This is a genomic window from Bacillus sp. Medicinal_06, from assembly GCF_056711665.1.
The window spans coordinates 346028-576713 of sequence record NZ_JBWYHD010000003.1 but is presented as its reverse complement, the minus strand read 5'-3'; the positions used below and the strand labels follow the sequence as shown (position 1 = coordinate 576713).

Sequence of the window (230686 nt, the reverse complement as noted above, 5' to 3'; positions counted from 1 at the left end):
TTCATTAGTTTACTATTTAGTCTCCCTTTGCAAGCAAGGATAAATGCTGATGTTTCGTGGGAAGATGCATTTCAACCTGCATTATTAAAAGAAACGTTACAGTTACCTGTTTTTGGATATGTATGGATAATTCAAATGACGCTCACAATTGTGTTAATCGCTGCTACATATGTTGCCTTAAAACGAGGAAAGCTCTCATCGTTTAAAACATGGACAGTTCCAATTCTTCTTTTTGTTGGATTGCTTATTATGAAGGCGATGAATAGTCATGCATATGGTCTAAAATATAAAAATGTTGCAGTCGTTATGGATTTTCTACATCTATTTGCAGCTTCGCTATGGATTGGAGGTTTAGCATCGATTCTTCTTCTTTTATCTAAAGACGATGAGAAAGAGAAATGGACAAAGTATTGGGATGCTATTAAAAAATTTTCACCATGGGCAATGGGGACAGTTATTGTTATTTTTGTGACGGGTCTTTTTAATAGTACTTTCTTTATTCCAACGATCCATTCATTATTTGATACAAATTATGGGTTAGCATTGTTAACAAAATTTCTCTTATTTATTGGTATGGGGATATTGGGACTTATTCATTACGTAAGGGGAAGGATGAGAAAAGAGAAAAAATTGGGGGCTACGCTGAAAGGTGAGTTTGGTATAGGGATAGTAATTTTCATCATAGTAGCTTTTTTAACGAATGTACAAACACCACCAATGCCGCCAACTGGACCATTTACAGGAAGTCAAAAACTCGATAATGGATATGAACTTACTTTACATGTAAGTCCCAATAAGATGGGAATGAATACATTCCGCATTGACTTAAAGGATACAAATGGACAGCCTGTTACTGATATGGAACAAATTGTACTGACAACGAGATCTTTAGAAATGGATATGGGAAAAGGTACATTTAAGGTTTCGCCGGTTTCACCAGGATTGTATCAAGCGGAAGGGATGTATATTAATATGACTGGTGAGTGGAATATACATGTTCATGGATTAACGAAAGCTCTTGATAGTTTTGATACGGATTTTAAATTCATGGTGGGCGGTCGATAAGGTAAAGTTTGTAGAGAAAGACAAAGGAGTAATAGAAAAATGAAGCGTATAAAAAAATTAGGAACAACAATGATAGCAACAATAATTGCTATGGGACTTTTCGCAGTACCTGCTAGTGCACATGTAACGGTGAAACCAGCTACTTCTGGAGTAGAATCTTGGGAAACGTATACAATAAAGGTTCCTGTTGAAAAGGAGATAGCAACTACAAAAGTTATCCTTAAAATACCAGAGGGAGTCGAGTTTCAACAGTATGAGCCAGTACCGGGATGGAAGATTGATGCACAAAAAGATGCATCTGGGAAAATTAAATCTGTGACGTGGGAAGCGACTGGAGAAGGGATTTTACCCGGTCAATTTCAGCGATTTACTTTTGTTGCGAAAAACCCAGATAAAGAGCAAAAAGTGGCTTGGGATGCCTATCAACAGTACAAAGATGGAGATATCGTAGAATGGACAGGGGACGAAAAAGCAGATAAACCACATTCACTTACTACAATTACAAAAGGTACAGTATTGACAGGGGAACATGGAGAGTCAAAACTACCCGATATGAAAGAGAAAGAAAGTATAAGCATGCAAACAATAGCTATTATCTTATCCATTCTTTCTATTATTGTTTCACTTGGTACATGTATCTTTGTATCCCGTCGTAAAAAGCAATAAAAAAGAAAGAGTCTATTTGATGATAGACTCTTTCTTTTTTATATTTTATTAACATTTTTTGGGTTCAATAGATTGTTTTATGATGAGTGATTTTGGTTTTATATTTACAAAGCAGATGCTTATGACAATAAATAAAAGCCCGATGAATAAGCTAATTGTAATCGCCTCGTGTAGGAAGATAGAACTTGCAATAATTGCGATTAGCGGAATAAGAAATGTATAGGCTCCGACTTTGCTTGCTTCTCCAGCTCCGACAAGTGTAAAGTAGGCAAGCCAACCCATTGCAATAACAAAGATTGAAATGAATAATAGTACGATTACAAATGGTATGCTCCATGTGATACTAGACCAGCTTTCGAATTCAGAACCAAATCCAATTAAGCAAAATCCTCCAATGATAAGCTGAAGTGTAACCATCCAAATTGCATTTACGCGGTTTCCAGTCTTTTTGATAAATACTGTACCAAGCGCCCACCCAACTGCACATCCTAAAGCAAGTAAGGTGCCGATAATAGAAATGTGCCCGGTCAAACCACTAGAGCTAATAACAGCAACACCCGTAAATCCAAGAATAAGACCAAAAATCTTTAAGCCGTACATTGCTTCTTCAAGCCAAATCCAAGAGAAAATCCCAAGTAAGACAGGTTGAAGAAATACAATAGCGGAAAAGAGTCCGGCAGGCATATACTGAAGTCCTACAGTTTGTAGTCCGTAAAATAAAATAATGTTGAGTAAAGCGGAAATAAAGTATAAATGCCAAGTTTCTTTTAGATGTAACTGTTTGTATTTCGGTAATGCAAATATAAGTAGAATAAATCCTCCTATTACTGTTCTAATCCCTGCAAATAATACGGGTGGTGTATAATGGAGAGCAAATTTAGATAAGGGCCAATTAATCCCCCACATCAGAACGAGAAATGAAAGAATCATGGCTGCTTTTGTTCGAGAAAGCTGAGACACGATAATACCTCCTTGTTGTATTTCATTTCACTATGATATGATATTGAACACGATAAATAAAATGAATCTTTTTTATAAGGAGTATAAGTAATTAGTTATGACCATTACACAACTTCAAGTTTTTGTAAAAGTAGTCGAATTAGGAAGTTTTACGAAGGCAGCTCGAGCATTGAATATGACGCAACCAGCTGTCAGTCATGCTATTTCTAGTGTTGAATCGGAACTTGGTGTAACACTTATGATACGTGATAAAAGGAAAGGTCTCATTCTGACTGATATAGGAAATCGGATTCTTGTGCATTTTCGGGAAATTTTAAATGGGGTTGAAAAAGTGGAACAAGAAGTTGCGATGGAGAAAGGCCATGAAGTTGGTACAATTCGAATTGGAAGTTTTCCTAGTGCATCGGCGTGTTTTCTGCCTAAAATGATTAATATCTTTCGTGAGAAATATCCGAACTTAGAATTAATACTTTATGAAGGAACACTGAAAGAAGTAGAAGAGTGGTTATTGTCACGGGTAATTGATGTAGGAATTGTGATTTTACCAAATAAAGAAATGGAAATTGTACCGCTAACGAAGGGGAAAATGGTTGTTGTTTTAAGGGGAGATCATCCTTTATGCAAGAAAACAAAGATTACAATTCAAGATTTAGAGAATGAGCCAATCATTATTTGTAAAGGTGGGTATGAGCCACCAATTATAGAAATGTTTAAGCAAGCTTCCGCACCGCTTCGCATTGAATACGTTGTGTCGACTGTCACGACATCCTTGAATATGATACAAGAGGGACTGGGGTTAGCTATATTAGCTGAATTATCCTTATCAGATTTACCGCCGAATGTGCAGACAAGAGAATTAGAACCACAAGTGTGGAGAGAAATTGCGTTAGCTGTTCCTTCCTTAAAAGAATCTTCATTAGCTGTACAATTGTTAATTGAAGAATTTCAAGAGCTATTTGTAGAATAATGAAAGGGTACCTCATATGGTGAAGAATGAGGTACCCTTTATGTACGTGTTCAAAAAAATGATAGAAAAGGTTGACTTATATTTAAGTTGTAACTATAATGATTACAACAAGGTGGTGATTACGATGAAAATTAGTAGCCGCTTTTCTATAGCTGTTCATATTTTATCCATTTTGAAAATCAATCCATCTTCTGTTTGTACTTCTGAATTTATGGCTGAGAGTGTAAATACAAATCCGGTTGTAATTCGAAAAATAATGTCTTACTTAAAGCAGGCTAAGTTTGTTTATGTAAATCGTGGGCCAGGTGGGTCTGGATTACGAAAGGATTTAAATGAAATTACATTATTAGATGTGTATCATGCAGTAAATGTAGTTGAGGAAGATAAGTTATTTCATATTCATGAACAACCCAATCCAGATTGTCCAATTGGAGCAAATATTCAAGCTGTATTAGAAGTGATTTTAGTTCAAGCGCAATCTGCGATGGAAGAAGTTTTAAAAAATATCACGATGGAGCATTTGTTTGAATCGTTACAAGAGAAAATGAATGCTTGAAACATGCAAAGCTCGATAAAAAGAGAATGTATATTTTTTTCTTATAGCTGTAACTAGAGTTGTTACGTCTGATGAAATCAAAAGAAGGCAAGGTGCAATCATATGACTGTAAAAATGAAAGTGTACTCTGATTTTATTTGTCCGTTTTGCTTTTTAGCAAAAGGGCCATTAGATGAGGTAGCGAAGGAGAAAGATGTAGAAATCGAATGGATGCCATTTGAATTACGTCCAAGTCCATATTCTAAAATAGATCCTTGGAATGAGCCGGAAAAGTTAGGGTCATGGGATTCTTTCATTCTTCCTACTGCAAAGAAATTAGGAGTTGAAATGCGATTACCACGTGTTTCACCGCATCCATATACACATTTAGCTTTTGAAGGGTGCCAATTTGCGAAGGAGCGTGGACTTGGAAATGAGTACCATCACCGAGTGTTTACTGCGTTTTTCCAGGAAGAACAAAACATTGAAGATATAGAGGTATTAACAAAATTAGCTGTAGAAGTAGGGCTTCCTGAAGCCGAATTTAAAGATGCTTTAGTAACTCGTAAATATAAAGAAAAACATCAGCAAGCGATTCAACATGCATACGATGAAGCGAATATTATGGCTGTTCCAACTGTAATGATTGGAGATGAAGTTATTCAAGGGCTTGCTAGTAAAGAAACGTTAGAAAGAGTAATTGATAAAGAAATCGAAAAGGATAAAACAAATTCATTTGAAGGTATGCAATGTAACACGAATGGATATTGCTAATCCACTTTTCATTGAAGAGTCAAATCGATTTGTTTAAATAAATTATAAAGCGTATAAATTTGGAGGAATTATCATGTCAGTAACTGCAACAAGCTTAAAAGAGGCAATCGTGAACCGTCGTTCCATTCGTAAAGTAAAAAAGAATGCTACGATTACAAAAGAAAGAATCAATGAAGTTTTAAAAACAGCTTTACATGCACCAACATCTTTCAATATGCAAAGTGGCCGTATGGTTGTATTAATGGATGCAGAGCATGAAAAGTTCTGGGATATTGTAAAAGAAACACTTAGAGCTCGCGTACCAGCAGAAAATTTTGAAGCAACTGTAGAAAGACTAAAAGGTTTCCGTGAAGGAGTAGGAACAGTATTATTCTTTGAAAATCAAGCGACAGTAAAACAAATGCAAGAAAATGCACCATTATATAAAGAACAATTCCCATTTTGGTCTCATCAAGGAAATGCGATGTTACAGCATACTGTCTGGATGCTATTATCTGCAGAGGGAATCGGGGCATCATTACAACACTATAATCCAATTGTAGATGCTGAAGTGAAAGAAACATGGAATATTCCAGCAGAATGGAGCTTAGTAGGACAAATGCCATTTGGTGAGCCAAATGAACAACCGAGTGAAAGAACATTCTTACCTACTGAAGATGTAGTGAAATTTTACTAAAATATCTTTGGAAGTATAGGGAGTAATATATGACGGAAAGTACAAATTTGCAAATCATTCGTAGTACGTATAAAGGTCCAGAGTACTTAATAAAGGCCCTTTCAAAAGAAGTAGAGTGGACAGAAGCGGCAGGGTTCCCATATGGTGGCACGTATGTTGGGGTAGAAGCTGTCATAGAGAATGTTTTTAGTCATCTGGCATCAGAATGGAATGATTTTAAAGCGAGCGTGCATACGTATCATGAGGTGAATGGCAAAGAAATCATTATTGCTGAAGGAATATACTCTGGAGTATATAAAAGAACAGGCAAAGCATTTCAAGCTGATTTTGTACATGTTTGGGAATTGCGTAATAGAAAAGCTGTAAGGTTTAAACAATATGTTGATAGCCATACTGTTCAACAAGTATTACTACCTTCTTAATAGTAAATAGAGAGTGAAAAGGGAAGCTGTTTCAGAAATAGCTTCCCTTTTTTGTGTGCTTTTAAACAAAGATTTGTTATTGGGTGGAGTATAACGTCTTCGTTGAGGAAAGAGCGGTTGCGTTAGAAAATTCAGGGTTAACGTATATAAAAAATGAAATCGACAAAGTATTGCAATGGGTGAGGGAAGCATAGGGTGGTTCTTATGCTTCTTTTCAGTCTTCGACAACCCTCTTCTATCAATATTAACCTTCTCAAAATGTTCATCTGGTAGTGGACAAACCCACAATCCTTTCTAAAAAAGATTCATATATTAAAAGTAGAGTAAGTGGAGGTTCTTATGCCTCTTTTTTCCTGATGTCTAACATCAGATGTGTTAAATTTAGAAAGTTTAAATACATCCTACATTGGCTGGGGCGAGGTAGCAGTTACTTGCACGCTGCGGCTTTTCTTGTTTCACACTGATGTTCCATAAGGGCGAAGAAAGGGATTTATCCTTTTTCACTTACTCTATTTATTTCCTGAAAATAGGTAACGGAAAAATCTTCAATCTATTTCATTGGGATTAAAAATAGGTATTGGATTTGAGGTAAAAGAACTGTCGCCTGTTTCAATCTAATTGGAGTGTGAATTATATTGGATACTATTGTCTTAATTATTGTGCTTGTGGTTTCACTTTATTTATCAACATACTATTCAGCGGCAGAAACGGCTTACTCAAGTGTTAATAAAATCAGGTTAAGATATTATGCTAGTAAAAACAAACCAGGCAGTAAAAAAGCCTTATATATAACCGAACACTTTGACGAAGCCTTATCTACCATTTTAATAGGGAACAATATTACGAATGTGGCCGCTACTAGTATTGGGACAACTGTGGCAGCGAAGCTTTTCGGAGAGGGAGCGGGACTACTTATTAGTACAATTGTCATGACGATTATCATCTTAATATTTGCCGAAATTTTACCAAAAACCATCGCGAATGAAAATGCTGAAAAATATTCTTTGAAATATTCTGGAAGTTTACTTTTGCAAATGAGGTTATTAACGCCGGTTAATTTTCTGAACCATAAGCTGAAAGAATTTACTTCTAGAAAATTCGGGAAAAACGAAAAACTACCATCTATTACAGAGGAAGAAATTAAGTTATTGGTAGACATCAGTGAAAAAGAGGGGATTATTAATAAGGATGAGAAGGAGCTCGTTCACCGGACCCTGAAGTTAAAAGAAATAATGGTTGAGGAAATTTTTACCCCACGTATGGATATTATTGCCGTAGAAGTAAACCAATCAATTGAAGAAATTAAACAAGTTTTTTTGAAGGAGAGATATTCGAAAATTCCAGTCTACAAAGAAAACATCGATAATATTATGGGATTCTTGACAGAACGTGAATTCATGTCTGAGCTTATCCAGCATAATGAGGTCAATATTGCAGACCTTTTACGATACCCTCTGTTTGTTGAGAAGTCAATGAGTAGTGATTCCCTATTGCATAAATTACAAAGGACGAAAAGTCAAATGGCTATTGTAGTCGATGAATTTGGAGGAACCTTTGGATTAATTACCCTTGAGGATATTCTCGAAGTATTGGTAGGAGACATCTGGGACGAGCACGATGAGAAAATCATGGTGAAAAAGCTGGATGAGTCTTTGTATAAAGTCGATACCCGGTTTAAGTTAAAAGAATTCGTGAAATTGTTTAGTGTCCCAATGCCTGAAACGCAAGCTCATACCCTTGGCGGTTGGATTTTTGAAAAGCTTGAGCGAATTCCGAAAGAAGGCAAAACGTTTCAATTTGAAAACCTTCAAATTACTGTACATGAGGTTAATCATTACCGAATTCGAAAAGTTATGATAGAAATTCTCCCTATAGAGAGTGAGGAATAAAGCAAGAGGAATGGAAGACGGTTCTCTTGCTTTTTTCATTTCAAAATGTCTAAGCATACTGAAAAAGGGAAAGTAAATAGCAAAGGTCTAAGCAAACCACGGTTAGAGTTTTTGATTAGACAAGATCTTTAACGATTCAACTGGATTATTTAAAAAATCTACAACCTGAAAATCTAGAAAAAGAGTGGTAGTATTGTATATTTGTAAAAATATAAAGAGGGATTATACGATTTAGCAAGAACACAACGTATATAAAGAAAAGTGTACATTGTACTCTCTCATTATGGATTATATGAAAAGAGAGTGTTTACATATGAATGATAGAGCTCATAAGATTGTGAATGGAGAACTTTTGAAACTCATAATGATATACGAAGCAGGAGTTGTTCGAGAATATTACAATATAGATGGAAAATGGGACTTTTCGAAGTTAAAAGAAAGATTCAAGAGTTTCAGTCATAAGATGTTGTAAAGAGCAACTTTATTATGGGAATTGATAGAACGAGTCATGATAAAACAGATAAAGAAACTGAGAGGGGGAGGTTTGAAATAAATGATACAAATGAAAAGTTTCTTTCAGAGTAGAGGGTTTCAAAGGCTCCTTATATTGGTAATTTTAGCTCTTATATTATACGGGCTAAAAAGTATGATTAATTTAATATTGATTACTTTTATTGTTACGTTTTTAATGGACCGGTTTCAAAGGTTTATTTCTAAAAAGATTAATCGTTTTGTACAGATAAACAGAAAATTGATTATCGCTTTTTTATACATTGTTTTAGTGACGTTTATTGTTACTACGTTATATAAATATTTACCTGTATTAACGATACAAATTTCACAATTGATTTATCAGTTTAAACTTTTTTTTCAGAATCCACCAGATAATGAAATGATACGCTATGCGTTTTCGACGATTAATCAGATGGAAGTTTCAAAGTATATTGAACAAGGTGTAGATGTCATTTATCAATCTTTAGCGAATATTGGGAAATTAAGTTTGCAAATTTTACTATCTCTTATTTTGAGTTTATTTTTCTTGTTAGAAAAGGAGCGTATTATTCGCTTTACCTCTAAGTTTAAGGAGAGTAAATTAAGAATCTTTTATGAGGAACTCACATATTTCGGTCAAAGGTTTGCGAGATCGTTTGGAAAAGTGATTGAAGCGCAGTTTTTGATAGCTGTTGTAAATTGTATTCTCACTGTGATTGCACTTGTGTTTCTCGGTTTTCCACAACTTCTTGTATTAGCTGTCATGGTATTCTTACTAGGTCTTATTCCTGTTGCAGGTGTGATTATTTCACTATTTCCACTTTGTATTATTGCGTATAACATCGGTGGAATTGCATATGTCGTATACATATTAATTTTTATTACAGTCATTCATGCAATTGAAAGCTATTTCTTAAATCCAAAATTGATGTCCGCAAAGACGAATTTACCAATCTTTTATACATTTATGGTTCTTATCTTTTCAGAACACTTTTTAGGAATATGGGGTCTTATTATTGGGATTCCGATCTTTATCTTTTTACTAGATGTACTTGAAGTAAATAATGATGAAGAAACGCGTAAAGATATTGGAACAGAATAAGTGATTCCGTTTAACAGGTGTTTTCTTTTAGAGGAAAACATCTGTTATTTTTTAGGACGAGGGAGTTTAATAAATAGATTTATAATCAAAGCTAATATAACAGTACCTAAAATAAAAATAGCGATTAATTCAACTCCCACCCCGGCCATTCACCTATTAGAAAGATGTTTATCGGTATAGTAAGCAGACTTAAAATAATTAGAGTTAGTTCGAGTTTCTGTTTATAATTTTTATTTGGAGATAGGGTCTTTATGATTAAAAAGAAGAAAAGTATTCAAAATGCTACTGCTAGTAAGAGGAATACAATCGTCCAAGAGTCATTCATGAAATCATTTCTTTCTATTATGGATAATATTACCGTTTGGTGGTGTATGTTAACGACATAAAAATTTTTATATAAAAGAAAAAGCAATCCAATAGCAGTTGGATTGCTTTTTTGATTGAAATATATGATTAAATAACAGGAGCCATTGTCTCTTTCAATACTTGAACAGAGTGATCGAACTTTAATTCTTCATCTTCACTTAACTCAACTTCTAAAATTTCACGAACACCTTGACGGTTTAAGACGGCAGGAATACCGATATAAACATCATTTTGTCCATATTGTCCATCAAGATAAGCAGATACAGTTAATACGCTATTTTCATCATTTAAAATTGCTTTTGTTACGCGTAAAAGTGACATACCGATGCCGTAGTATGTTGCACCTTTTCGTTCAATGATGTGATAGGCTGCATCACGGACGTTTATAAAGATTTCATCTAAATCTTTTTGGTTATGTTCATTATCTTTTTCAAGAATCGTTTGTAGTTTTTGAATTCCAATTGATACGTGACTCCAAACAGGAAGCTCTGTATCACCATGCTCGCCGATGATGTAGGCATGAATATTGTGAGGTCCAATATTGAAATATTCTCCTAGCATATATCGGAAACGAGCAGAATCTAGAGTTGTACCAGAACCAATTACCCGTTCTTTTGGTAGTCCGGATTCTTTCCACGTTACGTAAGTTAAAATATCTACAGGATTTGTAGCAATTAAGAAGATGCCATCAAATCCGCTATCCATAATACTACGAACGATTTGTTTAAAGATTTTAGCGTTTTTCTCAACTAAGTCTAAACGTGTTTCACCTGGTTTTTGTGGCAAACCAGCAGTGATTACAACAAGATCTGCATCTTTACAATCTTCATAGCTACCTTTCCAAACTCTTGTTGGTGCGGGAGCGAAGGGAACCGCATGACTTAAATCCATAGCTTCTCCTTCTGCTTTCGCTTCGTTTACATCAACGAGAACAAATTCTTCTGCAACACCTTGGTTAATCATGCAGTAAGCATAGCTACATCCTACTGCTCCAGTTCCTACTAATACAACTCGGTTAATACCTTTTTTCATATGACAATTCCTCGCTATTTCAGTAATTTTGATATGTAAGAAAAATAGGTCTTACTTCTATAGAATCAAATCTAGTTTATTACATTTTATGAAAGATATTCAAGTATTTCAAAATATATCTGCTCACATAGGTATTAATTATAAGGAATGAAACATAGGTATTTTTTAGCTGAAGTCAAAATCTATACTTTTGCGGAGGATTAACAGCTTTTGAACAAGGGCGAGAACTCGAATTATTTCCTCATATTATATTGTCAGCGGGGGGGCATACATTTTGCAAGAGAATATACAACGTTTAGGAACAGTTAAATCTGGAATTCGGGTTGCTGATAAAGTAAATCACTGAACATATAGAGGGAATCAACATAGTTGGCTTGTATTGTTTACAAATAGCAGTTATTTTAATAAAATAATAAGTGCAAATCGTAATAGTTACGCTTTAAAATATATTAGAAACACAGAAATGGATGGTCGGTAATATGAATAAAGTAGAAATTCATATATTAGGTGGTTTTTTGGGAAGTGGAAAATCAACACTGCTACAAAATCTATTATTAGCGGAAAAGAAGAAAAATCGAAAAGTAGCTGTTTTAATGAACGAAATAGGTGAGTACTCGGTAGATACAGATATTATAGGAAAAGAGAATGTTTTAAGGGAACTTTTAAAATGTTGTATTTGTTGTACGTTGAAAGATGAACTTGAGATTCAATTACATTCTTTATATCAACAAGAAAGACCAGATGTCATTTATATAGAAACAACAGGAGTGGCTCACCCGATTGAAGTATTAGATGCATGTTTGTCACCTATTTTAGCTCCTTACCTTGACGTGAAGTCCATCGTTGTTATAGTAGATGCAATAAGATGGTTAAATCGCGATACATTAAGTAAAAATATTCAGCAACTTTTACATGAACAAATCAAATATGGAAGTCATATCCTCATTAATAAATCAGACTTATTAAAAGATGGGGAGAAGAAAAAAGTTTTAGAAGAAGTAGCAGCAATGAATAAATATGCTAAATTGTATGAAACACAGTATTGTAATATATCTTTAGGGGATATAGAAGGTGTGGAATTTAAAGGGAATGAAGAGCATGAAACATTACATGTGAAGCAGCATTTACATATACAAACGATGACATATCAATTTACAAAATCAATTGACCAAGATCAACTATATGAATGGCTTTCCAATTTACCCCAGGAGATTTATCGAGTTAAGGGATTTGTAAAATTTCATGGGGATAAATATCCGCACTTGTTACAATACTCATTTGGGGTACCAATTTTATTAGAACAGGATTTTGGATTTCCGACAAACCTTGTAATTATCGGTGAAGATTTAGATAAGAAACAATTAAAGGAAGGGTTAGAAATTCTAGAACATACATCAAATTGAAAATAACAAATACGAAGTGAATAGTATATTTCAAGCAAACATCTTGTAGGTAAGGGCGTGCTCTTTACTTCCAAGATGTTTTTTATTAGCAATAAATTGTATTTTTTATAGTGTCGAATTTTATCTAAATAAAATAGTTGTAAAATTCAGTTAAATACTTATAATCAAATTTAAGAGGTGATTCAGGTGTCAGAAAAAATAATAGTGGATGTAAAAAACTTAACACCCAAAGGATTAGAAACAAGGGAAAAACTATTATGTGCTGCGGAAGAAGTGTTTGGTAGTAAGGGGTATTATGAGGCGTCTATTGTGAATATTACACAAGAAGCGAAGGTGGCACACGGAACATTTTATAATTACTTTCCAGCAAAAAAAGATATATTTGATGAACTCATTCGTAGATTTAACCGTGAATTACGCTTGACAATTAGAGAGGAAATGAAGGGAGTAATCGGTTATGAAGAAGCGCAGCGGAAAGGATTTCAAGCTTTTTTTCGTTGGGTAAAAAAGCGTCGGAATTTATATAGCATTGTGCAACAAGCAGTTGTTGTTGATGAGGAGATGTACAGATGGTATTATTCGAGACTTGCAACTGGATTTTTAAAAAGTTTGTCTGCTGGTATGAAAGCAGGAGAATTTAAAGAACTTGATCAAGAAACAATTGCATACTGTCTCATGTCGATCGGTCAATTCCTTGGTATGCGCTGGGGATATTGGGAAGAACAAGATGTTCCTGAAGAGGTTTTTGAGACAGCAATGTCATTAATATTTGAAGGGTTGCGAAAAAGATAGGAGGGAGAAATATATGAAAGGCATTGCCTATTGGGTTGAAAAGCGTGCATATTTACATCCAGAGCGCATTGCTGTTATTGCTGAAGATGAAAAACTAACTTATAAAAAACTGCATCAGTATGTGAGTAAAGTAGCTTCATATTTGACTTTGAAGTTAGGGAGAAAAAGAGGGGATCGAATTGCTATTTTGTCACAAAATCGATGGGAGTACATTGTTCTTTTATTTGCGATAGCGAAGATAGGATGTATTGCTGTTCCTCTTAATACACGATTAACGAAAAGTGAACTTGTTTTTCAGTTACAAGATAGTGGATCTACCGTTTTATTTGCAGAAGAAACATTTCAAGAAATTGCACAATCTATAGCAGAGGAATCTAGTATAGAAAGAGTTATTCCGATTGCGTGCTTAAAAGATTTAGAAGAGAACATTCTGAACTCTTTTGATGTAATGAATGAAAGCGCTCCTTTTATTATCTGTTATACATCGGGAACAACTGGGAAGCCGAAGGGAGCGGTATTAACACAAAAAAATATGTTTTGGAACGCACTTCATAATATGTTAGCGATTGATTTAACGTCTAAGGATCGGGTTATTGTATTACTTCCCTTATTCCATATTGGGGGGATTGGCTTATTTGCTTTTCCTACTTTATTTGTAGGTGGAACAATTATTATTCCAAGAAAATTTGAACCCGTTAAAGTTCTTTCTATGATAGAAGAACATCAAGTCACTGTGGTGATGGGAGTCCCGACAATTCATCAAGCTTTGCTCCATTGTTCAACTTTTGAAACGACAAATTTACAATCTGTTCGGTGGTTTTATAATGGGGGAGCACCATGTCCACAAGAATTGATTAAAGGATTTATGGATAGAGGATTTTTATTTGGGCAAGGATTTGGCATGACAGAAACCTCACCTACTGTGTTTATGCTTTCTGAAGAGAATGCAAAACGTAAGGCAGGTTCAATTGGAAAGCCTGTGCTGTATTGTGATTATATGCTTATTGATGAAAATAGAAATAAAGTGGATATAGGTGAAATTGGAGAGTTAATTATAAAAGGGCCAAATGTAATGAAAGAATACTGGAATAGACCGGAAGCAACTATGGAAACAATTCAAGATGACTGGTTATATACAGGTGATTTAGCAAGGGAAGATGAGGAAGGTTTTCTATACATTGTTGGCAGAAAAAAAGAGATGATGATTTCAGGTGGAGAAAATATTTATCCTCTTGAAGTAGAGCAAGTTATTAGTAAACTTTTAGAAGTAGATGAAGTAGCTGTTGTTGGAGCGCCACATTCAAAATGGGGTGAGGTTCCAATTGCTTTTATAGTAAAGGTGGTTGGAAGCAGGTTAACTGAAAAGGAAATAGTCGATCATTGTTGTTTATTTCTAGCAAAATATAAAATTCCAAAAGAAATTATATTTCTAGAGAAATTACCTAAAAATGCAACGGGGAAAATTCAAAAGATGGAGTTATTGAATCAATTGAAAAGTAGGTGAAAAGATGACAATGTATACGATTGGGCAACAGGCATCATGTAGCAAAACGATAACAGAAACAGATTTTGTACTATTTGCTGGTTTGAGTGGTGATTTTAATCCAATCCATATCGATCATGAGTATGCGAAGCAAACTAGATTTAATCAGCGAATTGCGCATGGGTTATTAACTTCAAGTTTGTTATCGCAACTGTTAGGGGTCCATTTGCCAGGGAAGGGCTCTGTTTATATGGAGCAAACGATTCGTTTTACAGCTCCTGTTTTTATAGGAGATACGATTACAGCGACAGCTACTGTCCAAGAATTTTTTAAGGAGAAGAGAATTATAAAATTGGTAACAGATTGCCATAATCAAAGAGGGGATTTAGTGTTAACTGGTTTAGCTACAATGATGGTCCCAAACGAAGGGGGATTGATATGATGAATATTGGGATTGAAGCAACTGGTGTGTTCTTCCCAAAAGATGTTGAAACAGCGGCTGATTTAGCTGGTAAAACAGGTATTCCTGAAAACGTTATAATAGAAAAGTTTGGTTTATATGAAAAACATGTAGCCGATGACACGATGCATGCTTCAGATTTAGCAATTGCAGCAGCCAAACCCATTTTATCAAAGGTTGATCCTCTAGCCATCGATGTAGTTATCTATTTTGGCAGTCCACATAAAGATTACCACGTATGGTCAAGTGCCCCGAAGATTCAGTATGAGCTTGGAACAAAAAATGCTTATGCTTTTGAAATCATGAATGTCAGTTCGTGTTTTCCAATTGCTTTAAAAGTTGCGAAAGATATGTTGAATTCTGATAAATCCATTGAAAATATTTTATTAGTAGGCGGGTGTAAAGAATCTCAAATTATAGATTACGATAACCCGCGCTCTCGTTTTATGTTTAATTTTGCCGATGGTGGGAGTGCGGCATTAGTAAAACGAGGAGCCAGAAAAGGTAGAATTTTAGAAAGTGCGATTATAACAAACGGATCTTTTCATGAGGATGTTCGCATTCCCGCCGGTGGATCAAAGCAATTTGCTAGCTATGAGACTGTTGAAAAACGTCAACATTATATTGATGTTATCGATCCAATGAGTATGAAGGAGCGTCTTGACCTTGTTTCAATTCCAAATTTTGAAAACGTTATTCGACAAGCTTTGAACAAAAGTGGATTAACTACTAAGGATATTAAAGTATTACTACCACTACATACAAAACGTTCCATGCTAAAGGAGTTATTACATTCACTACATTTAGTGGAAGAACAAGTTGTATATTTAGATCATTATGGACATATGTCAGCACTAGATCCTTGTATTGGCCTTCATTTTGCGAATGAGCAAGGTAAATTACAACCTGGTGATATTGCAGTAGCAGTTAGCGCTGGTACTGGATATACTTGGGCAGCAACTGTCATTAGATGGTAGGAGAATGGCTATTATTTATTCAAGGAATGAAATGTATAATTCAAATAATTGTATGAATATTTACAAATGTATTGGGAGGTATTTGGAAATGTCTGGCGAATGTAGAGGTACTTCGAGAAATTTCTATTGATCATCTAGTTCATATTGTTAAAAGCGAAAAGTCATGATTACGGCTGATTTACTGCTATGGCGTATTTGATTCTATTAGAAAGTAAAGTATGGGGAGGATCACAATGTCAGCAAAAAAACGTAAGTGGCTAAAAATGGTGTTTACGGGATGTATTCTTGGTTCATTGTTAATAACAGCCGGCTGTTCAGGAAAAAAAGCAAGTACAGACAACGAGAAAATGATTAAGGTAGGTGTTCTTGCTTCGTTAACAGGTCCACTTGAATCATATGGGAAACAGACAGTAAACGGATTTGAATTGGGGCTTGATTATGCAACTGGCGGAACAGGAAAAGTTGAAGGGAAGAAAATTAAGTTTGTTGTAGAAGATACGGAAACGAAAGCGGATGTAGCGGTTAAAAAAGCTACGAAATTATTAGAAGAAGATAAAGTGGACTTTCTCGTTGGATCTTCAAGTTCAAGTGATACATTAGCGGTGTTACCAATAGCTGAGGAATATGAAAAAATAATGGTTGTTGAACCGGCAGTTGCAGATAGTATAACAGGTAAAAACTGGAATAAATATATTTTTAGAACGGGAAGAAACTCCTCTCAAGATGCAGTTGCTGGTGCTGCAGCCATTGCTAAAAAAGGTGTAAAAATTGCAACGTTAGCTCAGGATAACGCCTATGGTCGTGAAGGAATTGCTGCATTTAAAACAGGTGCGAAGAAATTAGGTGCGAATATTGTAAACGAACAATATGCTGATACGAATTCTACGGATTTTACTGCGAATATTCAAAATATTATTAGTTCAAACCCAGATTATTTATTTATTGTTTGGGCCGGTGCGAACTCACCATGGAAGCAATTAAAGGATATGAATGTGGAAGCACAAGGGATTAAGATTTCAACGGGAGCACCGGATATACCAGCATTAAAAACGATGGATGCATTAGTAGGTATGCAAGGATTTTCAGTATATTATCATACACTTCCGAAAAATAAAGTAAACGATTGGTTAGTAGAAGAACATAAGAAACGTTTCAATGGAGCAGTTCCAGATTTGTTTACAGCTGGAGGAATGTCAGCGGCAATTTCTATCGTTGAAGGGTTAAAGAAAACAAAAGGTGATACAGATGTGGATACGCTTATTAAGAAGATGGAAGGAATGGAGTTTGAGACTCCAAAGGGAAAAATGAAATTTAGAGAAAAAGACCACCAAGCATTGCAAACGCTTTATTCTATAACGCTGCAAAAACAAGATGGTGTCGATTATCCAGTACCTGTTTTAGAGCGTGAACTGACAATGAAAGAAACAGAGCCACCGATTCAAAGTAAATAACCAGAATTTTTAGTTAAAAATTATATAAAGAGAGGGTTGTTCCCTCTCTTTATAGTTAGTTTTTGAAATGAATAATAAAAATTCCTTATGAGGAGGGATAGAGTGAAGAACCTATTAGAGACTCGGAATCTTTGTGTCTCATTTGGTGACCACCATGTTATTAAAAATATAAATTTGACAATACCAAAAGGAAAACTTATTTCTATTATTGGACCGAACGGAGCAGGGAAAACAACTCTATTTAACTTGTTAAGTGGGCAAATTTCTCCAACAAAAGGTGAGATTTATTTTAAAGAACGTGACATTACAAAGTTATCGGTTCCAGAGCGAACTCGTCTTGGGATGGGACGCTCTTTCCAACTTACAAATATTTTTCCAGAGTTGACAGTGATTGAAAATATACGTTTAAGTGTACAGGCGTTTGCTCAAGATTATTATAGTTTTCTTCCCAACTTCTCTCGATTTAAGCAACAGATGGGAGAGGCGAGACGTCTTTTGAAGACAGTATTACTTCACGAAAAAGAAGAAGTGCTAGCGAAAGATTTAGCGCATGGGGAAAAGAGAAAATTAGAACTGGCTATGCTGCTAGCACTCAAAACAGATGTGTTGCTACTTGATGAACCGACAGCGGGTATTTCTGTTGAGGAAGTTCCAGCTATTCTACAAGTAATCGAGAATATAAAGAAAAATCGGGAGAATACGATTGTACTCATCGAGCACAAAATGGATATGGTTCTACATTTATCAGATCACCTTATTGTGTTATTTCATGGTGAATTATTAGCGGAAGGGTTGCCGAAGGATATTATGAAGGATGAGCGGGTACAAACGGCATATTTAGGGGGATTGCAGGGTGACACTATTAAAAGTGGATAATATAGAAACATATTTGGATCAGTTTCATATTTTGCAAGGTGTTTCTTTTAAGGTTGAAACAGGAACGATCACCGTATTATTTGGGAGAAATGGGGCTGGAAAAACAACAACTTTACGTTCAATTATGGGATTTCATCGGATTTCTAATGGCGAGATTTATTATTGTGATGAAAAAGTAAATGGTTTATCTACTCATCTAATTTCGCGAAAAGGAATAGGCTATGTGCCAGAAAATCAAGGGATTTTTCATGATTTAACGGTAGAAGAAACATTTGCTCTTGCGGGAGCGAAGAAAGGGATAGAGGTCGCGGGAAAAGTAGAATGGATGCTCGATTTATTTCCAGATTTAAAACAATATTGGCATAAAAAAAGCGGGTTGTTGAGCGGAGGACAAAAGCAAATGCTGGCGATTTCAAGGGCGTTCATTAATAGTGATGGGTTGCTATTAATTGATGAGCCAAGTAAAGGATTAGCGCCAATTATGATTGAGAAGTTAATGTCAGCCATTTTGCAAATGAAAGAGAAAACAACAGTTTTGCTTGTGGAACAAAATTTTATGATGGCAAGCCAGATAGGTGATTATTTTTACATTATGGATAATGGCACAATCGTGCACAACGGCCCAATGAATGAACTGAAAGAAGATAAGGAAACTTGTCATAAGTATTTAGGGATTTCTTAACATTGATACGGAAGGAGGTATAGAACGTGGATGTGTTAGTGAATTTGTTTGTAAACGGTGTTTCGACAGGTATGCTTATTTTTTTATTAGCATCTGGACTTTCACTAATTTTCGGTTTAATGAGTGTGCTCAATTTTGCTCATGGTGGATTGTTTGCATGGGGGGCTTTTACGGGGGTATGGCTATTCAACATGACGGGTAGTTATGTACTTGCATTAATAGGTGCGATTTTGATGGGAATGTTTCTTGGTTTCGTTTTAGAAAGATTTCTCATTCGTCCGGTCTATGGAAATCATGTTCGGCAGCTTCTCGTTACACTCGGTGGAATGCTCGTACTTAGTGAATGTATAAAAGTATTTTGGGGACCGAATCCCATTGGAGCTAAATTACCATCATGGCTGCAAGGAAGCTTTACATTTGATGGAATTATATTAATTAAGTATCGCTTATTTGTTATTGTCGTTGGGGTCGTGATTTATATTGGTTTGATGTTGTTATTACGTAAAACAAAAATAGGACTTATGATTCGTGCGGGTGTAATGGATAAGGAGATGGTGCAAGCTCTTGGCATTAACGTAAAGGCTATATTTTCATTTGTCTTTTTATTAGGGGCAGGAATGGCAGCGTTAGGAGGTTTTCTTCTTGCGCCATATTCAGGAGTTATTTTTGCTGAAATGGGTATGCAGTATGCGATTTTAGCTTTTATTGTTGTCATTATCGGAGGATTGGGTAGCGTGCAAGGTTCGGCGATTGCATCTTTAATTGTTGGATTGGCTGGAGCGTTTACGGCGTATTATATACCTGATTTATCACTCGCAATCAATATGTTAATGTTATTGTTTTTCTTAATAGTCAAACCGACGGGACTTGTTGGTGAGAAGGGGTGAAATGGTGAACAGTACATTTAATCGAGGTGGGATATATTTTGGAATAGCTGCATTGATTTGTTTAAGTGTATTTCCTTTTGTAAATGATTCACGAAGCTTACTTATTTTGTTCACACAAATTTTCATCTTCGCTATATTTGCAATGAGTTTTGATCTTCTTCTTGGGTATACAGGAATTGTTTCATTTGGTCATTGTATGTTTTTTGGAATCGGTGCTTATTGTGTCGCGCTTTTATTAGATCGACAAGAAGTTTCGATCTCCAGTTTTTTTATGGGCATTGGGATAGCGGTTCTATTATCAGCGATAGTGAGTTATATAATAGGATTGCTCTCTTTACGACTAAAAAGTCATTTTTATGCAATGTTAACACTGGCTATTTCCCAATTATTCTTTGTACTGGCTGAAAAATGGCGAGCTGTGACACATGGAGGAGATGGCTTTACATTCGGGGTACCTGATATGTTTCGTGACCGCCTCACATTTTACTATATTACACTCGTATGTCTACTTGTGATTTTTTTATTGCTTCGCTTATTTACTCAATCTTCTATCGGAAAAGTTTTGAAGGCAATTTCGCAAAATGAGCAACGGGTAGAAGCACTTGGATATGAGGTTCTTCACTATAAAATTATTGCGAGTATAGTTGCGGGAATAGTAGCAGCGATTAGCGGTGGTTTATTTGTTATTACATTACGTTTTGTAAATACAACTGTTTTTTCAATTGAAATGACTTTGAATGCTCTATTGATGGCAATGATTGGGGGAGTTGGAACATTAATTGGGGCAATTGCAGGAGCAGGAATTATTGAATCTCTAAAGTATTATTTATCAGAACTGGCGACGCAGTATCCAATCTTTGAAAGATGGACCATTTTCCTTGGGCTACTTTATATTATTGTGTTATTAGGTTTCCCGACAGGGTTGGTTGGAACAATGAAAAAAATAAGAAAGGTAGTACAAAATAAAAAGACAGAGAAAGGCAAGGAAGTTGAACATAGCGCATGAAACTTTATCTCAAGGTTTAGAAAGGGATGCGGAAGTTAGGTAAGAGTTAGCCATCAGCGGGAGAATCTTCTGCTGATGGAGGTTTCAATTGATAAATTTTTTTGCTTGCAATTTTATCAATTGAGTAGTAAAGTGATGGTGAGATCAGTGATGAGGAGGTATTCGAAATGCGTGAAAATACGATAGGATCGTTAATTTGGTTACGCTTAATTCGTTTCACAAACCAAAGTAATCAGTTGTCAAATGATTTTTTAAAACGCTTTGATTTAACGACTGCTCAATTCGATGTACTCATGCAAATTCGAATTTATCAGCCACTTACGCAAATGGAGTTAGCTGAAAAAGTTACGGTTACGCAAGGTGGCATTTCGCGTATGCTAACGCGCCTTGAAAAAGAAGGGTACATTGTCCGTAAGCAAGATTGGAAAACAAAAATGATTAGTCTTACAGGCAAAGCTGAATCTATTTTAGAAAAAGCATTACCTGAACAAGTTGCATTTCAATCATCATTTTTTAATGATGTATTGAACGAAGAAGAACAAGAAACACTATATAAGTTGATAACACGTGTCCATAAAAATAGTGTAAAAAAAGAATTACCGTCTGAGTAATTTTTTTACACTATCACTTGATTAATCAAATGATAAAAGGAGGAACAAAAATGTATAAAATTCTTGGACATCATCATATCTCAATGATAACTAAAGATGCTCAACTGAATAATCAATTTTATCAAAACGTATTAGGTCTACGCCGCGTAAAAAAGACTGTGAATCAAGATAATCCTAAAATGTATCATTTATTTTATGGAGATTTAACAGGTAGTGCGGGAACAGAACTTTCATTTTTTGAAATGCCTATGGCAGGAAGAACAACTGGTGGTACAAATGCAATCACACAAATTGGTTTACTTGTTCCATCGCTTGAAAGTCTTACGTTTTGGAAAAAACGATTTGAACAATTGGATGTAAAGCATAGTGAAATTACAACATATGGTGGTCGAGATGCTTTACATTTTGAAGATCCAGATGGATTACGATTGGTATTGTTAAATAATAAAGATGAAGAGGTACCAGCGTATTGGTCTGCGTGGGATGATTCTGTTGTAAATCAAGAGCATCGTATTTTAGGAATGGGAAGTGTTGAAATCACAGTACGAGACTTAGAAAGTTTAGGGAAAACATTAAAGGATATGTTTGGTTATGTAGAAGCATCTCGTTCTGATGGAGAGGCAATTTACCAGGCTGTTCGTGGACAGTCATTTGGAGAAATTGTTGTGAAACAAAAAGAAGGACCAAAGGAAAAGCCTGGGAGAGGAAGTATTCATCATTTAGCAATCCGAGTGAAAAAGGAAGAAGAGTTGCGTTATTGGGAAGAGGTTGTTAAAGAAAATGGATTTCATTCAACAGGGATTGTAGACCGTTTTTATTTTCAAAGTTTATATTTCCGGGAATCCAATGGTATTTTATTTGAAATTGCAACAGATGGACCTGGGTTTACTATAGATTCAAAAGTGGAGGAACTTGGTAAAGCGTTAGATTTACCACCATTTTTAGAAGAACGACGTGCAGAAATTGAAGGGAAGTTAACACCACTTGATTAAAAAGGAGAGAGAAATGATGAAACAATATCGTATAGATACAAGTAAAGGGATTGAGTTTGGTTTATATTCGATTGGGGATCACATACCAAATCCACATACAGGTTCAAAAATTAGTGCAGAGCAGCGCATTCGAGAATTAATTGAGGCAAGTAAGTTAGCCGATGAAGCAGGACTTGATGTATTTGCTGTTGGGGAAAGCCATCAAACTTACTTTACAACTCAGGCCCATACGGTCATTTTAGGGGCAATTGCACAGGCAACAAAAAATATTAAAATTGCTAGTTCGGCAACAGTGTTAAGTACATCGGATCCTGTTCGTGTATACGAAGATTTTGCTACACTTGATTTAATTTCAAACGGCAGAGCTGAAATTGTTGCTGGACGTGGTTCACGTGTAGGTGCATATGAGTTGCTTGGTTATGATGTGCGTGATTATGAAGAGTTATTTGAAGAAAAAATGGAGCTATTGCTGAAGTTAAATAATGAGGAAAAAGTAACGTGGGAAGGTCAATTTCGTGCTCCACTGAAAAATTCAACCATTTTGCCGCAACCAGAAGGTGGATATATGCCGATTTGGCGTGCAGTAGGTGGCCCACCTGCTAGCGCAATTAAGGCTGCATATGCGGGTGTACCGATGATGCTGACAACACTTGGTGGTCCTGCTATCAACTTTAAGGGATCGGTAGATGCGTACCGTGAAGCAGCAGAGCAAAGTGGTTTTGATCCAGCAACTTTACCAATTGCAACTACAAGTTTATTGTATACAGCAGAAAATTCACAAGATGCACTTCGTGAGTATTATCCACATATTAATGCTGGAATGCTCGCATTACGTGGCGGAGGCTATCCAAAGCAACAATTCGCACAAGCTACAGATTATCGAGATGCACTAATGATTGGTAGCCCAGAGCAAATTATTGAAAAAGTACTATATCAACATGAATTATATGGTCAGCAGCGTTTTATGGCACAAATTGACTTTGGCGGCGTACCATTTGAAAAGGTAGCGAAAAACATTGAGTTGATTGCCACAAAAGTAATACCAACTATTAAGAAACATACAGCGAAACAATAAGGAGTGAACAGAATGAAAATCGTAGGAATTGCGGGTTCTAATGTAGGATCTAAAACAAGAACAGCGATAGATTATACGTTGAAATTAGCGGGTGAAAAATATCCTAATGCAGAAATCACATTACTAGACCTTGCAGAATATGAAATGGTCTTTAGTGATGGGCGAAATTATTGGGAATATGAAGGGGATACAAAGTATGTAACGGAAACAATCATGGCAGCAGATGCGATTATTATTGGTACACCAACATTTCAAGCATCTATTCCAGCGACATTAAAAAATATTTTTGATTTATTACCAGTTAACGCTTTTCGAGATAAAGTGGTGAGCATGCTTGTTACAGCTGGAACAGCGAAGCATTATTTAATGGTGGAGCAGCAGTTAAAACCAATTTTATCCTATATGAAGGCGCATATTGTCCCAACGTATGTATTTATTGAAGAAAAAGATTTCCACCGAAAAGAAATCATCAATGATGATATTCTTTTCCGGATGGAGCGTTTAGTGGAAGATACAGTACTACTTGTTGACGCATATGCAGGCATTCGCCAAATAAAAGATGCGGAATATGATTTTTAATTTTATACTCTGAAAAAACGCTGATGAAGCAGGAGAATACTGCATAATCGGCGTTTTTTATGTTTTGCTTTTCCATACTGATCATGTCCTTTTTAAGAGTAATAGTATCAGTATGTCTAAGCTTCAGAGATTAATTACAATTGTTTTAAGGTTTTTGCACCAAAACCATATAACTAGTAAAACACATGAATGGGACAGAGTAGAAATAACGTATCACTATTTGCTACTTTGCCCCTGGGCCTTATAACGAAGGGTTCTTTTTACGATCGTGTATTTTTAAAATAAATTTTGCAAATTGATTTGTAAATGGCAGGAATAGAAGTGAAACTAATACATTAAAGATAACGCTAACATGTGCTAGCTGAACATCTGGATGGGAGGACAGTAGTTGACCAAGGTCAGTAAGCCATCCTATGAAAGGGAAAAATACAGCAACTCCTAATATATTAATCCATACATGAGCCCAGGCAGTAAGTAGCGATTCCTTTGCACGTGAGATATAACCAGCAAATAATACATCTACACATGTACCAATATTAGCCCCCAGCATAATCGCAACTGCTGTATCTAACTCCATAACACCTGACGTAAGGAATCCCATTGTAATTCCTACAGTAGCACTGCTTGATTGAATCATTCCTGCAATTACTATTCCGGCTAAAACAGCATAAAAGGAATTATTACCTAGAGTTAGAAGTAATCGGTTAATAAATTCCATTTCTAACAATGAAGATGCCAAATATTCAAATCCCCACATAGCTCCAAAAACGGCAGCTAAACCAAGTAAAATAAACCCTGAACTGCGGAGGATTTTTCCTTTTATCAATGCAAATACTCCACCGATAACTGCCATAGGAATGATGAGCGAATCAATGTCTAGCGTAATAATTTCTGCATCTACAGTTGTACCAATATTAGTACCGAGTATAATTCCAATGGCTTGTGGAAATGTCAGTTTTCTGGCGGAAATAAGCCCAATTGTAATGATCATTACTGCAGAACTGCTATTTAGAACAGCTGTGACTAGAGCACCTATTATTAGACCTTTCCATGGCGCACCCGTTATAGTAAATAGCCATTTATTAAGGGATTGTCCTGAAAAATTAAATAGTCCCTTGCTAAATAAGAACATTCCATAAATGAATAATCCTATAAATAGCAGAAAGAGAAATAATTCTAGCACCTTTAACCTCCTTTCTAATTAATTGATATTTTTTACCATGAACATGCAATGCAAAGGTTTAACCTTTTACGGAATTACTAGTATTTTTTCGGGTTAAATGCTCGAATTAAAACAGAGTTTGGATTCATATATTTCTCTGAATAGATATTATCTGGAACAAATCCTTGGCCTTCAGATAATATGTTAAAGATCTTATTAGTTTGATTTGCAAAAAGTATTCTTAAAAGTGTCAGCTCAAGAATGAAAAAGACTGCCAGGGAAATAAATAGCATTAATTGGTACATTTTTTCACCCCCTTTAGATATCAATATATGATTAAAATCTCTGCAATGCTTGGACAATTGATAAATTAAAAGAAAGAGTCTGTAAAAAATGAGAGATTAATAGGGGATGGAAAAAGTATTTTCCCAACATTCCGATTAAACTAACGCATATTTTATTATTCTGTAATAAACGCACAGGCAAAAGCTGCTGGTATGGAATATAGTAGAGTAATTGAAAGTAAGGAGGAAATCAAATTGACTAATCCAATCTGTCTGCTATTGGAACAAACCCCTCCAGGTACTCTTATACAAGAACTAATGATCAATGGAGAAGATGTATCAAGAGTTGAGGAATTTGTAAAGTATGATAGAGTAACGGGTTTGGCTTTTTTTACTAATAAATCTAATAGTGTTTTTGTGGCAATCGCTGAAAAAATTGACATGATTGAGTTTATACCCGAAATCGAGAACTAAAAAATAGGACTGTCATATGAATGAAATAAAGTAAAATAATTAAAAGCAAAGGAGGAAATCAAATTGTCTAATTCTATCCGTCTTCTATTGAAACAAGCCTCACCATATACACTTGTAAAAGAACTAATAATCAATGGAAAAGAAGTATCAGGAGTTGGAAAATTTGTAAAGTTTGATAGATTATCAGGCCTTGCTTATTTCAGTAAAGAGTCTAATGGTATTTTTGTGGTAATATGTGAGAAAATTGACAAAATTGAGTTTGTATCCGCAGCTGAAACCAAACCGAAAGCGAAACCGAAAGCGAAACCGGAACCGAAACCGAAACCGAAACCGAAACCGAAAGTGATACTGAAACCGCTACGGAAACCGATACCGAAACCGATACCGAAACCGAAACTCAACTTTAAAACAAAAACTGAGTTATAATAGGCCTGGCTATATGAATGAAATAAAGTAAAGTAATTGAAAGTAAAGGAGGAAACTAAATTGTCTCACCCAATCTGTCGGCTGTTGGAAGAAACCCCTCCAGGTACACTTGTAAAACAGATATTGATGAGTGGAGAAGATATCTCTGGATTTGACACATTTGTAAAGTACGATAAACTAGAAGGCCTTGCCCATTTTACCAATAAATTAAATAGTAGTTCTTTTGTGGCGGCCGGTGAAAGAATTGACATGATTGAGTTTATAATTGAAACCAAATCCAAGCAAAAATGAGTTTGGATTTATATCAAATTTCTGGATATAAAAATGTAGGTTTTAAATCTTATGTATGCTCCAGGCGTCTGTGGGCATGATTTCACAAAAAGGGTATATTCCCTTTTTTTGTGATTTTATTTAAATTTTTGAAACTGTTATAATAAAAAATTTATTTTTGGGAGGTGATATTGATGTTTTCAATCATTCTTTTAATTTTTCTCTTTTTATTTTCCTCATTCTTTGCCTCAGCAGAAAACGCTTTATCAAGTGTGAATCAAGTAAGGTTAAAAAAATTTGTTAATGAAGGAAGAAGAGAAAGTGATAAAGCTCTTTATCTTACTAAACCCGAAAATTTCGATAAATCACTTTCTTCAATTGTTAACCTTACATGATTATTAGTTTTAGAAAGGAGAGAAGTGGATGGAGTCATTATGGCTAGAGTATGCTTGGGCATTGTTAATTCTAATCGGACTAGAAGGATTGCTATCAGCAGACAATGCTCTTGTACTAGCAGTGATAGCCAAGCATTTACCCGAAGATCAGAAAAAAAGAGCTATAAATTACGGAATCATTACGGCCTTTGTTTTTCGATTTGCTGTACTTTTTGCTATTTCGTTTATTGCAAATGTCTGGGAGATACAGGCAATAGGAGCGGCTTATCTTCTTTACCTAGGATTAAAGCACGTCATTCAGGCACGGTTCGGAAAAGAAAATAAGAATATTCATAAGGACGATGAAAAGGAATCTGCAGGTAAAGGTTTCTGGTCCACAGTTGGGAAGATTGCACTAGCTGACCTTGCTTTTGCAATTGATTCAATTCTAGCGGCGGTTGCTCTTGCCCTAGGCCTTCCAGATTCACCGCTAGAAGATTTCGGCGGTATGGATGGAGGACAGTTCTTGGTTATTCTTCTTGGAGGTATTGCTGGCCTTGTTTTGATTAAATTTGTAGCAACCTGGTTTGTAAAGCTTCTTGAAAAACGTCCAGCATTGGAAACAACAGCATATGCAATTGTTGCATGGGTGGGTGTCAAACTTGCTGTAATTACCCTTGCCCATAGGGATATTGGTATCTTAGATCATCATTTTCCGCACAGTACAGCTTGGACTCTGATTTTCTATGGAGTTTTAGTCGGTATCGCCCTAATCGGTTGGTTTACACCAATAAATAAGTCTTTCAGATAAATCCTAAAAGGTAAGGTAAGTGTAGAATAACTTGTATGCAAATCACTTGAGTACATGTTGAAATCGAAATATTATGAATTATATAAAAATAAAGGTGATGAATAAAGCTGCCTCATTAATGGTGATCAGATTGCTGAGAAAGGGAGTATACACTCTTTCTCTAAATTTATTACAGTTATAAAATGAATGAATTGTCACTCGTTTTATAATTGATATTAATTATTTCAGCCATTCGATGAATAACAAGTCTGCTCTCACTTTGTAAAGCCGATAATATTAAAAGCGAATAAATAGGTAATGATCTTCCTGTTCTGTTGTCTTCATTTGAAATTATTTTAGTAAAAGCTAAACCTAGTTTTGCCCGTTGAATAAATAACTTTACATATCTATTTGTAGACTCTGAACAATCCGGCCATGTCTCCCGTACATAATAAATCCTTCGAAAATCCTATCAATTCCATGCTCAGTTCTCTTCGCCAAACCAATTTTTTTTAGAGCATCTGCTAAAGCTTGATTCCGTCCGTGCAGCTCAACGGTTAACAGATTATTAAGATTAATCCCTTCTATAAATCCACCAGGGCTACTAATGGTCATCCCTTCATCTTCAATAACCAATGACAAATACAGTAAAAGAAAAAATAGCAAATGTATTTAAAAGTTATATGGATTTTTGGGGAAGGGTATTTAAACCGGAATTTTGTGAATTAAAAACCCTTTCTCGGAAATCCGAGAAAGGACCGTAAATGTTGATATACCAATAATATTAACGATTTGAGAACTGAGGTGCACGACGAGCGCCTTTAAGGACGTATTTTTTACGCTCTTTTATTAATTTGCGGGATATATATCTTCACGAGAGAAATTAGATTAGCGTTTACCGGTTCACCTCTTTTCACCAGGGTTCGAGAATTTGATGTTATCTTTTACCGTTTGATCTAATTCAACCTGTGCTTGACCTATACTTAAAATCAAACACCCTCTTCAAAATGAGATGTATCACCTACTATTTCGAATAGGAATCTTTTACCATCCCAACGAAAGACAGTAAGACTTGTCCCATAAATGAATGGAGGATCCCACATTTTTTCAGTAGGGATATTCATGGTGTAGAGTAATATAGCTTTAATCGTTGCTGCATGTGAGACAATTAGAACATTACCACTGAGATTTTCAGCAAGGATTTTATTTAAAACATTCTCGACTCTTTTTTTTAAATCGTTGATCGCTTCCCCTTTATGTGGTCTATGATCGTATAGGTGAGGAGCGTTCCAATAATGGAAATACTCTTTTTTAAAATTTTTCTCAATCTCTGCCTTTGTCTGCCCCTCCCATTCTCCGTAACTTATTTCTTTTAAATTTTCGTTCGCTATAATGGGAATGTTTCTTCCTGAACAAATATATTTTGCCGTTTGAATGGTACGATCGCTAGGACTTGAATAAACGGCACGAAATTCAATGTTCGATAATCTTTTCCCCAACAATTTAGCATTTCTTATTCCTTTTTCCGTAAGCGGAGAGTTTTTCCATCCTTGTAAGCGATTCTCCGTATTCCATTGCGTCTCACCATGACGTACTAAATAAATCGTTAACATAAATTCCTCCCCCGATTTTAAATTTTTTTCATCATATACAAAAAATGAAAGGATTTTACGCCGATCCTTCCTTTGACATCGAATATAACATTTTTACAACATTAACATATCCTTTTGAAAGGCACCTTTGTAATAAGAGTCTTTCTAAACCCAAATAACCCTGGATTTGTGGAGGTAATTCCCCGGTCTAGCACCTTAGACATCATCGTTATACTATATATTATGTAATAACCTCCTATTAGGAAGTGTATAAGCCTACTTCACGTGAAAGTGTGCTGTTTCAAAAGGCCTTTTAAGGAAAAAAAGACCCCCAACCAAATTGGTTGAGGGTCTTTGAAATGTTGATAATTAACGCTTTGAGATCTGAAGTGACGCCGAGCGCCTTTAAGGCCGTATTTCTTACGTTCATTTTTTTGTACACCTTCAAGGTATTTCATCAAATGTTAAAACCCCTTAGGGATTTGTTTTTAGGTGCAGTGGTGTTTACTGCTATATTTCTTATTGTGATGGATACGTGTTTTTTGCACCAGAACCACATTTTTTAAATAGAAAGTCAAGTGTATAAAGTGATTTTCTGATTTTTATCGTTTGAAAAGTAGGTTGTATGTTTAAAAAACATATTTTTATAATATAAAATTTCTATTTCAAAAAAATTACAAAAGACATATTTCAGACAAAATCCTGTCAATAATACGTCAAAAATCATTTGAATTTATTATGTAAGTATATTATATAATTCGATTAACGAACAAAACACTGTGGAAATAGTGAAAAGGGTAAATCTCATGAAAAAAGCGTTTTTCTTTCATGTATAAAAAGACAGAAAATTTCTATTTTCCGACAATACATAGGTGATACTATCTTTTCGTATTTCCGATTAATTGAGCCGTAATGTCTATCAGTTCTAACATTACGACTCAATCTATATAAAAATTTAAGAAGGAAGTGATTTTGACATGGATACGCTCGAATTAGCACGAATTCAATTTGCATCCACGACGATTTTTCATTATTTTTTCGTTCCGTTGTCTATTGGTTTAGCTTTTATCATCGCGTTAATGCAAACGTTGTATGTAGTAAAGGGACAAGAGATTTATAAGAAGATGACGAAGTTTTGGGCGCAGTTATTCCTTGTTAACTTTGCAGTAGGTGTTGTAACAGGGATTTTACAAGAATTTCAGTTTGGTATGAACTGGTCAACTTATTCACGTTTTGTTGGTGATGTTTTTGGACCATCACTTGCAATTGAAGGGCTATTAGCCTTTTTTATAGAATCAACATTTCTTGGGTTATGGGTATTTGGTGCGGATAAACTTCCGAAGCGAATCCATCTTTTATGTATTTGGCTTTTGTCACTAGGAACAATGTTATCAGCATTTTGGATTTTAACTGCAAGTGCCTTTATGCATGCTCCAGTAGGATATGAAATGGCAGCAGATGGACGTGCGCAGATGAACGATTTCTGGGCAATTATTCAAAATCCGCAACTATGGGTGCAGTTCCCACATACGATTACAGCAGCATTGGCAACAGGAGCATTCTTTATCGCTGGTGTTAGCGCATGGAAAATTTCAAGAAGACAAAAAACTGAGATGTTTAAAAAGTCTTTCCGAGTTTCAATTATTGTTGGAACAATTGCAACAGCTCTTGTATTATTCTTTGGTCATGCACAAGCGCAGCATTTAATTAAATCGCAACCGATGAAAATGGCAGCAGCAGAAGCATTGTGGAATACAAGTGAAGATCCAGCACCATTTACTGTTGTGGCAAATATTAACTCAGAAACAAAATCAAACTCGTTTGAAATCCAAATTCCTTATATGTTAAGTCTACTGTCGTACGATAAATTTAGTGGACAAGTAGAAGGAATGAATCAAATTCAAAAGCAATATGAAGAAAAATATGGACCTGGAGATTATATTCCGCCAGTAAAAACGATGTTTTGGAGCTTTAGAGCGATGGTAATGAGTGGGACATTTATGTTACTTCTAGGAGCATACGGATGGTTCTTATCAAGAAAAGATCGTTTAACTGAAAAGCCGTGGTATTTAAAATTAATGGTGTGTGCGATTGCTCTTCCATTCATCGGTAATACAGTTGGATGGATTATGACTGAAATGGGTCGTCAACCGTGGGTTGTCTTTGGTGTTATGAAAACAGAAGATGCTGTATCACCAAATGTAACATTTGGCGAAGTATTATTCTCACTTATTTCATTTACATCACTGTATTTAATTATGGGTGGAATTTGCGTTTACTTATTCGTTCGTATTATTAAAGGACATGCGAATAAGAAAACGAAAAAGGATTATCAAAGCCATGATCCGTTTGATAAGGAGGAAGAGTATGTTATCTCTTAATGAGTTGTGGTTTTTAATTATCTCAATCTTATTTGTTGGATTTTTTGTACTTGAAGGTTTCGATTTTGGTGTAGGAACAGTTTCAAGGTTTTTAGGGAAAAACGATTTTGAAAAACGAGTGTACTTAAATACAATTGGACCGTTTTGGCATGCGAATGAAGTATGGCTTGTTTGTGCTGGTGGTGCTATGTTTGCGGCATTTCCACATTGGTATGCAACATTATTTAGCGGCTTCTATATTCCATTTGTATTTATGTTACTTGCCTTAATTACGAGAGGAGCTGCTTTTAAATTTCGTGCGAAAGTAGACAATCATAAATGGAAGAGCGTATGGGATTGGGGCATATTTATTGGAAGTTTGCTACCACCTATCCTTTGGGGGATTGCAATCGCAAACTTTATGGTAGGTATACCAATTGATGAAACTAAAAATGTTGTAGGTGGATTCCTGCAATTACTGCATCCATTTGCGTTACTTGGAGGAGCGATGTTCCTACTATTATGTATCGTCCATGGATTACAATTTCTCACAATACGTACAACTGGTAAATTAAGGGAACGAGCACGTATTGCTGCAATAAAAATTGCACCTTTTTCCTTAATCGCACTCCTTATTTTTGCCGGTGTAGGATTATGGAAAACCGATATTTTCACTGCTCATGGCACAGAGTGGATTATGGTTCCAATTGGAGCTTTTGTAGCATTATTTGCGTCAACATTATTAAATAAAAGAAGAAGAGACGGCTTAGCTTTCTTTATGACGAGTTTAACAATCATTTTGCTAAGTGCAAGTGTGTTTATTGGCATGTTCCCGCGTGTCATGATTAGTACGTTAGGAGCGATGAATGATTTAACAATTTATAATGCAGCATCAGGAGCTTACGCATTAAAACTTATGACTTATTTTTCGATTGCTATATTGCCATTTGTAATCGGAAGTCAAATATGGAGTTTTTATGTGTTTAGACAACCTGTAAAGTCAGACAATGATTTGGAGTACTAATGAAAAGAAAAAGAGGACTTCCGTTTTATCCAGGTAGCCGTATTTTATATGTAGCATTAAGTATTATTAGTATTTTAGAAGCTTGTAGCATTATTGTACAGACCGTATTTTTAGCACGTGCTATTACATTTTTATTTCAGGGAGAACAAGTACAGGGGGTGCTGAATGAAATTTTATTTTTGGGAATTTCATTTGCTGTCCGTCAAATATTGATTCGAATATCACAGCTACTTGTTGAACGTTTTGCTGAAAAAGTGGGATTGTTGCTGAGAAAACGATTAATAGAGGCATATTTTACGTTAGGTCCACGGTATGTTCAAACAGTCGGAACTGGTCATCTGGTGACCTTATCGATAGAAGGGGTTGATAAGTTTAAAACATATATTGAACTTACAATTCCTAAAATGATTCGAAGTAGTATTGTTCCGGCGTTAATTGCTATATATGTTTTTACATTAGATATAGAGTCTGCTGTTATTTTAGTTGTAACAATTCCAATTGTCATTGTTTTTATGATTCTTTTAGGATTAGCAGCACAAAAAATGGCTGATAGTCAATATGATACGTATCGCGTCTTATCAAATCATTTTGTTGATACGTTAAAAGGGTTAGAAACATTGAAGTATTTAGGGAAAAGCAAGCAACATGAAGGGAAAATTGAAAAGGTAAGTAAGAGATATAGAAAAGCAACGATTCGTACTTTGCGAGTTGCTTTTCTTTCTTCTTTTGCACTCGATTTCTTTACAAGTTTATCAATTGCTTTTGTAGCAGTAGGTCTTGGAATTCGTCTAATAGATGGAACGATTCTGTTGTTGCCAGCTCTTACAATTTTAATTTTAGCTCCAGAATATTTTTTACCAATTCGCCAAGTTGGGGCCAATTATCATGCGACATTAGATGGGCAAATTGCGATGGAGCAAATGGAAGAGATTTTAGAGCAACAAAAAGATGTGTCAGCTCATATAAATAGTGTAAAAATGATGTGGGATGCATCTAGTAGTATGGAATTAAAAGATATAAATATTTGTAATGATGAAACAGGAAAAGCGATACTAGAAGATATTTGCTTTTCATGGAAAGGTAATGGAATGATTGGCATGATTGGAGAAAGTGGAGCAGGGAAATCGACATTCATCGATGTGTTAGCAGGGTTTCTTCAGCCGTCACATGGAAGTGTAATTATGGATGGAAATATAATAAATACAAGTACGCGTGAAGCGTGGATCCAAAATATTGCTTACATTCCGCAACAACCATATATTTTTCCAATCTCATTAAGAGATAACTTATGTTTTTATGAGCCAAATACAATGAACGAAGAAGTAGAAAGAGTAATAGATGAGGTTGGTCTTCGTTCACTTGTTGATTCGCTTCCAAATGGAATGCATGAAAAGATTGGAGAAGGCGGTCGTATGCTAAGTGGAGGACAAGAACAGCGTATTGCAATGGCTCGTGCTCTTTTAAGCAAAAAGCCGATCATTTTATTAGATGAACCGACAGCTCACCTTGATATTGAAACTGAATTTGAGATAAAGCAAGCGATGTTACGTGTATTTAAGGGGAAGCTTGTCTTTCTTGCAACTCATCGTCTTCATTGGATGAAACAAATGGATCATATTCTTGTTTTAGAAAAAGGTAAGATTATAGAAAAAGGAACATATGAAGAGCTTTTTGCGAAAAAATCATTCCAATTTCATACTGAAGGGAGAGGAACGAAATGAATAACTGGATTGGGCCTTATATAAAGCACAATAAAGGGAGAATGACTCTGACTCTTATCCTCGGCCTTCTTGGGGTGAGTTCAGGAGCAATGCTACTTTTCATTTCAGGCTATTTAATTTCTAAATCTTCTCTTCGACCAGAAAATATAATGGCTGTATATGTTCCGATTGTGGCAACGCGAGCGTTTAGTATCGGGCAAGCGGTCTTTCATTACGTAGAGCGCTTAGTTGGACATGATGTGGTTCTCCGTATATTAGAAAAAATGCGCACAAAGTTGTATAGAATAGTAGAACCGCAAGCTTTATTTTTAAGGTCTCGCTTTCAAACGGGTGATGTATTAGGTGTATTATCTGAAGATATCGAGCATCTACAAAATCTATATTTGCGTACAATATTTCCTAGTATATTAGCGTTAGCTATATATAGTATATTTGTTGCTGTCCTTGGTACATTTGATTGGATGTTTGCACTTATAGCAGGAAGCATGTTAGCTGTTATTGTCTTTCTCCTTCCATTCGTATCGCTATTTATGATGAAACAACATCATGTTATATTGAAGCGAGGTAGGAATCGTTTATATCAACAATTGACAGATGCTATATTTGGATTAGCTGATTGGCAAGCAAGCGGCAGAACAGCTGAGTTTGTAAGAGAATATACAAAGCAAAATGCCCAGTTAGTAAAGATTGAAAAGAAGATAAAATGTTGGCATCATATTCGAGATGGGATCATTCATTTAATAGTAGGAATTGTTGTCATTTCCATGATCATTTGGACTGGAAATCAAGCGGAAAGTGGGCAAATTGCACCAACAGTAATTGCGGCATTTATATTAATGACACTATCAATAACAAATGCGCTTATCCCTGTCTCAGATGCAATTGATCGAATTCCATCTTATATAGAGTCTGCACATCGGCTTAATGGTGTGGAAAATGATATGGCTCCACAAGATGAACAAGAGAAGGGTCAAGATAAAAACGAGGTTGTGCCAAAAGATGTTGAGATTGAATTGCACAATGTGTCATATAGTTATTTAGAAAGTAACGAGTTAGTATTAAAAGATATATCGCTAAAAATAAAGACAGGAAAAAAGATTGCTATTTTAGGGAGAAGCGGGACAGGGAAATCTACTTTATTAAAATTGTTAACTGGCGCTCTGAGTCCGATAAATGGCCAAGTTTTACTAAATGGAAAATCAGCACATACGAACCTGTTATCAAAATATATTTCTGTGTTAAATCAAAAACCACATTTGTTTGACACGACAATTGGGAATAACGTGCGTATCGGAAGACCTGAAGCTGTTGATCAAGATATTTGGAAAGCTTTAGAACAAGCACAAATCGCTTCTCATGTTCAGTCTCTTCCGGATGGATTACAAACGAAAATGCATGAGATGGGGAAGAGATTTTCTGGAGGAGAAAGGCAAAGAATTGCTTTTGCAAGAACTCTTATACAAGAAGCACCCATTATTATACTGGATGAACCAACTATTGGCTTGGATCCTAAAACGGAATCAGCTTTATTAGAAACGATGTTTACAGCAACGAAAGATAAAACTGTAATTTGGGTAACACATCATCTTGTAGGGATTGAGCATGTGGATGAAATTATTTTTCTTGAAGATGGTCACATCACGATACAAGGTAGTCATGAACAACTTCTTGTAGAGAATGAGAAATATCGTAGACTCTATGAGATGGATAAAGGAATATAAGAACATCATTATGAAAAGCACGAATTCTTGATAGTTTAAGGTTTGTGCTTTTTTATCCCGCTGCTACTTTAGGGCAGTAATACTCCCACCTCAAAATTCGGGGGGAGCAAAGAAGTTAGGTGGGAGATAAACTGCCCGTAAAGGCCCGATTGGTGAGGGCTGATAATCAGTGGGGGATGAGGAAAACCCCACTGATTAAAGTTTCACTTTATTTTGGAGATTTTAAAAGAGCGGTTCGTATGACTATGGGATATGAATGTTTTATCGAATGGAGAGTATCGAACGATTTATAAGTGGGTTTAGAATCTAGCAGATAAAGGCAATACTGAGCCGTAGTAGGAATGTAAGTGAAAGGATGATTGTATGTTTGAGGAAGATGGGATAATTTTACTTATGGAACCTGTAGATGAAAGAAATCTTAGGAAATTTATTTTGACTATACCTCAGTCAGTTTATAAGAGAAAAGAAATTTCTTTACAATATGGAGCGGCTATAGGGGAAGGATACACAAATGTTATTGAGGAAATTATCAGTGTTCATATAGAATCAGAACTTGTCACTGTTATAGGATATGTAAGAAAGTAAGCGGCAGGATAAAGAACTTGACATACTTAAGTGATGCTTGAGTATGTCTTTTTTTCATGAAAAATCCGTATGCTTTTCAAAATTGATTATGAAAAGGAAAATGAAAAGTTTTGCTAGAATATATAAGTTGAGGTATTAAATAGCTAGTATTTTGAATGAAAGTATAACGAAAGGAATAAGTGTTTATAAATGTATAGAAGAAACAATGGATTCGTATTCATTTAGGAGGTAAAATATGAAATTAAAAAAGACAATCTTACTTGTGTTTTTAATTACAATTGGTTTAATGGGATGTACTGTAATTGAAGAAGGTAAGAATTCAATTGATTATGCTCAAAAGGCTACAGACTATGTGAATGAAGTAAGTGCGTTTGCAAATGAAGCGCCGGGATTAGTAGAAAAGGCAATCAATGATAGTGCAGCCCGAAAAGAGTTAGAAACTAAACTCGGAGAAATTCAAAAGGATATTCCAGCTTTTAATGAATTGACACCTCCAGATGTAGCAAAGGACATTCATCAGCAAATTGTTGGATATAATGAAAAGTTAAATGCGTTAATTGATACAACGATGAAAAAGATAGAAGAAGGGAAAATGGATGTAGAACAATTCAAAAACTCAGAGCTTATGCAGACAGTGCAACAAGTTCAAGATTTAAAAGATAAAGTGCAAAATTTAGGGCAGTAGGGAGGATATGAAAAAAGTCCGTTATAAATAACGGACTTTTTTCTATATAATAAGGATGTATTTTCTTATTGTATGGAAAACAACAACTCTAATTTCAATGATAATGTTACCGATTACTTTTTCCTTTATAATGATTTCATCTAGGAAATACCAACCGAACATTGAAATGATGAGGTAACTTAGTGACGCTAATATAGATGCTTGTTTTAATGCAAAAAATATTTAGCCCAGCATTAATTCCTAATAAAGAGTTGTTTTTTTGTTAAATTTGTAAGTAATTTAAAATAAAGATATTCAAAGAATCGTTAAACTTCATATTTATTTTTTCCATTGTTCAATGATACTTACTCTTTTATTTGTTGCATCCATCTCAACTTGAGCACCAATTGGCATAGTAATCATCGGATGTGTATGGCAACAATCAAAGTCTGCAAGAAATGGCAATTTATGATCCTTTAGCACTTCTAGTAATATTTCATGTGGTTTTCGATTTGTACTGCAATCGTTGAATTGCTCATGTTTGCCAAGAATGATTCCTGAAATTTTATCAAATACGCCGTTAATTTTAAGCAATGAGAAACTTCTTTCAATGGTAGCGGCGTCTTTGGAGCTATCTTCAATAAAGAGAATATCTCCTTCTTTAATATCAGGCATAAATGGGCTACCCCATATACCTTGTAGTGTATTTAAGTTTCCGCCCATTAGTCTTCCCGTTGTTTTTCCACTATTTACACAAATCCACTCGTTTTTTCTTAGTTCTTTCTCCTTTGTTTTTTCTTCCCAGTTTATAAATTCATCTGTCCAAAATAAAGGTATATCTAGCTTATAAGGGACGTCTTGATTATCCATTAAAGCTTCTTTAAAGTATGTATAAGTAAAGTCTACAAAAGGTTCAAATTCACCAAAAGAGGGAACAAGTGCTGGTCCATAAAATGTAGTAATGCCTGTTTTTGCATAGATTCCAAGTAGCAAAGCTGTAGTGTCTGAGTACCCAACCATAATTTTCGGGTTTTCTTTAAATGCTTCATAATCAATATAAGGTAAAAGAGAGTTTGAATTCATCCCGCCAATTGTTGACATGATGCATGTAACATCAGGATGTTTAATTAGTGCGTTTAATTCTTCAGCACGTTCTTGAATGCTTCCTGAACGATAAAAATCCTGCTTGCCTGTAAGATGGCCTTCTAATATGCGGAATCCTTTATCTTGTAAATATTTTTTAGCCCGACTAAATCTTTTGGGCGATGTATATGTTACGGGTGAAGAAGGAGAGTAAATACCAATAGTATCTCCTTTTTTTAAGGGATTAAGTAGTATCATTGTATTGATCCTTTCTTGTAAAGATGGGGAGCTTTTAAGTAACTTCAAAATATAATATTAGAAAATTTTTATTATTCAATATTGCATTTTAGTATAACATATACTTAACAAATAATCTTGAGAAAATAGTTATCTTGGATTCTTTCCTGTTTGACCTTGACGATTTAAAGTCATTGTTGTTATGGTTAAATTTGAAATTATAAATAGGTAGAGTAAAAGGAGATTTAGTGATGAAAAGGTTAGGGTGGGGAAGCATAACAATACTCTGTGCTATTATTTTGGGTACATGTTGGTTCTTTTTCCAGGGGAGTATCTTAGAAAAGAATGAGCCAAATGTTTCCAAAGCAAAAGAAAAAATGACAATAGGTGGTCCGCCTCTACAAGTAGCAGAGTTACCAAAAACAGGATTATCTGAAAAAGTAATCCCGCAAAAGTATATACCAGTGATTGAAGCAAAAGCCGCGATGATTATGGATGCGAGTGATGGACAAGTATTGTATAAAAATCATGAAGAAGATGTGCTTGCCCCAGCGAGTATGTCAAAAATGATGACAGCATATATTCTTTTAGAAAATATACATAAAGGAAAGATTCATTGGGAAGATCAAGTGAAAATAAGTGCTAAATCGGCACAAGCGGAAGGCGCTAGAATTCCGGTGCAAATAGGAGATGTATTAACAGTTAAAGATTTATTCCATGCGTTAATGATTCAATCTGCTAATAATTCTGCGGTTGCTTTAGCGGAGCATATAGCAAAGACAGAGCCAGATTTTGCAGGGCTTATGAATCAAACAGCGAAACAACTGGAGTTGTCAGAAGCGACTAAGTTTGCGAATGCCTCTGGGTTGCAAGAAGTTGATGGAAGTGAAACAAAGATGACTGTAGCTGATGTAGCAAAATTAGCATATCATCTTGTCAAAGATTACCCAGAGATATTAGATGTTACACACTTACGTCAAAGTCAGTTAGCATTTAAAGGCACGACTGTTACAAGTACAAATGAAATGTTAAATCCCGCTAACCAAGGATTATTCATAGAAGGAATGGATGGACTGAAAACAGGCTTTACTGATAGTGCGGGTTATTGTTTTACAGGGACTGCAAAACAAGGTGATAAACGAATCGTAACAGTTGTTATGGGTACAAAGAGTAAAATGAAACGTTTTACAGAAACACATAAATTGATGTCCTATGGCTTTGAAATTACTAAGTAGGTGAAGGAAGACAGCTTATTTAAAACTCGAATTGAGTGGAAGATAAGCTGTTTTTTTATTTTAAGGGAATATAAAAAGTATCAAAAACAAAAACTGGAAAGTATGAGTGTTATTGGTTGAAATTGTTTTTCTGTGTAAATATAATAAAGTTATAAACTTATTATTAATAAGTTAGAGGCGAGATATAGCATAATACATATTAGTAAGCCTCAAATAAAAAATTGGAGGGAATTAGTATGGCAAAAGATTTTTATTCAGCGATTGAAGACAGAAGATCCATTTATGCAATTAGTAAAGAGCAAGTTGTTTCTGATGAGAAAATTCAAGAAGTAGTAAATCATGCTGTAAAGTATACACCTTCATCTTTTAATTCTCAGAGTGCAAGGGTTATTGTTTTATTAGGTGAACAACATGACAAACTGTGGGATATTACAAAAGAAACATTACGAAAAATTGTCCCGGAAAATCATTTTGCACCAACTGAAGAAAAAATGAACGCATTTAGAAGTGGCTATGGAACAGTTTTATACTTTGAAGATAGTAAAGTAGTAGAAGATCTTCAAGAAAAGTTTGCGTTATATAAAGACAATTTCCCGACTTGGTCTCAGCAATCATCAGGAATGCTACAATTCGCGATTTGGACAGCGTTAGAAATTGAAGGATTTGGGGCAACGCTGCAACATTATAATCCTTTAATTGATGATAAGGTAAGAAAAGAATGGGATATTCCAGAAACTTGGAAATTGATTGCTCAAATGCCGTTTGGTAAACCAGTTGCACCGGCAGGGGAAAAAGAGTTCCAGCCGTTAGAAACTCGAGTGAAAGTTTATAAATAAAGTATAAAAAAGGATTATCAAAAATTGATAATCCTTTTTTATGCCTGTTATAGAATATTTTTATAATTTATAAGGGTCTTCTTTTGCTAATTCATCTCTTTGTTGTTTTATAGCCATTTGTAATTCATTCTTTTTTATTTCAATGGTTGCTACTCTTTTGAATGTCAATAAGGAAAGTAAGTATACGAGTGCATAATGAAATTCATTATAATGTTTTGGACTACTATTGATAATTTGCTCCATTAGTAATAATAAGCCTCCTGATATTCCGGTGTATAAAGATTATTTTATCAATTAAATGCTACAAATACCATATTACCTAGTCTTTGTTTAGACAATCCCTAAATAATCTGCAATATTTTTCCCAATAAGAAATAACGTTACAATGATAAATAATACCCGTACATAAGATACCCCTTTTCTGATTGCGAAATTGGATCCAACAAAAGCCCCAAGAATCATCGCAAGTCCCATTGGAAGACCGTATGCAAAGTTAACGACATCTAAATAAAGAAAAATCATAAGTGCAGCGATGTTACTAGCAAAATTTAAAACTTTTGCATTACCTGCGGATTGAAGGAAATCAAAGCCGATGATTAAGAATGTAAATAATAAAAATGATCCTGTCCCAGCACCAAAAAAACCATCATAAAATCCAATGATAAAAATAACAGAAGAGAAGAAAATTCCTTTTTTAATAGTCATTCCGCTATAACTTGCATCTTTTCCCCAATCTTTTTTCATAATCGTGTAAATAGCAACAGCTATTAATAGTATAAGTACTAACGGTTTTAATATTTCGGATGAAATATGTTTGATGACAAAGGCACCGAGTATAGATCCAATAAAAGTAAAAGGGAATAACTTAGAGACTAATTTGAAGTTCACATTTCCAGAACGAATAAAGGAAATAGTACTCATAAGTGCTCCCATTGAACTTGCCAGTTTATTTGTTGCAATGGCCGTTGATGGTGGGAGCCCGGTGAATAGCAAAGCAGGTATAGAAATTAAACCACCGCCCCCTACTACAGAATCGATAAATGCAGCTAAAAAACCTGCAACAATTAAAAAAAGCATGGTATAAAGATTGATGTCCTCCATATGTATTTCCCCCATTATAATGAATTTTTAGTCACTACTAAAATAGTACCTATTAAAATACTATATGTAAATGAATATTTAAATAATTTATTCGTAATGTTTACTAAGATTATTTTTATGGTTACTATTAAAGTAATAACTACTGTAAATGTGTAGAAAAAATTGAACACATAGGAGGCATACAATGGATGATTTACTACAAAAAATTCAAATGCTTGGTTTAAACCAATATGAAACAAAGGCATATGTTTCATTAGTGCAACAAGGAACTTCTAGTGCTTATCAAGTTAGTAAAAATTCTGGAGTGCCTCGTGCACGTATATATGAAATATTAAATGCCCTTGAACAAAAAGGCATTGTAATGAAGGAAGAAATAAATGAAGCTGTGCAATATTCTCCTTTACCTGTAGATGTGTTTTTAGAAACTGTAAAAGAAAAATGGGAAGAGACTTATACATATGTGGAGAAAGAATTAAAACAATTTGAAAAGAAAGATCCTGAGGTGGATCCGAGAGTGACTACTTTGAAAGGTGAAGAAAATATACTAGCTTTTTGTAGAATATTAATTCGAAGAGCGCAAAAAAAGGTTGTTTTGTCAATTTGGGATACTATGTATGAAAAGTTGTTAGGAGATTTAAAAGAAAAAGAAAGAGAATGTAGCTTAAAAGGTATTGTTTTTCATGTTGAAGATCCGTTGCAAGGATTAGAAATTCATAGGAAAACAAGTTACGTTGATAATATTGGGAGCCATAAATGGTTTATTTTATCAATTGATGGGAAAGAAATGGTATATGGTCATTCAATAGAACAAAAAGGAAATGCTTTTTATACAGATGATCCAGTCCATGTATATTTGCTAGAAAATTATATATGGCATGATATACTAGTGAATCGTTTAGTAAGGAATAGTGATCAAAATATGGACTCTTGGATTGCTCCAGAACGGGATAAATTCTTTTCTATATAAGATAAGATTTTAATTAGTGTGGAATCATCTTATAGATGATTCCTTTTTACTTAACATTTTTAGTGCTACTTCATTTGAGAAAAAGTGTTACTTTTAGTCAATAGTGAGTAAGATATAATTTTTTAGAATACTATATAGTTGATAAATGTCTAAATTTTTGTCATGATAGAAAGGTGACTCATGAAAAGAACGATTATGTAAAACCAGTAGTAAGATTCAGTGTTTACTAAGGTACTACGTTTTTATTTGTGTCATAGGTGAAGAATGGATTATACTGGGGACTTCGATTCGTTTTTTAATAGAGGAAGTATAGCTTCTATTAAAAATAGGCTATATTTGAAGTTGAAGTTCACATGAAGTTCACACAGAAGTCACATTGATAATTTAAAATAAACGACGTGTGAAAAAGAAAGCCCTTGTATAAAAATGGAATTTAATATGGATGTTATTTCTAATATTTATATGAAATATTAATCTCATTTTTTAAGAGGGTAGTAGGGAAAGGGAGTTTATACAACTTATGAAAAAAGTACTAGCAGGTTTAGCAGCAGCATCTGTAGCTGGCGTAGCAGTTCCTGGAATGGATTCTGCACATGCACAAGTTTCATCTGATGCACTAAAAGAAATTAATGGACAAACACAAACACAAACAACTGAAACAAAAGCAGTAGAAACAAATTCTGAACTGAAATACACAGTAACAGCTGATGTACTGAATGTTCGTTCAGGTGCTGGCACAGACCATAACATTATTTCTAAAGTAAAAGAAGGTCAAGTGCTACAAGTAACTGGCCAAGAAAACGGTTGGTTTAAAGTAAATGTAAATGGTCAAACAGGTTATGTAAGTGGAGACTTCGTAACTACTGGTGGAAAGAAAGAAACTTCTGTTCAACAAGGAACAGGTAATTATACAGTTAACGTTTCTTCACTTAACGTACGTACAGGTCCTAGCGCGTCTCATACTGTTTTAGGTTCTGTAAACAAAGGTCAAACAGTACAAGTTGTAGGTGAAGTACAAGATTGGTTTAAAATTAACCATAATGGTGGAACTGGATACATAAGCAAAGACTTCGTAACAAAAGGCGGAACAGCTGTATCTAACCAAACAGAGAAACCAGCTACAAACAATAATGTTACACTTCAAACTGGTGGATCATATGTGGTTAACACAGGTGCTTTAAAAGTGCGTACAGGTCCAGCTACATATAACGCTGTAATTGGTGGCGTAACAAATGGTCAAACACTACAAGTTTCTGGTGTGGAAAATAACTGGTATAAAATTAACCATAACGGTAGAACAGGTTATGTAAGTGCAGACTATGTGAAATTTGTAAAAGGCGGAACAAATAACGTAACTACGCCTTCTCGTCCAACTACTGGCGGTGAACAAGGAAATACACAAACAGAAAAACCAACAACACCATCTGCTAATGGATCATCAATTGTGTCTATTGCACAATCACTAAATGGTTCACCATATAAATGGGCAGGTACAACACCTGCTGGCTTTGACTGTAGTGGTTTCGTTTACTACGTATTAAAACAAGCAGGTCATTCTGGTGGACGTCAAACTGTTGCTGGCTACTGGAGCTCTAAGACAAAAACAAGCAATCCACAACCAGGCGATTTAGTATACTTTAGCAATACTACTGGTTCTGGCGGTATGACTCATATGGGAATTTATTTAGGAAATGGTCAGTTCATCAGTGCAGAAACTGAAAAAACTGGTGTAAGAATTCAATCAGTAAATAGTTCTTACTGGAGTAAACACCTAGCTGGTTATACAAAAGCATAATAAGAGAATTTAATTCTTCAATATTATAAGGAAAAGCTTTCTAGGAAACTAGAAAGCTTTTCTTATCTTTAGTTTTGTTTTTTTTACATAAATAAATGATAGAAATGAAAAGGAGGGAAACACTTTTATAAATACATGTTTCTCTTTTTTTCATTTTGTACGAATATATATTTTTCTATTTTAAATCTCCGTGTAAAAAGCGAGAATATAAATCATGGAAATAACTAGGGCGAAATAAATTTGCGGCATGCCCAGCTAGCGGGATTTCCCTGTATAACACGTTCGGTAGAATAGATTTTAAGTCGAATAGACAAGATTTGTAGAGGTGATCATGTTCTCCCATTACCCATAGAATAGGCTGCGACAGCTCTTTTAAACGAGATTTTAAATCGAATTCTAAACGGTGCTTGAGCGATTCAACAATAATGGACGAGTGTAGTTGTAACCCAAAGCGATAATAAATGTTTTTTGAGATGACTGCAAATGGATTTGCTTTTAATATTCCACTTGGGAAAATTGTATTTGCATATTGATATAGCCAAGTAGAATAGTCATGTTCTCTTTTATCCCAAAATTTTCGAAAGACATTATATAAAAGGGATGGATTATTATAATGCCCACCAATATGGCAAAGGCTTAATACTTTTTCAGGGTATTTGTGTGCAAATATAGTAGCAATATAGCAACCATAACTTAAGGCGCAAAGATGAGCTTGTTCAATTCCTTCTTTTTCATAAAGGTCAGATAGCTGTTGTACTAATCGGTCTAAAGAAAATTCGATTGCTTGTCCTTTGTCTTCACCATGTCCTAGCAAGTCATACGTTATTATATTGTAGGAAGAAGAAAAACGTTTATATTCCTTTTTAAAGGCACGACGATTTCCAACTAATCCATGAATGAATATAATGGTTTTTTTTTCGGGATTCTTGTTTGTTTGCAAAGGGATACTCCTCTCAATCAATGAAGATTAGTAAGGTTTATGTGATATTCCTACAATAGTAGGTTGTAAAAATACAGTTTATATATATTTGAATCATTATTGTATGATTCCTTTTTTTGAAACGTAAGAATGCTCATTTGTATAAGTACCAGGTAATAATATCAGATAATTATGCCTGTTGTAAAGATGAGATTTGATGTGTTTTATTACCAAATAAGTGGACCGTTTACATTCAGTTTACATTCATACCGTATTCTAGTTTTAGAAATAACCGCTTGGTTTGAAATAAGGAGATGACCAGAAATGGAACAAAATACAGAGAAGAAAAAGGGAAGTTGGAGGAAGTTTTTACGGCTTATTCAAGATACAAATCCTCCGAACAGTATTCTTATATTTGCATTAGTAATGAGTTTGTTGTCAACAGGGGCAAGTTTGTTTATTCCAATACTTACAAAAGGATTAGTTGATAATTTTTCGATTTCCTCAATCAGTACAATGCAAATTGTTGGCTTAGTTACATTTTTTGTTGTTCAAACAATCGCGTCAGGATTATCCATTTATTTACTCAATTATATTGGGCAAAAAATTGTAGCAGGAATTAGAGAACGACTATGGAAAAAAGTTTTGATTTTACCGGTTTCTTACTATGATCAAAACAAAACGGGTGACACAATTAGTCGCATGACAAACGATACAGGTGTTGTAAGAACGTTAATATCAGAGCACCTGTCTAGCTTATTAACGGGTGGTATTTCTATTGTTGGATCGTTAATTGTATTATTTGTTTTAGATTGGAAAATGACAGTTCTACTATTAACTGTTATTCCGTTATCTGTATTGATTTTAGTGCCCCTTGGAAGAATGATGTATAAAATTTCTAAAACGTTGCAAGATGAGACAGCTTCTTTTACGAGTGTGTTAAACCAAGTGTTATCAGAAATACGCTTGGTGAAATCTTCAAATACAGAATCTAGAGAATATGAAAATGGTAACAAAGGAATTCAGAAGTTATTACAATTTGGTTTGAAAGAAGGAAAAGTTCAGGCTCTCATTACGCCAGTTATGTCATTTGTTTTAATGGCGCTACTTGTTATTATTGTAGGATACGGCGGAATGCGTGTTTCTAGTGGTGCATTAACAACTGGGGAACTTGTGGCATTTATTCTATATTTAGTGCAAATTGTTATGCCAATGAGTCAACTTTCTATGTTTTTTACACAATTCCAAAAGGCAATTGGTGCAACAGAACGTATTCATACTATTTTAGAATATGAAGTTGAAAATCATATAGATGGTATTCAGGTAACGAATGCAAAGCAATCTATTTTGATTGAAAATGTAGATTTTGAGTATAACGAAGAAGAAAAGGTACTACAAAATATTCATTTTACAATTGAATCAGGAAAAGTAACTGCCATAGTAGGACCTAGTGGTAGTGGGAAAACAACCTTATTTTCTTTATTAGAACGCTTTTATGAACCAAAGAGTGGTGTAATAAAGTTAGGAAAAGACCCTATTTCAACATACTCATTACAATCATGGCGACGTCAAATTGGATATGTATCACAAGATAGCCCGTTAATTGATGGAACAATCCGAGATAATATTTGTTATGGGGTAGAAGGGGAAGTAAGTGAAGAAGAAATAAAACGAGTGGCAGCGATGGCTTATGTTGATGCATTTATTGATGATTTACCGAAAGGATACGATACAGAAGTTGGCGAACGTGGTGTGAAATTATCTGGGGGCCAAAGACAACGCATTGCAATTGCTCGTGCGTTGCTCCGAAATCCTCAAATTTTAATGTTAGATGAAGCGACGTCCAGTCTTGATAGTAAATCGGAATCTGTTGTTCAAAAAGCGTTAAATAACCTAATGAAAGGCAGAACAACTTTAGTGATTGCACACCGACTTTCTACTGTTGTAGATGCAGACAAAATTATCTTTATTGAAAAAGGAAAAATTACAGGAAGTGGCTCTCACGATGAATTGTTACGTTCTCATGATATGTACCGAGAATTTGCAACGCAGCAATTGAAAATTAAAGAGGGAGCGCTATAAAGTGAAACTTTAATCAGTGGGGGTTTTCTTCATACCCAACTGATTATCAGACCTCACCAATCAGGCTTTTACGGGCAGTGGATCCCCCACCTATCTCCCTCGTTTCTCTCTGAATCTTGAGGTGGAGTTCTTACTGCCCGCAAATAGCGGGATAAAACGATTGTAGTATTGGATTTTGAAGCAGTGGAGATTTTTTTTAACTTCACTGCTTATTCATCATTATAACTGGCATGATGAAAGAGGAGAGGTGATGATTTGATGCCGAGAATTTTAGTAGTAGATGATGATCCACACATTAGAGAGTTAGTTTCTGTGTTTTTGGAGCGAGAAGGTTTTCAAACATACGAGGCGATTGATGGGATGGATGCTCTCCGGAAAATAGAAGAAGTGAAAATGGATATGGTTATACTCGATATCATGATGCCAAATATGGATGGCTGGGAACTATGCTATGAATTAAGAAAATATTACGACATCCCTCTTCTAATGCTTACAGCAAAAGGAGAAACTTCGCAAAAGGTGAAAGGGTTCCAGTTGGGGACGGATGATTATCTCGTAAAACCTTTTGATCCATTAGAATTAGTTGTACGAGTAAAAGCGTTACTGAAGCGATATCAGATCACTGTGTCACAGTCTATTCAAGTCGGAAATGTGTTGTTAAATCATAAAACATTTGAAGTTACCATCGGAGAAAAAGCGATAACATTACCTTTAAAAGAATTCGAGCTATTGTTTATGATAGGCTCAAAAGTAGGTAGAACATGTTCAAGGGAACAATTGATTGAAGAAGTGTGGGGTTATGATTTTGAAGGGAATGAACGGACATTAGATGTTCATATTAATCGTTTACGTGAGAAGTTTCAGGAAGAACAATCAGGTTTTACAATAAAGACAATTCGAGGGCTAGGTTATCGATTAGAGGTAAGGAAATGAGCAGGCGAAAGTTTTGGAAGGTAACGGGGAGTATTGTAGGAGTGTTTTCCACTCTCATTGCTATGTGGTCAATTGCATTTTTTGTATCGTCGAATGTGTTACGTGTTCTTAAAATCGAAGTATCACCTTTTGTCACGTTTCTTATTAGTGATATACTTGGATTTTTATTTGTTGTTCTTATTAGTATGTTAATTGGTATTTTGATGAGACCAAAGCGAGAAGCAATGGTTTGGTCCATTATTGAGCCGATACAGAAAATTACAAAAGGTGATTTTTCCGTAAAAATAAGGAATGAAGAGCAGTATGATGGAGAAATAGGTGTTCTTGTGAAAAGTATTAATGAAATGGCGGATGAATTGAATGTAATGGAAAGAATGAGACAAGAATTTGTATCTAATGTTTCGCATGAAATTCAATCACCGTTAACATCGATTAAAGGGTTTGCGCGCGCACTCCAAGATGATTACTTACCAGATGAAAAGAGAAAACATTATCTTACTATTATTGAAACAGAGACAACAAGACTATCTAAGCTTAGCCATAATTTGCTTAAATTAACATTGTTAGAATCTGAAGAGTATGTACCAGAGCGAGTAACATATCGATTAGATCAACAATTAAAACAAATTGTGCTAAATTGTGAGCCATTGTGGAGTGAAAAGGAAATTGAGCTAGAATTATCTTTAGAGAAAATGTATATCACTGCAGATGAAGAAAGTATGAGCCAAGTATGGATAAACTTACTTCACAATAGTATAAAATTTACTCCAAATGGCGGAGCAATTACAATTCAATTAATACAAAATGACGAACAGGCTGAAGTTCATATTCGTGATACAGGAATTGGAATTTCAGAAGAACAAAGAGAGCATATTTTTGAACGCTTTTATAAAGCTGATTCATCACGAAATCGTGCGTATGGAGGCAGTGGTTTAGGATTGGCAATTGTGAAGAAAGTGATTGATCTTCATCGGGGGAAAATACAGGTAGCAAGTGTGGTTGGAAATGGAACTGAGTTTATCATCTCAATCCCTGATAGTAAATTTATAAATTAAACAATGATGGTTAAATCTAGGGAAAACAATCTTTTATAAATAGGGCATGTCCTATTTATAAAAGATTTATTCTTTAAAAGAACATTTCCCATATTCACACCTATGTTGATAAGCTAGTCCTTCGCTGTTGATGCGATATACATAATGGGATTCTTTATCTTTCTTAAAATCTACAAAGGCTTCTGCTCCATTTTTATCATCATCCACATCAATGAATTGAACATGACGTATGGAATAATCTTTATCTTTTTTTAGACCTCTTTTTGCTAAGTTTTTGTGAATACCTGTTGTTAATTGATCAAAGAGGCTCCAGTTTAGATTTTTGTTTTCAAATAGTTCAGTATGCCTTCCTAAAATCCCGTTTTCCTGTATTATTTTCTTGTTAGTATCATATTGATAAACATATGTAAAATAAGGTTCATCCGTAAATACTACATGTGCGTAAGATCCCATTATACTTTTTATATGTTCTTTTTTGTATCCTTTATTAGTTTGAAGATAATGATATGTATCATTTTCAATTTTTTTATAGTTTATAGGATTTCCGTACCAAGAGTATAATCCTAATATAACTATGATCAATCCAGCTAGTATAATTCCTCCTAATCGTTTTTTTCTCCTCATTTTCATCCCTCCTATTTATAAGTTGATTATATATTAAAAATAAGAAGGATACGTTATCTAAAACTGGTTACATATGTAATTTGTGAATCGTACATTGAACACAATAGTTACTTATAAGTAACCTACGCACATAAAAGTGCATAATTGCATTTTAAATTAGATGCAGATAGAATTCATGATAGGAAAAAGCAATTTAGAATCATTGAGGAGTGTTATATTTGGCAGAATTATTACAAGGGAAAAATGCATTAATTACAGGAGCGGGAAGAGGAATTGGTCGTGCTGTAGCGATTGCTTTAGCAAAAGAAGGCGTAAATGTTGGTCTTTTAGCGCGCTCTGAAGAGAACTTAAAAGCAGTTGCGAAAGAAGTGGAGGCAGAAGGTGTCAATGCTGTAATTGCTACTGCGGATGTATCTTCATATGAAGAAGTGACTACTGCTATTGAAACATTAAAAAGTGGATTAGGTTCTATTGATATTTTAATTAATAATGCGGGTATTTCTAAGTTTGGTAAATTTTTAGAACTAGATGTTGCTGATTGGGAAAAAATTATCCAGGTCAACTTAATGGGTGTATACTATGCAACTCGCGCAGCATTACCAAGTATGATTGAACAACAGTCTGGTGACATCATTAACATCTCATCTACGGCAGGACAAAAAGGTGCACCAGTAACAAGTGCATACAGTGCTTCTAAATTTGGTGTTCTTGGTTTAACAGAATCGTTAGCGATGGAAGTACGTAAACATAACATTCGTGTAACGGCTTTAACACCGAGTACAGTTGCGACGGATATGGCAGTAGATCTAGGATTAACAGATGGTAATCCAGATAGAGTTATGCAAGCAGAAGATATTGCAGAGTTTATCGTAGCCCAGCTGAAATTAAATAAACGTACATTTATTAAATCGGCTGGACTTTGGTCTACTAATCCGTAAAAATAAATAAAAAAGATTTGGCTTAGGGCCAAATCTTTTTTATTTATTTTTCAGTCTGAATTTTTCGTCTATAATGATATTGAAGGGTTATCTTACATAATTAGAAGGGAATGGTATTGGCATGAATCATATCGATAAATGGAAGGTTTTCGATGATTATATTACGGACTTGCTTGTGCCAACTGATCCTATTTTGAATGAGGTACTTCAAGCGAATGCTAAAGCTGATCTACCAGCACATGATGTTTCGATAGCTCAAGGAAAGTTCTTGCAATTGTTAGTGCAAATTCATGGAGTACAAAATATTTTAGAGATTGGAACATTAGGAGGGTATAGTACAATATGGCTTGCAAGAGCTTTACCAACAGGTGGTCGTCTTATTACGCTTGAGACAAGTGAAAAGCACGCTGAAATTGCTCGTGCTAATTTTGAAAAAGCTAAATTGAGTGATGTGGTTCATGTACGAACAGGGATGGCAGTAGACTCGTTACAACAAATAGCTAATGAAAACCATGAACCATTTGATTTTATTTTTATTGATGCAGATAAACAAAACAATCCTGCATATTTTGAATGGGCTCTTAAACTGTCAAAGCCTGGTAGCTTAATAATAGGGGATAATGTAGTGCGCGAAGGGGAAGTGATTAATGCTTCAAGTGATGACCCGCGCGTGCAAGGAATACGTCGTTTTTATGAGTTAATAGCTAATGAACCACGTGTTACTGCCACAGCAATTCAAACAGTAGGGAGTAAAGGATATGATGGATTTGTAATGGCGCTTGTAACAGAGTGATAAAATTTAAATGGGGCTATAGATCTAGTAGACTAGGAGGAGAAAAAATGAAGAAACTATTTGATATGTTATAACGTGTATGGAATACAGGAAATCCTTCTCGTGCTCCTCCGAAACGAATAGAGTACAGTGGAATAATAAAATTTGGAGGTTATAAAAATATGAGAAGCGAAAAAGAAATGATGGATTTAATATTAAATACAGCGAGAGAAGATGAACGGATTCGTGCAGTTATTATGAATGGCTCTCGTGTGAATCCAAATGTGAAGAAAGATTGTTTTCAAGATTACGATATTATATATGTGGTGAAAGGTATAAGGTTATTCACATCTGATCACAGCTGGATTAATAAATTTGGAGAAAGAATGATTGTACAAATGCCAGAAGAAAGCACTTTAATTCCACCCGAAGAGGATGGAAGATTTCCTTATTTGATGCAGTTTATAGACGGGAATCGAATCGATTTGACTTTAATTCCAGTAGAATTAGTAAAGGAACTTCTTGATAGAGATAGCTTAAGTGTACTTCTTCTGGATAAAGATAGCTGTATTGAACCGTTCCCACCAGCAAGTGATTCAGATTATCTTATAACTAGGCTAAGTGAAAAAGAATTTACAGATTGCTGTAATGAGTTTTGGTGGTGTAGTACCAATGTTGCTAAGGGGCTGTGGAGAGAAGAACTACCTTATGTAAAAGAGATGCTTGAAGGTCCTGTGCGAGATATGCTGGTGCAGATGCTAGAGTGGCATATTGGGATGAAGACAAATTTTACAGTAAGCGCTGGAAAGTTTGGGAAGTATTTTGAAAAATACCTTGAGCAGGACGTGTGGAAACAATATGTGGAGACTTTTTCAAATGCGGAGTATGAAAACATTTGGAAGTCTGTCTTTATAATGGGGAATTTATTTAGAGAAACTGCAATCGGGATTGCTAGCTATTTTAGTTACAAATATCCACAAACTGATGATGATAGAGTGACAAACTATTTAGAGCATGTGAAGTCTTTACCGAGAGATAGTCAAGAAATTTATTAAGTAGATAGAAGGGAAGTAAGATCGTTCCAAAGGTGGGACGGTCTTATTTCTGTTTGTGAATATGGACCTTTCTAACAAAATTCGAATGAACGACATATAAAATATAAGGGAGGTTTTTATCATGTACTATTTTTATCCATCCGAAATGTTTAGTCCTTTTCAGTGGAATCTAGAACGTAATATTCCTTTTTATACTCCGTATTCTTATATACCGTATTCAGATCCTTTTTATTATCAAAATTATCCTAGTTCGATTCATAATTTATCAAATGTTGATTTAGGTAACGAAGTGCAAAGTGAGGAGGAGGTTCGAGGCTCTTGGACTCCGTTTTCATGGGTTGAAAAATATGCTTATGCGTTTTCAGGACCATTTAATAAAGCTGAGGTTGCTCTTACATTTGATGATGGGCCAGATCTTGTATTTACCCCGCAAATATTAGATAAGCTAAAAAGTTATGGTGTGAAAGGTACTTTTTTTCTTCTAGGTGAAAATGCAGAAAGGTATCCTAATGTAGTAAAGCGAATTGCGAATGAGGGTCATATTATTGGGAATCATTCGTACAATCATCCCAATTTAGCTAAAGTGAGTGATGAAGAATACCGGAATCAAATTGTAAAAACAGAAGAGACATTGAAGAGGTTGGTGGGGTATGCGCCAAAGTTTATACGTCCACCTTATGGTGAAATACTTGAAAAACAGTTGGGATGGGCGACAGAGCAAAACTTTATGATTGTACAGTGGAGTGTAGATACAGTTGATTGGAAAGGTGTAAGTGCAGAGCAGATTACAAATACTGTATTAGGAAATGCGTTTCCGGGAAGTGTTATATTACAACACTCTACCCCAGGAGCGAACTTGCAAGGATCCGTAGACTCATTAGATCGAATTATTCCTCAACTGAAAGCAAAAGGATCACGATTTGTGACGCTTCCTAGCATGTTTCAAACGTCGAAACAGAGAAAGTAAATATAAAACAATGAGGTTGGGGAATGGACATAAAATACTGTATTCAGTTTGTACATCATTTAAACAAGAGTGGTGTATTTTTTTGTTATGGAAAATATAGGTTGTGATTAATTTTTATTGTATAATAAAGATGTGTATTGAAAAATAGGTGTGTGGATGTGAGAGGGAGGATAAGATGACATATGCACTTGTAAATATAGGGATGAGCATGTTAATCGGTATTATATTTATACTAACTGCACTCATATTGCAAAAAAATCCACCAACAGATATTAACGCAGTATACGGGTATCGAACAAAGCGTTCAATGAAAAATAAAGATCTATGGAATGCTGGAAATCGATATAGTGCTGAAGTTATGAAACAAAATGGTGTTTTTATGATTTTAGTAGGGAGCGCAATTGGATTGCTATTTAAATATACGCATACAACGATTGTGATCTTAAGTCTTATGATTATATTAATCATTCGTATGTTTGTAAAGGTAGAGAAGAAATTAAAGACACTAGAGGAATAATGAATTGTATTTGCCCCGCATTAACGGGCAGTAAGAATCCCACCTCAAAGTTCAGCAAAAGCAAAGAAGTTAGGGGGGAATCAACTGCTCGTACAAACCCGACTGGTGAGGGCTGATTAAAGTTTCACTTTACCAATCCTTGATGATGCAAACTTTAAAAAACTATTTTTTTAGCATAGCTTGTCCTTTTTCCACAACAAATTCATAATATTCGAGTTCATATGGATAGATATCTTCAAATGTTATTGTAATAGGTTTAGCGTTTTTGTTTACAACTGGAATACCTGTTGTAGAGGAAATTGCCCCTTTTAACAGTTGTAAGAAAGAAGCCGCATTTACTTTCATTACATCTTCAACTTCATCACCTGGTGCAAACGGAAGTGATTTTGTAACAGCGTGAAAATACATATGACACATTTCACGATCAATGAAGTGCGGGATTTCATGATTGATTTTAAAAATGCCTTTGTATTCTAAATCAGTAGCTTGAAAGGAGAGGCCTAATTCCTCTTCTACTTCACGAAGACCACCTATTCGTGCATCTTCACCATCCATAATATGTCCAGCAGATGTAATATCCCATTTTCCTGGGAAATCTTTCTTGTTTTTAGCTCGTAATTGGAAGTATAACAACATGTCTTCATTTTCTTTTTCCACAAACCAGCAATGGAATGTTTCGTGCCAATCACCGTCACGATGTACATCATCACGTAGTTTTTTTCCAATTTTGTTTCCTTCTGCATCAAATATCGTTAACCATTCTGTCATTTATATTCCCCTTTCTATATAGTTTAGTATACAATAATTGTATGTAATTTTGGGAAAATAAAGAAAAATCAAGGGGGTATATTGAATGGGACTGGAGGAAACAAAAATCAACTCTTTCATTTCAACGGAAGAAGAATTACGTCTTATTTTAGGGTATCCAAGTGAGCGTGCGGTGAAGAAAGTGATTCCATCTCTTGATCATCATTGTCGTGATTTTCTATCTAAATCTCCGTTTCTTGTAATGTCTACTTCAGATAAGTTTGGGTATTGTGATGCTTCGCCAAGAGGAGATGCACCTGGATTTGTACATGTTTTAAATGAAAATCAAATTGTAATTCCAGAAAGGCCGGGGAATCGCCGAGTAGATTCGATTCTTAATATTTTATCTAACCCAAAGGTGGGGCTTATCTTTCTTATTCCAGGGCTTGGAGAATCATTACGAATAAATGGGCGTGCAGCTATTACAAACGATGAAGAGATTTTAGAGAAGATGCAAGTAAATGGTCGCAGTCCGCTATTGGGAATTGTTGTGGAAGTAGAAGAATGTTTTATTCATTGTGCAAAAGCATTTATACGTTCTGAATTATGGAATCCAGATTCTTGGTTAGAAAAAAAAGCATTACCATCAGCGGCAAAAATACTTGTTGATCATGCCAAAGTGAATGTAAATGAAGAAGAAGTGGCACGATCGTTAGAAGAAAGTTATACGAAAAGGTTATATTAAAAAATTGTATTGTGTATGGTTTGAGGAAGTATATAAATATAATGAATATATAAAAACTAGAAAGATATTTGCTTCAATGGTAGCCAGTATGTAGTAAAGGTTAATAAAAAAGATTTATAAGTGTTTGTTATCTTAACTCCGCATTTTTTGATGAAGAGTTTATAGGTTTCTGTATGAGTGAAATTGTTATTTTAAGATATAAAATGTAACGTTAATCATGTTTTAGGATAAAAGCTATACGAAAAGTAAAAGGAATATTTCTTTGAAAATAGGCTTGCTTTTTTGAATTATCGTAATTATAATAATTTAACAAGTAGCCATGAACGAAAAAGTAATGATAAGGACACGAGATTATTTTTACGGTTTGCAGAGAGGGAGGCCATAGGCTGTGAGCTTCCTAACACAAAAAATAATCTTACCACCTTTGAACTCTGGTAGTGAACGAGTAATCTAGTAATTATTGGCGGTCTCAGCCGTTATCTGAACTTGAGCAATTCAAAATGGAAGTATATTTGGATTGGAACAAGGGTGGAACCACGAAAGCACATTCGTCCCTTTTATAGGGAGAGTGTGTTTTTTTTATAGAATAAATATTTAAAAATTAAAAAAATAAAAACTTTTCTTGCTTTTTTGTAATATGTACGTATAATGAATTAACAAATAGAACCGAACGAAAAGTAATGATAAGGACACGAGGTCATTTTCACGGTTTGCAGAGAGGGAAGCCATAGGCTGCGAGCTTCCTAACACGAGAAATAATCTTACCACCTTTGAACTCTGGTAGTGAACGAGTAATCTAGTAATTATTGGCGGTCTCAGCCGTTATCTGAACTTGAGCAATTCAAAATAGAAGTATATTTGGATTGGAACAAGGGTGGAACCACGAAAGCACACTCGTCCCTTTTATAGGGATGAGTGTTTTTTTTTTTTTTTTTTATGTATTGCTGAATTGAAAGGAGGTGCAGTTGGAGTGAAACAATTGGTCCGAACGAGAACCACCATTGACTGCGCAAATAGGAAGAAGTTAATCATCCAGTATTTTGAAAAATAGGAGGAGATTTAAAAATGAAGAATGTAGTACACGTTGGAGTATTAGGGCTTGGAACTGTAGGGAGCGGTGTCGTTCATATTTTGGAAGATCACAAGGAGAAAATTAGCCTTGATACAGGATATGAAGTGAAGGTAAAGGCCGTGGCAGTACGTGATGTGGAAAAAGAACGTGATGTTTCAATTGATGGAATCCTGATAACAAATGATGCAAATGAAATTTTAGAAGACTCTAATATTGATATCGTAGTAGAAGTGATGGGCGGAATTCTAGAAGCAAAACAGGCTATTGTAAGAGCGTTACGCAATAAAAAACATGTCGTAACTGCAAACAAAGATTTAATGGCTGTATATGGTAATGAATTATTAAAGTTAGCAAATGAAAATGGCTGTCAGTTGTATTATGAAGCAAGTGTAGCTGGAGGGATTCCAATTTTAAGAGGATTAGTAGATGGCTTAGCTTCTGATCATATTGAAAAAATTATGGGAATTGTAAATGGTACAACAAATTATATATTAACAAAAATGAGTCAAAATGGTTGGTCATATGAACAAGCGTTGCAAGAAGCACAAAAGCTAGGGTTTGCAGAATCAGATCCGTCAGCAGATGTAGATGGACTAGATGCTGCGCGAAAAGTGGCTATTCTTGCAAATTTAGGATTTTCGATGAATGTTTCTTTAGATGATGTACGTGTTCGAGGGATTCGAAATGTCGAAAAAGAAGATTTAGAAATGGCTAGGAAACTAGGTTATACTATGAAACTGGTTGGGAAAGCGGAGAAGCAAGGTTCGGCTATTAACTTAAGCGTAGCGCCTACTTTATTACCGAGCCATCATCCACTATCTAATGTGAACAACGAATTTAACGCTGTATATGTACACGGTCATGCTGTTGGGGAAGTTATGTTTTATGGGCCAGGGGCTGGAAAATTACCAACAGGATCTGCTGTAGTGAGTGATATTATTTCAATCGTTAAAAATATGAATCAAGTAATGAAAAGTCAAGATGTGCTAAAAAAGTCAGTGCCTTATAAATTAAAACGGGATGAAGAAGTTGTTTCGAAATACTTTTTACGTATCTTATTGCGAGATGAACCAGGAATGTTTCAAAAAATAACAGAATGTTTCGTTAATGGGTTGATTAGCTTAGAAGAAATTATACAATTGCCATTCAATCAAGAGCTGGCGGAAATTGTGATTGTGACGCATCAAACTTCAAAATATCAGTTTGAAAAAGTTTTAGCATCAATAGAGAGTGTAGCGAATGAAATAAAGAGTTATTACGCTATTGAGGAGGAGAAACAATATGTATAAAGGATTATTAAAGCAATATGCTTCTTATTTACCAGTGAATGATCATACACCAGATGTAAGCTTAATGGAAGGAAATACACCACTTATTCCACTTCTGAATATTTCTAAAGAATTAGGGATTCATTTATATGGGAAATATGAAGGTGCTAATCCAACAGGATCTTTTAAAGATAGAGGAATGGTAATGGCCGTAGCGAAAGCAAAAGAAGAAGGGTCACAAGCAATCATTTGTGCTTCAACAGGCAATACATCCGCATCGGCAGCGGCATATGCTGCTCGCCTTGGGATGAAGTGCATTATTGTTATACCAGAAGGGAAAATTGCTCATGGAAAGTTAGCACAAGCAATCGCATATGGAGCAGAGATTATTTCGATAGAAGGAAACTTTGATGATGCGCTTCGAGCTGTACGCCAAATTGCGGCAGAAGAGCCGATTACATTAGTAAACTCGGTGAATCCATATCGAATTGAAGGTCAAAAAACAGCTGCGTTTGAAATTTGTGATCAGTTGCAAAAAGCACCAGATGTTCTTGCTATTCCAGTTGGAAATGCTGGGAATATTACGGCGTATTGGAAAGGTTTCTGTGAGTATGAAAAAGAGAAGGGATTTAAAAAGCCAAAAATTCATGGTTTTGAAGCAGAAGGAGCAGCTGCAATTGTTAAAGGTCATGTCATTGATTCACCAGAAACAGTCGCAACTGCGATTCGCATTGGTAATCCAGCAAGCTGGTCCTACGCTGTAGAAGCAGCGGAACAATCAAATGGTGAGATTGATATGGTGACAGATGAAGAAATCTTACATGCTTATCGATTGTTAGCGAAAACAGAGGGAGTTTTTGCAGAACCAGGGTCAAATGCTTCTCTGGCGGGTGTAATCAAACATGTTCAAGCAGGGAAAATTCAAAAGGGAGAGACAGTTGTTGCTGTGTTAACAGGAAATGGTTTAAAAGACCCTGACATTGCTATTGCTTCTAATCATTTGGAAATTGCAAGTGTTTCAAATGATATGGAACAAATAAAAGAACATATTAAAGGAGTGATTGTTTCGTGATTCCATTTAAAGTTCGTGTTCCAGCTAGTACAGCAAATGTAGGGCCTGGTTTTGACTCTGTTGGAATAGCGTTATCATTATATTTGGAAGTAGCTGTGAAAGAAAAGTCAACTCATTGGTATGTTGCACATTCATTTGATTCTTCAATTCCCAGTGATGAAAGAAATTTAATTGTAAGTACGGCACTTAAAGTATGTCCTTCTTTATCTCCACATACAATAGAAGCTACTAGTAATATTCCGCTCGCGCGAGGGTTAGGAAGTAGTGCATCAGCCATTGTAGCGGGAATAGAACTTGCAAATCAACTTGGGGAATTACATTTAACAACAGACGAAAAAATTCACCTCGCTACGAATTTTGAGGGACACCCTGATAATGTAGCTGCTTCTATTTTAGGAGGTACTGTTATTGGGGCGATGGATGGGGGGCATGTATCTGTTGTTAGAATAGAGAGTAAAGAATTAGGGGTAATCTCTCTTATTCCTGATGAAGAATTAAATACAAATAAAAGTCGTTCTGTATTACCAGAGACATTTCACTTTCATGATGCAGTTCGTGCTAGCGCGGTAAGTAACGTATTAGTGGCAGCGTTATGCCAAAAGAAATGGGAAATTGTTGGTGAAATGATGGAAAGGGATCTGTTTCATGAACCATATCGTTCACAGCTTATTCCCTTATTACCAGAAATCCGCCAGTATGCAAAAAAAATTGGAGCATATGGAACTGCGCTTAGCGGTGCTGGACCAGCGGTTTTTATTCTGACCCCGTATGAAAAACGTCAGGAAATTGCGGTGCAATTAGCAAAAGTATTTCCGGCTATGCAAGCTTGTCAGTTAGAAATTGATCATGAAGGAACGGTTGTGAAAAGAGAGGAAAGCGCAGGTTTATCAGTAAGAAAATAAAGTACGAAAACAAAAGGGTACAGACTTAATCTAAAAAGATTAAGTCTGTACCCTTTTGCTATGCTCATTGGAATATTGGAGCTTTTTATAATGATTTCTTTATCATTTCGTATTGCCACATTCCTGTAACAAACCACCTGTATATTCAGTGGTGGAGGTGCAGAAGATGAAAAAAATGATGATACTATGTCTTCTTACAACAATGACAATTACGGCTTTGACTGGATGCGATTGGAAACAAAAAAATGTTTCACACGAATTCAAAACAAAAAAAGTAACATATAAAGATTTTACGTATGAGGTGAATCCAGAAACGTTTGCTTTAACAGTGGAGCATGATGGGGTGAAGGAACAAGTATCACAGCCTTTGCCGAAAATGAAAGTATCAAAATTGAAAAAGGATGGTACACACACATCGTGGGAATATCCAGATCAGAAGATGAAAGTGAATTTAGAAAAGAAAAAAGATCATGTAAATATTGAGATTAAATCTACGGGTGCAGAAAGCTTTACTTGGCCAAAAGTACAAGCTGAGAATTATACACTTCCTTTATGGGAAGGGAAATATATTCCGAGCAATGATGAGAATTGGAAGGGATTTTTAAAGGATGAAACATATTCATTTGCGGAGTCATTTTCAATGAAATTCTTTGCGTTAAATGGTTCGAAATATTCCACGGTATTTGTTGCAAACAATATGTTTAATAACGAAGTGAAATTCCATTCTGATCCGAAAATTGGATTTGATTTTACTCATGAATTTCCGAATATCAACAAAAATAAATCGTACGGTTTTCAAGTGTATGTGACGGATAATGATGCAGTAAATATTGCGAAATTATATAAGAAGAATATTGTAGAGAAAGGTGAATTTAAAACATTACAAGAGAAAGCAAAACAAAATAAAGAGGTTGAAAAATTATACGGCGCAGCGCATTTTTATTTTTGGAATCAAAATGCTTTAGCCCAAAGTAATGTAGATTGGCCAAAATTAAGACAACAAATCAATAGTCCTATATTTGGATGGATAAAAGAACTAATTCAAAAATATAGTAAAGAGCCTGGCGAATTACATGTATTTGATCAAATTCATAAGCAGGATTTTATTGATAAGTATCAAAAAAATGTTGTTTTGCGTTATATAAATGAAGTGTTAGGGATGAAGGAGTTTTATAAAGAAGATATTTTTCCAAAAATTGATGATGAAACAAATCGATTATTGAAAAAAGGCGTAGATCACTTAACTGAAACGGAATTATATAGCTTAAATAAACATTTATTAAAATCGGCACTTGGTGACGCAGTTGAGGATGTTGAGAAATGGGGGAGTGCAGATGGTACGGATGTTTTAAAAGAGATGAATGAAGCTGGTATTGATCATGCGTGGATTGGACTGCCAAATTGGGAGCAAGGATTCATTCAACCAGAATTTGTGAAGCAAGCTGAGAAAATGGGATACTTAGTTGGTCCATATGATTCTTATCATTCGATTCATGAAAAAGGCGATAAAAATTGGAATACAGCTTCTTTTAAAGACCCTTCACTATTTGAAGATGCAACAGTTGCAAAAAAAAATGGTGAGAAAATACAAGGGTTTTTAGGGAGAGGTCGTAAATTAAATCCGACATTATCCTTACCTAGTGTGAAAGAACGTGTCAATGGTATATTAAATAATGGTACCTCATTTAATTCATGGTTTATTGATTGTGATGCCACAGGGGAAATTTACGACGATTATTCTCCAAAACATATCACAACACAAGAAGAAGATTTAAAAGCACGTTTAGCACGGATGGATTATATTGCGAAAGAAAAAGGCATGGTCGTTGGTTCTGAAGGTGGAAATGATTTTGCGAGTCAAGTGATTGCTTTTGCACATGGTATTGAAACGCCTGTTATTAAATGGGCCGATGAGGATATGAGAAAGAATAAGACAAGCACATATTATGTTGGAGGTTACTGGTCACCCAATCAAAACGTTCCAGAAAAGTACGCAAAACAAGTACCAGTGAAAGAAGAATATAAGCAAGTATATTTAAATCCCATGTATTCACTACCTTTATATAAATTAGTGTACAATGACTCTGTCATTACAACTCATCATTGGGAATGGGGTAGCTTGAAGGTAAAAGATGAAGTCGGAAATCGTATGTTATATGAACTATTATATAACGTTCCGCCTTTATATCACTTAGATGAAGTCGAATGGAAGAAGCATAAAAATAAAATTACGCATCATTTAAAAATATGGGAAGCATTCCATAAAAAAGCAGTAAAAGAAGAGATGACGAACTTTGCATATCTTTCAAAAGACAAGCTTGTGCAAACAGCTTCCTATGGAAAGGACATAAAAGTAATTGTAAACTTCTCTGATCAAGATGTGAAAACAGAAGATACAAAAGTACCAGCAAAATCGGCTGTTATTTTTGATGAAGGTAAGAAAATGATTTATAAACCTGAAGTGAATGAAAAGTAAAATATAAATGTAGAAAAATTCCGCTCGTTATGTAATGAAAGTTCTAACTGGCGGTCTTTTTGGACAGGTGTTGAAAACGTAATTGTAAATTTTTTGAAAATGTTATTTGACATCTTGTTAAAATAAAACACGAGAGTATAATGTGAAATGAAATACATATTGATTTTACTTCTTTACAACGAAACCTTACAAAAATGTAAGGTGAATGAAATGAAATTCAATATGAAGATTGATAAACATGGAGTATACTAGGAAAAGAGAAAGAGAGGAGAATAAACATGGGCTCTGAACTAGAACAAAACACAAGAAGTAAAAAGAAACGTTCTAAAAGAAAATCTGTGAAATGGTTCATTTTGATTCCATTTTTACTGCTCATCTTTGGAGGAGTAGGATATGGTTCGTTGTTATATAATAAAGCAAAAGCGGTTGTAAGTGATGCATATGCACAAATCGAAAAATCGACTAAACGTGATAAAGAGGTTGAACCGTTAAAAGATAATATTTCGGTTTTAATTATGGGTGTTGATGGAAGTGATATTCGAAAAGGGCAATATGGAGAAGCTGTTCGTACGGATGCACTACTATTAGCGACAATTAATAAAGATGATAAATCAGTAAAATTAGTAAGTATTCCGCGTGATTCACGCGTGTATATTCCATCAAAAAAGAAACAGGATAAGATTACACATGCCCACGTATTCGGCGGAGTTGAAAGTACACGGAACACAGTAGAAAGATTTTTAAATGTTCCAGTGGACTACTATGTGAAATTTAACTTTGATTCTTTCGTGAAAATTGTAGATTCACTTGGTGGCATTGATATTGATGTACCAGTTACATTCACAGAACAAGATAGTAAAGACCAAGCAGGTATGATTCATTTAGAAAAAGGTTATCAACATCTAAATGGAGAGCAAGCTCTAGCGTTGGCGAGAACACGTAAGATTGATAGCGATGCAATGCGTGGTCAAAGACAACAGCTTGTTATTGAAGCGATTGCGAAAAAAGCAATGTCTGTTCAATCGATTAGTAAATTAGGTTCTCTGTTAGATGCAGTTGATCGCAATATGAAAACAAACTTAACATTTGATGATATGCTGTCCATTACAAGAAATATGGCCGGAACTGATTTGCAAATGGAGAAAATTCAAGTAGAAGGTACGGATAAACGTATGGGTGGGATTTATTACTACATTCCAAATGAAAAAAATGTGCAAGATATCTCTAAAAAGTTGAATGAACATCTAGGTATTACGCCAAAAGCGGTTCGAAACTAATTGTAAAAGGTTGGCGCCTAGCCAACCTTTTTTGATTCGTAATATATGTATTAAATAGATTAAAATACCATTGTAGTTATTTAAAAATGTTTACATATATAATAAAATAGATATATATGCTATGCATGGAAGACTTATATAAGAATAATAGAAAGAAAGGAATTTCATAGAATGGGGAATGTATTTAATGTAAAAAGCATAATAGTTACAATCGTGGCTATTATTGCAATCGCAGTTGGGTATTTTATGTTTCAATCCATTACGTCACCAGCTAGAGCAGTAGCAAATCAAGTGAATGCAGTACAACTTACAAGCGAGCAGCCACAAGTGGAGATGAATAAAACAGTACCAACTCAATTTAATGGTCAAGTGAGAAAAGTGGCGTATCTTACATTTGATGATGGGCCAGGGAAATATACGGCTGAACTGCTAGATATATTAAAACAAAATGATGCGAAAGCAACATTTTTCTTAATTGGTGCAAATGTAAAACAGTTTTCAGATTTAGTAAAACGTGAGAAAGCAGAAGGTCATTATGTAGGTATGCATAGTATGACACATGATTTTAAAAAATTGTATACAAGTGGCGAGTATGTGAATGAGATGAAAGAGGATCAAGGATTAATAGCAAATATTATTGGAGAATCTCCGAAATTAACACGTCCTCCATACGGTTCTATGCCTGGTTTAAATGAAGCGCTTCGTAATAAAGTAGTAGAAGGTGGCTTTAAAGTTTGGGATTGGACGATTGACTCTTTAGATTGGAAATACAATAAAATGCCTGTTGATGCTGCTTCAGCAAAAATTGTTCAAAATGTACTGACAGGTGCAACGAATCCTAAAGAAGTTATCTTAATGCATGATATTCATCCGCAATCTGTTGCAGCAGTACCAGCAATTATAAAAGGGTTAAAAGAAAAAGGTTATGAGTTTGAAGCGTATCATGAAGGGGATCACTTCCCATTGAATTTTTGGCATGATAAACGTATGTAACATAGGGGGAAAAGAAGTTGAATTATAAAAAAGTAGCATTAGTTGGAGCAATATCAGTAGGACTATTATCAGGCTGTTTTGGTGAAAAACCAGAAGAAAATTTATTTGTTGCATTTGAAAATGCAGCTAAACAAGAGAAGTCGTTGTTTGAAGATGCGAAAAAATTAGAGGTGTTGGAAAAACAGGGCCAAGAACTATATACTCAAATTATAACAGAAGGAAAAGAGCATAATGAGGCGGTTGCACAAAAACTAGATCAAGCAGTTTCAAATGTGGATGAGCGTGAAAAATTATTAAAAAATGAAAAAGAGGCATTAGAAAAAGCACAAAAAGAAACGAAATCAGTTCAAAGTAATGTAGAGAAAATTGAAGATAAAAAAATACAAAAACAAGCGAAAAAAGTAGAAGAAGCTTATAAAAATCGTTATGATGCTTTTCAAAAAATGAACGAAAGTTATGTGAAATCAATGGCGATTGAAAAAGAGCTTTATGCGAAATTAAAAGTAAAAGAAACAAAGTTAAAAGAAATTAGTGAGAAAGTGAAAGAAGTAAATAAATTAACAGAAGAAATGAAAAAAGAAAAAGAGAAGTTTAATGGATATACAAAGGAGTATAACGAAGGAAAACTAGCATTCTATAAAGAAGCAAAAATTAAGGTTAAGGAACAAAAATAAAGTACATTATATTTTCTAATATAAGTAATACGTCACTTTAAGCAAGTTTGGTTGTAAAAAAAGTGTTAGATTGAAAAGATTTAAGTAAAATAAGACTAAAAAAGTCGAAAAACATTTATTTCTATGTTTTTCGACTTTTTGACTTCTGGGATAGAAAAGACTGGAATTGAAGTGCTAAAAGAGTTATAGTTTAATATTTAAAGGAAAAAATGATGTTTAAGAACAGAAATGTTGAACATCATATAAGTAAGGAGAATGAAAAATGACATATGAATTTTTACTCAAATTAGGTTTGGCACTCTTTCTAGGTTTATTTATAGGAATAGATAGGCAGCTAAAGAATAAACCACTTGGTGTGAAAACAAGTATGGTCATTTCTGTAGCGAGTTGTTTAATTACAATGGTTTCAATTGAATCGGTGAATGTTTACTCTTCACCCGGACATACAAATATGGACCCGATGCGTTTAGCAGCTCAAATTGTGAGTGGCGTTGGTTTCCTTGGAGCGGGTGTAATTTTAAGAAGAAATAATGATGTGATTTCAGGATTAACAACGGCATCGATGGTTTGGGCAGCATCTGCTTTAGGGATTGCAATTGGGGCAGGTTTTTATATTCAAGCAACAGTTGCGATGATTTTAATTATATTGGCTATTAATGTACTGCCACATCTTGTTAAGATTGCTGGCCCTTATTCTCTAAGACAAAAGGATTTGGCAATTAAAATTATCGTAAAAGAGCATCGAGAATTAGATGGTATTTTTAAACAAATTAAAAACTTAAACATGCAAGTGAAGCGCGTGAAAATTAAAGACATTGACAGTGAATCTCAGCAATTAGAAATGGTTATATTGGCACCTGAAGATTTATATACAACTGAATTATATAGTTCATTAAAAGAAATTGATCATATTGTTTCGGTTGAAGTTGAAAGTAGATAAAGTACGCATTATAAAAAATCCTCCAGTTATGTAATTGAAATTGGAGGGTTTTTCTTGTTGTATGAAGTCATAGAAAAAATAATGAGAGGCATATTTTATGCTTTACATCTCTATACAAAATCAAATAAACTATTCATTAATAAATAGACGGAATTTTCTATGTTTATAGGATGGTGAAAGATTTGTTATATACAGAATTTATTTCTGAAACAGAAACGATATTGGAATCTTTAATGGATGATCTGATTATAACAGATGTAAATGGTACGATTTTAAAAGCGACACAATTTACTGCTGATAGATATGGAATTGAGTATGAAAGTTTAATTGGTGCTTCTATTTATGAATTGGAACGAACGGGTATCATTACGCCTATTGTAACGCCATTAATTATACAAAAAAAAGAGAAAATTACAGTTGTTCAGCTTACAAAGACAGGAAATAAATTGTTAGTAACAGGTATACCTTTATTTGACGAGGAAGGAGAAGTGTATCGGGTTGTAAGTTATTCTTATGATGTTTCGGATTTGATAGAAATTCAAAAATATTTAGATCATATGCAAGAGGAACTGGAGCGTGTGAAAGAGGAAGCTCAACTAGCATTGCGTGAAAAAATTACATCAGTAGGGTTAATTGCTGATGACCCTGCAATGTATAAAGCAATGGGGACAGTACATCAAGTTTCAGAAGTGGATGTAAATACAGTTCTGCTTGGAGAATCAGGAGTAGGAAAAACGGCTATTGCTCGTTATATTCATGATAAGAGCCCAAGAAAATATGGACCTTTTATTGAAGTAAATTGTGGTGCTATACCTGAGTCTTTATTTGAGGCTGAATTCTTTGGGTATGAAGCAGGATCTTTTACAGGAGCAAAAAAAAATGGGAAACTTGGATTTGCAGAACTAGCTCACGGGGGAACTTTGTTTCTTGATGAAGTAGGGGAGCTTTCACTTGACCAACAAGTAAAACTTCTTAAGTTAATTGAAGAAAGACAATTTTATCGAGTTGGTGGAACAAAGCTTAAAAAGGCGGATTTTCGTCTTATTGTCGCGACAAATCGTGATTTAGAAGAGTTGGTAGTGAATAAAGAATTTAGACAAGATTTATACTTTCGTTTAGTTGTTGTGCCAATTTTGATTCCTCCACTACGTGAGCGACCTAAAGATATTATGAATTTGATATATTTATTTTTGAATAAATTCTGTACCCAATATAAAAGAGAGAGGGAATTAGATCAAGCAGTTATACAAATTTTATTACAACAAAAGTGGAAAGGTAATATAAGAGAGTTAATGAATATAATAGAACGGCTCGTAATTACATCGCATTCCAAGTTAATTACCATTGAAAATATACCAGATTACTATAAATCTAATTCTAGTGATGAATTCGTTATAAACTCGTCTCAAACTCTTACGGAAATACTAGAAATGGTAGAGAAACAGGTGTTACTGGATGCTAAGAAAAAATATAAGACGACTGTGAAAATAGCAGAAAACCTAGCGATAAGTCAGCCTTCTGTAGTAAGAAAGCTGAAGAAGTATAGAATAAAGTGAAACTTTAATCAGTGGGGCTTACTGCCCGTTAATGCGGGGGAAATTGACGATATAAATTGTGAGAAGATGGATGAAGTATTTTCCTCCATCTTTTTCTTGTTTTTGAACTTGGCATGATAGTTGCATTAATAAACGATATAAAGGAGGAGGGAACATTGCCTTCTATATAAATACTTATTTTCAATGCTTTAAGATTTAGCAAAAGAAAAATAAGTAGGGGATAAATTGATAAGTACCCTTTATTAGTATGAGGTAAAGAATATCCCATTAATGTAAGAATTATTTTATTTAAAGTGACAGAAAAATAGTTTATAGGAGTGAGAAGATGTATAAACCAAAAGATTCTGCTATGTCGCCTCGTTTTTGTGGAGTGAAAACGTTTATGAGATTAGAACAAAAAAATACGACTGAAAATGTAGATTTTGCAGTATTGGGAATCCCTTTTGATACTGCGCAGTCGTATCGTGTAGGAGCTCGTTTAGGACCGAATCATATCCGGAATTTTTCAAGTTTATTACGCCCATATAATCCAGATCAAGCGATTGATATTTTTGAGTATTGTTCAGGTGTAGATTATGGGGATTTAGATATTGTACCTGGTAATATCCATCGTACATATGACAATATTGTGGAAGGCTTAACACCTGTATTAGAAAAAGGGATTGTACCTATTATATTAGGTGGGGATCATTCTATTTCATTAGGAAATTTAAGAGCGTTCGCAAAACAATTTGGGCCCATAGCTCTTGTTCATTTTGATTCTCATAGTGATACGTGGGATCATTATTACGGAGAAAAATATATGCATGGAACTCCATTTCGACGGGCGGTCGAAGAAGGGCTCATTAACGTCGATCATTCTATTCAAATAGGAATGCGTGGTCCTTTGTATGGGCCAAATGATATAGAAGATGCAAGAAGCTTGGGTTTTGAAGTTATTCCAATGAGAGAAGTGCGGAAAATAGGATATGCAGAAGTGTTACGGAGAATCCATGAACGAGTAAAGGATGCAGTAACTTTTGTTTCATTTGATATTGATTTTATAGATCCTGCATATGCACCTGGAACGGGAACGCCTGAAATTGGAGGGCCTACAACGATTGAAGCAGTTGAACTTATGCAAGGGTTAGATGGATTACATATCGTTGGTTTTGATTTAGTAGAAGTGTTGCCTGCGTATGATAGTGGAGAAATTACGGCAATTGCTGCATCAAGTATTGCATATGAAATGATTACTCTTGTAGCGATGCAAAAACGGCGTAATGTAGTAAGACTAAAATAATATGAATTGAAAAGGAGGATGTTATGAATACAGTAGATATATTGCTAATGGTGGGTTATTTTATAATTATTATCAGTATTGGTTTCGTAGGGGCAAGGAAAGCAAAAACATCTGAAGATTTTATGGTTGCTGGTCGTAGTCTAGGCTTAGTAATGTATCTTGCTTGTTTAGCAGCAGTAATTCTTGGCGGGGCATCTACAATCGGAACAGCAAGGTTAGGATATGAATTTGGTATTTCAGGGATATGGCTTGTTACGATGATTGGTATCGGAATTATTTTATTAGGAATATTTTTAGTGAAAAAAGTATCGAGATTTAAAATTATTACAATCAGTGAATTACTAGGGTTACGTTTTAATTCGCAAACAAGATTGATTACTTCATTGATTACTTTTATATACGTAACGATGATCACTGTCACGCAAGTAATTGGAATGGGAACGATATTGAATGTACTACTGGAATGGGATATTAAATTTTGTATGTTATTAGGGGGTAGTGTGGTTGTTATGTATACACTACTTGGCGGAATGTGGTCTGTAACGATGACTGATATATTTCAGTTTCTTGTAATGACAATTGGAGTATTTGCAATTATGTTGCCGCTTAGTTTACAGAAGGCCGGAGGATGGGCTGTTCTTCAAGAAAAATTACCACATGGATATTTTGAAATCGCTAATATTGGCGGAGATAAGATTTTTTCGTACTTTCTTTTATATTGTTTGGGAGTACTAATTGGGCAAGACATATGGCAACGAATTTTCACGGCAAAGACTGTCGGAATTGCGAAAAAAGGAACGATTGGTGCTGGGGTATATTGTCTTTTGTATGCGGTTGCAATCAGTGTAATTGGTATGTGTGCGGCTGTAGTTTTCCCGAATTTAAGTGATCCACAAAGTGCGTTTATAACAATGGCAATTACAATTTTGCCAGCAGGCTTATTAGGGATTGTCGTTGCAAGTGTTGTTTCAGCTCTAATGTCGACAGCTTCGGCGACATTATTAGCATCTTCAACATTGATAGTAAATGACATCATAAAAGGCACTTCATCTAAGGAATTGAGTGAAAAAGCGATGATTCGAATGTCGAGAATCGTGACTTTAATTATCGGAATATTTGTGATAGTTAGTGCTATTTGGATTCAGGACGTTATTGTAGCATTAGATGTTGCATATGCAATTTTATCTGGTTCAGTATTCTTTCCGATTATTTTAGGATTGTTTTGGAAACGTGTAACAGATAAAGCTGCCTTTTATTCGATTATTTTAAGTGCAACCGTAACAGTAGGGGGCTTAATTGTACAAGGACTTTCAGCTACAGATCCAATTTTATATGGAATGACGTGTAGTATCTTATCAATTGTCATCATTTCATATTTAACGTCTCCGGAATTTGAAAAGTATGAGGAGTGGAAAGAACAGCATACCAATGTAGATATAGATGCATAAACAAATGAATCAATGATTTTTATACAAGATGCGAAAATGATGCACAATTATAAGGAGGAATTCAAAATGACTACAAACTGGAACCATTTAATTGAAAGAATGCCACAATTACTAGCACCAAGTATGGCAAAAGATCATCCCAATTTACCGGTTGTGAAAGAAGAGGGATGTTACTATTTTGGACTAGATGGAAAGAAATATCTTGATTTCACATCAGGTATTGCAACGACGAATGTTGGACATCGTCATCCAAAAGTTGTACAAGCAATTAAGGATAGTGCTGATAATCTGACTCATGGTCCATCCGGAGTGATTATGTATGAATCAATTTTACGTCTTGCGGAAGAACTCAGTACGGTATTACCACCTAAGCTAGATTGTTTCTTCTTTGCCAATAGTGGTACAGAAGCGATTGAAGGAGCAATTAAGTTAGCAAAATATGTGACGAAAAGACCTTATGTTGTTTCTTTTTTAGGATGTTTTCATGGGAGATCAATGGGATCATTAAGTGTAACAACTTCAAAAAGTAAATATCGTAAGTTTATGCAACCTAATGGGCTAACGTATCAAATTCCATATGCGAATATAAAAAATTGTCCAGAAGGGGTTGATCCAGAGCAACATTGTGTGGAAAAACTAGAAAAGGACTTTGAAATGTTGTTTAACCATCAAGTTACACCAGAAGAAGTTGCATGTGTGATTGTAGAACCTGTATTAGGAGAAGGCGGATATGTTGTTCCGCCAACAGGATGGTTAAAGAAAATTCGTGAAATTTGTAATCAGCATGGTATTCTATTAATCTTTGATGAAGTACAAACAGGTTTTGGTCGTACAGGGGAATGGTTTGCGGCACAAACATTTGGAGTAACACCGGATATTATGGCAATCGCAAAAGGAATTGCGTCAGGATTACCTCTGAGTGCGACAGTTGCTTCAAAAGAGTTGATGCAACAGTGGCCTTTAGGAACGCATGGTACGACTTTTGGAGGAAATCCAATTGCATGTGCAGCGGCATTAGCAACGCTTGAAGTAATGAAAGAGGAACAGTTGATTGAAAATGCCAAAGAAATGGGGGGGTATGCAGTTCAGAAGTTGTATGACTTAAAACAAAAACATTCTATGATTGGAAGTATTCGAGCAGTTGGGTTAATGATTGGAATTGAAATTATCAATCCAGAAACAGGTACACCTAATGGTGAAGGATTGTTTAAAATATTAGATATCGCATTGAAAAAAGGCGTATTGTTTTATTTCTGTGGAAATGCAAGTGAAGTAATTCGAATGATTCCACCGCTTTCTATAAATAGAGATCAGATTGATGATGGGTTAGCAATTTTAGATGAGGCACTTTCAGAATATGAGGAAGAGTTGAAGGTTTTGGTGAAGAACTAAAAACTATTGGATGAAAGTTAATCTCATAATTAAAATGAAGAGGGGGGATGAAAAATCCCCCCTTTTTAAGTATATGTACTATTTTCTTAAATCAGCTGGAAATACAAGGCCAATCTGTTTTCTAGCTTCTTCCATAATCTTCATTGTAATCATAGAAGCAGTATGAGAGTTTACAGTGGATTCTAATTGATTTTGCTGAATCAATCTAATAAATTCTTGTGTTTCATAGGACATTGTATTATTTGATTGCAATTTTGTAATATCTTCAACACGACCGTCTCTATAACGAATTTCAACTTTTGTAGGTGAGCTAATTTTATCGATAATTATGCTACCGTTCTCACCTTGAATTTCAGAAGGCACGTATGAATTTGTTATTTTTGAGTACATAATGACCGCATCCATCTCAGCATATTTTAATAAAAGGCTACCTTCTCCATCTACACCAGAATCTAGAAGGTAGGCATTTGCTTGTACATGAGATGGTGCTCCAAATAATACAACCATTGGATAAATGCAATACACTCCAATATCCATCAATGCGCCGTTTGAAAAGGAAGGATTAAAAGCATTTAGAATCTTTCCTTCCTTATAAGCATCATAACGAGAAGAATATTGGCAGAAACTCGCAAAATAACGTCTAACTTTTCCGATCTTATGTATATTATCTTGAATGGTTTGGAAGTTTGGAACAAGCGTGGATTTTAACGCTTCCATTAAAACGACATTATGCTTTTTAGCAGTTTGAATCATTTTTTCTACTTCTTTTGTATGAGAAGCGATTGGTTTTTCGCATAATACATGTTTGCCATGTTTCATAAAGAGAACGGCCTGCTCCGCATGCAATGAGTTTGGACTTGCGATATAAACTGCATCAATTACATCACTTTTTGCCATGCATTCTAAGTCTGTAAAAGTAGTATCTACATTGTATTTGCTTGCAAATTCTGTTGCTCTGTCTTTTGTTCTTGAATATATCGCTGTAAGTGAAAAATTTGGTAATGTACGTGAATCTTCAATAAACCTAGTGGTAATTGTATTGGTTCCAATAATTCCAAATCGCACCATCTTATTTTCTCCTTCTTTCAAATGATTTTGATATGAATTGCCGTAGGAGATTAATTATATAGGGAAGAAAGAAAAATACGAAATGATTTGCTTAATTGATATAGTTGGTATGTTTTCCTTTGATATAATGAGGAACAAGAGGGGGAGAAAAGATGGGAATAAAAATTAGAAAGGCAACAGAAAACGATATAAAAGGAATCACGAAAGTGCATGTTGATAGCTGGAAAACAACCTATAAAGGAATACTATCTGATGAAATGATAGAGGCTACAACGTATGAGAGTCGGGAAAAACAATGGAAAAACATTTTTAAACAAGCGGTAGGAAATCAATATAGGTATGTGGCAGAAACGTTAGATGGAGAAATTATAGGATTTATTGACGGTGGGCTCGAAAGAACAGGAAAATATGACTGTGATGGAGAATTATACGCAATTTATCTTTTGGAAGAATACCAAGGATATAAAGTCGGAAAACAATTATTTCAAACGCTTGTGTCAGAATTTATGAAAAATGATATTTGTTCTGTATTAGTCTGGGTTATATCCAATAATCCTTCAATAGGTTTTTATGAAAAGTTTTCTCCAGAGCGGGTCCATACAAAGTTTTTAGAGAGATTGAATGTTCAAGAGACAGCTTACGGTTGGAGAGATATGGATAACCTTTATAAATTATTAATACATGATTGAAAGAAGTTAAATAATATAATTATGTAAACAATAAATAGATTTTAAAAGGAGATATACAACTTATTATGTATATCTCCTTTTTATTACGCTATTTACTAGGAGTATGCCCCATGCCTATCAAGTTAAGGTTTTGAATTGCCCCCAAAACAAATTTTTTATCTCTCTACAGTTATTTATGATAACCTAGTTCCGTTTTTCATTTGGAAGAAAAATCAATTTTTAACTTGATGACGATGTGATGAAATTCCATAATAGGATTATTTAATGGATTAATTGAGATAAAAATTAGGATAGTTAGAGGAATGCTTTTTATCTTTATCTAAAATAAAAGAAATTATCAATAAAAAAATAATGAAATATGATAATAATTTATTGAGAAACGATAATATGCATGTTAATATCAAATTGAAAATAAAGAGGAGAGGTGCTTTTTATGAAATCTAAACAAGGTTCAACAATTTTCTTAAAAGTCGTTATTTTTCTTATTAGCATTGCAGTACTTAAGGTAGCAAGTAGAGATGCAGCAGCACATCCCGAGACGGATTACTTGCAGTATCCTTTTTTAGTATATGCGTATGTACTGCGTATTCCATTTTATGTTGCCTTGTATCAAGCATTTAAACTTTTAGCCTACATTGATAAAAACATGGCTTTCTCGGAATTATCTGTTAGAGCTTTGAAGTATATAAAGTACTGTGCAATCATAATTAGTATCTTAATTGTAGTAGGAATAATAATATCCATAGCTATATTTTATGGCAGTGAAGATATAACAAGTATTATAATGCTAGCACTAATAAGCATGTTTGCTTCAAGTGTAATTGCAACCTTTGCGGCTGTTCTTCAAAGGCTCTTACAAGAAGCTATTGATATAAAGTCAGAAAATGATTTAACGGTCTGAGGTGAAAAACATGGCAATTATAATCAATATTGATGTAATGCTGGTTAAAAAGAAAATGAGCGTTACAGAACTTTCGGAGAGGGTTGGAATAACGATGGCTAATCTGTCTATATTGAAAAATGGGAAGGCAAAAGCGATTCGATTATCAACTTTAGATGCGATTTGTAAGGCTTTAGAATGTCAACCTGGAGATATTTTAGAATACAAAAGTGACAAATACACTCAAGGGTAATAAAGTATAGAAAACAAATTTATTCAACAATCGAGCATTTTTCTGAAGTAAATAAAGCTTAATTTCTCATTTATAGGAGTACCGTCACATATCCATCAAGTTAAGAAATTGATGGATCTCGCTATTTAATTTTATGTAAACAAAGGATTTTGATTAACTTTCTATTGAATAAGAAAGAATTGAATGAAAAGTGAAGGGAGAGTGTTTTATTGCGAACGAAAGATGAGATTTTAGTCCAATATGCTTCTATTGACAATATATTGCAGTCATTATTAAATCTTAACGATCAAATTTGGTTTATTCCTATTCAATTAGATAAATGGTCGACGTCCGAAATTGTAGCGCATATTTTGTTTTGGGATCGCTTCATCCTTGAACGACTTTTATTACTACAATCACAAAAATGCTTAACAAAGGCAAATATCAATGTAGATGCATTCAATAGAAAATCCGCAAATTATGCTAAATCAGGAGTTGTAAAAGATGAACTCATCCAGCAATTTAAAGAAGCTCGTTTTAACCTTATTCACTTTCTAGAAGCATTTTCGGAAGAGGATTTCAGCAAAATATATATGATTCAAGATAAAAATCAGTCTTTACAAGATTACATGAATGCAATGGTAGATCATGACAATTTCCATTTCAATCAAATCACTACATTTTTGATTGAAAAGGGACATTACTGATGTAATACCTAATTTGCCTCACCATACATGCCTATTTTTAAGGATAAATAGTATTTTAAGAGTTTTTTAGTTTATTTGAACGAGAGTTCATTGTGTTTCCGTTTTTAAGTTGATAGGCATGTATAGTGTTCTATAAGGTGAACTTCGCCAATTGTTCACCCCAAGATGATAATTCAGTTTCAACAAATCCAGCTTTCCTATAAGCAATTTTTGCTGAAAGATTTTTAGGATTATATCCAATCATAATTAGAGGAATATTTTTATTATTAATACTTCTTATTTTTTTAATAATGAGAAATATAGCCTGTATACCTAAACCTTTTCCTTGGTATTCTTTATCAATCATTAGTCTATAAATCCAATAATTATTATCATCAGAGTCTATTCCAAACATTGCAAATCCTATTAGCTTGTTATCAAGATATATACCATTTGCATAGAAATTATCTAAAAATTGAACCTCTGCAATAGAATAAAGATTGGAGGCAATAAATATACGTTGTTCTTCTTTTACTGATAATTTTATAGCCTCCTCCCAGTTACTTTTGTCAATGGGTTTTAAAGATAGTTTGTTCAATAGAGATACTCCTTTCGAATATAGAAGGGAACCACGCAGTTTTTGGGCTATTAAAACGTTATCCCCTCATATTTACAACCTAAAAATACTATTTCCTTTTGCATAGACAACACCTCCTTAGCATCAGGATTTAAACTTCTAAATAATATATTTGACATTTTTAAATACTTTCTAATTTTATCAAAATTTAATTGATTCTGGTGCAAATATAGTCTGTTAGATTCTTGCTAACAAAACGCGAATTTCGTACGTTAAGTGATTATTCTACATAGGGATACGAATCGTTTTCGTACCCAATCGTTATCAAGTTAATGTGAATTTGTATCCATGCTACAGAAAAAGCGTTATTCTTTTTGTAGAAATATACAGAAAGGATGGCGCTTTTTGCGTAACTTAAGATTTTTCCTGTACCGTCTCTATAGCCTACTGAGAGATTATAATTGAGTTGAAAATTATAGAAGAAATATGACCGAAAAGATGGAAATTTAATTATGATAAAAAAATTCTGAAAGATACACTTGAATTGATAATGATAATCAATTAGAATCATATTTGATAATGATAATCATTTTTTTGTTAGTTATTATTAAAAATAAAAATTTCCGATAGCTTTATTGTAAAGAGGAGGACAAGTATGCAGCATGCGAAACAAATCGCGGAACATGCAACAATGCAAAGTTTTTTAAATTGTTATTTACGTGAAACAGGAAGTGGGGAATGGATTACAGAAGATGAGAATATAAGTACCATCTTTAGTGATACAAAGACGATGAGCACTGTTTCAACATATTTATGCTGTCGGTTATCGGCACAAAACATTACTTTGTATGCAGAAGTTATATATAAATCACCAACAGATCGTCATCTGTTTGGAAAACATTTCTATTATCAAATTGGAACAGATTTTCATGTTGTGAAAGCTGATTATGTAACGGTTATTACATTACTAATAAAAGAGATGTCCATGAACTATGGAGAGGGGACAAACCCGGACGAACTTCTACTTCGAGTTATTCAAAGTTGTCAAAATATGAAGGAGTTTATTGGAGAGAGAGAGCAAGATGTTGCAAAATTATATGGGTTCCATACGACTTTTATAGAAGCAGAGCAATCTTTACTTTTTGGTCATTTAAACCATCCTACCCCAAAGAGTAGACAAGGAATATTAAATTGGAAAAGTTCAATGTATTCGCCTGAATTACAGGGTGAGTGTCAACTTCATTATTTTCGAGCGCATAAGGATTTAGTAAAGGAAAAATCCGTTCTTATGGAACAGGCAACAGAAATTATAAAAGGGGAGTTAAGGAAAGACCCGTCTGTCAGTACGGAATTTATTGAACGTTATTGTGAAGAAGATGAATATTCTTTAATTCCAATTCATCCACTTCAAGCAGAATGGTTATTGCATCAGCCACATGTGAAAAATTGGATGGATAATGGTGTTCTTACGTATTTCGGACCAGTTGGAAAACCATATATGGCAACATCTTCACTTAGAACAATGTATCATCCAGAATCAAACTATATGTTTAAATTTTCTTTTCCTGTGAAAGTTACAAATTCAATGCGTGTGAATAAATTGAAAGAGCTTGAAAGTGGAATCGAAGGAAAAGAAATATTGAATACAAAAATTGGAGAAGTACGAGATAAATTCCCAGGATTTGATTTTATATGTGATCCAGCCTATATTACGCTAGGACTTGAAGGGCAAGAATCAGGATTTGAAGTAATTATTCGTGAAAATGCTTTCTATGGTGAGAATGCAAACAATGCAACCCTTATTGCAGGACTTACCCAAGATGCGCTTCCAGGTGAAAAAACGAGATTAGCAAATATTATTCATCATCTTGCAGAAGAAGAAGGAAGAAGTTGTGAAGAGGTAAGTTTAGAATGGTTCAGGCGGTATCTGAATATTTCCTTAAAACCAATGGTATGGATGTATTTAAAATATGGAGTTGCATTAGAGGCACATCAACAAAACAGTGTTATTCATCTGCAAGATGGTTATCCAGTAAAGTTTTATTTTCGTGATAATCAAGGATTTTATTTTTGTAGCTCAATGAAACATATTTTGGATACTGAATTGCCTGGTATTGGTGAAGAGAGTGGTAATTTATATGATGATAGTATTGCAGATGAACGATTCCGTTATTACTTAATATTTAACCATATGTTTGGGTTAATAAATGGATTTGGTACATCGAGGTTAATAGATGAGGAAGTTCTCCTTTCCGAATTAAGGACGGTATTGGAGTCATTCCTTCCATATAATCGTGAACCATCTACATTTTTAGAGGAATTATTGAAAGATAAAGAATTACCGTGTAAAGCAAATTTATTAACAAGGTTTTTTGATGTTGATGAATTAACAAGCCCTCTTGAGCAAGCTATTTATGTCCGAGTTGACAATCCCCTCTTTCAAGAAGTGGCAGAAGAGTGTAATCAAAAAGAAAATGTTGTTCGTTCATAAATAGTTTTAAAATTTCACGTAATACAAAAAATGGTATTTTTAATACTTTCTATCATGGAGGAAACGATGAAGGAAGAGATTTATCATACGAAAGTAATGAAAGCGGTTCAATCGGATCGTTATATTGTTGTTAGACGAAGAGTTTTTCGTCAATTAATAGAGTCGTTAATATACGAGGAAATTATTTCTCCAATTCGCATACAAGAGGAAAAAAATATAATTTTTATAATTTCAGGGCTTGATGAAAGTGGAAATAGCGTCACATACAGATGCTGTGGTCAAGAGCGAATGACATTTGGCCGTATTCGCTTAACTGAAGAACCACTCGTAAGAATTCAAAATGATAGGGAAGAAGAAGGAACATCAATCGCACAATTTTTAAATGAAGTTTTTAAAATGATTCAGATAGATGAAACGAAAGTACGTTCCTTTATTCAAGAGTTAGAACAAACGATCTTTAAAGATACAATTGCTCAATATGAAAGATACGAAACAAAAGAGAAGCTTATAGAGAGAACATACGATGAACTGGAAAATCGTTTAATGGATGGACATCCATATCATCCAAGCTATAAGGCACGAATTGGCTTTCATTATCGTGATAATTACCAATATGGTTTTGAATTTAAACAGTCGATGAAACTTATTTGGATTGCCATTCATGATAAACATACTCATATAGGATCTCTGTCCAAGGAAGATTTCAATCATGTTGTGAGAGAAGAAGTAGGAGAGAAGAAACGAATTGAATTTTATTCTACTGTTCGAAATATAGGGTGTAATCCAAATGATTATACATTCATGCCCGTTCATCCGTGGCAATGGGAGAATTATATTATTCCGAACTATGCTGAGCATATACACAATAAGGACATTATTTTTATCGAACAATCAGAAGATGAATATTTTGCACAGCAATCGATGCGTACTTTACAAAATGCTACCAATTGTATGAAACCGTATGTGAAGCTTTCTATGAACTTATTAAATACATCAACTGTTCGGACATTAAAGCCACACTCAGTTGTTAGTGCACCTATTATTTCAAAATGGTTAACAGATTTGGTAAGCGATGACTCATATTTACGGGATGAGGTACGTGTTATTTTATTACAAGAATTTGCTGGTGTAACGTACGACCCACCAGGTCAATCTACGTACGGTTCATTAGGATGTATTTGGCGTGAAAGTATTCATACGTATTTAGAAGAAGCGGAAGAGGCCGTGCCATTTAATGCATTATATGCAAAAGATCAAGACGGAAAGCCTATTATTGAGCCGTGGCTAAAGAAAAGTGGCATTGAAATTTGGCTTCGGGAGCTTATACAAAAAGCGGTGTTACCAGTTGTACACTTATTAGTGGAACATGGCATTGCGTTAGAATCACATGGACAAAATATGATTTTGATTCATAAACAAGGAGTGCCAGTCCGGATTGCGCTAAAAGATTTTCATGAAGGGGTTGAATTTTATCGTCCATATTTAAAAGTTCCAGAAAAGTGTCCCGATTTTACAAAAGTACACAACATGTATGCAAAGGGACAGCTTAATGACTTTTTTGAAATGGATAGTATGCGTTGTTTACAAGAAATGGTCTTAGATGCGCTTTTCTTATTTAATTTAGGTGAACTAGCTTTACTGCTTGCTGATGAATATCAATTTAATGAAGAGAGATTTTGGATACTTGTTGTAGAAGAATTGGAGAGTCACTTTACAGGTTCTCAGTATTTATATGGACGTTTTGAAGAGTTGCAGTTATATACCCCTACATTTCGAGCGGAGCAATTAACAAAACGTCGCTTATATAAAGATGTAGAATCACTTGTACATGAAGTGCCGAATCCATTATATCATGCACTGCAACTTATAAAGAGTAAGATTTTTGTTAGGGAGGTAAATCATGCTAATCGTTAACAAACAAGAATATAGCAAGAATGATTTTGAATTAAGACTACAAATGTATGAAAATATGGAACATTTTCAAGAGGTGGATGGAAAGAGATTTGCTCTTTGTATAACAGATCCTTTTGATATTACTACGCTTATCCTTTTCTTAAAACAAAAAAGGGCATCTGTACTACTTATTCATGGAGAGACACCAAAAGCTACAGCTATTGAAATGGCAAAACGTGCCGAATGTTTTGGACTTTTGTATGGAGATTTTAAACAATTCATAATACTGAATAGTGAGTACCAAATAAAAAAAGAACCATCCTTACTGCAATATAGTTCAGGAACAACTGGTGAACCGAAACTCATTGAAAGGCCATGGAAAGAAATTGAAAGAGAAATTGATGCTTATAATCAAGCTTTGCAGTGTGAAGTTGATGAAGTCCCAATTGTATTGGCTCCTGTTTCCCATTCATATGGGTTAATTTGTGGGACGTTATCTGCGATAATGCGAGGCAGTAAGCCGATTGTTATTACAAATAAAAATCCGAAATTTGCGTTAAATATCATTCGTAATACACCAAAACATATCGTATATGCGGTACCACTTATGCTGCATATTATGGGAAGTTTTCCACAAGGAATTTTTCAGTTTCATAAAGTGATGACGTCAGGTTCACCGTTACCAGAATCATTATTTTATAAACTTAAAGGGATGACAAAGTATATGATGCAGCAGTACGGATGCTCGGAAGCGGGTTGCATTAGTATTTGTCACAATATGAACACACATTTAGATTTAGGAGAACCACTTCCTCATGCGTCTGTTCGTATTAGTGGTAATCAAAACCAGCCTGAAGAAATAGTAGTAACAATTGGAGAGAAAGTGATTTATACAAAAGATTTAGGATATAGATCAGAACGTGGGCTACATTTTGTAGGGCGTATGGATGATGTAATTAACGTGTCTGGTTTGAAAGTGTTCCCAATAGAAGTCGAGGAGACAATGCTCCGTTTAGATGGTATTCAGGAGGCAATTGTGTATCGCGGAAAACATCCTGTAATGGGTGAGATTGTAAAAGCAAAAGTAATTTCTAGTATTGAGCCTGTTCAAATACGAGAATGGTGTATACAACATTTACCGTCCTATAAAGTCCCTCATGAAATTGAAAATGTAACGGAAATTCCTAAAAATGCAACTGGGAAGGTAAGTCGTAAACTATTAGAAATGGAGGAAATGACAACGTGAATCGTAAAATGTTAAAGGCAGCTTTATTAGAAATTATGATAGAAAAAATGGAATTAAAAAATGTTACTTATTTAGAAGATACAATGCGTTTAAATCAAGATTTATATATTGACTCTGTCATGATGCTTCAGCTTATTGTTTACATCGAAATGGATTTACAATTATGTGTTCCTGAGGATGAAGTGGATCCGAAAGCTTTTTCTACTATAGGTTCTTTACTGGACTTTATGGAAGAACTACAACCGTTACAGGTGGATGTGAATAACTAATATTTTAGAAAAAGGGTGAGAAAATGACTTCAATTAAAGTGCACTGTTTAGTGAGTTGTTTTTGTGAAATTATTAAAAGACGTAGTGATATAGATTTTCGACCTTTTTACTTTGGTTTATGGGATGGGGATTTTGATATAACAGAGGAAGGGGTCATTTCTTATCATTCTGAAAATATTAGCCATGACAGTTACTTACATTGGTATGAAAAACTATACGGAATAAAAGTAAACGAATGGTACGATCATTCAAAAGAGAAGCAAACGAATGTAGAGACCTTTTTAGAGTTAGTAGAAACAAAGCCAGAAAATCGATATGTCATTGTAATGGTAGATATGTCATTATTGCCAGAGAGGGAAAATAAATTCCATCAAAAACCATTCCCACACTATTTAATGATATCAAAAACAAATCAAGAAGATGAATGGTTTATGCTGGATCCGGATTTTCGCTGGGAAGGAAATATGGCAAAGGATAAAGTGATTCATTCTATTGAAAATAATCCGTTCGGTGGCGGATATTTCATTGATGTACAGGCTGTTCGCGAGCCCTCTCAGGAAGCGATAGAAAGTTATTTTGTTGAGACATTCAAAAGGGATTACAATGAATTAACGATGAAATTAAAAGACTTGGTCATAAGAATGGTAAATGGTGAAGGTGGAACGGAGCTTTCTAAACTAATACCAGCAGTGAAGCAAATACCTGTATTGGCCATCCGTAAATATAGTTATGAACATGCATTTGCATATTTTCGTGAAACATTACAATACTCTGAAACAGAATTTGATTATTGGTGTGATCGAGTAGAAGATATCGTGCAAGGATTTACAAATGTACAGTATAAAGTAATAAAATTGGCAATGACAAAAAATAAAGAGATGTTATCATCAATTGTTGAAAAATTAAATGAGATGAATGAGATTGAATTTGCAATTAAACAGGAGTTAGAGAGACAGTTTGTAGCATGGAAAAAGATAAAAATAAATCAGGCTGTCACTTTATAAACAATTATCATTGAATTTGAGATAAAGGGGTGTGAATTTATGAAGTATTCATTATGTACGATTTCGTTTCGCCATCAGCTAATTTCATTTACTGATATTGTTCAATTTGCATATGAGAACGGATTTGAAGGGATTGAATTATGGGGAATCCATGCACAAAATCTATATGGGCAAGAGCGTAAAGTGACAGAAGAACAACTAGATTTTTTGAAAAATAAAAATCTAGAAATTACAATGATAAGTGATTATTTAGATATTTCATTGTCAGCAGATTTTGAGAAAACAATGGGAAAATCAGAGCGATTAGCATCGCTAGCGAATTGGTGTAATACAAATAAGATTCGTACATTTGCTGGACAAAAACGAAGCAACAGTTTTACAAAAGAAGAACGTCAGGAATATGTGAAACGAATTCGTATGATTTGTGACTTATTTGCACATCACAATATGTATGTGCTATTGGAAACACATCCGAATACATTAACAGATTGTTTAGATTCAACTCTAAAATTATTAGAAGAAGTAAATCATCCATATTTAAAAATTAATCTCGATTTTCTCCATATGTGGGAATCTGGTGCAGATCCAGTAGAAAGTTATCGCCAGCTAAAACCGTGGGTACAGCACTACCATATGAAAAATATAGCTTCGGCTGCTCATTTAGATGTCTTTGAGCCGAATAATGTATACGCTTCAGCTGGTAATCGAAAAGGAATGGTTCCGTTGTTTGAAGGGGTTGTAAACTACGAAGAAATCATAAGAGAAATTCAAGATACGGAACACTTTGCTTCACTAGAATGGTTTGGATATGATGCAAAAGAGGTATTACGAGAAGAAATCATTCAGTTGAGAAGAAAACAATTGACAGTACTGACTCCATAAAGTGAAACATTTTCTATCGCTGGCGTGATGAAATACAATGCTTTCGTTTTTGAACAAAGATAATAGTAGAATGGATATAAAAAAGAGTCTCGTTTTTCGAGGCTCTTTTTTCAGGAGTTCAAAATGTAAGTTTGCTAAAAAATAGTCTGAAATAACAAAAACCATAATTTACCATGTATTTTTTTTTGAAATCTATACATTTTAATATGTAAAGGAGGTGAACGGAAATGGCTAGAAATCGTAATTCTAATCAGTTAGTATCACAAGGAGCACAAGCAGCTCTTGATCAAATGAAGTATGAAATTGCTCAAGAATTTGGTGTGCAACTTGGTGCTGACACTTCTTCTCGTGCAAATGGTTCTGTAGGCGGTGAAATCACAAAACGCCTTGTAGCTATGGCAGAACAACAGCTTGGTGGCGGGTATACTCGTTAATGTAAGCTGTATGAAAGAAGGGAAGACTTCTTCCTTTCTTTTTTATTGCTTTCCTAAAGTGAAAATGAATTTTTCCATTTAATAGCATGGATATACTGTTGTAAGGATTGAAAGAATAGAAGTAATGCTATGTTATACTCCAATTTCTTTTGTTATATAAGTTAAAAAGCAGATGAAATATAGTAGCCCTGATGAAATTTATAATTGAATTTCATCAGGGCTACTACATGAAAAGAAATAAATGATGAAAGGTTTCGAAATCAACATGTTAAAAAAAGAGAACTGTTGTTTAATTGCACTTGCATCTGTTCCACTTGTTATGACATTAGGAAATTCAATGCTCATTCCAATCCTTCCAACAATCGAAAAGAAACTACATATTTCTTCTTTTCAAGTATCTATGATAATTACCATATATTCTATTTTAGCAATTTTATTAATTCCTATTGCTGGTTATTTATCAGACCGATGGGGACGTAAAATGGTCATGGTCCCAAGTTTATTAATTGCAGCTATCGGTGGCGCAATAACAGGGTGGGTATCATGGAAAGTTGAAAATCCCTATGTATGGATTTTGATTGGAAGAGCAATTCAAGGAATAGGTGCTGCTGGAGCAATGCCAGTCGTTATTCCATGTGTTGGTGATTTGTATAAAGATGAAAAACAAGTAAGTACTGGTTTAGGGATTATTGAAACGTCAAACACGTTTGGGAAAGTTCTTAGTCCAATATTAGGGTCTGCCCTTGCAGCAGTTGTATGGTTTTTGCCGTTTTGGGCCATCCCAATTCTATGTGCTGTGGCTATCGCCTTATTATTACTATTAGTAAAAGCAAAAAAACAAGAAAAACAAGCGCCGCCTTTCAAAGAATTCATCCAATCAATTGGTTTGACTTTCCGAGAAAAGGGAAGGTGGTTAGTCGCAATCTTTATATTAGGTGCCATTATAATGCTTATTTTATTTGGGATTCTTTTTTATTTGTCCACCATATTAGAATCAAAATACAACATTCATGGAATATGGAAAGGATGTATAATCGCGATTCCATTACTTGTATTATCAATAAGTTCATACATGGCAGGGAAGAAAATTGGTGATGATCAAGGTGTTATGAAGAAATGTATATATGTCGGATTTATACTAGCAGCTGCGTCTGTTATATTTCCGTTATTTTTAAAAGGAATTTATTTGTTAATTCTTTGTCTTGTTGTTATGGGAATGGGAATTGGTATTTCTTTACCGTGTTTAGATGCACTTATTACACAAGGGATTGAAAAGGAACAGAGAGGGACGGTTACTTCTTTCTATAGTTCGATGCGTTTTATCGGTGTGGCAGCAGGACCGCCTCTCTATTCTTACTTTATGAAGGGAACAGATCATGAAGTGTTTTACTTAACCTGCATATTTGCAATTGCTGGGGCTATGATTACAATTATATGGATTAAGCCTAAAAAGAATAATGAATCTTTACATTCAGTTCCGGAACCTACATCTTAACTTGAAATTTTATAAGAGATACTAAAAAATCCATTTGTAAATCATTACAAATGGATTTTTTAGTATCTCATTTTAACTAGTTAGTTCTCTTCCTTATTATCAACATACCGACCATAATCGGGTATTGCCAGCTGATCAAAATTTTCAGCAAGTTCATTTAGCCCTGTTGTTAATGACTCACCAGATACCGGAGTTCCATGACCTGTAATTGCAATAGAAGGTTGTAAATTCGCTAATTGTTTAACTGAATGCCAAGCTTTTTGCCAGTCGGTTGTAAAGTAGCGTGGAGGGCCATTTATTTCTTGCTGTTGCGTGAAAACCTTATAGAGTGAATCCTGTCTTACGGTAATAAAAGCATCACCGGCAATTAGTACACGATCTTTTTGTCGGAATAAAGAAATATGCCCAGGTGAATGGCCTGGTGTATGTATCCATTTCCAATCTGGTAGCTCCGGAATAATACCATCAGCAGGTAATAATTTGACATGATGGTCTAGGTTTATTGGCTCATTTGGAAAAAAAGAAGATATTTTCGCGATTAAACCGCCTTCAACCCTAGAGTCAGGTTCTGGATAACTCATTTTACCAGTTAGATAAGGAAGCTCTAGTTCGTGGGCATAAACAGTGACATCCCATTTTTTTATGAGTTCAATGACAGCACCGATATGATCAAAATGTCCGTGTGTTAAAATAATTGCCTTTACTTGAATATCTGGACCAAATCGATTGGTTAATGCAGAAATAATTTGATCCGCAGATTTAGGCATACCTGTATCGATGAGTACACATTCGTTTGTTTCTTGTGGGTTTCCAATGAAACAAACATTAACTATTTGAATAGGTAAACAGTGAATATCAGGAGTAACATCTATTCCTAATCCACTTTTGATGGATGTCATAGGGATAAATTTGTAATCTTTACTATATTCCATATAAGTAACGGCTCCTTTTGTGAACAGTATAAATCAAATACAACTTCAATTATTGTTTAACAATTACCCATAAATATACTGAAACGTTATACTTTTTTCTAAAAAATAACTTGTTTCAACATATAAAGAGCAACTCCCCAAATAATAACTCCTGAAATTTTATTTAGAATTGTAATTGCTTTTCCTGATGAATCAACTTTTCCAAGTATTCGGCCTGCAAAGGCTAAGCCAATAAACCAAATCCAAGAAACCGTAATTGTTGTGAAAGTAAAAGCCCATTTTTCGCTGCCTACATATTGAATAGAGTTTGTGCCAATGACGCCAATTGTATCTAGAATTGCATGTGGATTCAATAAAGAAACGGAGGCGGCAAAGGTAATTTGCTTTTTGATGGTCATTGCTTTTGCTTCAATCGTCTCTTTGGTAGCATCACTTCTCCAAATCATCCATCCCATATAAATTAGAAAGAAAAATCCAATTCCATAAAGTGTGGTTGTTAGCCATGAAAAGGTCAAAAGCATCAGTGATACACCTTGTACTGCAAGCAAGATTAGAATTGTATCACAAATAGATGCTGTTAGAATAACGGGGGCAGCTCGCAAAATATTTGGTTGACTAGCACCTTGATTAAAGACAAAGACATTTTGCACACCTAATGGAATAATGAGTCCGAATGCAAGAATCATTCCGTGAAGAATCGCTTCAATCATATTATTTCCTCCTATATAAATTACTGAAATATGATAGTGTATATTGTATAAAAGAAAATCGAAATTGTATCCATCCATATGGTTGGATAACAAACCAACCAAAACGAAGTGTGGTGATAGCATGGAACGATTTGACTGGAAGCCAAATGAATCATCTTCAGTTCCCTTATATAAACAAATTGAGGGATATATAAAAGAGAAGATTATAAATGGAGAATGGACCATTGGTACAAAGTTACCGTCACAGCGAGCTTTCTCTCATGCATTCGAAGTGAATCGAAGTACAGTTGTAATGGCTTTAGATGAATTAGCAGCGCAAGGATTAATTGAGGGAAACGGTAGAAGAGGAACGATTGTGAGAAACGACACATGGAGTGTATCAACTTTGGTGTCACCTCCTAACTGGAATGCTTATGTAGAAACAGGTATTTATTATCCGAATCTCCCGACCATTCAAGAAATTAATCAAGCCGAATTTTATCCCAATATCATCCGACTAGGTACTGGGGAACTTTCACCAGATCTTTTACCTGAGAAGAAAATGAAGCAAATCATGAAGGAACTTTCTCATAGGGAAATCCCTTTAGGATACGAGGAACCGAGAGGAGACTTCAAATTAAGGGAGCAAATAGCGAAGTATTTACAAAAATATGATATTCTTACCTCACCAGCATCTATATTAATTGTTTCGGGAGCAATTCAAGCGCTACAGCTTATTTCGATGGGCCTTCTATGCAAAGGGTCGTCCATTTTACTTGAAAAGCCATCATATTTGTACTCTCTCAATGTTTTTCAGTCTGCAGGGATGCGTTTGTTTGGTATTCCAATGGATGAACATGGGATTCAGCCATCACTTATATCAAAATATAAAAGACAATTCAATGGTTCCATTTTATATACCATCCCATCTTTTCATAACCCAACAAGTCTTGTCATGAATGAACAAAGAAGGCAAGAAGTTATGAAAGTATGTAATGAAATTGGATTACCTATCATTGAAGATGCTGTGTATCAAGATTTATGGCTTGATTCGCCTTCACCTAAACCATTGAAGGCATATGATACAAATGGGATCGTATTACATATTGGAAGTATGTCAAAAGTGATTAGTCCTGGTTTGAGAATCGGCTGGGTTGTTGGACCAGAACCTGTTATTAAAAGATTAGCAGATATAAAGATGCAAATGGATTACGGCTCGAGTTCGTTATCACAACGAGCTGCTGCAGAATGGTTTGCAAGTGAGTTATATGAGAAACATATACAGCAAACACGAATTGAGTTAAAAAAACGGAGAGACTTTATGCTAGAAATGCTAGAGAAATACTGTAATGATGTGGCAAATTGGCAAATACCAACAGGTGGATTTTATATTTGGCTGTATATTAAACCGAATATTTCTATGCGGGAGTTGTTTGAAAAAGCATTGGAAGAAAAAATTTTACTCAATCCTGGAAATGTGTATGATAGAAATGCAAGCCAATATTTACGCCTTTCTTATTCATATGCCTCAATGCATGATATAGAGAAAGGGATTCAAGTGATTGCCAGATTGATAAAGAATCTTTCGGTGTAATAAACATGTTTTTTAGAAAAGAAAGATACTATCATAAATACGAGTAATAAAAAAAGGGGAAAGAAAAATGAAACAATATGTCATTTGTCAGGTTATTGATGGAATTAAGTATTTAGCTGCCTATGCGGAAACGAGACAAGAAGCGATTGAAAAAGCTGAATTATTAGGATTAAGAACAGGAGGACGCTACGTTGTTATTACTGCTGAAGAAGCGGTGGGGTTACAGTATCCTTAAAAAAGCTACCATTTTGGTAGCTTTTTTAAGAGGTTTAAAGTTAGTCCTAATATCTTAAGTTTTATTTATAATTAAAACTTATTATTTAAATATATGGTTGTTGATACTTTCTTAATGACCGAGAAATAAAAATGTAAAAAAGGAAAAATAATGCAACTTTTTAGCACCTTCACTCGTGTTATATATGAAAGGAGGAGGGGGATGGAAATTGAGGAAATATATAAGGTTTATATAAACGATGTGTACCGGTATTTATTTTCCCTTTCTCGTAGCCATCATGTAGCAGAGGACTTGGTGCAGGAGACTTTTTATCGGGCGTATCTTTATCTAGAAGATTATGAAAATCAACAGGTAAAATCCTGGCTTTTTAAAGTGGCATATCATACGTTTATTGATTTTATGAGGAAGGAGAAAAAAATAGCTTTTGTAGAAACGAAGGAGTTAGAAACAATACAAGCAAGTGAATCTACAGAAGAATATGTAGTTGCAAAAAATAGCTATGAAAAATTAATTCAGATTATTCATACATTACCCATAATGGAGGCACAAGCTATTTTATTATGCGACGTACATCAATTAACGTACGAAGAGGGTGCCTCTGTATTAGATTTAAAGTTAAACACATATAAAAGTCACATATTTCGCGGAAGAAAGAGATTACAACAATTGTTAAAGGAGGAAAAGAGTCAAGATGACAAATGATAAACCTCATTTTGAAAAAGAAGGTTATAAAGATTTGTTACAAGAAGCTCTTCAGCAAAAACCAGCTTCTCTTCCTGATGGGAAACAGGAACAAGTATTGAAAAAAGGAAGAAATCGAGCTCGCCTTACAAACGTTCTTATTGTGCTTACTTTTTTATTAATTATTCAGCCTATTTTATACGTATCCACATTAGCATATTATGCATTGGCGCCAACAAACGCAATGGAGCTACGAAATGTAGTAAAACAAACGTTAAGTGTAACGGAGCCCAATGTATTTATGAAAGAAAGAGATATGAAACAAACATTGTTACCACTTAGTTTGCAATTGCATTTTGATTTGTATAAAAGGATAGGGAAGAACGATATTCGGATTGGGGAAGAGAAAACAAGTTATTTATTAAGTAATGCAACGAAAGTAAGCCGTGAATATACAATAGATGAAAAAATTCCGGAAATCCCATATATAGATAATGAAGTATTGTCTCATCCAAATAATTATAATGTGTCTTATAATAGCAGCGAAGAAGTGCAGATATTAAAAGGTCTTCCACAAGAATCTGTTGTAGAAGTGTATGTATCTTTTAGAGAATTATTAAGTATACAAGAGGCAGAGCGAATGTTCCCTAATATAGACATTGTTTGGTATGCCGTGAATACAGGGCTAGAGGAGAAACAAAAGAATGACGAGGGTATGTATGTTGCGCCAATTGGTTTTCCGGCAGACACGATTTCAAGCCTAGGTGGTCCATTTTTAAGTGAAACACCTCATGAGAAACAATTTATTGATGTGTTAAAGTCATTACGGAAGCATGAAAATTTAGCGACGAAACTATCTAGAGCAAAAACATTAGAGTTGTCAAAGCGTATTTCTTTCCTTGAAAAAAACGGGATTAAAACATATGGGGCAGTCGTAACTGGACCTAAAGTAGAAGTTGAAAAGTTGATGACTCATGAAAAAGTTAGAAGAGTGAAAGTAGGTGAAGCAAGACTATGGAATTGGCATTCTTAAAGAAAAGAAAGAGTCATATTTTTAAACAAGAAACGTGGATGGGGATTATATCATTAGTAATAGCCTTTCTAGCATTATTGTACTTGAACATTACATTGCTTATCCAGGAAACATTTTTAGGTGAAGCTTTTCTTCAAATAGTTGGAATTGGATTGCTGTTTTCGGTCATAGGCATGTTTACAAAGAACAAAAGTCGAAAATATGCATTGTGGGCATTTAGTTTATTTGTTTTTATGTTATTGTTTTCTGGACTAGGATTTATACTAGGGTGGATGATAAGCTTTGCACCGTAAACATGGAGAAAAGAGCGAATCTAAAATTCGCTCTTTTTATTTCGCAATAATACAAAAAGTAAAGGGAAAAGGTAAGGGAAGAATCTATCCCGCTTTAACGGGCTGTAATACTCCCACCTCAAAATTCGGCGAGAGCAACGTCCTGCGATTCTGAGCGAGCCGCTTCCGCTTTTCTAAAGAAGTTAGGTGGGAGATAAACAGCCCATAAAAGCCTGATTGGTGAGGGCTAACAATCAGTGAGGGATGGAGAAAACCCCCACTGATTGAAGTTTCACTTTATGAAATTTGGATGGGTAGCATTAGGAATCTAGATGGTGGTTTTGTTGAATTGTTTTTCGAACCTGATTTTTACTCCGATATTGATTCACATATCTTTTGAAATTCCAAGACTGTAAAAACTTTTCAGCGGCATGAAAACCAGACTCATAAAGCCATTCTTTTTCAGCGACAGTTAATTGGAATTTTGTGCTTGTGATTGTTCCGGTTGGAATTGTAATGGTTCGTGCTTTTGTTTCTTTGTCTAGATGACGTAAGTCGTGTGCTTGCATCATTGTTTTAAATAAACCTTTGAACATAGAAATAGGTTCTTCATAAGGGACAGGTTCAGCTTGAATTTTATCTTTTACAAAATGAAATCCAAAAGTAGGCCAACGCGGGATGGGAGTGCAATCAAAGATCCATATTGGATAATTGCTCAAAATACCTCCATCAACCATATAGCAAGGTTTTTTCCATTTAGGTGTTTTCCATTTTACTGGTTCAAAATAAAACGGAATGGTACTGCTCATTTTGACTGCTTTTGCAATAGAGAAATTTTGATTGGTAAATCCGTATTTAGGTAAATCATCTGGGAAAATAACCATTCTTCCATTGCTAATATCTGAGGCGATGATTTTTAAGTTTTGTGGATGAGATAAATCACTAAAATGATGAATACCTTTTTTCTGTAGAAGGTGTTCTAACCATTCTTCTAAAAAATCATTCGAATAAATCCCGAGTTTTGTCCATGCGCTTAAGCCTTTTCCTATAAAAGGGATTTTATCAAGTAAAGTTGTTTTTCTGAATTGATGGTAATCGATGTTACTTATAATGTCCTTTAGTTCTGCACATGAGTAACCAGCTGCTAGAAGAGATGCGATAATGGCACCAGCTGATGTGCCGGCTACACGTTCCCATTTATAGCCTTGTTTTTCTAAGGCACAAATCGCCCCAACATGTGCAATTCCACGAACACCGCCGCCTTCAAAAACTCCATCAATTTTCATAAGAAAATTCCTTTCAAGGATTAGATTTGTTATGTAGGAAAAAAGCACGTCATTCACGTGCTTTTTTACAATAGTTGTTCAAGTTTACTTAGCAACCGATGAAGCCGCCCCAGCAGCTAGCACCAATGATGATTAGAAGGATAAATAAAACGATTAATAAAGCGAAGCCACCGTAACCGCAACCACCGCCGCCATAACCACCACAACCGTACCCGTAACCCATGTGGAATGCCTCCTTATAATAAAAGTTGGAATGAAGCAGAATGAACAATGTGAGGATCTACTAGAAGAAATGATGAAATATCTTGTTTGTAGGAACACTGTATACTATGCTGTTTTAAACTTATTCGCGTCCTAGGGATAAGCCCGTTTTTGATTTATTTGTTTTCATTTTACATGATGAATGTTGTACAATGTTTGTGCGAAGATACGAATAAGTACATGATGTAAGGAGAATTTATGAAAAAACAAATTGAGTCGTTAATTGATAAATATGAGTTGACACATTTAAAACAGGAACTAATAGATACTATATTTCCTTGTATAAAAGTGGTTCCTAAGCAGATGGATACACTTCCAATTGGTAGCTCTAAAATGGGTGGAGTTCCTGATGTGCCGGTTTCATTCGAATATCCAACCTATGAAGGGAATCCATTAGATTTTATTGCACAATTTAATTTAACTGATTTACAAGATATAGGTATGAATCACAATTTTCCTGACAAGGGGATGTTATATTTCTTTTATTGTGGCAATCATTTTGAAGAAGAGATAAATCACCATGAGGCTGGATGTGTTCTTTATTGTGATGTTTCAATTGAACAATTACAAAGAATGGATGAAAATCTAGCGAAATTTACCCAATGTGAAATTTCATTTGAACTCACATATAAGTTGCCAGAGCTCTTTATTGAAGACGAAGAAGATTCGGATCGTTTTCTGCAGTTACTTGAGGAATTAATCCCAGATCATTATGATAACCATCAGTTATTGGGTGAACCTTTCTCCGTTCAAGAAGAAGTGTTTCAAGAAGCTGGAGAATGCATGGGTACGAATGTTAACGATATAACACTCTTATTCCAAATAGATTCTGATTATCAAAACTGTAATATGATGTGGGGAGATTTAGGGATGTTATATTTCTGTATTGATAATGATGATTTGAAACATCATCGGTTTGAAAATACATACGTTTTATTACAGACTTGTTAGAATAAAATCAGTAGTTACTTCTAATGGAAGAACTACTGGTTTTTTTATATTTTCTGAAATATTATCGGGATTTCCTTTGATAATAGTAAAATAGCAATAAATAAATATGTAGGATTTCATATTTTCTTTTTGAAAAAGTATTGTATACTTTAAAGATATATGGACATTTCTTTCATATGATTTTAAATAGAAGGATGTGACTAGATGGGATGAAAAAACAAAACAAATATATAACAACTGTTGCACTATGTTCAACGATTCTGGTTGGTGGTTTACAAGTTCCAGCGGTATCTTATGCGGCTACAAACTCAAAAGTTGCTGTTGCGCAAACAGATGTTAAACTGTTAGAAGGCTTCCGCAAAGAATTAAAAAAGCATGTGGATAATCGCGAAGAAAATATTACAATTACGTATAAAGCAAAAACTAAAAATGGTAGGGAAGTACTGGATACGCTCTATAAAGAGTATACGAAGATAGTAGATAAAGATGAATACTTAAAATATAATGTAGCGGGCACAAAGTATTCCATACGAGGGATACCAGGAAATTATACATTTACATTAAAAATTACATATCGTGAATCAAAGGAACAAACTCAATATGTGAAAAAACAAGTTAAGTCAATTATAAATTCTGCCTTGAAGCCTGGTATGGATGAGCATGAAAAGGTGAAAGCCATACATGATTACGTTGTGAAACATGTTTCATATGATACGTCTTATAAGGCTTATACGGCATATGAAGCGTTAGTAAATCGTTCAGCTGTTTGTCAAGGGTATACATTATTAACCTATCAATTATTACAAGAAGCGGGTATTCAATCGCATATTGTAACAGGGAAAGGGAATGGGCAGGCACATGCATGGAACTTAGTGAAGATTGAGAATAAGTGGTATCATATGGATACCACATTCGATGATCCAGTTCCAGATAAAGCAGGGCGTGTTACGTATTCGTATTATAATATGTCTGACGAGCAGTTAGGCAAGGATCATGAATGGGATCGAAGTAAGTATCCAAAAGCATCAACTAATTACTATAACGAATTAACAAATAAAATAAAAACAGGCACTCCTAAAGCAGTAGTATACAAAAAAATGCTAAAGGATACGAACTTAATTTATTTGTCCTCGCAATACGGAGCTGAAAATTATAATGAATTTAAAGTGAAATTGCAGAAGCAATTTACCGCAAAGCCTACAAAAGTAGAAATGCGCTATAAACAGTCGATGGATGGAACGATGCAAGATATTAAAAAAATATTAAATGAAGTTTCTTGGCCAATAGGGGCGAAGCGAGTTTCATATCAAGTTGCGCCGTACAGCGCGATGGCAGGTTATTCATTAGCAACAATCACATTTACGTATTAATGAAAAAGAGCATCTATAACAGGTGCTCTTTTTGTATTTGTGTGTGGATTGTTCGTGATGATTAGAAAGGAATCAGTTATAGTTAAAATATGGTGAAATTATCAAAAACAAAAGGTGGGAGTGTTGAATGTCTTTGTTTGAAAATGATATATTTGCAATCGCTTACCTATGTGTGATAATTGGACTCATTGTTTTGTTTTGTATCTCATTGACTTTGTTTATAAAAAGGTTATTTTTAAACACGTCTATAAACAAAGATTGTTCTAGAAATATAGAAGAAAAGCTTGATAAAATTATTGAATTACTTGAAAGAGACAAAGAACAACCATAACTAAGTTGGGGAGGGAGAAGATGGCTAATTATATTAAAGAAATACGAAAAAAGGTAGGACATGACTATATCATTTTAAATTTTGCAGGGGGATGCGTCTTTAATGAGGAGGGGAAAGTACTTTTGCAAAAAAGAGGAGATAATGAAGCTTGGGGATTTCCAGGCGGGGCAATGGAAATCGGTGAATCAGCAGAAGAAACGGCAATTCGAGAAATAAATGAAGAGACAGGATATATTGTGGAAGTAGATGGGCTTATTGGTGTATATACAAAGTACTTTCAAACGTATCCAAATGGAGATCAAGCACAGACAATTTGTATCTTCTTTAAATGCTCTATAATTGGTGGAAGTAAAAAGATAGATGGAGAAGAGACTTTGGATTTGAAGTTCTTTGCGTTAGATCAAATGCCAACTCTATTCAATGAACAACATCGGAATTGTTTAGATGATATTTTAAAGGGAAGAGTGGCTGTATATCGTTAACGAAGTGTAAAAGGATATCGTACATTTTTTATTTCGTTTATAGTTAACTGGCTTCATGTGATAATAGATTTTAAAGATAAGAGGAAAATATATATAAATGTTTCAAGTATGTATGATTACAATGTTATTGTTCATAATACGTTAGACCTGCCATTTGTAGTGTGGGTGGCAATTTTTAAAGGGGTAGTTTTATTAATGAGACATTAAGGTTTTAGGGAGATTCGATAAAAAAGAAGCTAACTGATATTAGCTTCTTTTTTATCGGACTCTTATTTCCACCAATCATCAAACATCGATGCTGGAACATGTCTTTTATGTTCGCTTACTGTATAACGTTTTTCAATTTTTTCTGCAACGTCTCCAGGAACTGTTTTTCCTTCTAAGTAATCATCTAGTTGATCGTATGTAATACCTAATTCTGTTTCGTCAGCTTGACCTGGTTTTTCATCTAATAAATCAGCTGTGGGCATTTTTAAGTAGAGACGTTCTTCAGCACCTAATTCTTGTAATAAAGCTCTTCCTTGACGTTTTGTTAAGCCTGTAAGCGGTAGAAGATCGGCACCGCCATCTCCGAATTTTGTAAAGAATCCTGTTACAGCTTCGGCAGCGTGATCTGTTCCGATAACAAGTAAGCCTTGTTGACCTCCAATTGCATATTGTGTGACCATACGAATGCGAGCTTTTACGTTTCCTTTATTAAAGTCTGTCAAAGATTCTCCTAATAAGTCTGTATATTGATTTGAAAAAGCATCGACTGTTGATGCGATATCAAAAGCGACAGATTGATCTGGTTTAATAAATTGCAGTGCTAATTGTGCATCCTCTTCATCTTTTTGTACTTTATATGGAAGACGTACAGCAATAAATGTTGCGTTGCCCCCTTCATTACGAACTTCTTCCACTGCAAGTTGTGCTAAGCGACCTGCTAGTGTAGAATCTTGCCCACCACTAATTCCGAGTACAAATCCTTTTGCACCTGTTTTTCTTAAATAGTCTTTTAAGAAATCAATTCGTTTACGAATTTCTGTCTTCGGATCAATTACAGGTTGAACATGTAGTGCTTTCATAATTTGTTCTTGTAATGTCATTATGTTTTCCTCCTATTCATATAGAACGAACGATAAGTATATATGTACTGATTCATACATCTCCACTCTTATTATTTCGCAAAATTAACGAATATACAATAGGTTGAAGGTATGAATATGAATGTAGTTATTATAATGAAACTGTTTCGTTTAATCAATTTTTCTGTAACCTTTCAAAAATGTAAGGTTTTTGTCATTTGAATCGATGGCATATATTTCCGTGCTTGATTATGATGGCGATATAGTGATTGAAGGAGCGGAGGGTACAACATGAATATTAGAGAATTAGCATTTCGTAATGTCACGCGAAATAGACGAACTTATTCGGCCTATTTTTTAAGTAGTGCATTTGCCATTATGGCGTTTTTTGTTTATTCATTTTTTGCGTTTCATCCAGCATTAAGTGCTAGTCAGCTAGGTCAATATGTATTTGTCAGTATGTCGTTTGCACAAGTTATTATTTATCTCTTTACTTTTTTCTTCATCTTATATTCAATGGGAATGTTTTTGAAAACAAGAAAGCGTGAATTAGGAATTTTAATGATGCTAGGCATGACGAAATTTCAATTAAAACGTCTTATCTTTTTTGAAAATGTCATGATTGGAATTGCGGCCATTATTACGGGTATTATTTGTGGAATGATATTTTCAGGGATATTGATTGTGGTGGCACCATTATTGTTAAAGTTAGATTTACCTTTATCATACTATGTACCAACGACAGCAATGGCTGTAACGAGCGTTATGTTTTTTATCTTATTTATTATCATATCTTTCTTTAGTGCAGGAATGATTCGTAAAAATCAAATTATGAAACTATTTAGAGGTTCAGTCAAAGCAAAGCCTGAACCCAAGGCGTCTATTATTTCCTCAGTTTTAGCTGTATTGTTGCTTAGTGCAGGATATGTAGGTGCTTTAACTTCACATGGTGTAATGGTTTTTATCATGTTGATTCCTGTAACGACTGTTGTCATTATTGGCACATATTTATTGTATAAGCAGCTCAGCGTATTTATTGTTCGAGCATGCAAGAAGAGTAAACGTTTCTATTGGACAAGAACAAATATTATTACTCTCTCAGATTTAGCGTACCGTATGAGAGATAATGCGCGAATGTTCTTTATTGTGACGATTATTTCGACTGTAGCCTTCGCAGCTATTGGTACATTAGTTGGCTTTGCTTCTATGACAAAGGGAATCATGAATCAACCAATTTCCTTTCAATATCACTCTAAACAAGGGAATGAAAATGAATTACAGCATGTACAATCTATTGAGCAAACATTGAAGAAACATCATATATCTACTGAAAAAATAGATATGGTATCAAAGCAAACTGAAAATAAACCACTAAGAGATGCTACGTTTATAAGAGAATCGGATTATAAAAAGTATGCAAAGTTAACGGGAGAGCCAGTTGATGTATTAACTGAAAATGCAGTACTATTTTTATCAATAGAAATACCCGGTCCACCGAAAAAAGAGAGAACAACAATTGAATTACCGAATGATAACAAATCGTTGCAAGTGAAAAAAGTAGATACATCTTCTCTAGGTAAAGTACTTACTGGGAATATATATGTAGTTTCAGAAGCTCAATATAATGTATTGCAAGATGGATTTAAAGAAGTAAAAAATTACATGTATAAAACAAAGGAAACAAAAAATGAAATAGAAGCCGGAAAAGAACTTACAAATCAAATAAAACCTGAGCAAGAACATTCAAGATTTAGTGCGGCAGAATATGATGAAAATCAGGCTTTACAATTTGCTGGACCTATCTTTTTTGTAGGATTCTTTATTGGTATTGTATTCTTTGTTTGTGCAGGTAGTTTTCTATACTTCCGTCTATTCTCTGATTTAGAAGATGATCATCGTTTATTTGATTCCGTTCGAAAAGTAGGTTTAACAAGTGGGGAGTTATCAAAAGTAGTAACAGTTCGATTGGCGTTATTATTCTTTGTTCCAATCGGTGTTGCGACATTACATGGTGCAGTTGCGTTAACAGCCTTAGGACAAATGTTTGAGTATTCGCTTGTGAAAGAAAATGCCATCGTATTAAGTATCTTTGTAGGGATTCAAATTGTGTACTTCATCTTGATTCGGTCCCGTTATTTAAAGCAATTGAAAGAAAGATTACGAATGAATTAATATGTAGTAGCTCATAAAAAATCTCCTAATACATGATGTTAGGAGATTTTTGTTTTTGTGAGAACACGTGAAAGGCGGTTTTTATATTGAGAAAAAATTATGAAGCAGGAAAATAGGAGCGGGAAAACGAATGTTATCAAAATGTTATCAATAAGTGTAAGCGTATTCAAAAGGAGAGATTAATATATTTTTAGGAGGGATTAAGATGAATAGTAGTACGGCCAATAAACAAAAAGGTATTCAATTAATTCCGTTTACGGTAGATAAAGTAGTTGAGCAAGTAAACGAAATTCCACCAGGTGTACAACTGATTCATGCTCCTGAGGTTTGGGAAAAGAGTGTAAAAGGACAAGATATTGTCGTGGCAGTATTAGATACAGGCTGTGATATAAATCATGTAGATTTAAAAAATCGAATTATTGGTGGGAGAAACTTCACTGAGGATTATGAAGGCAACCCCAATATTTATCTTGATAATAATGGGCATGGTACTCACGTTGCAGGAACAATTGCAGCAACAGAAAATGGGGTTGGTGTTCTAGGTGTTGCACCGCTTGCTAAATTACTAGTATTAAAAGTGTTGTCTGGGGACGGTTCTGGGAACTATCAGCATATTATTGAGGCGATTGATTATGCAGTGCGCTGGAGAGGACCTAACCAAGAACGAGTACGAATTATTTCGATGTCACTTGGAGGACCACAAGATGTTCCAGAGTTACATGAAGTCATCCAACATGCAGTGAAACAAGATGTGCTTGTTGTATGCGCTGCAGGAAACAATGGGGATTGCAGTGATAAAACGGAAGAATTAGACTTTCCAGGTGCTTATTCAGAAGTAATTGAAGTAGGAGCTGTAAATTTAGAAAGAAAACTCGCTTGCTTTAGTAATTCAAATCAAGAAATTGATTTAGTAGCACCGGGGGAAGGGATCCTCTCTACTTATCCAAAAGGAAAATATGCGGTATTAAGCGGAACATCAATGGCTACGCCACACATTGCCGGAGCATTAGCACTTCTTATTAAGCAATGTGAGAGAGAGTATGGTAGAAAGTTAACAGAGCCAGAAATTTATGCACAGCTTATTAAACGCACTGTACCTTTAGGGTATGAGCGAACATCAGAAGGAAATGGATTAATAGATTTGTTAAAAGAATAGTTGTTACTAAAAAACATCTCATATTGATATGAGATGTTTTTTAATACGGTTCTGTTGCCTGCAAGACAGTATCTAATAATCCGGGAAATCTAGTATTTAAATCTTCTGTTCGAATAGAAACAAAGCGTTGCGTACCTTCTAGACGAGTGTACATAACACCAGATTCACGTAAAACTTTAAAATGATGGGATAAGGTTGATTTTGCTACAGGAATATTTAGTGAACCACATGATTGTTCATTACTAGTGTTTAGAAAAAGTGAACGATATATAAAGAAAGGAGTAGGAGAAAGGCAGGGGGCTTTTTCTTAAAGATATAAAATTTGAAATAAACAAAAAAGCACTGTTTTAGACACATTACTAAAACAGTGCTTTCCGTTTAGCTTGAACAGTTGCAGCATTTTCATCCTTTATTCCTGCTTCTTCAATAATTCGTTTCTTCGCTTTATCTAATAGGTGATTCACAGATTCACCAAAATGGTTAGCTTCACGTTTTGTGCGGGCTGCTCGTAAACATTTATAGTTTTCTATCAGTTCCTCTTTTTCAGAGTCGGTTAAGAAATCTTCTATTTTCTTTTTTGGCATACGAAACACCCTTTCCTCTGACAAACGACGCAATTCAGAAATATTTTTATACATTATAACAATATTTTTAAAGGGAAGTACATATTAACGTCGTAATAATTTGTCAATTTCTTGAATTTTCTCATCCGCTTTTCCAATTTGAGCATTCTTTGCTTGTTCACCACCAAGAGCTTGGTGTAGTAAAAAGGTTTGACCAGAGATGGCAGTCACAATAGAAACTTTTATAATCTCTTTTACTGTTGTTGCATCGAATAAAACAAGTCCAAGAAGTGCAGCAAGACTACCAGTCAAAATATCAGTGAAAAAACCAAGGTGAAAAAATGTTTTTAAACGGCGTGGAAGCAATAACTTGCCTTGGTTATTGATAAGATGGGAAACGAAACCAGTAACGCCACCAATGAGAACAGCAGTTAGCCATTGATACATCTCCATCAAATCCACTCCTTTTAGTATATAAAATTCGGACTACGTTGTAAGTAATCCTTTTTCAATTTCATATACAAATATTGAGAAAATTTGGTTTGACTACATGCATGTTCAATTTCATTATAACAGAAAATTCTGGTATATTTCAGTCTATTATATGACGTTTTTTTTCATTATTATAAATTTAGAGAAGGAGGATGAGAAAATGCAAATAGATTACCGAATAAGAAGCGTAGAGGATTATACGCCCAATATCGGGCAACTTGTTAGTATGCTTGAACATACGAGAGCGGTTACATTACAAGAAATAAAAGATTTAACAGTAGAACAGTTAGATTTTTTCTTGGTCGATGGTGGCAATTCTATTGGTGCCTTATTAAAACATATTGCTGCAATAGAAAAAGTTCATCAGCTTATTTCTTTTCAAAATCGAGATTTTACAAAAGAGGAGTTGGAGGACTGGAATGACGCTCTTTTCTTAGGAGAAGAGGGAAGAAAAATTTATAAGAATGAAGTGCAATACTACATACAAATTTTAAATAAAGTAAGAGAAGACTCTTTGCAATATTTAAGAGAAAAAGATGATGCATGGTTAATGTCAGAAGGAAGATGGGAAAACGGAGTCGTATTTAATCAGTACTATTTATGGTTCCATGTATTAGAGGATGAGATTAGCCATCGTGGACAAATAAGAATGATAAAAAAACGTATATCTGAAAATTCCGTTAAATAAAGTGGCTTTTCAAAATAATATTACATATAATGAGATTAACTAAAAGAAGAACGGAGTGATGTATTATGGCGATGATTATTGATATGAATGTTAAAACGAATACAAAGGTGGACGGAAAGAGCGGGAATTTGTAAAGAACCGCGCTATCCTTCCACTGGGCTCAAAATAGGGAGGATATAAAATTTGAATCAAAATCGTTTAGAATCATTTGGATGGGATTCTTTTTTTGAAGAGGAATCTTTAGAGCAATTTGAAGTAGGGCGTATTTTATTAGAACATAAACATATGTATCGTATTATGTGTGAAGATGGTGAATATATCGCTGAGTTATCTGGAAAGTTTCGTCATGAAGCGCTAGCTAAAGGTGATTATCCAGCAGTTGGTGATTGGGTGCATATAAGGAAAATAGAAGAGGAAAGTAAAGCGATTATTCATGGTGTTTTTTCAAGAAGAAGCTCTTTTTCAAGACAAGCAGCCGGTGAAAGAACGGCTGAACAAATTATAGCAGCGAATGTTGATTATTTATTTTTAGTAAATGCGCTTAATCATGATTTTAATGTAAGAAGAATTGAACGTTATTTATTATTAGCTTATGAAAGTGGATCAATGCCTGTTATTGTTTTGACGAAAAGTGATCTGTGTGAAGATGTGGAGCAAAAAATATTGGAAACAGAAGCAGTAGCCATTGGCGTTCCAATATTTGCAGTTGATAGCTTGCAACAAGCAGGAATTGAATTATTGCAACAATTTGTTGCTCCTGGCAAAACGATTGCCCTTGTTGGTTCATCTGGTGTAGGTAAATCTACTTTGTTAAACGCGTTAATGGGAAGCGAAGTTGCAAAAATAGGCGGTATTCGTGAAGAGGATAGTAAAGGGCGACATACTACGACTCATCGTGAGTTGTTCCAATTACCGAGTGGTGGTTTAGTGATCGATACGCCAGGGATGAGAGAGCTCCAACTATGGGAAGGAAGCGAAGCGATCCATGCTACGTTTTCTGATATTGAAGAATTAGCAAAGGGTTGCCGTTTTCGGAATTGTGAACATGAGAATGAGCCGGGGTGTGCGATTCGCAATGCTATTGAGAATGGTGTTTTAGTGGCAAAACGTTTGCAGAATTATAAAAAGCTGCAAAAAGAGATTGCATATGCAATGAGAAAACAAGATCCGGTGCTTGCGCGTGCTGAACGGGGGAAGTGGAAAAAAATAGCGAAGCAGAATCGGAAAAAGTAGGAATAGAATGAGAAACCAAAAGCTAATAAAATGCTTTTGGTTTTTTGTTATTTATTTTATCCCACTATTTTAGAACAGTAAGACTCCTATCTCAAAATTAAGCGAAAGCAAAGAAGTTAGATGGGTCTTACTGCCCGTAAAAGTTATAAGTTGAAAAATAGAAAATTATCGTCGAAAAATAAAGGAATTTGTTGTATACGTGTATAATTGTTGTAAAGTAGACTATGTATAAAGGAGAAGATTATGGGAGTGTACTGGGGAACAAAAAGACATTCTTGGCTTAGCTATGTCTCATTTTGGGTAAGTATTTCATTTTTTCTTATCTTTTTGATTGAAGTGTTTGTGTTTAAAACACTTTTAAATAGTTCAAATGGTATCGCGCAATTTATTAAATATTTTTATTTTATATTTGTGCCATTAAATATCGTGATTAGTTTAAGACTATTGTTTAAAAAGAATGAAAAGAAAATATTGCCGATTTTTAGTTTTATTGTATCATTACTCTTTGCAAGCTTAATAGCGGTATTAGCTTTAGCTGCGACAGGAAAAGTATTTTAATGGAAAACAAACAGGGATGATAAATATCATTCCTGTTTTGTTTTTGTGGATTCCTATTATAGCAGGAAAGTTATTAGGCAGATGAATAAGGAAAGAGAAGTGATGTATGGTACAATAACCTTGATAGTAATAGAGAAAAAGGGTATATAAAATACTCATTGTTTTTTAGTAAGAGAGGGGTTATCTTATGCTATACGAGGATTTGATGTTATTATTTCAAGCTGCTCCAATGGAAGATGGGAAAAATGGCTGGAGATATGTAATCCAAGAAGAAGATGGTAAGTATTCAATTGTTAATAGTGTATCAACAGAACATATGAATGTAGAGTTATTTTTTAATGAATATGACGAGTTACGAATTACTTTATATAAAGAGGGTCAGCCAATTACAACCATACAACGAATAGCAATCTTAAAAACCGAGTTAGAAGAGGATGAAGACGGAGTTCAATTTGTTTTAGAGCGTATGCCAAGCCGAATGATTCGATTACAATTCAAACCATTTCTCGCAGTGGAAATGGGGCTATATTGGGAAATCTGTGAAGATTGTGAGTGAAAAAGCATCCGTACATAACGGATGCTTTTTACTATGTTTTTTCTAGTTGTTTATATGCGATTATTGGAAGCAGAATAATGCTCACCCATCCGATGATTGGATACAAGATGTGAAGAAGTTCACTGTAACCAATATAGCTAAAGGCATAACTAATTAATAAAATAAAATAAACAATATTGTTGCTCTTCCAACCAGTGATAGATTGCATTTGTTTTGTCATCCCAAATACATTTCCAACTAATGTGGTAAACACTTCTCCGAAAATAATAAGGACGAAGAAAAAATGAAAAGTAGCATTAAACCTTCTTACTACTTCAGCCATGGGAATGTTATATTGATAAAATTGATCAACAGATAAAATGGCTAAATGACTACATAATAAAATAAAGCATAGTCCCGCTCCTCCTAAAATTCCACCCCATAGAATCGCCTTTCGATCTTTTACTTCACTTGCTAAGGGTACGAGAACACTTTGGGCGAGAGAAAGATTTAAGGCGACATATGTAAGTGGACTTGTTACCCACTTCATATTCCAGTCTTCTGTAGGAACAGTGTTAAGAATAGGTGTTGTACCATGAATAAAAGTTGTAATAGCAAGTCCGATAATGAAAATCATCATAATGGGTACGACAAGTGTATTTACTTCAAATACACCTTGCAATCCTCGGCTACCAATGATGATACATGCGATAACTGTAATGAAAATACCGAGTTGTCGTGGAAGACGAAGTTGTTCTTCGAATACAGCGCCAGCACCTGATAGCATAACACTTGTTACACCAAAAAGCACGAGTAATAACAAAGTGTTTATCACGTTTCCAAATACATCACCAAACAAATATCTGTTAAATTCCTGAGCAGAAAATGCACCGATTTGTGAAGAAAGTAACATCATTTTTGTACCTAGCCAAATGAAAAAAATTCCACTTATGCATATTCCAATTGTTCCATACAATCCGTTAATCGTAAAAAATTCAACAATTTCTCGCCCAGTTGCAAATCCAGCCCCGACGACAGTTCCAATATAAGTAGCAGCAACTTTTTTAGCTACTTGCCATTGCTGATTATCCATGTAATCCCTCTTTCTACTATGATGAGCTTGACCTATTATTATGCATATGTGTGAGCTTGGACAATTAGACATATGAAGTAAAAGAAAGGAGGCATGGATTTTCAACATTAGGGAATGATTAAAGTTGTTGCAACTTTGTTACATATAAGCGGATAATTTGGACGAGTAGGGAATTTATGGTACAATAAGAATGTATTATTAAAAGAGAATGATTATAAAATAATAAGAGGAGTGGATTGAATGAGTACGAAAACAAATGTTGTTGAAGTATTAAACAAGCAGGTAGCAAACTGGAATGTGTTATATGTAAAACTCCATAACTATCACTGGTATGTAACAGGCCCACACTTCTTTACATTACATGAAAAATTTGAAGAGTTTTATACAGAAGCAGCAACGTATATTGATGAACTAGCAGAACGTATTTTGGCGCTAGAAGGAAAACCATTAGCAACAATGAAAGAGTACTTAGAAACATCGACAGTACATGAAGGTTCAAGTAAGGAATCAGCTGAAGAAATGGTACAAGCATTAGTAAATGATTTTTCAGCAATTATTCAAGAATTAAAAGAAGGTATGGAAGTAGCGGGTGAAGCTGGAGATGAAACATCAGCAGATATGCTATTAGCGATTCATACAACATTAGAACAACATGTTTGGATGTTAAGTGCATTTTTAAAATAAGCTATAAAAAACCTATTGAAAATTCTTTCAATAGGTTTTTTTATGATTTTTCAGCTTTCCTTTTATGGTATAATATAGTAAAAGGAGGCGATGCAATGTTTCGCTTTTTCAAAAGTGGAAAAGAGGAGAGGCAAATTACGAAAGATGAATTAGAGCAAGCCATGGCTCAGTTTCTAGAAAAAAACGCAAATATTGTTTATACAGTATTAGTCAATGAAGATTATACAGTGAATTATGATTTGTTAAAGCCGTATTTACCAGCATTTCCTACAAATACGTTCATTATAACGAAGGAAACGCTTGAGGTATTTGAACATACAGAGGATAATTTAGAACTAGTAAAAGAGATTGATATTGTGCAAAGAGCAGTAGACCAATATGTTACAGAAAAAGAAATGTTTCCTATTGTAGAAAATGATCAAGATCGTCTCATATGTGGAATGAAACTAGCACCATATTTAGATCGCATATTAAAGCGGAAATTATATATTTCAGAGAAACATTATTTAGTTTCAAGTAAACCAGATAAGAGCAAAAAGAATATTGTTTAACAAAAAACAACAATTTATAAATTGTTGTTTTTTGTTTTTAAGAAATTTGAATGAGGTTATATATTGATTAATAGATTGATTATTCTGTCAAATTATGATTAAATGATAAAAGAGTAGCAGAAAGGAGTGATGTATAATGAAAAATTATAATTTAATTCATGAACGGTGCCCTAAGGATAGCGGTAGCTACTGTTAATAGATGGCGAGACTATCATAGTGCTCATCTGCTGAAGCCTTAAGATGATATAAAAGTTTTTAGAGAAAAAGGTTACGGGAGGTAATGATCGATGAGTAGCATCACTTATATTGGTTTGTTAAATGGAACATTAGAATGTTATGTAAAGAACGGTAGTTTGGAAGCGTATCAATATATTGCAAAAAACGCTGATAAAGTAACTGATGGTAATAAGGCTCAAATATATAATTTTAAATATGCATTAGCAAGCGCATCTGGGCTTGAGAAAGAAGCTTTACATATAATGAAAGAAGCGATTATAGAAAATAAGTTTTGGTATGGCCATGAGTATTTAATGACAGACGATGATTTGAAACCTCTTCATAGATATGAAGAATTTCATCAGATGATTCAGCTCTGTAAAGAGAGAGAAGAGCTAGCAAAGAAGTCTGAACAATTTCATTTGAAAATGCTACAAGGAAATAGCAAGATTCATAACAATTTATTCATTGCATTGCATGGGGATCAAGAAAATATAAAGATAGCAGAGCCATATTGGCAATCAGCTGTGTCTCAAGGTTATTTATTAGCATTGCCGCAGTCGTCTCAAATTCAATTTTCAGAAGGATATGTTTGGGGTAATGTGGAAAAAGGGTCCCAGGAGTTAAAGGTACATTATGAAAGTATTATAGCGAACAATTATGGTGAGCCAGGTCATACAATTATCGGGGGATTTTCTGCTGGTGCAAGGGTAGCGCTACATACAATATTAACAGAAAATATAGAAGTAAAAGGATTTATTTTCGTAGCACCATGGCTCCCTGAAGTTGAAGAGTGGGAAAAATTGTTGAACACATTAAAAGATAGAAATATCAAAGGATATATTGTTTGTGGAGATCAGGATGAAGATTGCTTTGAATGTACACAGAAGTTTGTGGCATTATTAAAAAAGAAAAATGTAGAGTATAAATATAAAGTTATAGAAGGCTTAAAACATGATTATCCAGAAAATTTTGAAGAAACCTTACAAGAAGCAGTTAGATATATTAAGGGGACAGATTTATAATATACAAAAAAGGGGTCCATCTAGTGTGATGGGCCTTTTTTGTATATTATAAATTAAAAGCTTCTGCTAATAAACGATACGATTTTAATTTATCCTCAAATTGATGAGTGATGGTTACAATCATGAATTCTTCTGTATTATATGCTTTACTCAATTCCATGATTTGCTTTTTTACTTGTGTCTGATCTCCAACGATTATACGTTGACGATTTTCTTTGATGCGGAAAAAGTCATAGGCATTGTAAGGATAGTTTTGTGCTGTTTCAATGGAAGGCGTACCAGTTGTACGTTTTCCTTGTTCTAATAATAAAATTGATAAATCTAGACTAGACGCGATTTTCTCGGCATCTTCATTTGTTTCTCCGCAAACAACAAAAATGGAAACAATTGATTTTGGCTTGTCTCCTAAGAAAGATGGCTGGAATTGTTCTTGATAAGCTTTCATCACTTCAGGGCCACCATAGCCGTTAATAAACTGAGCAAAGGCAAAAGCAGCTCCTTGTTTTGCTGCTATCATAGCGCTTTCTCCACTTGATCCGAGCATCCATATTTCAGGTGCAGTAGGAATACTAGGTGAAACTTTTAGATTTGCATATTGGTGGTTTTCAGGAATTTTATCATGTAGGTACATTGCTACATCTTGTATTTGCTCAGGATATTGATCAAGAGAAATCATTTTTCCTTCTTGTAACGCACGTGTTGCGATGGGCATACCACCTGGTGCTCTACCTACTCCAAGGTCAATTCGATTCGGATAAAGTGCCTCTAATACCCGGAAGTTCTCAGCTACTTTGTATGAGCTGTAGTGAGGAAGCATAACGCCGCCGGATCCCACACGGATACGATTTGTTTTCGCTGCAATATGAGATATGAGCACTTCAGGACTTGAACCAGCTAAACTGACAGAATTATGATGTTCAGATACCCAAAAGCGAGTAAATCCTAGTTTTTCAACTTCCTGTGCAAGTGTTACGGTATTGGAAAAAGCTTCAGTTGCTGTACTGCCATCAGAAATAGGTGATTGATCTAATACGCTTAATTTTATCATAGAATATACCTCTCTATCTTAATGTACATTCTATTATATATTTACTTACGAAAAATGCGTAAAGAAATGCTCAAAGAAACAAGCGAATGTTTTCACATCCGCTTGTTATGAGAAATTCCTCGTTCATAATGATTCATGTCCACTAAAGTTAAAATATAGTCGTAGTTATCGATCTCCATCTTAATTTGATTTCGATCCTCTTCAGTTAAATTTACATTTAATAATTTTTTACATAATAATTGTTTTTTCAATTCTAAATGTTTTTTTGTTTCAAGATAGTCGTAAGTACGTTTCATTTGAATCAATCCTTTCCTTACATTTCCTATCTATATTTTCATTATATGATAAGAAAGATGGAATGAGAGCAAATCTCTGTGAATTATTAGTGAATATTCAGAAATATAATGTGTTGTTCTACTATGCTTGTGAATACAATTCAGAGAATCACTGTTTTGTATTTTTAAAGTAAGGGGTGGAATGATGCGAGTGCATACACAATCCCATGTTGTAACTGATGAAATGCTGAAAATTATTGATAAAGGACTACCGAAAACAGTAGAGCCAAAACAAATCATTATAATTGGTGCTGGAATGGCTGGTTTAGTATCAGCATCGTTACTTAAGAGTGCAGGACATCATGTAAAAATCTTAGAAGCGAATAATCGTATAGGAGGCCGAATTGAGACGATTAGAATGGAGGATAATGGATTATATTTAGATGTTGGAGCAATGCGTATTCCTTATATACATACACTAACGATGGCTTATATAAGAAAATTCGGGCTACAAGTAACTCCTTTTATTAATCGAAATGAGACAGATATTATTTATGTGAATGGTAGAAAAACAACATTAAGACAGTATGAAAAGACCCCTAGTGTATTACGTTATCCGGTAGCAATGAATGAGGAAGGAAAAACATCTGAGGAATTATTATTACTAGCAGTGCAGCCAATTATTGACTTCATTAAAAGAAATCCAGATAAAAACTGGGGAATTGTTGAAAAAGACTTTGGTAAGTATTCAACAGCACAGTTTTTAAAGTATCACCCTTATCAATATAATACGTACTTTTCACCAGTAACAATTGAGATGATTGGTGTACTTTTAGATTTAGAAGGATTTTTAGAAAGATCATTTGTTGAAACATTACGTTTTATATATATACTGCAGGAAGAAAGCGGTTTTTGTGAAATTACAGGGGGCAATGATCAACTACCGAAAGCATTTTTACCTCAGTTACAGGATGATATTATATACAATCAAAAATTGATGAAGCTTCATCAGCATGAAAAAGGAGTAACGGCTTATTGTAGGCATGAAGAAACGTTTGAATATAGTAGCATAACAGGTGATTTAGTTATTACGACAATTCCGTTTTCCACAATGCGCTTTGTTGAAATTGATCCTTTCGATTCTGTATCACATGAAAAGTGGAAAGCAATTCGTGAACTACATTATATGGCGGCTACGAAAATAGGAATTCAATTTAAAAGCCGTTTTTGGGAAGAACAGGGTCAATTAGGGGGGAGGATTATTACAGATTTACCAATCCGCTATGCGTATTATCCTAGTCATGGAATTGGTTCGAAGGGACCGGCTATGATGCTTGGGAGTTATACTTGGTCGTATGATGCATTATTATGGGATGGACAAACGAAAGGTGATCGTATTTATTATACATTACAAAACTTAGCAACTATATTAGGCGGTCAAGTATATGATGAATTTATATCAGGAGTATCCAAAAGTTGGACATTAGATCCATATGCATTAGGAGGATTTGCTATTTTTCAAGCTGGTCAAGAAACAGAACTGCAACCGGCGATTGTAAAACCAGAGGGGAAAATATATTTTGCAGGAGATCATACAACGCTTTATCATGGATGGATACAAGGAGCGATTGAGTCTGGAATACGTACAGCTGTAGAGGTGAATCAATTGAGATAGCGGGGATTATAGTGTTTATTTGTTTGAAAGGAATGGCTTAGCGACGAAAAATGATGGAAGCAGAAAATAATTTTCAAGCTGAGATTGATTGGCTTTATAAATAATATTTGTGACAGGAATGATGGGAGAGGTATGTTATCTTAACGATTTTTTATAAGGTGAAGTATGGATGGTTAGAAAAATCAGAAAAAACATTTACTATATGATTAAGATTAAATATTATTATATATAAAAGAAAAATAAGGGGTGTTTGGAATGAATCCGTTATTACTTGATTTTCCTTCTGAATTTTACACAGACAGGCTTTTTGTTCGAATGCCGAAACCAGGGGATGGAAAAGCGGTCTATGAAGCTATCAATGCATCGATAGAAGAACTAAAACCGTGGATGGTGTTCGCTCAAAAGGAGCAAACAGAAAAAGAAATCGAAACGAGTATAAGAAGGTCACATATTCAATTTTTACAACGTGAAGATTTGAGATTACTAGTATTTTTAAAAGAAACTGGCGAATTTGTAGCCTCAGCTGGATTGCATCGTATTGATTGGGAAATACCAAAATTTGAAATTGGATATTGGATAGATTCTCGCTTTGGTGGAAAAGGCTATATGACAGAGGCGGCGAAAGGGATTATGGATTATGCTTTTTCAGAGTTAAAGGCAAACCGGGTAGAGATTCGCTGTGATTCACGAAATGTAAAAAGTAGAGCGATACCTGAGAGATTAGGTTTTAAATTAGAGGGTATTTTAGAAAGTAGCGGTGCAGCAGTAGATGGTAGCGGACTCAGGGATACATGTGTGTTTGCGATGACAAGAAACAAATATGAGAAAGCAGAGCTGTAATGTATTAGCTCTGCTTTTTCATGAATTATTTGCTCATCACGGTACAGGATGCCCATTAGAACTTTCAAAGATGGTAAACCATTGTTGGCGATTTAATGTAAACTTTGTTGCAGCGGTAGCTGCTTTCACTCGTTCCAGTTTACCAGAACCAACGATTGGCATCATTTTTGCTGGATGAGCAAGTAGCCATGCATACATGACAATATCGATGCTATCAACATTGAGTTTATTCGCGACTTTTTGTAAAGTTTCGCGTAAGCGTACAACACGTCCATTTTGTCCTGTAAAGATTTCTCCGCCAGCCAGAGGAGACCAAATCATAGGACTGATTCTTTTCTCTTGGCATAAGTCAATTGTACCTTTTTCAAAATGTTCAAGCTGCATCGCAGATACTTCAATTTGGTTGGTAATAAGCGGGAAATCTAAATATGAGCTAAGCATATTAAATTGAGAAGGTAAAAAATTAGATACACCAAAATGACGTACTTTTCCCTCTTGTTTTAAACGTGTGAAACCTTCTGCAACTTCACTTGGGTCCATAAATGGATCAGGGCGATGAATCAGTAACAAATCAATATAATCAGTATGTAAGTTTCGCAGTGATTGCTCCGCACTTTTCACGATATGTTCAGCACTCGTATTATAGTGAGCAACATATCGTTCGGGAAATTTCGGTGATGGGGGAGCGATTCCACATTTAGTGACAATCTGCATGTTATCACGTAAAGAAGGCTGTAATTGTAATGCTTCTCCAAATAATGCTTCACACGTATATCCCCCGTAAATATCGGCGTGGTCAAAAGTTGTAATCCCCATATCCATACAATTTTCGATAAAAGAAAGTAATTCTTGTTTTGACATATTCCATTCTGCTAAACGCCAAAATCCTTGAATGATACGAGAAAATTCAAGATTACTAGCCATTTGAATTCGTTCCATTTTGAGTAGACCCCCATGATGAATGATAATATTTTTGAAAAGGCTTTCTTGTTCGGTACTATTATAAAGTTATTAGATTGTACTTACAATGGATATGCCTTTGGTGTAAAAAACAATCTTATTCTGTATGAATGAGCAGTAAACCTACGCCTAAAGGGCTAGAGAGAAAGTAGGAAAGTAGATGTGGATTACTGCCTTAAAAACTCAATTTGCGAAACTTTAATCATTGGGGGATAAAGAAAACTCCACTGATTAAAGTTTCATCTTATCTGTATGGTATAATGTACGAAGATATAGTTATAAGGAGATGTACGAAATGATTCCAGTAACAATTTTAACTGGTTTTCTTGGATCTGGGAAAACGACATTATTAAATCGTATCTTGTCGGAAGAACATGGTAAGAAACTAGCGGTCATTGTAAATGAAATAGGTCAAATTGGCATCGATAACCAATTGATTATGAATGTAGAAGAAGAAATTATGGAAATGACAAATGGTTGTTTATGCTGTACAGTACGTGAAGACCTACTCGTTGCTTTAAAACAACTATTGGATGTAAAAGCAGAAGGGAAAATGGATTTTGATGGTTTAGTGATTGAAACGACAGGTCTTGCAAATCCAGGACCGATTATCCAAACGTTCTTTTTAGATCCAGTTATTCAATCAGCATACAAAATTAATGGTGTTGTGACAGTGGTAGATAGTTATCATATACATAAACATTTTGAAAAAGGATTAGAAGCAAAAGAGCAGATTGCCTTTGCTGATATGATTTTAGTAAATAAAGTAGATTTAATTGAAGAAGCGAAAAAGGAAGAGCTTCTCACCGAGTTACAAGGGATTAATCCGACGGCAAAATTAATTCCAGCGACAAATTGTGAAGTAGATATTCCTGCTTTGTTAGAAATTCAAACGTTTAAAACGCGTGATACATTAGAAGTTTATCCGCATAAAGAGCACCATCATTTAGAAGGTGTGAAATCATTTGTATTACGTGAAGAGCGTCCACTTGATTTACAAAAGTTAAATGAATGGATGTCAGCTGTTGTTCAAGAGCTAGGAGAGTATCTATATCGATATAAAGGAATTCTTTCGATTGATGGAGTAGATCGCCGCATTGTTTTCCAAGGTGTTCATACATTATTTGCTGCTTCTTATGATAGAGAGTGGAAAGAGGGAGAAAAGCGAGTGAGTGAAGTGGTCTTTATTGGGAAAGACATTAATAAAGAATGGTTCCAAGAACATTTTAAAGAATGTGTAAAATAAGCCTGCTAATTTAGCAGGCTTGTTTTTTATCTATAAGCAATTCCATCACAACACCAACAACGGGCCCATCATCATCAATATCACCAGTTAAGTGAAAGCCGAAAGACTCATATAGTTTCATTGCTAGTTTGTTTTCTGGATGTAAGCTTAAATAAATCTTTTTACATTGAAATTTTTGTTGTAAATACTGAATTAGCAGGCGGAGAAACTGTTTCGCATAGCCATTTCCTTGAAAATGGTGATCAATCATAAAACGATCTAGCCATACGCTATCATCTTTTGCTGAATGCCAACCATACATTGCGTATCCAATAAGTGTCTCTGCATCATACAAGCCTACTGACGTTCCATTTCCTTCATATAGAGATTCTGCTAAAGAAAATGCATTACTTTCGATAAAGTGTTGCTGCTCCTTTGCTACGTCTAAAGCAGCGACTGAACGCCAATTATTTGCTGTTACTTCACAAATGTGAAGATTCATAGTTCCAACTCGCTTTCATAAAATGTTATATCTTTAAAGCTAATATGGATAATTTTACTTGTTATTCCGTTTAAGTCAAGCAGTAGCCTATGAAAAAGACAGTTGAAAAAATTCCAACTGTCTGAAAGGTAAAGATATTTAGTTTGTAGCTTCTTTTAAAGCATTCATGTTTTCTTCCATTAATGTGAAGTAATCTTTATTTTGCTTTGCATCATCTTCAGAGATAGTAGCAAGATGATTTAAGCGTAAAATTTTCGTTCCCGTTTCTTTTTGAATTACTTCTGCTACTTTTGGAGTAGAGAATGTTTCAAAAAGAATATACTTCAAACCATGCTCTTTTGCTGTTTTTGTAATATTAGCAAGTTCTTTTTGTGACGGTTCATCGGAAGCTGAGATTCCAGCAACTGGAATTTGTTTTAAGCCATAGCGTTTTTCCCAGTATCCATATGCAGCGTGAGAAACTAGAATATCTTTCGTTTTTGCATCTGAAACAACAGATTTAAAATGATCATCTAAATCAGTGAACTTTGTTTGCAGGGCAGCGAAGTTTTTTTCAAACTCTTTTTTATGATCCGGTTGCAATTCTATGAGTGCATCTTTAATTTTTTCAGCTTGCTTCATCGCAAGTGTCGGGTCTAGCCATACGTGTGGATCTTTGTCATGATGGTGATGTTCTTCCTCTTTATGACCTTCTTCGTGCTCATGATGTTCTTCTTCTGATGAAGCGATAAGATCAAAGCCTTTAGATGCATTAACAACTTTTACATTCTCTTTTGTTAATGTTTTTTCCATTTTTTCTGCAAACGGTTCTAATTCTGCACCGTTATATACGAAAAGGTCTGCTTTCGCAACTTGAACCGTTTGTTTTTGCGTTGGCTCATATGTATGAGAGTCAGCGCCAGGTGGATAAATTGTTTCAACATTTACATAGTCGCCACCGATTTTTTTAGTGAAATCAGCAAGTGGAAAAATGGTTGTATACACAGAAAGTTTTCCGTCTTTTTTGGCCACTCCGTCTTTTTGGTTGGAACATCCAGCAAAAATTAATGTGAAAATAAGTATAAAAGAAAACACTATTAACTTTTTCTTCATGTCATTCTCCTCTTTTCTTTCTTTTCCAATTTTATTTTCTCCAAAAGTAAGAGAAAAAACATCTTTTTGTTACAAAACGTAATAATTCCGTTTTAAGTTGCGAACTTAGTATAATACATCTCTGCGAAAGTTGCAATAAATAATAATCATTCCGATTTGATTTTGTTATAAATTTGTCAAAAAGAACAGTATTATTTTTCTGTTTATTGCATATGTGACAATACTACTTTCATATATTGGGGTAGAGGGTATAAAAAGGAGATGAGAGATTGGATTACTTGATGGAAGCAATTTTATTAGTGCTAGCAATAGTCTTGCCATTGACATGTGTTTTGATTTTTTTAAAAACATTAATAGGTAATCTCGGCGATTCTACAAATATAACGAAACTACCACAAGAGAAAGAAAACGAAAAAGAGTAAGCAAAGCACTTGCATCATGCAGAGTGCTTTGCTTATGATAAAATAAGATAAAGGAAAACTCTCACAAGTGGGAGTTATGCTACCCGTTCAGACGGGATAAAAGTAGATAAAGAGGTATAAAAGTAGATGAACAAACGAACAGCCTTAGTACTGGGAGCAAGTGGTTTAGTTGGACAAGAAGTGACGCAGCTATTACTTGATTCAGATTACTATGACTCGGTTATGATTTTTGTCAGAAAACCACTGCGATGGGAACATGAAAAGTTGCAGCAGAAACAAGTCGATTTTTCTATATTAGAAGAGTATAAAGAATTTTTTGCTGTTGATGATGTCTTTAGCTGTCTTGGGACAACAATTAAGAAAGCAAAAACGAAAGCGAATTTTAAAAAAGTAGACTATGAATATACATTACGAGCAGCTTGTTTAGCAGAAAAGCAAGGTGTGCAAAATTTTCTTGTTATTTCTTCTATGGGGGCCAATCCAAAATCACTTTTCTTTTATTCACAAGTAAAAGGAAAGATGGAGGAAGAACTTCAAAAGTTGGTGATTGGTGGGATTCATATATTTAGACCATCACTACTACTTGGAGATCGAGAAGAATTTCGTTTTGGAGAAAGAATGGCTGAGAAGATATTTGGCGTCGTACCATTTGTATTTAATGGTACTTTAAAAAAGTATAAGCCAATTACAGCTGAGCAGGTTGCAAAAGGGATGTATTTAGCAGCATTACGTGAAGAATCTGGTGTTCATATTTATAATTCCACAAAGATTACAATGATGAAATAATGAGAACGAGAAGGGGAATCCCTTCTCGTTTTTATGTCGTATTAGCGGCGAGTTGGGGCTATTTTACCATGAGCACGTTGATATTGGCGTGGCTCTTGTAATTCAAATCCAAGTTCATTGGCTGCTGTTCTTGGAAAATATGGATTACGAAGTAACTCGCGACCAATAAAGATTAAGTCTGCCTCATTATTTGCTAAAATTTCTTCTGCTTGTATACCACTTGTAATGAGTCCTACTGCACCTGTCGCGATGTCCACTTGTTCTTTTATATGACTTGCATATTTTACTTGATAGCTAGGGTAAACGTCGATGTGAGCAGGGACAACTGCACCAGAGCTACAATCAATTACATCTACGCCTTGTTCTTTCATCCATTTTGCAAACTGAACATAGTCATGTACTGTTAATCCTTCAGGATGATAGTCATTTGCAGAAATACGGACGAATAAAGGGCCATTCCAAACTTCATTTACAGCATCAATGATTTCTCTTAAGAAACGGTAACGGTTTTCAGGAGATCCACCATATTCATCAGTTCGTTTGTTTGATAATGGAGAAAGAAATTCATTAATGAGATAGCCATGAGCCGCGTGGAGTTCAATAATATCGAACCCGGCTTGTTTGGAACGGTATGCAGCATCTTGAAAAGCGGAAATTGTCTTTTGGATTAGCTGTTTATTCATTTCTACTGGAATTTTCATTGTATCATTAAACGCAATAGCTGAGGGTGCTACAGCATCTGTATGTAAATCAGCTTTTCGTCCAGCATGTGCTAACTGAATAGCTGATTTTGCGCCATTTTCATGGATGAGTGACACCGTTTTTTGTAACTCTGGAATATGATTAAGATTCCATATACCTAAATCTTTATTAGAAATACGTCCCTCAGGTAAAACGGCTGTAGCTTCAAGCATAACAAGGCCTACTTGACCAGCTGCTCGAGATGCATAATGAATATGATGGAAATTTGTAACCTTTCCATCCTCGTTTTCTGAAGAGTACATACACATCGGTGACATAACAATACGATTTTTTAATGTAATATTTTTAATCGTATAAGGTGAAAAAAGATGATAGTCCATAGTTATTCCCCCTTTTGCAGTTTCCTCTATTGTAGCATTATCATTTTTGTTTCCATAATGAAACGCTTATTCTCGAAATTTTGTACATATATGTTACAATGATTGAAATGAATTAAATTGGAGGATAGGGGCATGTACCGAGCGTATTATGATAGCGAAATAGGTTTGCTTGAAATCACTGCAAATGATGAAGGAATTACGTCTGTTATTTTTGTAGAGGAACGAAAAGAAGAGACTAAAAATCAAATTGTAGAACAGTGTCTTACTGAATTAGATGAATATTTTCATCAAAAGCGAACGGAATTTACAGTACCATTGTCAGCGATTGGAACACAATTTCAAAAGAGTGTTTGGGATGCACTTTATACGATTCCATATGGAGTGAGTGCTTCTTATCTAGATATTGCGAAAAAGGTTGGTAACACAAAGGCAGTGCGAGCGATTGGAGGAGCGAATAGTCGCAATCCGATTTCTATTATCGTTCCGTGTCATCGAGTAATTGGAAAAAGTGGAAAGTTAGTTGGCTATGCAGGTGGCCTATGGCGAAAAGAATGGTTATTAAAACATGAGGGGATTTTGAAATAATGATGAAACTTTTTGCTTTAAAATGAATGGTTTCATCTATTATTTATGGGAATGTATCATCGTATGAAAGGCTCTTTCTTCAATTAACTAAGTCTTTAAGTAGGTTGAACAACAGAAATATAAGTAGGGGATAAATCACGGAAAGAGGGATTATTTTGCGTTGTATAAATTGTGGGAATCCTTGTCCTGACGGTCAGTTCAATTGTGAAGATTGTCAGCAAGTTTTACATAATAGAACAAAAGAGGAAATCTCACCAATTGAAAAAGATATGGAACAATATGTGGGAGCACACTATCCGTATTATAAAAGAAAATGGGACAAAGAAAAGAAACGAATAGCAGGATGGAGCTGGAATGGATGGGCTGCTATTTTTAATGTTGGATGGCTTGGATATCGAAAGTATTACTTACCTGCTTGTTTATTTGTAATCTTATTAGTAGCTTGTGATGCATTCTCATATTATATGGGATTCAATGTGGCACTTCCAATTATTAATATGGTTCCGCTTACTTTTTTATTACTCATTTTAATGATGATAGGAATCGGAATTTTTGCTAATGGGTTATATTATCGATTTGCTGAGCGGAAAATATATCGGATAAAAGCAAGAGGAATAAAGAATGAAGATGTTGAAGATTATCTTATTCGTGATAGTGGTGGAACAAGTAAGATGGGAGCGGCTATTGTTACAATTTTGACAGCTGCAAGTATATTTATGAGTCACTTTTTCTTTCCGACAGATCAAGATGTTATTCAAAAAGTACGAACAAGTTCTCTTTATGAGTATCCTTTCTTTTCTATTGGGGAATCGTTTGAACAGTACTTTCAGCAACCCAACTGGGTGTATTATCGTGGGGAGGATGGACTAGAATTAGTAGAATTTCATGGATACAATGGTGGAATGACAAGACAGAAAATTGTTATTCAATTTGTTGTCGATTACAGGTTACATGAAATTGAACCATATTCTCTTACAGTTAACGGTGAGCCACAAGATGAAAATGAATTCTTAAAAATGCTGGAAGATGTGTTTCGTACGCAAAATCTGTTTGAGTTGGATGATGGACTACACAAAGATGAAAAAAAAGAAATGTTATAAGAAATGAATGTAAAAGCAGATGGAGTAGCTTTTACATTCATTTCTTTTTTGTTTTATACTAGAAAAACATTTGAAATAATCAGAATTTTTTGTATAATACTATCATACATGCTTTATTGTATACATACAGATTGGGGGAAGGAAGAATGAAGAAAAAAGTTTCAACGCTTGCGGCACTTGCATTATCAACAAGTATGTTCGTTGCAGGTTGCGGGGATGGGGAGAAAGCATCGACAACGAAGAAAGAAACGAACAAGGGAATGGCCGACAAACAAGTGCTAAATTTACTAGAAGCAGCAGAAATTCCTTCGATGGATACGTCAAAATCAACAGATTCCGTATCATTCCGAGTATTTGTTAATGCAATGGAGGGTTTATATCGGTTAGATAAAGACAATAAACCAACTCCAGGTATGGCAAAAGATGTGAAAATTAGTGAGGATAAGAAAACATACACGTTTGAATTACGAGATGCAAAATGGTCGAATGGTGAACCCGTTCGTGCACAAGATTTTGTATATGGCTGGCAACGTGCGCTTGATAAAGCAACAGCGGCTGAATATGCATTTATTTTATTTGATGTGAAAAACGCACAAAAAGTAAATAAAGGAGAATTACCATTAGATCAATTAGGTGTTAAAGCAAAAGACGATAAAACATTAGTAGTTGAACTAGAGCAACCAGCACCGTACTTTCTTGAACTTACATCTTTCCCAACATTTTTCCCTTTAAATGAGAAGTTCGTTAAAGAGCATGGGGCAAATTATGCATTAGAAGCTGATAAAATTTTATATAATGGACCATTTACGTTAAGTGAGTGGAAACATGAACAAAGTTATCAATTAAAGAAAAATCCAAACTATTGGGATAAAGACACTGTAAAACTAGAAGAGATTAACGTTAGTATTGTCAAGGAAACGAGCACAGGTGTGAACCTGTATGATAGTGATCAAGCAGATCGTGTCATTTTAACTTCTGAGTTTGTAGATAAATATAAAAAGAGCAAAGCAGATGAGTTTAAAACGAAATTAGACCCACGTATGTATTTCTTACGCTTTAATCAGCAAAATCCAACTTTTAAAAACCAAAAGGTGAGAGAAGCAATTGATTTAGCTTATGACAAAAAAGGGATTGCGAATGTCATTTTAAATAATGGTTCATTACCAGCATATTTCTTAGTACCAGAAAAATTTACAACGGGTCCAGATGGGAAGGATTTCCGTACAGTTAATAAAAATTTCCGTGACAGCAAAGATAATGTAGACAAAGCGAAAAAGTTATGGGAAGAAGCGAAAAAAGAATTGGGACAAGATACAATTACAGTTGAATTACTAAACGATGATGATGGTAGTCGGAAAAAAGTTGGCGATTTTATTAAAGAAGAGCTTGAGAAAAATTTACCTGGAATTAAAGTGAATTTAAAACAACAACCATATAAACAAAAATTAGATTTAGAGAAAAAATTACAGTATGAGTTTTCTTTATCGGCATGGAGTCCGGATTATCCAGATCCAATGACGTATATTGACATGTTTGTGACAGGAAGTTCATTTAATGAAATGGCGTACTCAAATCCAAAGTATGATGATTTAGTTGCTAAGTCAAAAGGTGAATTGTTAAAAGACGATGCTGCACGCTGGAAAGCACTGGCTGAAGCTGAAAAAATCTTAATTGGAGAAGATGTCGCGATTTCACCTACTTATCAACAAAGTACCGCATATTTAGAAAAACCACATGTAAAAGGAATTGCAAACCATACATTCGGTGGAGATTTTAGTTATAAATGGGCATATGTTACAAAAAAATAGTAAAATAAGAGATGTGCGAACTTTCGCCCATCTCTTATTTTATAAGGAGGACTTACGTTGATAAAGGGTGTTAATCATCTATGTTTTTCGGTTTCAAATTTAGAAAGGTCTATTCAATTTTATGAAACAGTATTAGAGGGGAAGTTATTAGTAAAAGGAAAAAAACTTGCATATTTTGATGTATGTGGAGTTTGGATCGCGCTCAATGAAGAAGTAGATATTCCGAGAAGCGAAATTCATCAATCATATACACATCTTGCGTTTTCTGTTGAACAAGCGGACTTTGATAAGCTACTACAGCGATTAAAAGAAAATGAAATTCATATTTTAGAAGGCAGAGAACGTGATGTAAGAGATTGTCAGTCTATTTATTTTATTGATCCAGATGGACATAAATTTGAATTCCATTCAGGTACATTGCAGGACCGCTTAAAGTATTATAAGGAAGCAAAACCACATATGAAATTTTATTGTTGAAATAAAGGGGGCAGGGAAGAATATGCATGCGCTTGTTGTTGGAGGGACAGGGATGCTAAAAAAAGTGTCCGTTTGGCTTTGTAATCAAGGTTTTTACATTTCTGTTATGGGACGAGATAGAGATAGGTTAGAAGGTGTGAAAGATACATGTAATGCCCCAGACAATGTTACATGTATTTCTCTTGATTACCATGACAGTAACACTTTAAAACAATCTATTAAAGATACTATTAAACAAAATGGTCCTATCACATTAGTAGTAGCTTGGATACATTCAACTGCTAAAAAGGCGCTGAAAGTAATTTGTGAAGAAATTGAATTACATTCTAAATCATATAGTCTGTTTCATATATTAGGGAGTAGTGCTTCTCGATTGGAACGCCGAAAAATAGAGAGTCCTTTATGTAATTATCATAGAGTTATATTAGGATTTATTTTACAAGGTGAATATTCAAGATGGTTGACTCATGAAGAAATTGCTGAAGGGGTTATAGCAGGAATTCAGAGTAAAGAAGATGAGTGTATTGTAGGGACAATAGAGCCATGGGGATTACGACCAATTTAATGAGGAGGAAGGAAACGAATGAAAACGACTTTATATGTAACACGTCATGGAGAGACAGAATGGAATATAGCAAAGCGTATGCAAGGAAGAAAGAACTCGAATTTAACTGAGAAAGGAATGCTACAAGCAAAACAGTTAGGGGAACGTATAAAAGATATACCACTTCATGCGATATATAGCAGTCCAAGTGGAAGAACCATGCATACCGCAGAGTTAATCAAGGGTGAGCGAAGTATCCCGATTATAGCTGATGAACATTTTTACGAGATTAATATGGGGAGCTGGGAAGGACAAATGTTAGCGGATTTGGAAGCGCAGTATCCGGAGGAAGTACATACATTTTGGAATGAACCACATCGTTTTTGTTCGACATCCGGTGAGAATTTTTATGATGTGTATAATCGAGTGATAGAAGGAGTAAACTTTCTTTTAGAAAAACATAAAGGGCAAAATATTTTAATTGTATCACATGCAGCAGCGGCAAAATTGCTGGTAGGGCACTTCGCTGGTCTTTCTGTTGAAAAAGTGTGGGATGATCCATTTATGCATAGTGCAAGCCTAAGTATTATTGAATTTGAAGAGAAAAAGTCTAGTGTGAAACAGTTTGCCGATATCAGTCATTTCCAGCAAGTATAAAAAGACCGCGAGAGCGGTCTTTTTACATTTATTTTTAACAGGAAGGCATAAAGGATTAGCAATTACGCTTTTTATACCAGAAGTGATCGAATTTTTTTCTTTTGCGGGATGAATGTTTACTGTCATCGCATTCATGGCATCTTGTATGACAGTCGTCATCACAAGATGAATGTTTACGATGATCACAATCATGATCACGATAAAATACAGTTTTTTTACAGAATGATCGTTTAGTCCAGAAAAATTTCTTTTCAAAACGAACACATTTCGTAATGAGTTTACATTTTTTCACACGTGTAATTTTTGTAACAAATGTACATTTTTTTACACGTGTAACTTTTGTAACAAATGTCCATTTTTTTATATGAGTACATTTTGTTCTTGGACATCCGCAATCTTCTTTTGAATGACAATCATCGTCACAATCAAAAGTACTTGGATCCTGATGTAAAAACTCCTCCATCCCTGCACTTTTGATTTCTTCAACGGCTTTTCGAATATCACGTTTCATAGAAATCCTCCCTATCACTAATTAAAATGAAAAAGTGGCCTTTTGTGGCCTTTTACATTAATCATGATATGAAAGTGTTTATCATCCTGTATGTGACAAGAGTTTAATTTTCATAGAAAATAGATATATAGCGGATGTATGGACAAAATTATGAGCATACATTGAATGAAGAGAAAGAGAAAAAGAAAAAGAAGGGATGGGAGAACATGTTGCCTTCTTATGACTTTTTTATTCATCCAATGTATCTTGTTGAACTAAAAAAGGACATTTGGTCTGATAATCCAGTGCCTGCTAAGTTAACGTACGGAAAAAGAAAGTATGATATTGACATTGTATACCGTGGAGCGCATATTCGAGAATTTGATAAAAAATCATATCATGTTATGTTCTATAAACCGAAACAATTTCAAGGGGTAAAAGAGTTTCATTTGAATTCAGAGTTCAAGGATCCGTCACTTATAAGAAATAAATTATCACTTGACTTCTTTAGTGATATTGGTGTGCTCTCGCCAAAATCTCAGCATGTTTTTATCAAAATGAATGGTCAAATTCAAGGCGTATATTTACAATTAGAATCTGTTGATGAAAACTTCTTGAAAAGTCGTAAATTACCGAGTGGATCAATTTATTATGCAATTGATGATGATGCGAATTTTTCATTAATAAGTGAGCGTGAAAAGGATGTTAAAACAAATCTATCTGCAGGTTACGAGTTTAAATGTGCAAATGAACATAGTGAAGAGCAACTTAGTGAATTTGTTTATCAGGCCAATGTGCTATCACGAGAAAAATATGAAAAAGGAATTGTAAATTATCTTGATGTTGAAAAGTATTTGCGGTGGTTAGCAGGTGTTATTTTGACTCAAAACTTTGATGGTTTTGTTCATAACTATGCATTGTATCATAATGATGAAACGAGTTTATTTGAAATAATCCCATGGGACTATGACGCTACATGGGGACGTGATGTAGAGGGAAGGCCACTTAACCATGAATACATTCGAATCCAAGGATATAATACGTTGAGTGCCAGAATTCTTGATATACCGGTATTTCGAAAACAATACCGCAATATTCTTGAAGAAATTTTGGAAGAAAAATTCACAATTTCTTTTATAAAGCCGAAAGTAGATGGGATGTGTGAAGCGATTCGTCCATATCTTATACAAGATCCCTATATGAAAGATAAAATAGATATTTTTGATCAAGAAGCAGAGTTTATTTTTCAATATATAAACAAGCGGCGTGAATATATACATGAACATTTAGATGAGTTGTCATAAAGTGAAAGTTTAATCAGTGGGGGGCTTACTGCTCGCAAATATATAAATGTGGATTGAAAGACCTACATAAACCCCTTCCTTTTATGTAGGAGAGAGGATCCACTCATGGGTAGTCGCCCATGTCATGTGAAAACAGAAGGAGAAAACGAGTGAAGACCTTCTTTTCTTTTCATAACCGTGGCTTATATGTCGGAAAATTAAAATGGATATATATAGCAAGATAAAACAAGAAAGAGGTTGATATATTGTCAATCTCTTTCTTGTTTTATAGAAATTCAAATTAAAAAATCGATATTAAACTCTTTCTTTTTAGGCGAAGAGCATCCGGTTATGCATAGAAACAATCGTATCCTCTTCCGTCCCATGTCAAGTCAAAATAGGGAGAGAACATGAGTGCAAGTTACAAGTTGCCTTTTCTTCTTCGTAGCAGCAACCTGTATGTCGGGAAATCAAAATAGATTAATATATTTCATTATAAAAAATACTAAACTTTTATAAAGATATTTTATTTCTTTTAAATTTTTCGTGAATAGGATACTATTTGTGTAGGTGAAATAAATAAATGAAAACATTGTATTATTTATAGGATGGTGAGAATATGGAAGTGAAATGGATCGGTTGGGTAAAACAAATACAAGCCATTGCTCAGGCGGGTTTAACGTATTCAAAAGATGTGTATGATATTGAACGTTTTGGGCAATTACGTGATCTCTCAGTTACTATGATGTCTCATTATACGAAGACGGATTGGGAAGTGGTAGAGAAATTATTTGCTAATGAAACAGGTTATCAAACACCGAAAGTAGATATTCGGGCTGTCGTATATAAGGATGATAAATTATTATTTGTGAAAGAAACAAGTGATGGGAAATGGGCTCTTCCTGGTGGATGGGCGGACGTTGGCTATACGCCAACAGAAGTGGCAGCAAAAGAGGTTTGGGAAGAAACGGGCTATAAAGTTGACCATTTTCGATTATTAGCGGTATTTGATAAAGAAAAGCATTTTCCATCGCCAGCAGCAACACATGTATATAAAATATTCATTGGTTGTGAAATTGTTGGAGGGGAAAAACAAACAAGTATTGAAACAGAGGAAGTAAACTTTTTTGGTGAAAAGGAAATTCCAGAGTTATCGACAGCTAGAAATACAGAGTGGCAAATTAGAGAAATGTTTGCTTGTATGAAAGATAGAAATAAAAATGCTGTACTTGATTAAAAAGATGTAAAGGTAAGATTTAGCACATTTCATCGTATGTAAATCTCTTTTTTTCCTCTCCTTATGTCTGGTATATTTATAAAGAGGTGTACATATTTTTGGTAGAGAACGAGGAATATATTGGCATACATAAATCTTTGTGGGATAATAGGAAGGTATGTGAGCAGAAAAGGAGATAGGAAAGCAAATGTTAGCGAATTTAATAGAGCAGTTGTTGCAATTTTTTGCAAGTTTAGGATACTTTGGTGTTGCCTTAGGATTAATGATTGAAATCATTCCGAGTGAGATCGTCCTTTCTTATGCTGGATTTTTAGTCGCGCAAGGTAAAATAAGTTTCATTGGTGCAGTAATCGCCGGTACAATTGGTGGTACATTCGCACAAATCTTTTTATACTGGTTAGGGTATTACGGAGGACGTCCAGTAGTTGAAAAGTATGGTAAATATTTATTGATTAACAAGCATCACTTAGATGTAGCTGAAAGTTGGTTTAAACGTTATGGCGCGGGAGTAATATTCTCTGCTCGCTTTATCCCAATTGTACGTCATGCCATTTCAATACCAGCAGGATTAGCGAAAATGCCATTAAAACTCTTCACAGTATATACAGTAGTTGCGATTATCCCATGGTCAATCCTCTTTATTTATTTAGGAGAAAAACTAGGTGGAAACTGGCGTCATATTAAAGAATATGCAGCGGATTATACGCATTACATAATTATTGGAGCAGTACTTTTTATAGCACTTTATTTCGGTTTGAAAGTTTTGAAAAAGAGAAAAACAGTTCGTTAAAGTCAATGATTCCATTGGCTTTTTTTCATGTGTTTTAGTTCTAAAATAAAGAAGTTGTCCATAATGTGTAGTAATAAAGCGTAGCGGAGGAATGAAATGAAAGGATCACCGTTTTTACGTGGAACATTATTTTTAACGATGGCAACGATGATATCTAAAATGCTCGGATTTATATATGTTATTCCGTTTACGGCAATGGTTGGTACGAGCGGATATGTATTATATACGTACGCATATCGGCCATATACAATTATGTTAAGTATTGCAACGATGGGATTGCCACTTGCTGTTTCTAAAATGGTTTCAAAATATGATGAGCTAAATGATTATCATACGGTAAAACGGGTGTTGAAAAGTGGAATGTTTTTCATGATTTTTATGGGAACTGTTTCATTTCTAGTTCTTTATATGTTAGCTCCATATCTTGCAAAGCTAGTGATTGATGGAAGTGATCAAACTGGTAATAGTATGACTGCTGTTACGTACAATATTCAAATTGTTAGTTTTGCCTTATTGATTGTACCAGTGATGAGCTTATTACGTGGTTTTTTTCAAGGGTTTCAATCTATGGGACCGTCAGCATCTAGTGTAGTTGTGGAACAGTTTTTTCGTGTGTTAACAATTTTAATAGGAAGCTTTGTTGTGTTGCATGTTTTGAAAGCATCTGTTTCGTTAGCTGTTGGAGTTTCAACTTTTGGAGCATTTATGGGAGCGGCAGCGGGATTGACTGTTTTGATTGGGTTTTATATGAAAAGGCGGAAATACTTAAAACAAAAAGAGGTTGCAAGTATTCCGCAAACAACGAAGTCTTTTTTTGCTTTATATAAAGAGCTATTTACGTATTCAATCCCATTTGTTGCTGTTGGACTAGCGATTCCGTTGTATCAAACAATTGATACGTTTACAATCAATAAACTGTTAATAGAGATAGGGTATGTACAAAGTGAAGCAGAAAAAATAAATGCGATTATTGGGCTTGTCCAAATGGTTGTACTGATTCCTGTATCTGTTGCAACAGCTTTTAGTATGTCTCTTGTTCCTGAGATGACGAAAGCTTATATAGCTGGAAATGAACAATTATTGTATAAACATTTTACGAAAACAAATTTACTTGTTGTAGGGATTACCATTCCGGCAGCAATTGGAATGATGACATTAGCAAAACCTATCTACACTCTTTTATTTGGAATAGGAAATGATCCAAGTGTAGGAAGTGTGGTCTTACAGTACTATGCACCAGCATGTATATTGTTTTCGTTATTTACAGTTACTGCTGCGATGTTGCAAGGGGTTAATCAGCAACAAAAAACAGTTCTAGGTTTAATCTTAGGAATTATAGTAAAGGTCGTACTAAATATTGTATTATTGCCGCATTTTGACTATACCAGTTTTATTATCTCAACATATGCAGGCTACACTGTTTCAGTGACGTTTAACTTGTGGATGCTTTCTAAATATGTTATAAAGGCAACATGAGCTTTCGAAAAGGCAGAGCAATCTCTGTCTTTTTCTATTTTGAAAGAAATTGTGAAGAAAAGCGTTTTCAAAATAATTTTCTATTGAAATTTGAACGTTTGTTTCATATGCTGAAAATAGCGGTTCAAAAACTGTTGTTTAAGTGAGGTAGATTCCCACATGTAAAAAGAATCGGGGTGATAGTATGTTAAATATTTATTTAACAGACCGAAACGGAAAACTACAAGAAATAGAGGAAATTCAAAAAGGTTGTTGGATTAATGTACTCCATCCAACAGAAGAAGAAATTCAATTTCTCGTGCAAACATTGAATGTAGAATTGGATTTTATTAAAGACCCTTTGGATGATGAAGAACGATCAAGGATTGAAAAAGAGGACGATAATGCATTAATTATCGTTGATATTCCCACAGTAAGGCACGATGAAGAAGGAAATTCAATATACGATACAATCCCAATTGGTATGATTGTAATGCCGGAATGTTTCGTTACAATCTGTTTAGAAGAAAATCCGATTTTTGAGCGATTTATTAATCAACGTATTAAAGAATTTTATACTTTTAAAAAGACTCGTTTTGCACTTCAGCTCTTATATACGATTTCTACTTATTATTTACGATATTTAAAACAAATTAACCGAAAAACAATCGACTTAGAGCACGAGTTAAATAAGTCGATGAAAAATAAAGAAATCTTTACATTATTAGGACTTGAAAAGAGTTTAGTATATTTTACAACATCTTTAAAAGCAAACAAAATTGTTATTCAAAAGTTAATGCGTAATAATACGTTTATTAAAATGTATGAAGATGATCAAGATTTATTAGAAGATGTACTAATTGAAAATAAACAGGCCATTGAGATGGCTGAAATATATAGTAATATTTTAAGTGGTATGATGAATACGTTTAGCTCAGTTATTTCAAATAACTTAAACAGTGTCATGAAGCTCTTAACTTCCATTACCATTATCTTGTCACTACCGACGATGGTTTCGAGTTTTTTCGGAATGAACGTAGAAATCCCACTTGGTAATAATCCGCATGGTTTTATAATTGTAATGATTATATGTGCAACATTATCTTGCACTTTAGCGTTTATTTTTTGGAAAAAACGTTATTTTTAACGTTCAAGAAAGCTGCTCTAGCATAGTTGTGAAACTGCGCTAGAGCAGCTTTTTTGCTATAATAAAGTTTTTTTACATAAGAAATATGTATAAAGGGCAGGCGCTGTATTTTTATTATTAAATTTGTATAGGACTTGTTCAAATAATGAATTGAGGTTAAAATTACATATTGTTAATGAAAAGATGGAGGAAATACATCATGGAATTGTTTCAGTTACCGAAAGCATTCCTGCAAATGAATACGATCTTTATCTCAATTTTAATTGAAGCACTACCATTTGTGCTAATTGGTGTATTTATTTCAGGATTCATTCAAATGTTTGTGACAGAAGATATGGTGGCAAAATGGATGCCAAAAAATCGATTTCTGTCTGTATTATTGGCTACTTTTCTTGGCATGATGTTTCCAGGTTGTGAATGTGGAATCGTTCCGATTGTAAGGCGTTTAATTGGGAAAGGTGTCCCGCCATATGCTGGAATTGCATTTATGTTAACAGGGCCAATTATTAACCCGGTTGTATTATTTGCAACGTATGTTGCATTTGGAAGTAGTATGCATATGGTATGGTATCGTTCCATTGTTGCTATCATTGTAGCGATTATTGTTGGACTTATATTATCGTTTATGTTTAAAGATCATCAACTACGTGATGAACATTTCCCAGAAGTGGATCATAAGCGTCCGCTGCGTAAAAAAATGTGGGATGTTTGTACACATGCGGTTGAAGAGTTTTTCTCAATGGGAAAATACTTAGTTATGGGAGCTTTAATTGCTGCTGCAGTTCAAACCTTTGTACAAACTTCAACACTGCTCGCAATTGGACAAGGTCCATTTTCTTCAACAGCGGTTATGATGGGACTTGCATATATTTTATCTCTATGTTCAGAAGCGGATGCTTTTATTGCTTCCTCGTTCCAAAGTACGTTTTCAACAGCGTCACTTGTCGCGTTCCTCGTATATGGACCGATGGTGGATATTAAAAATATGTTTATGATGCTTGCGACATTTAAAACGCGATTTGTAATTGTTGTGACTGTTACCGTCACACTCGTTGTTTATGCAAGCTCACTACTCATTTATGCGATGGGGTGGTAGGTTATGTTTCGAGCATATATTTTACTCGGTTTTACAATTTTAATAGCGCAACTTCATATTTCTGGAAATATAACGAAATATATTAATATGAAGTATTCGTATTTATCAACAACTGCTGCAATCATTTTAGGGTTTTTAACGATTGTTCAAATTATTATTGTGTTCCAAAAAGAACACGGGGAGAAAGCAGAAGAGCATGCTTGTGGCTGTGACCATAATCACTGTGGACATGATCATTCAAAAGATGAAAATACATGGTGGAAACGTACTTTTTCTTATACCTTATTTTGTTTTCCTATTATTACAGGGTTATTCTTTCCAATCGCGACATTAGATTCGGATATTGTGAAAGCAAAAGGGTTTCATTTTCCAGTTTCACAGCCGGATAGTCAAGATCCATTTATGAGAAGACAATTTCTAAGACCGGATACGAGTATTTATTATGCGAAAGAAGGATACAGAGATGTAATGGAGAAAGGGAAAAAGCAATTTGTAAATAAAGATAAAGTTGCTTTAAATGATGAGAACTTCTTAAAAGGAATGGAAACAATCTATAATTATCCTGGAGAATTTACAGGAAAGAAACTTACTTTTAAAGGATTTGTCTTCAGAGATGTTTCTGCAAAGAAAGAGCAATATTTCTTATTCCGCTTTGGCATTATTCATTGCGTAGCCGATTCAGGTGTATATGGTATGCTGGTGAAAAAACCAGAGGAAGTAGAATGGAAAAATGATGATTGGATTGAAGTAGAAGGTGAAATTTCAACTGAATTTTATCAACCATTCCACGCAAATATTCCGGTTTTAGAAGTAACAAAGTGGAATAAAGTGGAACAGCCGAAAGAACAATATGTATTTAGGGGAGCCGATTGATTATAATCGGTTCTTTTTTTATTGCAACGTTATTAACTTTATAATTGACATGTAATGAAAAGCGGACACCTAAATTTAGGTGTCCGCTCTTATAGTTTTTTCATCTACATATCGCCTTAGAGGAGCTAATTAGCAAAAGCAAGCAGCACCGACGATAATTAAGAGGATAAATAGTACAACAAGTAACGCAAATCCATTTCCATGTGCGAAGCCCATTTTATTTCCTCCTTTTATTGTAAGATACAACATACAATATGCAAATTCACTTTTGTTTGACATGGACATATATCACGAAATTGTGGATTTTTCTTGTATGTTAACGTAAGAAAAAGGAAAGATATAGAAATAACGGCTTTTGAAGAAAGGGTTTTATCCATGAAAAAATATATAGCTATCTTGTTATGTATCATAGGGGTATTCATATGGATGAACATCGATCTAGAAATGGGGAAGAAAATGACTAATGGACTTGAAAAAGCAGAAATTCGACATGGTAATTTTCAATTGTATACAAACGGGGAAGATTTGAATCGAAACTTGTTTGAAGATATAAATCGTGCCCAAAAGTATGTCTATGTTCATTTTTATATTGTAGGTAAGGATGAAGTGAGTCGCAATTTTTTACACCTATTAGAGAGTAAAGCAGCAAGTGGTGTAGATGTGAAATTATCGGTGGACCGAATTGGTGGCTATAAAATTAAGAAAAAGGTGATTCAACGCTTAAAAGAAAAGGGTGTTAAGTTTACTTTTAGTAAAAAACCTAAATTAAAGAATCTTTTTTATTCACTGCATCAACGTAATCATCGCCGGATTGCAGTGATTGATGGGAAAGTTTCTTATATTGGTGGGTTTAACATTGGAGAGGAGTATCTCGGAAAGGATCCTAAATTCGGGAGATGGCGTGATTATCAACTGCGTATTGAAGGAGATGGAGCAGTTGATATGGAGCGGAAATTTGCAGAAGATTGGCATGCGGATACTGGTGAAAAGCTTTCTTTATATAAAGGGGCTTCTATACAAGGAAGTGCAAAATATCAGTATATATTTTCTGATGGAAAAGGATTTTGGAAAGAGTATAGTGCACTATTGAAGCAGGCTAAAAAGTCAATTGTCATTGCAACGCCATACTTTGTACCAGGAAAAGAAATGATAAGTGTTTTGCAAGAGGCATTACAGCGTGGAGTTGCTGTAAAGATTCTTGTCCCTTTTAAAAGTGATGCACTGTTATTAAAACAAGCTGCTTATCCACATTTAAAAAAGATGCTAGATGCTGGAGCGGAAATTTATCAATATCGAGAGGGCTTTTTTCATGGGAAGGTGACAATCATTGATGATATAAGTGCTGATGTAGGGACAGCAAATTTTGATATGCGTAGTTTTTATATAAATACAGAGTCAGACTGTTTTATCTATGATAAAGCAGTTGTTGCGGAAGTATGGGGGAAATTACAAAAGGATTTTCATGATTCTAAACGATTAACAGACAAAGATTTTGACAAAATTAGTAGTTGGGATTGGTTTTTAGCAAAGGCGGCAAATGTTCTGGCTTTCTATTTATAGGCATATATTTAGAAGAAAGGGGGAGCTATAGTATGAGATGTATGGAAGAATTAATGAAGTGTAGTTATGAAGTAATTTATATGATCGGTGAGTGTATGAATAAGGTGAGAGATGAAGAGTTAGGAGATATATTAAAACAACATTTACCGTATATTTTACAAGCTTACAATGAACAGGTGAATTTTCAAGAGGGTGAAAATGTACAGCATATTATTTGTGAACAACTAAAATCTCCCCTTATCCAAAATAATATATCTATGAGAAACACTGGTAAAAGTGATACCGAAATTGCTATTGCCTATATTTCAAATTTAAAAAGATTAGCACTTCGGTTCGCTCAAGTTGCAGTAGAAGTTGCGAATCCAGAGTTTCGATTTTTTCTGGAAAGTTGCTTCGTTAAAATGAATCGTTATGCATATAGCGTATGGCAATATGTTGTGAAAAAAGAATATAAGATAGAGAGTATATTTGAGGATGAAAAACATGCTTAAAGAAAGTATATAATAAAATACGAATTATAAATTGTAATGAAAGAGAAGAGGATCTTCTCTTTTTTTATTTGATTGTAAATCTGGATTTGTAATTAAATGTAAAATTCAAAAAAATAATAGTAAATAGTACATTTGATGCAATATATGAAGAAAGTCGTTTTTTTCAGTAATCAAAAAATAAGGGGTAAGGCGAATAAAATATGAAGAGATATTTATAGTTGAAATTGTTGTAGGTAGTGAAATGGTAGCTAGGCATGAAATCAAAGAACATGATGTTACGAAGGTAATTAAAAAACTTGCGAATCAATATGTGGACAAGTATGAATCAGGTTCACCTCATAACTAGAAAGCTATGTAAAAGAATATAAAGCGAGTTAACAAAGATAGAGATAGTAATCCTACTTATATTAGTATTTTAAAGTATTAAATAAGGAGGAATTAGGTGACTGTCTATAGAGTGATTTGTGTTTTATGAAAGAGAAAATGTAAACAGTAGCTTAAGGTATGGTGAAGTGCTAATTTAAATCTGGATTATGTTTAGTACTTGATTTGTATAGAGAATTTGTTCGATAACAAGATGTGAGGCATCTAAAGCGAAGTAGACATCAACTTGATAGGATCCTGTCAAGTTGATGTCTTAAGTTCGTCTAGATTATATTATTGTTTATATTCTGCGTTATATGAATTTTCACCTGAATGGACAGATAGAAGAGTATTGGCATATCCAACAAGGCGATTCACAATTTCATCTGAAATTGCATAAACGAGGCGATGTAGCTCTTTTTTATGTAAAGATGGATCATCAAAAATAATGGTAGTATTAATAAAAATATGTTGTGTATCATAAAGATTATAATGGATGATTGTTTTTCCTGGTGCCCCTCCTGTTAGAGGGTCTTTAAAATTAGGTAAAAATATATACCATTCTTCTGCGGTAGGAGATCGGAAATTTTTAGTGAATGTCATACCTTTAATTTCATTTTCAATTTGTTTCTTAAGATCCGCATCTAAAACGTCAACTATGTTATTTTTCAAAGTTCATTCCTTCTTTCTAAATTAATTAATAGGCTGAGGCCAGATTTGATATAGTGAAAAACAATGAAAATCGATAGAGGGGATAAAAAGGGTTTGTAGTTAGAATTTACAGTTTCAATCTACATAATGTGTCTTAATGATTTATATTTTATCTGAAGTATAAAGGAACGATTTAGTGAAAGTAAAGGAGTAAGATCAAGATACGTAATAAGCCTCTTACAAAAGTATTTCTGATTATTGGTGCGTTGTTTGATATTGAATAGGCACAATTTAGTATTAGGGATTTGAATGTAAAGAATGGATCGCTTATTTTGAACAAAATTGTGAGGATAAGTTAAAAAATACGACATTCGCATAAAGAATGTCGTATTTTTATTGTTTTTAAAGTATGATTGTTACGGGATGATGCTAAAAATTATAAGCTTTTTACCATTCCACCGTCAACAAGGAAAGATTGTCCGGTCATGTATGTATTTGCATCGGATACAAGGAAGGTAGCAAATGCTGCAAATTCACTAGGGTGGCCGTATCTTCCAAGAGGTATAATCGCTTCATATTGTTTTTGAATCTCTTCTGCCGTAATTCCACGTTTTTCGGCAGCTGTTTTATCTAAAGAAGCAACACGATCTGTAGCAATACGCCCTGGAGCAATCGTATTAATTAAGATATTATATGGAGCAAGTTCAGATGCTAACGTTTTTGCTAAACCTGTAATTCCCACGCGGAATGTATTTGATAATAGTAGTCCAGGGATAGGCTCTTTAATAGAAGACGAAGCAATGTTAATAATTTTGCCGCCTTGCTGTTTCATATATGGAAGTACTTCACGAATCATACGAACGTAACTTAATAAATTGAGTTCAAATGAATTGTACCAATCGTCGTCTGTTAATTGTTCAAATGTACCAGGCTTAGGACCGCCAGCATTGTTTACTAAAATATCAATTGTACCAAAGGTTTGTACAGTATGTTCTACCGCCTGTTTTATGCTTTCTTTATTTGTAACATCACAAACTGTATACATGGCAGTACCTTTATTAAGCGTAATTAATTCTGTTTGTAAAGATGCTAACTTTTCTTCATTACGACTCAGCAGCATAACGTTTGTTCCTTCTTTTATGAGCTCCGTAGCAATTGCTTTTCCTAACCCTTGACTAGAAGCGACAACGAGAGCAGTTTTTCCAGCTAATCCAAGTTCCATATGTATCAACCTTTCTGTTTTATAGTACTTTTATTATATGTTAAAACACTACGAAATTAAAAAAATAAGGTTTGTGTTATCAGAAAATTTACAAACATTTACCGTATCTTTACTCTTTTCTCATATTTCCTTCAAAAAAGAGAAGTAATATGAGATTGTACATATTCTATCAAAAGGGGGATGAGCAAATGAATAAATGGGTTAAATCTTTAACTGTAATGGCACTTGCGAGCTCTTTATTTCTGGTAGGTTGTAATAATAATGGTGATGAAAAGAAAAAAGATGAAGAAACAACACAGCAAGATGAAAAGAAAGATCAGGAAACGAGTAAAGATAGCAATTCTTCAGATTCAAAGGAAAAAAAATAATAGCATAGTATTGTATAGTGGAGCTTCCTCAAGTGATGAGGAAGCTTTTTTAGTTGTATATTTTTCATTTTTGAGAAAAAATAGAGAGAAATAGAGAATAAGGAGCAGAGAGATGAAAATATGCATATTTGGAGCAACTGGAAGAGTTGGGTCACAATTAATGAAACTAGCATTAAAAGATTCACATGATGTCACAGTATTAGTTCGTAATCAAAATAAGCTTGTAGTAAAACATAACAATCTACATATAGTAGAAGGGGATGTATTACAGGAAAATGATGTGAAGAAAGCGTTAAAGGGGGCTGATATCGTTTTAAGTGCTCTTGGAACTGATGGGAATGGAACCTTATCGGACAGTATGCCTAGTATTATAAAACATATGAAAGAAGATAAGATAATAAGGATTATTACAATAGGAACTGCTGGCATTTTACAAGCACGAACAAATCCGAAGATATATCGGTTTCAATCGGATGAATCAAAAAGAAGAAGTACAATAGCTGCTGAGGATCATTTATCAGCTTATGTAGCATTAAAAAATAGTGGACTATGCTGGACAGTTGTTTGTCCTACACATTTAGTTGATGGTGAAGAAACAGGGACATACCGGACAGAGATAAATATGTTACCACTGGATGGATCGAAAATTACGGTAGGAGATACGGCGCGTTTTGCGTGGTCTTTAATCAAAGAACAAGTATATGAAAATAGCCGCGTAGGTATTGCATATTAAAAAACCATCCCTGAAAAGGGATGGTTAAAAAAGAATGTAACATACAAAAATGATAATCATAATAATTTGTAAAATCGCTTTTGCCACTGTACTGCTTAAAAAGCCGACGACTGTAGCAATTCCAACCATAAACGCTTCTTGCGGTGTTTTTTTATGCATTATTTCTGTCACGAAAACTGATAGAAATGGAATGATAATGAGACCAAATGGTGGGAAGAAAAAGGAACCGACAATAATAGAAATCATTCCCACACGTTCGCTCCATTTGGTACTTCCGTATTTTTTTAAGAAGTATCCATTTGCAATAAAATCAGCAACGAAAATAATAATGGTAAAAACGATTTGAAGGACCCAAAAACTTGTTGTTAGCTCCCCGTCATTTATACCAAAATGATAAATAAGATATCCAGCCCACAGTGCAAGTATGCCAGGGATAATCGGATAGATAAACGCAATAAACGATATGATAAAACAAGCAATTATACAAAGTGTTAATAAAACAGTCACTTTATATCTCCTTTTTACTATCTAGTTTATGTACAGCAACTTTCTTAATTTGATGCCCATCAAGCTCTAATGCTTTAAATTGGAAACCAGCATATTCAATTGAATAGCCAACTTCGATATTTAAATCGATGGACTGAGATAGAAGCCAGCCACCAATTGTATCTAAATCACTATCATCAATATGTAAACCAAACATATCATTTACTTCTGAAATGAGTACTTTTCCATCTAGTACAGTGAGTTTTGGTGTGCGTTTTTCAATCATTGGTGATTCATCTGTATCAAATTCATCTTGAATTTCACCAATAATTTCTTCAATAATATCCTCCATCGTCAATAGCCCAGCTGTCCCGCCATATTCATCCATTACAATTGCCATTTGCACACGGTTCTTCTGAAGATGAATTAATGTTTTACGGATAGGCACTGTTTCAAATACAGTTAAGACTGGATGTATATAAGCTTCTAAAGGTTTATGAATCCCCTTCGTTTGATCGTGAAAAATTTCTTTTGTATTTAGCATCCCGATAATATCATCTTTATCTTTTTCAATAATCGGATAACGTGTATATTTCTCAGATGCCACGATGTCCATATTTTCTTCTAATGTATTTTCGATAGATAGACAAACCATTTCTGTACGAGGTACCATAATCTCTTTGGCAACACGATCATCAAATTCGAAAATATTATTTACATATTTATATTCAGTTTGATTAATTTCACCACTTTTAAAGCTTTCACCTAAAATCAATCGTAATTCTTCTTCTGAGTGAGCAAGTTCATTTTCTTTTGCTGGTTCTAAGCCGAATAGTTTTGTAAAGAATACGGCTGTACTATTAAGCAACCAAATGAAAGGATACATGATTCGATCAAACCAAATGAGTGGCTTAGCAAATTTCAATGCAATTACTTCAGCTTTTTGAATCGCGAAAGATTTTGGAACAAGTTCCCCTAATACGACATGGAAAAAAGTAATGATACTAAATGCAATGATGAACGATAGTGTATTAGCCATTGCACCAGTAATGTTTACTTTTTCAAATAAGGGGCGTAGTAAGTGTTCTACAGTTGGTTCGCCAAGCCAACCGAGTCCTAAAGAAGTGATGGTAATACCAAGCTGACATGCTGATAAGTATACATCTAAGTTAGAAACAACACTTCTGGCAGCTAATGCTTGCTTATTTCCTTCATTTGCAAGCTGATCAATTCGACTTTTTCGTACTTTTACCACCGCAAATTCAGATGCCACGAAAAAGCCAGAAATGAGAATAAGTACAAAAATGAGAAAAATATTTAATATGTCCAAGTGTGTTCTCTACTCCGAAGTGGGAATAAAGATGTCACCTCCTGCAAGTATGTTATACTTTTATAATAAATCGAAATGAAAATAATAGTCAAAGGAAATGAGTAAATATTGGAATGTTTTTCTAAACATTCATAAATTTGTTGGTATTTTACCCTGAATAAAAGGGGAATAACCCTCCATTTTGAAAAGGAGGGAGATTGTTTAAAGTTAATTTATTTAATCATTGTTTTTGAGATAGTGTAAGTTTGATGTTTAGACTGGTTTGTTGTCCATGCGGATTGAAGAAAGGAAAGAATGATATACGGAATATAAATGAGTAGCAGTCCAATTGTAACAACAGTTGGTGAATTCCCTCCAAATTGAATAATAAATTGCAGTAATCCTTTCGTATGAAAAATACATTCCATATAAAAGAATGACAGAATAATGGAGCTTAAAATAGATTTATGATTTGAAGCTATTGCCATAAATAACGTATTAATGAGGAACGATGAATCACGTATATTATGTTCTTCAGTGTTATTTAAAAACGGAATCCATTTTTTGATTGCTTGTATAACGATAATCATTGATGTACTACATATGATGATGAGGGAAGAAAGAAATGGAATGGTTATGTACCTTGCAATGTATAAAGAAATTAAAACAATAGAACATTGTAATAGAGCCGTACTGAATGAGTATGGAATCCAGCGCAATATTGAAATGTATTTTTTAAATTGTTTTGGTGCCTTTAAGAATAAACGCCCAATCGCTAAGCTGATAAAAAAACCAATTGCCAGTGTGAGTGTAAAGCGAATGATTGATAAAAAGTATACTTCCCACACATAAGGGAATAGCAGGGGAGAGTGTCCTGGAACATGGAGCGTTGTGGTAATAGGTTGAGATGAAAAAAGAATGGATTCATGCACCCAATCAATCATTGGAATAGAAATGGACGGGAAATGAGCAAAATTATAAAAAATCCCAAGTAAACCTTTTAAATAAGAAGATTCATGGGTTAATAATACAGCGGGAAGAGGGCTTATGATAAGAATGATTAGGAATCCAGCTAAAAAGCGATATGTGTAAGAACGAAATAATGAAGACATAATTGTTCACCTACTCTTAGAATATTCAGAAAATTCTTATTCTTATTCTAACGTTTTTTTGGATAAGTTACAATATCTTTTTCTTTATATATGGGTATGAGTTGCGATGCCAAGTAATTCATTTACAGGAAGTCTATAATTATTTGTAAAATTAAACGCAGTGATAAAAAGTAAAAGTCCATTTATAAAGGGAAACTTCCATCAGTGGAGGATTCATCCTTCAATGATGGAAAGCTTCATGAATGAGGATATTACTTCCAGTTCATGCGAGATAATTTTTTTCAGTCAGCAATTAGGTACAGAATGATTAACTATTAACTTTATCAAAAAATGAATCATTCATGAACAAATCATGACAACAATACGAAAAGTTTTCAGAAAAGTGAAATAAAATATTTATTTTTTTCTGAAAATATAATATAGTTATGGCACAGAAAGTATTTTAACATAAGGAGGCTTTTTATGAGGATTAAAGGAAACTATGTGCCTAAAAAAGAAGTACTATTTTGTTCAAATTCATTTACAGTTGGAGAAGCGCTGGACCATTTAAATAAAACTGGTTATCGTTGTGTACCAGTTTTAGATGCAAAACAAGAGAAATTTCTAGGAAATGTGTACAAAGTAGATATTTTAGAATATAAAGGATCGTTAGAAGATAATTTATCAGAATTGTTAAATGATAAAGAAGGGTATGTGAGGGAAGATTCTTCTTTCTTCAAAGTATTCTTTACTATTAAGAAGTTACCATACTTATCAGTAGTAGATGAAAAAGGGATATTCTTGGGGATTTTAACTCATAAAAAGGTGTTTGAACTATTAGAAGATGCATGGGGAGTTCATTCTAGTGTATACTCTGTCATGGTTGGAACGCAAGATTATAATGGAGCCATTCAAAAGTTATCCACCGTTTTAAAAAAATATAGTGGTATTCAAAGTTTAATGACATTTGACAATAATGCTTTATTAGTGCGTAGAATTATGTTCACACTAGGTGAAGAATTTAAGGCAGAAGAGTTAGAGATTTTATTAAAGGATTTAGAAGATCATGGGTTTCGTGTTGTATACGTAGAAGAAATGAATAATCCACGTCAAGTAGAAACAATAGAGTAGGGGATGAAAGGCCATCTGTATGATTTAGATGGCTTTTCATTATATGTAGGAAAAGAAAGTTTATCTTTATTTTAAAATAATAAAATGAAAAGTTGCTTATTTGTTTATAAAATATTTTTCTAAAAGAATAATGCAAGGTTTGCATACTATTTAGTTTTTCGAAAAATTTCATATAAAAAATATGTTTCTATTTTTCAACTAAATGTGTTACTATATGTGTGACAAAAGCAAAGAGGTCTGACCTATTAACTCTGTGATATAACACTATAATGTTTTGAATATTCAAAAAAATCAAAATTATTAATCGGAGTAAGAAAAGGGGAAATGGAGAAATTATGGGGAAAGACATTGCTTTTTAAGGGGCATAAATAATCACTATGGATAGAGAGGAGGATGCATAGCATATTGTGAAAGAGATAAAAACAATAAAGACATGCTATGCAAAAGAGAGATGAAGGGACGATTAAGGCCAGGAGATACAATAGCAATCGGTTTAATGTTATTTGCATTATTTTTAGGAGCAGGAAATTTAATTTTCCCGCCGGTATTAGGACAACAGGCAGGAGAAAATGTTTGGATTGCTACAATTGGATTCCTTGTGACAGGAGTCGGACTTCCTCTATTAGCTGTAACGGCTGTCGCTTTTGTAGAAGGGGACTTGAAAGCGCTATCTTCTAGAGTTCACCCTATATTTGCATTTATTTTTCCACTGATTAGTTATTTAGCAATTGGACCATTCTTTGCCATCCCACGTACAGGAGCGGTTTCTTTTGAAATGGGGATGAAACCATTTTTAACGGAAGCGTTTGTGTCAGAATGGTACATGTTGTTTCTCTACACAGCAGTTTTCTTCGGTATTACTTGGTATTTATCACTAAATCCATCGAAATTAATTGATTGGTTTGGAAAGTTTCTTACTCCACTATTAGTATTAATTGTCGCTGTAATTGTAGGTAAAGCTATAATTGATCCAATTGGAACTCCTGCTGCACCGATAGAAGCATATAAAGATACTGCATTTTTCGGTGGATTTATTCAAGGATACTTAACGATGGATGCGATTAGTGCACTTGTATTTGGTATAGTTGTTGTACAAGTTATTCGTTCGAAAGGGATAAAAGAAAGCGAACAAATCGCAAAAGTAACAATTATATCTGGGGTTATTGCTGTATTAGGTTTAACGTTAATCTATTTATCACTTGCTTATCTTGGTTCGACAAGTACGTCACTTGGCGTTTCTGATAATGGAGGTCTTATTTTAACGAAAGTTGTAAATGAGTTATATGGAACGAGTGGAAAAATATTATTAGGCCTTGTTATTACACTTGCTTGTTTAACAACTTCAGTTGGACTTACATCAGCGTGTGCAGGATTCTTTACAAAGTTATTCCCTAAATTATCACATAAAACGATTGTAACATTAGTATGTGTGTTTAGTTTAGTTGTATCAAACCTAGGATTAACACAGCTTATTGCTGTAACATTACCAGTATTGATGATTATTTATCCTGTTGCGATTGTATTAATTGCACTGTCTTATTTCCATAAATGGATTGGACAGCGAAATACAATATATATTGGTGCAATTTTAGGGGCACTCGTTATTAGTCTATTTAACGGTTTAGAAAGTGCAAATATTAAGTTTGATGCCATAACAAATGTGTTGCAAATGCTTCCTTTATATAAGGAAGGAATTGGTTGGTTACTGCCATCATGTATTGGTGGAGTAATTGGTTACTTCTTATATAGACCAAACGAATTAAGTGAGTTACAAAAGAAAGGTGCTTAGGCATCTTTTTTTTTAGAGGAAATTCATATGTTTTGTCTAAATATTAGCTTGGAAGGATTGATAAAATGGCTAATTTTGAAAACTTTTTACAGTTAGATGTACGTGTGGGAACGATAAAAAAGCAGAAGAGTTTAAAGAAGCTCGTGTACCTGCGATTACATTAGAAATTGACTTTGGTGAGCTTGGTATGAAGCAGTCCAGTGCTGAAATAGACTGTAAGGTCGTTAAGGTGGGGAGTTCATATCGGAAGTGCTTGTGCTAGGAGGAGTGCCAGAACAAGGAGATGTAATCTTGCTTCAGCCAGATATAGAAATCCCTAATGGAACACCAATTAGTTAATAGGGGAGAGGATTAAGTATGGATGTTGGAAATGTCTATTTAGAATGTGCGATTTCAAACTTCAAGGCGATGCAAAAGCAAGGAGAAAGGACGCTTTCACAGTTATCATATGAACAAATAAGTTGGACACCTCATGAAGAAGCAAACAGTATTGCAATTATAATCAAACATTTACATGGAAATATGCGTTCGAGATGGACGGATTTTTTAACGACAGATGGTGAAAAGCTAGATCGAAATCGTGATGGTGAATTTGAAGGGGGCTATGCTTCAAAAGCAGAAGCGCTAATAGCATGGAAAGTAGGGTGGGAATATGTTTTTCAAGCGCTGCAATCATTAACACCACAAGACCTTTTAAAGATCGTGCATATTCGGGGTGAAGCGCATAGTGTTATGCAAGCGATTGAGAGACAAATCGCTCATTATGCATCACATATCGGACAAATTATTTACGTTGGAAAATTGCTGAAAGAAAAAGAGTGGGAGTGTTTAAGTATTCCAAAGGGGCAGTCTAATCGTTATTTTCAAAAGTGACGTTCAATATAATAGTAAGAAATAAAACGATATAGAACAGGCACTAAAAAAATAATCCAAATGATCGATAGTTCTGTTATTGTTAGAATAGCCCCTATAGCGAGAGTATACCAAATGAAATATACTCCAAATAGCGTATTAATAGGAATAAAACTAGAAAAGAAAAATTGTTGGCTAAAGCAAGTATTGTGAAATAAGTAGATGCGTACGTAGAACATTGTGGTAATAAGATCTTGCTTTCTGACAATTTTTTTCTGGCATTTATGACATATAAAAGTTGGTCGCATTTTTACACTCCATTTAGAATAAGTATTATGTCCTTCTTAAACTTGTTACTAGTTTATAAATAAGGAGATATAAAGAATACACTCCAATATAAGCTCCAGTGATGAGAAATAATGGGTTCAACAAGATACCGTGAATGGTTGTCATAAATACTAAGCCGTGCAGCACAACATCATATATGTTAAAAGCGATTAGTATACCAAGTATATATAATGAAAGGTACGCGCAAATATCTAAGAAAACACGGATTTTAGGGTGTGCTGCAAATAATAAAAAAATACCTGATAAAACAATAGGAACTATACTAATAATTAGCTTCAATTCATTTCACCTCTATGACAATATAGCCGAAATTTAGGCGGTCTATTCTCTATAGCTTGTACATAAGTTGGAACAGAGAGGGTGATGTTATGAATCGAGGATTTTTTTATGTCAAATTAACAAGTGTACGTAAGCTTATTTTATTTGTTGTCTTTATGATGTTAGCAACCTTTTTCCTTATTAGTATGATGGTGACTTCATTGAAAGAAACAAAGTCAGCATATTTATATAATTGGTTAAATGAGTTATCAATGAATGGATATATGTATGTGATTGGAAAGGAAAATCATTATTTTACACAAGAATATCGAAATTTAAATCAAGACTTTTCGATTTCATCTTTTCTTTTTTCAACAGCGACAAATATTCGATTTGATGATGTACGTAGTTTCGTTGGGAAGGAACTTCCTGGGTTTGGAAAATACGATACGGAAATTGTCATTGCTGGTGAAGGGACAAATTATTCTAACTTACCTATCGAGTCGAGCGTTCCACTTGAAGAAGTGGTGAAAGAACGAACAGGAGAAACCGGACAAGTTCCGAAAGTGGATCCAAATAAAGAGAAAAAGGAACCTGCACAAACAACCGGAAAAAGACAAGTTGCATTTATCTATCATTCTCATAGTTGGGAGTCTTATTTACCTTTATTAAATTTAACAAATGATCCAGATCCGAATAAGGCAACAAGTTCTGTGACGAATATTTCTATACTTGGAGAACGGTTTCGTGACCAATTAGCAAATGAAGGAATAGGAGCAGTTAATGATAAAACAGATGTTGGGAAAAAGTTGATTAGTAAGGGGTTAAATAGTAATAGCTCTTATAAAATGTCTCGGGAAATTGTACAGGAGGCAATGGCAGGAAATAAAGAGTTACAATACTTTTTTGATTTGCACCGAGATAGTGCCCGTAAAAATGTCACGACAAAAGCAATTGGAGATAAATCGTATGCGAAGCTTGCTTTTGTCATTGGAAAAGGGAATAAAAATTACGCCAAAAACTTACAATTAGCAACTGCACTACATGAAGCGATTAATAAGAAATATCCAGGGGTAAGTCGAGGAGTTATACAAAAGGGGTTTCAAACAGGAAACGGTGTTTATAATCAGGACTTGTCAGGACAAGCAATTTTAATTGAAGTAGGAGGTGTAGATAATACATCTGAAGAATTAAATCATTCCATTGATGTATTGGCGAAAGCATTTAGTGAATATTTTTGGCAAGCAGAGAAGGTGAATGGATGAACGTAAGCGGGGTGCTTACGTTTCTTTTTGTGTTCACAAAGAAGAGAAAAATAGGAATCAAGCTCTTTTTATAAATAAAATTTCACCTTCATTATACTGATATCGAAATTTGTCTATTTCTCCTATGAAAAATAGAAAGGTATTTCATAAAAAAATAGCGAAATGCTCTTTATAGATAAAACTTTTACATTATAAAATCGACAGGGTGATAGAGATGATACGAGACATTCAAGTAGAGGACGCAGCAGCATTTTTACAGTTAGGAAAACAATTGGATGGAGAAACTTCTTTTATGTTATTTGAACCAGGGGAACGGAATATGACAGTGAAGCAGCAAGAAAATATGATTAAACGCTTTATAGAAAACTATAATTCTACAATATTTGTAGTAGTAGAAGGTGAGCAATTAGTCGGGTTTATTTTAGCTAATGGTGGTAATGCGCAAAGAAACAAACATGCAGCAGCGATTGTAATTGGGATTTTACAAGCGTATAGCGGAAAAGGAATTGGAACCATGCTGTTTAAAGAAATTGAAAAGTGGGCAAGATTACATGATGTATGGCGTTTGGAGTTAACAGTAATGGCCCACAATACAAGAGCACAGGCACTATATAAAAAAGTAGGTTTTGAACAAGAAGGTGTCAAAAAAGCTTCTCTTATCATCGATGGAAAGGATGTCGACGAGTATTATATGGCCAAATTATTAAAATAAGAGGTCGTTTTATGAAAAAAAGATGGACACTGCTGAGTGTCGTAGTAGTTGCAATTATTATTGGAGTAGCAGGCATTAATTATAAGATGTATAAAGATAAGCAAGCACAAGAAGTGAATAGTATTGTTACATTTCCAAAAGAGCAAGAAACCATCGCTAAAGTAGAAGGAGATATTGCAGTTGTGAATAATCCGGATTCTACACTTGTACTTGTAAATAAAAGCAGACGGTTACCGGATCGTTACAAGCCGCAAGATTTAGTCATTCCCAAAGTGCGTTACTCAAGTGAAGGGGATCAAGAGAAGAAAAAAATGAGGAAAGAAGCAGCACAGGCACTTGAAAACATGTTCAAGCAAGGTGATCAAGAGAGAATTTTTCTCTTTGCGGTCTCAGGGTTCAGATCTTTTGACCGGCAAAAAGCATTAAATACAATGTATAAGATTCAAGATGGAGAAGCGAAAACAGCGATGTCCAGTGCGATTCCAGGAACAAGTGAACATCAAACGGGACTTGCGATGGATATTACATCACAATCTGCCAAGTTTCAATTAGAAACCATTTTTGGGGATACAAAAGAAGGAAAATGGCTTGCTGAAAATGCGCATAAATTTGGTTTTGTCATTCGGTATACAAAAGAGAAGGAATCGATTACTGGTTATCGGTATGAACCGTGGCACGTACGTTATGTAGGGAATCCACAAGCTACGTATTTATATGAAAATCAACTTACCTTAGAAGAAGCAATGAAATAATCAATTGCGGGGAGAGGATATAGATGACGATGTTATATAAGAAAAAGGTGTACGCATATATTACAAGGGAAACAGAAGGAGTTATGCAGTTGCTTGTTTTTACACATCGTGATATGCCGGAAGCAGGTATACAAGTTCCAGGTGGTACAGTTGATGAAGGAGAAAAATTAGAAGAAGCAGCATTACGTGAAGTGTTAGAAGAGTCGGGTTTACGGCATGTATATATAGAACGCTTCATTGGTGATTATATCATTCATGTGAAAGAAAAACAGGAATATCAAAAACGCCACTTTTTTCATATTTCGTTGCTAACAGATGTAAAAGATACATGGGAACATATCGTAAGTGCAGGAGAGGAAGATGAGGGTCTAACATTTTGTTATGAGTGGATTGATATAACAAAATGTCCTGTATTGGCAGGGAATCAAGGGGAATTTATTCATTTACTTGAAGAGATGTATGTGAAATAGAAGGGTTGTTTATTAAAAAGCGTTTTAGGCAGAGGTTGTTCGTCTAAGACGCTTTTTTATTTTCCTTGAAATGGATAGCTGAAGGCTTTTTGGAATCACTTTAGCAAGTACTGATTTTAGCGAAGGGACTGCACATGCATTGGAACAAGCTGCAAACAAACCATAGAAGAGCTCCGAATTTATCATAAATACAATGCAAAAAGGATAGGGTGCCCTATCCTTTTCCTATTCTGTAAAATTTCATATGTCAAAAAACAGTGAGATTAAAGAGAAACATCCTTGCCTTGCTGTTTCGTATGTTTTAACAAAATAAAAGATAAACAAGCAGAACATAAAATGAGAAAAGCAGCAATGATATATATTGTCCGGACGCCGAACATATCGGTAATAATACCGACGCTTAGCATAGAAAGTCCGGAAACAGCCGAAGTAAGTGTGCCGTGAGCTGTATATATTTTTGATAATAGAGGTGGTGGCACGCTTGATTGTAAAACGGTTGTTTGAGAAATATCTCTAATTTGATAAGCAGGTCCCATTAGAAGGCAAAGAAGCAGTGCAATAAATCCGTTGCTTGTTATGCCATATAAGAAAGTGAGTACGCTAAATAGAAGTGATCCTAAAGCCATTGAGCGTATTAAGTTATTTTGAATATACGTACTTATTCGCCATGCTAATAATCCTCCAATTAATGTTCCCATATAATAGCTGGTGTTGATATATCCCCACCATTCTTCTCCTTTATGAAGAGCAGTTGTTACATAAGCCATCGTAATACCGCCAATCCAAATCGTTCCGGCAAACGTTTCAATTAAGTCCATATATGTAACTGTGCGTAAGGAAGAGTACTGAAATAACAGTTTCCATCCTTCTAGTAATACAGCTGATTTGGAGGCTGATTTTTCCACTTTTTGTTCAGTTTGTACAGCATGCAATGAAACATATAATGTGATACATCCAAAAATCATTAATATGTTGTTAATCATAAGTGTAGAAGTAGCACCAATAAAAAGGACAACTACACTTGTGAACGAATAAGCAGCTGCCTGAACAATTTGTGTTGAAAAGGAAAAGATACTATTTACTTTTACTAACTTTTCTTGGGGCGCTAGGCGTGGAATAACAGCGTATAATAAAGGAGAGCTCCAGCCTCCGCATAATGAAATGAGAATAATAAAAGTAAGAAGGACAGTAATGTTAGATGATAATAAAGGGAATAGCACGCTTAAAAGAATCAAAAGGAAAGTCTTAATCCCTTGTAATGTAAAAAGTAATGAATAGGATCGGAAACGATTCATTATAAGTGGCGCAGATGTACTAGCAATAAGGCTCGCGATAACTCCCAATAATGGAAAAAGGGCAGTGGTGGTAGCTGATTTTGTTGTCATATAGATATGAGTAGTAACAATCATCACATAAACAACATCAGCGAGAGTGATGCACATTTTAGAAAACCAATAAAGGGATATTGATTGTTGGGGCAATATAGATATCTCCTTTTCATAAATGATTATTTTTTTATATTTATTTTAATTTACAGATTCATTTTTTGAAAGAATTTTATTTTTTGTAACTTTTATATAGGAATTTTCATGTATAATAAAGAATATATTAATATAATATTTTAGTAATACTCATGGTAACAGTGAATATGTATAGCAGCTTCCGTTGAAACGTCCCGTATTCATGAGGAGGACGTGATAAACAATTCTTTTTTTCATATACATATAGAAAATAAAAAAGAAAGTGAGGGTTGCATATGGCTGGATGGGTAATTTGGTTTATTATAGCTGGTATTTTATTTATTGCAGAAATGTTATCGATTACCTTTTACATGTTATGGCTTGGAATTGGAGCGGTTGTCGGAGGTCTAATTGCACTATTTGCCCCAGAAGCACTATTCTTACAAGTTGTTGTAGGGGCAATTGTGAGTTTAACATTGACTTTCTTTACGAAACGAATCTCTAAAAATTTTCGAGAGGCAAAAGGGTTTACTGATACTGTCGATAAACTGGCTGGTAAAAAGGGAATTATCATGCAAGCGATTACAAGTGAAGAAAATGGAATTGTGAAAGTGGATGGAGATACTTGGACTGCGATTTCAGATGTTCCCATTTCCGCTGGAGAAAAAGTCATTGTTATAAAAAGGAGCAGCACTGTTTTACATGTGAAAAAGGGGAGTGAGTAAAAATGGTAGCATTAACATTAACGATTATTTTTGCATTAATTGTTGTTGTATTTGTAGCGTTAACAATTAAAATCATTTCGCAACAAAAGGTGGCAGTTGTTGAAAGGTTTGGTAAATTCCAACGTATCATGCATCCGGGGTTAAATATTTTAATTCCTATTGTAGATCGCGTTCGTGTTTATCATGATTTACGTATTCAACAAACAAATGTCCCACCGCAAAAAGTGATTACGAAAGATAACGTACAAGTAGAAATTGATACGATTATTTTCTATCAAATCGTGGAACCGGAACTTGCAACATACGGTATTTCAAATTATGAATATGGTGTTCGTAATATTACATCTGCAACAATGCGTCAAATTATCGGTAAGATGGAACTAGATGAAACATTATCAGGACGTGAAAAGATTTCAACAGAAATTCGTTTAGCACTTGATGAAGCAACAGAAAAATGGGGCGTTCGCATTGAGCGTGTGGAAGTAGTGGATATTAATCCGCCAAAAGATGTGCAAGCAGCAATGGAAAAACAAATGAAAGCAGAGCGTAATAAGCGTGCAATTATTTTAGAAGCAGAAGCAGCAAAACAAGATAAAGTCCTTCGAGCTGAAGGGGAAAAACAAAGTAAAATTTTAATGGCTGAAGGGGATAAAGAAGCACGTATTCGCGAAGCCGAAGGTATACGAGAAGCAAAAGAGCTAGAAGCGCAAGGGGAAGCAAGAGCGATTGAAACAATTGCGAAAGCGGAACAAAATCGTATTGAATTAATACGTGCAGCGGATTTAGATGAACGAGTTCTTGCATATAAATCTTTTGAATCATTAGCTGAGGTTGCGAAAGGACCTGCTAATAAAGTCTTCATTCCATCAAATGCAATTGAAACACTGGGTACACTAGGTGCAATTGGAGAGATTTTTAAAGAAAAACAAGCGAAGAAATTGCCTTCTTCTGATACACCGAAAGAACAATAGCAACGAGAAAGAGAAATGGGTCACCATTTCTCTTTTTTTAGGGAGGATGATATGAAACAAGCTTTCAAAGTTTTGAAGATTTGTACGGCTGTAGCATTTATTTCAATTTGGTGCTTGATGATGAAAGATATTATTTTCAATACATACTTAAATTATTCTGTTTGGTTACATTGTCTGTATATCGTTTGTTTTTTTGTAAGTTCTATGAACGCGTATAGGTTAGATAAAAAGGTATTTGCATTACTATTCTTTTTAGCAGCTATATTAAATGTAACAAGTCTAGTGAAAATGTATATTATATAAAGCTTGTACATAACCATGTATAAAGAGGGTGATACATTGAAAAAATATGCAACTCGTATACATGGAAAGAAATTTTTATTTTTAATCTTATCATATGTATTTGTAGTGATAGTAGCGGCGTCTATTGTAACTTCATTTTTACATACAATGAAATCTTATTATGCGAGTCAGTGGTTTGGTAAAGTTTCGATGCAAGGTTTTGTGCAAATGTTTGAGAGTGAGAATCGCTATTTCGCATCGGATTATTTTAAAACAAATAAACGAGAATCAATTGGGAATGTATTATTTTCTATTGCAACGGACCTTAAAATACAAGATTTAAGGACGTTTGTTGGGAAAGAAGTACCGGGGATGTCAAAGTACTATTCTCATATTATCGTAGCTGGAGAAGGAACGGATTATACGAATATTCCGAATGAATCGAGTGTCCCGATTGAAGAGGTAACGAAAGAGCGGGAAGTGGCAAAAGATAAAGTCACAGAAGCAGACAAAAAGAATCCCATACAAAAAAATAAAAGTGATGTAAAAGGTGAAAAAGCTGTATATATTTATCACACACATAGCTGGGAATCCTTTTATCCACTGTTACCTGGGGCGAAAAATCCGTCAAGTCCTGATGTGAATGTTTCGCTTTTAGGGGAACGTCTAAAAGAACAGTTGGAGGGACAGGGAATACCGGTTCTTCATGATAAAACAAACATGGGGGATTTATTAGCGAATAAGAAATGGAAATGGTATCAAGCATATACCGCATCTCATGGATATGTGAAAGAAGCGTTGGCACAAAATAAAAATATTATGTTTCCGATTGATATTCATAGAGATGATCAGCGAAAGAATGTGACGACAAAAGTAATTAATGGAAAATCTTATGCGAGACTGTATTTTATTATTGGAATGGAGAATAAAGGACGCTCCCATAATGAAAAGATTGCAAGAGCAATAAATTCATATTTAGATGAAAATTATTACGGATTAAGTAGAGGGATTTTCCCGAAATATAAAAAGGACGGAAATGGGGTTTATAATCAAGATTTATCTCAAAATGCCATGCTTATTGAAGTTGGTGGTGTTGATAATACGTTGGAAGAGCTGTATAACACCATTGATGTTTTAACAGAGGCATTTAGTAAGTATTACTGGGATGCGGAGAAGGTGAATGGATGATGTGAAAGGAGCAGGGAAACTGTTCCTTTTTTATATGTCTCTTAAAAAAATTACTAGAATTTCATAATATGAAATAAGGTAGTAGTTTTGACTTGAGTTTGGTTTATAATAATTAAAAATTCTGTCGATTGAAGAGGGTGACTAGAATTTCTAAATTTATTTGTATAGTAAACTTCAAAATGTATATATTGGAGGGGAAAACATGGCGATTCGAACAGGGGCTCAGTATATCGAAGGATTAAAGGCGAGAAATCCTGAAATTTGGATTGGTGGAAGAAGGGTAACGGATGTTGTAAATGAAGATGTTTTTCGGGAACCAATTTTACAAATTGCAAACCTATATGATATGCAACATGATCCAAAATATCAAGATAAAATTACTCACATATGTGAAGAGACAGGGGAACGGGTTTCGAATGCATTTTTAGTACCAAGAAATTATGAGGATTTAAAATCACGCCGAGAATTATTTGAGGTGTGGGCAAAAGCGACGTTTGGTTTAATGGGAAGAACGCCGGACTTTTTAAATGTTACGGTCACTTCAATGGCAAGTAACTCTTGGTTCTTTGAAAAATTCGATCCTGAATGGGGGAAAAATATAAAAAATTATTATAGACATATACGTGATCAAGATTTGTTTTTAACGCATGCGATTATTAATCCACAAAATGATCGAAGCAAAGCTTCGCACCAGCAAGAAGATGCAACGATGCATTTAGGTGTAGTGAAAGAAACAGCGGAAGGAATGTATGTAAGTGGTGCGAAAATGCTAGCGACACTTGCCCCAATTACAGATGAAGTAATCATTTACTCCTATCCAAGTTTTAAACCAGGTGATGAACGTCATGCGATTTCTTTTGCAGTTCCAATTGATGCACCAGGATTAAGGATTCTTTGTCGCGAGCCAATGCAAGATGGTAAACGTTCTTTATTTGACCATCCACTGGCATCAAGATTCGAGGAAATGGATGCATTACTTGTTTTTCGTAATGTATTCATCCCTTGGGATAAAGTATTCATTTATCAAAGTGTAGAAGCTGGGAATCAACTGTATCCGAAAACAGGAATTGGGCATCAGCCTGCACATCAATCGGGAGTAAGAGGCCTGGTGAAACTTTCTTTTGCAGCTGAAGTAGCTATAAAGCTGGCAGATTCAATTGGAGTGGATGGTTTTTTAAATGTACAAAATCAGCTAGCGGAACTTATGCAAGATGTAGAAACAATTCGTGCGCTCTTACAAGTAGCAGAATATGAGTATGAAACGAATGCATATGGAGAAGCTGTTCCTGCAAGGCTACCTCTTGATACAATACGTAGTTTATTACCAAAAATGTATCCACGGGCTATTGAAATTATCCAAACCATTGGTGCTGGTGGACTGTTAATGTCACCAACAGGTGCTGATTTTATGAATCCGGAGATTCAAGATGATATGCATAAATATTATATCGGGCGTGAAGGGGTATCTTCTGAGGAACGTGTGCGCTTATTTAAATTAGCTTGGGATTTATGTGGCGAAGCTTTTGGACAACGTTTATTGCAATATGAACGTTATTATTCCGGCGACCCAGTTCGAAAAATGGGTATGTTCTATAATGCGTATAAAAAACAACAATCTCTATCGCTTGTGAATAATGCCTTGCAAACAAGTTCGTCTGAAAGTGCATTAAGTTAACTCTTAAATGATTGCGCTTACATTTTAAAATGGAAAAGGAAGGAGCAACAAATAGATAACAAGAATTTTACTGTTAGGGTGTAAATCTTCTTATATGTTTAGCTATATATGAACCTGAAAATATGTAACTGGAATAGGGGAGGTAAGTTGTTTTGATCGCTTCTATCAGTAAAATTTGTAAAATTCTAAATTGTTTCACTGGTGATGAGCCAGTATTAGGAAACTCTGAAATTGCAGCGAAATTAAATATGAATCCTAGTACAGTTCACCATCTTGTTCGTACATTATGTGAAGAAGGGATGCTCATTCGAGATGAACAAAGAAAATACCGATTAGGTTGGAAATTGTTAGAGTGGGGCAATCAAGTAATGTTTCAACAAGAAATTTATAGTGGGGCAATTCCAATTGTAGAGGAACTTGTGAAGAAATTTAATGGAACAGTGCATATCGGTATGTTTGACCGTGGGGACGTTGTATTTATTTTGAAAGTTTCATCAAAGGATTCAGTTCAAATTTCAACTCATGTTGGATCTAGAAAGCCCGCATATTGTACAAGTACAGGGAAAGTACTTCTTTCATTTAACCCTTCTTCCTTAGAGTACACTTCAGAACATGGGCTTTTGCCAAGGGCACCAAATACGATTACTTGTATGAAAAAATTTCAAAAGGAGTTACAGACAATTCGTGAGCAGGGATATTCCATAAGTGATAACGAAAATGAGCACGGTTTATATGGTATTGCAGCTCCTATCCGTTCTTATACGGGAAGAACCGTTGCTGCTCTTAATATTGTTGGCCCCATATCGTATATGCAAGGAAGCAATCGCCAAATCATGATTCGAAGTGTAATGAATACGGCAAACTTGATTTCAAAGGAATTCGGTTATTTGGATATTTGATTCCGATTGTAAAAGAGAGGTGAAAATCATTTATATACATGATCATCGCATATCTGAATTAACAAAATCAATTATCTCAATCGGTGCTTTTGATGGTGTTCATAAAGGACATCAGACAGTTATTAGAAATGCGGTAGAGAAATCTAAAGAACTACAGATTACAAATGTCGTGTATACATTTGATCCACCACCACGTGCTTATTTTCAAGGAGCTCAAGTATTAACATCAATCGATGAGAAATTAAATCGATTTGAAGAGCTTGGGGTTGAACATGTAATTGTGATTCGTTTTGATGAATCGTATGTAAAGAGAACGGCTAGTCACTTTATTCAAGAGTTACAAAGATTATGTCCAGCTAAAATTTATGTAGGAGAAGATTTTCGATTTGGAAAAAATCGAGTGGGGAGTATAGAGCTACTGAAAAAATATTTCGATGTTTCTATTGTTGAAGAGATTTGTTGTGAAGATGGGGAACGAATTTCTTCAACGAGGATCCGGAATCATTTATTTCAAGGAGAATTACAGAGGTCTCATTCCTTATTAGGATGGCCTATGAAAACAATATGAATGAATTATAAGGAGGAAAAAATATGTCAAAAACATTACAATCTTTTAATTTACTAAAATGGATTGATGAAAATAAGGAGTTATTGAAACCACCGGTGAATAACAAGGTGATTTGGCAAGATTCAGAGTTTATTGCCATGATTTTAGGGGGACCAAATAAAAGACGTGATTTCCATGTGGATCCTTCAGATGAATTCTTTTATCAAATAAAAGGTGAATGTTATGTGGAATGTATTACGGAAGAAGGAAAACGTGAAGTCGTTACAGTGAAAGAAGGTGACGTGTTTATGTTGCCAGCTATGGTACCGCACTCACCGCATCGCGTTGCAGACACATATGGATTAGTAATTGAAAGAAAGCGTAAGCAAGGAGAACTTGAAGATTTTGTTTGGTTCTGTGATGAATGTAATCATGAAATGCATCGTGTACGCGTTCAATTAAGCGATATTGAAAAACAAGTAAAAGAAGCAATTCATAGCTTTAATTCAAATAAAGAAATTCGAGCGTGTAAAAACTGTGGACATATTATGCCGGAAGAAGTGGAGGAATGGAAGTGCGAATAGATTTTCATACACATATTATTCCTGAGATATTTCCGGATTTTGAAGAGAAGTTTGGTGGTGGTCGGTGGCCGATATTAAATCGAACCTGTACATGTGGTGCGGCGATTATGGTTGGAGGGAAGAATTTTCGTGATGTGACAGACCAAGTATGGTGTCCGGAGAAAAGAATTGAAGATATGAACCGCGAAGGTGTTGATATACAAGTATTATCACCGATCCCTGTTACATTTTCTTATTGGGCAAAACCAGAAGAAGCTGAAGCAATGGCGCGTATTCAAAATGATTTTATTGCGGAAACAGTCGCCGCATATCCAGATCGTTTCGTTGGGTTAGGGACAGTGCCGATGCAAGATGGAGAAACCGCAGTTCGTGAGATGGAGCGATGCATAAAGGAATTACAGTTACATGGAATTGAAATTGGAACGAATGTAAATGGAAAAAATTTGGATGATCCTTCATTTATCGAATTTTTCCGAATGGCTGAAAAATGGCAGGTGCCAATTTTTATTCACCCGTGGGAAACGTTAGGACGAGATAGAATGCCACATCATAATTTTATGTATACCGTTGGGATGCCGAGTGAAACAGCTCTTGCAGCAGCTACACTTATTTGGAGCGGCATGATGGAGAAATTTCCAGGGTTAAAGATTTGTTTTGCTCATGGTGGAGGTTCTTTCCCTTATATTTTGCCGCGATTAGATCAAGGCTGGCAAGTATGGCCACATCTAAGGTTAACTACATATCCGCCTAGCTATTACGCAAAGAAATTTTATTTCGATTCTCTAAACTATGATCCTATGAATCTTAAATATATGATTGAGCGATTTGGGCACGAAAAGATTTTTATGGGATCGGATTATCCATTTTTACTAAGAGAGATTCATCCAGGTAAAGTAATTGATGAGACACTTGAGTTATCAGAGGAGCAAAAGGAAGCGATGCTTGGCGGAAATGCAGCGAACTTCTTAAATATTGATATGAAAAAAAGAGGTGTAGTATATGCAAAAAGTACAAACACCAGAGAGTAAATTAAATGAAATGGGACTCATGCTACCAGCTATTCGTCCAGTGGTGGGGAATTATGTTGGATGTGTAAGAGTAGGGAATTTATTATTTACAGCTGGACAAGGTGTTGACCAGTACCACGGGAAATTAGGTAAGGATGTATCAATAGAAGATGGATATAAGGCAGCAAGACAGTCAATGTTGAACTTATTAAGTGTCGTAAAGAATGAACTAGGTGATTTAAATAAGGTAAAACGAGTTGTGAAGTTACTTGGTTTTATCAATAGTACGGAAGATTTTATTGATCAACCAAAAGTGATGAACGGGGCATCAGATTTATTAGTAGACGTTTTTGGAGAAAAGGGGAAACATGCTCGTTCGGCTGTGGGAATGGCTCAATTACCAAATAATACAACAATTGAAATCGAGATGATTTTAGAAATTGAAGAGTAGGAGGCAAGAATATGAATAAAGAACTATTAGCTGAAAAAATAAAAGTAAAAGATGCAAAGTTATTTATTGATGGTCAATATGTTGATGCGCTGTCCGGCGAAACGTTTGATACATTCAATCCATCAACAAATAGCAAGCTTGCCTCTGTTGCACAAGCAAATGAAGAGGACGCTAAGCGAGCAATAGACGTGGCAGGGCGCACATTTACAAGTGGTATCTGGAGTAAAATGCCTGTGGAAGAACGCTCAGCTATTTTATGCAAAATGTCAGATTTGATTATGGACAAGGTAGATGAATTAGCGTATATAGAGACACTTGATGTCGGAAAACCAATAAAAGAAAGTCGTGGCTTTGATATTCCGCGGTCTGCCCATAATTTTCGTTTCTTTGCTGAGATGGCAAAGTATATGGTGCATGAACATTATGATAAACATAACTTTATGTCGTATGCAAAATATGCACCAGCAGGGGTAACGAGCTTAATTATTCCTTGGAATTTACCATTTATGCAGATGACATGGAAGGCGTCAGCTGCGTTAGCTGCTGGTAATACAGTCGTTGTAAAACCAGCATCATACACGCCACTAAGTGCAATCATGCTTGGCGAAATTGCGAATGAGGCTGGGTTACCTCCAGGTGTATTAAATATCATTACAGGACCAGGAAGTACGGTAGGAACGAAAATGACGACGCACTCCTCTGTAAGACGTATTTCATTTGTTGGAGAGAGTAATACAGGAAAAACGATTATGCGGAATGCTTCGGAAAATTTAATACCAGTTTCATTAGAATTAGGCGGGAAATCAGCAAATATTGTATTCGAAGATGCTGACTTAGATGAAGCGGTACAAGGATCAGTTGAAGCAATTTACCGAAATCAAGGAGAAATTTGCTTAGCTGGTTCTAGGTTGCTTGTGCAAGAAAGCATCTATGAACAATTTCTAGAGAAGTTTATAACAGCGGTGAAAAAGATAAAAGTAGGAGATCCTCTTGATGAAGATACAGATATGGGAGCACTGGTTTCAAAATCACATTTAGAAACAGTTGATCAATACGTACAAATAGGTCTTTCAGAAGGAGCGAAATTAGCTCACGGCGGAAAAAGAATCGAAAGTTTAGCACAAGGGAATTTCTATGAACCAACTGTACTATATGATGTTGATAATTGTATGCGTGTAGCTCAAGAAGAGATTTTTGGTCCAGTTTTAGTTGTTATACCATTTAAAACAGAAGAAGATGCGATTCGTATCGCAAATGATTCTATTTATGGTTTAGCAGGAGTTGTTTGGACAAATGATTTGAGAAGAGCACAGCGAGTTGTTTCGCAAATTGATTCAGGACTATTATGGATTAATTGTTGGTATGTGCGAGATTTGCGTACCCCATTTGGTGGTTCTAAGGCAAGTGGTATTGGCCGCGAAGGTGGACGACACAGCTTTGAATTTTATACAGAAGCAAAGACAGTTACGATGAAATTATAAAGTGAATCTTCCATCAGTGGAATAGTATTTCCACTGATGTGTTATAAATATAGATTTTAAAAATGAGGTGAGATATATGCAAGTGTTAGTAAAGAAATTAGCAGATGAATTATTGCAGGCAGAACAATCATGTAAACCAATTTCTCCTTTTACGGAAAGATATCCAAATCTATCAGTTTCAGATTCGTATAACATTCAGCTCGAAGTAGTGGGACAAAAGTTAAAACAAGGCCGTACGGTGATTGGAAAGAAAGTCGGACTTACGAGTGATGCAATGCAGCGAATGCTTGGAGTAGATGAACCGGATTACGGACATTTGCTAGATGATATGAAAGTAGAAAGTGGAAGTGTAATCTCAGTAGATTCATTTGTATCCCCAAAAGTAGAGGCGGAAATTGGATTTGTTTTAGCAGAGGATTTAAGTGGACCTAATATTACATATGTGGATGTGTTAATGGCAACGAAGTATGTTGTACCTACGCTTGAAATCATTGATAGTCGTATTGCAGATTGGAAGATTAAGCTCGTTGATACAGTAGCAGATAACGGCTCATCAGCGAAAGTTGTGGTTGGTAATCAGTTTTCAAACGTATCAGAAGTAGATTTGCGTACAGCTGGAATGACGCTCTATAAAAATAATAGTTTAATTGCTACTGGTGCAGGAGCAGCGGCATTAGGGCATCCTGCGCAAGCTGTTGCTTGGTTAGCGAATAAACTTAGCGAATTTCAAATTTCATTGAAAGCTGGAGAATTAATTTTACCAGGTGCATTATCAGGAGCTGTTTCGGTTGAATGTAATGATGTTATTCAAGCTGATTTTGGCTCTCTTGGTTCAGTGTCTATTAAATTTGTATAATTCTATGGTTGTTTGAAAAGGAGGGGAATATATGTGGGAAAAGTGAAGGCGGCTATTATAGGCTCTGGAAATATCGGTACGGATTTAATGTATAAAGTAAGAAAAAGTGAAGTCATTGAAATGGCTGCTATGATAGGGATAGATTCTGAATCAGACGGATTAAAGAGAGCGAAGAAAGAAGGGTATGAGATTTTTGATACTGGTATACAAGCAATCATTGAGAACCCTAGCATAGCGGATATTATATTTGATGCTACTTCAGCGAAAGCTCATATGTATCATGCAGAAGTTTTAAAAGAGTTAGGGAAGTTAGTAATAGATTTGACACCAGCGGCATGTGGACCATTTGTTTGTCCAGCTATACAAGAAGGTAATGATGTAGATGCGCGAAACGTCAATATGATTACATGTGGTGGGCAAGCAACAATTCCAATTGTTCATGCTATTAACGAAGTGGCGGATGTTACGTACGCGGAGATAGTTGCTACAATTTCTAGTTTAAGTGCAGGCCCAGGTACACGGGCAAATATCGATGAATTTACAATTACAACAAAGCGGGGAATTGAAGAAATTGGGGGAGCTGATTACGGAAAAGCACTTATTATATTAAATCCTGCAGATCCCCCTATCTTAATGAGAGATACAGTATATTGTGAAGTTAAGCATATGGATGAATTATCAATTAGTCAAGCAATCTACAAGATGATTGAAGTAGTGAAATCGTATGTTCCAGGATATGCTTTAAAACAAGAACCGATGTTTGATGGGAACCGTGTGACTGTATTTTTAGAGGTAGAAGGAGCTGGGGATTACTTTCCTCATTACGCTGGTAATTTAGATATTATGACAGCAGCGGCATTGAAAGTTGGTGAGAGGTTTGCAGCACGAATAATCAGGGAGCAGAAGCGAGGTGTAATGAATGAAACGAAATAGCGATATGCCAATTAAAATAACGGAAGTTTGTTTGCGTGATGGAAGTCATGTGATGAGGCATCAATTTACAGAGGAACAAGTTCGTTCTGTCACTAGAGCGTTGGATGAGGCTGGTATGCATTATATTGAAGTTAGCCATGGAGATGGATTAGGTGGTTCTACGCTGCAATATGGAAAATCGTTAGTAGATGAAATGAAACTCATTGAAGTAGCAGTAGAAGAGTGTAAACAGGCCAAGGTAGCTGTTTTACTTATTCCTGGAATTGGTACAATCCATGAATTAAAACAAGCACGAAGTATTGGAGCAAGCTTTGTTCGTGTAGCAACTCATGTAACGGAAGCGGATGTTTCTGCACAACATATTCATTTTGCACGGGAGTTAGGTATGGAAGTATGCGGATTTTTAATGATGGCACATTCTGCCCCTGTTGAAAAATTAGTAGAACAAGCAAAGCTTATGGAAAGTTACGGGGCACAAGCTGTTTATGTAACGGATTCAGCTGGAGCTTTATTACCACATGAAGTACGGGAACGTATTCAGGCATTACGTCAATCTTTAAATATCGAAATTGGTTTTCATGGTCATAATAATCTTTCTGTTGCAGTAGCAAATACAATTGCTGCAATTGAAGAAGGGGCAACGCGCATTGATGGCAGTGTCCGTTGTCTTGGAGCAGGGGCAGGGAATGCACAAACAGAGGTATTATTAGCTGTGCTAGATCGGATGGGATATAAGTTAGATATAGATTTGTATAAAATGCTGGACTTGGCAGAAGACATTGTTGCTCCTTTGTTACCAGGACCGCAAGAAATCCAAAAAGGCAGTCTAGTTATGGGATATGCTGGTGTATATTCAAGCTTCTTACTACATGCTGAGAGAGCTGCTCATAGATTTAATGTAGATGCTCGTGATATTTTAATAGAACTTGGTAGACGAAAAGTAGTTGGTGGACAAGAAGATATGATTTTGGATGTAGCAGCTGAATTAGCGAAGAGAAAAATGGAGGTGTAAAATATGGCTTTAGTTAAAGGCGCAGATTCAGAGATTATTGAATATTTACTTCAGGCAGAGAGAGAACGAAAAGAAGTGGTAAAGGTAACGGATCAGCATCCTGATTTAACAGTAGAAGATGCTTACATATTACAAAAACGATTAATTGAACAAAAGATAAAAAAGGGATCCAAACGAGTTGGTATAAAGCTTGGATTAACGAGTAAAGCGAAGCAACAAATGATGGGGATCGAGGAAGCGATTTACGGTTATTTATTAGATAATATGTTAGCTTTTGAATGGGTTCCGGTTCAGTATGAATCATTGATTCATCCAAAAGTAGAGCCGGAGATTGCCTTTTTAATGGGAGAGGATTTACAAGGCACTAACGTTACAGCAGCTGATGTATTAAAGGCAACAAAATATGTTACGCCAGCGTTGGAAATTATCGATAGTCGTTATCTGAATTTTAAGTTTACATTACCTGATGTAATTGCAGATAATTGTTCATCTTCAAAATTTTTACTAGGAAGTAAGTGGGTTAACACTCAGGAAGTAGACTTAGCCAATGTTGGAATGGTGATGTCGAAAAACGGTAAAGTGGCTACAACGGGAACAGGAGCAGCTGTACTTGGGCATCCTGCATCGGCAATTGCTTGGGCAGTAAATAAGCTTGGGTTACAAGATGAAGGGTTAAAAAAGGGTGATATTGTGCTAAGTGGAGCGTTGTCTGAAGCAGTTGCTTTCAAAGCTGGTGACGCTATGATTGCGCAGTTTGATGGTTTAGGTAGTGTATCGATGTTTTGTGAATAAACAGTAAAGTGAGAGATGGATATGCCAATTGTACAAATTCAAGTGATTGAGGGTAGAAAACAGGAGCAGATTCACGATCTCATTTCAAATGTTACAGATGCAGTCGCGAAAAGTTTGAATGTGGACGCTGAACGTGTACGTGTACTAGTAAATGAAATCCCGGGTTCGCATTGGGGAGTTGGAGGAAAAGTAAGAGGTAGTGTGGAAGAAAAATAATATTTGTAAGTAAAAGCAATTCTTTATGATAAATGAAGAATTGCTTTTTTGTTTTGATATGACGGAAAATTATATTTACAATTGTATTAGTATAAAGAAATTTGTTAATGGGAGAGAAGAGGTAATATGTATAAAGTTGTCTTTTTTGATGTTGATGGCACTTTATTAAGTGAAATTGATAGAAGTATGCATGCAAGTACGAAAGAAGCTATACGGAGAGTAATTGATAAAGGTATCAAAGTAGTAGTTACAACAGGAAGGCCTTACAGTTTATGTTTAGAATTTAAAGAGTTAGGTGTTGATACGTTTATTTCCGCAAATGGTGCACATATAAAATGTAATGACACAGTTATACATAAATCAGTGCTTTCGAGAGAAACAGTTCATGATATCACAACTTTTGCTGAGATAAATGGTCATAGTGTTTCTTATTTTACAGAGGAGTTCGCAATGAATGGTGTAGCTTCTAATGATGAACGGGTAATGAAAGCGCTAAAAGAGACTTTGCATCTACAACAATATCCTGAAAAGATGAAATCACTTTTAGGAGAGGTGTATTGTGTGTGCTTGTATGCAGATGAAACAGAAGCTCAAAAATTTCTAGAAAAATTTCCGAATCTTAAATTTGAGCGTTTTCATAACTATGTGATGAATGTACTTGAAGATACTGAAGTTTCGAAGTTAACAGCTATTAAAAAGGTATTGGAATATCTAAATGTTTGTAAATCGGAAGCAATTGCTTTTGGAGACGGTGGAAATGATGTTGATATGTTAGAGTATGTAGGGTTAGGAATTGCGATGGGAAATGGAGGAGAAAGGCTAAAGGAAAAGGCAGACTTTGTTACAAAAAAGGCAAGTGAAGGCGGGATAGCCTATGCATTAAAGGAGTTTAGTGTCATTTAAGTTGATGCAATCCAGCTTGAACAAACATTGTAATTCTCCTTATCTCCATATATAATAGTTTCTTGAGAGTATTATATCACATTAAAAATTTTGAAAATTCTAGTAGTTTGACTAGAAAAATGAAAAGTATTATATTGTAAAAGGTCATATGAAACGAGAAATAGAATGGAAAGCAATTATTGAGTTAGGAGTTTAGACCAATGAGTTCGAGATATGGAAGAGATACAATTGTTGAAGTAAATTTAGATGCTATAAAACATAATGTAAGAGAATTTGAAAAACGTGTAAACGATAAAAATATTGAAATGATGGCAGCTGTAAAAGCAAATGCATACGGACACGGGGCGGTTGAAGTCGCAAAAGCAGCAATTGAGGCAGGAGTGAATCAACTTGCTGTTGCTTTTGTAGATGAAGGTATTGAGCTACGCGAGGCAGGAATTTCTGTACCGATATTAATTTTAGGGTATACACCAGTAGAAGCTGCTAAAGATGCTGTTGAATATGATATTATGATGACGGTATATAGAATAGAAGATTTAAAAGAAATTAATGAAAATGCTAAGGAAATTGGAAAAAAAGCGCGTATTCAAGTAAAAATCGATACAGGAATGAGCCGTATCGGTTTGCAAGAAGAAGAAATCGTGCCGTTTTTAGAAGAACTAAAAAACATGAAGTATGTGGAAGTAGAAGGTATATTTACACATTATTCTACAGCTGATGAAATAGATAAAACATATACAAATATGCAAACAAGTTTATTCGAGAAGGCTGTCGATATAGCGAAGGAAATGGGTATTCATCTTCCGTATATCCATAGTTCAAACAGTGCGGGATCAATGGAACTAAGCAATACATTTCAAAATATGGTTCGTGTTGGAATTGGGATTTATGGTATGTATCCTTCAAAAGAAGTAGATCATACCGTTGTGTCATTGCAGCCAGCATTAGCATTAAAGTCAAAAGTAGCACATATTAAACATGCGAAAAAAAATCGTGGTGTAAGTTATGGGAATACGTATGTGACAACGGGTGAAGAATGGATTGCAACTGTTCCGATTGGCTATGCAGACGGTTATAATCGCCAATTGTCTAATAAAGGATATGCATTAATAAATGGTATTCGTGTACCTGTAATTGGCCGTGTTTGTATGGATCAATTGATGCTAGATGTTACGAAAGCGATGCCTGTACATGTAGGGGATGAAGTAGTTTTTTATGGTACACAAGGTGAGGAAGAAATCGCTGTAGAAGAAATTGCAGATATGCTTGGAACGATTAACTATGAAGTAACTTGTATGCTAGATAGAAGAATACCGCGTGTATATAAGGAAAATGGTGAAACTACTGCCGTTGTGAATATATTAAGAAATAAATGAAATAGAAAAGACTGAATCGTTAAGGTTCAGTCTTTTCTATTTCATATTAATTTTTAAAACTGGGCGCACGCCGTAACCAGCCACACTGACATTTGCGTAGCTACGAATACTGCAACTTGTACCGACAAAAAATGCACGCGAAGGCTTATTTCCTTGTGTTCGCAGCCACCACCAGGAACAGCCAACTTCTTCACCGTTTCTGATGATATAGTTATCTTTGTTCGTTTTATCATATACATATAAGCTACATCCATCGTTTTTTTAAATTTTGGCAAAGTCCGTTCCAATGGCGCGCCGCAAACCCTTGCCGTGTATATCAGATAAATCCTTTATCTCGGTAACGCTAAGCAAAAAAACTTTGTCCTTGGTATCTGGGGTGCCTTCTCCATTGTCCATGCAATGAGTCGTCTTTATAAACTCCTTTTCGGCGGCAGTGAATGCGGTGTTATAGAATTCACTGTTCAGCCACTTGCGCAAATCACAGTCATGCCATGTAATATCCACGCAATCACCCCACTTAATATCCGCTGACTCGCCATGATATCTTCTGCAGTCCAAAAAATACTCGCTCAAAATAAATAATTCGTTATCTGAACTTTTCAACACCCTCCATTTTATCGGTGTTTTATCTGTTCCCTCCGCTGTATGTGGATAAGTACCAAAAGTAATGACTTCACCCGGCTTTATATTCTCGTCTAGCATAATAGCTTCCTCCTGATTCGTTTCTAATTTAATTATATAACATTGATGCAAGTGCTTTATGCCACCAAGAATTCTGAAGAGTATTTTAGAAAAAGGCGGGATGTTGTAACCATTCCTCTAAATCCACATTTCCTTGAACGGATAATAATCGATATAAATATCGGTATGGTGCTCTGCATCGTTCTAAATAGGGAATGGGCAGTATTGTTTCGTAACCTTTCCGGAAAGCGTTGGCCTCTTTTTCTGTAAATACATATTCTAATCCGATAAAGTCAAGCTCTCTTGGTGCAACCACGTAAGCCTCAGTATCTACTAATCCAGTAATCTCTATACCATCTGTTAAAAATTGAGTTGGGTCCATGTCGGTTAAAATAAGAGTTGTTTCTTTTGGTGTCGGTAGTGCATAAAGTTGTGATTGAAAAACTTCGAATGAGTCATTTATTTTAGAATTATTAGAGTAAAACATAGTTACAAGTTGTTTACTTACGTCTGTTATATGTTGGTGAAATTTATGAAGTGGAATTTGAAAAGTTCCAGACGGATTTCCAATATAATTTGCTTTATACTGATGGATTTGTGCTAAGCCTTTTCCAAGGTTATATAAGATAGAATCGGGTTGTCCTATAAATGATTTGAGTACTTGACCGTTTAACTTTTCAACAACAACATACTCTCGCTCTAATGTATGTTTCTGTAATATTTTCGGAATAGGGAGTGTTGTATGCTTTTGTAACAATGTATGTATTATCTCGAGATCATGTACGTTTCTTGGATCAATTCCAAATAAATTTTTACACCCCCACCAAAAATCATTATTTGGTTCCTCTTTCATTTTAGAAGTGCGGACGATTACTTCTTCCTTCTCTGTTTTTACGAGCCAGACATCGCTTGCATGATTTTCGTATCCTGGATGTAATGTGTCTATTGATAGAATAGGGGAAGTAAAGAGTTGTTGGAACATGAAGATTCTCCTTTTTCTGTAAAGTTAATAAATTCATTATATAACATAATGGAAAAAGAGGGATAATCCACTTAGATTATAGATACTTGAACACAACAATAGTGTATTTAATTATTTAAAGAGTGTTACAAGACCATGATGAAGTGGTCTTGTTCGTTTTTGAAGTATTTTATTTTTTGATTTTTGAAAGATAGGGACATAGCTGAGTACTGATGTTATATAAAAAATTGTATTTCTTCATTTTTATATGAATTATCTGAATAATATTTTTCAATCTTTTATTTTTAATATTAGTGATATATGAGTAGGAAATGAACGAAAGAATTTGAATTTATTTTTTAGAGGGAATGATGAAATGAGTTTGATTAGAAATATATTTCTCAATAATGAATGTAAGATAATATATGAAAAATTAAGAAATTTTCATATATAATAGGTATCGATTAATTAATAAAATTAATTATTAGATTAATATTGTTAATTATTAAAAAGGAGAGGTTATTATGGCGAGAGTTCTTGTAATTCATTTTCCTGGAGAAGGGCATATTAATCCGACAATCGCAGTTTTAAGTGAGTTAATACAAAGAGGTGAAGAAGTTGTTGCGTATTGTATTGAGGAATATAGAAATAAAATTGAAGTAACAGGTGCCGAATTTCGAACATATGAAAACTTTCTGTCACAAATCAATATAATGAATCGAATAAATGAAGGGAGTAGCCCTTTGGAAATGCTATCTAAAATGATTGCAGCGACAGATAGCATTGTGAGCGAGATTCTAGAGGAAATAAAGGAAGAACAATATGATTATGTTTTGTATGATAATCACTTCGCAGTAGGACACATTATAGCAAATGTGTTGCAGTTACCGAAAATATCCTCATGTACAACTTTTGCTTTTAATCATTACATTTCTTTTCATGATAACGTTGAAAGTAGAAAAATAGATGAAAGCTCTCCATTGTATCAATCTTGCGTATTAGGGATGCAAAAATGGGAAGAGAAATATGGCATTCAATGCAATAGTTTATATGATATTATGAATCATCCAGGAGATATTACGATTGTGTATACTTCTAAACAATATCAACCCCATTCCCATGTGTTTGATAATTCTTATAAATTTGTCGGTCCATCTATTGCTATACGTAAAGATGTTGGGAGTTTTTCGGTTGCCAGGTTAAAAAAGAAGCCAGTTATTTTCATTTCAATGGGAACCGTCTTTAACGAGCAACCGGAATTATACGAAAAATGCTTTGATGCATTTCAAGATATTGGTGCAACTGTTTTGTTAGTAGTTGGTAAAAAAATAAATATAAGTCAGTTTGAAAAAATTCCAGCAAATTTTCAAGTGTATAACTATGTACCACAGTTACAAGTCCTGCAACATACAGATGTATTTATTACACATGGAGGAATGAATAGTTCTAGTGAGGCTTTATATTACGGTGTTCCATTAGTTGTCATTCCCGTTACGGGAGATCAGCCATTGGTAGCTAAACGAGTAGAGGAGTTAGGAGCAGGAATTCAGTTGGATCGTACTAAGTTGACTGTTGAAATGCTACGTGAAGTAGTAGAGAAAGTGATAAATGATAAGAAATTCAAAGAAAATAGCTGCGAAGTTGGAGAGTCTTTACAGGCGGCAGGTGGCTATAAAAGGGCAGTTGATGAAATATTTAAATTTAAAAAAGAGGCTCTATCTAGTTTCCTTCAAAAATAAATAGGAAATCCATAAAAACACACTTCTACAAAAGTGTGTTTTTTAGATTGAAGTGTAAATAATATTGAAAAAAATACCAAAAAAGTGAAGGGTTTGTGTATATAAAGTAATTCCTTTGTATTTCCAGAAAAAATTCAGTATGATAATACTAAGAAAATATATCTGTTTTGGGGGTAATCAATGAAAAAAATATTTGAATATGTGTTATTAACAATTGGATCGATTATTGTAGCTGGCTCATTGGAGTTGATTTTGGCACCCAATGGACTAGTAGACGGTGGGGTAACAGCTATCTCCATTATGGCAAATAAAGTTGCTGGATTGCCGTTGTACGGTGTGTTCTTAGGACTTAACATTCCTATTTTATTATTTACTGCAAAAGTAATGGGGAAAAAGTTCTTTATTCGTACGTCCTATGCAAATATTGTAACGACCCTTGGTTTAATCTACTTAAAGCCATTTCCAGCTATCACAACATCTGAATTATTAATTGTCTTGTATGGCGGAGTGTTATTTGGGGTTGGTGTTGGAATTGTTGTGAAGATGGGCGGTGCAATTGACGGATCAGAAATGTTAGCGGTCTGGATGAACAAGCATTTTAAAGTGCCGATTAGTACATTTTTACTTGCTGTAAATGCTGTTATTTTTGTGTTTGTTGCTATTTTATTTTCAATCGAGCAAGCAATGTTCTCACTCGCAATTTTCTATATTGTTACGAAGATGATTGACTTCATATTAGATGGTATTAATCAAGGCAAGAGTGTCATGATTATTTCGAGTAAAAATAAAGAAATTGGTGAACTTCTTATGAAGGAGTTACAACTTTCTGTTACGTATCTACATGGAGAAGGTGGTTTTTTAGGGGAACATCAGAGAATTATCTATTGTATTACAAATCGTTTTATTTATCCCAAAATGAAAGATCTCGTTCTCTCTGTAGATTCAAGTGCCATCATTGAAGCTTCTTATTCAACGGAAACAACTGGTGTGAAACGTCCAGGAATTTCATCACGTTCAGGGCAAACATCAAATGATTAGACCAAAAACTGTTCCTTGCAATTATTTGTGCGAGGAACAGTTTTTTTGTCTAAACCAAGCTTTTTTTAATAATGTTACAACAGTTTCAATTGAATCGATTGGTATCCCTCCAAAGCCTAGTAATACATAAGCTTCTTTTTGTAAGTTATTTACTGAATCGTATATGGATAGAGGGTAAAGTTTTACATGTTTTTCAGCAGCTGATTGAATGAGTTCTTGTTCAGTCATGCCGTTATGAACACGGAGCACAATGTGAAGCCCAGATTGATCTCCAAGTATATCGACATTCGTGCCCATTTGGTTCATAAGTGATTTCACTAATCTATGATGTTTTTTCTTATATAATGTACGAACGCGGTTTAAGTGCCGATCCCAATCTCCTTTTTGAATAAAGATAGCAAGAGCAAGCTGTTGCATTTTAGAAACTGTTTGTTTGAAAATACCACCAAGTTCCTTATAAGCCTCTAAAAGGTGATTAGGAAGAACGATATAGCCCATTCGTAAAGATGGTAAAAATGATTTTGAAAAAGTCCCCATGTAAATAACACGTTCATTTGTATCAAGTCCTTGTAATGAAGGGATAGGTTTTCCAACGTAGCGAAACTCTCCGTCGTAATCGTCTTCAATAATATAACCTTGCTTAGCGTTGGCCCACTTTAATAACTCAAGTCGCTTTGATAAAGGCATAATCATGCCGTATGGAAATTGATGAGAAGGGGTAACGTAAGCAACGTTCGCATTGCAATCATTAAGAGATGAAATGTTGATTCCTTTCTCATCTAATGGGACAGGGTAGCTGAGAAGACCGCAGCTTTGAATGATAGCTTTTACACGATGAAACCCAGGGTTTTCTATGGCGTATGATTTTTGCTTGCCAAGTAATTGTAAGAGTAGCCAAAGAAGGGGTTGTGTACCAGCACCAATAATAATTTGCTTAGGTGTGCAATGAACTCCCCGAGCATGATATAAATACTTTGCAATGTGAGCGCGAAGTATTTGTTCTCCTTGTGGATCTTCTTTTGTAAATAAGTCGTTTTCATATTGAAGTAAAGATTCTTGTATTGCTCTTTTCCAATTTGAGAGTGGAAAAGCTGTTTGATCGATATTGCCTTGGCTACAATCAAAATGAATGAGTTCGTTTCCTGTTGTTTCTAATGGATAAGATCGTTTTTGTTGTTTATTAGGGATAACATCTACATCTACTTCAGCCACAAATATACCGCGCTTTGGTTTACTCTCTACATAGCCTTCCGCGGCTAACTGTTGATAAGCGGATTCGACTGTAATACGGCTAATACCAAGTTGTAACGCTAAATTTCGATGAGAAGGGAGACGGGTTTCAGAAGGGAGTGTTCCCTTTAATATTTCTTGTTTCATATACTCGTAAATTTGTATATAGATAGGTGTTTGACTTTCTGATTGTAGAGGGATAATTAAATCCATTGTATACACTCTCCTTTAAAGCTGGCCTTGTAAAAAAGAAATGAACTGCCACTTCAGAACAGGGCAGACTTTAATTAAAATAATGATATAACATTTAGAAAATTTTATAAATAGTTAGGAGAGATTACTGATGAATGTGAAGGAAATACAAACAGAAGAACAACTAGATGAGGTATTACCTGTTTTACAACAATTACGAACTGCACTTACAAAAGAGGAAGCTCAATCTTTATTTCGTCAGATGAAAGAAGAAAATTACCAACTGTTTTCTTTATGTAATGAAGATGGTGAAGCTGTTAGTCTTGCTGGTGTAGCTGTTTGTACGAATTTCTATAATAAGAAACATGTTTTTGTATATGATCTTGTAACAGCAGAGGCGTATCGGTCGAAAGGGTATGGTGAAGAATTGCTATCATATATAGAAAAATGGGGAAAAGAACAAGGCTGTACTTGTATTGCTCTAACATCAGCTTTTTCGCGTATAGATGCTCACCGTTTTTATGAGCGAGAAGGTTATGAAAAGGTAAGTTATTCATTTCATAAAGAGTTATAATAGAGAAGAAAATAGTAGATTCTAGATGCGATAACATATAGAATCTACTATTTTTAGTTATAGCAGAAATAAATTATAAAAAAGGTACGATAAGTTTCTTGTCGAATAGTTTTCATGACATAATAAAGGAATATTTAAATGTGTAGAAAGTTGTAAATGAAAAAAGGAGCGTCTATATTGGATAAAATAAAAAAAATATCAATTCCAAATGAGGGAAGAGTTATTGTTATTTCTGATATTCATGGCGAATTAGAGCTTTTAAAAAAATTATTAAGCAAAGTTAACTTTAGTACAGAGGATTATTTAATCATTAATGGTGATCTTTGTGAAAAAGGAAGAAATAGTATAGGTGTTGTAAACTATGTTAGGGAGCTTGAGGCTCATAATCCAAACGTACATGTGATTGAAGGGAATTGTGAAGCAATAGTTGATGCTCTCTTAAATGAAAATCCAGGGTTAATAAACTATTTATGTACGAGAAAGTACTCTATATTTAATGAATGGCTTGATCAATTAGGTTTTCATATTAACGAAGAGACGGATATTCGTGAGGTAAAAGAGAAATTAACGAGTCACTTTTCAATAGAAATAAAATGGCTTACAGAATTGCCGACTGTAATTGAAACAGATGACTATATTTTTGTGCACGCAGGACTTGAAGATATAGAAGATTGGAAGAAGACTGAACGGAAACATGCGATTGCAATGCCGGAGTTTTATACGAAATCACATCGTGCAAATAAGTATGCAATCGTTGGGCACTGGCCTGTTGTCAATTATTCTGAAGAGGCGCCATCTAATAATCCAGTTATCGATGAACATAAGAAAATAATTGCGATTGATGGGGGAAATGCGATTAAAGAAGCGGGACAATTAAATGCATTTATCATTCATAGATCAATTTCTACAGATGTGTTTTCATATACATATGTAGATCATTTTCCGCGATATGAAATATTAGCAGATTTTGATGCAGAACCAATGATGCAAGGCGGAGTTACGTATCCGCATTATCATATTGTACCAGTTGAAACAAATGTTGATTTTACAATATGTAAACAACTAGAAACAAAGAAATGCTTATATGTTAAAAATGAATATATAAAGCAAAATGAATCAGACGATTATACTGTTAAAACGGATATTTCTTGTGCACAAATCAGTGTAAGGAAAGGTGATATTGTTTCGCTTATTGATGATAGCTGTACGGGATATGATTTAATTAAAAAAGATGGTGTGGAAGGCTGGATAGAGAAGGGACTTCTTCTTAAAGTGAAAGAGAAGGAATTAAAAGTATATAGATAAAAAATAGGAGGAAGAATATCCTCCTATTTTTTATCTTGTAGACTTTGGGAGCGCATTCGTATTTCATCTAATTTGTTGCGAAGTTCATCTTCTAAATTAAAATCAAAAAAGTTAGCTAACTTACATAAATAAGCTAGACAATCAGCAAGCTCTTTACCAAGATTTTCACGAATTTCTTCCTTCGCTTGAGCATATGCTTCATGTTCAGAAACGCCTTCTTTTTTTAGTTGTTCAGTTCTGTAAAAGAGTGCCCGAAATTCCTCGGCGACTTCAGCGACCTCTGTCGTCAATAACATATGAATATATAGGAGAAATTCTTTACTGTGCTGAAATTCATTGCGTCTATCATTGTGACTCCATCCCATTTCTTCTTGAAATTGTTGATATAGTTCTTGAACATGTTTCATAATAAATTCCTCCAAAATGATATAACAGCAGTTTCGTCTAATCACATTTTTACAAATGTAGAGAAGACTGTTTTCGTTCTTCTGAAGAAACAAACGAAAAAGAATCTTTATTTTCTACATATATTTTTTGATCCTGAACAGGTTGTATCATAACTGTTTGGAAATTTCTTGATTTTAGTGCGTCTTGAATTCCAGTTGTCATGAGTTTAATGAAGAGTATTGTAATAAAGAATGTAATGAGTGTATAAAAAATAATCCATAATGAAAGATTCATTTCATAACGATTTAATCCGATAAGACCTGCCCAATCATTTGAGAGTGAAACGGGTTTGAACTCACCTTGGTCCACTTCTTTCAGTTGTACCCCGCCGATCACAATGTTAAGTAATGCCAAGTGAATCGTGAGTATGAGTGTTTGTACAATATGCTCCATAAATAAAACAAATATACGATCGATTAATAAGACACGTAAGTGTTTCTTTATAATATGGAAACGGCTTGCCCCCATTAATTGTGAACTTAATATATAATCTTTTTGCATAAATTCATCAACTTCTGATGAAATATATAACGAAATTGTAGGGAGAGCAATAAAAATGAGTATAATAGCTTGATAAAGTGCAAATGGGATATTTGGGCTTAGTCGATCCGCGTTTGATGTAATTACAATATTGACCGGTGTAATAAGTATAAATGCAATAAATACAGTTGGAATATAATAAAATACCTCTGAACATGCCTGAAAAAATCTTTTACATTTTGCGCCGTATAAACTTAATAGAACGCCTAAACATGTCCCAAATAAAATACGGAAAAAACTAATTACGATAGCGAATACAATTGTAAATTTCGCTCCGTCTAAAATTTGTAAGAAGATAGAATCCCCGAAACGGTCAGAGCCAAAAGGTGGCATTAAAGATGGTGGAAAGGGTGCCTTTCCAAGTAACTCATTCTTGTCATTATAAAGCAACAGAGGTGCTTGGGGTATACTATCTTTAAAGAAAAAACTATAAATAAAGCTAGCAATAACTAATGAGAAAAGATAAATGAATCCGACTAAAAAGCGTTTTGATTTCCAAATAGATTTCATAAAGTTTCTCCTTTCATTTGCTTTTGCCACCTATTCATCATGAAAGAAATGATTTGAAAGAGTATATAAAATGGTAAAATAATCATGATAAGTATGATAAATGTAGCAGCGGGTGAAATGAATGCTTTACTAAATAAAAATTGAATAATGCCTTTCATATTAAAAACAAATTCTAAAACGAACAAGTTAGAAAGCAAGAAAACAAAAATTGTTTTTAAATGATGGAAAAAGTGAATCGATATATTTTTGAATAAATGAATGCATAGTATATAACTTGATGAAAGGCCCTTTCCATATGCAACCTCTACATATTGTTTTTCATGTTCTTCTTTTATGTATAACACCATCATCCGAAACATTTGTAATGTAGGTAAGACTGCTAAAGATAAACTAGGAAGTAAATAAGCTCGATTTTCATTAAAAGAGATAATTGTGACAGGAGATTCTCCAAATTTCTGAAGTACCCAAATGAAAAATATTTGTAAACAAATCATCATCATCATATCAGGGATCGCTTCTAATATAAAAATAAATCTGTTAATCCATTTTTTAATAGAATCTTTCGCCAAAAAATAGAAAAAAGCCATGCTAGATGAAAGAAAAAGTGCAAGAAAAAAAGCTGCAAATAAAACAGTAAATGAATATACGTAAGGTTCTAAAACAGTTGGGAATAATGGTACTTCTTTTACATTACCAAACTTTGCGTCTGACGTTAAAACTACGAGGGATTCAGGGGAGAATACCTGTTTGAACATAGTGAAAATTTGTTTGAAAAATATAATTGGTTGAAAAGTGAAGCCGCCTTGCGTGACAAGTAAATAAGGTAGATTTAGTAATAGTAAAAGTGATAAAACAATGGATGAAAGTTTTATCACAAATTGAGATGTTTTGTTTAACATCAAATCCCTCCGTCGACTTTTTACAATATTATACAATAAATGACTTTATTATTGTTTGATTTTTCCAAAAAATAAATATAATATTATTAATATGTTTAATTCTAATATTCGATTTAATGGCATGGGAGGCAAATATGGAACGTATATATATGCAAGGGGAAAAAGTGATAGTAAGAAAAATAGAAGAGAAAGATATACAGTCGTTATATTCACAAATATATAAGGAAGAAGAACCTGAGTGGAAGAAGTGGGATGCGCCGTACTTTCCGTTTTCAATTCAGGAATATTCCGTGTACAAAGAAAATTTACAAGCACGATTAAAAGATGAACCATTATCTCAGCTTATTGTTGAGAATGAGGGGGAAATAATCGGAACTGTAGGTTTCTATTGGGAGTACAAGCCAACGCGTTGGCTAGAAATCGGGATTACCATTTATGAACCAGCGTATTGGAATGGAGGATATGGTACAGAAGCTTTGCGATTATATAGAGATTTGCTATTTAGGAATATGGAAATTGGTAGAGTTGGATTAACGACGTGGTCTGGAAATGAGCGAATGATAAAAGTTGCAGAAAAAATTGGGATGAAGCTAGAGGGGAGAATGCGGAAATGTCGCTATTACCAAGGGACATATTATGATTCTATTCGAATGGGGATGATACGTGAAGAGTGGGAAGCGTTAAAAAAGTTGAAGGAGTGAAGAGGGATGTATGCTGTTATTGCTACATTTGATGAAATATTTTCAAAGCACGTGAAAGAGATTAGAGAGGAACGAATAGATATTGGACATAACGAAGACATAGAACCTCATATTACATTAGCAGATTATCATACTTTGGATTTAAAACTGTATAGAGAGGAATTAGAAAAATTTACAGAACATATAGGGTGCTTTCCAGTTAGATTTTCTTCTGTTGGTACATTTCCTACAAATGGAACTATTTTTCTCGCACCAACAGTAACGGGAAGATTGTTAGAACTTCATCAATCATTCCATAATCATTTCGCGGATTTTCATGATCAGCCGCAGTCATATTATGTACCTGAGAAATGGGTACCGCATTGTACGATTGCAAACCGTTTAGACAAAGAACAGTTTATCCGTGTAATGGAATTTGTATATAAAGATTTCAGCGCACAAAAGGCAGTTGTAGAAAGTTTAAAATTAATTAAAGTAAACTATGAAAATGGTAATCCAGTTTCCTGTAACATATTAGCAGAATACAATTTGAAAAGAACGGAGACATCAAGATGACGTATGTAGTTAGAGATATGAACGCAAAGGATATTGCCGTTGTACAAAATGTGGCGAAAGTGGCTTGGCATGATACATATAAAGGAATTATTCCACAGGGGATTCAAGATGAATTTTTAGAGCGAGCGTATTCAAATGAAATGATGAAACGACGTATGGAACATTCGCACATATTCGTAGCAGAAATAGATGATCAAATTGTTGGATTTGCCAATTTTTCACCTATTAAATATCAAAATGAAGCGGAATTAGGAGCGATTTATATATTACCGGGACACCAAGGAAAAGGGGTTGGTACAGCTTTATTGCAAAGAGGTATTACCCTTTTAGAAGGTGTTCGAAAGATTTATATCCATGTAGAAGCCGCGAATGAAAAAGGGAAGTGCTTTTATGAAGCAAAGGGCTTTGCAGCTTTAGAGCAATTTGAAGAGAATTTTGAAGGGCATAAGTTGCAAACTATAAAAATGGTTTTATATACATAAAGAATAAAGCTAAAAGGAATTACATAATAAGAAGCAGCTGTGTCCCAGCTGCTTCTTATTGTGTAAGGAGAAGGGGAGTGTAGGTGAAAGTACAATCAGTGCATGTTGTGTTCTGATGGGATGAAGGGAAATTTCATGAAACAAGTATAGAAACAGGGTTTATGGTAATTGTAATGGAGTCAGAGAGTTTGGCTGGCAATATATGAATACCAATTGTAGAAATAGAAGAGGGAGATAATGGCAGAAAAAGTTTGGGATTTTTAATCCGTGATAAACAAGTTTTTATACAAGGAATTAAGGAGTATGTGTAAGGAAAATAGGATAATATATTCAAAAAAATTATATTTAACTATAATTTGGTAAAAAAATAATATATCGTAAAATGTTGATTTTAATATATATTTAGAATGATTGAAAAATTCCTTTTCAATTTATTATTATTATTCTATAATTATCCAGGTAGAGTTAAATTTTAGTTGATTCTACTAAATCATTCATTATTAAGGGGGAAATTTTAATGGCTGGACAAATTCGTATGAGTCCTGAGGAGCTTAAAGCAAAATCTGCTTTATATGGGCAAAGCTCTCAACAAATTGATGACATTCTTCGTAAATTACAAGGGTTACAGAATGAATTGCGAGGGGAATGGGAAGGGCGTGCTTTCGAAGGTTTTGATCGACAATTTAATGAATTAAGACCGAAAGTAGAAAACTTCGCACAATTATTACATGAGATTAATGTTCAACTTTCAAAAACTGCAGAAGCAGTCGCTTCTCATGATGAAGAGTTGTCACGTAATTTCGGCTTGAAATAAGAAACACTGATATTCTCTACATAAAAAGAAGGTTTCAAAGTTAGCCATGCGACTTCTGTTGTATGGCTAACTTACTTTCAAGAAAAGAATAAATTTTAATTTTTATGTGTAATAGGCAGGTTTTAGATTTTTTTATTCGCAGGAGTGATAAGTATTGAAAAAGTTTAAGTGGAGTGTCTTGTTGTTTATCGTGTTAGCTCTTGTATTTGCAACAGGGACGTCCTATTTAGCTTTAAATAAAAAGCTAAAGAAAGAAGATGAAAAAAACACTCCAAAAATGACGGTTGCTTTAGTAAATGAAGACCAAGGAACGGTATTTGAGGGAAACAAAATAGCGTTTGGAGATCAGTTTATAAAAAACATCAATAAAGACAATAATCAAGAGTGGTATGTAGTCAGTCGTGGGGTAGCAGAAAGTGGTTTGAAAAATAATAACTATAATATGATGATTGTAATTCCAAATGACTTTTCTAGAAAGGCTGTGTCAATTCATGCTGAAGCACCAGAGAAATTAACTTTAAGTTATAAAGTAAATGCAACTGGAAATAAAGAGTTAAAAACAGAAGCAGAAAAGACGGCAGCATCGATTTTAGAAGATTTTAATCGACGTATTATAGATGTTTATTTCGCTAGCATTATTGGGAAATTACAAGCTGCACAGGATAACGTTGGGGCAATTGTAGATAAAGAACAAGCACATATGAAAGTATATAAAACAGATGTACATAGTCCTTTGGCAAACTATACACAACAATTTAAAACAGTACAAGATTATACAGGTGTCTCGGTTGATAGTTTTAAAGGGTTTCAAGGGGTATTACAAAGGTTTGGGCAAACAATTGATGAGGGTGCGAAATCTAATGTTTCTTATTTAGATGGTTTCGGTAATCTCCAAAACTTGCAGACAAACAATAATTTGTTAGCAAATAATTTTTCAAATCAGCTCAATCTGTTTACTAGCGATCTCAACACAAATGATGTGTTAAAGCAATTAAGTGCATTAGAATCGGCGAATAAAGTAATAGCAAGCCATTTCAATGACTCAGATAAACAATCTGATGTTTTATCCGACTCAATGGCAATTCAACAATATTTAGCAGATGTCACGAATAAAATGAAAAGTTATGATGCGGAGCTAGCGGATAAGCTAAAGACAAATATCCAGGAAACAATCAATGAGAAATTAAAAGCAAAGCTGTCGGGTAATGATAAAAAAGAGATATATTTAAATACTTTAATGCAACAACCAAACGATCAAATTAAGAAACAAATTGAAAGTTTGATAAATAAGTTAGCAAGTATGAATGTTGAAGAAATTGATGGACTCACATTACCTGATGAGACAAAAACGCAACTGAAAAATGTAGTGAAAGTTTCTGAGAAGTATAGTGAAGAAAATGACTTCCATTATGAAGGCTCTAACGATATTCCATTAGAAAATACAATCAAGAATATTAAGAAGGGCTTAGCTACTGATGGAATTACTTTTGAAGATAAAGAAAAAATTTCAAAAATGGATGCAGAGCAAACGTTTAGTTTACAACTTCCAGAGGGATTTGAACTGTATTCAGGTACTGAATCTTTAATGATTAATGGGCAAGACCATACTGCAGACTATTTAAGTAATGGAAGCGTCAAGCTATCTCCCCAAGAAGCAGGGGACTTATCTGTTAGTGTGCATGTCAAATTATCAGATGAAAACGCAAATATTGATGTTTTTAAACCAGTAACATGGAAATGGGATTTGACTCATACTGCTGAAAAAACAACACCTTATCCAAAACCTGAAGTTACTTCTCCTGTTGATCCAGAAACAAACAATGGGAGTAATAGTGAACAAAATAGTCAAGTCGTTCAGCTAACAAATCGTGTGAAAACACCAGTACAGTCGATTAAACAATTGACTGATAGTACTACTGGCAATGAAACAACAAAGCCTAATAAAGATGGTGACAAGAAGCCAGGTGAAGGCGGCGGTACAACGGATCCAACGAAGCCAGGTGAAGGCGGCGGTACAACGGATCCAACGAAGCCAGGTGAAGGCGGCGGTACAACGGATCCAACGAAGCCAGGTGAAGGCGGCGGTACAACGGATCCAACGAAGCCAGGTGAAGGTGGCGGCACAACGAACCCAACGAATCCGGGTGAAGGTGGCGGCACAACGGATCCAACGAAGCCAGGTGAAGGCGACGGTACAACGGATCCAACGAAGCCAGGTGAAGGTGGTGGTACAACGGATCCAACGAAGCCAGGTGAAGGCGGCGGCACAACGGACCCAACGAAGCCAGGTGAAGGCGGCGGTACAACGGATCCAACGAAGCCAGGTGAAGGTGGCGGTACAACCGATCCAGGTGATGGAAATAAATACGGTGAAAAAACAGAACGTACAAATGACCATATTGTCCATCAGAAATCGGAAAATCTATCTTCAGCATCAGTAGCGGATGGTTTAATGAAGGATGCTGTAAACACAGTAAAAAATTATGAAGAATTATTAGGCCTATACCAACTATATTATGGGCTCGATATGAAAACAGAAGATTTATCAGGACAGTTAGAAACAGCATCGTTAAAAAATCTTGCTACACCAAATTCTCTTTATTACATGTTAAATAAACAAAATGTAATAGATATGATTACAAATCTTGTTTCATCTGAGATTCATGCAGAAGTTACGTCTGATATGGATCAAGTAAAACAAAAAATTAATGATTTACAAGTAATAGCTAACAATGCTAGCCAAAATTCAGATCGTTTAGCAGAAACATTTAAGCAAACATCAGAACAAGCTAATGTCATGAATACGAACTTAGCTGAGTATTTAAATGGTGCAGCGAAGTGGCGTGAAAATAGCTTGAAGCTGATGGAGGAACAAAAAGTATTAATAAGTAATCGTGAGGGAGAACAGACAGCTATATTAGCATTAGATACTGGGTTGAAATCGTTATTCACGCAGAGTCAATCGCTAGCTGAAAGTTCCAAAGGGACGTTGTTAGCCTCTGATGAGGTATATAAAACATTTGATCAAATTAATAATCAAGCAAAAGAGATTCAAGATAGTGGTGTAACGATTGTGTCAAAAGCTGATACATTATTAAACAATTTAACTGAAAAAGTATCAGATGATAAATCATTCTCGAAAAACTTCAGTAAAGTATTAGCGAATAGCCGCATTGGTGAACGACAAAATGAACAGTTATACCAATTTTTAGCGAATCCAGTTTTAAAACAAAATGATGGTGTTATTACAGCTGGAAATACCTTCACACCATATTTAATTGTATTAGTATGTTTTATTGTTTCTTTATTTACGTCATACGCGATTGCGAATCAAGAAAGAAAGCGGAGTCAAAAAGATGATTTTGAAGAGAAATTATCGATTTTAGATATGAACTTACCAGTTACGGCAATTACATTTGGAATAGCTATTGTTGAAGGAATAATAATTGGTATGATCGCTGGAAAACTATTGGAATTCAGCGGGAACCAAAAGTTAATTTGGATCGCCTTTATAACAATTACAATGATGGCTTTTGTCTTTGTTTCAACATATCTATTACGTCAAATAAAAATGATAGGTATGTTTATCTTATTGACATCCTTAAGTCTGTATTTATTTTTAACAGAAGCTGTTGGAGTCAAAGTAACTAAGACATCCCATCTTGGTAAGTTACGCGAATTTTCACCACTACAGTATATAGAAGACTTCTTCAACAATTTTATAAGTGGTAAAAATGATGGGCATGTCACTTTTGCAGTACTTCTTGTAATCGCAATTGTTGGATTTATTATGAATTTATTTGTATGGCATAAAAGGTGGGAGGAAAATAAGGACGATGATGAAACAGTGCATAAAGCTAGTTAAGTTATCATTTGTCTTTTTTCTTTTCTTGTTTGCCGCGTTACCCATGAGGGGCGCGGCAGACAGTTACCTGAATGACAATGGTAAACTTGAGTTTAAAGTGGATCGTGTACACCAAGAGAATCAAGAAGGAAATGAAAAAGGGCAACAAGAGACAGAACTTGATAAAGCGGCCATTCAACTATTTAACCCAGAAGTTGAAAAGCAAATTCATGAAAAACAAAAGAAAGAAACGAAAGAGATGAAAGAGTTGAATGACTCTTTATTTTTAAATACGAAAAAAATAGATGATATGAAAGACACACAGCAAAGCTTATTTTCAAAAGATTATAATGTGAAGGAAAGTTCTGGTGAAATAGATAGTAGCCAAGCAAAAACGGAAGAACCAATTAGTCCAACATTGATTGGATTAATCATTATTGGGATTATATTCATTTTTATTGGATTTGGAATCATCATTCGGAAAATTTTGATGTAAGGAGAATCACGAATGGCTATACAAACACATATTAACGTCACTGTTGATTTTCATAAATGGAATGGAAATACATACGATTTACGAATTCCAAATCATCAATCTGTTAAATATTTGCTTAAAAATTTAATTGAAACATTGAATATCGAACAATACGATACATCAAATCATGTAATTAAAGTTGTGAATAAATCGTTATTATTAACAGATGATGATAGATTGGTAGATTATCAAATAACAGATGGGGATATATTACAAGTAATATAAATTACATAATTATGAACAAAGCACGTAGCCTATTCAATGGAAATAGGTTTATGGTGAAAAAGGAGAAGAGGTAGAACATGACGGAGAAAATAATTCAGATTGATTCAATGGAGTATCGATTTGAAATAGAAGAAGATACTTGGAAATTAGAACTTGCTAAATCACAAACGCAAGTAAAAGATAACCGTCAATTGGAGTTATTAACAGATGTATCATCTATTTTTCTACCAGTAACTATAGAAGAACAAGATGATACATTTATTTTTACATATACAATAGAAAAGAATTTATTGAAATGGGGAGATTTAAAGGGATTAGGAAGAAATGAAAAATTACGTTTAATTCGAAATGTAGCCCATTTTCAAAAGTATTTACATAGAAGAATAACTTTCTTTTTACACCCTGACAATTTAGTATTTGATGCAAATTTAATGCCATTTATTATACATCGCGGAATTCGAGATATTGTCCCGCCAAAACCACTAACAGAAGATCAATTTTTATTCCAATACAAATGCCTTATTGTAGCGCTGTTTTCTAAAAAACATAGTTATGATGATTTATATGCTGGTTTATTAGAAAATGCAAAAGAAACGACATTTGAACAGAATGTCGTGAACATGGAAAGCTTTGAGGAATTGCTACAGTTTATTGAAGTGAATTTTCTAAAGGAACAAGAAAAGGCAGAAAAAACAATGCAGCTTGTTCCGAAAAAACAGTTTCAATTATTTAAATACTTAGCATTCTCGTTTGCGGCAGCAACAGTTATTCTAGCAGCACCAGTCGTTTACTATACCTTTATGAAAGTACCCTATCAAAATAAGCTTTTAGAAGCGAATAAAAATTTCCTAGCAACGGATTATGACAAAGTAATTAATAATTTGAGCGAAGAAGAGTTTGAAACATTACCATTCGCATCTAAATATGAGTTAGCGTATTCCTACTTGAAAGTAGAAAAACTATCTGATGCGCAAAAAGCAGCAATTATGAAAAATGTTACTTTAAAAAGTGATGAAAAGTATTTATTGTACTGGATTTATAACGGAAAAGGTAATTTTGATAAATCGTTAGATTTAGCGAAAAGTGTCGATGATCCACAATTAATTATGTATGGGTTAATTAAACAAATAGAAGCAGTAAAAAATAATCCGGATTTACCAGGAAAAGAGCGCGATGAAAAGCTAAAAACATTTGAACAACAATTAAATGAATATGAGAAAAAATATAGGGATTCATCCGATGAAAAAGATATATCGAATACAGAAAAGGCAAAGTAAACGGAGGGAGCTTTTGCTGAATACTGGATATATAAGCAACAAGAAAAGATAGGGAGTACGTATACATCCAACCTACGTATGTAAACTCCTTATAGATAGAGCGAACAAAAGGAGAAGTGGAGAAGTATGGAGCAGCTACTTGCACTAAGTTACGGCAATCGGTTACATAAATGCCGCTTGCATCCAACTGAACGGCCTACAGTGACGATTGGGAAAGAATGGTCAAATCATATTACTGATTTTGATTTAGAGGAATCATTAGTACTGAATTGGGATAATGAATTGGCTGCTTGGAAAATAGAAGAGAAAACTCTTTATTTTAATAAAGCAAATACGATTCAATTAAAAAATGGCAAAACAATGCGTATTTGGATTGCAACGGTAGAAGAAATGATTGTATATGATACATCAGGAAAACTTTCCATAGCAGTTAGTACAAATGACTATGATGACATAACAATTCAAGATACTGCTACAGATATTTTGTTTATTCGTGAAACTTTAAGTGAGCCCTTTAAAATAAACGTGTATGAAGGGAATGTGTTTCATAATTATTCTAAGTTAGAAGAGGCAGCTGAATTAGAAACGGGCGATCACTTATATTTTGATGGCATAACAATTCAAATGGGAAATGAAGATGTGCAAATATTCGGAGTGAAGAATCGGGTGAATTCCCAATTACCTAGTCTACTAGAAGCGGATAACTTATATCATGATGAGTATCCAGATTATCATCGTTCACCACGAATTATTTATCGTGAACCAGTTGAAAAAATGAAAATTGCAAGACCTTCCAGCAAACCAACAAAACCGACTGAACAATTAGCGAGAATTATTGCTCCATCTCTCGTAATGATTGCGGTAACTGTATTGTTATCTATATTCCAGTCATACGGCTTATTCATTTTTGCATCGCTAGCAATGACGATTGTGACTGTTGTTGTTTCGATCACATCGTACATAAAAAACTTAAAGCAATACAAAATTGATATTGCCGAGCGAGATAAGAGTTATAGGGAATACTTAGTACAAAAAACAAAGGATCTGTATGCTGAAAGTGAGAAACAACGTCATGCACTTCATTATCATTATCCAGACGTTATAGAAATTCGACAAATGGCGATAGAAGTGAATCCTCGTATATACGAAAAAACGATCATGCACCACGATTTCTTAACATACCGAGCAGGAAAAGGAAATGCGGATTCTAGTTTTGAAATTGAGTTTAATGAAGAAGAATTTAGTCAATTTAAAGATGAACTCACTGCAATGGCACGTGAGTTAAGGCAGCAATATCTTTCTTTAGCAGACGTTCCAGTTGTAACAGATTTAATGAATGGACCAGTTGGCTATATTGGACAACGTTCGTTAGTACTAGAACAATTACAACTATTAGTGATGCAAACCGCTTTATTCCATAGTTATTATGACTTACAGTTTATTACTGTTTTTCCTGAAGAGGAGAAGAAAAAGTGGGATTGGATGCGCTGGCTCCCGCATGCAAGTGTAAGAGATATTAATGTGCGCGGTTTTGTATACCATGACCGAAGTCGAGACCAAGTACTGAATAGCTTATATCAAATATTAAAAGAACGAAAACTGAAAGTAGATGAAAAAAGCAATTCAAGTGAAAAAATACATTTTTCACCGCATTATGTTGTCCTTATAACGGACGAAAAACTCATCTTAGATCACGTTGTAATGGAATTCTTTAATGAGGATCCAACTGATTTAGGTGTATCGCTTGTGTTCGTTCAAGATGTGATGCAAAGCTTACCAGAGCATGTGAAGACAGTTGTAGATATAAGAGACTCGAAAAAAGGAAATATTATTTTAGAACAAGGAGAACTTGTTAATCGTCAGTTCGTACCAGATCATTTTCCGGAAGGATTTAACTTAGAAGATGTGTCACGCGCACTTGCACCACTCAATCATTTACAAAATTTAAAAAATAGTATTCCAGAAAGTGTTACATTCTTAGAAATGTACGGCGTCGAAAAAGTGAATGAGCTAAATATTACAAGCCGCTGGGCAAAAAATGCCGCTCATAAATCATTAGCTGTTCCTCTTGGTCTTCGTGGTAAAGAGGACATTGTAAATTTAAACTTACATGAAAAAGCACACGGACCACACGGGTTAATCGCTGGTACAACAGGTTCTGGTAAGTCGGAGATTATTCAGTCATATATCCTATCTCTTGCAGTCAATTTCCATCCGTATGAAGTTGCCTTTCTATTAATTGACTATAAGGGTGGGGGTATGGCGAACTTATTTAGAAATCTGCCACACTTATTAGGAACGATTACGAACTTAGATGGTGCGCAAAGTATGCGTGCACTTGCTTCAATTAAAGCAGAATTACAAAAACGCCAACGCTTATTTGGCGAAAATAATGTGAATCATATTAACCAATACCAAAAGCTATACAAAGAAGGCGCTGTAACAGAACCAATGCCGCATCTATTCTTAATTAGTGATGAGTTCGCGGAGCTGAAGGCAGAACAGCCAGACTTTATGAAAGAATTAGTTTCCACAGCGCGTATTGGTCGTTCTCTTGGTATTCATTTAATACTCGCTACGCAAAAGCCAAGCGGGGTTGTCGATGACCAAATTTGGAGTAACTCGAAATTTAAACTAGCGCTTAAAGTGCAAAACACGTCAGACAGTAATGAAATATTAAAAACACCTGATGCAGCAGAAATTACACTGCCAGGACGAGCATACTTACAGGTCGGAAATAATGAAATCTATGAATTATTCCAATCTGCATGGAGCGGTGCTGATTACGTAGAAGATAAGGACGATCAAGATCGTCTTGATACAACCATTTATGCGATCAACGACTTAGGTCAATATGAAATCTTAAGTGAAGACTTAAGTGGACTTGGAAATAACAAAGAAGTTGCAACCGTACCAAGCGAACTGGATGCAGTTATCGATTATATTCATGATTACGCAGAAGATAGACAAATCGAAGCACTCGCAAGACCGTGGTTACCACCGCTTCCAGAAAAAATATTCCTGCAAGACTTACACCCAGTTCACTTTAAAGAAGCATGGAATGAAGCGAAGAAACCATTGCAAGCAACAGTTGGTTTACTAGACCAACCTGAATTACAGTCACAAACACCATTAACATTAGACATAAGTAAAGATGGACACGTTGCCGTCTTCTCAAGTCCAGGTTACGGTAAATCAACATTCTTACAATCTGTCATTATGGATGTAGCGCGTCAAAATAGTCCGGAGCATTTGCATGTGTATTTAGTAGACCTTGGTACGAATGGTCTCTTACCATTAAAAGGACTGCCACATGTTGCGGATACGATTACGATTGACGAGGCAGAAAAGTGCTTAAAATTAGTTGAAAGATTAACGCAAGAGATGAAACAACGTAAACGTATGTTAAGTGAATATGACGTCGCAAGCATAGAAATGTATGAGAAAGCTAGCGGTAAAAAAATGCCGAATATCATCGTTGCAATCGATAATTACGATGCAGTGAAAGAAGCTAAATTTTATGAGGAATTTGAAATGCTGATTATGCAAATCGTCCGAGAAGGTGCTAGCCTAGGAATTCATACCTTAATTAGTGCGGGACGACAAAATGCACTGCGTATTCAACTATACAACAACATTAAACTGCAAACATGTCTATATATGATTGACCAAAGTGAAATCTCAGGCATTGTAGGTCGATCTGATTTGAAAGTAGAAGAAATGGCAGGACGAGCAATTATAAAACTAGATTCACCGACATTATTCCAGTCGGCATTACCAACAAAAGCAGAAGACGAATTAGAGCAAATTCAATTACTCCAACAAGAAGCAAGTGAAATGGATCAAGAATGGGATGGAGAACGTCCGAAGGCAATTCCAATGATGCCAGAAGTTATTGACCTTCTAACATATCGTAAAAACAAGGACGTTACCAAAGCATTACAAGCAGGACAAGTTCCACTGGGTCTTGATTTCACAAATGTAGAAGTTGTTGCGCATGATATTGCGATTAACGATCATTTAATGATCTACAGCGTAGATGATAGTATGAGAAAACAAATCGTATCAAGTATACTTTCTCAAATGAATAAAGAATATTTTGAGAGTGTAACATTAGTAGATACAGCCGAGTATAGCTTCGTTCAATATAAAGACAATGTGACACATTACATCGTAGAAGAAAATGAAGTAAACGTTCATGTGAAATACTGGATGGAAGTGATTCGCGAACGATCTCTTGAACTATCACAAGCAAGACAAGAAGGAAGAGAAATACCAGTATTTACAAAACAACTTATCATCATGACAAACGTTGAAGAATTTAGTAGACTTGTTTACCTAGAAACGGACGACGCAACAACTTTAATAGATCTATCTCGTACAGTTGGTATTTACTTTGTCCTAGCAGGCCATCATGACTATGTAGATCGAAACCGAGATGCCTTACCGATGAAAATGAGAAGTAAACTAACAGCAGGCATCATCGCCATGCCATTAAACGACCAAAGTATCTTTAATATCAAATATATAAGTAACGAAGCACCTTTAGGAAAAGACGAAGTCTATTACTACCAAAAAGGAAGCATTATGAAACTTAAAATGCCAAGAGTAACGAACGAGGTGACCGTATGAAAATGAAAAAGAAAGCTAAGGTGATGATTGTTATGACGATAGTTGCGAGTTTATTTAGTGGGTGTGGTTTTGGGGAAACGAAAATAGACTACGAGAAATTTGTAAAAGCGTTGGATGAAGGCGATATGAAGACGGTTATGTCTGCGAGTGATGATGGATATGCGAGTGTAGAAGAACAAATCATACACTCCATTATAGAAGAAAAAGAAGATGGAGAATATAGAAGAACTATATATCAAACTACGGATGGTATATACAATACGAATGATAAGAGTTTATATGGAACTACAACACAAGAAATAGCTGATAAAACAACTAATAATAAAAATAAGGAGAACGATAGTTATAAATCAGAAGAAAAATATAATACCTATATTATTTATAACAATGATCAAGCGCAAAGTTTGAATCCAAGCTTAGACGTTTCTTCGATTAAGCTAGTTATAGATAATTTAGAAGGAATAGGGAAATTAAAGCCAGATAAAGATACAAAGGGGTTTGACGAACCAAACAGTATTGGTATCGGATTAACAGAAGTGCAATTTAAAGACATGATAAATGATAAATTAAAACTACAATATGATAAATTTCAAGATGCATCGATTGTTATAGATTTTAATTCTGCCAAAGACAGAAAAGAAAAAACGATGCGAATAAGTGAAATTACGATATCAATAACGTACGATAAAAGGAATGAGGAAGGCAAGATGTTGAAACATATTCAACAAATAGCAGTTAGATTTAATGGTAAAGAAGAAAACACTAAAAATGCTAAAAAAGAATATTTAAATTATAAAAAACAATATTACGATAACAAATAAAGTAAGGGGAGGTATGGTGAAATATGTCGAACAAGTTGAAAATATCCTCTGATTTAGGAAAGTTAGAGTTGGCTGGTGATGATATTTATAAATTTAATGCAAGAGAAAAGCCTTATAATAAACCTTATAATGAAAACAAAATTCAATTAGAGGATAAATTTAATGCTACACTCATAGACTTTGAAGACGATAAAATTACTGGATTCGGAGCTTATGCACTTAAAGATAATAATACAGGTGACATTACAATAGTATATGTAGGAACACAGCCAAAGCAAACATACTTTGGTATTGGAGCGATTGACTCTCCTGATGTCTGGGCAGATGCGTCAATTGGACTTAATAATTTGTTTAATACAGACTACCCCGTTAGGCAGTACGATATGGGGGGAGATTTTTATGAAAGAATTAAGAGAAATCATGGAAAAAATAATAATATAACGTTAATAGGACATTCGTTGGGTGGAGGCATAGCAAATACAGTTGCATTAAGAAATCAAAAGGATAATATTCCTGTATTAACTTTAAACCCTGCACCTGTATTGAATACGGATGTTGCCAAATACGGTGACGGTTCCAATATGAAGAATAACCTCAGTATTGTAAATGAGAATGACCCTTTGTATGGTGGCATAAAAGTTGCAGATTTTGTTATCCCTGGAAGGGTGTATATGATGCTGAATGGGGAAGGACATTCTTTTGTTGAGAACGGTGAATATTATGATGAAAATAAAGATTTACGTTTAAACAAGCTTAAAGCTGGGAATAGTACGGGGCCGGATTGGACTCCTGCTTTTTTTGAGATGTCAGGATCAGCAGGAAATTTGTATAAGGGGCTTGCTGGGAAAAAAAATCTTAGTGCAAAGGAAGAAGCTATAGTAGATATAGTGGTAAATGGTACGCCAGTTGGTGCACTAATATTTGCACTAACGACTGCGGGAGACTTTAGTCAAATAGCTAATAAATTCGAAAGTATAAAGTCAACAGCTACAACAGAAGCTATCAAATTTAGTATAACAGCTACGATAGAAATTAAGAGTGCAGTAGATACAGCTGTAGATTGGATTGAGACGACACTCGCTAAAGGTAAAGAAAAGGTATTAGAAGTACTAGAGAGTGTATTTAATGCAGCTGTAGATTTTTTAGCTGGACGCATCGTGGTGTATCTAGTGGCAACTGAAATTTTAGAGATTGCCAAAGAAGTAGCAGGTTCTTATGTGCAGGATTTACTAGATATGTTTAAAGGTGATTTTACAATAGATACAAATGTTACTGCAATTGCAGCAGAGCACATTTTAACTCATCGCCACTCATTGCTTCATCTCTTTATGAATGATGGTAGTAGAGGAATAAACCGTTCATTATTAGGTGAAATCTCAAAAGATGTAAAAGAGCTCTCAAAAGATTTGAAACAATTGAATGAAGATGTTTCAGAAGCAGTGTTTTCTATGATGGCAAAAGATGAAGAATTAGGTGCGGTTGCATATTATTAAAAATTGATATTGATAGAATGGAAGAAGGGGTAATAAATATGGATTTACATATGATAATGAATAAAGTTCATAGTACATTTCCAGATAACGGTGGACGAGATCAAATTATGAACGTAGTAATGCAACTTGAAAAAGCAGCATCAGCTTTAACGAGTGATATTAGAAGATTGGAAAGTAGTATCGATAGCAACTTGCAAGGAAAAACACGTGATGCCTTTATTGATCGGATTCGTCAACTAGAAAAAATGAGACAAAAAATAGAAGAGAAAATCGTAGTATTAAAAGGGACGGTTAATTAATATGAAAGATTATATGGAAAAAGTATTACCTTTAGGTAGTGTAGTGAGAGTAAGCTTCGCGGAAGAAGATGCAGATTATGTAATCACTACAAGAGGTGTTTTGTTAGATGATGAGACGTTCTATGATTATGGAGGAGTACTACATCCAGTCGGTTTGACAGGAGAAACATATAAACTATTTAATCACTCTGAAATTGTAGAAGTGAAGTTTGAAGGGTATCGAAATAAAATTGAAGGTCAATTTGCGGTTAAATTTAAAATATGGCGGAATGAGTTTGTAGAAAAAGTAATAGAGAAAAATAAAAGGGAGCAAAAAGATCAAGCGATAGAAACGCAAGAGCAATAATAAATAAGAAGGAAATAAGCTTTCCTCTTCCTGTATGGAAAGAGGGGAGCTTATTTTGATTGTGGGAAAAGATGGCTTTGAATTTGCTACACAACTAGGAATTATTTCTTACGTAAGGAAGGGGTATTAGGGGTTATATGAAAAGAATGAAAAATGTAATGTGGTTAGTGGTATGTTTCTTATTTTTGAGTGGTTGTAATTATGAAAATGAAGACCAGGTAAAAAAATACATAAAAGAAAAACATGGAATCGATGTTGTTGTAACAGATTGGGACGGTATACATGAAGGGAATATGGGACATACATATCATACTGTTCAAGCAAAAACAACAAAAATATGCAATTTCGAGTAGAGGTAGATGGCTTCTTCTATTCAACAATAAAAGGAGATGAATACCAATACGGAAAAAATACATATGAGGAATATAAGAAATTTAAACCAATTTTAAAAGAAATTAAAAAATTAGGTTACGAGGAATTTGAAAAAGAAAGTGTTCTTCAGTATATAGTTGATTATGAAGAAAAACCAACTGATGAGTTGTTACTAACTTTAAAAACGAGTAACAAGATTAATTATAGTCAATTTGAATCAGCAGAATTAGATTGTTTATATGCTCTATTTCAACTCATTCAGAAGAGTAATAAAAAGATTACAGAACTTGAAATTAAAGATCATAATGGTGAATATATAGGTCTCCCTTTTGAAAATGTACAAAAAGTTATAACGAAGGAAGAACTGCTACTAACAATGAAAAACACTTTAAGAAGTTATTGGACATATTTGATTCAAACTCAAACAAAAGTAGGAGATCGATTAAAGGAAGTTCAAAACGACCGTTTTGTATTTGAAGGTATTACTTGTTCACATCCGAAAGATGGGGAGTGTCCGGAGTATGAGGTGACTTTAGTTATTATGGACCAATATAAAAATAATCCCGATTTTTTTACCGAGGATATGACAAAGGTGACCACTATCCTTAAAGAGGAACTATATAATAAAGAATTTACTATCTTTTTAACCAACAAGGATAGAACAAGGGGGACATCCTGGTTATCATCAGAAGAAATCAAAAAAAGTAATAGCATCGAAGAATTTATAAAAGAACGGTATCCTAAGGAATAAACCTAAAGCACTTTTTACGTTTATTATTTGGTGTGAAAGCATGATATAAGTTCGTAAAATGAATCATTTGTATTAAAAGTGTAAGAGCATGTTTTAATCGTTTTTTCCAAATATGCTCTTTCTTTTTATGCACTTGCTAAGATCAATAACAATAAGTGAAGTAGGTATATTATTATTCTGTAGATGATGGTAGACTTCAATTTGAAAATGAGAAGTAAACTAACAGTGGATATCATCACTATACCATTAAACGACCAAAGTGTTTTCAATATTAAATACGTAAGTAACAAAACATCTTTAGGAAAAGACGAAGTGTATGACTACTAAAAAGGAAACAGTATGAAACTCAAAATGCCAAGAGTAACGAAAGAGGTGACAGTATGAAAAAGAAAGCTAAGGTGCTGATGCTTATGGCGATCGTTGGAAGTTTACTTAGTGGGTGTAGCTTTTTTGAAACGAAAATTAAATATGAACCATTTGTAAAAGCGTTGGATGAAGGGGATATGAAAACGGTCATGTCTGCGAGTGATGATGGATATGCTCATTTAGAAGAACGAGTGATACATAGTACATTTGAAGAAAAAGAAGATGGCATACACGAAAAAAATGTATATCAAACTACTGATGGAGTATATAACACGAAAGGGAAAAACTTATATGGTAGTACAACGCAAACAGTAATTACAGAAATTGATACAAGAAAAGAAAAGGATAAAATTAAAAACTATAAAAAAGAAAAAATATATAGTACAAATATTAAATATGAAAACGGCCAAGTACAAAGTACAAATCTGAGCTTAGATGTTTCTCAAGTGAAGCTTCTTATGGATCGTCTTCATGGAGTAGGGAAACTAAAGATGAAACCGGGTGATGATAAAAAAGGATTTGATGAACCCAATTCAGTAGGATATGACTTAACTGAAGCGGAATTTCAACAAATGATAAATGATACGTTGAAGCTACAATATGATGAATATGGTGGTGCGTCAATTGTATTTAATTTCGATGCTGCAAAAGATTCGAAAAAAAATCCAATGGAGCTATCAGAGATGAGCGTCTATGTAAACTATAAGAAAAAGAATGAAGAGGGAAAAGTAGTTACATATATGTTGCAAATTAATACATATTTTGCTGGGGGAAAATATAATAATCAAAGTGCATTAAAAGACTATAAAAATTATAAAAAGCAGTATGAAAATAATAGATAATTGTGGATATTACATGGGGGATAAAATGAGAAAGTTAATGAAATTAACAATTAAGATGTTGACTTTAGTTGTAATCCTTGGTGGATGCGGTATGGGGGAAACAAAAATAGAGTATGAAAGATTGGTAAAGGCCTTAGATGAAGGAGATATGAAAACGGTCATGTCTGCGAGTGATGATGGGTATGCGCATGTAGAAGAACAAAGTATACAATCTGTTATGGAGGAAGAAGGGGATGGCACTCATACTAAAAGGCTATATCAATCAACAGATGGAATATACTTTTTGAAAGAAAGAAATATATACGGTACTACAAAGCAAACTACAACAGAGGTAATAGAGAATGCTAATAAAACGCATAAAGGTGATGATAAAAAAGACGAAGTATATAGGACGAATTTCATGTATAAGAATGGACAAGTACAAAGCACAAATCAAAATCTTGATGTTTTACCGGTTAAATTCATTATAGATCGTTTACAAGGAATTGGAAAATTGAATCCAGAAGATGATAGACAAGGATTTGATGAACCGAGTAGAATTTCGTACAGTTTAACAGAATCGCAGTTTCAACAAATTATTAATGATAAATTACATTTACAATATGATAAATTTGGTACAGCTTCAATTGTTATTTATTTTAACCGGGCTAAGGATTTAAAAGAAAAACCTATGGAAATAGATGAATTAAAGATATCCGTGGATTACGAGAAAAAGAATGACCAGGGAAAGATGGTAACACATATTCAACAAATATTAGTAGGGTTTGATAATAAAGAAGAAAATACTCGAAATGCAAAAAAATATCTAGAATATAAAAATCAATTCAATAGTACTAAATAATTAGAAAAGAGTTAAGGTTAATTATGGAGCGTTATAATCCATCTTCCGACGAAGGAAAATTACAATTAGTAGCGAAAGATATTTATGGTTTTAATGAAATTAAAAGTTAAAGACGGAACTGTATCGAGGGGAACTGTTAGTGCCCTAGCAAAACAGGAGCCCCCATCTCAATTTCTTGTAGAGGTAGATGATATTTCATCACCGATACATCGTCCACGTCCCAATATCCTTAAATCCTAACCACTTATAAATCCGTCCGGCAGCTGGATTGTTATAAAATAAGCAAAGTGTTCTTCCTTCTTGAGTAAAATCCTGAATCATTTTTTGTAAGATGAGCGAAGCATATCCTTTGCCGCGATAATCTGGATGCGTACATACTCCAACGACCATTCCAGATAAGGTGAAAACTGATGAGTTAAAGCTTGGAAGGTTAACTGTGAGGTGATTAAATCTAGAAGACTACTTATTTTAGCATTTATTAAGAGTAATTATAAGGTGGTTATATTCCACAGTCAAGCTCTTGAGTCAGGGTTCTCAAGTTTGGTACTAATTAGTGTTCTAGCTAGGCTGCCTCGGTAATACCTTGGTATGATTTAAGTAATATAAATACTAAGGGGGAATATTGAATGATAAATCAATTGAGTGTAGTTCATCAACAAAATGTATTAGGACAAGAATTTAAAGTTTACGGAACTGTGGAAGAACCGTTGTTTCTTGCTAAAGATGTCGCTGATTGGATCGAATACGACGGAAGAACAGGGCAATTATTAAGAACAGTAGATGAAGAGGAAAAGCTGATGAATACAATATATGCATCAGGTCAAAACCGTGATATGTGGTTCCTAACTGAGGATGGTATCTACGAAGTACTAATGCAGTCTCGCAAGCCAATTGCCAAGGCATTCAAAAAGGAAGTAAAGAAGATTCTCAAACAGATTCGCCTAACAGGTGGTACTGTACAAGAAGACCGTGAGGCTGAATTTATCGAGAATTACTTCCCTAGCTTCTCAGAGGATGTAAAGAAAATGATGGTGCTGGACTTACGAGAGCTTTACCTAGATAGCTTAGAAGTTGCAGAAATGACTGGGAAGTTACACAAAAACTTAATAAGAGATATTGATAGTTACATGAGTGTTTTAGGTCAAAGCTCAACTTTGAGCCCTGATAGTTTTTTCGTGGAATCTAGCTATACAGCAGGTACAGGTAAATCTTACAAGTGCTATCTCCTAACTCGTAAAGGTTGCGACATGGTAGCAAACAAGATGACTGGAGAGAAAGGTATTCTCTTTACAGCGACTTATGTAACTCGTTTTGAGGAGATGGAGAACTAGCGAGGAGGACTAAATAGGTAAAACCCCCACCTCGATGGGGTCAATTCTCCTGCATATGAATTTCGAATAGTAAACCTAATTGACCTATCAGTTACCCCTAGAGGGGATTAGTTCAAAGAAGAGAAATGAAAAGTAGTAAAGAATGCATCCACTCTGCAAATTAAACAGATTGGTTTATCACAGAGGACGGTTTCTACTTAGTATAATTTCACGTACAGTAATGTAAGTATTTACCCACTAAACTACCCCTAGAGGGTATCCCCTCACCTGCTTACCTAGTAGTTATGGTAATAGTAGGTATAATGTATAAAAAGAAACTACTTATAACGTTGATATACCGCATCTAGTTAGGTGAACTATGAATAAACACACACAGAATATACACGAATATTCACCTGTCTTGCATAACCTCTACATGCAGTGTTTTATACATAGAACCTACGGAGCTGGGACTCCCTAGTTATACCAATGGATTGCACCTCGTAGGATACCTTCTACTTACTTTTAACTAGTTTACATAATAAAGGTTATCACAAGTAACTATATTAGTTACACCTTGTTAGTTGCCAGCTCGTAAGGTCTATGTATTAACTTATACATACGAGATAGGATACTCTATAGTATCACTTACGAGAATGCTGTGTAAGGTGTTCTGGTGAGGCAGTAACTTAATAGTGCTCTGTAGGATAAGGACACTTAGAAGGTAATCTGAACAGTCTCAGCTATATGTGCGTGCCTCCAATAGCCCTTCTCGGTGGATCATGTATCTTCTTCCTTACCGAGGTGGAGACTTCTTGTCCCTGCCTATCTGTATCTATACTTCCTGATATTATAACAGAGGGGCATACGAATATATTCGGTAGCAAACATACAAAGAAATTATACCTCCCAAAGTCGAGTTCAGTAGAATCAGCTCCCTCACGAGGTAAGGCCATATCGACCGTTCTCACTAGTTATACCTACAAAGGTAGTAAACAATGCTTACACCCTTGGAGCTGGAACCCAATTAGTCTCCTTCTTTAAGAATGACACTAAATAGCGCGTTCTCACTAGGCATACCCATGAGACAAAACCAATTAGTTTAAAATATAAAATTTATTCTCTGGAAGTCGGGCTCATAAGGTATTTGAAATATGATTACCTATGAGATGGACAAATAGAGAATTCCTACCTAGTAACCTTCCGATGAATCGGAGAGAGAAAGCTAGGTAATAAACTAAGAGATTCCCAGCTCGTAAAAAAGAAATAAAAATAACTTACGAGACGGATACGAATTAGGATTACCTCTATAGAATATACTCTTCGGTGAAACCGAAAGATAAATCCATAGAGTATAAACTAATTAATCCTACCTCATATAGGTATTAAGGTTTTAAATAATTAAAAACAAAAAGAACTATATGAGATGGACAAATAGAGAATTCCTATCAGGTTGCAATCTTCTCGTAAACGAGATAGGTAATACTTGATAGTAAACTATATAGATCACCGTCTCAGGTTTTTGTATTTATTGTTTTGAGAAGAATGAACTCTAGGAGTTGCCGCTAAAGGGTAGCTCCTTTTGTTGTGCCTAGAGATAGAAATCTAAATAGTTTCTTTTTTTATAGTTATATTGCCGAGATAGCCTAGTTAGTTTCTATAAGATAGAAGAAGGGTTCTCGCGCTAAAATAGGCTCTATCCCTTGTGGCTCTAAGGTTGAAGTCACTTTGAATCGGGAAGTTTTTTTTACACTTTTGGGATAATCGGGAAGTTTTTTTACACTTTTTATTGTGAACACTATTAGAGCAATCACTACATGTAGATTTTTTCTGAAAAATATATACTATATGTTGAATATCTATTGAAATTTAGCCTATTTTATGGTAAAATATAGGGGTACAAACAAACGAGGAGGGGAATGAATGAAGTTAACAACAGAGGAAATAAAAAGTATGACTGTAGAGGAAATAATCGAGTTAGGGTATGACTTTAGAAGCCCAGCTCAACAGGAAGCTTATAGCAAATATTTGGACAAGCAACGCAGTAAAGACATGACTCATCACAGTAGACTTATTAAGGAAAGATATGAAACTATTAAGGAAAACCTAACATTGCAACAACATGGCTTACTCCTATATTTAGCAACCTGTATGAGGTTTGGCGAGGATGGAAAGTTATTTACTGATAGAGGAAAACGTGTAAGCGTAAAAGAGTTAGCACGCCACTTAGACAAGACTACAAGGCAAGTAAATAGTATCCTATCTGAGTTGGAAGCTAATGGAGTTATTCAACGAGTGACTGAAGGGAAGACGACCTACGTAGATATGACTGATGCGGTTTACATTTGTGGCAAACTCGAGGGAGAATACAAGACAGTAAAACTATTTAAAGCACATCTACACGAGAAAGCAAGGGACTTATCATTGAGTGCTTTAGGATTGTTTGCTCTATTGCTGACTCATATGAACTGGAAAACAAACCTTATAGTAGAGAATCCTGATGAGCCGGACACAAGAAAGCTTGTGCTATTGAAGCGGTCTCACTTAGTTGATTTACTAGGGTTGTCTAAACCAACTGTTAATAAGCTCATGGGAGAATTAAACCGAGCTAGGCTAATTGTAGAGGTTAAAACTATAACGGATGCTATCTGCCTAGATCCTAAAGCTGTAAGTAGACAAGCTAAGAAGATAACTTTCGAGGAGCTTCTTGATAACATTGAGGAAGCTTCTCTTTCTGTAATGAGTTTTAAGAAGGCAAACAAAAAAGGCTGTACCTTTGCAGAGGCACAACCAACTAGTTTAATTGTATAAGTTTATGTAACTGGGTAGGCACTACCAATGCCTACCTCTATATTATCAAATAACTATTGAGAATACAAGTGATTTTTGATAAACCGAGGAGGAAACTCAATGAGCATTTACTCAAAAGAAACAATTCTAGAAATATTAGCTGAATTGAAATACTTTAATAAGCAGATCACAGAGGTAGGATTATCTAGAGATCGAACTCAATTGCTTGTGGCTATCGAGTCTGAATTTGGTTCTCTCGATAATGCACTATCTCAAGTTGCACCAATAAAAATACAACCAAGGAAGATGACCAAAAGGGAGAATATTTATACTTGGCTGGCTCACTGAGAGCCGGCTTTTTTTGTGTTCTATTTTAGAGTGCGTTAAAACGTCGCTCACTAAAGTACCACCTTTAATTTATTTGTAACAAAAATGTAATCTTAATAGAAAAGTGCCTTGAGAGGCGTGGTTGTCAGTTTTTACTTTTAGTAAGACTACACAGTGCCCGTATCTATATATATGAAGGGGTAATTTTGAGAGTTTTTAAAATGGTTGTCCTTTGAGATAGATACTAAGTAATATGCCATGACAGGAGCTGGGGAGCTCTCGAGCGATTACTATATCATCTCAGATTAAATACACATGACCTCCTGAGGGTTAACCTACATGGTTACAGCCATTACTGTGTAGGTACTTTTTTTACTAATAAGGTTCGTAGATTAACGAACATGATTATATAGGGGGATGATTCAAGTGAACAAACAAATGAATGAACAAGTGAGAAAAGAACTGAATAGTTACCAAGAGAAGCACGGCACTCCATTGGTGTTCATTGCTACAAGAGTGGGACTCTCACAGTCTGTAATGACTAGATGGAAACACCATAAATTCGACTTCAGTTTACAAACATTGAGACGTATCCAACAATTTATCGGTACTCGTGAACAGGACTAGACAATTGTTTGATGGAGGCAGTAAGCCTTTGAGTCTAACAAATTAGGGTGCTGAAATCCAATAGGATGGAGCCGAAATAGTTGATTCGAAGGTTTACTACTTCTATTGAATAAACAAAGGTTGGTTTCTCACCTTGCTTCAAAGCTAAAGTAGGACAAATAATTTGTAGCTCCCTATAGGTTGAGCACACAGGAGGATATAATATGGCAGATTTAACTTTGGGACAACACCCATTATTGAAAAAGGAATTTGTAGATCGCCGAATCAAAGACTTAGCAGGAAAGAAAATGATTGCTGATCTACTAATGACGAAGACTAGTGTAGATGCTCTATCAGTTAAATACTTTAAGGATGCAGATGCAGATGAGTTCGGCCGCTACTCCTATGAGGAAGTACCAGAAGTAGCAGAAAGCTCTGGGTTCAAACGTGTTGGAATTAGCGAGAAAGCTAAGTTAGCTTTGATCCGTAAATATGGTTTGGAGGCGGCTATCTCATTTGAACAACAACGTTGGGGAGCTGACAGTTACTTCGAGCGAGTATTTAACAAGCTTGCCAACTCAGTTGCTAACATGGTGAACTCGATGACGTATGAACGCATTCTAAACGATGCAGGTATCAATCAGCGTACTAAAACAGGTACTGGTACAGATGTCTACTGGAGTAATGTAACTGCTGGTCAATCAGCTAAGGGACAAACTACGAATGGTGCTATTGCTATCCGTAATGACTTATCAACTGCTCAAGTTGAAGCTAGTAAGTTTGGTTACACACTAGACACGATGGTTGTATCTCCTGCTACTTTTGGAATCATCTCTAATAATAGTGATGCATCCCCTGAGTACGTTAATCAAGATTTAAAACAATTTAGTGGCTACCGTGGTGCATTCTTAGGCTTAGACTTAATTGTGGACGAGTCTTTCTCTGATGATAATGTCCTATTAGTACAACGTGGAATTATTGGAGATATTGCTGATGCAGTTCCGTTCTCTACTAGTCAGTATAACCAAGATGAGGATTTAACTACTATCTTGCGTGCTCTACGCTTCACTGAAGCTTACGTAACAGATCCTAAAGGTGTCTACCTATTAAAGAATATTGTAGGGTAGTAGAACTATAGGGATGCCTTCTGGGTGTCCCTTTTTATTTAAACTAGTGAGGTGAATTATATGAAGATTAATAGATTTAATGAGACAGGTGAATTACTAAGCACATTCTCCGAAGATGGCGATCTCATAAAGGATGCCGAGTTGTTCACGGTAGGCACACATAGAGGTCGTAACTATACAAGCAAGGATTTGCTTACTTTGGTTAGCTCATTTGTACCAGAGGAGCAGATCCCTGTCCAGCTTGACCACAGTGAGAGTGTTAAAGACACGGTAGGATACCTTGAAGAGGTAAGTGTAGCAGGCAATAAACTGATGGGAAAGATTCGTATCATCGAGGAGACTGTCAAGAAACGTGTTGCTAAAGGATTAGCCAAGAAGATATCCATCTCATTCTATGCAGACGAGAAAGGCAATCCTACAAAGATTAGAGAAGTGAGTCTCGTAGCATTTCCACAAGTTAAGACTGCTCAGTTGTTTGCAGAGGAATCTGAGCTAGTTAAACTTCAGGAGTTTGCTGATCAGTTAACAAAAAAGGTTGATGAGTTGCGGGATAAGATGTCCTCTCATACAGACTTTAAAGCTGAAACTGATGAGCTGGTTCAAGTAGATGAATACAACGAGTATCTATACAAGCAAGGCTTAAAAGCACGTCCTCGTGAGGATACACCTTTTGAGCGTGAATATCAGCAGTATGTTGCTAGTTTAGGAATCAAATAAACATAACTAAGGAGGTAGATTAATATGGCTAGACCACATAATTGTAATGGAGGGCCACGCACTCCAGAAGGTAAAGCGAAAGCTATGCAGAACCTAACTCCCGGGAATAAAATCCACGGAATCTACTCCAAGAACTTCCGTGAAGAGTGGACTCAAGAGGAAAAGGACTTCTACAATAACACCCTAGCATGGTATCAGGAAAACTACGACTTAGAGCCAGCCGATGAAATAGCACTAGATCGTTTTCTTGTTAACTCTATTAAAGCTATGAGAGCAGATTCAGTTGGCATGGACTATGCAATTAAGCAAAAGGTTTCCCTTCGTAGCTTTGAAGAGGTAGCAATCCGACAAGCTGAGACTTTAGGAATCAACAGGAAGTATCGCCTCTCTCGTGGTAATGCAGAGAATCCTACAAATATGAACCTGTCAGCATTTTTTGACTTTGGAGGTGAAGACGAATGAAGTATATGAGATTAAACGTACAATATACGTTTCATTCCTCAGATACAATCTACAAGCAAACACACCACTTTAAAGATAAAACTATTGAGGACCTCGAGCAAGCGCATTTCCCTTTAGTTGACATGCTATCCAATCTCGTTAATATTCAAAACATCAAAGGTGAAATCATTAACGAGATGGAGTACCTAGCAGGGCTAGCTGAGGAGGAAGCTCATTTGCGTTTCCTTCAATTGGAAACTGTATCAGATTAATAACTAAGGAGTGATGCAATATCAATATGTATCTAGTGGAAGTTGTATACTCACGAGGTGGTCGAGTTCACCTAGCTCATCACGTAGCTGATCTGGACGAAACGAACGAGCAGCAACTTATGAAATTGTACACTGATAGATATACGAATGCATTTAGATACACCATAGATGGTAAACTCCTAGGAATAAACATTGAAGCTGGCTCCTCGTGAGCTGGCTATTTTGTGTACATACTAGAAAAAGGTTGAATTCATCGAGAATTACTTCCCTAGTTTCTCGGCTATCGAGGTGAAGTTCCTTGGTTTGAACGAGTTTTTTCTATTGAATATTAGTACAGTATTACCCTAGTAGACCAATCGTAAAAAAATGACTATAAGGTTATTTCTTTTCTTTTTAGACTACTCTATAATCGTTTGTGAATGGAGGTGATTTAAAGTGATTCCTGTGTTGGAATATAAAAATTCAACAGGTAATACTCTAGAGATTAAATTTGTTTTAGGTTTAATGAACTTTGTTATCACAGACAAGATAGGAAGGTTTGTTCACTGCGAATTTTCAGGAAATCGAGCTCGTGAGTTTGTAAGAATCTTAAGTAGCAACGAACGCACTGAGGTGTTAGATAACGGTGACGACCTAATGTGTTTCCAGCCCTTCAATAATGGAGGAGGTTTTGGCATAAATATAGATTCAAAGAAGAGGTCTCAAAGTTTTGTAATAGATCAGCAGCAAACCGAGGAGTTAATTGATTGGTGTCAAAAGATACATAAGTTTTAGGTTGATGCTGTTAAATTTCAATTACTGCAATGGTTAATCTGAGGAGGAAAACAAAAGAGCTGACTCGGGGAACCAGCTCGGTAGTATTACTCTGATAGTAGTTTGTTACTTCTTAAGTTAAAAACTCTCCTCAGTTAATTCATTCAGGTTAAAACTAAGAGTTTTAGAGATTGTACCAGCTCGTAGGATAACCACATATGTAAGGCCTAGTTGAAATGTATCCACTTTACAAGTTTTATTAGTAATACGAGATAGTGAGTCTTGGAAGGTTGACACTAACGTATCAATCTCCTCCATAATCATATCCATTTTAGTTGGTTGAATAGTGTTTGTTGTCATAAATAATCTCTCCCTTAGTTTTATTTGTTTACACGAGATAGGTGATGCTTACAGGTGTACAATCATGAGTGAAACAACGTAACCGACTACGTAGAGTAAGCTTATACTTCCGCCAGCTACCAAGGATGATTTAACCCAACTTTTGAGTTTCAACTTATTCGCCTCCTGTGAGGTCGAACCTTTACAGCTATTCCTGCTCATGATACGATAGGGAGGAAAGAGCCTTTTAGGTTCGACTGAATTGCGTAGCCTTGTTCGGTGTACTCGCCAAAGTACAATCACCGAGCAGGGCTATTTGTGTTTACTTATCCAATATAGATTTACCTTCATTGATGCGCTCAAAAGCTAGATCTACTAATTCCTTACGCTTATTCTGTGGTAGTAACTTGAGAGCACTAAACAGTTTGTAGAATCTTTGAGCCTCTTCAATGCTATCCAGCGAGTAGGTGTTCATAATCTTGGTGAAATATCTGAGTTGTTTCTCCTGCATGTGTTCACCTCCTTGCTTATGAACTCATCATAACATGGTATAAATAAGTTGCGCAACCCTTTTGTTTAACTTTTTGGGTTTGTTTTCTTTAGTGAGGAAACATCACTCAAGTTTACCTTGAGCAGGGATAATTCCATAGACACCTCTAATAAGCTTATACACACGATATTGGCTAGATAGGTGCAAATGTATATGTTACCTAAGTAGAACCTCGTACAAGTCAATCTGAGAAGTCGTTCTCGATTGCGTACCTGATTAGTTACCACCCTTGGCATACAATCGAGTATTAACAATATGAGCCAGCTCAGTAGATCACACGATGTAGGACAACGACCAGTTGCTAGAGATTATTACTTACCAGTAACAACAATGTGTAGTTCTCATCAGGTTAACCTTGTAGGAAATCAAATAGCTTACACTTAAGCTTTCTTTGCTCAACAGACATCATCTTTGCAAGGACGCCAAACAGGTAACCCTTGAAGTCTTTTCTAATCTTGTTCATCTTCAGAGCAAATACAGATTGTTTAAACGCTGAGATAGCGAGCTCGGTTGTATCAGCTAAATCAGGTGCATACTTGCTTGCAGCCAATTTAACTTTACCCCACATAGTATAGATTTCCCTAGCTGTGCCAAAGAAAGGGGATACTGTTTTGATAAATTCCATCGGTACACATGAGCTAGCCAAATAAGATGAATCTAACTCATCAATACTAACAGGTGCGCTATTACGTATCTTTAATTCTTTAGAGCTTTTAGCTTTAAATGTAATGGCTTCGTTTTCGTGAGATGGCTCCTCAGGTTGCTCAGGAGTAGGCTCGGCAGCTTCCTTACAAGATGCCAGATCATGGTGACTCTCGAAAGGATTAATTACACAAATGAACGCTGAGTAGCCACCCCTAACAGGTTTAAACTGCTCAATACGAGTAATGATACCTAATTCACTGAAACGCTTGAGGGCACGCTGGATAGTACGTTTAGAGTATCCTGTTAGATCCGCTAACGTGTTATTCTTTAAATATGAAACTCCAACGAACTTACATGAGTAGTTTGATAACTTTAAAAGTATTACTCGTTCGCTTTCCTTTAAATCATATTCTCTTAGAGTAAGATCAATAGTTTTGTCCATCTCAGCAACAGAATTAAATGATTGATATTTTCGTAGTTCCTTCATTACATATATTCCTCCTACATGAGAAGGAACACCTCTTGAGCTAGTACCAATGGCATGATACAATAGCAAATAAGGAAGCTCCTTCTGAGTTTCTTTATTGGTTGCAAGAGAGTCCTGTGTGGTCGCCAAACTACAAGCAGGGCTCTTTTGTTTTGTCTAAATATCTAAATTGTTCAAAGGGTTGTACTTGTCGTTAGTCTCCTTGAGAGAGTCACTCCAAATGTGTATGTACCTTTCAGTCATCTTTATAGAAGAATGTCTCATGAGTCGGCTCACAGAGTAAGCATCTACTCCGTTTCTCAGCAGTTTGCTGCAATAGTAGTGCCTACAAGTGTGCGCACTCACTCGTACACCTTTGAAACTCATTATCCTAGCTAGTCTAGTGAATACAAGCTTTACAGCGTTAGGAGTAAGCGGTTTACCTTTTTGGTCTGTAAACACATGAGTAGGTAACTCGTTAAACTGTCTCTCTAGGTAAATACGATATTCGCATAGTTCCTTCACGAGCTTGTCACTAAGAGGTTGACTCTGTTGTTTCTTCAATTTTCCATAGAAAACAACTGAATAGTTGACCAAATCGCAATCACTCCATTTAGTGTTGAGCATCTCACCAAGCCTAGCTCCAGTACCGAGGAGGAAGACTAACATAGTGTAATTGCGATAACTCCAAAACTGTTTGTCCCTCTTTTGCCTCCTGTAGTACCTCAACATCATCCTCACTTGTTCATCTGTAAAGACTTCTATTTTTGAATCAGATTTATTCTGAGTCAGCCTCCTAGTTGGGTTATTTCTCTCTAGGATGATCTCCTCATCTATAAGGAAATTAAAGAAACTCTTAAGATGTTGTAGCTTGGTGTTAACTGTGAGTACTGCATTGTTGCGTTCTCGTTGGCAGTACATGAGATAGGACTTGATAGTTCTTTCTTTTATATCCTCGGTGTCTATAAGCTCCCTGTCAGAACAAAACAGTTGAAACTCATTGAGTGTATCCCCATAAGCTTTAATTGTGCGAGGTGCTAAATTATTGAACTCCTTCTCGTCCAAATATTCCTTAATGGCAAACTTAATCAGCATAGTTATTCCTCCTTTGTTTAAACACAAAAGGAGACCACCTAATCAGCCTTATTGGTTTCCAATAAAGTGAAAATAGGTAGTCTCCTCTAATGAGATAGTTTCTGTTAGTGACAACCACAGTTTTAACTCTTGAGTTATCCCTCTCAAGCCTTGTCGTTCCTTTGCCGCGATAATCTGGATGCGTACATACTCCAACGACCATTCCAGATAAGGAATTTTCAGCTGATGTGGAAGCGGAAGCAACGATTTCTCCTTTCTTTTCAATGTAGTACGTACGTCCTGTATTTGTTTCAAGTGATTGCCTTAAAATTTTTTCTGATTGTTCTGTGTGAGGGAATTCTTCAATGTTATTTCGAAGTTTCATAATTCGCTTAACATCATCTATGGTTGCTAGTTGAATTGTTGTATGAAGCTTTGTTGTTGGTAGTGCAGTATCATCTTTACATTCGCAAAAGTACATTTTATTTTTTGTGCCCAGATATATACCATGTATATCTTCAATTTTTTCTACAATGTCTGATTTACCAGAGATTTTCAGTGGCTTGTGAGGTGAAAGAATTACCTTATAGTCAGTAATTGAAAAATCATCTTTTCCATATGGAATAAATGAATCATGAAAGCGCAGTAATACGGATTGTAACGCTCCATTCTCTTCAAATTGCCCCCATAACTCTTGAAAATCTGCATCGTAACCAAAGGCTTCTATATCGCCGATTATGAATAGGTTAATGGCTGCTTCCTCGGATAAAAATGTCAGTACTTGTTCATGATCATCCTTTGTTAATTTTCGTATCATTAATATCCCCTTCTTTATTTTGTTTTTTCTAAATATTATTACTTATTGTTTTTGAAATCAATATAAAATTTTATGTTTAGTTCACAAGGTTTCGGAAAAACTAGGAAAGATATGACAAAGGAGGTTATGAACGGTGGATCATCCAATTCAAGGATTAATGAAAGCAGCAATGGAAAATTTAAAGGAAATGGTCGATGTAAATACGATTGTTGGAGAGCCTGTTCAAACGGCTGACGGTGGTGTAGTGTTAACTGTTTCCAAAGTAGCGTTTGGATTTGGAGCAGGAGGATCGGATTTTCAAACAAATGATGGTCTGAAAGCGCAAGGCAATCCAGCATTTGGCGGTGGTAGTGCAGGTGGTGTTTCAATTACGCCAGTAGCTTTTCTTGTAGTAAATAAAGACGGAGTGAATATTCTTCATTTACAAAATGCAACGCACCTAGCTGAAAAAGTGATTGAGTTAGCTCCACAAACGATTGATAAGATTCAATCTATTTTTCAAAAAAATGCAAAGCAGAATGAAACCCATCCCCCGCAAAATCCAGATGAAATCGCGTAAAAAAGCCTGTTTTTTAACAGGCTTTTTTTCTTGTAATCAGTATGTAATAAAACTCATGAAATTGTAAATAGTTTTTGAAGTTTTTTCTATGTTTCTAAAATTTTTCATGTTAAAATATGCTATAGAATTGAAACATATAAAACGAAGGTGGCTAGGTGCTTTGTCTGGAGGATCTGACCAAGTAAAGAATATGATATATATTAATGGTAATCGTCGGGGTCATTGTTTTATTACATCTGGAATTACATTTGAAGAGTTTGCAAGTAATATCCCTTCACCGCTTCATCAAGTATTGCTTTTAAAACATAATTTTGAGTGGACTGATTTTCACTATCATACTTTATTCGAATATGTTGAAGAAGAAAACATACATAAATTAATGAAAGCAGAGATTGATGAATTTGATGAATTTTGTTGGGTGGATTTTGATGATGCAAGCGATTTAGATGAATTAGAGCCAAAGGAAATTGCAGAATTGTTATATTTGGCTCACAAAAAAGAACCACTTGGGAGAGCGTTTTTCCCATTATTGAAAAATAGATTTGTCTACTTTTCACATGATGACGGCTGGTACAACAAAGTGTATTACCGTAGAATTGCTGATTTTGTAGGAATGCTTAGCAAAGTAATTCCGTACAAACTCGGTTCATTTGGAAAAAAACGATTTTCTTTCTTTCAAAAATCAAAAATATTCCCAGCAATTTCAAAAGAAGTGATTCTTGGGCTTGTTCCATTAATGGAAGATGGTCTGTACATTGATTTGGCAGGGAAAATTGAATCAAGAAGAGGTTTAGAGATTCCTGTATATGTAGTTGGTTCGTATGAAAGTACGGATGAAGTACTAGACAACGTAGAGGAATTAAAAGAAGCTGCAACCGAGACGGGCTGGCTTATTTTTGATAAGAAAGAACAAGAGTGGCAATGGGTTGTCGACTAAGAGAACTTGACGATTTAGGTCAAGTTTTCTTGTTTTTTGAAAGGAGAAAAAATGAAGAAATATTATACAGCAGTAGGTATTGTGAGCATTATTCTTGTTGCAGTACTACTTTTAACTTGTCCGAAAGAAGCTGATTTCAGGTCTTATTTAGAGGACAAGCATGCATTGATTTGTAATCAAGATAGCTTTGAATGTACACAAAATGTAGATGAGAAAGAACAAAAAATGAAGTTTGTAAGTACGGATACACGAAACGGTGTATTTTTTATAACAGTGAAACAAACTTTTGAAACAGAAGCTGGTAAAAAGAAAGAGTATAGCGGAGTAGGTATGTTTGGTACATTTCTTTTTGTTAAGGAAAAGACTTTCTAATGATAGAAGGTCTTTTTTTTATGCGTATGTTCATATAGATGAAGTAAGACAAGCATAGGAGGGATAAGAATGAAAAAAATATGTGTAGTTTGTGGCGGAGAGGAATTCTTTTCATCTACATTATATGCACGTACGAAACAAGACTGGGCATACGCCCCAAATATGTATCGTTTTGAAAAGGTATTCATTGAACAACGGGATGAAGAAAACTATCCAGTGTTTCAAGAAATTACAGCCAAACATTGCTGCGGATGCGGACATATTATGTTGTATCATGAGTGAACACACCAAGTAATACTTGGTGTGTTTTATAATGCTGATAAAGCAAGTGGATACAATAACGTAAATAAAACAGAAAAACTACCAAATCCAATAGCTGTATATCCAAGTGTTTTTGCTCCAAAATTAACAGCCAATAAGCCAATTAAGATGGAAAGGGAACCGAGGGTGACTGGATAAAAGGCAATTGAGAATAAAGAAAGAAATAGTGCTACATAACCGATAAGTGTACCAGTGTTTGTACCTTCTATTTCATGTGCAATTTCTTTACGTCTATGTTTAACCGGAAGATGTCCTGGCGTGATTTCAGCTGCATATTCTTCGTTTTTTTCACCACTTTTAAAATGATGTGTTCGCTTTTTAGGCATGTACATCTCTCTCTTTCAATTGGGTGTATCTTTATTATCTTTCATAAAGAAGAGAACATGAGTATGAGTTATATCCAAGTAAAGCAAAATTTGGAGAATGCATAAGTCTGTTGCTATCTTATCCATCTCTCCACGAGAATAAACAGGAATATAGGAAAATGATGTAGAATGGAATGAATGAAAACGAGTGAAAGTAGGGAGAAACATGACAAAGTTTAATTGGCATAAATCCGCAGAAAAAAAGTGGGATGATAATGCGGAATCTTGGAATCAAAATAGCGGGGAAATGTGGGATCATGGAAGTCGTAGTACGATCATCCCATTTTTTGAAAAGTATGTAGACAATGGTGTGGCAGTTCTAGATGTTGGTTGCGGTGATGGATATGGTACATATAAATTAAGTCTCGCAGGATATAAAGCGTGCGGTGTGGATTTATCTGAGCAAATGATTCAAAAAGGAAAGGAACGCGGAGAAGGGCCTAATTTGTCATTTGTAAAGGGAGATCTTTCTTTATTGCCTTTTGAAAATGAGCAATTTCCAGCAGTATTGGCAGTGAACTCGCTAGAATGGACAGAACAGCCATTACAGGCGTTACAGGAGATAAAGCGTGTTTTGAGACCTGATGGATATGCGTGCATTGCTATTTTAGGACCAACAGCCAAACCGCGTGAAAATAGCTATCCTCGTTTATATGGAAAAGATGTTGTTTGTAATACAATGATGCCTTGGGAATTTGAACAGCTTGCAGAGGAACAAGGATTTCACATCGTAGATGGTATAGGAGTATATAAACGAGGGGTAAATGAAAAAATGCTTGGACAATTATCAGTAGAACTGCAACAAGCACTAACATTTTTGTGGGTATTTATGCTGAAAAAATAATGCCTGAAGAAATGTGCAAAATTTAGGAGGGAAATAAGTGCAGAAAATACAAAAAACTGATACAATATCAGCAGAACCAATTAAAGGGGGACTAGGGTATATGACAACTACTACAACAGTTAAATCCGATATTGAAATTGCACAAGAAGCAAGTATGAAGAAAATTCAAGAGATTGCAGCGGAGTTAAACATTTTAGAAGAAGAACTAGAGCCTTATGGTCATTATAAAGGAAAATTATCTCTTGATATTTTTAAGCGCTTACAAACTGAAAAGGACGGAAAAGTTGTTTTAGTAACAGCGATTAACCCGACTCCAGCAGGAGAAGGTAAATCAACAGTAACAGTTGGTTTAGGTCAAGCTTTTAATAAAATTGGTAAAAAAGCAGTTATTGCACTTCGTGAACCATCTCTTGGACCAACAATGGGACTAAAAGGCGGTGCAGCAGGTGGAGGCTATTCACAAGTTGTACCAATGGAAGACATCAACCTTCACTTTACTGGTGACCTTCATGCCATTACAACTGCAAATAACGCGTTAGCAGCGTTTATCGATAACCATATTCAACAAGGAAATGTACTGAAGATTGATACAAGAAAAATCGTATGGAAGCGTTGTGTTGATTTAAATGATCGCGCACTGCGTAATGTAGTAATTGGTCTTGGCGGACCAGTTCAAGGTGTACCGCGTGAAGACGGTTTTGATATTACAGTAGCGTCTGAAATTATGGCTGTATTCTGCCTTGCGACAGATATTCAAGATTTAAAGATGCGTTTATCTCGCATTGTCGTTGCTTATAATATGGACAATGAGCCTGTAACAGTTAAAGATTTAGGTGTAGAAGGAGCGTTAACACTTCTATTAAAAGATGCGTTAAAACCAAACTTAGTACAAACATTAGAAAATACACCAGCAATCATTCATGGCGGACCATTCGCTAATATCGCTCACGGTTGTAACAGTGTTATTGCTACAACAATGGCAGCAAAATTAGGTGACTATGTGATTACAGAAGCTGGTTTCGGCGCAGACTTAGGTGCCGAGAAATTTTTAGATATTAAAGCGCGTGCAGCTGGTATTAAACCAGAAGCAGTCGTTATCGTTGCGACAATTCGTGCGCTTAAAATGCACGGAGGCGTAGCGAAAGATCAGTTAAAAGAAGAAAATGTAGATGCGTTAGCAAAAGGAATGGAAAACTTACAAAAGCACGTTGAAACAATTCAAGCGTTCGGTGTTCCATTCGTAATCGCCATTAACAAATTCATTACAGATACAGATGCAGAAGTTGCATACTTACAAGAATGGTGTAATGATCGTGGCTACGAAGTATCCTTAACAGAAGTTTGGGAAAAAGGTGGCCAAGGCGGTGTGGATCTTGCTGAGAAAGTATTAAAAGTAATTGAAAAAGGTGACAATAAATACGCACCACTTTATGAATTAGAATTGCCATTAGAAGAAAAAATCCGTACAATTGCTCAAAAGGTATATGGCGCAAAAGACATTGAATTTGCTCCGAAAGCACGTAAGCAATTGACTCAATTTGCAGGAGAAGGTTGGAGTAACCTCCCAGTATGTATGGCAAAAACACAATATTCTCTTTCTGATGATGCGACAAAATTAGGTCGACCATCTGACTTTATTGTTACAATTCGTGAACTGAAACCATCTATCGGTGCAGGGTTTATTGTAGCGTTAACGGGAACAATGTTAACAATGCCAGGTCTGCCAAAACAACCAGCTGCACTTCAAATGGACGTAAATGAAGATGGAAAAGCAGTAGGGTTATTTTAAAAGGTTGTAATTCATCTCGTTTATCTGTAAACTATATATACATCAAGTGGCGCCTTTCCATCGAAAGGCGCCTGTTTTTTGGAGGAAATTATGTTTGATCCAACTGCTTTTGACAACTTAAAAGTGATCGTTGAAGGGGCTGTCTATGATTTTGACTTACATGGCGATATTCTTGTAACGGATCGAAAAGATATGATGGACCTTGCCTCGCTAAGTCGTATATACAATATTTCATTTCAATTAAATGAACCGTTTGAAACGCTAGTAGAAGCGATATTTTCATTATCTGTAGATGCGAAGAATTTATCGGGTGAGATATTGGAAGTACCCCAGTTTATACCAGGGTGTGAAATGAAATTAGGGTTTACATTTTCCTTACAGCACCCGGAAGAAGACTGTAAAGAAATTGAAGAATTGTTACAATCTATCTGGGGAAAAGAGCGAATGATTACGCAACAAATTTCATACGAATATAATAAGCAAGCGATTTCATATCATAATAAGGTAGAAGTTCTATTTCAAAAAGCGATTACAGAAGACCATGTTGATGATTTAATAGCTGTTATTTCTCACATGATAGAAACGGTGCGAGCAATACAACATTTTCTTCAAAAATAGAGATAAAGGAGAAAAACAAATGATAAAAGATATGCAACCATTTTTACAACAAGCTTGGGAGAAGGCTGGTTTTAAAGAGTTTACTGAAATTCAAAAGCAAGCAATTCCAACCATTTTAGAAGGACAAGACGTTATAGCTGAATCTCCAACTGGAACAGGAAAAACATTAGCGTACTTATTACCACTTTTACATAAAATTAATCCTGAAGTGAAACAACCACAAATTGTAATCCTAGCACCAACACGTGAACTTGTTATGCAAATTCATGAAGAAGTTCAAAAGTTTACAGCTGGAACTGATATCTCAGGTGCGTCTTTAATTGGTGGTGCGGATATTAAGCGCCAAGTGGAAAAATTGAAGAAACATCCGAAGGTAATTGTTGGTTCACCAGGACGTATTTTAGAATTAATTCGTATGAAAAAGTTAAAAATGCATGAAGTGAAAACAATTGTATTTGACGAGTTTGATCAAATTGTAAAACAAAAGATGATGGAATCAGTCTTTGATGTAATCAAATCAACAATGCGCGATCGTCAATTAGTATTCTTCTCTGCAACAATGACGAAAGATGCTGAAGAAGTAGCACGTGATTTTGCGGTAGAACCGCAATTCATTCGCGTGAAACGTGCGGAAACAAAAAGTTTAGTTGAGCATACGTATATCGTTTGTGAACGTCGTGAAAAAAATGATTACATTAGAAGAATTATGCATATGGGGAATGTAAAAGCAGTTGCCTTTTTAAATGATCCGTTCCGCCTAGATGAAATTACTGAGAAGCTGAAATTCCGTAAAATGAAAGCAGCGGCTCTTCATGCGGAAGCAAGCAAACAAGAACGTGAAGCGACGATGAGAGCATTCCGTCAAGGGAAATTAGAAATTCTACTTGCAACTGATATTGCAGCGCGTGGATTAGATATCGATGATTTAACGCACGTAATTCATTTAGAATTACCAGACACAGTAGATCAATATATTCACCGTTCAGGTCGTACAGGACGTATGGGGAAAGAGGGGACGGTCGTTTCTCTAGTTACACCGCAAGAAGAGCGCAAATTACTTCAATTTGCGAAGAAACTAGGCATTGTGTTTAAGAAGCAAGAAATGTTTAAAGGAACATTTGTAGAATCGAAACCGAAAGCACCAAAGAAAAAGAAACCAGCATTCACTGGGAAGAAGAAGCCTAGATAATGTGAAGCTTCCATTTATATTGGAATAATAAGAGTAAAAAGGCGTGTCGGCATGTATAAAGCAGTCACGTCTTTTTATTGTTTTTGTATGTAATATAAAAAGCTATGTCAAATAACGATGTTGATATTTGAATGACAGGAACGTTCGTTCTATAATGGAAAGAGCTATTAAATATATCGAAAGAGGGTTGATGTAGTATGGATACGCAAGTGATTACGAAATTTAAAATATTCAAATCGGCTAGTGAGGTGTTTGAAACTATAGTAGATCCTGAAAAAATGTCTAATTATTGGTTTTCATCCGGAACTGAAAGACTGGAACAAGGCAAGACGATTACATGGAGATATGATGAATATAATGCAGAAGTTGTAATACGTGTATTAGAAATTGAGAAAAATAAAAAAATCGTATTCTCATGGGGAGGATATGATGAAGAAACCGTTGTTACAATTACATTGAGTGAATTGGATTATACGAGTACAATGATTGAGGTAAATGAATCAGGTTTGAAAGAAGATGACCCGGAAATCGTAAACAAAATGCTAGGACAAAAAGAGGGCTGGGTATATGTGTTAACTTGTTTAAAAGGCTATTTGGAAAATGGGGTTAATAATTTGAGAGCGTCATTAATTCATTGATAAAATAACTTCACGTTTAAAAGAACCTTTCGGCTCTTTTAAACGTGAAGTATCTAATTTTCAAGAAGCACCCACTCCAAGCAACCCGTAAGAGTGTTAAGTGGTGTGTAGTTCACTAGTAGTTTTTAAAAAGAAGAAGCCTTTCTCAATAGCAGTTTCTATATAACCGACGATTTGATTAAATGTAAACACTTGTAAGTCTGCATGTAAATCTTGCTCCGGATACAACATATCATCGAAAATAAATTTTTAAAAAGCTAGAACGTTTTCTTCAGTCACTTCCTCGATCTTTGGTATGTTTGCTTTTTGATTAAGAAAAGAAAGAAATTGCTGCTCTTTATCGTAATGATGTAATAGTTTTGCATTCAACAATTTAAAATCGTTATGATATAGGGATAACATTGTTTTGTCATGCTCGATTCTATGTTTGAGCCAAGGAAGAAAAAATCCGTTCAACCAATTATCATCAGCGATAAGGTGTGTGTAATAACCTAAAATAAAAGGGGAGTCTATAAATGATTCATATTTATGAAGAAATGCATCATAATCGATTCTTCTCGTATAGTTTTTTGTAGTACCAGCGTAGAAATGGGACTTTTCTTTTTCGACTTTTGAATAAACTGCATCAGGAGCGACTCCACCGAGTAGGAAAGATGTTCGATCTTGAATGGATAATTTCTCTGCAATACCATCAGCAATAATTAAGTGCATAATTCGTGATCCCATATATAACACCTCTATTTCATATCCAAAATGATTTTCCCCGTACTTTTTCTACTTTCGACCCACTCATGTGCTTTCCCTGCATCTTGCAATGGAAAACGTTTACCGACTTTAATTTGCAGGAGGCGGCCATCCCGTAAATATTGAAACACTTGATCGGCGGTATGACGGAGCAAGTGAGGACGCTCCTTACGAGTTGTTCCAAAACTAAAGCCAAGAATGGAACGGCAACTTGCATGTAAATCTTTTGTCTGGAATGTGCCAATTTCGCCACTGGCATTCCCAAAGTGAACAAGACGGCCATAGTAAGCGAGACATTCTAAGCTTTTTTCTGATACTGCACCGGAAATGGAATCTAATATGACATTTGCGCCTTCTCTATTAGTAAATTCATTTACTTTCTCTACAAAATCTTCATTTTGATAACAGATTACGTGGTCAGCACCAGCCTCTAAAGCAATTTTTCTTTTTGCTTCTGTTCCGACTGTTCCAATAACCTTCTTAGCACCCAATAGCTTAGCCAATTGAATTGCAGTTGTACCAATTCCACCAGCTGCTGCATGAATCAAAACCGTTTCATTTTGCTGTAATCTTGCTACATTTGCAAGCAAATTGTAACTTGTAAAAGATACAATAGGACAAGCAGCGGCGGTCGTGAAGTCAACTTCATCAGGTAACACAAACGTAAGGTTTTCATTTGCAACAACATATTCAGCATATGATCCATTAAGAGGAAAAGCGATTACGTGCTGTCCTACGCGGATGTTTTTTACATCCGAACCGACTTGTTCTACAAGTCCTGCCGCATCTATATCAGGGATAAATGGTAGTTTGCGATTTCCTTTTTTTCCATAGCGAGATTTAATATCGGCAAAATTGACGCTTGTTGCGATAACACGGATCAACACTTGTTTTTCTGTAATAGTGGGCATATCTATTTCTCTATACTTCATTGTTTCTGGACCACCAAATTCAGTTACGACAATAGCCTTCATCATATATCCCCCTTAAAATAGATTGTACATTTAATTTTAAGCACTGATCATAAAATGGAAAATTATATAATTGTTATGGTGGATTATAAGCTAACGTTATGAAGTAATTGAGTTTAAATCAATTTATATAAAAAATATGTTAAAAAATCGAACGGAATGTTTTTTACTTGCCAATATATAGTGTAAGACAAAGGAGGGACAATGAATGGATCAGGAAAAAGACTATCATCATCTCATCCAATTAACTCTATCAGGAAATCAAGATGCATACAGTGAATTGTATGATAAGACAATTCAAGATGTTTATAAGACAGCACATTTTTTGATAGAGGAAAAAACAGATGTAGATGATGTAGTCCAGGAAATATACATACAGTTATATCAATCACTTAGTAAATATAATCGAGAAAAACCTTTTCGGCCGTGGTTAATAGGGCTCGCAATCAGACAAATTCACTCATATCGGAGAAGAAGATGGATGCGTTTACGTATTGTCAAGAAAGCTGAAGAACAGAGAAAACCGATTGAATTTGCTTTTTCTAATGATGTTGTGGACAAGATTTCGAATCAAAAGCTTATCGCTCTCATTCATAAATTACCTTACAAATTGAAACAAGTCATTATCTTGCGGTATTTACACGATTATTCACAAGAAGAAGTAGCGAATATTTTACATATTCTGGTTGGAACGGTTAAATCACGAATTCATGCGGCGCTAAAGAAATTACGTCAAAAAGAGCAAGTAGAAGAAATCTTTTTAGGAGAGGTAGGGGATGCGAAGTGAGTTTAGAGTATCGGGTAAGGGAATCTATACAAGAAGCAAAGGGAATTATACCGCCACCTGAGTTGAAAGAAAAAGTAATGATTCAAATAAAAGTAAAGCGCGGAGGGAAAACGATGAAAAAGCGTCTTATCACAGGAGTACTAGCAGCAGCACTATTAATTCCAACCACTGGTTTTGCGTATCAATCTATTATGGCTGATGGTATTTATGGATCGTTTGATAATTTGAAGAAACATGCAGCAAACGCCACATTGCAAGGGTATTTGCGATTAGATGCTAAACTATCACAAGCAAAAGGAGAAATTGGTGAAAAGGAATATGAAGAATTTACAAAGCATTTGAAAAAACTTACAAATGCAAAGCTTACATATGGAGATTCTAACGGTAATATTGATTATGATCAATTATCACCGGCGAAAAAAGAGGAAATGAAAAAGATAGTGGTGGTACTTCAGCCGTATTTTGATAAATTGAATGGGGATAAATCTAGTAAAGAAGTATTAACTTCTAAAGAGTATGAACAGTATATAGATGCATTAATGACCTATGAGAAAGTGCAGGTGAAAATTAAATCAAGCGGACATGTAACGGTGGAAGAAGTTCCCGAAGCGTATAAAGAGGAATTTGTACAAGCGGATCGGTTTATGGAGTATGTAAATGGAAAGGTTCAACAAATAAATTAAGAGTATGAAAAGAAGAGCCGTTGTTTAATCACAGGGTTCTTCTTTCGTTATTACTTAAATTTTTTCATCGCATGTATAGCTACTCTCAGAAGGAGAAGCGCACTAATAAATAACCGACGTAGTCAAATACATTTAAAAATTGATCGTTTGGCTCTTTTGCATTGCTTGCTAAATGTGAGACTCTCACAGATATACATACAGAAGATAGGGGAGGGAGGCTCGTATCATGTTAGCTTTCTTTTTTTATCATTTCCCGACAGAAAACTCCCACCTTAATGAATGGGTAGGCCATGGTCCAATGAAAGGAATTGTTTCATCATAAAAGTCTTTCAATATGTATACATTTTTGAAGGATGACAGAGGAATTTCGACAAAAAAGAAGAAATGATATACGAGAGAAGTATTTTTTGAATATATTATGATATCGTTCTCATACATATCGTGAAAAAAGTATGTAGAAAAACCAAAATAGGAAGTGAGGTGGAACGTGGTGCTCGTCCATAAAGCGTATAAGTTCCGGATCTACCCTAGCGCAGAACAAAAAATACGTATTGCGAAAACAATTGGTTGCTCTCGTTTTGTATTCAATTACTTTTTGGCAAAATGGAATGATAGATATAAAGAAACAGGAAAAGGATTAACCTATGGCACCTGTTCTTCACAATTACCTGCTCTCAAAAAAGAATTTGTATGGCTAAAAGAAGTGGACAGCACGACTTGCAATCTTCTCTTCATAACCTCGCTGACTCGTATTCACGATTCTTCAACAAACAAAACAAAGCACCTCGGTTTAAATCGAAAAAGCATAAAGTTCAATCATATACAACGAAGCATACGAATGGGAACATCGCAATTATAGGTAATAAAATAAAGTTACCGAAACTAGGCCTTGTTACGTTTGCCAAAAGTCGTGAGGTAGAAGGACGTATTTTGAGCGCTACTGTCAGAAGGAATCCAAGTGGAACATATTTTGTCTCGATTCTTGCCGAAGTAGAAGTGCAAGAATTGCCAAAGACAGGCTCCGCTGTTGGTGTGAAAAACTTTGCGATTCTTTCAACTGGAGAGGTATTTGGCAATCCGAAATGGTTTCGGGTATTAGAGAAGAAGCTCGCTCATGCCCAACGTATTTTGTCTCGCCGTACAAAAGGTGGAGCGAACTGGCATAAACAGCGAATTAAAGTGGCTCGTATTCATGAACGAATCACAAATGCAAGAACCGATTACTTGCAAAAACTTTCTACTATGATCATCAAAAACCACGATGTGATTGGGATAGAAGATTTGCAAGTATCCAATATGTTATAGAATCAAAAGCTAGCGAAAGCAATTCAAGAAGTATCTTGGTCACAATTCAGAGCGATGCTTGCGTATAAGGCAGAGTGGTATGGGAAACAAGTCGTTGTGGTAGCAAAAACATTCGCCAGCTCTCAACTTTGTTCGCATTGTGGCAACAAAAACAAAGGCGTGAAAGATCTGAAATTGCGTGAATGGAAGTGTCTTTCTTGTGGTATGCATCATGATAGAGATGTCAACGCAGGACAAAATTTAAGAAAAGAGGCCTTAAGGCTTCTAACCGTAGGGACTACGGGGATTGCCTACTCATAAAGCCGAGGGATACTTTGGTGTTCGTAGGAATCCCCCACTTCAAACAGTTTGTTAGATTGTTAAGTGGGGTAGTTCAAGAAACAATCTAAGAAGGAGTAACCAGCTATTATGTTTATTATTACAGAAAATGTTGTATTTAGAAGAATGATAGTAGCTAAGTAAGGAAAGAAGTGTCCGAGGGGTGAAAAGTATAACATAGGTGAAAAACCAATCAATATTGAAGGAAGGACAAGGCCTATAAATTTATCTAGTTGAAATTTCCATACATGTTGATTTTTCTTGTTATGAATAAGCTGGCAGAAGCGCAGTACACCACCAATGAAAAAGGGGAAAAATACAAAGAAAAATATTCGAGGATATATATGAAAGGATAGCTCAGCTTGTTGATCTAAATAGAATTGAATTTTCCCTCCTGTAAATAGCAATATAACAATGAATAAAGTGAAACATAAGTATTTGATTATTTCTTTCATCGTTTCCCTCCTTTTTGTATATGTGTATTATTCAAAAAATATATTCAAAGAAAGAGGATATATGCTTGAAATAGAGCATGATATCCTCGGGTGTTTTTTCACTTAGTTAGTAGTCGTTTTAGCCTTTTCTTGCTTTGTAAGATAATCAATAATTCCCATCGCACTGATTTCCATATCTAGTTTTATCACATCGTAAATAGAATGAGTTGCTGGTACGTCTTGCTGTGAAAGGTGTAAGGATACCTTTTCAAGCAGCAAAACATATAGTTCATGACTTGCCGTTTCAAAATCCTGATTTTTTTCAAATACTTGTTTTCCAGTCTCAACAAAGATAGGTAGCCAATACTCAAGCTGTTTATACACTTCAGAAACATGGGAAGATGCACCGTAATGTCCAAAATAGATGGAGTCAACTTTCATACTTCGGATGCGATCTTTTGCCGCCATCATCGCATCTGGTTGAAACTGTGATGGAGATGTGGTGGGTAAATATAGTTCAACGCCAAGTTCAACTAGTTCTCGATAATAAATACCAATTGTGTCACCTGTGAAAATGCCATTTGTTAAAGAGTCATGGATGCTAATATGGTGTTTTGCATGTCCTGGTGTATCATAAAATGTGAGCGTCCGATTTTTTGAAATTTGTAGTACATCACCATCTTGTACAATATGGACGCGTTTTTCTGGAATAGGAAGGATTGGACTGAAGAGTTCATCAAAAGCATCGCCATATACAGCTTTGGCACCTTGGATTAATTTTGTAGGATCAATCATATGACGTGCGCCACGTGAATGGACGAATAGAGTAGCATTTGGGCACTTTTCCATCATTAAACCAGCGCTACCAGCATGATCAAGATGAACATGTGTAACAATAATATTTTTAACATCTGCTAAGTCGATACGTAATTGATGTAAGCCGTTTAGAATGTACGGAAGAGAAGGGGCTGCGCACGTTTCGATTAAAGTAATATCATCACCTAGTAATACGTATGTACCTGTACGCTCGTTATGTTGTAAATCGTAATCATCAATGATATATAACTGAGAGGATAATTGTTCTATCTTTTTCATATGAATCACTCCTTATAGTCTTTATATTCTTTTATTATAAAATAAAAGGCAGAAAACGAAAAATCGTTTTCTGCCCTTATGTAATGTTGTTATTTACTTTGTTCTTTGCTAATTGACATAATAAAAAATCCGACAATTCCGCCAACTAGTGGGAGAGAAATCATTCCTGCAAGTGTAAAATACTTGCTTAAAAATAGCCCATTTACATCCATAAACCAACCGACAACAAATAATAACATCATGTATAGTACGAAATAAAACTCGCGATTTGAAAGCATTTCACGTTGTGCAGTTTTCATTATCAACACCATCCTTTATTCATTATAATGGAATTGAAAATGTCACAATTTAGAAGGTAAACTGTCACATTTTGTTCACAATTTAATTGTAAAACTTTCCAAGAGAAATGTCTAGTAGTTTGTGTCGAATTTTCGAACGGAAATAAAGCGCTCTCATTAGACGGGAAAGTTAAATACATATATGATGAGAATAAGTAAGAAATGATAGAGAGGGGCTGATATATATGACAGTATATAATTTTTCTGCAAAAACGATTAACGGGGAAGAAAAATCATTGCGAGAGTATGAAGGTAAAGTTCTTCTTATTGTAAATGTCGCAAGTAAGTGTGGATTTACACCGCAATATAAAGGATTGCAAGGTATTTATGAAAAGTATAAAGAGCAAGGATTTGAAATCTTAGGTTTCCCGTGTAATCAATTTGGAGGACAAGAACCAGGTACAGAAGAGGAGATTACAAGTTTTTGTGAACTAAATTACGGTGTATCTTTTCCGATGTTCGCGAAAGTTGATGTAAAAGGTGATGACGCGCATCCACTCTATACATATATGACAGATCAGGCTCCGGGCATACTTGGCATGAAGGCAGTGAAGTGGAACTTTACGAAATTTTTAATAGGGCGTGATGGGAAAGTGATTGATCGTTTTGCGCCGCAGACGAAGCCGGAAGAGTTAGGGAAGGAGATTGAAAAGGTATTGTAAAAAAAGAAGCTCGAATATGAGCTTCTTTTTTATGTATACTAGCGTTCATATATATCCATGTTGTACATTATATAGCTGCATTTTTTACTTCTGCATCGTTCGTATAGAATATATGTTTAGTCGTTAACGTTTGTAGGTTGTATTTGTTGTATAGTCTGCTGTTCTTCTTTTACAGCAGTTATTGCTGATGTGTTTTCATGGGGAGGTTTTGCGATACTTGTTAAACCTTCAAAAGCTACAAATAAAACAGCCGCAATTATAAATTGTATTTTTGCTACACCTGTTTTCTTAATAACAGATAGTATTGCGAGAGTGAGGAAAAAGATACATAAAATGAAACTTAGATTAGCAAAAAAGTTAACAATTGGATGTTTAGTTGTGTCAGCCGCAGTTGCTATTGATAAAATTGAAATCATAAAACAAATAACAGAAGGTCTGCCGTAGTTCATTGCCTCTCCATTTCTCCTAAAGAATGCAATGATACATAGAATTAGTAGAATGAAAGCGATTATGAATAAAGACCCACCTATACTACCTAAAACAGCCATTTTAATACCTCCATTCGCAAGATTACTCTCTATTAATTATATAGGAATAAATTAGAAATTACATGATTTCTAGAGGGAATAAGAAAATTTTATTTCTTTTTGATGGGCTTTTAATTAAATTTCTTTATATAAGGAAAAATAGATTTAATTACTATTACTTTTTTGTAAGAAATTCATAGATTAATAGTAACTCGTCTGAAAGGAGGGTTCTAATGGACTTACAATTGTTGGTGACGTGTATTTTAGAAGAAAACGGAGCATTCTTTTTAGTAACAAAAGTAGATGATGTTATCACGTTAAAAATACCAATCACAGCAAACTTAGCAGCTTTATTTTTAGCATTAGGTGTTCCAAGATGCGAGTAGTGTGAGGTAGGATAGTAGATAGATGAAGTAAATCTTCATCTATCTACTAAATAAACATAATATTATTATGTAAACAAATTGAATTTTAAAAATGTCACCTCACTTATTTTATAAGGAGGTGGCACTTTTATATTTTACAAAACAAATAACCTTAAAACTGCTCATTTTTCTCCCAAGACTCTACAATATAATGAGCAATTGTCGGATTAAATCCTTTTCCAACTAAAAACATAATCGCAGCGACCTCTGTCATAGCATGTTTGTGAGAGGTATGTTTTGCTTCATTCATTCCGTACTCTACCCATGGTTTTACGAAGTCCAATACAGGTTTCTTTAAAGATAAAAATTGTGTTCCAACCACTTGTTGGATTTGTTGTTGTGTTGGCTCAGTGGGAATAGCTGTAGTAGGACCTGGAGGCAAGATTTGTATTTGCGCCGGATCAAATGGAGCTGGTGGTAAGATTTGTGGCTGAGTTGGATCTAATGTTGGTGCCGGTGGTGAAACACGCGGGGCCTGGAATGGTTGATACATTTGTGGTTGTTGATATGGAAAATGTTGAGCTGCGTATGGATTCTGCTGATATTGGGGTTCTTGAAATTGTTGAGCTGTGTATGAGTCCTGCTGGTATTGAGTTTCTTGAAATTGTTGAGCGACGTGTGGACTCTGTTGATATCGTGTTTCTTGAAATTGTTGAGCGCTGTGTGGCTCCTGTTGATATTGAGTTTCTTGGAATTGCTGAACTTGCTCTGTTAAGTATGGATTTTGCTGGTATTGAGCTTCTTGTGTGTTTGGTGCCAAGTGTGAATTTTGTTGATGTTCAAATTCCTGTTGCTGTGGTTCTTGGTCTTCAAGCTGCGGCTCTCGAAATTGTTGTTTTTGATTTTGAGGATAGTATGGTTGCTGCGGGTAAGGATGTTGATTGTTATAGAACATTTTATTTCCTCCTTCAGATCCTTCATGATTGTGCATACAACATAGCGTATGGGCGGACAAGAAAATATGTGATGAAAAAATGTAGGCGTGTTACAATAAGAAATTGGGTGAAGATAAATGAAAAAACAAGAACAAATACAAAAAACAGTCGGCTTTGTAAAAAACATTTTAGAAAAGGATGCAAGTGGACATGATTGGTACCATATTGAACGTGTACATAAATTAGCGATTGTTTTGTCTGAACAAGAAGGTGGGAATCGTTTTGTAATTGAGATGGCAGCTTTACTTCACGATGTAGCGGATGAGAAATTAAATGAAAGTGAAGAAGCTGGTATGAAAAAAGTTTCTGATTGGTTAGAAGGATTGGGTGTTGCTGAAGAAGAAAAAGAACATATCCTTCATATTATTATGAATATGTCATATAAAGGTGGACATGGTGGTAATGTAGACACTTTGGAAGGTAAGGTTGTTCAAGATGCGGATCGATTAGATGCACTTGGGGCAATTGGGATTGCTCGTACGTTTGCTTACGGCGGTGCAAAAGGTCGTTTAATGTATGATCCAAATATTCCCCCGCGTGAAGTAATGACGAAAGAAGAGTATCGAAAAAATAATGACCCATCATTAAATCATTTCTATGAAAAACTTTTGAAGTTGAAAGATTTAATGAATACAGAGGCTGCAAAAAAAGAGGCTGAAGTTCGTCATCGCTACATGGAAGAGTTTATCGAACAATTTATGAAAGAGTGGAATGCACAAATATGAAAATGCTAACAGTAGAAAACATATCAAAATCGTATGGAGATAAACCATTATTCGACGGATTATCATTTAGTATTGCAGAGGGACAACGTGCAGGGATTATTGGTGTGAACGGTACAGGGAAATCTACATTATTAAAAATTATTGCAGGGGTAGAGATTCCTGATACAGGTGATATGACGCATACGCGTGGTTATACAATTAGCTATTTATCACAACAACCGGATTTTAATGAAAATTTGACAGTACTTGAGCAAGTATTCCACGGCGATACGCCGCTAATTCGCCTTCTTCGTGAATACGAACAAGCGTTGCTAAACATAGAACAAGACCCAAGTAATGAAAAAGTACAAGAGCACTTATTTGCAGTGCAGCAACGTATGGACGCGATGAATGCATGGGAAGCAAATGCGAATGCCAAATCACTTTTAACGAAGTTAGGTATTACAGATTTCACAGCAACTGTTGGAAATTTATCTGGTGGACAAAAGAAACGTATCGCAATGGCGCAGTGCTTTATTGAAACACCGGATTTATTAATATTAGATGAGCCAACGAACCATCTTGATCATGAAACGGTAGAATGGCTAGAAGAGTACTTAGCGCGTTATACAGGAGCAGTTTTACTTGTAACGCATGATCGTTATTTCTTAGACCGTGTTACCAATCGTATTTTTGAGCTAGATGGTGGTAAGTTGTACAGTTATGAAGGAAACTATAGTACATTTTTAGAAGCAAAGGCACTTCGTGAAGAACAAGAATTAGCACAAGAATCAAAACGTCAAAACTTATATCGTCGTGAACTTGCTTGGATTCGCCGTGGTGCGAAAGCTCGTTCGACAAAACAAAAAGCGCGTATTCAGCGCTTTGAAGAGTTAAAAGAACAAGAAGGTCCAGCAGCGAAGCAGTCTGTGGATATTTCACTCAGCGGGAGCCGCTTAGGAAAGAAAGTGCTTGAGTTAAAAGATGTAACGAAGAAATTTGGTGATAAAACGGTATTACATAATTTTAATCATATCGTGAAACCAGGAGATCGAATTGGTATTATTGGGGCTAATGGTAGCGGGAAATCATCTTTATTAAATATGCTTGCAGGCAAATTATCACCTGACAGTGGTGAAATTGAAGTTGGACAAACTGTGAAAGTGGCTTATTATACGCAAGAAAATGAAGAGATGAACTTAAATCAACGTATGATTGAATATATTAAAGAAATTGCAGAAGTCATTCATACAACGGATGGTAAAGTTATTGGAGTATCCCAAATGCTTGAGCGTTTCTTATTCCCACCGCATTCACATGGAACACCGCTAGGTAAACTATCTGGTGGTGAAAGAAGACGTCTGTATTTATTACGTCTTTTAATGGGAGAGCCAAATGTACTACTATTAGATGAGCCGACCAACGATTTAGATACACAAACGTTAACAGTACTAGAAGATTATTTGGAAGATTTCCCAGGTGTTGTTCTGACTGTATCACATGATCGCTATTTCTTAGATAAAGTGGTAGATGAACTGTTTATCTTTACTGGTGGTGGCGAAATTCGTGAATTCCTAGGAAGCTATAGTGATTACTTAGATATACAAAAGACTCAAGAACTATTAGAAAAAGTAGAAGTACAGAAAGAAAAGAAAGTAGAAGAAGCTCCGAAGCAACAACGCAAACGTAAGCTTTCTTATCATGAACAACGTGAATGGGAAACGATTGAAGATACGATTGCGACGCTTGAAGAAAAGCTTGAAGCAATTGGGGAAGAACTTGCGAATGTAGGTTCTGACTTTACAAAGGCACAAGAACTTTCAGAAGCGCAAGAGCAAACGGAAGAAGAGCTAGAAAAAGCGATGGAACGCTGGAGCGAACTATCTGACATCGTTGAAGGTTTAAAATAAAAACAAGCTGCATATATTGAAATGTAAAGAGAAAAACTTTACACTATTGGTAGAACCTATTTTAGGAGGGAAAAAATGAGAACATCTAATCCAATGTTGAAGAAAGAGGCATTTCGTAAAGAAGGAGCAAGTGCATCTGCAATGACAATTGGCGGAGCGGTAGGTAAAACATTTATTATGCTTGTCTTGCTTCTTGCAACGTCTGTCTATTCATACATACAGATGTATAATGGGAAAATGCAAATGCCAGTTTTAATTGGGGCATTAATTGTGGCTGCAATCATCGCATTTGCGTCTATGTTCTTCCCAAAAATGGCACCTATTACTGCACCTATTTACGCAGCGGTTGAAGGGATTGTTTTAGGAAGTATTTCAGCAGTATATGCAATTCGCTTTGAGGATTCTATTATTTTAAATGCTGTATTACTAACAATTTCAATTTTATTTGCGATGTTAGTGTTATATGCGACTCGTGTTGTAAAAGTAACAGATAAATTCCGCACAGGTGTAATGGCTGCAACGTTTGGAATTTTGATTATGTACTTAATGGTTTTCCTATTAAACATGTTTGGTGTTACTGTTCCGTATATTCATCAAGGCGGAACAATTGGTATCATTATTAGTGCAGTTGTTATTGTAGTAGCTGCATTAAATTTACTACTAGACTTTGATTTAATCGAAAATGGTGCACGTAGTGGCGCTCCAAAATATATGGAGTGGTACAGTGCAATGGGACTAATGATGACATTAGTGTGGCTGTACTTAGAAATTCTTCGTTTTGTTTCTTACTTTACGAAAAACGACTAATTGAAAGAAATCCTGCATGTTTGAAACATGCAGGATTTTTTGTTTTTTAGATTTAAAGTAAATGCTGTTTGTAATTCAGGAAGAGTTTGTTTTCGGTGGTATAATATGGATGATGAGAGTGGTGAAAATTATGAAATAGCAGGAGGGAAGAGGTTATGATACAAGAAAAGAAAAGTCTACTAAAAAAACTATTAGGAAAGAGCTTTTTTATTGAATTAGACGCCGCATTGATTTATCCATCTACTGAAATCATTTGTAAGGCTATTGAAACATATGCTGCTGAATCTAAGGAAAAACTAGAATTTGAAAGTAAAGTAAAACCGATTACTTTTTATTTAGAAAATACACTGTATCAAGTTGACATACGGATGGCTCGCGGAGGATATTACATATCTTGCACTGAGGTATAAGTGAAATAATGAAATGTAAACATTTTAAGAAATTCTGCATGATTGAAACATGCAGAATTTCTTTTTTTATTTTATTAGATTCAAAGTGCTTATTTTCTTTTAGAAATACAATATTTTACAGTTTTTACCTAACTTCTATTTTTTTCTACAATAAAGGAAAAATGTGAGGTGGTATAAATATGATGAATCGAGTTGTATTAATTGGAAGATTGACGAAAGATCCAGAACTATACTACACAAAGCAAGGGATTGCCTATGCACGTATATGTGTTGCGGTAAATAGAGGATTCCGAAATAGTTTAGGGGAGCAGCAAGCTGACTATATTTACTGCGTCGTCTGGAGAAAATCGGCTGAAAATGTATCAGAGTATTGCCAGAAAGGTTCGTTAGTTGGGATTACAGGTCGTATTCATACGAGTAACTATGATAATGAACAGGGGAAGAGGGTGTATAAAACAGAAGTTGTCATTGAAAGAATTGCGTTTTTGGAGCGAAAGAAAGAGGGGGCATCAAAGTAAAATCAGAAAATATAAGTGAAAGAAATATGCTTTATAAAATAGATATTTTAATAAAAAAACAAACACAAACAAGCTGCTTTCGATATTTTATCGGAACCAGCTTGTCTGTGCTTTTAATCCTCTGTTTTTAAATGTTGTATAAAACGAACAGTCTGAATTTCTGTTTTGGTTTACACACATCTTAATGAGGTCTAACCTGAAATAGGTCTTAAGTCTGATTGGAAAACGGTTCTTAAGCTCGTTATGGGAAATCAAAAAAATAGTTAAGATAAGAGTATCAAATCGAAGGGAGGCAAGCACAAGATGAAACAATTTCTAGTGTTTATCGCAGCCGGTATTTTGGCTTTAATTGCTCTTGGTAGTCTTGCTGGTATTGTAGGATTCGCAATTGGAGCAGGAATTGCGTACTGGAGCTATAAATCATTTGTGCGAGCACAATCATTTTTTGGAAAGTTAGCTTGGGGTATTGCCGGTTTAATCGGCTTGTCAATTGCCCTTTCTCATTCCCCAGCACTAATCGGTGTTGCAGCGTTAGTCGTTCTATACTACGGATACCGTGAGTGGAAAAAAGAAAAAGATGTAGTAGTGGATGCTGCTTCAGAAAGTTCTAAACCATATAGCAACTTTGAAGATGAGTGGAACAAGTTAATGAAAAACTAATATAAAATAATTTAAATCATAAAGTAGAAGAGAGGAAGATTAGAATGAAACAATCTTTATTCGGACGTGTACGCGATGCAATTTTAGCAGATTTTCATAATGTATTAGATGAGAAAGAAAGAAAAAATCCAATTGCTATGTTAAATCAATATTTACGTGATAGTGAGCGTGAAGTAACAAAAATTGAAAAATTAATTCAGCGTCATAAAACATTAAAATCTAACTTTTCCCGTGAACTTGAACAGGCTCGTTATTTCGTAAATAAGCGCTCAAAGCAGGCGATAATTGCACAAGAAGCAGGAGAAATGCAATTGCATGAACGTGCATTAGAAGAAGTAGCATATTATGAAGGGCAAGTCGCTCGTCTAGAAGAAATGTATGCAGGTGTAGTGGAGCAAATTGATGAGTTAGAACGTCGTCTTTCTGAAATGAAGAATAAACTAAAAGAAATGAATGCAAAGCGCATGGAATTAATGGCTCGCGAAAATATGGCACATGCAAACCGTCGTATGAATACAGCTCTTCATAAAATGGATGAGAATAATCCGTTCTTGCGTTTTGAAGAAATTGAAGATCACATTCGTGATTTAGAGCTTCGCATGAATGAAGATCATGAGCGTGATACATTTGATATGAAAATTGCAAAACTTGAGCGTGAAATGAAAGAAAAGGATGGAGTATCTTTAACGAAAGAAGTAACAAAATAATTGTAATACATCATAAAATGAATTTATGGTGATAGAAAAAGGTGTTGCAAAGCAATACCTTTTTTTATTTATCCTGCATTAACGGGTAGTAAGAGTCTTATCTTAAAATTCAGCGAAAGGAAGGGAGGAGCTGATTAACATTTTACTTTTTATTATCAATCTACTTTTTTGAGCGAAGGAGAGAAGGGGGATTATACTAAAAAGGATATATAAATCGGCGGTAGTTGTTACATGATATTCATCAATTCTACTAAGACTATAATCGGGATTAGAAAAAGCAAGCGTCTCAGTAGGAGTATAGCGATAGAACATGTTACAATACAGCTAAGAACAAGCAATAAAGGAGAGTTTATTTACGTGAAGATTAAAGCAATTGAACCAACGCCAAGTCCAAATACGATGAAAGTTATCTTAAATGAAGTGTTACCATCAGGAGCACGTAATAATTATACAAATGAAAATGCGGAACAAGCGCCAGAGCAAGTGCAGCACATTTTAAAAATTGAAGGTATTAAAGGTGTATACCATGTTGCGGACTTTTTAGCAGTAGAGAGAAATGCGAAGTATGACTGGAAAGTACTTTTGCAACAAGTTCGCGCTGTGTTTGGAGAAGAAGTAACTGAAGAAGATGAGAGGGAGCAACTTTCGCATTTTGGTGAAGTGAAAGTATTCATTCAAATGTTCTTTACAATTCCAATGCAGGTGAAATTAACAGATGGAACAACGGAAGAGCGAGTTGGGTTACCAGATCGTTTTAAAGAAGCGATTATGAAAGTACAAATGTCTGCGCCTAACGTTGTGAAAGAGCGTAAATGGGTAGAACAAAGTACACGCTATGGTAATTTTGAAGAAATCGGAAAAGAAGTTGTCGAAGAAATTGTAGCTGCTTATCCAGAGGAGCGCGTTGAAAAAACTGTAAAAGAATTATTAGATCAAGCAGGTGCTAAGGAAGTAACGATTACAAAGCGTGAACCATATAAAGTAACAGAGGAAATGATGGCAGATCCTGATTGGAAAAATCGTTATGCAGCGCTTGAACAAATGGATCCCACAGAAGAGGATATTCCTGTATTGAAAAAAGCGTTAGAAGATGAAAAAGTATCGATCCGCCGCCTGGCAACAGCGTACTTAGGTATGGTAAAAGGTGATGAAGTATTGCCATTGCTATATAAAGCTTTACTAGATCGATCTGTAAGTGTCCGCCGTACTGCTGGTGATTGCTTATCAGATGTAGGGGATCCAGCAGCGATGTTTGTGATGATTAAATCACTTAAAGATCCAAGTAAA

237 protein-coding genes, 12 pseudogenes and 1 other annotated feature (2 of these 250 cut by a window edge) are annotated in these 230686 nt (G+C 35.0%); of the genes and pseudogenes, 189 read left to right on the top strand and 60 right to left on the bottom strand.

From position 1 onward, the window contains the following. Positions 1 to 1065 carry the 3' portion of a copper resistance CopC/CopD family protein gene (locus AC1M36_RS10050; RefSeq protein ID WP_479845820.1) on the top strand. It extends 597 nt beyond the left edge of the window, so only the last 1065 of its 1662 coding nucleotides appear in the window; its start codon lies beyond the left edge, outside the window; its stop codon occupies positions 1063 to 1065. Between the two features lie 39 nt (positions 1066 to 1104). Beyond that, positions 1105 to 1731: a YcnI family copper-binding membrane protein gene (locus AC1M36_RS10045; RefSeq protein ID WP_431613220.1), complete on the top strand. Its 627-nt coding sequence runs from the start codon at positions 1105 to 1107 to the stop codon at positions 1729 to 1731. Positions 1732 to 1779: 48 nt separating this feature from the next. Here AC1M36_RS10045 and AC1M36_RS10040 read toward each other — a convergent pair whose 3' ends face one another. Continuing rightward, positions 1780 to 2691 carry a DMT family transporter gene (locus tag AC1M36_RS10040; RefSeq protein ID WP_431613219.1) on the bottom strand — a complete coding sequence of 304 codons (912 nt, stop codon included), beginning with the start codon at positions 2689 to 2691 and terminating at the stop codon, positions 1780 to 1782. Between the two features lie 97 nt (positions 2692 to 2788). Between AC1M36_RS10040 and AC1M36_RS10035 the strand changes: the two genes are divergently transcribed. The 7 genes from AC1M36_RS10035 (at position 2789) to AC1M36_RS10005 (ending at position 9548) form a co-directional block, all read left to right on the top strand. Then, a complete protein-coding gene (locus AC1M36_RS10035) occupies positions 2789 to 3658 on the top strand; it encodes a LysR family transcriptional regulator (RefSeq protein ID WP_336453612.1) in 870 nt (289 codons plus the stop codon). 124 nt (positions 3659 to 3782) lie between these two features. Further along, positions 3783 to 4214 carry an Rrf2 family transcriptional regulator gene (locus AC1M36_RS10030; protein WP_336453611.1) on the top strand — a complete coding sequence of 144 codons (432 nt, stop codon included), beginning with the start codon at positions 3783 to 3785 and terminating at the stop codon, positions 4212 to 4214. Between the two features lie 102 nt (positions 4215 to 4316). Further along, positions 4317 to 4967, top strand: a complete 651-nt coding sequence (locus tag AC1M36_RS10025; RefSeq protein ID WP_431613218.1) for a DsbA family oxidoreductase — start codon at positions 4317 to 4319, stop codon at positions 4965 to 4967. Positions 4968 to 5040: 73 nt separating this feature from the next. Then, on the top strand, positions 5041 to 5643 hold the full coding sequence (locus AC1M36_RS10020) for a nitroreductase family protein (RefSeq protein ID WP_336453609.1): 603 nt from the start codon (positions 5041 to 5043) through the stop codon (positions 5641 to 5643). A 29-nt stretch (positions 5644 to 5672) separates the two neighbouring features. After that, positions 5673 to 6065, top strand: a complete 393-nt coding sequence (locus AC1M36_RS10015; RefSeq protein WP_336453608.1) for a nuclear transport factor 2 family protein — start codon at positions 5673 to 5675, stop codon at positions 6063 to 6065. Between the two features lie 635 nt (positions 6066 to 6700). Next, complete coding sequence (locus tag AC1M36_RS10010; RefSeq protein ID WP_336453607.1) at positions 6701 to 7954, top strand: hemolysin family protein; 1254 nt, start codon at positions 6701 to 6703, stop codon at positions 7952 to 7954. A 553-nt stretch (positions 7955 to 8507) separates the two neighbouring features. Next, complete coding sequence (locus AC1M36_RS10005; RefSeq protein WP_336453606.1) at positions 8508 to 9548, top strand: AI-2E family transporter; 1041 nt, start codon at positions 8508 to 8510, stop codon at positions 9546 to 9548. A 44-nt stretch (positions 9549 to 9592) separates the two neighbouring features. Here AC1M36_RS10005 and AC1M36_RS10000 read toward each other — a convergent pair. Further along, positions 9593 to 9822 (bottom strand): annotated as a pseudogene (locus AC1M36_RS10000) (YesK family protein). On the opposite strand from AC1M36_RS10000, the gene AC1M36_RS09995 reads away from it, so the two are divergent. Then, a complete protein-coding gene (locus tag AC1M36_RS09995; RefSeq protein WP_336453605.1) occupies positions 9800 to 9934 on the top strand; it encodes a hypothetical protein in 135 nt (44 codons plus the stop codon). The pseudogene AC1M36_RS10000 and the gene AC1M36_RS09995 overlap by 23 nt on opposite strands. Before the next feature lie 67 nt (positions 9935 to 10001). Here AC1M36_RS09995 and AC1M36_RS09990 read toward each other — a convergent pair whose 3' ends face one another. Continuing rightward, a complete protein-coding gene (locus tag AC1M36_RS09990) occupies positions 10002 to 10946 on the bottom strand; it encodes an L-lactate dehydrogenase (protein WP_479845810.1) in 945 nt (314 codons plus the stop codon). A 479-nt stretch (positions 10947 to 11425) separates the two neighbouring features. Here AC1M36_RS09990 and AC1M36_RS09985 point away from each other — a divergent pair, with 479 nt between their 5' ends. The 14 genes from AC1M36_RS09985 to AC1M36_RS09920 all read left to right on the top strand — a co-directional run bounded on the left by AC1M36_RS09985 (position 11426) and on the right by AC1M36_RS09920 (position 24220). Next, the gene (locus tag AC1M36_RS09985; RefSeq protein ID WP_479845809.1) at positions 11426 to 12349 is read left to right on the top strand and encodes a CobW family GTP-binding protein; all 924 of its coding nucleotides are present in this window, start codon (positions 11426 to 11428) and stop codon (positions 12347 to 12349) included. Between the two features lie 186 nt (positions 12350 to 12535). Beyond that, complete coding sequence (locus tag AC1M36_RS09980) at positions 12536 to 13141, top strand: TetR/AcrR family transcriptional regulator (protein ID WP_336453602.1); 606 nt, start codon at positions 12536 to 12538, stop codon at positions 13139 to 13141. A gap of 13 nt (positions 13142 to 13154) precedes the next feature. Continuing rightward, positions 13155 to 14645 (top strand): o-succinylbenzoate--CoA ligase, encoded by a 1491-nt coding sequence (locus AC1M36_RS09975; RefSeq protein ID WP_479845808.1) that lies wholly within the window; start codon positions 13155 to 13157, stop codon positions 14643 to 14645. 4 nt (positions 14646 to 14649) lie between these two features. Further along, the gene (locus AC1M36_RS09970) at positions 14650 to 15066 is read left to right on the top strand and encodes a MaoC family dehydratase (RefSeq protein ID WP_336453600.1); all 417 of its coding nucleotides are present in this window, start codon (positions 14650 to 14652) and stop codon (positions 15064 to 15066) included. Then, positions 15066 to 16061, top strand: a complete 996-nt coding sequence (locus tag AC1M36_RS09965) for a 3-oxoacyl-ACP synthase (RefSeq protein WP_336453621.1) — start codon at positions 15066 to 15068, stop codon at positions 16059 to 16061. Before AC1M36_RS09970 ends, AC1M36_RS09965 begins: the two co-directional genes overlap by 1 nt. A gap of 233 nt (positions 16062 to 16294) precedes the next feature. Continuing rightward, positions 16295 to 17512: a substrate-binding domain-containing protein gene (locus AC1M36_RS09960; protein ID WP_431613216.1), complete on the top strand. Its 1218-nt coding sequence runs from the start codon at positions 16295 to 16297 to the stop codon at positions 17510 to 17512. A 102-nt stretch (positions 17513 to 17614) separates the two neighbouring features. Next, on the top strand, positions 17615 to 18388 hold the full coding sequence (locus AC1M36_RS09955; RefSeq protein WP_336453598.1) for an ABC transporter ATP-binding protein: 774 nt from the start codon (positions 17615 to 17617) through the stop codon (positions 18386 to 18388). Further along, complete coding sequence (locus AC1M36_RS09950; protein ID WP_336453597.1) at positions 18366 to 19070, top strand: branched-chain amino acid ABC transporter ATP-binding protein; 705 nt, start codon at positions 18366 to 18368, stop codon at positions 19068 to 19070. The genes AC1M36_RS09955 and AC1M36_RS09950 overlap by 23 nt, the downstream gene beginning before the upstream one ends. A 26-nt stretch (positions 19071 to 19096) precedes the next feature. Continuing rightward, the gene (locus AC1M36_RS09945) at positions 19097 to 19957 is read left to right on the top strand and encodes a branched-chain amino acid ABC transporter permease (RefSeq protein WP_336453596.1); all 861 of its coding nucleotides are present in this window, start codon (positions 19097 to 19099) and stop codon (positions 19955 to 19957) included. Between the two features lies 1 nt (position 19958). Next, on the top strand, positions 19959 to 20963 hold the full coding sequence (locus tag AC1M36_RS09940) for a branched-chain amino acid ABC transporter permease (RefSeq protein WP_336453595.1): 1005 nt from the start codon (positions 19959 to 19961) through the stop codon (positions 20961 to 20963). A 167-nt stretch (positions 20964 to 21130) separates the two neighbouring features. Beyond that, positions 21131 to 21574 (top strand): MarR family winged helix-turn-helix transcriptional regulator, encoded by a 444-nt coding sequence (locus AC1M36_RS09935; RefSeq protein WP_336453594.1) that lies wholly within the window; start codon positions 21131 to 21133, stop codon positions 21572 to 21574. A 50-nt stretch (positions 21575 to 21624) separates the two neighbouring features. Further along, entirely contained in the window at positions 21625 to 22566 is a 942-nt protein-coding gene (locus tag AC1M36_RS09930) for a ring-cleaving dioxygenase (protein WP_336453593.1), read from the top strand. Between the two features lie 16 nt (positions 22567 to 22582). Then, positions 22583 to 23641 carry an LLM class flavin-dependent oxidoreductase gene (locus tag AC1M36_RS09925; RefSeq protein ID WP_479845819.1) on the top strand — a complete coding sequence of 353 codons (1059 nt, stop codon included), beginning with the start codon at positions 22583 to 22585 and terminating at the stop codon, positions 23639 to 23641. A gap of 12 nt (positions 23642 to 23653) precedes the next feature. Then, the gene (locus AC1M36_RS09920; protein ID WP_336453591.1) at positions 23654 to 24220 is read left to right on the top strand and encodes an NADPH-dependent FMN reductase; all 567 of its coding nucleotides are present in this window, start codon (positions 23654 to 23656) and stop codon (positions 24218 to 24220) included. 241 nt (positions 24221 to 24461) lie between these two features. Here the strand turns inward: AC1M36_RS09920 and AC1M36_RS09915 are convergent, their stop codons facing one another. Together AC1M36_RS09915 and AC1M36_RS09910 are read right to left on the bottom strand one after the other, a co-directional pair. After that, complete coding sequence (locus tag AC1M36_RS09915; RefSeq protein ID WP_479845807.1) at positions 24462 to 25403, bottom strand: Na/Pi symporter; 942 nt, start codon at positions 25401 to 25403, stop codon at positions 24462 to 24464. 77 nt (positions 25404 to 25480) lie between these two features. Next, positions 25481 to 25687, bottom strand: coding sequence for a hypothetical protein (locus tag AC1M36_RS09910; protein ID WP_479845806.1), 207 nt, complete (start codon positions 25685 to 25687; stop codon positions 25481 to 25483). Positions 25688 to 25921: 234 nt separating this feature from the next. Here AC1M36_RS09910 and AC1M36_RS09905 point away from each other — a divergent pair, with 234 nt between their 5' ends. The 5 genes from AC1M36_RS09905 to AC1M36_RS09885 all read left to right on the top strand — a co-directional run bounded on the left by AC1M36_RS09905 (position 25922) and on the right by AC1M36_RS09885 (position 28021). After that, positions 25922 to 26140 (top strand): hypothetical protein, encoded by a 219-nt coding sequence (locus AC1M36_RS09905; protein ID WP_336453588.1) that lies wholly within the window; start codon positions 25922 to 25924, stop codon positions 26138 to 26140. A gap of 63 nt (positions 26141 to 26203) precedes the next feature. Continuing rightward, a complete protein-coding gene (locus AC1M36_RS09900) occupies positions 26204 to 26566 on the top strand; it encodes a hypothetical protein (RefSeq protein ID WP_479845805.1) in 363 nt (120 codons plus the stop codon). Between the two features lie 60 nt (positions 26567 to 26626). Further along, positions 26627 to 26857 carry a hypothetical protein gene (locus AC1M36_RS09895; RefSeq protein ID WP_336453586.1) on the top strand — a complete coding sequence of 77 codons (231 nt, stop codon included), beginning with the start codon at positions 26627 to 26629 and terminating at the stop codon, positions 26855 to 26857. A gap of 173 nt (positions 26858 to 27030) precedes the next feature. Beyond that, on the top strand, positions 27031 to 27231 hold the full coding sequence (locus tag AC1M36_RS09890; RefSeq protein WP_336453585.1) for a CNNM domain-containing protein: 201 nt from the start codon (positions 27031 to 27033) through the stop codon (positions 27229 to 27231). Positions 27232 to 27259: 28 nt separating this feature from the next. After that, positions 27260 to 28021 (top strand): TerC family protein, encoded by a 762-nt coding sequence (locus AC1M36_RS09885; protein WP_336453584.1) that lies wholly within the window; start codon positions 27260 to 27262, stop codon positions 28019 to 28021. Between the two features lie 378 nt (positions 28022 to 28399). Here the strand turns inward: AC1M36_RS09885 and AC1M36_RS09880 are convergent, their stop codons facing one another. Both AC1M36_RS09880 and AC1M36_RS09875 read right to left on the bottom strand, forming a co-directional pair. Further along, a complete protein-coding gene (locus AC1M36_RS09880; RefSeq protein ID WP_336453583.1) occupies positions 28400 to 28615 on the bottom strand; it encodes an ATP-binding protein in 216 nt (71 codons plus the stop codon). A 374-nt stretch (positions 28616 to 28989) separates the two neighbouring features. Next, positions 28990 to 29613, bottom strand: coding sequence for a histidine phosphatase family protein (locus AC1M36_RS09875; protein ID WP_336453582.1), 624 nt, complete (start codon positions 29611 to 29613; stop codon positions 28990 to 28992). Positions 29614 to 30569: 956 nt separating this feature from the next. On the opposite strand from AC1M36_RS09875, the gene AC1M36_RS09870 reads away from it, so the two are divergent. The 6 genes from AC1M36_RS09870 (at position 30570) to AC1M36_RS09845 (ending at position 37688) form a co-directional block, all read left to right on the top strand. Then, a complete protein-coding gene (locus tag AC1M36_RS09870; protein ID WP_479845804.1) occupies positions 30570 to 31973 on the top strand; it encodes a cytochrome ubiquinol oxidase subunit I in 1404 nt (467 codons plus the stop codon). After that, on the top strand, positions 31960 to 32976 hold the full coding sequence (cydB, locus tag AC1M36_RS09865; protein ID WP_336453580.1) for a cytochrome d ubiquinol oxidase subunit II: 1017 nt from the start codon (positions 31960 to 31962) through the stop codon (positions 32974 to 32976). Before AC1M36_RS09870 ends, cydB begins: the two co-directional genes overlap by 14 nt. Further along, positions 32976 to 34697: a thiol reductant ABC exporter subunit CydD gene (gene cydD / locus AC1M36_RS09860; protein WP_479845803.1), complete on the top strand. Its 1722-nt coding sequence runs from the start codon at positions 32976 to 32978 to the stop codon at positions 34695 to 34697. The genes cydB and cydD overlap by 1 nt, the downstream gene beginning before the upstream one ends. Continuing rightward, complete coding sequence (gene cydC, locus AC1M36_RS09855; protein ID WP_336453578.1) at positions 34694 to 36418, top strand: thiol reductant ABC exporter subunit CydC; 1725 nt, start codon at positions 34694 to 34696, stop codon at positions 36416 to 36418. The genes cydD and cydC overlap by 4 nt, the downstream gene beginning before the upstream one ends. Before the next feature lie 363 nt (positions 36419 to 36781). After that, positions 36782 to 37003 (top strand): hypothetical protein, encoded by a 222-nt coding sequence (locus tag AC1M36_RS09850; protein ID WP_336453577.1) that lies wholly within the window; start codon positions 36782 to 36784, stop codon positions 37001 to 37003. 235 nt (positions 37004 to 37238) lie between these two features. Next, positions 37239 to 37688, top strand: coding sequence for a DUF6376 family protein (locus AC1M36_RS09845; RefSeq protein ID WP_336453576.1), 450 nt, complete (start codon positions 37239 to 37241; stop codon positions 37686 to 37688). Between the two features lie 318 nt (positions 37689 to 38006). Here AC1M36_RS09845 and AC1M36_RS09840 read toward each other — a convergent pair whose 3' ends face one another. Continuing rightward, complete coding sequence (locus tag AC1M36_RS09840) at positions 38007 to 39008, bottom strand: S66 family peptidase (RefSeq protein WP_336453575.1); 1002 nt, start codon at positions 39006 to 39008, stop codon at positions 38007 to 38009. Positions 39009 to 39238: 230 nt separating this feature from the next. Between AC1M36_RS09840 and AC1M36_RS09835 the strand changes: the two genes are divergently transcribed. Both AC1M36_RS09835 and AC1M36_RS09830 read left to right on the top strand, forming a co-directional pair. Next, complete coding sequence (locus AC1M36_RS09835; protein ID WP_479845802.1) at positions 39239 to 40222, top strand: D-alanyl-D-alanine carboxypeptidase family protein; 984 nt, start codon at positions 39239 to 39241, stop codon at positions 40220 to 40222. Positions 40223 to 40458: 236 nt separating this feature from the next. Continuing rightward, positions 40459 to 41058: a nitroreductase family protein gene (locus tag AC1M36_RS09830; protein WP_336453573.1), complete on the top strand. Its 600-nt coding sequence runs from the start codon at positions 40459 to 40461 to the stop codon at positions 41056 to 41058. Between the two features lie 60 nt (positions 41059 to 41118). Here the strand turns inward: AC1M36_RS09830 and AC1M36_RS09825 are convergent, their stop codons facing one another. Both AC1M36_RS09825 and AC1M36_RS09820 read right to left on the bottom strand, forming a co-directional pair. Then, a complete protein-coding gene (locus AC1M36_RS09825) occupies positions 41119 to 41301 on the bottom strand; it encodes a hypothetical protein (RefSeq protein WP_336453572.1) in 183 nt (60 codons plus the stop codon). 87 nt (positions 41302 to 41388) lie between these two features. Next, positions 41389 to 42159, bottom strand: coding sequence for a sulfite exporter TauE/SafE family protein (locus AC1M36_RS09820; protein ID WP_336453571.1), 771 nt, complete (start codon positions 42157 to 42159; stop codon positions 41389 to 41391). Positions 42160 to 42343: 184 nt separating this feature from the next. Between AC1M36_RS09820 and AC1M36_RS09815 the strand changes: the two genes are divergently transcribed. Together AC1M36_RS09815 and entFM are read left to right on the top strand one after the other, a co-directional pair. Beyond that, a complete protein-coding gene (locus AC1M36_RS09815; RefSeq protein ID WP_336453570.1) occupies positions 42344 to 43126 on the top strand; it encodes a TrmB family transcriptional regulator in 783 nt (260 codons plus the stop codon). Between the two features lie 520 nt (positions 43127 to 43646). Continuing rightward, positions 43647 to 44921 (top strand): enterotoxin EntFM, encoded by a 1275-nt coding sequence (entFM, locus tag AC1M36_RS09810; protein ID WP_479845801.1) that lies wholly within the window; start codon positions 43647 to 43649, stop codon positions 44919 to 44921. A gap of 175 nt (positions 44922 to 45096) precedes the next feature. On the opposite strand, the gene AC1M36_RS09805 is transcribed toward entFM, so the two are convergent. Next, on the bottom strand, positions 45097 to 45861 hold the full coding sequence (locus AC1M36_RS09805; protein WP_336453568.1) for an alpha/beta fold hydrolase: 765 nt from the start codon (positions 45859 to 45861) through the stop codon (positions 45097 to 45099). 303 nt (positions 45862 to 46164) lie between these two features. Here AC1M36_RS09805 and AC1M36_RS09800 point away from each other — a divergent pair, with 303 nt between their 5' ends. The 3 genes from AC1M36_RS09800 (at position 46165) to AC1M36_RS09790 (ending at position 49910) form a co-directional block, all read left to right on the top strand. After that, a complete protein-coding gene (locus tag AC1M36_RS09800; protein ID WP_336453567.1) occupies positions 46165 to 47922 on the top strand; it encodes an ABC transporter ATP-binding protein in 1758 nt (585 codons plus the stop codon). 255 nt (positions 47923 to 48177) lie between these two features. Then, positions 48178 to 48855, top strand: a complete 678-nt coding sequence (gene hitR, locus AC1M36_RS09795) for an envelope stress response regulator transcription factor HitR (protein WP_336453566.1) — start codon at positions 48178 to 48180, stop codon at positions 48853 to 48855. After that, entirely contained in the window at positions 48837 to 49910 is a 1074-nt protein-coding gene (locus tag AC1M36_RS09790; RefSeq protein ID WP_336453620.1) for a sensor histidine kinase, read from the top strand. Before hitR ends, AC1M36_RS09790 begins: the two co-directional genes overlap by 19 nt. A gap of 66 nt (positions 49911 to 49976) precedes the next feature. On the opposite strand, the gene AC1M36_RS09785 is transcribed toward AC1M36_RS09790, so the two are convergent. Then, on the bottom strand, positions 49977 to 50540 hold the full coding sequence (locus AC1M36_RS09785; protein ID WP_336453565.1) for a hypothetical protein: 564 nt from the start codon (positions 50538 to 50540) through the stop codon (positions 49977 to 49979). A gap of 212 nt (positions 50541 to 50752) precedes the next feature. Between AC1M36_RS09785 and AC1M36_RS09780 the strand changes: the two genes are divergently transcribed. The 5 genes from AC1M36_RS09780 (at position 50753) to AC1M36_RS09760 (ending at position 54783) form a co-directional block, all read left to right on the top strand. Further along, positions 50753 to 51472 (top strand): 3-ketoacyl-ACP reductase, encoded by a 720-nt coding sequence (locus AC1M36_RS09780; protein WP_336453564.1) that lies wholly within the window; start codon positions 50753 to 50755, stop codon positions 51470 to 51472. Positions 51473 to 51593: 121 nt separating this feature from the next. Continuing rightward, entirely contained in the window at positions 51594 to 52265 is a 672-nt protein-coding gene (locus AC1M36_RS09775; protein WP_336453563.1) for an O-methyltransferase, read from the top strand. A gap of 161 nt (positions 52266 to 52426) precedes the next feature. Beyond that, positions 52427 to 53299 (top strand): aminoglycoside 6-adenylyltransferase, encoded by an 873-nt coding sequence (locus tag AC1M36_RS09770; protein WP_336453562.1) that lies wholly within the window; start codon positions 52427 to 52429, stop codon positions 53297 to 53299. 121 nt (positions 53300 to 53420) lie between these two features. Then, positions 53421 to 54266 (top strand): peptidoglycan-N-acetylglucosamine deacetylase, encoded by an 846-nt coding sequence (locus tag AC1M36_RS09765; protein ID WP_336453561.1) that lies wholly within the window; start codon positions 53421 to 53423, stop codon positions 54264 to 54266. A 175-nt stretch (positions 54267 to 54441) separates the two neighbouring features. Next, positions 54442 to 54783, top strand: a complete 342-nt coding sequence (locus AC1M36_RS09760; protein WP_336453560.1) for an SdpI family protein — start codon at positions 54442 to 54444, stop codon at positions 54781 to 54783. A gap of 162 nt (positions 54784 to 54945) precedes the next feature. On the opposite strand, the gene AC1M36_RS09755 is transcribed toward AC1M36_RS09760, so the two are convergent. Then, positions 54946 to 55551, bottom strand: coding sequence for an NUDIX hydrolase (locus tag AC1M36_RS09755; RefSeq protein WP_336453559.1), 606 nt, complete (start codon positions 55549 to 55551; stop codon positions 54946 to 54948). 85 nt (positions 55552 to 55636) lie between these two features. Here AC1M36_RS09755 and AC1M36_RS09750 point away from each other — a divergent pair, with 85 nt between their 5' ends. From AC1M36_RS09750 to AC1M36_RS09690, 13 genes are all read left to right on the top strand, one after another. Beyond that, positions 55637 to 56275, top strand: coding sequence for a pyridoxamine 5'-phosphate oxidase family protein (locus AC1M36_RS09750; protein ID WP_336453558.1), 639 nt, complete (start codon positions 55637 to 55639; stop codon positions 56273 to 56275). 325 nt (positions 56276 to 56600) lie between these two features. After that, positions 56601 to 56834 (top strand) — a binding site (T-box leader). Positions 56835 to 57340: 506 nt separating this feature from the next. Next, entirely contained in the window at positions 57341 to 58636 is a 1296-nt protein-coding gene (locus tag AC1M36_RS09745; protein WP_336453557.1) for a homoserine dehydrogenase, read from the top strand. Then, positions 58629 to 59687, top strand: a complete 1059-nt coding sequence (gene thrC, locus AC1M36_RS09740) for a threonine synthase (RefSeq protein WP_336453556.1) — start codon at positions 58629 to 58631, stop codon at positions 59685 to 59687. The genes AC1M36_RS09745 and thrC overlap by 8 nt, the downstream gene beginning before the upstream one ends. Continuing rightward, positions 59684 to 60589: a homoserine kinase gene (thrB, locus tag AC1M36_RS09735; RefSeq protein WP_336453555.1), complete on the top strand. Its 906-nt coding sequence runs from the start codon at positions 59684 to 59686 to the stop codon at positions 60587 to 60589. Before thrC ends, thrB begins: the two co-directional genes overlap by 4 nt. 166 nt (positions 60590 to 60755) lie before the next feature. After that, on the top strand, positions 60756 to 63065 hold the full coding sequence (locus AC1M36_RS09730; RefSeq protein ID WP_479845800.1) for a glycoside hydrolase: 2310 nt from the start codon (positions 60756 to 60758) through the stop codon (positions 63063 to 63065). Positions 63066 to 63343: 278 nt separating this feature from the next. Next, positions 63344 to 64342, top strand: a complete 999-nt coding sequence (locus tag AC1M36_RS09725) for an LCP family protein (RefSeq protein ID WP_336453553.1) — start codon at positions 63344 to 63346, stop codon at positions 64340 to 64342. A gap of 171 nt (positions 64343 to 64513) precedes the next feature. Next, the gene (locus AC1M36_RS09720) at positions 64514 to 65335 is read left to right on the top strand and encodes a peptidoglycan-N-acetylglucosamine deacetylase (protein WP_336453552.1); all 822 of its coding nucleotides are present in this window, start codon (positions 64514 to 64516) and stop codon (positions 65333 to 65335) included. Between the two features lie 17 nt (positions 65336 to 65352). Further along, entirely contained in the window at positions 65353 to 66009 is a 657-nt protein-coding gene (locus AC1M36_RS09715) for a YkyA family protein (RefSeq protein ID WP_336453551.1), read from the top strand. Between the two features lie 262 nt (positions 66010 to 66271). Next, positions 66272 to 66949: an MgtC/SapB family protein gene (locus AC1M36_RS09710; protein WP_336453550.1), complete on the top strand. Its 678-nt coding sequence runs from the start codon at positions 66272 to 66274 to the stop codon at positions 66947 to 66949. Positions 66950 to 67131: 182 nt separating this feature from the next. Then, complete coding sequence (locus AC1M36_RS09705) at positions 67132 to 68505, top strand: sigma-54 interaction domain-containing protein (protein ID WP_336453549.1); 1374 nt, start codon at positions 67132 to 67134, stop codon at positions 68503 to 68505. 325 nt (positions 68506 to 68830) lie between these two features. Then, complete coding sequence (gene speB / locus AC1M36_RS09700) at positions 68831 to 69787, top strand: agmatinase (protein ID WP_336453548.1); 957 nt, start codon at positions 68831 to 68833, stop codon at positions 69785 to 69787. Positions 69788 to 69810: 23 nt separating this feature from the next. Beyond that, a complete protein-coding gene (locus AC1M36_RS09695; RefSeq protein WP_336453547.1) occupies positions 69811 to 71235 on the top strand; it encodes a sodium:solute symporter family protein in 1425 nt (474 codons plus the stop codon). Positions 71236 to 71301: 66 nt separating this feature from the next. Then, a complete protein-coding gene (locus AC1M36_RS09690) occupies positions 71302 to 72627 on the top strand; it encodes an aspartate aminotransferase family protein (RefSeq protein ID WP_336453546.1) in 1326 nt (441 codons plus the stop codon). 78 nt (positions 72628 to 72705) lie between these two features. On the opposite strand, the gene AC1M36_RS09685 is transcribed toward AC1M36_RS09690, so the two are convergent. Further along, positions 72706 to 73695, bottom strand: a complete 990-nt coding sequence (locus AC1M36_RS09685) for a Gfo/Idh/MocA family protein (protein ID WP_336453545.1) — start codon at positions 73693 to 73695, stop codon at positions 72706 to 72708. A gap of 152 nt (positions 73696 to 73847) precedes the next feature. Here AC1M36_RS09685 and AC1M36_RS09680 point away from each other — a divergent pair, with 152 nt between their 5' ends. The 4 genes from AC1M36_RS09680 (at position 73848) to AC1M36_RS09665 (ending at position 76203) form a co-directional block, all read left to right on the top strand. Further along, positions 73848 to 74384: a GNAT family N-acetyltransferase gene (locus tag AC1M36_RS09680; protein ID WP_336453544.1), complete on the top strand. Its 537-nt coding sequence runs from the start codon at positions 73848 to 73850 to the stop codon at positions 74382 to 74384. A gap of 433 nt (positions 74385 to 74817) precedes the next feature. Beyond that, a complete protein-coding gene (locus AC1M36_RS09675; protein ID WP_336453543.1) occupies positions 74818 to 75285 on the top strand; it encodes a DUF2975 domain-containing protein in 468 nt (155 codons plus the stop codon). Positions 75286 to 75295: 10 nt separating this feature from the next. Then, on the top strand, positions 75296 to 75517 hold the full coding sequence (locus AC1M36_RS09670; protein WP_336453542.1) for a helix-turn-helix domain-containing protein: 222 nt from the start codon (positions 75296 to 75298) through the stop codon (positions 75515 to 75517). 209 nt (positions 75518 to 75726) lie between these two features. Then, positions 75727 to 76203: a DinB family protein gene (locus AC1M36_RS09665; protein ID WP_336453541.1), complete on the top strand. Its 477-nt coding sequence runs from the start codon at positions 75727 to 75729 to the stop codon at positions 76201 to 76203. A 130-nt stretch (positions 76204 to 76333) separates the two neighbouring features. On the opposite strand, the gene AC1M36_RS09660 is transcribed toward AC1M36_RS09665, so the two are convergent. Continuing rightward, the gene (locus tag AC1M36_RS09660) at positions 76334 to 76780 is read right to left on the bottom strand and encodes a GNAT family N-acetyltransferase (RefSeq protein ID WP_336453540.1); all 447 of its coding nucleotides are present in this window, start codon (positions 76778 to 76780) and stop codon (positions 76334 to 76336) included. A 634-nt stretch (positions 76781 to 77414) separates the two neighbouring features. Between AC1M36_RS09660 and AC1M36_RS09655 the strand changes: the two genes are divergently transcribed. The 8 genes from AC1M36_RS09655 (at position 77415) to AC1M36_RS09620 (ending at position 86473) form a co-directional block, all read left to right on the top strand. After that, the gene (locus AC1M36_RS09655) at positions 77415 to 79250 is read left to right on the top strand and encodes an IucA/IucC family protein (RefSeq protein ID WP_479845799.1); all 1836 of its coding nucleotides are present in this window, start codon (positions 77415 to 77417) and stop codon (positions 79248 to 79250) included. A gap of 66 nt (positions 79251 to 79316) precedes the next feature. Next, the gene (locus AC1M36_RS09650; RefSeq protein WP_336453538.1) at positions 79317 to 81164 is read left to right on the top strand and encodes an IucA/IucC family protein; all 1848 of its coding nucleotides are present in this window, start codon (positions 79317 to 79319) and stop codon (positions 81162 to 81164) included. Then, positions 81151 to 82389 (top strand): AMP-binding protein, encoded by a 1239-nt coding sequence (locus AC1M36_RS09645; protein ID WP_336453537.1) that lies wholly within the window; start codon positions 81151 to 81153, stop codon positions 82387 to 82389. The genes AC1M36_RS09650 and AC1M36_RS09645 overlap by 14 nt, the downstream gene beginning before the upstream one ends. Next, positions 82386 to 82658, top strand: a complete 273-nt coding sequence (asbD, locus tag AC1M36_RS09640; protein WP_336453536.1) for a petrobactin biosynthesis protein AsbD — start codon at positions 82386 to 82388, stop codon at positions 82656 to 82658. The genes AC1M36_RS09645 and asbD overlap by 4 nt, the downstream gene beginning before the upstream one ends. Before the next feature lie 23 nt (positions 82659 to 82681). Beyond that, entirely contained in the window at positions 82682 to 83662 is a 981-nt protein-coding gene (locus AC1M36_RS09635; protein ID WP_336453535.1) for a DUF6005 family protein, read from the top strand. A gap of 39 nt (positions 83663 to 83701) precedes the next feature. After that, complete coding sequence (locus AC1M36_RS09630; RefSeq protein WP_336453534.1) at positions 83702 to 84544, top strand: sugar phosphate isomerase/epimerase family protein; 843 nt, start codon at positions 83702 to 83704, stop codon at positions 84542 to 84544. 227 nt (positions 84545 to 84771) lie between these two features. After that, a complete protein-coding gene (locus tag AC1M36_RS09625; RefSeq protein WP_174102517.1) occupies positions 84772 to 84978 on the top strand; it encodes an alpha/beta-type small acid-soluble spore protein in 207 nt (68 codons plus the stop codon). A 241-nt stretch (positions 84979 to 85219) separates the two neighbouring features. Further along, positions 85220 to 86473, top strand: coding sequence for an MFS transporter (locus AC1M36_RS09620; protein ID WP_479845798.1), 1254 nt, complete (start codon positions 85220 to 85222; stop codon positions 86471 to 86473). Positions 86474 to 86553: 80 nt separating this feature from the next. Here the strand turns inward: AC1M36_RS09620 and AC1M36_RS09615 are convergent, their stop codons facing one another. Both AC1M36_RS09615 and AC1M36_RS09610 read right to left on the bottom strand, forming a co-directional pair. Further along, positions 86554 to 87405: an MBL fold metallo-hydrolase gene (locus tag AC1M36_RS09615; protein WP_336453532.1), complete on the bottom strand. Its 852-nt coding sequence runs from the start codon at positions 87403 to 87405 to the stop codon at positions 86554 to 86556. A gap of 98 nt (positions 87406 to 87503) precedes the next feature. After that, positions 87504 to 88115: a LysE/ArgO family amino acid transporter gene (locus AC1M36_RS09610; protein WP_336453531.1), complete on the bottom strand. Its 612-nt coding sequence runs from the start codon at positions 88113 to 88115 to the stop codon at positions 87504 to 87506. A 121-nt stretch (positions 88116 to 88236) separates the two neighbouring features. Here AC1M36_RS09610 and AC1M36_RS09605 point away from each other — a divergent pair, with 121 nt between their 5' ends. From AC1M36_RS09605 to AC1M36_RS09585, 5 genes are all read left to right on the top strand, one after another. Continuing rightward, the gene (locus tag AC1M36_RS09605) at positions 88237 to 89688 is read left to right on the top strand and encodes an aminotransferase-like domain-containing protein (RefSeq protein ID WP_336453530.1); all 1452 of its coding nucleotides are present in this window, start codon (positions 88237 to 88239) and stop codon (positions 89686 to 89688) included. A gap of 67 nt (positions 89689 to 89755) precedes the next feature. After that, on the top strand, positions 89756 to 89923 hold the full coding sequence (locus AC1M36_RS09600) for a DUF3933 family protein (protein ID WP_336453529.1): 168 nt from the start codon (positions 89756 to 89758) through the stop codon (positions 89921 to 89923). Between the two features lie 201 nt (positions 89924 to 90124). Further along, the gene (locus tag AC1M36_RS09595; protein ID WP_336453528.1) at positions 90125 to 90625 is read left to right on the top strand and encodes a sigma-70 family RNA polymerase sigma factor; all 501 of its coding nucleotides are present in this window, start codon (positions 90125 to 90127) and stop codon (positions 90623 to 90625) included. Then, positions 90615 to 91637: an anti-sigma factor gene (locus tag AC1M36_RS09590; RefSeq protein ID WP_336453527.1), complete on the top strand. Its 1023-nt coding sequence runs from the start codon at positions 90615 to 90617 to the stop codon at positions 91635 to 91637. Before AC1M36_RS09595 ends, AC1M36_RS09590 begins: the two co-directional genes overlap by 11 nt. Further along, positions 91619 to 91930: a hypothetical protein gene (locus tag AC1M36_RS09585; RefSeq protein ID WP_336453526.1), complete on the top strand. Its 312-nt coding sequence runs from the start codon at positions 91619 to 91621 to the stop codon at positions 91928 to 91930. The genes AC1M36_RS09590 and AC1M36_RS09585 overlap by 19 nt, the downstream gene beginning before the upstream one ends. Before the next feature lie 299 nt (positions 91931 to 92229). Here the strand turns inward: AC1M36_RS09585 and AC1M36_RS09580 are convergent, their stop codons facing one another. Together AC1M36_RS09580 and AC1M36_RS09575 are read right to left on the bottom strand one after the other, a co-directional pair. Then, a complete protein-coding gene (locus tag AC1M36_RS09580) occupies positions 92230 to 93195 on the bottom strand; it encodes a patatin-like phospholipase family protein (protein ID WP_336453525.1) in 966 nt (321 codons plus the stop codon). Positions 93196 to 93283: 88 nt separating this feature from the next. After that, a complete protein-coding gene (locus AC1M36_RS09575; RefSeq protein ID WP_336453524.1) occupies positions 93284 to 93418 on the bottom strand; it encodes a YjcZ family sporulation protein in 135 nt (44 codons plus the stop codon). Positions 93419 to 93654: 236 nt separating this feature from the next. Between AC1M36_RS09575 and AC1M36_RS09570 the strand changes: the two genes are divergently transcribed. The 4 genes from AC1M36_RS09570 (at position 93655) to AC1M36_RS09555 (ending at position 96590) form a co-directional block, all read left to right on the top strand. Continuing rightward, the gene (locus AC1M36_RS09570) at positions 93655 to 94407 is read left to right on the top strand and encodes a YwqG family protein (protein WP_336453523.1); all 753 of its coding nucleotides are present in this window, start codon (positions 93655 to 93657) and stop codon (positions 94405 to 94407) included. Positions 94408 to 94616: 209 nt separating this feature from the next. Next, a complete protein-coding gene (locus AC1M36_RS09565; RefSeq protein WP_336453522.1) occupies positions 94617 to 95777 on the top strand; it encodes a transglutaminase domain-containing protein in 1161 nt (386 codons plus the stop codon). A 127-nt stretch (positions 95778 to 95904) separates the two neighbouring features. Next, on the top strand, positions 95905 to 96108 hold the full coding sequence (locus AC1M36_RS09560; protein ID WP_336453521.1) for a DUF4083 domain-containing protein: 204 nt from the start codon (positions 95905 to 95907) through the stop codon (positions 96106 to 96108). Positions 96109 to 96128: 20 nt separating this feature from the next. Next, complete coding sequence (locus AC1M36_RS09555; protein ID WP_336453520.1) at positions 96129 to 96590, top strand: NUDIX hydrolase; 462 nt, start codon at positions 96129 to 96131, stop codon at positions 96588 to 96590. A gap of 269 nt (positions 96591 to 96859) precedes the next feature. Here the strand turns inward: AC1M36_RS09555 and nadE are convergent, their stop codons facing one another. Beyond that, positions 96860 to 97678: an ammonia-dependent NAD(+) synthetase gene (nadE, locus tag AC1M36_RS09550; RefSeq protein ID WP_336453519.1), complete on the bottom strand. Its 819-nt coding sequence runs from the start codon at positions 97676 to 97678 to the stop codon at positions 96860 to 96862. A 270-nt stretch (positions 97679 to 97948) separates the two neighbouring features. On the opposite strand from nadE, the gene AC1M36_RS09545 reads away from it, so the two are divergent. Both AC1M36_RS09545 and AC1M36_RS09540 read left to right on the top strand, forming a co-directional pair. After that, positions 97949 to 99829, top strand: coding sequence for an FtsX-like permease family protein (locus AC1M36_RS09545; protein ID WP_336453518.1), 1881 nt, complete (start codon positions 97949 to 97951; stop codon positions 99827 to 99829). 205 nt (positions 99830 to 100034) lie between these two features. After that, the gene (locus tag AC1M36_RS09540; RefSeq protein ID WP_479845797.1) at positions 100035 to 100985 is read left to right on the top strand and encodes a S8 family peptidase; all 951 of its coding nucleotides are present in this window, start codon (positions 100035 to 100037) and stop codon (positions 100983 to 100985) included. A gap of 40 nt (positions 100986 to 101025) precedes the next feature. Here the strand turns inward: AC1M36_RS09540 and AC1M36_RS09535 are convergent. The 3 genes and pseudogenes from AC1M36_RS09535 to AC1M36_RS09525 all read right to left on the bottom strand — a co-directional run. After that, a pseudogene (locus AC1M36_RS09535) lies at positions 101026 to 101226 on the bottom strand (ArsR/SmtB family transcription factor); the annotation flags it as partial. A gap of 118 nt (positions 101227 to 101344) precedes the next feature. Beyond that, the gene (locus tag AC1M36_RS09530; RefSeq protein WP_336453516.1) at positions 101345 to 101569 is read right to left on the bottom strand and encodes a hypothetical protein; all 225 of its coding nucleotides are present in this window, start codon (positions 101567 to 101569) and stop codon (positions 101345 to 101347) included. Between the two features lie 84 nt (positions 101570 to 101653). Further along, positions 101654 to 102001, bottom strand: a complete 348-nt coding sequence (locus tag AC1M36_RS09525; protein WP_336453515.1) for a DUF4257 domain-containing protein — start codon at positions 101999 to 102001, stop codon at positions 101654 to 101656. A gap of 199 nt (positions 102002 to 102200) precedes the next feature. On the opposite strand from AC1M36_RS09525, the gene AC1M36_RS09520 reads away from it, so the two are divergent. From AC1M36_RS09520 to AC1M36_RS09505, 4 genes are all read left to right on the top strand, one after another. After that, positions 102201 to 102728 (top strand): DinB family protein, encoded by a 528-nt coding sequence (locus AC1M36_RS09520; protein WP_336453514.1) that lies wholly within the window; start codon positions 102201 to 102203, stop codon positions 102726 to 102728. 183 nt (positions 102729 to 102911) lie between these two features. After that, on the top strand, positions 102912 to 103961 hold the full coding sequence (gene rsgA / locus AC1M36_RS09515; protein ID WP_336453513.1) for a ribosome small subunit-dependent GTPase A: 1050 nt from the start codon (positions 102912 to 102914) through the stop codon (positions 103959 to 103961). A gap of 243 nt (positions 103962 to 104204) precedes the next feature. Then, a complete protein-coding gene (locus tag AC1M36_RS09510; protein ID WP_336453512.1) occupies positions 104205 to 104519 on the top strand; it encodes a hypothetical protein in 315 nt (104 codons plus the stop codon). A 187-nt stretch (positions 104520 to 104706) separates the two neighbouring features. Then, positions 104707 to 105075, top strand: a complete 369-nt coding sequence (locus tag AC1M36_RS09505; protein WP_336453511.1) for a DUF3979 family protein — start codon at positions 104707 to 104709, stop codon at positions 105073 to 105075. 31 nt (positions 105076 to 105106) lie between these two features. On the opposite strand, the gene AC1M36_RS09500 is transcribed toward AC1M36_RS09505, so the two are convergent. Next, positions 105107 to 106147 carry a YkvI family membrane protein gene (locus tag AC1M36_RS09500; RefSeq protein WP_336453510.1) on the bottom strand — a complete coding sequence of 347 codons (1041 nt, stop codon included), beginning with the start codon at positions 106145 to 106147 and terminating at the stop codon, positions 105107 to 105109. A gap of 240 nt (positions 106148 to 106387) precedes the next feature. On the opposite strand from AC1M36_RS09500, the gene AC1M36_RS09495 reads away from it, so the two are divergent. From AC1M36_RS09495 to AC1M36_RS09485, 3 genes are all read left to right on the top strand, one after another. Then, positions 106388 to 106831 carry a Dps family protein gene (locus AC1M36_RS09495; protein WP_336453509.1) on the top strand — a complete coding sequence of 148 codons (444 nt, stop codon included), beginning with the start codon at positions 106388 to 106390 and terminating at the stop codon, positions 106829 to 106831. A gap of 95 nt (positions 106832 to 106926) precedes the next feature. After that, on the top strand, positions 106927 to 107382 hold the full coding sequence (locus tag AC1M36_RS09490; RefSeq protein WP_336453508.1) for a DUF3939 domain-containing protein: 456 nt from the start codon (positions 106927 to 106929) through the stop codon (positions 107380 to 107382). Positions 107383 to 107669: 287 nt separating this feature from the next. Continuing rightward, the gene (locus AC1M36_RS09485) at positions 107670 to 108623 is read left to right on the top strand and encodes an alpha/beta hydrolase (protein ID WP_336453507.1); all 954 of its coding nucleotides are present in this window, start codon (positions 107670 to 107672) and stop codon (positions 108621 to 108623) included. Between the two features lie 46 nt (positions 108624 to 108669). On the opposite strand, the gene AC1M36_RS09480 is transcribed toward AC1M36_RS09485, so the two are convergent. Further along, positions 108670 to 109671: an LLM class flavin-dependent oxidoreductase gene (locus AC1M36_RS09480; protein WP_336453506.1), complete on the bottom strand. Its 1002-nt coding sequence runs from the start codon at positions 109669 to 109671 to the stop codon at positions 108670 to 108672. 92 nt (positions 109672 to 109763) lie between these two features. Next, positions 109764 to 109967 (bottom strand): DUF3896 family protein, encoded by a 204-nt coding sequence (locus tag AC1M36_RS09475; protein WP_000831893.1) that lies wholly within the window; start codon positions 109965 to 109967, stop codon positions 109764 to 109766. A gap of 184 nt (positions 109968 to 110151) precedes the next feature. On the opposite strand from AC1M36_RS09475, the gene AC1M36_RS09470 reads away from it, so the two are divergent. Together AC1M36_RS09470 and AC1M36_RS09465 are read left to right on the top strand one after the other, a co-directional pair. Beyond that, positions 110152 to 111621 (top strand): flavin monoamine oxidase family protein, encoded by a 1470-nt coding sequence (locus AC1M36_RS09470; protein WP_479845818.1) that lies wholly within the window; start codon positions 110152 to 110154, stop codon positions 111619 to 111621. A 255-nt stretch (positions 111622 to 111876) separates the two neighbouring features. After that, the gene (locus AC1M36_RS09465) at positions 111877 to 112461 is read left to right on the top strand and encodes a GNAT family N-acetyltransferase (protein ID WP_174102545.1); all 585 of its coding nucleotides are present in this window, start codon (positions 111877 to 111879) and stop codon (positions 112459 to 112461) included. Positions 112462 to 112497: 36 nt separating this feature from the next. Here the strand turns inward: AC1M36_RS09465 and AC1M36_RS09460 are convergent, their stop codons facing one another. Next, positions 112498 to 113400 carry an aldo/keto reductase gene (locus AC1M36_RS09460; RefSeq protein WP_479845796.1) on the bottom strand — a complete coding sequence of 301 codons (903 nt, stop codon included), beginning with the start codon at positions 113398 to 113400 and terminating at the stop codon, positions 112498 to 112500. A 316-nt stretch (positions 113401 to 113716) separates the two neighbouring features. On the opposite strand from AC1M36_RS09460, the gene AC1M36_RS09455 reads away from it, so the two are divergent. Next, positions 113717 to 114667, top strand: coding sequence for a CobW family GTP-binding protein (locus tag AC1M36_RS09455; RefSeq protein WP_479845795.1), 951 nt, complete (start codon positions 113717 to 113719; stop codon positions 114665 to 114667). 10 nt (positions 114668 to 114677) lie between these two features. Here the strand turns inward: AC1M36_RS09455 and AC1M36_RS09450 are convergent, their stop codons facing one another. Together AC1M36_RS09450 and AC1M36_RS09445 are read right to left on the bottom strand one after the other, a co-directional pair. Further along, on the bottom strand, positions 114678 to 115148 hold the full coding sequence (locus AC1M36_RS09450) for a GNAT family N-acetyltransferase (protein WP_336453716.1): 471 nt from the start codon (positions 115146 to 115148) through the stop codon (positions 114678 to 114680). Between the two features lie 138 nt (positions 115149 to 115286). Beyond that, entirely contained in the window at positions 115287 to 116240 is a 954-nt protein-coding gene (locus AC1M36_RS09445; protein ID WP_336453715.1) for a metal ABC transporter substrate-binding protein, read from the bottom strand. Positions 116241 to 116788: 548 nt separating this feature from the next. Between AC1M36_RS09445 and AC1M36_RS09440 the strand changes: the two genes are divergently transcribed. After that, positions 116789 to 117448, top strand: coding sequence for an oxidoreductase (locus AC1M36_RS09440; protein ID WP_336453714.1), 660 nt, complete (start codon positions 116789 to 116791; stop codon positions 117446 to 117448). Between the two features lie 41 nt (positions 117449 to 117489). On the opposite strand, the gene namA is transcribed toward AC1M36_RS09440, so the two are convergent. Further along, positions 117490 to 118530, bottom strand: a complete 1041-nt coding sequence (gene namA, locus AC1M36_RS09435; protein ID WP_336453713.1) for an NADPH dehydrogenase NamA — start codon at positions 118528 to 118530, stop codon at positions 117490 to 117492. A gap of 132 nt (positions 118531 to 118662) precedes the next feature. Between namA and AC1M36_RS09430 the strand changes: the two genes are divergently transcribed. The 6 genes from AC1M36_RS09430 to AC1M36_RS09405 all read left to right on the top strand — a co-directional run bounded on the left by AC1M36_RS09430 (position 118663) and on the right by AC1M36_RS09405 (position 123701). Then, positions 118663 to 119115 carry a methylated-DNA--[protein]-cysteine S-methyltransferase gene (locus tag AC1M36_RS09430; protein ID WP_336453712.1) on the top strand — a complete coding sequence of 151 codons (453 nt, stop codon included), beginning with the start codon at positions 118663 to 118665 and terminating at the stop codon, positions 119113 to 119115. Between the two features lie 155 nt (positions 119116 to 119270). After that, entirely contained in the window at positions 119271 to 120215 is a 945-nt protein-coding gene (locus AC1M36_RS09425; protein ID WP_336453711.1) for a DUF2628 domain-containing protein, read from the top strand. A 146-nt stretch (positions 120216 to 120361) separates the two neighbouring features. Then, on the top strand, positions 120362 to 122023 hold the full coding sequence (locus AC1M36_RS09420; protein WP_479845794.1) for a peptide ABC transporter substrate-binding protein: 1662 nt from the start codon (positions 120362 to 120364) through the stop codon (positions 122021 to 122023). 57 nt (positions 122024 to 122080) lie between these two features. Further along, positions 122081 to 122500 (top strand): FosB/FosD family fosfomycin resistance bacillithiol transferase, encoded by a 420-nt coding sequence (gene fosB / locus AC1M36_RS09415; protein WP_479845793.1) that lies wholly within the window; start codon positions 122081 to 122083, stop codon positions 122498 to 122500. A 22-nt stretch (positions 122501 to 122522) separates the two neighbouring features. Beyond that, entirely contained in the window at positions 122523 to 123065 is a 543-nt protein-coding gene (locus tag AC1M36_RS09410; protein ID WP_336453708.1) for a short-chain dehydrogenase, read from the top strand. Between the two features lie 18 nt (positions 123066 to 123083). Then, entirely contained in the window at positions 123084 to 123701 is a 618-nt protein-coding gene (locus AC1M36_RS09405) for a phosphoserine phosphatase 1 (protein ID WP_174102557.1), read from the top strand. A gap of 55 nt (positions 123702 to 123756) precedes the next feature. Here the strand turns inward: AC1M36_RS09405 and AC1M36_RS09400 are convergent, their stop codons facing one another. After that, a complete protein-coding gene (locus AC1M36_RS09400) occupies positions 123757 to 124212 on the bottom strand; it encodes a CotG/ExsB N-terminal domain-containing protein (protein ID WP_336453706.1) in 456 nt (151 codons plus the stop codon). A gap of 206 nt (positions 124213 to 124418) precedes the next feature. On the opposite strand from AC1M36_RS09400, the gene AC1M36_RS09395 reads away from it, so the two are divergent. The 7 genes from AC1M36_RS09395 (at position 124419) to AC1M36_RS09365 (ending at position 132072) form a co-directional block, all read left to right on the top strand. Next, entirely contained in the window at positions 124419 to 125495 is a 1077-nt protein-coding gene (locus AC1M36_RS09395; protein ID WP_479845817.1) for a CotH kinase family protein, read from the top strand. A 598-nt stretch (positions 125496 to 126093) separates the two neighbouring features. Then, positions 126094 to 126711, top strand: a complete 618-nt coding sequence (locus AC1M36_RS09390; protein ID WP_479845792.1) for an NUDIX hydrolase — start codon at positions 126094 to 126096, stop codon at positions 126709 to 126711. Positions 126712 to 126898: 187 nt separating this feature from the next. Beyond that, positions 126899 to 127501, top strand: coding sequence for an undecaprenyl phosphate transporter UptA (uptA, locus tag AC1M36_RS09385; RefSeq protein ID WP_479845791.1), 603 nt, complete (start codon positions 126899 to 126901; stop codon positions 127499 to 127501). A gap of 96 nt (positions 127502 to 127597) precedes the next feature. Continuing rightward, positions 127598 to 128977: a putative polysaccharide biosynthesis protein gene (locus AC1M36_RS09380; RefSeq protein WP_479845790.1), complete on the top strand. Its 1380-nt coding sequence runs from the start codon at positions 127598 to 127600 to the stop codon at positions 128975 to 128977. A 184-nt stretch (positions 128978 to 129161) separates the two neighbouring features. Further along, on the top strand, positions 129162 to 130103 hold the full coding sequence (locus tag AC1M36_RS09375; RefSeq protein WP_336453704.1) for a magnesium transporter CorA family protein: 942 nt from the start codon (positions 129162 to 129164) through the stop codon (positions 130101 to 130103). A gap of 199 nt (positions 130104 to 130302) precedes the next feature. After that, on the top strand, positions 130303 to 131199 hold the full coding sequence (locus AC1M36_RS09370; RefSeq protein WP_336453703.1) for a permease: 897 nt from the start codon (positions 130303 to 130305) through the stop codon (positions 131197 to 131199). A gap of 3 nt (positions 131200 to 131202) precedes the next feature. Further along, complete coding sequence (locus tag AC1M36_RS09365; protein WP_336453702.1) at positions 131203 to 132072, top strand: TIGR03943 family putative permease subunit; 870 nt, start codon at positions 131203 to 131205, stop codon at positions 132070 to 132072. Positions 132073 to 132201: 129 nt separating this feature from the next. Here AC1M36_RS09365 and AC1M36_RS09360 read toward each other — a convergent pair whose 3' ends face one another. After that, the gene (locus AC1M36_RS09360; RefSeq protein ID WP_000505094.1) at positions 132202 to 132288 is read right to left on the bottom strand and encodes a YjcZ family sporulation protein; all 87 of its coding nucleotides are present in this window, start codon (positions 132286 to 132288) and stop codon (positions 132202 to 132204) included. Between the two features lie 159 nt (positions 132289 to 132447). Here AC1M36_RS09360 and cls point away from each other — a divergent pair, with 159 nt between their 5' ends. Together cls and AC1M36_RS09350 are read left to right on the top strand one after the other, a co-directional pair. Beyond that, entirely contained in the window at positions 132448 to 133632 is a 1185-nt protein-coding gene (cls, locus tag AC1M36_RS09355; RefSeq protein WP_336453701.1) for a cardiolipin synthase, read from the top strand. A gap of 32 nt (positions 133633 to 133664) precedes the next feature. Continuing rightward, a complete protein-coding gene (locus AC1M36_RS09350; protein ID WP_336453700.1) occupies positions 133665 to 134123 on the top strand; it encodes a spore coat protein in 459 nt (152 codons plus the stop codon). 657 nt (positions 134124 to 134780) lie between these two features. On the opposite strand, the gene AC1M36_RS09345 is transcribed toward AC1M36_RS09350, so the two are convergent. Further along, positions 134781 to 135158, bottom strand: coding sequence for a hypothetical protein (locus tag AC1M36_RS09345; protein ID WP_336453699.1), 378 nt, complete (start codon positions 135156 to 135158; stop codon positions 134781 to 134783). A 415-nt stretch (positions 135159 to 135573) separates the two neighbouring features. Further along, positions 135574 to 136359 (bottom strand): SDR family oxidoreductase, encoded by a 786-nt coding sequence (locus AC1M36_RS09340; RefSeq protein WP_336453698.1) that lies wholly within the window; start codon positions 136357 to 136359, stop codon positions 135574 to 135576. A gap of 188 nt (positions 136360 to 136547) precedes the next feature. Between AC1M36_RS09340 and AC1M36_RS09335 the strand changes: the two genes are divergently transcribed. Both AC1M36_RS09335 and AC1M36_RS09330 read left to right on the top strand, forming a co-directional pair. Continuing rightward, complete coding sequence (locus AC1M36_RS09335) at positions 136548 to 136727, top strand: hypothetical protein (RefSeq protein ID WP_479845789.1); 180 nt, start codon at positions 136548 to 136550, stop codon at positions 136725 to 136727. Between the two features lie 112 nt (positions 136728 to 136839). Continuing rightward, on the top strand, positions 136840 to 137460 hold the full coding sequence (locus tag AC1M36_RS09330) for an NAD(P)-dependent oxidoreductase (RefSeq protein ID WP_336453697.1): 621 nt from the start codon (positions 136840 to 136842) through the stop codon (positions 137458 to 137460). Positions 137461 to 137484: 24 nt separating this feature from the next. Here the strand turns inward: AC1M36_RS09330 and AC1M36_RS09325 are convergent, their stop codons facing one another. The 3 genes from AC1M36_RS09325 to AC1M36_RS09315 form a co-directional block, all read right to left on the bottom strand. Continuing rightward, positions 137485 to 137967 (bottom strand): DUF456 domain-containing protein, encoded by a 483-nt coding sequence (locus AC1M36_RS09325; RefSeq protein ID WP_336453696.1) that lies wholly within the window; start codon positions 137965 to 137967, stop codon positions 137485 to 137487. Between the two features lies 1 nt (position 137968). Further along, positions 137969 to 139276 carry a hemolysin family protein gene (locus AC1M36_RS09320; protein ID WP_336453695.1) on the bottom strand — a complete coding sequence of 436 codons (1308 nt, stop codon included), beginning with the start codon at positions 139274 to 139276 and terminating at the stop codon, positions 137969 to 137971. A 212-nt stretch (positions 139277 to 139488) separates the two neighbouring features. Next, entirely contained in the window at positions 139489 to 140367 is an 879-nt protein-coding gene (locus AC1M36_RS09315) for a hypothetical protein (protein WP_336453694.1), read from the bottom strand. Positions 140368 to 140829: 462 nt separating this feature from the next. Between AC1M36_RS09315 and cbpA the strand changes: the two genes are divergently transcribed. From cbpA to AC1M36_RS09295, 4 genes and pseudogenes are all read left to right on the top strand, one after another. After that, positions 140830 to 141477, top strand: a complete 648-nt coding sequence (gene cbpA / locus AC1M36_RS09310) for a cyclic di-AMP binding protein CbpA (RefSeq protein ID WP_336453693.1) — start codon at positions 140830 to 140832, stop codon at positions 141475 to 141477. Between the two features lie 451 nt (positions 141478 to 141928). Next, positions 141929 to 143266, top strand: a complete 1338-nt coding sequence (brnQ4, locus tag AC1M36_RS09305; RefSeq protein WP_336453692.1) for a branched-chain amino acid transport system II carrier protein BrnQ4 — start codon at positions 141929 to 141931, stop codon at positions 143264 to 143266. Positions 143267 to 143331: 65 nt separating this feature from the next. After that, positions 143332 to 143605, top strand: a pseudogene (locus AC1M36_RS09300) (tRNA-binding protein). Between the two features lie 18 nt (positions 143606 to 143623). Beyond that, positions 143624 to 144139 carry a DUF1572 domain-containing protein gene (locus AC1M36_RS09295; protein WP_336453691.1) on the top strand — a complete coding sequence of 172 codons (516 nt, stop codon included), beginning with the start codon at positions 143624 to 143626 and terminating at the stop codon, positions 144137 to 144139. Here the strand turns inward: AC1M36_RS09295 and AC1M36_RS09290 are convergent. Together AC1M36_RS09290 and AC1M36_RS09285 are read right to left on the bottom strand one after the other, a co-directional pair. Continuing rightward, complete coding sequence (locus AC1M36_RS09290) at positions 144130 to 144426, bottom strand: permease (protein ID WP_479845788.1); 297 nt, start codon at positions 144424 to 144426, stop codon at positions 144130 to 144132. The two genes, AC1M36_RS09295 and AC1M36_RS09290, sit on opposite strands and share 10 nt — an antisense overlap. Before the next feature lie 25 nt (positions 144427 to 144451). Next, complete coding sequence (locus tag AC1M36_RS09285) at positions 144452 to 144745, bottom strand: hypothetical protein (protein WP_336453689.1); 294 nt, start codon at positions 144743 to 144745, stop codon at positions 144452 to 144454. An 89-nt stretch (positions 144746 to 144834) separates the two neighbouring features. Here AC1M36_RS09285 and AC1M36_RS09280 point away from each other — a divergent pair, with 89 nt between their 5' ends. The 4 genes from AC1M36_RS09280 to AC1M36_RS09265 all read left to right on the top strand — a co-directional run bounded on the left by AC1M36_RS09280 (position 144835) and on the right by AC1M36_RS09265 (position 147923). Beyond that, positions 144835 to 145989 carry a stage II sporulation protein P gene (locus AC1M36_RS09280; RefSeq protein ID WP_336453688.1) on the top strand — a complete coding sequence of 385 codons (1155 nt, stop codon included), beginning with the start codon at positions 144835 to 144837 and terminating at the stop codon, positions 145987 to 145989. A gap of 214 nt (positions 145990 to 146203) precedes the next feature. Further along, positions 146204 to 146701, top strand: a complete 498-nt coding sequence (locus AC1M36_RS09275) for a GNAT family N-acetyltransferase (RefSeq protein WP_336453687.1) — start codon at positions 146204 to 146206, stop codon at positions 146699 to 146701. An 11-nt stretch (positions 146702 to 146712) separates the two neighbouring features. Next, a complete protein-coding gene (locus tag AC1M36_RS09270) occupies positions 146713 to 147453 on the top strand; it encodes a M15 family metallopeptidase (RefSeq protein ID WP_336453686.1) in 741 nt (246 codons plus the stop codon). 23 nt (positions 147454 to 147476) lie between these two features. Next, positions 147477 to 147923: an NUDIX hydrolase gene (locus AC1M36_RS09265; protein ID WP_336453685.1), complete on the top strand. Its 447-nt coding sequence runs from the start codon at positions 147477 to 147479 to the stop codon at positions 147921 to 147923. A gap of 263 nt (positions 147924 to 148186) precedes the next feature. Here the strand turns inward: AC1M36_RS09265 and AC1M36_RS09260 are convergent, their stop codons facing one another. Then, on the bottom strand, positions 148187 to 149365 hold the full coding sequence (locus AC1M36_RS09260) for an MFS transporter (RefSeq protein WP_420792373.1): 1179 nt from the start codon (positions 149363 to 149365) through the stop codon (positions 148187 to 148189). Positions 149366 to 149679: 314 nt separating this feature from the next. Here AC1M36_RS09260 and AC1M36_RS09255 point away from each other — a divergent pair, with 314 nt between their 5' ends. The 18 genes from AC1M36_RS09255 to alr all read left to right on the top strand — a co-directional run bounded on the left by AC1M36_RS09255 (position 149680) and on the right by alr (position 165281). Next, complete coding sequence (locus AC1M36_RS09255; protein ID WP_479845787.1) at positions 149680 to 150108, top strand: NfeD family protein; 429 nt, start codon at positions 149680 to 149682, stop codon at positions 150106 to 150108. 2 nt (positions 150109 to 150110) lie between these two features. Then, the gene (locus AC1M36_RS09250; protein ID WP_336453682.1) at positions 150111 to 151079 is read left to right on the top strand and encodes an SPFH domain-containing protein; all 969 of its coding nucleotides are present in this window, start codon (positions 150111 to 150113) and stop codon (positions 151077 to 151079) included. A 51-nt stretch (positions 151080 to 151130) separates the two neighbouring features. Continuing rightward, on the top strand, positions 151131 to 151382 hold the full coding sequence (locus tag AC1M36_RS09245) for a hypothetical protein (RefSeq protein WP_479845786.1): 252 nt from the start codon (positions 151131 to 151133) through the stop codon (positions 151380 to 151382). Between the two features lie 15 nt (positions 151383 to 151397). Beyond that, entirely contained in the window at positions 151398 to 152549 is a 1152-nt protein-coding gene (spoIIP, locus tag AC1M36_RS09240) for a stage II sporulation protein P (RefSeq protein ID WP_336453681.1), read from the top strand. A gap of 202 nt (positions 152550 to 152751) precedes the next feature. Next, positions 152752 to 154224 carry a 4-hydroxyphenylacetate 3-hydroxylase family protein gene (locus tag AC1M36_RS09235; protein ID WP_336453680.1) on the top strand — a complete coding sequence of 491 codons (1473 nt, stop codon included), beginning with the start codon at positions 152752 to 152754 and terminating at the stop codon, positions 154222 to 154224. 152 nt (positions 154225 to 154376) lie between these two features. Then, entirely contained in the window at positions 154377 to 155123 is a 747-nt protein-coding gene (locus tag AC1M36_RS09230) for an IclR family transcriptional regulator (protein WP_479845785.1), read from the top strand. 19 nt (positions 155124 to 155142) lie between these two features. After that, positions 155143 to 155691 carry an FAD synthetase gene (locus AC1M36_RS09225; protein ID WP_479845784.1) on the top strand — a complete coding sequence of 183 codons (549 nt, stop codon included), beginning with the start codon at positions 155143 to 155145 and terminating at the stop codon, positions 155689 to 155691. A 23-nt stretch (positions 155692 to 155714) separates the two neighbouring features. Then, a complete protein-coding gene (nbaC, locus tag AC1M36_RS09220) occupies positions 155715 to 156254 on the top strand; it encodes a 3-hydroxyanthranilate 3,4-dioxygenase (protein ID WP_336453677.1) in 540 nt (179 codons plus the stop codon). Further along, positions 156239 to 157282 (top strand): amidohydrolase family protein, encoded by a 1044-nt coding sequence (locus AC1M36_RS09215; RefSeq protein ID WP_336453676.1) that lies wholly within the window; start codon positions 156239 to 156241, stop codon positions 157280 to 157282. Before nbaC ends, AC1M36_RS09215 begins: the two co-directional genes overlap by 16 nt. Further along, entirely contained in the window at positions 157254 to 157712 is a 459-nt protein-coding gene (locus tag AC1M36_RS09210) for a RidA family protein (protein WP_336453675.1), read from the top strand. The genes AC1M36_RS09215 and AC1M36_RS09210 overlap by 29 nt, the downstream gene beginning before the upstream one ends. Positions 157713 to 157723: 11 nt before the next feature. After that, positions 157724 to 159193 (top strand): aldehyde dehydrogenase, encoded by a 1470-nt coding sequence (locus AC1M36_RS09205; protein WP_336453674.1) that lies wholly within the window; start codon positions 157724 to 157726, stop codon positions 159191 to 159193. Positions 159194 to 159269: 76 nt separating this feature from the next. Next, on the top strand, positions 159270 to 160049 hold the full coding sequence (locus tag AC1M36_RS09200) for a 2-keto-4-pentenoate hydratase (protein ID WP_336453673.1): 780 nt from the start codon (positions 159270 to 159272) through the stop codon (positions 160047 to 160049). 33 nt (positions 160050 to 160082) lie between these two features. Further along, positions 160083 to 160982 carry an acetaldehyde dehydrogenase (acetylating) gene (locus AC1M36_RS09195; protein ID WP_336453672.1) on the top strand — a complete coding sequence of 300 codons (900 nt, stop codon included), beginning with the start codon at positions 160083 to 160085 and terminating at the stop codon, positions 160980 to 160982. Then, a complete protein-coding gene (gene dmpG / locus AC1M36_RS09190; RefSeq protein WP_336453671.1) occupies positions 160969 to 161994 on the top strand; it encodes a 4-hydroxy-2-oxovalerate aldolase in 1026 nt (341 codons plus the stop codon). Before AC1M36_RS09195 ends, dmpG begins: the two co-directional genes overlap by 14 nt. Before the next feature lie 3 nt (positions 161995 to 161997). Next, a complete protein-coding gene (locus tag AC1M36_RS09185) occupies positions 161998 to 162786 on the top strand; it encodes a 2-keto-4-pentenoate hydratase (protein ID WP_336453670.1) in 789 nt (262 codons plus the stop codon). A gap of 21 nt (positions 162787 to 162807) precedes the next feature. After that, a complete protein-coding gene (locus AC1M36_RS09180; protein ID WP_336453669.1) occupies positions 162808 to 163002 on the top strand; it encodes a 4-oxalocrotonate tautomerase in 195 nt (64 codons plus the stop codon). Positions 163003 to 163128: 126 nt separating this feature from the next. Continuing rightward, entirely contained in the window at positions 163129 to 163905 is a 777-nt protein-coding gene (locus AC1M36_RS09175) for a Cof-type HAD-IIB family hydrolase (RefSeq protein ID WP_336453668.1), read from the top strand. A gap of 200 nt (positions 163906 to 164105) precedes the next feature. After that, positions 164106 to 165281 carry an alanine racemase gene (alr, locus tag AC1M36_RS09170; protein WP_479845783.1) on the top strand — a complete coding sequence of 392 codons (1176 nt, stop codon included), beginning with the start codon at positions 164106 to 164108 and terminating at the stop codon, positions 165279 to 165281. Positions 165282 to 165317: 36 nt separating this feature from the next. Here the strand turns inward: alr and AC1M36_RS09165 are convergent. Then, positions 165318 to 165983, bottom strand: a pseudogene (locus AC1M36_RS09165) (DUF6273 domain-containing protein). 85 nt (positions 165984 to 166068) lie between these two features. Next, positions 166069 to 166944 carry a phosphotransferase gene (locus AC1M36_RS09160; RefSeq protein ID WP_479845782.1) on the bottom strand — a complete coding sequence of 292 codons (876 nt, stop codon included), beginning with the start codon at positions 166942 to 166944 and terminating at the stop codon, positions 166069 to 166071. Positions 166945 to 167447: 503 nt separating this feature from the next. Here AC1M36_RS09160 and AC1M36_RS09155 point away from each other — a divergent pair. Beyond that, positions 167448 to 168662 (top strand): macrolide family glycosyltransferase, encoded by a 1215-nt coding sequence (locus AC1M36_RS09155; RefSeq protein ID WP_336453665.1) that lies wholly within the window; start codon positions 167448 to 167450, stop codon positions 168660 to 168662. 180 nt (positions 168663 to 168842) lie between these two features. After that, positions 168843 to 169700 (top strand): YitT family protein, encoded by an 858-nt coding sequence (locus AC1M36_RS09150; RefSeq protein WP_336453664.1) that lies wholly within the window; start codon positions 168843 to 168845, stop codon positions 169698 to 169700. Between the two features lie 21 nt (positions 169701 to 169721). Here the strand turns inward: AC1M36_RS09150 and pdxR are convergent, their stop codons facing one another. Continuing rightward, the gene (pdxR, locus tag AC1M36_RS09145) at positions 169722 to 171143 is read right to left on the bottom strand and encodes a MocR-like pyridoxine biosynthesis transcription factor PdxR (protein WP_479845781.1); all 1422 of its coding nucleotides are present in this window, start codon (positions 171141 to 171143) and stop codon (positions 169722 to 169724) included. Positions 171144 to 171273: 130 nt separating this feature from the next. On the opposite strand from pdxR, the gene AC1M36_RS09140 reads away from it, so the two are divergent. Both AC1M36_RS09140 and AC1M36_RS09135 read left to right on the top strand, forming a co-directional pair. Beyond that, positions 171274 to 171696, top strand: coding sequence for a GNAT family N-acetyltransferase (locus tag AC1M36_RS09140; protein ID WP_336453662.1), 423 nt, complete (start codon positions 171274 to 171276; stop codon positions 171694 to 171696). A gap of 177 nt (positions 171697 to 171873) precedes the next feature. Continuing rightward, on the top strand, positions 171874 to 173001 hold the full coding sequence (locus AC1M36_RS09135; RefSeq protein WP_336453661.1) for a metallophosphoesterase: 1128 nt from the start codon (positions 171874 to 171876) through the stop codon (positions 172999 to 173001). A 23-nt stretch (positions 173002 to 173024) separates the two neighbouring features. Here the strand turns inward: AC1M36_RS09135 and AC1M36_RS09130 are convergent, their stop codons facing one another. Genes AC1M36_RS09130 through AC1M36_RS09120 form a run of 3 tightly spaced genes read right to left on the bottom strand, consistent with a single transcriptional unit; the run spans position 173025 to position 175397 of the window. Next, complete coding sequence (locus tag AC1M36_RS09130) at positions 173025 to 173408, bottom strand: MazG-like family protein (RefSeq protein WP_336453660.1); 384 nt, start codon at positions 173406 to 173408, stop codon at positions 173025 to 173027. A gap of 49 nt (positions 173409 to 173457) precedes the next feature. Then, positions 173458 to 174498 carry an ABC transporter permease gene (locus AC1M36_RS09125; protein ID WP_336453659.1) on the bottom strand — a complete coding sequence of 347 codons (1041 nt, stop codon included), beginning with the start codon at positions 174496 to 174498 and terminating at the stop codon, positions 173458 to 173460. Beyond that, positions 174495 to 175397 (bottom strand): ABC transporter permease subunit, encoded by a 903-nt coding sequence (locus tag AC1M36_RS09120; protein ID WP_336453658.1) that lies wholly within the window; start codon positions 175395 to 175397, stop codon positions 174495 to 174497. Before AC1M36_RS09120 ends, AC1M36_RS09125 begins: the two co-directional genes overlap by 4 nt. A gap of 134 nt (positions 175398 to 175531) precedes the next feature. Here AC1M36_RS09120 and AC1M36_RS09115 point away from each other — a divergent pair, with 134 nt between their 5' ends. The 17 genes and pseudogenes from AC1M36_RS09115 to AC1M36_RS09035 all read left to right on the top strand — a co-directional run bounded on the left by AC1M36_RS09115 (position 175532) and on the right by AC1M36_RS09035 (position 194593). After that, on the top strand, positions 175532 to 176098 hold the full coding sequence (locus AC1M36_RS09115) for a GNAT family N-acetyltransferase (RefSeq protein ID WP_336453657.1): 567 nt from the start codon (positions 175532 to 175534) through the stop codon (positions 176096 to 176098). Between the two features lie 6 nt (positions 176099 to 176104). Next, entirely contained in the window at positions 176105 to 176653 is a 549-nt protein-coding gene (locus tag AC1M36_RS09110; RefSeq protein ID WP_336453656.1) for a 2'-5' RNA ligase family protein, read from the top strand. After that, complete coding sequence (locus AC1M36_RS09105) at positions 176650 to 177135, top strand: GNAT family N-acetyltransferase (protein WP_336453655.1); 486 nt, start codon at positions 176650 to 176652, stop codon at positions 177133 to 177135. The genes AC1M36_RS09110 and AC1M36_RS09105 overlap by 4 nt, the downstream gene beginning before the upstream one ends. Positions 177136 to 177652: 517 nt before the next feature. Then, positions 177653 to 177949: a WXG100 family type VII secretion target gene (locus tag AC1M36_RS09100; RefSeq protein ID WP_241815638.1), complete on the top strand. Its 297-nt coding sequence runs from the start codon at positions 177653 to 177655 to the stop codon at positions 177947 to 177949. 154 nt (positions 177950 to 178103) lie between these two features. Then, positions 178104 to 181814 (top strand): type VII secretion protein EsaA, encoded by a 3711-nt coding sequence (gene esaA, locus AC1M36_RS09095; protein ID WP_479845780.1) that lies wholly within the window; start codon positions 178104 to 178106, stop codon positions 181812 to 181814. Further along, positions 181786 to 182289: a type VII secretion protein EssA gene (gene essA / locus AC1M36_RS09090; protein ID WP_336453653.1), complete on the top strand. Its 504-nt coding sequence runs from the start codon at positions 181786 to 181788 to the stop codon at positions 182287 to 182289. Before esaA ends, essA begins: the two co-directional genes overlap by 29 nt. Positions 182290 to 182301: 12 nt before the next feature. After that, positions 182302 to 182553: an EsaB/YukD family protein gene (locus AC1M36_RS09085; protein WP_336453652.1), complete on the top strand. Its 252-nt coding sequence runs from the start codon at positions 182302 to 182304 to the stop codon at positions 182551 to 182553. 77 nt (positions 182554 to 182630) lie between these two features. Then, on the top strand, positions 182631 to 183830 hold the full coding sequence (essB, locus tag AC1M36_RS09080; protein ID WP_336453651.1) for a type VII secretion protein EssB: 1200 nt from the start codon (positions 182631 to 182633) through the stop codon (positions 183828 to 183830). Between the two features lie 126 nt (positions 183831 to 183956). Beyond that, positions 183957 to 184241, top strand: a pseudogene (locus AC1M36_RS09075) (FtsK/SpoIIIE N-terminal domain-containing protein); the annotation flags it as partial. Continuing rightward, positions 184233 to 188462 (top strand): annotated as a pseudogene (gene essC, locus AC1M36_RS09070) (type VII secretion protein EssC); the annotation flags it as partial. The pseudogenes AC1M36_RS09075 and essC, both read left to right, overlap by 9 nt. Beyond that, positions 188459 to 189283, top strand: coding sequence for a DUF3952 domain-containing protein (locus AC1M36_RS09065; protein WP_431613215.1), 825 nt, complete (start codon positions 188459 to 188461; stop codon positions 189281 to 189283). The pseudogene essC and the gene AC1M36_RS09065, both read left to right, overlap by 4 nt. Before the next feature lie 23 nt (positions 189284 to 189306). Next, complete coding sequence (locus AC1M36_RS09060) at positions 189307 to 190776, top strand: lipase family protein (RefSeq protein ID WP_336453648.1); 1470 nt, start codon at positions 189307 to 189309, stop codon at positions 190774 to 190776. A 38-nt stretch (positions 190777 to 190814) separates the two neighbouring features. Beyond that, positions 190815 to 191075, top strand: a complete 261-nt coding sequence (locus AC1M36_RS09055; protein ID WP_336453647.1) for a hypothetical protein — start codon at positions 190815 to 190817, stop codon at positions 191073 to 191075. A 1-nt stretch (position 191076) separates the two neighbouring features. Continuing rightward, positions 191077 to 191421, top strand: coding sequence for a DUF4176 domain-containing protein (locus AC1M36_RS09050; protein WP_336453646.1), 345 nt, complete (start codon positions 191077 to 191079; stop codon positions 191419 to 191421). 137 nt (positions 191422 to 191558) lie between these two features. Next, positions 191559 to 192544, top strand: a pseudogene (locus AC1M36_RS09045) (hypothetical protein). 380 nt (positions 192545 to 192924) lie between these two features. After that, the gene (locus AC1M36_RS09040) at positions 192925 to 193752 is read left to right on the top strand and encodes a DUF3952 domain-containing protein (RefSeq protein WP_336453645.1); all 828 of its coding nucleotides are present in this window, start codon (positions 192925 to 192927) and stop codon (positions 193750 to 193752) included. 25 nt (positions 193753 to 193777) lie between these two features. Continuing rightward, complete coding sequence (locus tag AC1M36_RS09035; protein ID WP_420792372.1) at positions 193778 to 194593, top strand: DUF3952 domain-containing protein; 816 nt, start codon at positions 193778 to 193780, stop codon at positions 194591 to 194593. 198 nt (positions 194594 to 194791) lie between these two features. Here the strand turns inward: AC1M36_RS09035 and AC1M36_RS09030 are convergent. Beyond that, positions 194792 to 194995: pseudogene (locus AC1M36_RS09030) on the bottom strand (GNAT family N-acetyltransferase); the annotation flags it as partial. Positions 194996 to 195219: 224 nt separating this feature from the next. Here AC1M36_RS09030 and AC1M36_RS09025 point away from each other — a divergent pair. The 9 genes from AC1M36_RS09025 (at position 195220) to AC1M36_RS08985 (ending at position 202957) form a co-directional block, all read left to right on the top strand. Then, positions 195220 to 195924: a Rha family transcriptional regulator gene (locus tag AC1M36_RS09025; protein ID WP_479845779.1), complete on the top strand. Its 705-nt coding sequence runs from the start codon at positions 195220 to 195222 to the stop codon at positions 195922 to 195924. Between the two features lie 1902 nt (positions 195925 to 197826). After that, positions 197827 to 198714 (top strand): MarR family transcriptional regulator, encoded by an 888-nt coding sequence (locus AC1M36_RS09020; protein ID WP_479845778.1) that lies wholly within the window; start codon positions 197827 to 197829, stop codon positions 198712 to 198714. Positions 198715 to 198813: 99 nt separating this feature from the next. Then, a complete protein-coding gene (locus AC1M36_RS09015; protein ID WP_479845777.1) occupies positions 198814 to 199041 on the top strand; it encodes a hypothetical protein in 228 nt (75 codons plus the stop codon). A 405-nt stretch (positions 199042 to 199446) separates the two neighbouring features. After that, positions 199447 to 199647, top strand: a complete 201-nt coding sequence (locus AC1M36_RS09010) for a hypothetical protein (RefSeq protein ID WP_479845776.1) — start codon at positions 199447 to 199449, stop codon at positions 199645 to 199647. A gap of 203 nt (positions 199648 to 199850) precedes the next feature. After that, positions 199851 to 200753, top strand: coding sequence for a phage major capsid protein (locus AC1M36_RS09005; protein WP_479845775.1), 903 nt, complete (start codon positions 199851 to 199853; stop codon positions 200751 to 200753). Positions 200754 to 200813: 60 nt separating this feature from the next. Further along, on the top strand, positions 200814 to 201470 hold the full coding sequence (locus AC1M36_RS09000) for a hypothetical protein (protein WP_479845774.1): 657 nt from the start codon (positions 200814 to 200816) through the stop codon (positions 201468 to 201470). 24 nt (positions 201471 to 201494) lie between these two features. Next, the gene (locus tag AC1M36_RS08995) at positions 201495 to 201932 is read left to right on the top strand and encodes a hypothetical protein (RefSeq protein WP_479845773.1); all 438 of its coding nucleotides are present in this window, start codon (positions 201495 to 201497) and stop codon (positions 201930 to 201932) included. Beyond that, a complete protein-coding gene (locus AC1M36_RS08990) occupies positions 201929 to 202183 on the top strand; it encodes a hypothetical protein (protein WP_479845772.1) in 255 nt (84 codons plus the stop codon). Before AC1M36_RS08995 ends, AC1M36_RS08990 begins: the two co-directional genes overlap by 4 nt. Positions 202184 to 202618: 435 nt before the next feature. Beyond that, a complete protein-coding gene (locus AC1M36_RS08985; RefSeq protein ID WP_479845771.1) occupies positions 202619 to 202957 on the top strand; it encodes a hypothetical protein in 339 nt (112 codons plus the stop codon). 117 nt (positions 202958 to 203074) lie between these two features. Here the strand turns inward: AC1M36_RS08985 and AC1M36_RS08980 are convergent, their stop codons facing one another. The 5 genes and pseudogenes from AC1M36_RS08980 to AC1M36_RS08960 all read right to left on the bottom strand — a co-directional run. Beyond that, complete coding sequence (locus AC1M36_RS08980; RefSeq protein ID WP_479845770.1) at positions 203075 to 203296, bottom strand: hypothetical protein; 222 nt, start codon at positions 203294 to 203296, stop codon at positions 203075 to 203077. Between the two features lie 301 nt (positions 203297 to 203597). Continuing rightward, entirely contained in the window at positions 203598 to 203786 is a 189-nt protein-coding gene (locus AC1M36_RS08975; RefSeq protein ID WP_479845769.1) for a hypothetical protein, read from the bottom strand. Between the two features lie 388 nt (positions 203787 to 204174). Next, positions 204175 to 204957, bottom strand: a complete 783-nt coding sequence (locus tag AC1M36_RS08970) for a helix-turn-helix domain-containing protein (RefSeq protein ID WP_479845768.1) — start codon at positions 204955 to 204957, stop codon at positions 204175 to 204177. A gap of 156 nt (positions 204958 to 205113) precedes the next feature. Further along, complete coding sequence (locus AC1M36_RS08965; RefSeq protein ID WP_479845767.1) at positions 205114 to 206031, bottom strand: tyrosine-type recombinase/integrase; 918 nt, start codon at positions 206029 to 206031, stop codon at positions 205114 to 205116. Between the two features lie 145 nt (positions 206032 to 206176). Beyond that, positions 206177 to 206827 (bottom strand): annotated as a pseudogene (locus AC1M36_RS08960) (GNAT family N-acetyltransferase); the annotation flags it as partial. A 133-nt stretch (positions 206828 to 206960) separates the two neighbouring features. Between AC1M36_RS08960 and ytfJ the strand changes: the two are divergent. The 4 genes from ytfJ to AC1M36_RS08940 all read left to right on the top strand — a co-directional run bounded on the left by ytfJ (position 206961) and on the right by AC1M36_RS08940 (position 208977). Then, positions 206961 to 207386 carry a GerW family sporulation protein gene (ytfJ, locus tag AC1M36_RS08955; RefSeq protein WP_336453643.1) on the top strand — a complete coding sequence of 142 codons (426 nt, stop codon included), beginning with the start codon at positions 206961 to 206963 and terminating at the stop codon, positions 207384 to 207386. 160 nt (positions 207387 to 207546) lie between these two features. Beyond that, a complete protein-coding gene (locus tag AC1M36_RS08950; RefSeq protein ID WP_174102119.1) occupies positions 207547 to 208323 on the top strand; it encodes an oxalate:formate antiporter in 777 nt (258 codons plus the stop codon). Between the two features lie 51 nt (positions 208324 to 208374). Then, the gene (locus tag AC1M36_RS08945; protein ID WP_336453642.1) at positions 208375 to 208695 is read left to right on the top strand and encodes a hypothetical protein; all 321 of its coding nucleotides are present in this window, start codon (positions 208375 to 208377) and stop codon (positions 208693 to 208695) included. Positions 208696 to 208764: 69 nt separating this feature from the next. Next, a complete protein-coding gene (locus AC1M36_RS08940) occupies positions 208765 to 208977 on the top strand; it encodes a hypothetical protein (RefSeq protein ID WP_018783022.1) in 213 nt (70 codons plus the stop codon). A gap of 26 nt (positions 208978 to 209003) precedes the next feature. Here AC1M36_RS08940 and AC1M36_RS08935 read toward each other — a convergent pair whose 3' ends face one another. Beyond that, complete coding sequence (locus tag AC1M36_RS08935) at positions 209004 to 209342, bottom strand: permease (protein WP_336453641.1); 339 nt, start codon at positions 209340 to 209342, stop codon at positions 209004 to 209006. Positions 209343 to 209547: 205 nt separating this feature from the next. Here AC1M36_RS08935 and AC1M36_RS08930 point away from each other — a divergent pair, with 205 nt between their 5' ends. From AC1M36_RS08930 to AC1M36_RS08910, 5 genes are all read left to right on the top strand, one after another. Then, a complete protein-coding gene (locus AC1M36_RS08930; RefSeq protein ID WP_431613213.1) occupies positions 209548 to 210225 on the top strand; it encodes a class I SAM-dependent methyltransferase in 678 nt (225 codons plus the stop codon). Positions 210226 to 210325: 100 nt separating this feature from the next. Next, on the top strand, positions 210326 to 212014 hold the full coding sequence (locus AC1M36_RS08925; protein ID WP_431613235.1) for a formate--tetrahydrofolate ligase: 1689 nt from the start codon (positions 210326 to 210328) through the stop codon (positions 212012 to 212014). Between the two features lie 90 nt (positions 212015 to 212104). Next, the gene (locus tag AC1M36_RS08920; protein WP_336453639.1) at positions 212105 to 212632 is read left to right on the top strand and encodes a hypothetical protein; all 528 of its coding nucleotides are present in this window, start codon (positions 212105 to 212107) and stop codon (positions 212630 to 212632) included. Between the two features lie 19 nt (positions 212633 to 212651). After that, positions 212652 to 213821: a DEAD/DEAH box helicase gene (locus AC1M36_RS08915; protein ID WP_479845766.1), complete on the top strand. Its 1170-nt coding sequence runs from the start codon at positions 212652 to 212654 to the stop codon at positions 213819 to 213821. 197 nt (positions 213822 to 214018) lie between these two features. Further along, the gene (locus tag AC1M36_RS08910) at positions 214019 to 214459 is read left to right on the top strand and encodes an SRPBCC family protein (RefSeq protein WP_336453637.1); all 441 of its coding nucleotides are present in this window, start codon (positions 214019 to 214021) and stop codon (positions 214457 to 214459) included. Between the two features lie 96 nt (positions 214460 to 214555). Here AC1M36_RS08910 and AC1M36_RS08905 read toward each other — a convergent pair. Then, positions 214556 to 215185 (bottom strand): annotated as a pseudogene (locus tag AC1M36_RS08905) (hydrolase). An 11-nt stretch (positions 215186 to 215196) separates the two neighbouring features. Further along, on the bottom strand, positions 215197 to 216177 hold the full coding sequence (locus tag AC1M36_RS08900) for a quinone oxidoreductase family protein (protein WP_336453636.1): 981 nt from the start codon (positions 216175 to 216177) through the stop codon (positions 215197 to 215199). 205 nt (positions 216178 to 216382) lie between these two features. On the opposite strand from AC1M36_RS08900, the gene AC1M36_RS08895 reads away from it, so the two are divergent. From AC1M36_RS08895 to tnpB, 3 genes and pseudogenes are all read left to right on the top strand, one after another. Next, entirely contained in the window at positions 216383 to 216961 is a 579-nt protein-coding gene (locus AC1M36_RS08895) for a sigma-70 family RNA polymerase sigma factor (RefSeq protein ID WP_336453635.1), read from the top strand. Next, positions 216958 to 217644 carry a DUF3600 domain-containing protein gene (locus tag AC1M36_RS08890; RefSeq protein ID WP_479845765.1) on the top strand — a complete coding sequence of 229 codons (687 nt, stop codon included), beginning with the start codon at positions 216958 to 216960 and terminating at the stop codon, positions 217642 to 217644. Before AC1M36_RS08895 ends, AC1M36_RS08890 begins: the two co-directional genes overlap by 4 nt. Positions 217645 to 218134: 490 nt before the next feature. Further along, positions 218135 to 219249: pseudogene (gene tnpB, locus AC1M36_RS08885) on the top strand (IS200/IS605 family element RNA-guided endonuclease TnpB). Positions 219250 to 219308: 59 nt separating this feature from the next. Here the strand turns inward: tnpB and AC1M36_RS08880 are convergent. The 3 genes from AC1M36_RS08880 to AC1M36_RS08870 form a co-directional block, all read right to left on the bottom strand. Next, positions 219309 to 219722 carry a hypothetical protein gene (locus tag AC1M36_RS08880; RefSeq protein WP_336453633.1) on the bottom strand — a complete coding sequence of 138 codons (414 nt, stop codon included), beginning with the start codon at positions 219720 to 219722 and terminating at the stop codon, positions 219309 to 219311. A 102-nt stretch (positions 219723 to 219824) separates the two neighbouring features. Beyond that, a complete protein-coding gene (locus AC1M36_RS08875) occupies positions 219825 to 220796 on the bottom strand; it encodes an MBL fold metallo-hydrolase (RefSeq protein ID WP_336453632.1) in 972 nt (323 codons plus the stop codon). An 89-nt stretch (positions 220797 to 220885) separates the two neighbouring features. After that, the gene (locus AC1M36_RS08870; protein ID WP_336453631.1) at positions 220886 to 221095 is read right to left on the bottom strand and encodes a DUF3925 family protein; all 210 of its coding nucleotides are present in this window, start codon (positions 221093 to 221095) and stop codon (positions 220886 to 220888) included. Between the two features lie 224 nt (positions 221096 to 221319). Here AC1M36_RS08870 and AC1M36_RS08865 point away from each other — a divergent pair, with 224 nt between their 5' ends. Beyond that, on the top strand, positions 221320 to 221796 hold the full coding sequence (locus AC1M36_RS08865; RefSeq protein ID WP_336453630.1) for a glutathione peroxidase: 477 nt from the start codon (positions 221320 to 221322) through the stop codon (positions 221794 to 221796). A 182-nt stretch (positions 221797 to 221978) separates the two neighbouring features. Here AC1M36_RS08865 and AC1M36_RS08860 read toward each other — a convergent pair. Then, positions 221979 to 222344 (bottom strand): annotated as a pseudogene (locus AC1M36_RS08860) (excalibur calcium-binding domain-containing protein); the annotation flags it as partial. 212 nt (positions 222345 to 222556) lie between these two features. Here AC1M36_RS08860 and AC1M36_RS08855 point away from each other — a divergent pair. Beyond that, positions 222557 to 222709, top strand: coding sequence for an exosporium protein G (locus AC1M36_RS08855; protein ID WP_336453629.1), 153 nt, complete (start codon positions 222557 to 222559; stop codon positions 222707 to 222709). A gap of 151 nt (positions 222710 to 222860) precedes the next feature. Here AC1M36_RS08855 and AC1M36_RS08850 read toward each other — a convergent pair whose 3' ends face one another. Beyond that, positions 222861 to 223643 carry a hypothetical protein gene (locus AC1M36_RS08850; protein WP_479845764.1) on the bottom strand — a complete coding sequence of 261 codons (783 nt, stop codon included), beginning with the start codon at positions 223641 to 223643 and terminating at the stop codon, positions 222861 to 222863. 117 nt (positions 223644 to 223760) lie between these two features. Between AC1M36_RS08850 and AC1M36_RS08845 the strand changes: the two genes are divergently transcribed. The 8 genes from AC1M36_RS08845 to AC1M36_RS08810 all read left to right on the top strand — a co-directional run. Further along, positions 223761 to 224408 carry an HD domain-containing protein gene (locus AC1M36_RS08845; RefSeq protein ID WP_336453627.1) on the top strand — a complete coding sequence of 216 codons (648 nt, stop codon included), beginning with the start codon at positions 223761 to 223763 and terminating at the stop codon, positions 224406 to 224408. Beyond that, entirely contained in the window at positions 224405 to 226297 is a 1893-nt protein-coding gene (locus AC1M36_RS08840; protein WP_336453626.1) for an ABC-F family ATP-binding cassette domain-containing protein, read from the top strand. Before AC1M36_RS08845 ends, AC1M36_RS08840 begins: the two co-directional genes overlap by 4 nt. Positions 226298 to 226372: 75 nt before the next feature. Then, positions 226373 to 227104: a Bax inhibitor-1/YccA family protein gene (locus tag AC1M36_RS08835; protein WP_336453625.1), complete on the top strand. Its 732-nt coding sequence runs from the start codon at positions 226373 to 226375 to the stop codon at positions 227102 to 227104. A gap of 155 nt (positions 227105 to 227259) precedes the next feature. Then, positions 227260 to 227514 carry a DUF4318 domain-containing protein gene (locus tag AC1M36_RS08830; protein WP_336453624.1) on the top strand — a complete coding sequence of 85 codons (255 nt, stop codon included), beginning with the start codon at positions 227260 to 227262 and terminating at the stop codon, positions 227512 to 227514. Between the two features lie 179 nt (positions 227515 to 227693). Beyond that, complete coding sequence (locus AC1M36_RS08825; protein WP_336453623.1) at positions 227694 to 228032, top strand: single-stranded DNA-binding protein; 339 nt, start codon at positions 227694 to 227696, stop codon at positions 228030 to 228032. A gap of 303 nt (positions 228033 to 228335) precedes the next feature. Next, entirely contained in the window at positions 228336 to 228692 is a 357-nt protein-coding gene (locus AC1M36_RS08820) for a lmo0954 family membrane protein (protein WP_479845763.1), read from the top strand. A gap of 44 nt (positions 228693 to 228736) precedes the next feature. After that, positions 228737 to 229399: a PspA/IM30 family protein gene (locus AC1M36_RS08815; RefSeq protein ID WP_431612847.1), complete on the top strand. Its 663-nt coding sequence runs from the start codon at positions 228737 to 228739 to the stop codon at positions 229397 to 229399. A gap of 357 nt (positions 229400 to 229756) precedes the next feature. After that, positions 229757 to 230686, top strand: partial view of a conserved virulence factor C family protein gene (locus AC1M36_RS08810; protein ID WP_336452643.1) — the 5' portion only. 198 nt of this gene lie beyond the right edge of the window; only the first 930 of its 1128 coding nucleotides appear in the window; its start codon is at positions 229757 to 229759; its stop codon lies beyond the right edge, outside the window.

Excerpts from the sequence above, each read along its gene's own strand:
- AC1M36_RS09050 (WP_336453646.1), top strand. The coding sequence starts at position 191,077 with ATGAAAGATTATATGGAAAAAGTATTACCTTTAGGTAGTGTAGTGAGA.
- AC1M36_RS09995 (WP_336453605.1), top strand. The coding sequence starts at position 9,800 with ATGATTAAAAAGAAGAAAAGTATTCAAAATGCTACTGCTAGTAAGAGG.
- AC1M36_RS09630 (WP_336453534.1), top strand. The coding sequence starts at position 83,702 with ATGAAGTATTCATTATGTACGATTTCGTTTCGCCATCAGCTAATTTCA.
- AC1M36_RS08945 (WP_336453642.1), top strand. The coding sequence starts at position 208,375 with ATGAAGAAATATTATACAGCAGTAGGTATTGTGAGCATTATTCTTGTT.
- AC1M36_RS09260 (WP_420792373.1), bottom strand. The coding sequence starts at position 149,365 with ATGTGCATCACTCTCGCTGATGTTGTTTATGTGATGATTGTTACTACT.
- AC1M36_RS09825 (WP_336453572.1), bottom strand. The coding sequence starts at position 41,301 with ATGGAGCAAATTATCAATAGTAGTCCAAAACATTATAATGAATTTCAT.
- AC1M36_RS08855 (WP_336453629.1), top strand. The coding sequence starts at position 222,557 with ATGGACTTACAATTGTTGGTGACGTGTATTTTAGAAGAAAACGGAGCA.
- AC1M36_RS09350 (WP_336453700.1), top strand. The coding sequence starts at position 133,665 with ATGAGATGTATGGAAGAATTAATGAAGTGTAGTTATGAAGTAATTTAT.
- AC1M36_RS09005 (WP_479845775.1), top strand. The coding sequence starts at position 199,851 with ATGGCAGATTTAACTTTGGGACAACACCCATTATTGAAAAAGGAATTT.
- AC1M36_RS09440 (WP_336453714.1), top strand. The coding sequence starts at position 116,789 with ATGAACAAACGAACAGCCTTAGTACTGGGAGCAAGTGGTTTAGTTGGA.
- nadE (WP_336453519.1), bottom strand. The coding sequence starts at position 97,678 with ATGACATTACAAGAACAAATTATGAAAGCACTACATGTTCAACCTGTA.
- AC1M36_RS09495 (WP_336453509.1), top strand. The coding sequence starts at position 106,388 with ATGAGTACGAAAACAAATGTTGTTGAAGTATTAAACAAGCAGGTAGCA.
- AC1M36_RS10035 (WP_336453612.1), top strand. The coding sequence starts at position 2,789 with ATGACCATTACACAACTTCAAGTTTTTGTAAAAGTAGTCGAATTAGGA.
- AC1M36_RS09105 (WP_336453655.1), top strand. The coding sequence starts at position 176,650 with ATGACGTATGTAGTTAGAGATATGAACGCAAAGGATATTGCCGTTGTA.
- thrC (WP_336453556.1), top strand. The coding sequence starts at position 58,629 with ATGTATAAAGGATTATTAAAGCAATATGCTTCTTATTTACCAGTGAAT.
- AC1M36_RS09100 (WP_241815638.1), top strand. The coding sequence starts at position 177,653 with ATGGCTGGACAAATTCGTATGAGTCCTGAGGAGCTTAAAGCAAAATCT.
- AC1M36_RS09125 (WP_336453659.1), bottom strand. The coding sequence starts at position 174,498 with ATGAAATCTATTTGGAAATCAAAACGCTTTTTAGTCGGATTCATTTAT.
- AC1M36_RS09985 (WP_479845809.1), top strand. The coding sequence starts at position 11,426 with ATGAATAAAGTAGAAATTCATATATTAGGTGGTTTTTTGGGAAGTGGA.
- AC1M36_RS09830 (WP_336453573.1), top strand. The coding sequence starts at position 40,459 with ATGGCAAAAGATTTTTATTCAGCGATTGAAGACAGAAGATCCATTTAT.
- AC1M36_RS08870 (WP_336453631.1), bottom strand. The coding sequence starts at position 221,095 with ATGAAAACTGCACAACGTGAAATGCTTTCAAATCGCGAGTTTTATTTC.
- AC1M36_RS08895 (WP_336453635.1), top strand. The coding sequence starts at position 216,383 with ATGGATCAGGAAAAAGACTATCATCATCTCATCCAATTAACTCTATCA.
- AC1M36_RS09755 (WP_336453559.1), bottom strand. The coding sequence starts at position 55,551 with ATGACAGAATGGTTAACGATATTTGATGCAGAAGGAAACAAAATTGGA.
- AC1M36_RS09115 (WP_336453657.1), top strand. The coding sequence starts at position 175,532 with ATGGAACGTATATATATGCAAGGGGAAAAAGTGATAGTAAGAAAAATA.
- AC1M36_RS09520 (WP_336453514.1), top strand. The coding sequence starts at position 102,201 with ATGCAAATAGATTACCGAATAAGAAGCGTAGAGGATTATACGCCCAAT.
- AC1M36_RS09245 (WP_479845786.1), top strand. The coding sequence starts at position 151,131 with ATGAAACAAGCTTTCAAAGTTTTGAAGATTTGTACGGCTGTAGCATTT.
- cls (WP_336453701.1), top strand. The coding sequence starts at position 132,448 with ATGAAAAAATATATAGCTATCTTGTTATGTATCATAGGGGTATTCATA.
- AC1M36_RS09910 (WP_479845806.1), bottom strand. The coding sequence starts at position 25,687 with ATGTACCAATTAATGCTATTTATTTCCCTGGCAGTCTTTTTCATTCTT.
- AC1M36_RS09365 (WP_336453702.1), top strand. The coding sequence starts at position 131,203 with ATGTTTCGAGCATATATTTTACTCGGTTTTACAATTTTAATAGCGCAA.
- AC1M36_RS09775 (WP_336453563.1), top strand. The coding sequence starts at position 51,594 with ATGAATCATATCGATAAATGGAAGGTTTTCGATGATTATATTACGGAC.
- AC1M36_RS09690 (WP_336453546.1), top strand. The coding sequence starts at position 71,302 with ATGACTACAAACTGGAACCATTTAATTGAAAGAATGCCACAATTACTA.
- AC1M36_RS09940 (WP_336453595.1), top strand. The coding sequence starts at position 19,959 with ATGGTGAACAGTACATTTAATCGAGGTGGGATATATTTTGGAATAGCT.
- AC1M36_RS09420 (WP_479845794.1), top strand. The coding sequence starts at position 120,362 with ATGAAGAAAAAAGTTTCAACGCTTGCGGCACTTGCATTATCAACAAGT.
- AC1M36_RS09525 (WP_336453515.1), bottom strand. The coding sequence starts at position 102,001 with ATGGAGATGTATCAATGGCTAACTGCTGTTCTCATTGGTGGCGTTACT.
- AC1M36_RS08880 (WP_336453633.1), bottom strand. The coding sequence starts at position 219,722 with ATGAAAGAAATAATCAAATACTTATGTTTCACTTTATTCATTGTTATA.
- AC1M36_RS09295 (WP_336453691.1), top strand. The coding sequence starts at position 143,624 with ATGGATGTTGGAAATGTCTATTTAGAATGTGCGATTTCAAACTTCAAG.
- uptA (WP_479845791.1), top strand. The coding sequence starts at position 126,899 with ATGTTAGCGAATTTAATAGAGCAGTTGTTGCAATTTTTTGCAAGTTTA.
- AC1M36_RS09110 (WP_336453656.1), top strand. The coding sequence starts at position 176,105 with ATGTATGCTGTTATTGCTACATTTGATGAAATATTTTCAAAGCACGTG.
- spoIIP (WP_336453681.1), top strand. The coding sequence starts at position 151,398 with ATGTATAAAGAGGGTGATACATTGAAAAAATATGCAACTCGTATACAT.
- AC1M36_RS09235 (WP_336453680.1), top strand. The coding sequence starts at position 152,752 with ATGGCGATTCGAACAGGGGCTCAGTATATCGAAGGATTAAAGGCGAGA.
- AC1M36_RS09925 (WP_479845819.1), top strand. The coding sequence starts at position 22,583 with ATGAAACAATATCGTATAGATACAAGTAAAGGGATTGAGTTTGGTTTA.
- AC1M36_RS09850 (WP_336453577.1), top strand. The coding sequence starts at position 36,782 with ATGTTTGAGGAAGATGGGATAATTTTACTTATGGAACCTGTAGATGAA.
- AC1M36_RS09160 (WP_479845782.1), bottom strand. The coding sequence starts at position 166,944 with ATGTTCCAACAACTCTTTACTTCCCCTATTCTATCAATAGACACATTA.
- AC1M36_RS08910 (WP_336453637.1), top strand. The coding sequence starts at position 214,019 with ATGGATACGCAAGTGATTACGAAATTTAAAATATTCAAATCGGCTAGT.
- AC1M36_RS09970 (WP_336453600.1), top strand. The coding sequence starts at position 14,650 with ATGACAATGTATACGATTGGGCAACAGGCATCATGTAGCAAAACGATA.
- AC1M36_RS09845 (WP_336453576.1), top strand. The coding sequence starts at position 37,239 with ATGAAATTAAAAAAGACAATCTTACTTGTGTTTTTAATTACAATTGGT.
- AC1M36_RS08835 (WP_336453625.1), top strand. The coding sequence starts at position 226,373 with ATGAGAACATCTAATCCAATGTTGAAGAAAGAGGCATTTCGTAAAGAA.
- AC1M36_RS09410 (WP_336453708.1), top strand. The coding sequence starts at position 122,523 with ATGCATGCGCTTGTTGTTGGAGGGACAGGGATGCTAAAAAAAGTGTCC.
- AC1M36_RS09670 (WP_336453542.1), top strand. The coding sequence starts at position 75,296 with ATGGCAATTATAATCAATATTGATGTAATGCTGGTTAAAAAGAAAATG.
- AC1M36_RS09710 (WP_336453550.1), top strand. The coding sequence starts at position 66,272 with ATGACATATGAATTTTTACTCAAATTAGGTTTGGCACTCTTTCTAGGT.
- AC1M36_RS09065 (WP_431613215.1), top strand. The coding sequence starts at position 188,459 with ATGAAAATGAAAAAGAAAGCTAAGGTGATGATTGTTATGACGATAGTT.
- AC1M36_RS09500 (WP_336453510.1), bottom strand. The coding sequence starts at position 106,147 with ATGGATAATCAGCAATGGCAAGTAGCTAAAAAAGTTGCTGCTACTTAT.
- AC1M36_RS09585 (WP_336453526.1), top strand. The coding sequence starts at position 91,619 with ATGGAATTGGCATTCTTAAAGAAAAGAAAGAGTCATATTTTTAAACAA.
- AC1M36_RS09055 (WP_336453647.1), top strand. The coding sequence starts at position 190,815 with ATGGATTTACATATGATAATGAATAAAGTTCATAGTACATTTCCAGAT.
- AC1M36_RS09965 (WP_336453621.1), top strand. The coding sequence starts at position 15,066 with ATGAATATTGGGATTGAAGCAACTGGTGTGTTCTTCCCAAAAGATGTT.
- AC1M36_RS09555 (WP_336453520.1), top strand. The coding sequence starts at position 96,129 with ATGGCTAATTATATTAAAGAAATACGAAAAAAGGTAGGACATGACTAT.
- dmpG (WP_336453671.1), top strand. The coding sequence starts at position 160,969 with ATGAAACGAAATAGCGATATGCCAATTAAAATAACGGAAGTTTGTTTG.
- AC1M36_RS09685 (WP_336453545.1), bottom strand. The coding sequence starts at position 73,695 with ATGGTGCGATTTGGAATTATTGGAACCAATACAATTACCACTAGGTTT.
- AC1M36_RS08930 (WP_431613213.1), top strand. The coding sequence starts at position 209,548 with ATGACAAAGTTTAATTGGCATAAATCCGCAGAAAAAAAGTGGGATGAT.
- AC1M36_RS09615 (WP_336453532.1), bottom strand. The coding sequence starts at position 87,405 with ATGGAATATAGTAAAGATTACAAATTTATCCCTATGACATCCATCAAA.
- AC1M36_RS09370 (WP_336453703.1), top strand. The coding sequence starts at position 130,303 with ATGGAATTGTTTCAGTTACCGAAAGCATTCCTGCAAATGAATACGATC.
- AC1M36_RS09400 (WP_336453706.1), bottom strand. The coding sequence starts at position 124,212 with ATGAAACGTGATATTCGAAAAGCCGTTGAAGAAATCAAAAGTGCAGGG.
- AC1M36_RS09530 (WP_336453516.1), bottom strand. The coding sequence starts at position 101,569 with ATGCCAAAAAAGAAAATAGAAGATTTCTTAACCGACTCTGAAAAAGAG.
- AC1M36_RS09800 (WP_336453567.1), top strand. The coding sequence starts at position 46,165 with ATGGAACAAAATACAGAGAAGAAAAAGGGAAGTTGGAGGAAGTTTTTA.
- AC1M36_RS09490 (WP_336453508.1), top strand. The coding sequence starts at position 106,927 with ATGTTTCGCTTTTTCAAAAGTGGAAAAGAGGAGAGGCAAATTACGAAA.
- AC1M36_RS09180 (WP_336453669.1), top strand. The coding sequence starts at position 162,808 with ATGCCAATTGTACAAATTCAAGTGATTGAGGGTAGAAAACAGGAGCAG.
- AC1M36_RS09085 (WP_336453652.1), top strand. The coding sequence starts at position 182,302 with ATGGCTATACAAACACATATTAACGTCACTGTTGATTTTCATAAATGG.
- AC1M36_RS09570 (WP_336453523.1), top strand. The coding sequence starts at position 93,655 with ATGAAAAAACAAATTGAGTCGTTAATTGATAAATATGAGTTGACACAT.
- AC1M36_RS09880 (WP_336453583.1), bottom strand. The coding sequence starts at position 28,615 with ATGACCATTAGTAGCCCTGGTGGATTTATAGAAGGGATTAATCTTAAT.
- AC1M36_RS09760 (WP_336453560.1), top strand. The coding sequence starts at position 54,442 with ATGACATATGCACTTGTAAATATAGGGATGAGCATGTTAATCGGTATT.
- AC1M36_RS08815 (WP_431612847.1), top strand. The coding sequence starts at position 228,737 with ATGAAACAATCTTTATTCGGACGTGTACGCGATGCAATTTTAGCAGAT.
- AC1M36_RS09185 (WP_336453670.1), top strand. The coding sequence starts at position 161,998 with ATGGCTTTAGTTAAAGGCGCAGATTCAGAGATTATTGAATATTTACTT.
- AC1M36_RS09635 (WP_336453535.1), top strand. The coding sequence starts at position 82,682 with ATGACTTCAATTAAAGTGCACTGTTTAGTGAGTTGTTTTTGTGAAATT.
- AC1M36_RS09450 (WP_336453716.1), bottom strand. The coding sequence starts at position 115,148 with ATGAATCTTCACATTTGTGAAGTAACAGCAAATAATTGGCGTTCAGTC.
- pdxR (WP_479845781.1), bottom strand. The coding sequence starts at position 171,143 with ATGGATTTAATTATCCCTCTACAATCAGAAAGTCAAACACCTATCTAT.
- essA (WP_336453653.1), top strand. The coding sequence starts at position 181,786 with ATGATGAAACAGTGCATAAAGCTAGTTAAGTTATCATTTGTCTTTTTT.
- AC1M36_RS09290 (WP_479845788.1), bottom strand. The coding sequence starts at position 144,426 with ATGCGACCAACTTTTATATGTCATAAATGCCAGAAAAAAATTGTCAGA.
- AC1M36_RS09360 (WP_000505094.1), bottom strand. The coding sequence starts at position 132,288 with ATGGGCTTCGCACATGGAAATGGATTTGCGTTACTTGTTGTACTATTT.
- AC1M36_RS09480 (WP_336453506.1), bottom strand. The coding sequence starts at position 109,671 with ATGATAAAATTAAGCGTATTAGATCAATCACCTATTTCTGATGGCAGT.
- AC1M36_RS09975 (WP_479845808.1), top strand. The coding sequence starts at position 13,155 with ATGAAAGGCATTGCCTATTGGGTTGAAAAGCGTGCATATTTACATCCA.
- AC1M36_RS09210 (WP_336453675.1), top strand. The coding sequence starts at position 157,254 with ATGCAAAAAGTACAAACACCAGAGAGTAAATTAAATGAAATGGGACTC.
- AC1M36_RS09015 (WP_479845777.1), top strand. The coding sequence starts at position 198,814 with ATGAGCATTTACTCAAAAGAAACAATTCTAGAAATATTAGCTGAATTG.
- AC1M36_RS08825 (WP_336453623.1), top strand. The coding sequence starts at position 227,694 with ATGATGAATCGAGTTGTATTAATTGGAAGATTGACGAAAGATCCAGAA.
- AC1M36_RS08840 (WP_336453626.1), top strand. The coding sequence starts at position 224,405 with ATGAAAATGCTAACAGTAGAAAACATATCAAAATCGTATGGAGATAAA.
- AC1M36_RS09375 (WP_336453704.1), top strand. The coding sequence starts at position 129,162 with ATGTTAAATATTTATTTAACAGACCGAAACGGAAAACTACAAGAAATA.
- AC1M36_RS09765 (WP_336453561.1), top strand. The coding sequence starts at position 53,421 with ATGTACTATTTTTATCCATCCGAAATGTTTAGTCCTTTTCAGTGGAAT.
- AC1M36_RS09920 (WP_336453591.1), top strand. The coding sequence starts at position 23,654 with ATGAAAATCGTAGGAATTGCGGGTTCTAATGTAGGATCTAAAACAAGA.
- AC1M36_RS09560 (WP_336453521.1), top strand. The coding sequence starts at position 95,905 with ATGTCTTTGTTTGAAAATGATATATTTGCAATCGCTTACCTATGTGTG.
- AC1M36_RS09335 (WP_479845789.1), top strand. The coding sequence starts at position 136,548 with ATGAATAAATGGGTTAAATCTTTAACTGTAATGGCACTTGCGAGCTCT.
- AC1M36_RS09390 (WP_479845792.1), top strand. The coding sequence starts at position 126,094 with ATGGAAGTGAAATGGATCGGTTGGGTAAAACAAATACAAGCCATTGCT.
- namA (WP_336453713.1), bottom strand. The coding sequence starts at position 118,530 with ATGGACTATCATCTTTTTTCACCTTATACGATTAAAAATATTACATTA.
- AC1M36_RS09460 (WP_479845796.1), bottom strand. The coding sequence starts at position 113,400 with ATGGAACGAATTCAAATGGCTAGTAATCTTGAATTTTCTCGTATCATT.
- AC1M36_RS09620 (WP_479845798.1), top strand. The coding sequence starts at position 85,220 with ATGATGAAAGGTTTCGAAATCAACATGTTAAAAAAAGAGAACTGTTGT.
- cbpA (WP_336453693.1), top strand. The coding sequence starts at position 140,830 with ATGAGGATTAAAGGAAACTATGTGCCTAAAAAAGAAGTACTATTTTGT.
- AC1M36_RS08975 (WP_479845769.1), bottom strand. The coding sequence starts at position 203,786 with ATGCAGGAGAAACAACTCAGATATTTCACCAAGATTATGAACACCTAC.
- AC1M36_RS09380 (WP_479845790.1), top strand. The coding sequence starts at position 127,598 with ATGAAAGGATCACCGTTTTTACGTGGAACATTATTTTTAACGATGGCA.
- AC1M36_RS09475 (WP_000831893.1), bottom strand. The coding sequence starts at position 109,967 with ATGAAACGTACTTACGACTATCTTGAAACAAAAAAACATTTAGAATTG.
- AC1M36_RS10025 (WP_431613218.1), top strand. The coding sequence starts at position 4,317 with ATGACTGTAAAAATGAAAGTGTACTCTGATTTTATTTGTCCGTTTTGC.
- entFM (WP_479845801.1), top strand. The coding sequence starts at position 43,647 with ATGAAAAAAGTACTAGCAGGTTTAGCAGCAGCATCTGTAGCTGGCGTA.
- AC1M36_RS09275 (WP_336453687.1), top strand. The coding sequence starts at position 146,204 with ATGATACGAGACATTCAAGTAGAGGACGCAGCAGCATTTTTACAGTTA.
- AC1M36_RS08980 (WP_479845770.1), bottom strand. The coding sequence starts at position 203,296 with ATGACAACAAACACTATTCAACCAACTAAAATGGATATGATTATGGAG.
- AC1M36_RS09575 (WP_336453524.1), bottom strand. The coding sequence starts at position 93,418 with ATGGGTTACGGGTACGGTTGTGGTGGTTATGGCGGCGGTGGTTGCGGT.
- AC1M36_RS08970 (WP_479845768.1), bottom strand. The coding sequence starts at position 204,957 with ATGAAGGAACTACGAAAATATCAATCATTTAATTCTGTTGCTGAGATG.
- AC1M36_RS09590 (WP_336453527.1), top strand. The coding sequence starts at position 90,615 with ATGACAAATGATAAACCTCATTTTGAAAAAGAAGGTTATAAAGATTTG.
- AC1M36_RS08920 (WP_336453639.1), top strand. The coding sequence starts at position 212,105 with ATGTTTGATCCAACTGCTTTTGACAACTTAAAAGTGATCGTTGAAGGG.
- AC1M36_RS09395 (WP_479845817.1), top strand. The coding sequence starts at position 124,419 with ATGTTGCCTTCTTATGACTTTTTTATTCATCCAATGTATCTTGTTGAA.
- AC1M36_RS09455 (WP_479845795.1), top strand. The coding sequence starts at position 113,717 with ATGATTCCAGTAACAATTTTAACTGGTTTTCTTGGATCTGGGAAAACG.
- nbaC (WP_336453677.1), top strand. The coding sequence starts at position 155,715 with ATGTCAAAAACATTACAATCTTTTAATTTACTAAAATGGATTGATGAA.
- AC1M36_RS09205 (WP_336453674.1), top strand. The coding sequence starts at position 157,724 with ATGAATAAAGAACTATTAGCTGAAAAAATAAAAGTAAAAGATGCAAAG.
- AC1M36_RS09510 (WP_336453512.1), top strand. The coding sequence starts at position 104,205 with ATGGGAGTGTACTGGGGAACAAAAAGACATTCTTGGCTTAGCTATGTC.
- AC1M36_RS09820 (WP_336453571.1), bottom strand. The coding sequence starts at position 42,159 with ATGGAGGACATCAATCTTTATACCATGCTTTTTTTAATTGTTGCAGGT.
- AC1M36_RS08875 (WP_336453632.1), bottom strand. The coding sequence starts at position 220,796 with ATGAAAAAGATAGAACAATTATCCTCTCAGTTATATATCATTGATGAT.
- AC1M36_RS09270 (WP_336453686.1), top strand. The coding sequence starts at position 146,713 with ATGAAAAAAAGATGGACACTGCTGAGTGTCGTAGTAGTTGCAATTATT.
- AC1M36_RS10005 (WP_336453606.1), top strand. The coding sequence starts at position 8,508 with ATGATACAAATGAAAAGTTTCTTTCAGAGTAGAGGGTTTCAAAGGCTC.
- AC1M36_RS09120 (WP_336453658.1), bottom strand. The coding sequence starts at position 175,397 with ATGTTAAACAAAACATCTCAATTTGTGATAAAACTTTCATCCATTGTT.
- AC1M36_RS08845 (WP_336453627.1), top strand. The coding sequence starts at position 223,761 with ATGAAAAAACAAGAACAAATACAAAAAACAGTCGGCTTTGTAAAAAAC.
- AC1M36_RS09650 (WP_336453538.1), top strand. The coding sequence starts at position 79,317 with ATGAAGGAAGAGATTTATCATACGAAAGTAATGAAAGCGGTTCAATCG.
- AC1M36_RS08850 (WP_479845764.1), bottom strand. The coding sequence starts at position 223,643 with ATGTTCTATAACAATCAACATCCTTACCCGCAGCAACCATACTATCCT.
- AC1M36_RS09595 (WP_336453528.1), top strand. The coding sequence starts at position 90,125 with ATGGAAATTGAGGAAATATATAAGGTTTATATAAACGATGTGTACCGG.
- AC1M36_RS09255 (WP_479845787.1), top strand. The coding sequence starts at position 149,680 with ATGGCTGGATGGGTAATTTGGTTTATTATAGCTGGTATTTTATTTATT.
- speB (WP_336453548.1), top strand. The coding sequence starts at position 68,831 with ATGTATAAACCAAAAGATTCTGCTATGTCGCCTCGTTTTTGTGGAGTG.
- AC1M36_RS10020 (WP_336453609.1), top strand. The coding sequence starts at position 5,041 with ATGTCAGTAACTGCAACAAGCTTAAAAGAGGCAATCGTGAACCGTCGT.
- AC1M36_RS09750 (WP_336453558.1), top strand. The coding sequence starts at position 55,637 with ATGGGACTGGAGGAAACAAAAATCAACTCTTTCATTTCAACGGAAGAA.
- AC1M36_RS09695 (WP_336453547.1), top strand. The coding sequence starts at position 69,811 with ATGAATACAGTAGATATATTGCTAATGGTGGGTTATTTTATAATTATT.
- AC1M36_RS09730 (WP_479845800.1), top strand. The coding sequence starts at position 60,756 with ATGAAAAAAATGATGATACTATGTCTTCTTACAACAATGACAATTACG.
- AC1M36_RS09405 (WP_174102557.1), top strand. The coding sequence starts at position 123,084 with ATGAAAACGACTTTATATGTAACACGTCATGGAGAGACAGAATGGAAT.
- AC1M36_RS09770 (WP_336453562.1), top strand. The coding sequence starts at position 52,427 with ATGAGAAGCGAAAAAGAAATGATGGATTTAATATTAAATACAGCGAGA.
- AC1M36_RS08820 (WP_479845763.1), top strand. The coding sequence starts at position 228,336 with ATGAAACAATTTCTAGTGTTTATCGCAGCCGGTATTTTGGCTTTAATT.
- AC1M36_RS09330 (WP_336453697.1), top strand. The coding sequence starts at position 136,840 with ATGAAAATATGCATATTTGGAGCAACTGGAAGAGTTGGGTCACAATTA.
- AC1M36_RS10030 (WP_336453611.1), top strand. The coding sequence starts at position 3,783 with ATGAAAATTAGTAGCCGCTTTTCTATAGCTGTTCATATTTTATCCATT.
- AC1M36_RS08900 (WP_336453636.1), bottom strand. The coding sequence starts at position 216,177 with ATGAAGGCTATTGTCGTAACTGAATTTGGTGGTCCAGAAACAATGAAG.
- AC1M36_RS09600 (WP_336453529.1), top strand. The coding sequence starts at position 89,756 with ATGAAACAATATGTCATTTGTCAGGTTATTGATGGAATTAAGTATTTA.
- AC1M36_RS09340 (WP_336453698.1), bottom strand. The coding sequence starts at position 136,359 with ATGGAACTTGGATTAGCTGGAAAAACTGCTCTCGTTGTCGCTTCTAGT.
- essB (WP_336453651.1), top strand. The coding sequence starts at position 182,631 with ATGACGGAGAAAATAATTCAGATTGATTCAATGGAGTATCGATTTGAA.
- AC1M36_RS08965 (WP_479845767.1), bottom strand. The coding sequence starts at position 206,031 with ATGCTGATTAAGTTTGCCATTAAGGAATATTTGGACGAGAAGGAGTTC.
- AC1M36_RS09175 (WP_336453668.1), top strand. The coding sequence starts at position 163,129 with ATGTATAAAGTTGTCTTTTTTGATGTTGATGGCACTTTATTAAGTGAA.
- AC1M36_RS09655 (WP_479845799.1), top strand. The coding sequence starts at position 77,415 with ATGCAGCATGCGAAACAAATCGCGGAACATGCAACAATGCAAAGTTTT.
- AC1M36_RS09485 (WP_336453507.1), top strand. The coding sequence starts at position 107,670 with ATGAGTAGCATCACTTATATTGGTTTGTTAAATGGAACATTAGAATGT.
- AC1M36_RS09720 (WP_336453552.1), top strand. The coding sequence starts at position 64,514 with ATGGGGAATGTATTTAATGTAAAAAGCATAATAGTTACAATCGTGGCT.
- cydC (WP_336453578.1), top strand. The coding sequence starts at position 34,694 with ATGAATAACTGGATTGGGCCTTATATAAAGCACAATAAAGGGAGAATG.
- AC1M36_RS09840 (WP_336453575.1), bottom strand. The coding sequence starts at position 39,008 with ATGATACTACTTAATCCCTTAAAAAAAGGAGATACTATTGGTATTTAC.
- AC1M36_RS09465 (WP_174102545.1), top strand. The coding sequence starts at position 111,877 with ATGAATCCGTTATTACTTGATTTTCCTTCTGAATTTTACACAGACAGG.
- AC1M36_RS09725 (WP_336453553.1), top strand. The coding sequence starts at position 63,344 with ATGGGCTCTGAACTAGAACAAAACACAAGAAGTAAAAAGAAACGTTCT.
- AC1M36_RS09445 (WP_336453715.1), bottom strand. The coding sequence starts at position 116,240 with ATGAAGAAAAAGTTAATAGTGTTTTCTTTTATACTTATTTTCACATTA.
- AC1M36_RS09610 (WP_336453531.1), bottom strand. The coding sequence starts at position 88,115 with ATGATTGAAGCGATTCTTCACGGAATGATTCTTGCATTCGGACTCATT.
- AC1M36_RS10015 (WP_336453608.1), top strand. The coding sequence starts at position 5,673 with ATGACGGAAAGTACAAATTTGCAAATCATTCGTAGTACGTATAAAGGT.
- AC1M36_RS09680 (WP_336453544.1), top strand. The coding sequence starts at position 73,848 with ATGGGAATAAAAATTAGAAAGGCAACAGAAAACGATATAAAAGGAATC.
- AC1M36_RS09605 (WP_336453530.1), top strand. The coding sequence starts at position 88,237 with ATGGAACGATTTGACTGGAAGCCAAATGAATCATCTTCAGTTCCCTTA.
- AC1M36_RS09000 (WP_479845774.1), top strand. The coding sequence starts at position 200,814 with ATGAAGATTAATAGATTTAATGAGACAGGTGAATTACTAAGCACATTC.
- AC1M36_RS09785 (WP_336453565.1), bottom strand. The coding sequence starts at position 50,540 with ATGAAAATGAGGAGAAAAAAACGATTAGGAGGAATTATACTAGCTGGA.
- AC1M36_RS09315 (WP_336453694.1), bottom strand. The coding sequence starts at position 140,367 with ATGTCTTCATTATTTCGTTCTTACACATATCGCTTTTTAGCTGGATTC.
- AC1M36_RS09470 (WP_479845818.1), top strand. The coding sequence starts at position 110,152 with ATGCGAGTGCATACACAATCCCATGTTGTAACTGATGAAATGCTGAAA.
- brnQ4 (WP_336453692.1), top strand. The coding sequence starts at position 141,929 with ATGAAGGGACGATTAAGGCCAGGAGATACAATAGCAATCGGTTTAATG.
- AC1M36_RS09200 (WP_336453673.1), top strand. The coding sequence starts at position 159,270 with ATGCAAGTGTTAGTAAAGAAATTAGCAGATGAATTATTGCAGGCAGAA.
- AC1M36_RS09035 (WP_420792372.1), top strand. The coding sequence starts at position 193,778 with ATGAGAAAGTTAATGAAATTAACAATTAAGATGTTGACTTTAGTTGTA.
- AC1M36_RS09265 (WP_336453685.1), top strand. The coding sequence starts at position 147,477 with ATGACGATGTTATATAAGAAAAAGGTGTACGCATATATTACAAGGGAA.
- AC1M36_RS09580 (WP_336453525.1), bottom strand. The coding sequence starts at position 93,195 with ATGAAAATTGATGGAGTTTTTGAAGGCGGCGGTGTTCGTGGAATTGCA.
- AC1M36_RS09870 (WP_479845804.1), top strand. The coding sequence starts at position 30,570 with ATGGATACGCTCGAATTAGCACGAATTCAATTTGCATCCACGACGATT.
- AC1M36_RS09815 (WP_336453570.1), top strand. The coding sequence starts at position 42,344 with ATGGATGATTTACTACAAAAAATTCAAATGCTTGGTTTAAACCAATAT.
- AC1M36_RS10045 (WP_431613220.1), top strand. The coding sequence starts at position 1,105 with ATGAAGCGTATAAAAAAATTAGGAACAACAATGATAGCAACAATAATT.
- AC1M36_RS08995 (WP_479845773.1), top strand. The coding sequence starts at position 201,495 with ATGGCTAGACCACATAATTGTAATGGAGGGCCACGCACTCCAGAAGGT.
- AC1M36_RS09150 (WP_336453664.1), top strand. The coding sequence starts at position 168,843 with ATGAAAAAAATATTTGAATATGTGTTATTAACAATTGGATCGATTATT.
- AC1M36_RS09060 (WP_336453648.1), top strand. The coding sequence starts at position 189,307 with ATGTCGAACAAGTTGAAAATATCCTCTGATTTAGGAAAGTTAGAGTTG.
- AC1M36_RS09645 (WP_336453537.1), top strand. The coding sequence starts at position 81,151 with ATGCTAATCGTTAACAAACAAGAATATAGCAAGAATGATTTTGAATTA.
- AC1M36_RS09280 (WP_336453688.1), top strand. The coding sequence starts at position 144,835 with ATGAATCGAGGATTTTTTTATGTCAAATTAACAAGTGTACGTAAGCTT.
- AC1M36_RS09565 (WP_336453522.1), top strand. The coding sequence starts at position 94,617 with ATGAAAAAACAAAACAAATATATAACAACTGTTGCACTATGTTCAACG.
- AC1M36_RS09505 (WP_336453511.1), top strand. The coding sequence starts at position 104,707 with ATGCTATACGAGGATTTGATGTTATTATTTCAAGCTGCTCCAATGGAA.
- AC1M36_RS09215 (WP_336453676.1), top strand. The coding sequence starts at position 156,239 with ATGGAAGTGCGAATAGATTTTCATACACATATTATTCCTGAGATATTT.
- AC1M36_RS09250 (WP_336453682.1), top strand. The coding sequence starts at position 150,111 with ATGGTAGCATTAACATTAACGATTATTTTTGCATTAATTGTTGTTGTA.
- AC1M36_RS09960 (WP_431613216.1), top strand. The coding sequence starts at position 16,295 with ATGTCAGCAAAAAAACGTAAGTGGCTAAAAATGGTGTTTACGGGATGT.
- AC1M36_RS09935 (WP_336453594.1), top strand. The coding sequence starts at position 21,131 with ATGCGTGAAAATACGATAGGATCGTTAATTTGGTTACGCTTAATTCGT.
- AC1M36_RS09875 (WP_336453582.1), bottom strand. The coding sequence starts at position 29,613 with ATGTTAACGATTTATTTAGTACGTCATGGTGAGACGCAATGGAATACG.
- AC1M36_RS09155 (WP_336453665.1), top strand. The coding sequence starts at position 167,448 with ATGGCGAGAGTTCTTGTAATTCATTTTCCTGGAGAAGGGCATATTAAT.
- cydB (WP_336453580.1), top strand. The coding sequence starts at position 31,960 with ATGTTATCTCTTAATGAGTTGTGGTTTTTAATTATCTCAATCTTATTT.
- AC1M36_RS09675 (WP_336453543.1), top strand. The coding sequence starts at position 74,818 with ATGAAATCTAAACAAGGTTCAACAATTTTCTTAAAAGTCGTTATTTTT.
- AC1M36_RS08940 (WP_018783022.1), top strand. The coding sequence starts at position 208,765 with ATGAAAAAAATATGTGTAGTTTGTGGCGGAGAGGAATTCTTTTCATCT.
- AC1M36_RS09040 (WP_336453645.1), top strand. The coding sequence starts at position 192,925 with ATGAAAAAGAAAGCTAAGGTGCTGATGCTTATGGCGATCGTTGGAAGT.
- AC1M36_RS09540 (WP_479845797.1), top strand. The coding sequence starts at position 100,035 with ATGAATAGTAGTACGGCCAATAAACAAAAAGGTATTCAATTAATTCCG.
- AC1M36_RS09930 (WP_336453593.1), top strand. The coding sequence starts at position 21,625 with ATGTATAAAATTCTTGGACATCATCATATCTCAATGATAACTAAAGAT.
- AC1M36_RS08915 (WP_479845766.1), top strand. The coding sequence starts at position 212,652 with ATGATAAAAGATATGCAACCATTTTTACAACAAGCTTGGGAGAAGGCT.
- AC1M36_RS09745 (WP_336453557.1), top strand. The coding sequence starts at position 57,341 with ATGAAGAATGTAGTACACGTTGGAGTATTAGGGCTTGGAACTGTAGGG.
- cydD (WP_479845803.1), top strand. The coding sequence starts at position 32,976 with ATGAAAAGAAAAAGAGGACTTCCGTTTTATCCAGGTAGCCGTATTTTA.
- AC1M36_RS09885 (WP_336453584.1), top strand. The coding sequence starts at position 27,260 with ATGGAGTCATTATGGCTAGAGTATGCTTGGGCATTGTTAATTCTAATC.
- AC1M36_RS09130 (WP_336453660.1), bottom strand. The coding sequence starts at position 173,408 with ATGAAACATGTTCAAGAACTATATCAACAATTTCAAGAAGAAATGGGA.
- AC1M36_RS09990 (WP_479845810.1), bottom strand. The coding sequence starts at position 10,946 with ATGAAAAAAGGTATTAACCGAGTTGTATTAGTAGGAACTGGAGCAGTA.
- AC1M36_RS09140 (WP_336453662.1), top strand. The coding sequence starts at position 171,274 with ATGAATGTGAAGGAAATACAAACAGAAGAACAACTAGATGAGGTATTA.
- AC1M36_RS09835 (WP_479845802.1), top strand. The coding sequence starts at position 39,239 with ATGAAAAGGTTAGGGTGGGGAAGCATAACAATACTCTGTGCTATTATT.
- alr (WP_479845783.1), top strand. The coding sequence starts at position 164,106 with ATGAGTTCGAGATATGGAAGAGATACAATTGTTGAAGTAAATTTAGAT.
- AC1M36_RS09430 (WP_336453712.1), top strand. The coding sequence starts at position 118,663 with ATGTACCGAGCGTATTATGATAGCGAAATAGGTTTGCTTGAAATCACT.
- AC1M36_RS08935 (WP_336453641.1), bottom strand. The coding sequence starts at position 209,342 with ATGCCTAAAAAGCGAACACATCATTTTAAAAGTGGTGAAAAAAACGAA.
- AC1M36_RS08990 (WP_479845772.1), top strand. The coding sequence starts at position 201,929 with ATGAAGTATATGAGATTAAACGTACAATATACGTTTCATTCCTCAGAT.
- AC1M36_RS08865 (WP_336453630.1), top strand. The coding sequence starts at position 221,320 with ATGACAGTATATAATTTTTCTGCAAAAACGATTAACGGGGAAGAAAAA.
- AC1M36_RS09890 (WP_336453585.1), top strand. The coding sequence starts at position 27,031 with ATGTTTTCAATCATTCTTTTAATTTTTCTCTTTTTATTTTCCTCATTC.
- AC1M36_RS09025 (WP_479845779.1), top strand. The coding sequence starts at position 195,220 with ATGATAAATCAATTGAGTGTAGTTCATCAACAAAATGTATTAGGACAA.
- AC1M36_RS09545 (WP_336453518.1), top strand. The coding sequence starts at position 97,949 with ATGAATATTAGAGAATTAGCATTTCGTAATGTCACGCGAAATAGACGA.
- AC1M36_RS09625 (WP_174102517.1), top strand. The coding sequence starts at position 84,772 with ATGGCTAGAAATCGTAATTCTAATCAGTTAGTATCACAAGGAGCACAA.
- AC1M36_RS08925 (WP_431613235.1), top strand. The coding sequence starts at position 210,326 with ATGACAACTACTACAACAGTTAAATCCGATATTGAAATTGCACAAGAA.
- AC1M36_RS08830 (WP_336453624.1), top strand. The coding sequence starts at position 227,260 with ATGATACAAGAAAAGAAAAGTCTACTAAAAAAACTATTAGGAAAGAGC.
- AC1M36_RS09020 (WP_479845778.1), top strand. The coding sequence starts at position 197,827 with ATGAAGTTAACAACAGAGGAAATAAAAAGTATGACTGTAGAGGAAATA.